Source organism: Amycolatopsis sp. VC5-11, assembly GCF_037034185.1.
Lineage (GTDB): Bacteria > Actinomycetota > Actinomycetes > Mycobacteriales > Pseudonocardiaceae > Amycolatopsis > Amycolatopsis nivea.
In genome coordinates this window covers 1-230,686 of sequence record NZ_JBAGKF010000014.1, presented here as the reverse complement: position 1 = coordinate 230,686, position 230,686 = coordinate 1, and the positions used below count along the sequence as shown (strand labels likewise).

The following is a 230,686-nucleotide window of genomic DNA, read 5'->3' as shown; positions in this document are numbered from 1 at the left end:
GTTGACGCGGCAGGAACTGGCCGAGGTCGTCGAGGACGCCTGGCTGTCCCGAGCGTCACCGCGCCGGCGCGAAGCGTGGCTGGCCGGGACTCGGGCTCGGTAAGCGATCAGGAATCAAGAAGCATCCGGGGTGGCGCCGGATTTAGCGTTTACCGCATGACCTCCTTCGAATTTGTCACCCTGGACGTTCCCGATGTCGCCGCCGCCGAGCGCTTCTACACCGCCGCGTTCGACCTGGGCGACCGTCTCCGCTTCCGGCAGGCCTCCGCGCCGAGCACCGGTTTCCGCGGATTTACCTTGTCGCTCACCGTTTCCCAGCCCGCGAACGCCGTCGCTTACCTGGAGGCTGCCCTCGCCGCGGGCGCCACCTCGCTGAAGCCGGCGGCCAAGTCGCTGTGGGGTTTCGGCGGAGTGGTGCAGGCCCCCGACGGCGCGATCTGGAAGGTCGCGACTTCCACGAAGAAGGACTCCGGCGCGGGAGTCCGGGAATACGACCAGATGGTTTTGCTGCTGGGCGCGTCGGATGTGGCGGCGACCAAGCAGTTCTACGTCTCGCACGGGCTCGCGGTCGGCAAGAGCTACGGACGCAAGTACGTGGAATTCGAGACGAGCCCGATCAAGCTGGCGCTTTACGGCCGGAAGGCGTTGGCAAAGGACGCCGGTGTGCCGGAAGAGGGCTCCGGCGCGCATCTTCTGACCATAGGCGGGGACGCGGGACGGATCACGGACCCGGACGGGTTCGCTTGGGAGACTTCGGTTCTGGCCGAGTGAGGGGCGCGGGGTCGTGAGTGTTCATGCCGGTGAGAACCGGCGTAAACACTCACGAGAACACGCTCAGCGCGCCCCGCTTTCCGGGCAATAACCGGAACACAGCAACACCATTCGCGTGAACTGCCCGTCCGCGTCGTCGTCCACGTATGCCTGCTGTTCCACCGCGAACCACCCCTCGCCGAGCCGTTCCGCTCGCACTCGTGCCCGCCAGCGCAGGTGCAGTCGCGGGCCGACCCGGTCCACCTCGCCCTCGGCGAGTTCGAAGTCGTCGACCTCGCCGAACCAGTGGGTGAACGCGGCGGTGATCTCGGCCGGTCCGTGGAATTCGCGCAATCCCGGCGGCAGCAGGGCGGTCAGCCGCACCGCACTGTCCATTGCGGACGACATCCGCGCGAAGTCCTGTCTGCTCAATGCTTCGATAAAGGCGCCCGCTCGGGAGATGCGGGAGGCCTGGAGTTGTGTAGTCATGCCTCAGGTTTACGGCGCGCCGCACCGCCGGGGATCGGGCAACTGCCCGATCTTTCACCCGGTCAGCCCGCGGCGCATCGCGACCAACGCGGCCTGCGTCCGAGTCGTCACCCCGAGTTTCGCGTAAATGTGCTCCAGATGCGTCGAAACCGTCTTGCGGGACACCGTGAGCGCGGCGGCGATCTCCGGATTCGAGAGTCCGCGAGCCAGGTGCAGCAGGACCTCGGTCTCCCGCGCGGTCAACCCGTCCGGCGTCCGGCGGACCCGCTGACCTGCCGCTGCCAGAACCGCGCTCACCGCATCGGGATCGAGACGTCCGGCGCGGGCTTCGGCGGTCAGCACCTGCGCGGCCGCGTCGGGAACCAGCGGCGCGCGGTGCGGACGTGGTTCGCCGAGTGCGTGGTAGACGTCGGCGGCGGCGAGAACCCGGGACGGCATCGGCAGGGCGTCGCCGGAAAGTCCGTGCGGATAACCGGAACCGTCGAGGCGTTCGTGGTGGTGCGCCGCGCAGCGGGCGACCGCGGCGAGGCCAGGCATTCCGGCGAGCATCCGTTCGGTCAGGTACGGATGCGTGCGGGCGCGTTCGGCCTGCGCGAGCGACCACGGCCGGGTCGCGTTCCAGATCGCGCTCGGGACGCCGATCATCCCGATGTCGTGCACCCAGCCCGCGCGCCGGACCAGCCGGACGTCCGGCGCCGGGAGACCGAGCCGGGTCGCGCCGTCCGCGGCGAGTGAAGCGACTCCGCGGGAATGCCCCAGCCGCGGCGGGGATTTGAGGTCGGCGAAGTCGGCGAACGCCTGCAATGCGCGGTCGAGTTCGTCCTCAGTCAGCTGCGCGCCGAGCCTCGGGTCGAGGGCGATGACCTCGTCCCAGGCCTGGATCCGGTCCAGTTCGGCCAGGATGTCGCCGCGGTGGTTCAGGAAGCAGTCGACCAGCCCCGGATCGAACTGGGTGCCGCGGCGTTCCCGGGCGACGGTGACCGCGCCGTCGACGCCCGCGCTGTCGTGGAAAGCCTCGACGTTGTCGGCGAGCTGCACCAGCCGGATCGCCGGGTCGAGGTCCGCGCCGCCGGCGTCGCCGGGGACGCCGCGGCCGTCCCAGCGTTCGAAGGACTGCAGCAGCGGACGGCAGACGTCCTCGCCGAGGTCGAGCCGTCCGGCCAGTTCGCTCGCGCTTTGGCAGTGCGCCTGCATGACCTGCTGTACCGACCGGCCCGCCGTCGCGAGGAACCGGCCCACGAGCGCGGCGCGGCGGAGTCGCGGACCGCCGCGGCCGAGGTGCCGCAGGACGAACATCGCCATCGCGACCCCGGCGAGGTCGCCGTCGTGGCTGTCGGCGTACAGCTCGGTCTCGTCGCCGAACAGCTCGGCCAGCTCGCTGGTGTCGGCGGCGCAGCCCACCCAGGTCAGCAACGACGTGTAGTAAGCCGCCGCGCGCACGCTGTCGTCGGCGCCCGCCGCGTCGGCCAGCCGCAGCGCGATCACGGTCTGCCGCAGCACGCGCTCCATCGGGCGGCCCATGCCGAGATCGGCCACCAGCGACAGGGTGGCGACCAGCTCGGACAACCGCACCGGCGCGGCGTTGCTCACCCCGGAAAGTCGCCGCTGAAACTCCGGCTGTTACGCCGGACGGGGCAGCGCCGACTTCCAGGCAGAGTCCGGAGGTGCGCGATGACGACCGAGGTGCCGACGTTCTGCCCGCTGTGCGTGTCGAGGTGCGGGGCCACCGCGACGGTCGAGGACGGGCGGCTGCTCGCGCTCCGCCCGCTGCCCGGCCATCCGACCGGTGCCGCGATCTGCGTCAAAGGCAAGGCCGCGCCGGAGATCGTCGCGCATCCGGACCGGCTGTTGCATCCCCTTCGCCGCACCGCTCCGAAAGGTGCGGCCGACCCCGGATGGGAGCGCGTCAGCTGGGAGGAAGCACTGACGACGATCGCGTCCCGGCTGAACGCGATCGCGGAGGAATCGGGTCCGGAAGCGGTGGTGTTCGGCAGTTCCTCGCCCTCGACGTCGGCGATGTCGGACACCGTCGAATGGCTGACCCGGCTCCGGCGCGCCTTCGGGAGTCCCAACTTCGTCAGCTACATGGAACTCTGCGGCTGGGGCCGCCACCTCGCCACGCTCTACACGTGGGGCGAGCCGGTCCCCGGCGCTTACCTGCCCGATCTCGAGAACGCGCAGTGCATCCTCTACTGGGGCTACAACCCGTCGGTCTCGCGGCTCGCGCACGCCACCGCGACCACCGCCGCGCTGCGGCGAGGGGCCAAGCTCGTCGTCGTCGATCCCCGGCGCGCCGGGCTGGCCAACAAGGCCGACGAATGGCTGCGCGTCCGCCCCGGAACGGACGCGGCGCTCGCGTTGTCGCTCACCCACGTGATGATCGAGAATGATTGGTACGACAAGGAATTCGTCGAACGGTGGACCAACGCAGCGAAACGGGTCAGCCCGTCGCGCCGGGTCTGGGACCTGATCGCCGAGGAGTGCGCGAAGTACCCGCCCGAGGTCGCGGAGGAGATCACCGGCGTGCCCGCCGAGCAGATCGTCGCCACGGCCCGGCTGCTCTGGGAACACCGCCCGGTCGCGTTCTACACCTGGAGCGGGCTGGAGCAGCACAGCAACGCGACCCAGACCGTACGCGCCATCGGCCAGCTCTACGCGCTCACCGGATGCATCGACGCGCCCGGCGGGAACGTGCTGTTCACTCCCGTGCCGACCAACCCGGTCGACGGCCGGGAGCTGCTGGCGCCCGAGCAGCGCGCCAAGACCATCGGGGTGCGGGAGCGTCCGCTCGGACCCGCCCGGTTCGAGTTCGTCACCGGCGAGGACCTCTACCGTGCGGCGCTGGACGGCGTGCCCTACCAGGCCCGGGCGCTGGTCAACTTCGGCGGCAACCTGGTCATGGCCCACGGTGACAGCGCACGAGGCCGGGACGCTCTCCGTGCGCTGGATTTCTTTGTCCACACGGATTTGTTCCTCAACCCGACCGCGGAACAAGCAGACCTCGTGCTGCCCGCGACGAGTGCGTGGGAGACCGAAGCGCTGCGGATCGGTTTCGAGACCAGCCAGGCCGCACAGTCGACTGTCCAATTGCGACAGCCGCTGGTCGCCGCCCGCGGCGAGGCGCGGCCGGATCTGCGGATCATCTTCGACCTCGCCGTCGCGCTCGGAGTGGGCCATCAGTTTTTCCACGGCGACATCGAGGCGGCCTGGCGACACCAGCTCGAACCCAGCGGCCTCACCCTCGAGCAACTGCGCGCCGCCCCGGAAGGAATCCGCCTGCCGTTGCGGACGGTCTACCGCAAGTACGAACGGAGCGGCTTCAAGACGCCGTCCGGGTTGGTCGAGTTGTACTCAGAACCGTTGCGGACACACGGATATCCGCCGCTGCCGACGTTCGCCGAACCGTCGATCAGCCCGCGGTCCCGGCCGGATCTGGCGACGCGCTACCCGTTGATCCTCACCTGCGCGAAGTCGCTGTTCTTCTGCGAAACCCAGCACCGGGAAATCACCAGCCTGCGCAAATCCGCGCCCGACCCGGTCGTCGAACTCCATCCCGAAACCGCCGCGGACCGGGGGATTTCCGCCGGGGATTGGGTGCGGCTGGAGACGCCGCTGGGGAGAATCCGCGCGAAGGCGAAGTTCAACGGCAACCTGCGCCCCGACGTCGTATGCGGACAGCACGGCTGGTGGCAGCCCGCCGACGGACTCGGCCAGCCCGGCTACCCGCCGTTCGGCGACGACAGCGCGAACCTCAATCTCGTGCTGAGCCAAGGCCCGAGCGACCCGACCAGCGGCAGCTCGCCACTGCGCGCTTCGCTGTGCGAGATCACCAAAGACGGCTAGCCCAGAGCCCGCGAAAGCGCACCCAAGCTGATGTCGACGATCGCGCGGAGCTGCTTCTGGCTCACCCCAGCCCGGCTCATCACCGCCAACGACTGGTTGACCGCCGCGAGGTGCACGGCGAAATCATCCGCGTCAGGCACCTTCCCGGCACGCAAGGCGGTCCGCAGCCGCGTGTGCTGACGGCCCAGCACTTCGGTCGCGCGCGCCGCGATGCCCGGGCTCAGCACCGGGATCGCCATCGCGGTCTGGGCGACGAGACATCCGTCCGGCACTTCGGGGTCAGCGATGCGGTTCAGCGTGACATCGAAGAACTCCCGTATCGCGCCCAGCGGTTCCTCGGCCGCCTTCGCCAGAGCTTGGTCGTACCTGTCCCCGTAGCGCGTCGCGTACCGGTCCAGGCAGCGCAGATACAGCGCGTCCTTGTCGCCGAGCGAGGAGTAGATGGAGCTGCGGTTCAGCCCGGTCGCCTTGGAGAGGTCGTCGAGCGAGGTGTCGGCGTATCCGGCTCGCCAGAACTGGACCATCGCCGCGTCGAGCGCGACGTCCACATCGAACTGCTTCTTCCCGGCCATCTGCCCAGCGTAGCGCATCTTGAACTGATCGGTTCAAGATGCGCTACGCTGAAGTCATGACTGCCGCCGCGAACCCGATTTCCGCACTGCCTCTGCCCGACCTGCCCGGCTTCACGCACCGCTGGGTCGATGCGGACGGCGTCCAGTTGCATGCCGTGGAAGGCGGTCAGCCGAACGGCCCCGCCCTCGTCCTGCTCGCCGGATTTCCGCAGACCTGGTGGGCCTGGCGCAAAGCGATGCCCGGCCTCGCCGAGCGATTCCGCGTCGTCGCGATCGACCTGCCCGGCCAAGGACACTCCGACCGTCCGCATGACAGCTACGACACCCACACCGTCGCCGCGCAGGTCCAGGCCGCGGTGACGGCGCTCGACGTGCCGAAGTACTGGCTGGCCGCCCACGACGTCGGTGCCTGGGTCGCTTTCTCGCTGGCCCTTCAGCACGAAGCGCACCTGCACGGGGTCGCGCTGCTGGACGCCGGCATCCCCGGAGTCACCCTCCCCGAGTCCATCCCGACGGATCCCGAGCGGGCCTGGAAGACCTGGCACTTCGCGTTCCACCTGGTGCCCGACCTTCCCGAGACCCTGCTCGCCGGTCGCGAACGCGAGTACGTCGACTGGTTTCTGAAAGCCAAAACCCTGTCCCCGGAGACCTTCGACAGCGCCGAAACCGACCATTACGCCGCCGCTATCGCCGCCGAGGGCGGTCTTCGGGCTTCGCTCGCCTACTACCGCGATGCCGCCGAGTCAGCGCGCAAGAACCGCGCCACGCTGGAGAAACGGCGTCTGACCGTCCCGGTCCTGGGCATCTCCGCCTCCCACGGCTCGATCCCCGACATGGCCGCTTCCCTCAGCCCCTGGGCAGACAACACGACCGGCGTCGTCATCCCGGGTTCCGGACACTTCATCCCGGACGAACAGCCCGATGCCGTCGTGGCCGCGCTGACCGAGTTCATCGAGCGCTAGTGCGACGTCGGATTTGCGCCAGCGCATGAGGTCCTCGCGGCGGAAGACTGGCGGGCATGATCGACGTTCTCGACCGATTCCTCGCCGCCAGCACCGAATTCGGCCAGCGCTTGCCGTCCGTCCGCCCCGGCCAGTGGACTGCGCCGACGCCCTGTGCGGAATGGAACGTGCGCCAGCTGGTCAACCACATGGTGCGGGGGAATCTCAACTACGTCGATCTGCTGGCCGGGAGCAGCCGGGAGGACTTCCTGCGCATGCGCGACGCCGACGCCCTCGGAGACGACCCGCTCGCTGCTTATGCCGCGTCGGTGCGGCTGGTCGCCGACGCCTTCAGCCGTCCGGGCGCGCTGGATCAGGTGCTCGACTACCCGTTGGGGAAGGTGACTGGCCGCCAGGCGGTGGCCGTGCGTGCTACGGATTCCGCCATTCACGCCTGGGATCTCGCCCGTGCGCTGGGGGTGGATGACGGGCTGGATGCTGATCTGGTCGCTTGGATCAGCGACGGGCTTGGGGAGATTTACGCCGGGTTGGCGGAATCGCCCGTCGCGGCTGAGACGACGCATCGATTCTTCGCCGCGCCGGGGGTGGTCAGCGGGTCGGTGTCTCGGCAGGAGCGGTTGTTGAACTTGATGGGTCGGAACCCTGGCTGGCACGCGGACTGACCCGCTGCCACCGCGTCGACCCGCTCACTCACCCGAGCCGGACCGTCTGCGGCTTGCCCGCCGAGGTTTCGTTCAGATCCGCCGAACTCAGACGGATTCGCGGTACACCCGTCGGGCGATCTGCTCGACTTGTTCGACGGTGAGCACCGGCGCGTCCGATCGTTGCACTGCTTGGGTGAGGATCCGCCGCACCAAGGCAGAGGTAGGAATGTGCTCGGCCGCGGCGCGAGCCTTCAGTTCGGCCGCGAGCGCCGCGGGCACTCGCAGAGACAGCGCGGACTGCTCGTTCTCGGCGATGTCATCAGCGACCGCGTCCGCTTCTTCCTCGACGTAGTCGTGCCGGGACCGTGCGTGCCGCAGCATGCGCTCGCGCTTGACCGGATCGGCTTCCTGCCGCGCCGCGGCTTCCTGCTCGGCGATCTCTCCCTGAATCCCGGCCAGCACCTGTTCACGGCTCATGGGCTCAGTCATGATGCATCGTCCTCTCCTCCCAGCGCCGCTCGGTACGCACGCAGGTCAGCGCCGCTGGTCTTCCAGGCGTTGACACCCGAGTGATCCACGTGATCGATGATCACCGTGATCACGAATCCCGCTGCGGACGAGTAGCCGATCACGCGAATGTCCCCCCAATGACTCTTCGGGTCTGGATCGCGGGTGATCCGATGAGGATCGGCTGCCGCCTCCAACGTCCAGGCCGGCTCGATGTCACTGGCACCGGGATATCGAGCCGATCGTGTGCCGATGTACTCACCATCAGCTTCCTCCCACCACAGCCCGATGGTCATAGCGAAATGTAACACATCTGCACACATCTGCACACAGCCGTCTTCGCGAAGCTTCGCGAGCGAGCATCGGAACAGCGGCTCCGCCAGAAGCCGCTCCGAGATCACAACCGGCGCAGCACCCTCTCAAGCGCCTCCCCCGTCGCCTCAATATCCGACCCTGCATGCGCCGTGCTGAGAAAAACCTTCCCCGACGGCATCAACAGCACCCCCTCCCGCACCATCCCCTCCAGCAGCACCGTCCACAGCCCGCCCGTGCCATGCAGACCCGTCGCCCCACCCGCAGGTACGTACTGCAGCAGCGACCCGACCCGGTTAAAGCTCCCGCTGCCAGGCACCGAACCGAGAACCCCGCCGACCACGGATTCGAACTCGGCCGAGGCCTTCTCCAGCGTCTCGTAGACACCGGGATCAGCCAGGACCCGCATCGTCGCCTCGACGGCCGCGAGCGCGATCGGGTTGGCGTTGAAAGTCCCGGCATGAGTGACGCCATCCGTCACCTGATCGACCAACTCCGCCCGGCCGACGACGGCGCTCTGCGTGAACCCTCCGGCCATCGCCTTTCCGTAGACGGACAAGTCCGGAAGCACCCCGTACTTCTCCGCCGCGCCACCACGCGCAATGCGGAACCCGGCGATCACCTCGTCGAAGATGAGGACAACCCCATGCCGATCGCACAAAGTTCGCAGCGTGGACAGGAACTCCGGCGAAGGTGCCTCGACACCGGCATTGCTCATCACCGGATCGACGAGCACCGCGGCGATGTCGCGTTCGACAGACTCGTTCAGAAGCCGCGAAGCCAGCGCGACGTCGTTGAAACGCGCGACCACCAGGTCGTCCAGAACGCTCGGCGACTGCCCTTTGCTTGCTGGCTCCGCAGAGCGGTCGCCGTCGGACATCCCGGCGTAAACGGTGTCATGCCAACCGTGGTAGCTCTTCGCGAACTTGAGGATCCGACGCCGGCCCGTCGCGGCTCGGGCTAGGCGCAGGGCGACTTGCACCGCTTCGGTTCCGGTGTTGCTCCACAGCAGACGCTCGCCGTGGGGCACGGCTTCGAGGACCGCCTCCGCGGCGAGGTACTCGAGGGCGTGACCGGTGCCGACTACCTGCATCTTCTTCGCGGCCTCGGACACGGCGTCCAGCATGCGCGGGTCGCCGTGTCCGAGTACCAGTGGGCCCCAGGCCATCACGTAGTCGACATAACGATCTCCGTCCAGGTCCCAGACATGCGCGCCTCGGGCCTCCCGCACGAAAAGCGGATGGGGACGCATCGCGGCGCGCAGGCCTGATCCCACCCCGCCGCCAACGCTGCGCCGGGTCCGTTCGTAGGCGATCCGCGAAGATTCCAGAGCCATGCGGCGAATCCGTGCCTTTCTTCAGCAGGGCTTCAGTACTTGATCACCGAGCGGATGCCGATGCCGCGCTTCATTTCGTCGAACGCCTCGTTGACCTCCGCCAGGTCGATCACGCGCGTCACCAGCGAGTCGAGGTCGAGGCGGTGGTTCATGTAGTGGTCGACCAGCAGCGGGAAATCGACGTCCGGCTTGCTCGAGCCGTAGTTGGAGCCGACGAGAGAAAGCTCCTGATCGGACATGACAAACGGGTCGATCGAGATCCGCACGCCGTCCGCCACCTGCCCGGCCACCACGGCTTTTCCGCCTCGCGCGAGCACCTCGTAGACCGCCTCGATGGTGCGCGGCAACCCGATCGCCTCGATGGCGACCTCCACCCCGCGTCCGTCGGTGAGCTGGCGCACCCGGTCCGCGAGGTTCTCCCGCCCGCTGTTGACCAGATCGGTCGCCCCGAAAACGCGGGCCTGCTCGAGCTTCTCGTCGGAAAGGTCCGCGGCGATGATCTTCCGCGCGCCGACCAGGCGAGCGCCCTGGATCGCGTTCAACCCGACCCCGCCGCAGCCCAGCACCAGCACGGTGTCGCTCGGCCGGATCTGCGCGGTGTTGACCGCCGCCCCGACGCCGGTGGTCACGGCGCATCCGACCAGGGCGGCCTGTTCGAACGGCGCGTCGTTCCGGATCGCGATCGCGGCCGATTCGGGCACGAGCGTGTACTGGCCGAACGTTCCGAGGCCCGCGAAGCTGTAGACGTCCCGTTCGTCCATCGACGTGACACGGGTCCGGCCGTCGAACGACAGGTGGTTGGCCGAGTGCTGGCTGACCATGTCGCAGAGGACGGGCCGGCCGCTGACGCAGTAACGGCATCGCCGGCACGAAGGCGTCCAGGACAGGACGACGTGGTCGCCCTTCGCCAGGGTCGTGACTCCTTCGCCGACGCTCTCGACGATTCCGGCGCCTTCGTGGCCGAGAATCATCGGCGCAGGCGTCTCCCATTCGCCGACGAGGACGTGGAAGTCGCTGTGGCACACCCCGCTCGCTTTGAGCCGCACCAGCACCTCGCCCGGCGGCGGTGTGCTGGGAAGCGAAACACGCTCGACGGTCAGCGGCGCGTCCGGCGAGGTGAAGACGGCGGCGTCGAATTCAACAGTCATCAGAGATTCCCTCCGGGTTCACGCCCGAGCCGTGCGGATGAGCTTCTTGTTGGCGAACTCGTCGATCCCCGCCCGGCCGAGTTCCCGGCCGAATCCGGACCGTTTGACCCCGCCGAACGGCAGTTCCGCGCCTTCGAGGCCGACGCCGTTGACGAAAACCATGCCCGCCTCGATCCGGTCGGCGACCCGCATCGCCTGCTCCGGATCCGTGGTGAACACGTACGAGCCCAGTCCGTACGGGGTGCTGTTGGCCAGTTCGACGGCCTCGGTTTCGGATTCCGCGCGATAGACGGTCGCGACCGGGCCGAACAATTCCTCGGCGGCCGACGGCGAATTCGGCGACACCCCGGTCAGCACGCCTGGCGGGAAGAACGCGCCCTCGCGCCGCCCTTCGCAAACCAGGGTCGCGCCGTCGTCGACAGCCCGCTGTACCTGTGCTTCGAGACGCTCGGCGGCCGCCACCGAGGACAGCGGAGCCAGTCCGCCTGCCGTGGCGAGCACCTTTTTCGTGAATATATCCAGGAATTCATCGTAGAGTTCGGCGGCAACGATGACCCTTTTGCCCGCGTTGCAGGCTTGCCCGGCGTTCTCGAACCGAGTGTCCACAGCGGCCTGCGCCGTCGCCTCCAGGTCGGCGGAAGACAGCACGAGGAACGGATCCGAGCCACCCAGTTCGAGCACTACCTTCTTGAGGTTGCGGCCCGCCTTTTCGGCGACTTCCGCGCCAGCCCGTTCCGAACCGGTGAAGGACACGCCGCGCACCCTGGGGTCAGCGATGGCATCGGCGGCCTGGTCGTTGGTCGCGTAGACGTTGACGTAGCCGCCCTCAGGACAGCCCGCGTCGGCGAAGATCCGCTGCAGGGCCGCGGAAGATTCCGGACATTGCGGCGCGGGCTTGAGCACGATGGTGTTGCCCAGTACGAGATTCGGCGCGGCGAATCGGGCGACCTGGTAGTACGGGTAGTTCCAGGGCATGATGCCCAGCAACGTGCCGATCGGCTGGCGGCGGACGAACGCCGTGCCCTCCCCCTCGAGCAACTCGACGGGCTCGTCGGCGAGGAACTTGTGTGCGTTCGCGGCGTAGTACGCGTAGATCGACGCGCTGAACTCGACCTCAGCGGCGGCCTCTTCCAGCGGCTTGCCCATCTCCCGTTGTGCGATGCGGGCAAGTTCGCCACTGCGCTCGTTGTGCAACGCAGCGACGGCGTTCAGCACCTCGGCACGCTCAGCCAGGGTCGTCTCTTGCGACCACTGCCGGTACGCGTTCGCAGCCGCGTCGAGGGCCTGGTCCACGGCCGCGTCAGTCGCAGCCGGATATTCCTGCTCCAACTCGCCAGTAGCCGGGTTGACCACGGCGTACAACTGCTTGCTCATGACGACGCACCCGCTTCCTGCACCGTCTTCACGCCCGAGCCCGCGTTGTGGTTATGCAGCGCGCGGTAAGCGAAGAAGTAGACGAATCCCTGAGTACCCCACGTCGCCAATGCCGCGGTGTAGAAGAACGTGCGGTTCGCGTCGTCGAACGAGAAGGGGAAGAAGTCGTAGGTGATCGCGATGGTCGTTGCGGCGGCGGTCACCAGCCCGGTCCAGATCGCCGGCCATTTCGCGCCGGCGTTCCAAAGCCGCTTGACGAAGTACGCCAGGAAGACCGCCGTAGCGAGGTTGACCGCGACGTAGAACGCGGCGACAGCGAACGCACCGTGGTCGACACGAGGGTCTTCGCCGTGGAATTGCCGGAGGAACAGTCCGGCCGCGGTGGCGAGCGCGAACACGCCGACGTCGACGGCGAGGCTCGGCTTGTAGTTGCGGGTGACCTTCATCAGACCCATCACGAGGATGAGCGTGATGCCGAGCGACCGCGAAAACGCGTCGAAGAAATACGCGATGTCGTAAAGGATGCTGCCCGGGTTGGCCCCGAGCAGCGACCAGACGAGAAAGTTGCTGCCCGAGGTCGCGACGACCATCCATTCGAGACCGAGCAGGTAATTGCCGTAGCGGCGGATGAATTTCCAGCCGAAGAAGTAGCCGACGAAAATCATCCACACATCGGCGAGCAGGAAAAGGATGTCCTTCATCGCGCCAGCACCTCCTGGGATTCGCGCGCCACCGCGGCCGCGACGCGCTCGGCGGCGCGCTGCCCGGTCAGGACGGCTCCGTTCATGCAGCCCGCCCACTCGCCCGCGGTTTCGGTGCCCGCCCAGTGAACGCGCCCGTGCGGTTCGGTGAGAGCGGGACCGTAAGTCGTGGTCGCGTATGGACCGACAGCCGGGTTCGGGCCGCCCGGCGCGAACGGTTCCTCTCCCCAGCAGTGGTCCAGGTAGTCGATCGGCGCGCCCGCTTGCGTGCCGTACAGCTGGACGAGCTGTTCGAGGACCATGCTGCGGCGCCGTTCGGGGCTGAACCCGTCGAACACCCGAGGGTCGCAGAACGTCATCAGAATGCCCGGTCCGCCGGCGTCGGGCGAAACGTCGAAGGTGATGAACACCGTCCCGGTATCGGTCAGTCCCTCGCCGGAAAGTCCATTGGCCCGCCAGAACGGCTTTTCGTACGCGACGAATGCCTTGCTCAGGATGCCCATGCGCCAGTTTTTCGCGAGCCCCGCCGCCTGCTCGGGCAGAGCGGGGCTGAATTCAATCTCGGCGCGCTGCGGAGTCGCGACCGTGACAATCGCGTACTTCGCCGTGATTTCTTCCGAATCGGTGCTCACTGTGACGCCGTTTTCGTCTTGCGCAATCCGGCGAACCGGCGTCCCGAGGACAACGCGGTCACCCAGTTGCTCCGCGACGCGCTTGGCGATCTCCTGGGTGGTTTCGACGTACCGTTCCTGTTGCTGGCCGCCCTCCACGTCGAGCATGTGGTCGACCCCGCCCGCCGCGCGGATGTAGCGCAAGGCGTGCAGCAGCGAAACGTCTCCCGGGCTGCAGCCCCACTGCACCTTGCTGACGACGGTCATCAGGGCGCGGGTAGCCGGAGCCGCGTGCTTCCGGTCGAGCCATTCGCCGAACGAGATCGCGTCGAATTCGCTTGCCTGAGGCGAATTCCAGGCCGCTTCGACGTCGATGCTCGCGACCAGTTTGTTCAGCGCCAGCTGCACGCGCGCCATGTCGACCAGCGCCGCGGGCGAGACCTTCGGAATCGTGCCCTGGTAGGTACGGCGGCGTCCGGCCATCCACAGCACGTTGCGGCCTTCGGCGAACTGGCCGGTCAGGGTGCAGCCCGCCCGGCTCGCGAGGTCGCGGATCGCCGTGTGCCTGCGGGAAACCCAGGTCGCGCCGAGGTCGACCCGCACCCCGGCCACCTCGCCGGAGAACGACCGGCCGCCGACGCGGTCGCGGCCTTCCAGGACGAGGACGGACTTGCCCATGCTCACCAGCCGGTCGGCGGCGCTCAGCCCGGCGAATCCGGCACCGACGACCACGACATCGACCGAAACGGCCTTGGGGCGGGTATTCCGGGAACTCGACATGATTTCCTCCTTTGCCCACGCAGATGCGTGCAGCGAGATGTAGTGCGGGTGAGGCCAGTAACCGCGGACCGCGCGGGCTGGCCGTCGCCAAGGGAGGGAATTTCGGCTTCTCCGCCCAAATCCCGTCAAGAATCCTCGTGCCGCGAACCGTCCGCGATCAGCGACCCGGCTTACGGGCAGATGCCGCCTCAGGAGATCCGCGCATGGTTCCCGCCTTCGGTCACCCGCTTGGCGTGTTCCGCGATGTACTGCGTGATGGGCTCGACCAGCGCCTCGGGGATGTGGTGCCCCATGCCGGGAATGACCACGTGCTGCGCGGAGCGGATCGCCCGCACGGTCGCCGCGCCGCCGCTGGGGGCGACCAGCAGGTCCCGGTCGCCGTTGATCACCAGGGTGGGAGCGGTGATCCGGCTCAGCTGGGCGGTCCGGTCCCCGGAGGCCTGGATCGCCTGGATCTGCCGGGCCGAGCCCGCGGCCAGGTCCCCCGCGGCACGGTCCCAGCCGCCCGCCGCGACGGCTGCCTCGGCCGCGTCGTCGATGGGGTATCCCGTTCCGGCGATGTGACTGGTGATCCGCAGGTGGGCGCGCACCGCCGCGGTCCGGGTCCGCGCCGGCGGGGCCGCGAGCAGCCGCATCGTCGACCAAGCCGGCTGACCGATCTTCTTCGCGCCCGTGGTCGAGAAGATCGAGGTCAGGGACAGGACTCGCGCGGGTTCGGCCGCGGCGACCGTCTGCGCGATCATCCCGCCCATGGACCGGCCGGCGAGATGCACCTGTGCGATCCCGAGGTGGTCGAGGACGCCGACAGCGTCGGCTGCCATGTCCGCCAGCGAGTAGGCGTCCGCGCGGGGGCGGGCGAGCAGCTGGCGCCACAGCGCGGGCGGCGGGGTGGCCGCGAACGTGGACTGGCCGACGTCGCGGTTGTCCAGCGTGACGACGCGGAAGCCCCGGTCCACCAGCGAGCTGACGAACGAGCCGGGCCAGAAGGTGAGGTCCTCGCCAAGGCCGGCGATCAGCAGGATCGCGGGATCGGCCCGGTCGCCGTGGTCGCGGAAGCAGATCGTCGTGCCGGACGGCAGGGCCGCGTACTGGTCGATGGCTTCCTCAGACATGGGCCGACCGCCTCTCGCCGGGCAGCGCGACCACGCGGGCGCTGCCGAACTCGAGGTTTTCGTCGGCGACCGGGCCGCGCAGCGCCTTGGCGTCCTCGGGGAACGACATCGCCATCCGCCACGGGGCAGCGGGTCCCTGTTTGGGCAGCCGCTTCTCGGCCCGTTTGGCGTAGCCGGCCTTCAGGTCCATCACCGGCTTGCGCGGCATCCCCGGCACCGCGACCGGGACCACCCGGTCGTGGCCGTGTGCGTCCATGTGCCGGACCAGGTCGATGAAGTAGCGGCACATCAAGCTCACCTTGAGGGTCCAGGACGAGGTCGTGTAGCCGATCGCCATCGCCCAGTTGGGAATCCCGCTCAGCAGCATCCCGCGGTAGGAGACCGAGTCCGCGATGTCGGTTTCGCGCCCGTCGACCACGATCGGCATCCCGTCGAAGAGCCGCATGTTCAACCCGGTCGCGGTGACGATGATGTCGGCTTGAAGCTCCTCGCCCGATTCCAGGACGATGCCGCGCTTGCTGAACCTCGTGATGGAGTCGGTGACGACCGAGGCGGTACCGGCCGAGATCGCGTCGAAGAAGTCGCCGTCCGGGGCCAGGCACAGCCGCTGGTCCCACGGGTCGTACGGCGGGTTGAAGTGCTTGTCGACGTCGAACCCCTTGGGCAGCCGCTTGAGGTTCTCCCGGCGGATCAGCGCGCGCCCGATCTTCGGGAACGCGCGCAGGCCCTTGACGATCCCGTGTTCGATCCAGATGTTCTTGAACCTGGTCGCGGCGTACCCGCGCTTTTCTCCCAGCAGCTTCGTGAGAGTCAACGCGAGCCGGTCGACGCGGGCCAGCGACATGATGTAGGTGGGCGTGCGCTGCAGCATCGTGACGTGCTGGGCAGTTCCCGCCATCGCGGGCACGAGCGTCACCGCGGTCGCGCCGCTGCCGATGACGACGACCTTCTTGCCGCTGTAGTCGAGGTTCTCCGGCCAGTGCTGCGGGTGGACGATCGTGCCCCCGAAGTCTTCGCGACCGGGGAACTCCGGCGTGTACCCCTTGTCGTACCGGTAATAACCGGTCGCGGCGAACACCCAGCCCGCCCGGATCGTCTTCGTCGTGACCGACCCGGTGGCCGGGTCCGCCGCCTCGACGCGCAGCGTCCACCGCGAGTCCACTGTGGACCATTCCGCCCGGACGACCCGGTGGCGCAGCCTGATCAGCCGCGCCAGGTCGTTCTCCGCCACCGTTTCCTGGAGGTACTCCCGGATCAGCGGAGCGTCCGCGATCGCGGCCTCGTGGCGCCACGGCTTGAACTCGTAGCCGAACGTGTGCAGGTCCGAGTCCGACCGGATGCCCGGGTAGCGGAAAAGATCCCAGGTGCCGCCGATGTTGTCGCGGCCCTCCAGCACGACGAGCGATTTGCCGGGAAGCTCCCGGCTGAAATACGCGGCCGCGCCGATCCCGGAGATTCCCGCACCGATGACGACGACGTCGAACTCCTCGATCGCGTCCGACACCTCATCTGTCATGTCTGCCTCTCCTCGTTGAGCCGGCTGCTGATGTGGGCTTCACTGTCGCGAGCCGCGACGCCGGTCACAACGACAGCGGGCACCGGCTTCGCCGGGAGCGTGTGCACGATGCACTCCCCCGGGGCGTGCCGTGCCGATTCGGCGGAGCCGAGGCACACTTCGGGGATGGAAGAGCTGTGGCCCCCGCCCACCGCCGAGGCCGCCGAAGCGATCCGGGCCGTGTGCCAGCGGCTCCTGGCGGACGCCGAAGCGCTGGCCGAGGCCGTCTCCGCGTCCACCCGCCGGGTGCAGTACAACCCGATGGCGCTCACGGACGCGTCGCTGGGCGAAGAGGACCACGAGCTCAACCGCTCGGACCTCGTGCAGTGGCTGACCTCGAACATCCAGCGTCCGGGACAACGGGTGGAGCCCTACGTCGGGCCGAGGATCGCCGCGTACATCGGCGATCTCGTCGCGCGCGGCATCGCACCCGACTTCGCCGAGGGCTGGCGGGCGGCGCTGGGGCTTGGCTGGCGCCGCTGGCTGGAGGAATGCTCGGCGCACTGCGCGGACCGGGACCTGCTCGTCGACGTCCTGGACGTGTCGGCGAAGTCGCTGATGCAGTACGCGCTCGACTCGGTCGCGACCCTGCACGAGACCAGCCTTGCCGCCGCGATGGGCAACGCGGACGCCGAGGCGATCGCCCTGATCCAGATGATCGCCAGCGGCACGCCGGTGTCGGAGGATCTGGCCGAGCGGCGGTTGCGCTACCGGATGGGGCGGTGGCACGTGGGTCTCGTGCTGTGGGTCGACGATCCCGGCCGGCAGGACTGCCTGGAGGAAGCGACCGCGGCCCTGCGCTCCTCCGACGCGAGCCGGAGCACGCTGGTCGCCCGTGCCAGCACCAGCTCGCGCTGGATCTGGCTGTCCGGAGCGGACGTCCCGGACCTGCATCCGGCGGAGAAGATCTTGTCGGTCAACGAGGTTCGCGTCTCAGCGGGACGGCCGGGACGCGGGCTCGACGGGTTCCGGTCCAGCCACCAAGACGCGCTCTCGGCGCAGGCGCTGATCGTCCGGCTCGGCTCCGACCGCCGGTTCACGGCTTACGCGGACGTCGAATTGATCGACGCGCTCACGAAGGATCGCGACAGCGCGCGCCGGTTCGTCGTCAACACTCTCGGTCCGCTGGCCGAAGCCGACCCGGCGCTACGGCAGGCACTCCTCACCTATGTGCAGTGCGGCTTCAACACCACTCGGGCGGCCGCCAACCTCTACGCACACCGCAACACCGTGGAGCGGCGAGTCTCGCGCGCCAACGAACTTTCGGTCGTCAAGGTCGAGAACAACCCCACGCATGTCGCGGCCGCGCTGCTGGTGCTGGACATCGCGCCGGAAGTCATGGCCGACGGTTCCGACTGAGCTACTGCTCCAGCTTCCGGAACCAGTGCAGTGCCGGAAGTGCCAGCAGAGTCGCCCCGGCCAGTGCCGCGAACGCGATGGCCGGGCTGGCGACGAGGAAGCCGACCACTGTCGCCAGCAGCACTCCGCCCAGATTGCCCGCCATCCAGATGAGCCCAGCCGCGGTGCTCTCCGCGTCGAGGGCGTGCCGCTCGCTCAGCGAAAGCACGATGGGCAGTGCGGGCAGCAACACGAAACCAGTCCCCAGCAGCGCGAGGTAGGCCATCGGGACACTCGGCACCAAGGCCAGGTGCAAGCACGCCACTGCGGTGAACGCGATCCCCGCGCCCATGAGCCCGACCTCGCGGCCCCGCCGATCCGCCCACACCGGCACGACCGCACAGCCGAGCACACCGGCGATCATGGTGAACGCGAGAATGAGCCCCACGGTGGATTCCGGAATCCCGGCCGGTGCCAGCAACGGTTGCGCGAAGGTCGCGAGCGCGATGAACGTGCCCATCGGAATGGCGACAACCGCGCACAACCGGCGGACGTACCGATTCCCGAACGCCGCGCGGAAGGCCCGCAGACCGCCGCTGGGGTTCGCCTGCGCCGGTGGCACGCGCAGCGCTCCGACGACACACAACCCGGCATCCAATGCGATCAACGCGGTGATGAGCGTGAGGGTGCGGATGTTGCTCTCGCCGGGCAGAAACGCGCCGAGCAGATACCCCAAGACCATGCCGCCGAACGTCGCCGACGACGCCGCGGCAATTCCCGTCGCGCGGTCCTTCGCGGCCAGGTACCCGACCGCGAGCCCCGGGATGGCGTTGAGGATGAGCGGCTGCCCCACCGCGGCGACGACCTGTCCGATGAAAGCCCAGGTGAAGTCGTCGTTGACCAGGCGCAGGAAGGCCCCGCACGCAGTGAGGACCGCGCCCGCGATCAGCGCCGGCCGGAGAAACCGGTCGAGCGCGAGCCCGGCCGGGATGGCGAGTACGACGTAGATCAACGGGAAAACCTGGGACAGCCACCCGATCTCGCCGACGGAAACCCCGAAATGCCGCGCGGCATCCGCGGTCACCGGCGCGTAATTCACGAAAAGCGCCTGACTCGCGGCGGCGAGCAACCCGTAGGCGAGAAAAACCGACCACCGGCTCTTCACCTGCGGCAACGCCTGGGGGATCTTGCGCACGACCCGGGCCTTGCGAGGCCGCGCCTGCAGACCGAACGACTCGTCACGCCTGCGGGCATTGCTTCCGATCAAAACGGTGGCGACCGCGACCACGCCTGCGGCGGCAGCACCACGCACTCGTCGTTGAGTGGGCATCTGAGTGTCCTTGTCGGTCGAACGTGAGGACTCACTGTCGCCATCGCGTTCGCCCTTGGGTACGACACTCCGCACCCCGATTCGAGCCAGGCAGTGCACCCGGCACCACCCGACGGAGCGACTACGGCCGTTGAGGCACGAAACGGTCAGCGGGCAAGCCAGGGAGTCGCCCGACCCGGTCTTGTCCGGAATGCTCACGCAGCCTCGGCCTGGAGGGCGGGACCGAGGAGGAGCCCGCCGTCGATGACGTACTCCGACCCCGTGACGAACGACGCGTCCGACGACGCAAGGAACAGCAGAAGACGGCTGACATCAGCAGGCTCCCCGAGCCGTGGAACAGCGAACGGCTCGGGCGAGCAGAAATCGGCGATTGCCACCGCAGCACCGACTGCCGGTTCGTGGATGAACGGAGTCGAGATCACGCCGGGATGGATGGCGTTCACGCGGATGCGGTCGCGGCCAAGCTCGAGCGCGGCCGTCTGGGTGAGACCTCGCACGGCCCACTTGCTGGCGACGTACGGCGCGTAGTGCGCTGTGCCGCCCAGGCCCATCACCGAGGCGATGTTGACGATGGCTCCCCCAGCCGCGCGGCGCAGAGCGGGGGCTGCGGCCTTGATGCCGAGGAAGGTCCCGGTGAGGTTGATGTCGAGGATGCGCGACCACGTGGCCTGGTCCGTGTTTTCGATTGTCGCAGGCGGATTCTGCACACCCGCGTTGTTGACGAGGACGTTCAGCGCCCCGAAAGCGTTCTCCGCGGCCAGCACAGCGGCGGACCACGAGCTCTCGTCTGCAACGTCAAGACGGACGAAGCGTGCGCGCGTCCCGAGCTCGTCGACGAGCGCGGCACCGCGTTCCGCATTGAGGCCGCCGATCACCACGTTCGCTCCCTCCGCGTGAAAGGCGCGCACGTGGTTCGAGCCCTGGCCGCCGGTCCCGCCGGTAACGAGCACGGTCTGATTTTCGAAGCGGGGCATCAGATGTTCCTTCGGTACGAGGGGAATGGCCGGCTTCGATGAGCGACAGCCGATGGTGAGCCGGTTGACTCACCTCTCCGAGGCTAGGTCGGCGGCAGTGGCGAGTCAAGCCACTCACCTCGTATGCTCGGCTCATGAGCAAGGTCGTGCCGACGTATCACCAGCGCGTCGCCCAGGAGAAGCGCGCGCTGATCGTGACGGCCGCGACCGCCCTGTTTCTCGAGTTGGGCTACGACCGGACATCGCTGGCGCGGATCGCGGAGCGCTCGGGCGTTTCGCGGGCCACTTTGTTCAAGCAGTTCCCGAGCAAAGCCGCGCTGTTCGACGCCATCGTGACCGAGTCCTGGTCGACCGCTGACGAGGTGGATCCCCCGCCGCCGGGCAACGTCGTCGACGGGCTCGGCATCATCGGCCGCCGTTACGCCGAACTGCTCGGCCGCGCCCAGATGACCGACCTGTTCAGGATCGTCATCGCCGAACTGCCGCGGTTCCCCGAACTGGCGCATGCGCAGTTCTCGCAGGGAAAGATGCCCTACTTCGAGTCCGTGCGCAGCTACCTCCTGGCCGAACACGAGGCGGGCACGGTGCGGATCGAGGACGCGGACCTCGCGGCCACCCAGTTCCTGGGCATGATCTCGAACTACGTCTTCTGGCCGACGCTCCTGGTGCCAGGCTGGGAAGTGACCGCCGAACGCGTCGCGCAGGTAGTCGACGAGGCCGTCCGCACCATCGCCGCCCGGTACGCCGTGAGCTGATCTCGGCGTTACCTCCGGGACAGAGATCAGCAACACTCTTGTCCAGACCGCCCTGGACACGGTAAAAGCAGCAGGTCACACCGAAAAATCCGCCGCACGCAGCGGGCACGTCCGGCAGGCCGCCGACCGGGTGACTCCAGATCGCTAGGAGAGGTCTTGACCGCGCTCGCTTCCCCCGCCGCCGTGCTGCCCGCCGCCCGAAGACCCCGCGTCGGAATCGCCGCCCTGGCAGCCTTCGCCGCCGTCCCCGCCGCTCTGGCGTTGTGGACCGCCCTGCACGCCCCGCGCGCGCACGTCCTGCTCGACTACTGGCACGTCCTCGCGAAAATCACCGACGACCGCGGAAACCTCGTGCTGGGCCAGGTGTTCACCTACCACCTCGACCAGCCCTTCGTGCTCCCCTCGCTGCTCTTCTACGCCGACGCCGCCTGGTTCGGCGGCGACAACCGCGTCCTCACCGTCCTCACCGTCGCCCTCGTCGCCGGGATCGGTGCCTGCCTGTACTCGATGCTGCCCGCGTCCCTGTCCCCGCACCGGAAAGCGGCACTCGCCGCCGGGATGTCGTGGCTGCTGTTCACCTCGCACCTGGCCGAGATCTGGCTGCAAGGCACCAACGGCATCAGTTGGATCCCCGCCGTCTTCTCCACCGTCCTCGCCGTCTCCCAAGCCCACCGCGGCCGCCTGTGGACCGCAGCGACCGCTGCGCTGCTCGCCAGCCTCAGCTTCGGCGCCGGACTCCCCGCGTTCTTCATCGTCGCCGCGATCTTCCTGCTCCGCCGGGAACACCGCAGCAAAACCATCGCCATGGCTGCCGCCGGGGTCGTCGTCCTCGCAGGCTGGCTGCTCACCAAACCCGCCGGCGCCCAATCCCTGGCCACCACCGCACTCGACCCCGACGGCCGCCTCTCCGTCGCCGCCGCTGCACTCGGCAGCCTCTGGTCCGGAGACCACGCCGTCACCGCCGTCCTCGCCGGTGCCCTCACCGCCGCACTTCTGGCCGCCTGCGGGATTTCAGCGAAGAACGACCCGCGCGCCGCCGGATGGATCGGCATCGCCGGATACGCCGCCGCCCTCGCCGTTCTCGTCGCCCTCGGCCGCACCAGCGCACTAGCCCCTGGTGGGAACATCGGCCTCATCAGCCGCTACGCCATCGCCAGTGCTCTAGCTACCTCTGCGCTCCTCGCGCTCGCGACGTTCGTCCGTCCACAATGGCCGCTCACCGCCGTTGTCATCGGGATCTGCACGATCTCCCTGACCACCCACGCACTCGGCGGCGCCAAAGCAGACCTCACCCGCCGCGGCTACGCCCCGCTCGCCCTGGCCCCCGTCGCCCTGCGCACCGAAGCCACCGGCGTCCTGGACCAGCTCCACATCCAAAGCCAAGTCATCCCCGCCGCGAAAGCCCTCGGCACCTACCCCTTCAACCCCCACTTCACCCTCGGCTGCCACGGCCCCGAACTCGGCACCACCATCAACCCGGCCACCGCCACCGACCTGCCCGCCGCCCACGGCACCGTCACATCCGCTGGCGGTGCGCTCATCACCGGATGGACCGACCTGCACCCCGACTGCATCCTCACCACCAACCCCACCGGCACCGTCACCGGCGGCGGCATCACCAACCTGCCCTCCCCGGCCCCCGGCATCCCCGACGGAAACGCCTGGCAAGCCACCGCACAACCCGGCAGCGGACCGATCACCGTCTACGCGGTAGTCGGCGACGCCTTTACCGGGTGCACGAATCCGCGGGTAGCGCGAACTGAGCCAGAGAGCGAAATCCGTTGGCACGGCGCGCCTAGGCCCCACGTGCCGAAGACGCTCGCAGTCGCCACTGAAGCTTCATGGATGCGGCAAGTCGCCCACGCACATCGGCCATTTGACGCTGGAGTCACTCATCGGCAATGTCGTGAGCGCCTGCGCGGCCTTTCCGCTGCAAAACGAGGTGAAGAACTTAAAGCTGTCGTTTTCCGGATTGGCCGCCCGGACCTGGACGGCCGTTCGCGAACGGAAGTGTTCGTCCACGTGGAAGCCGCTGTCACCGCGCTGGACGGCGATCCGGACGCCTTCAGACACCGCGATCGACGAATTCGCTACCCGTTTGCGGGGCGACTGCATACGGCTGCTCGGCCCATGGATCGAGCGGTACTTCGACTAAGACACCGATAGCCGGTTCAGGAGCGTGGTCGCCCGTCGTGCAGTGTCTAAATCAGCGGGCAAGCCACGGAGCGAGCAGCTTCTCCAGCGCGTCGTCCGACAGCGCCGCCGCTCCGCCATGGAATTCGTGCCACCGCGACGCCTCGCGGGCCGCGTGGTAGTCGACCTCGAAGGCACGCATCAGGACGTACATGAAGCTGCCCGAGTCGAACCGCTCGCCCAGCAGGGTACGAGCCGTCCGGGCCACGTCCACCGCCGTCTGGGGGCCGTTGACATCAGCCAGCTTCAGTTCCTCAGCCGCCGGATCGAGCAGGCTCGGCGCACACAACAAGACAACTACTCCACTCTGAACTATTCGCTCAACCTTCGGCGGCAAGCTGCCCGCAGGCCGCCGCGATGTCCTGGCCCCGGGTGTCCCGCACCGTGCACGCCACGCCGCCAGCGTTCACCAGCCGCACGAACTCGCGCTCCACCGGCTTCGGCGACGCATCCCACTTCGAACCCGGCGTCGGATTCAACGGAATCACATTGACATGCACCAACTGACCCAAATGCTTCCGCAACCGCTTCGCCAGCAACTCCGCCCCCCACGGCTGATCATTGATATCCCGAATCAACGCATACTCGATCGACACCCGCCGACCCGACGTGTCCGCGTAATACCGCGCAGCAGACAGCACCTCGTCCACCGACCAACGATTGTTCACCGGCACCAACGTGTCCCGCAGCTCGTCATCCGGCGTGCGCAAGGAAACCGCCAAGCGAACCTGCATCCGCTCGTCCGCCAGCTTCCGAATCGCCGGAGCAAGACCCACCGTCGACACCGTCACCGAACGCTGCCCAATACCCAAACCCGACGGCGCAGCCTCGGTGATCCTCCGTACCGCGTTGACTACCCTCCGATAGTCAGCTAGAGGCTCACCCATCCCTACCCATTTACAACGCTCGCGCACGCGACATCTGCGCAGGTCAGCGCGCGATCAGACTCCCGATATGACTTCAGTCCTGCCATGAGGAGACCGCGGCACAATTACTGCCGATCGACAGCTGCGGCCAGCGTCATCGAACAGGCGACGATCGCTGTCGAGGCCGTGCAGCCCGCGTGAGTTTTCCACGTTTCGATCACGGCTGGAAAGCGAATGCACGTGAAATACTGCCGCGCGCACCTCCGCTTACGCAGCTCAGCACACATTTCTTCTCAGTGCGTCCGCAGTCCCGCCGAGAGAAGATCTCAGCCGCAACCGCACCGAGCGGCGACGACCGACAGGTCAGCGAACGAACAATGGTCTGTTTCACTGGCTACCGCCACCTCACCCGCACCAGGACGCAAAACTGCCATTCCCTCGAAATTGAGACACACCCTTATGAAGCAATCAGCCATCCTTACGGGAGAAGCTCCACGTTACAGCCTCCCCTGAACTGACGGTCAGAAGCGCCGCGGGAAACTCCAGAATTACTCCGCATATCTCGCCGACAGCATTTAACATCTCAGACTTCGAGATGATGACGTCGAGGCCAGGAGACCCAATTTCGGGAATTTTCTCAAAGTCCCATGACTCGACAGGCCAACACCATTCAGGCAGGGTCGGCCATCGACCTTCAATTAGCCGGAGAGTCCAGTCCGTATCAGCAGACAACAGAACGGACGGGCCTCCGTCAAGTATCAACTCCACAGCTTCGCAGGATGCATCGTCCGGAACGCCGTCCGCGACATACTTCACGCCAAACGCAGCACGCAGCCGCTGACCGGGCCGCAGATCGACTACCTCTCCATAAGTCATTCGCTAAACCTTAATCAGCGGGGATTCGCTTGCTCGAACCAACGATTTGGCTTGTCCATTGGAAACATGGTGACAAACTGCCCGTCACTCTTCGTCAGCAGAAGGTCGTTCCCCTCGCGGAAGAACAGGTAGTCGTTGCCACCACCAGAATCCGGGTTCCACGACCCTTGGCGGACCTCGTCATGCGACTCGCGAACTTCTGCAATCTTGTCACGGTATCCGTTGTGAACGAGTACGGGAGTCTTGCCCGCCGCCAGATAGTACGTGTGGGTGGTGTCGACAGTGAGGTTGTAGGTACGGATGCTAGTGGTGTAGCGGCTGAGAGTTTGGACGGCGGCGTGACCGTTACCAGGTGAGTCGAGGAGGTCGCCTGGCCGGAGGTTGGAGGCATCGGTCCACGTGTGCGTGGTCGCATCCCGCCAGCGTTGGTGCGCGGTGCTGGTGATCTTCTTCGGCCCGCCGGGGGCGGCGACGGTGACGTCGACCAGGGAAGTACCGCGAGACGCCTGCACCTCAGCGAGCACCGCTAACCAAGCAACGCCCTACTCGCCTCCACTGTCTGGGACGAGCATCTCTGGGCTCGAGGAGCCACCACGCTTCGAAGGATCCGGAGAACACCAGCAACTCGCCGGGCACGCGGGCTGACCGCGCCTCCCAGCGGCCGACCGCAGTGGTCAGCGGGCAAGCCAGGGAGCGAGCAGCTTCTCCAGATCAGCATCCGACAACGCCCGCGGACCGCCGTGGAACTCGTGCCACCGCGACGCATCCCGCGCCGCCGTGTAGTCCACCTCGAACGCCCGCATCAGCACGTACATGAACGTCACCGAACTGAACCGCTCACCCAACAGAGTCCGCGCCTCACGCGCCACCTCGGTCGCGCCACGACCCACCACATCGGCGAGCCGCAGCTCCTCCGCAGCCGGCTCCAACAGGCTGGGCGCATACATCACGACAAACACTCCAACATCGAAACGAACAACTCAGCCTTCAGCAGCCAACTGGCCACACGCCGCAGCAATGTCCTGCCCACGCGTGTCCCGCACGGTGCACGCCACGCCGCCAGCGTTCACCAGCCGCACGAACTCGCGCTCCACCGGCTTCGGCGACGCATCCCACTTCGAACCCGGCGTCGGGTTCAACGGAATCACGTTCACGTGCACCAACTGGCCCAAATGCTTCCGCAACCGCTTCGCCAGCAACTCCGCCCGCCACGGCTGATCATTGATATCCCGGATCAACGCATACTCGATCGACACGCGACGGCCGGAAGTGTCCGCGTAGTACCGCGCAGCCGAAAGAACCTCGTCCACCGACCAACGATTGTTCACCGGCACCAACGTGTCCCGCAGCTCGTCATCCGGCGTATGCAGCGACACCGCCAAGCGAACCTGCATCCGCTCGTCCGCCAGCTTCCGAATCGCCGGAGCAAGCCCCACCGTCGACACCGTCACCGAACGCTGCCCAATACCCAGACCACCCGGCGCGGGATCCGTGATCCGACGCACCGCAGCCACCACACGCTTGTAGTTCGCCAGCGGCTCGCCCATGCCTACCCTCTTACAACACTCTGACCAGCAAGTTTGACTAAAAGAGTTCACGCGCTCACCCTCGTCGACCGCAATCAGACCTGCACGGTAGCTGCGTTCGATGCAACCGTGAGCCTGCGTGGCCGTGTCGGTGCTCTTCGACGTCAGGCGCTCGTAAATCTCGACGTCACTGGGGGCCTGAGCAAGGTGAACTCTGACGTCTGCGCACTAGCTGCGCGGAATCGAGTACCGGGCCTGTCTGGCATCCTCTAACAGGCTCGACATAGCGACCAGTGCGGCTCCGGACCTCGAAGATCGCCCTCGCCAGGTGCCGGCGACCGCAGCCGCTCACACAGACACCTCGTTGCCTGCCGCTACGCCCTCGGCGTACCTTCCGATCTGGCACTCGCCTGAGCACGACTGCGATGGCTTGACCCGGGAGCTGGACCGATGATCCACGAACCACGTGAGGTGTGGCAGGCCGAACTGGAAGCAACGGCAGGCTACGAACGACGCCAGGAGCTCAACGAACGATGGTTTCGCTCGAAAGACCCAGCTGACTTCGAGGAATTCAAGCAATGGACGAAGTCGGTGAGATGGCCAGCCGAACTCGCGCTATGGCAGAAGGTGAACGACTGGTACGCGTCGCAGCTACAGGCCATGAGCCCACGTCGACGCACGTCCGTTCCCCAGGTGGCCGTGCGTTGCCGCGAGAAGGGCTGCCTACTCGCCCGGGTGTACTGCTTCGCACTTCACGGTGGCGGCAGCCGGATATACTTCGTCGGCAGAACATCGAGCGGCAAGCCTAAACATGGCGTGTGTAACTGGGCTTTTGCCGACAGCTTTGACGGGCTCACCCGATGGTGGCAGGTCGGATGCAAACACGGCCATACCAGACTCGACTCGGCCGATCTCGTGGATCTTGCGGTTCCTCCGGCTCTGCCGTCGTCGGAATTTCTCGATATGTCGCCAGAACGAGTGCCCGCAGGGCCTGCGGAGAGCTTGGCTCCGGAGAGCGAGACCGTCCCCGACGAGTACCGCCTCGCGTGGCGCGCGAAAATCTACCTCCCGCCACATGACCGATGGATCCCCCGCGCAGGCCCGCAGTGCTAAAGTCGGACGCAAGCACCCGCACCGCATCGGTGTGAGTTGGGCACGTCCCACGCACGCGGTCGCCTGGAGATGGGTACCAGGAATAACCCGAAAGGGTAGATTCCTCATGCCCAAGCCCACACAAGGGTGCCCATCGTGCGCCGCAAACACCACTCACGTGACACTCGGCCGAAAGAACCTGCGCCGCCTCGCCAAGATGGAAGCTACGTCTGACTTCCTCGCTGCTGAGCGAGCTGACCATGAGGCCCGCTTACGATCCCTCGAGCGATTCCGTTGGCTGGCCTCAGGAACTGCTGGGCTGGTCGCCGCTGCGGGCTATGACGCGATTGCCCACCTCATCGGCAGATAGCACGTCATCGCGCCAAAAATGCGAACAGGTGCGTCGTGGCCATTCCAAGCCTGGCCACGACGCACCAAGAAATACAGGTACGGCTCCGTAAGGCTTGCTCAGCAGGCTAGCCTCATTGCCTGCGCCCGAAGACCGCTGCCGTCCAACCGCCACGATCACGACACGACCAGGTAACGGCTCTCGCTCCCCGTAACGACGCCGACAGCCGCGGCGACGACTCATTCATGATTACGCACGCCGACACCGACGAAGAACGCGCGGACGTGCTGGCCCTGTTCCACCGCGTGTTCGACGACATCGCTCCGACGGCGGTTCCGATGACCGATGCCGACGGGATGTACGCCCCGCTCGTCGTGCAGTACCGCTCCCCGGAATCCGGCAAGCTCCTCGGTGCCGCGTCAAGCTGCAGGACCCAGCTGGCAGCCGGCGTAAGCATGCTCCGACCTGAGGCTTCCTCGAAGTTCCCACTGCCCGAAGACCGCGACTATCGCAGTGTGCTGGACAAGCATAGCGAGCTTGACTTGATGGCCGTCGAACCCGAGATGCGCGGTCAAGGTATCGGCGGCGCCATGCTGGCCCACATGGAGACAGTACTTCGCGAACGCGGCACCCGCGTGTGGTTCGGCAATGTGACGACCGACCTGAACACCGATGCGCTCCGGAAGTTCTACAGGACACACGGTTTCACCGTGCTTGAAGACAGGCAGCCTCTCCCCGACCTCCTGGGAAAGAACTGGCTCCCCTTCGGCGTACACCCCGACGTGGCATTTTACTTTTACAAGCCGATCAAAAGAGTTACCGCCCACGCAAATTGACAATCTTAGCTAACTCCTAGAAAACGCCCCGACTGAGACTGAAGCGATGATTGGCGAACACTACCCCGAAGCGCGCGACCATGTGGAAAGCGCGAAGAACGCGCGCAAGTCCATGACCGACTCGTGGGCACAACTCCTCGACGATGACCTCTTCGATCTGTCTGTGTCAACCAACGACAATGGCACAGGCGTCGTCAGCGTCACAGCCGAGTGGCCGGATGGTGCACAGGCAGCCCTGACCGCCAAGCTTCAACTCTGCGTCGACGAACTCTGGGCCGCACTCGACTCGCTCATATCTCGAGCGCTGGAGATATACTCGGCCATCCGACGCATCCGCAGGCCAGAGAATCCCCGATTCTTCCCTATCGCCGCGTCAGCCGAGGGTCTCAACCTCCTACTACACGAGAGCTGCCTCGACGGTATACCGAACGACTTGGCGAGCCTCGTGGTTCGGTCTCAGCCATTCTGGGAAGACGAAGACTCTCCCTTCGTCCTCACCTTGCGTGCCGGCCTCACGAAGCTGATGCTGTGGACGGACCTCCTTTACGACGGTAACCAAGTCGGCGCCTGGGTGACCCCGGGTGAGCCGGAGTTCTTCGTGGACGCACCTGTCACAATCGAACACGTCGAGACCTGCGCACCTGGTCCCGCTGCCCCCGACAAGGTACTCGCGCGCTACACGCTGGCAGGCTATTCCCAAGACGCAGAAATCTCCGTCATGCCCAACAGCTTCATAGACATCTCGTTCGCCGACACTCCATCGGGCGCCGACCAAAGCCCGAGCGCGTTGGACGAGGGACTCAACGAAGTCGTCCGGACGGTGACGATGTTCATCGCCGCGTTCGAAGAGGTGACCGGCGATCTCCCAGTCGCCCAGGCCATCACGCCGGATAGCGACAGCCCCTCCCCCTGGATCGAAGCCGTCCGATCGGCACGCGCATGGACCGAGGAGGAACTCCGGGACCTCGCCCAGTCGGACTCCGGGATCGGCATCGTCACCGACGACCGGACGTCAACATTCCTCGTCAAAACCCAGCAAGGCGTCTTCGAGCGATCGATCCCCGAAGCCACGACGCTCAGTCCGTATGCACCGCGCGGCTACGCCGCCGAACGCGCCACCCGGAACGCGGCCGCGACCTGGGGCCTTCCGGACTTCGTCTTATCACCCATGAGCATGCGCAAGGGCCGCGGCGGCGTGCGTGAGATCAGCGATGGCCTTATCGTCGTTGGCGACCGCGGTCTCATAACGCAGGTCAAGAGTCGCGATGCCGAACCCGGCACGCCCGATAAAGAACGATCTTGGCTCGGCAAGAAGATCGCTGAAGCTGCACGGCAAGTCGGAGGAACAGCCCGCCAGCTGTCCGCGATCACCACGATCATGACCAACGGACGCGGACGCGCCATCGACATCGACGGGCCGCGTATCACTTGGACCGGCGTCGTCATCATCGACCACCCTGCACCACCCGACGACTGCCCGATCACCCCACCAGCGGAGCGGATTCCGGTCGTCGTACTGCTTCGACGCGACTGGGAGTTCTTGTTCCAGCAACTGCGCTCCACCGCCGCCGTCCTCGGGTACCTGGATCGGGTAGAGACCTCCACGGCACGTCTTGGCGACGAGCCCGCACGGTACTACGAACTTGCCGTGGAAGATGCCGCCGCGACACCCGGTCCTCCTGTTCCGCAATTAGGCCCAACCGGCTCCCAAGTGTCAGCCCCACTCCTGCCTACCGCACCCGCCGGCAGCGACGACAACGAAGCCCACGGCCTCGTCCGCATCATCTGCGAAGACATCGCTCACAGCCCCCTGAACAACAGACCTGAGAAGGACAGAGTCACCGTCCTCGCCGCCATCGACAGCCTTCCCGTCGGCCACCGAACCGACCTCGGCAGGCATCTACTCGGCGGCTTGTCGGCAGTGGCTGACGCCGACGAGGGCACCGTCGCGTGGCGATCACGCATCTTCCGCGCAGCAGACGGCCCACAACTCGGCTTCGCCGTGTGTTCGAAATACGACGAGGCTACGTCAAACAACTTCAAGTATTGGATGCTGCTCCGGCATCACGAACTCTGGGAGGGCCTAGATAGACCTGCGAACCTTTTATCCGTCGGAGTATTACTTACCCCACGCCGCGACGGCCTGCGCGATTGGGATACATCTCTTCTATCAGTCATTGGCGACCCTTGCCTCACACCCGAAGAACTCACTCAAGCGCGTCGACTATTCAACCCGCCCCAACACTGACGTCACGCCGATCAAAGATCCACCATCCGGCACCATACCACGTTGTCAATGTCTGCACAGTTGCATAGTCCGACAACTGGGGTATCAAACTCAACGGGATGTCCACCCTGCGTAAGCTTGCAGCCCATTCGGCCACCACGCCACGCAACTGCCGATTTCGATGTCGACATGCATCCGCAAGTACCGCGACATGCTCGATTATGTCGTCATACTTGACCATCTATCCACGCCCGCTTGAAACGCCGATCAACGACGCGAACAGATCGTCGAATGCTTCAACAGGCCGCGCCCTGCCTGCCGGGTTTCCGCGCCCATACGTGCCGGCCGCGTTATACGTCCACACCCGATGTCGCCCAAAAACACTGGGAGCCACGTGTCCGGATAGCGCAATTACTTTTCGTTCCATTTGCGCCTCCTCTAACTCCCCCAACGTATGAAAAGCTGGCGATGCGTATCGCACGATGGCGTCGTCAGCGAGCTTCGACTCCAGCCTCTTCAAGACAGAGTGCTGCTCTGTGCTGCGAGAAAACCGGTAGTAAGGACCGTGCCACAGCCGTCGCTGGGCAGCTCGCGAACCATAGAGGTATTCCGGCCGTTTGAACTGGAGAATCAGGCTCAGGGGCATACTTGGCAGTTCCCGCGCCTTCGGCACGCCGGATCGCGATGATGCCCAATGCGACGGCATGAGCGACAGACCTCGAGGACGAGGCACCCGAAGTACTCGCCAAATCAGATGCTCGGGACCAGGATCCGCGGCGACGTCGAAGCCAGTCACTTTCTCCAGGACTTGTCCAGGCGAGAAGACCCGCCAGTTGCCGCCCGCACCCGCGATGAGATCCGCGTTATACGCGGTTTCGTAGGTCTTCTCCTCGAAGGTCGCAGCAACCATCGCCCCAGGGTGGCCGCAGGTTGGTCATCTGGCACGTAAGACACGTCGACTTTTGCTGACCCGTTGGAGCCGTGCGCAACCGTCATACTGCGGAAGTGAAGTCGACCGCGCTCGAGATCGTCCACCGGCTCGCTGACTGGTCGGACTGGGCACCCTTCTCCGCAGCTCACGAGTTGGCACCGCTTGTGCCTGGCGTCTACCTAGCACGTGAAGGGGCCGACGGCGAGCTGGTCTACGTCGGCATGGCCGGCGAACGCCATGGTAAAGGCATTCGCGGGCGCCTAACGGTCTACGCACGTGGCAAAGCCCTCGCAAGCGGCCTCGGCTAAGTCGTCCTCGACCGCGCACTCGCAGACTCGCAATGGCTGCACGACCGCATCCGCGAAGTCGACGGCGGCCACGCCCGTCGCGCATTGCAATGGGGCGTGCTCGCCTTCGAACGAGCCAATCTGCACGTCTCGTGGGCCGTCTCCGCCGATGGCCCGACAGCACGAACGCTTGAGAAGGAGATACTCTCCGCGCTCGCCAAACACACGCTCTGGAACCGACTCAGGTGACCGAATAGCATCCACGTTCTCGAGGCAGACCGACCGGCCCGTGCTGTTCATACATGCCGGGCAAGCTAACTTGGCAAGCGTCGCCGAAGACGAGCTACAGCGAGCACCGCCAAGATCAGCGGCTGAGCCAGGGAGCGAGCAGCTTCTCCAGGTCATCATCCGACAGGGCTCGCGTCCCACTGTGGAACTCATGCCACAGCGCCGCGTCCCGCGCTGCGGTGTACTCGACCTCGAACGCCCGCATCAGCACATACATGAACGTCACCGAACTGAACCGCTCACCCAACAACGACCGCGCCTCACGCGCCACCTCCGTGGCACCACGGCCGCACACATCCGCGAGCCGCAACTCCTCCGCAGCCGGCTCCAACAGGCTGGGGGCATACATCACGACAGACACTCCAACATCGAAACCAACAACTCAACCTTCGGCAGCGAGCTGTCCACACGCCGCCGCAATGTCCTGACCACGCGTGTCCCGCACCGTGCACGCAACACCACCCGCGTTCACCAGCCGCACGAATTCGCGCTCCACCGGCTTCGGGCTCGCGTCCCACTTGCTGCCCGGCGTCGGGTTCAGCGGAATGACATTGACGTGCACCAGCTGGCCCAAGTGCTTCCGCAGCCGCTTCGCGAGCAACTCGGCGCGCCACGGCTGATCGTTGATGTCCCGGATCAACGCGTACTCGATCGACACCCGCCGACCCGAGGTGTCGGCGTAATACCGCGCAGCGGAAAGCACTTCGTCGATCGACCAGCGGTTGTTCACCGGCACCAGCGTGTCCCGCAGCTCATCGTCCGGCGTATGCAAGGAAACCGCGAGACGAACCTGCATCCGCTCGTCCGCCAGCTTCCGAATCGCCGGAGCCAAACCCACCGTCGACACCGTCACCGAACGCTGACCAATCCCCAAACCCGACGGCGCAGGCTCGGTGATCCTCCGTACCGCGTTGACTACCCTCCGATAGTTAGCTAGAGGTTCGCCCATCCCCACCCGTTTACAACATCGAAACAGCCAGCGTTCACCCAGCTCAAAGCACACAAAATTCTCGTCGATGTGCAGCGAGTCACAGCTGCCCAACTCCCCCGAGCAGCTGGTCGCCCCGCATACGGAAAGGGGTACCTACGGACGTGCCGGCGGTAGCTGCGCAACGTCGGCGCGCCCGGCCCGACCCGCGCGTCCAGCCACAACTGCTGCCCCTGTCCGCCCGTGCTAGTCGCGGCCGACAACGCTCTCCCGCCGGCATCGCACAAGCAGGCCCGTGCTTGCCGCGCCGCGCACTGCGACGAGAACCCGCCCCGGCGAACATTCCGCCTCCGCCCGTCCGGACGCGGCGGCTTCCCCACCCGGAAATACCAGCTCCCGTGACCCCGCGCCCGCAATCGACGACATCAGCTGCCCAGGATCCGGCCGTCGGCGCCTCGGCAACCGCAGCGTTTGAAAACGCCCGTTTCCGCACTCATGGAGACCACCGCCTACGCACAGGCGAACTGGCCGCCCGTGCCCCTCCGATCCTCCCGCCCGGCGGTGAGACCGCGGGGCAGGAATCCATGGGGCCTCAGCTTCGAAATCGCGTTCGCGGTCGACGATCACACGTTGCGGACCTGCCGTGCTGCGGCGGTTCGTCAGGTATCCCAGCTGCTGGTCCGCAGCGGTGTGCGATAGAGCTGGCGGGGTTGCTGGGCCTGCCCGCGGTCAGCCGGTCAATGCGGCGTCGTTGATCTTCTGCTCCAGTGCCGCCTCGTCCATGAAGTAGACGTCGCGGACGATCTTCAGGGTTTCCGGGTCGAAGGTGGAGTAGCCGGTGCCGATCCAGGTCACTTTCGGGCCGGTGCCACCGGCTGTTCCGGTCACTTCGAAAAGAACGCCGATGGTGTCGCCCTCCAGGAAGGACGCCGCCACTCGCGGGGTCCAGTCTGGGAAGGTCGCGAACATTTCCTCGAATCCCGGAGCCAGGGCCGATTTGTCGCCGACTGTCCCGCCTGCGCCGTTGACGACGACGCACTCGTCGTCGAAGTACTCGAGCACCTTGTCGAGGTCGTGGGCAGCGACGGCGGCGCAGATCTCGTTCATCCGCTGGACGTAGCGGGCGAGCTTGGCACTGGACACGGGTTCTCCTCCTCGGGAAGCGGCTGGCTGGCCACACCACCTTGCTCGCGTCAAGGGCAGCGACCTACACCAAGGAACACCGCGCTGGCCGGCGGTTCGGTGCACTCTGCACTCGTGACGGCAGCCGCCTCTGCGCCTAGGCTGTTCGTCCGGCTCGGGTTTGGAGGCAACCGTGGACGCGGAGGACGAACGGAGCCAGCGGACGCGCGAGCTTTTTCGCGCCGCCGCGGCCAAGATGCAGGTGCACCAGGCCGAGATCGCGCACGAGATGTGGGCCGCGGGCCAGCGGAGCCTGCGCGAGCGCGCCCTCGCACAAGACCCGATTTTGTCCGAAATGGACCGTGTATACTGTGCGTCCACTTTGGCCCATTGGCTGATCGCCAACATTGACGATCCCGGCTGCCGGGTCGAGACGGCGATGATCCCCGACACCCGGCACTACGCGCGCGACCTCGCGCTCCGCGGAATGGACACGAACGACGTCGAGGCATGGCGGGCGTCGCAGCGAGTCAACTGGTCCGCGTGGCTGAGGTTCTGCTTCGACACGACCGACGACAAGGACGAGCTTCGCGAGCTGGTCGAGATATCCGGCGATTCCCTGGTGACGTACGTGGACGACTCGATGGCCGCGGTCGCGGCGTATATCGACGAGGCGCGGGCGGAGCTTGCCGAGGGGCCGGAAAGCGAGCGATTGGCGACTGTGCAACTACTGCTCCGCGGCGCCCCGATCACCCGGCCCCGGGCGGAAGCCCAGCTCGGCTACGCGCTCACCGGGCATCATGTGGCGGCGATCCTCTGGGGCGACTCCCCCGATCAGCTCGCCTTCCTCGAGGACGCGGCCGAGCGGGTCATGCGCGCCGCGGGCGCCGCGCGCCGCCTGACGCTCGTCGCGGGGACGACGACGCTGTGGATGTGGATTCCGGGGAGTTCCGCGCCCTCCCGAACAGACCTCGACCAGATCGTGGCGGATGTCCCCCACGTGCGGATCGCCCTGGGACGGCCGGCACCGGACGTGCACGGCTTCCGGCGCAGCCACCTCGACGCCGACGCGGCGCAGTCGCTGCTGACGCGCCTTCGGTCCGGATGCCGTGCCGTCCATTTCGAGGACGTGCAGCTCGTCTCCTTGCTGACCAACGATCTCGCCGAGGCGCGTCAGTTCGTCGCGGACACTCTAGGCGAGCTGGCGACCGCCGACCGGGTGCTGCGCGACACGGTCAGGGTCTTCATCGCCGAACAGTTCAACATCTCGAAGGCGGCCGACCGGTTGTTCGCGCACCGCAACACGATCGACCGCCGTCTGGTCCGGGTGGACGAACTGCTCCCGCGCCCGCTCGCGCGGAACCCGGCCGCTGTCGACACCGCACTGGCCCTGGTGGAGCTGCAGAGCGGCGAGCAGCGGGCCTAGAGCAACGCCTGCGCGGAGAACCCGAGGCGCCCCATCCCGGCGCGCTCCGCGGCGTCGAGCTTCTTCGACACCGCGGTCGTCACCGACAAGTCGACGCCCGCGCTCTCCAGCTCTCCCAGTGCCCTCCGGACGCCCTCGGCGAACACATGGATCGTCGCCTGGTCCGTGTCGTGCCGCCCGGACTCGATCGCGGCGGCCGCCTCCTCGGCGGCATGGCGCAGCACCTCGATGCCGTGCAGCGTGGCGTACCGGACTTCCTCGAGCGTCCGGCCCCGCCGCAGCAGGCACGCCGCCGATTCGACGAACCCGCTCATCGCGGTCACGAAGAAAGCGCCGCAGCCCAGGTACAGCTCCTTCGCGCCGGCGATCTCGTCCGACACGTGCCGCGAACGCCCGCCGAGCAGCATCAGGACAGGCTCGTGCCGCGCCCACACCGGGGACGGGCCGGAGAATGCCACCATCGCACCCGGTTCGCCGATCTGGTCGGGATAGCACAAGGTCGACCCGTCCAGGAACGAAGCCCCTTGCTCTCCTACCCAGCTCGCCAGCGTTTCGACGTCGTCGTTGGTTCCGTCGCTGAGATTGACCACTGTGCGCCCGGCGAGGCTGGAAGCCGATGCGAGCACGGCCCGGGACGCGTCGACATCCGACATGCAGACGACAGCCAGTCCGGTGCTCCCCACCGCGTCTTCGACGGACGCGGCCGGACGGACGCCGTCGGCGGCGAGCGCCTCGGCCCGGCGCGACGTGCGGTTCCACGCCGTCACCGCGAGGCCGCCGGACGCGAACCTCCGCGCCAGTGCCGATCCCATCAATCCGCAGCCGAGCACGGCCACATCGTGCCGGGGCGGGCGAGTCATCGCAGCCGCCGTTTGAGGATCTTGCCCGTGGCGGTCGTCGGCAGGGAGCCGACGATCTCGACGAGCCGCGGGTATTTGTAGCCGGCCATCTGTTCTTTGCTCCATTCCACTAGCTCGCGCGGCGTCACCTCGGCGCCGTCGCGCGGGATCACGAACGCCTTGACCTCTTCGCCGTGGCTGTCGTGCGGGACGCCCACGACAGCCGCGAGGGACACCGCCGGATGGGTCAGCAGCACTTCCTCGATCTCCCGCGGGTACACGTTGTACCCGCCCCGGATGATCATGTCTTTGGCGCGGTCGACGATGTAGTACCAGCCGTCGTCGTCGCGACGGGCCAGATCGCCGGTGCGGAACCAGCCGTCGCGGATGGCGTCGGCGGTCGCTTCGGGCCTGCCGTGATAGCCCTTCATCACGTTGTGCCCGCGGACCGCGATCTCGCCGACCTCGCCCGGACCGGTCACCTCGGTCCAGTCGGGCTTGATCAGTTTCAGCTGAACGCCCCAGACCGGCTTGCCGATGGAGCCGGGGCGGGGCGGGGCGCCGGGATCGCCGATCGTCGCGAGCGGCGAGGTCTCGGACAGCCCGTAGGCCTCGATGACCCGCACGCCGAGCCGGGCGTCGATCTCCTTGATCAGCTCGACCGGCAGGGGTGCGCCGCCGGACATTCCGATGCGCAGGTTCTTGACGATGCGGGCGACGTCGACGTCAGGGCCCAGCTCCCGCAGCAGCCCCCACCACATCGTGGGGACGCCGGCGAAGAAGGTGATGTCCTCTTCGGACATCAGGCGGACGACGCGGCCGGCGTCGAAACGGGGCACCAGGTGGAGCGTCGCCGCGGTCGAGAAGCCGGCGTGCAATTGGGCGGTGGCGCCGAAGGTGTGGAAAAGCGGCAAGCACACCACATGGCTGTCGCCGGCCGGCCGGTTCCGGAGTATCCGGTTCAGGGTGAGCACGTTGAGCATCGTGTTTCCGTGCGACAGCTCGGCGCCTTTCGGCTGGCCCGTCGTGCCGGAGGTGTAGAGGATCACCGCGGTGTCGGTCGCTTCGGTGACGGCGGATTCGAACGTTTCCGGTTGCCCGGCGAGAGCCTCGTGCAACGTTTCCGCGGCCGTGCTCGTCTCCGGGACGGCGGCGATCAGGAAGAAATGCTCGACGGCGGCGACGTCGTCGAATGCTTGACGCCCCTCTTGACCGATCGGGAGTTCCGCGCTGCCCTCGAAGCAGAAGTACGCGACGGCACCGGCGTCCGCGAGGTGGTAGGCGATCTCGCGCCGCTTGAGCAGGACGTTCAGCGGCACGACGATCGCGCCCGCCTTGAGGATTCCGTAGTAGACGATCGCGAACTCCGGCCGGTTCGGGCAGCTGAGAGCGACTTTGTCTCCCGATGCGACGCCGCGCTCGGCCAAGAGGTTCGCCACTTGGCTCGCCGCAGCGTCGACCTCGCGGTAGGTCATGCGCTTCTCGTCCAGCACCAGCGCGGTTCTGTCGGGATGGTTGCGGGCGGAGTCCTCCAGGAGGACGGAAAGGTTCAGCATGGCGGCTCCAGTCGGCGGCGTGGTGTCCGGGCCGGGCGGCGGGTGCGATCCCGGCGCCCGGCCCGGGGTTCATCGGGGTGCGTTCAGGCCATGGCCGACGTGATGGCGGACGCGACGCGCCTGACCGCGTCCCGGCTGGTCGCGCTGAGCGCGGTGTAGGAGAGGTAGCCGTGCACCAGGCCCGGTTCCCTGACCAGCTGCGTCGGGACGCCGCTTTCGGTCAGCTTGGCGGCGAACGCGAGGCCGTCGTCGCGCAGCGGATCGAAACCGGCGACAGTCACCAGAGCGGGCGGCAGTCCGGTCAAGTCTTCGGCGAACAGCGGCGACACGCGCGGGTCGGCGCGTTCGACCGACGGCGGCAGGTAGTGATCGGTGAACCACGCGATCTGCTTGGCGGTCAGCGCGGGCGAGTCGGCGAACTCGCGGTTCGAGGGCCGGGAGCCGACCAGGTCGGTAACGGGATAGATCAGCGCCTGCAGTGCCGGCTTCACCCGGGAATCGCGCAGCTTCTGAGCAAGAACCGCCGCGAGGTTCCCTCCCGCGCTGTCGCCCGCGACGACGATGCGACCGTCCGGGACGCCCCACTCGGCGGCGTGCGCGACGGCGAACTCCCAGGCTGCCATCGCGTCGTTGTGCGGTGCGGGATAAGGGTTTTCCGGCGCGAGGCGGTATTCGACGGACAGGATGTCCATACCCGTGTGATGGGCGATCAAGCGCACCGGGCCGTCATAAACCGCCCGGCTGCCCAGCACGAACCCGCCGCCGTGGAAGAACACGATGAGCCCGGCGGAGGAGGCGCGTGCGCGGTACCGGGTCGCTGCGAGGCCGCCGCGCAACCGCAGTTCCTCCACGATGTTCATCGGGAGCGGGCGCTCGCCGTAGATCGCCGCGTCCTTCAGTTCGGCGGCGCGCGCCTCGACGGGGCTGAGGTCGCTGAAATCGGGGGCTTTCGCCACGACGGACATGAGCATCGCGATCTCGGGGGCCATCTGCTCGCCGTCCGCGTTCACGGGCACCTTGACCAGTCGCTTCACCAGCGACGGGGGGAGTTTGCCCATACCGATCCCGAGCTGTCGCTGTACCCAGTCCCCGGCCGAGATCCGGGTGGTGGTCGCGGTGTTCATCGCACCTGCTCCTTGCTCGAGGAGGCGGCACGGGCCGCCTGCTGGTCGCCGGCGGAGCTGAACTGCAGATGCTCGTCGTAGAGCGGGCCGTTGAGCAGTCGTTTGTCGGCCTGGTACGACGTGAGCATCCGCCACGGCAGCCTGGTGCCCTGCTTGGGCATGCTGTCCGCGTTGCGGGTCACGTAGCCCGCGTTCAGGTCGAGCAGCGGTTCGGTGGCCATTCCGGGCTCGGCCACCGGCATGGCTTTGGTGTAGCCGTGCGCGTCCAGGTGCCGGATCAGCCGGATGACGTACTGCGCGGTCAGGCCGACCTTGAGCGTCCACGACGAATATTTCGTGTACCCGAAGGCAAAAGACCAGTTCGGCAGGCCGGACAACAGCATCCCGCGATAGGTCACGCAGGAACCGACGTCCAGTTTCCGCCCGTCGACCGTCTGCGGGATCCCGCCGAACATGCGCATGTTGAGCCCGGTGGCAGTGACGATCACGTCCGCGGGGATCTCCCCTCCCGAGGCGAGCAGGACGCCGGATTTGGTGAAGCGTTCGATCGTGTCCGTCACGACGGACGCCTTGCCCGCGGAGATCGCCTTGAAGAAGTCTCCGTCGGGAGTCATGCACAGGCGCTGTTCCCAGGGTTTGTACGGCGGGTTGAAGTGCGTGTCGACGGCGTAGCCCTTCGGCAATGCCTTCTTGGTCAGGTTGCGCATCAGTTTCCGCCCGGAGTTCGGGAACTTGAGCATGTACCCGACGAAGAAGAAGTCCCGCCACACGTTCTTGAACCGGGTGGCCGCGTATCCGCGCCGCAGCCCGAGAATTCGGTACAGCGCCTGGGAGATCTTGTCGATGCGCGGCAGCGTCATGATGTAAGTGGGGGTGCGCTGCAGCATCGTGACGTGTTCGGCCGCGCGGGGGCCGGTCGTCATCGCGGGAACCATGGTGACGGCGGTCGCGCCGCTGCCGATCACGACGACTTTCTTGTCCGCGTAGTCGTAGTCCTCGGGCCAGAACTGCGGGTGCAGGATGTCGCCCTCGAAGTCTTCGCGACCTTCGAAGCCAGGCGCGAAACCCTCGTCGTACCGGTAGTAGCCAGTGGCGCCGTAGACCCATTTGGTCTTCAGCTGCACAGTTTTCGGCTTCTGGCCGGGGACCGCGACCCGGACCTGCAACGTCCAGGCGCCCTCGGCGCTGGACCAGTCGGCCGACACAACCTGGTGATGGTAGCGGATCAGGTCGTCGACACCGTGCTCGGCGGCGGTTTCTTCGAGGTACTCGCGGATCAGGTGCCCGTCCGCGATCGCGTGCTCGTGGCTCCACGGTTTGAACTGGTAGCCGTAGGTGTGGAGTTCGGAGTCGGAGCGGACACCGGGATACCGGAAGAGGTCCCACGTGCCGCCGATCCGGCCGCGCCCTTCGAGCACGACGATTTTCTTGCCGGGAAAGGCGTCCCTGAGGTAGCACGCCGATCCCACGCCGGAGACCCCTGCTCCGATGATGACGATGTCGGCGGCCTCGGGGCGGGCGTCGTTGCCGGCCATGGTGAGCTCCTCGTCTCGATCTGCTCAGGCCGGTCGTCCGGCCAGGAAGTCATGCTGCGCCAAGGGATATGGCCGATGCCACGCACATCAGTGGCGTCGTGGGGACGGGTCTGGTGCAGAGTGCACCGGGCCCGGCGGTCAGGAGCCGTCCGGCGTTCCGATCGGGAGCATCACGTGCTTGGTGCGCGTGTAGTCGTCGAGGGCGTAGGCGGAGTTGTCGCGGCCGTAGCCCGATTTCCCGAAGCCGTTCCACGGCATTTCGCTGGCGAAGCTGAGGTGCGAGTTGACCCAGACCGAGCCGAACGCCAGTTCCTCGGTGAACCGGAGCGCGCGGGCCTGGTCGCGGGTCCACACCGATGCCGCGAGACCGTATTCGACGTCGTTCGCCTTGCTCAGCGCCTCCGCCTCGGCGGCGAACGTCTCCACCGAGATCACCGGGCCGAACACCTCCTCGCGCGCCATCTCCGTCCCGGGAGCGACGTCGGCGAGGATCGTCGCCGGGTAGAAGAAGCCGGGGCCTGCGGGCATTTCGCCGCCGAGGACGACCCTGGCGCCGTCCTGACGCGCCTGGTCCACCATCGCCGCGACGCGGGAGCGATGGGCCCCGCTGATCAACGGTCCGAGTTCGAACTCCTCGCCCGCCGCGGCGTTCCCGCTGCGCAGCTGCCGGGCGGCCGCGGTGAGCGCTTCCAGGAGCCGGTCCCGAACGTCCTCGTGGCAGATCACCCTCGTCGCGGCGCCGCAGTCCTGGCCGGCGTTGCCGTAGCCGACGGCGATCAGCGTCTGCACGAGGAGGTCGAGGTCGGCGTCCGGGAACACCACCACGGGCGCTTTGCCGCCGAGTTCGAGATGGACCCGCTTGACCGTGGTCGCGGCGCCCGCCGCGACCTGCCGGCCCGAACCGACGCCGCCGGTCAGCGCCATCATGTCGATGCCGTCGTGGTGGCTCATCGCACGGCCGACAGTCGCGCCGGCGCCGGTCACGACATTGAGCACGCCGTCGGGCAGGACCCCGGTGGCGAGGCCGGCCAGGACGAGGGTGCTGAGCGGGGTGAGCACGGACGGCTTGAGCACCATCGTGTTCCCCGCTGCCAGCGCCGGCGCTATCTTCCAGGCCGCCATGAGCAACGGGAAGTTCCACGGCGTGATCGCGCCGATCACGCCGACGGGTTCGCGCCGGATATAGGACAGTTGGCCCGCGACGTACTGGCCGGGTGCCGGGGCCTGAGCGGTTCGCGCGGCTCCGGCCATGAAGCGGAAGCAGTCGGAGATCAGGGGAATCTCGTAGGTGGCGTACGCATAGGACTTGCCGACGTTGAGCGCTTCGAGCGCGGCAAGCAGTTCGGCGTGCTCGTCGACGACGTCAGCGAAGCGGAACAGCGCCTCGGCGCGGGCTCCGGGCGTCGTCCGCGCCCAGGCGGGCAGTGCGGTGCGCGCTGCCGACACCGCGGCGTCGACGTCGGCCGCGGTGCCGTTCGCGGCGACCCCCAGCCGCGCGCCGGTGCCGGGATTGGTCACCTCGATCGTCTCGGCGCTCGTGCTCGGGACGAAGCCGCCGCCGATGTACAGGGCCGGAGCCAGATCGTCGATGCGCCGCTGCGCGTCGGCGAGGATCTTCTCGGGGGTCATCTCAGGATCCTTCGGTCGGGGTGGGGAGGTAGGTCGGGCCGAGCGCCAGCACGGGGGCGAGCAGGTCGTCGTCGAGCAACTGGTCGGGCGTGGCCTCGGCCGAGGGCCTGCGGACCTGGCCGGGATAGCCGACCGCGCGGCGTGCCTCGGGCGCCATGTAGTAGGTGCTGGCCAGGAAATAGAAGGCCGCTTCGGCGAGTTCGGCCGGCCAGTCCGCGACTGCCTCGGCCGAGAGTTCGCCGGCCGCGGCGGCCAGCTCGGCGGCTTGGATGAAGGCTGCTGCGAGGTCGGGATTGGCCTGGAGCGCGCGGTGTACGAGAGCGGCGTAGCCAGGCAGGGCGGTCAGCCGGGGCGACCGTCCGGTGCCGGGAAACCACAGGTCGGCGAGGCGTGCAGCGCCGGCGCGGGCTTGGTCGTCGGGGAAATCGATCACAGCGGAATCCTTTGGCCGGCGGCGGTTTCGACGAGGTGCTCGGCAGCGCGCAGCGCGAAGGCGGTGATCGTCGGCGTCGGATTGACCGAGGACGACGTGACGAAAACGCTGCCGTCGAAGACGTAAAGGTTGGGGACGTCGTGCGACCGCCCGTATCCGTCGACCACCGAGGTCGCCGGATCGGTGCCGCACCGGGCGGTGCCGAGCAGGTGCCAGCCGGTCTCGCCCCCGAAGTCCACGCGTTTGGTGGAGACGGCCCCGGCCGCTTCGTGGACCTCGGTGATCCGGTCCAGATGCCAGTCGAGCGCGCGTTTGCTCTCGTCTGACATCGTGTAGCGGATCTTCGGCGCCGGAATGCCGTCGCTGTCGACGAGGTCCGCGTCGAGGACGACCCGGTTGTCGAAGGCGGGCAGATCCTCGATGGACGCCGAAATCTCGAACGCCCGGCCGTAGAGCCGCTCGACGAGTTCATGCCCGGCCGTGCCGCTGCGCTCGGCGAGCGGCAGCTCCGCGAACCGCTGGAGCAGCCCCACCGGGCCTTGGAGCACGACAGCCGTCCACTTGGCCCCGCGGCGAAAGCCCCGGCTGGCATCGGTCTCCGCGAAGTGCATCGACCAGATCGGATGGCTCTCCGGACCCAGCCAGGGCTCGACGTCCTTCTCGTACTCGCCCAGCACGGTCGCCACCGGGTGCATCATCAGGTTGCGCCCGACGTAGCCGGAGGAATTCGCGAGCCCGTCCGGGAACCGCGACGACGCGGACAACTGCAGCAGCCGAGGAGTGCCGATCCCGTTGGCGCACAAGATCACCACCGGCGCGGCCGTGTGCTGTTCGATTCCCGCGCGGTCGATCCACGTGGCACCGGTCGCGAGGCCCTGACCGGAGACGGTGATCTCGCGGACCCGCGCCCCGGTCACCAGGTTGACTCCTGCCGCCAGCGCGCCGGGCCACATCGCGACGTCGAAGGACGCCTTCGCCCCCTCGGGACAGCCGCTGCCGCAGGTCCCCCAGCGGGCGCACGGCCCGCGGGAACCGACGCCCTTCGACAGGATCGCCGACGTTCCCGGCCACCAGCCGATGCCCAGCTTGTTCATGCCCTCGGCCGCGATCCGGCCGATGCGGCCGATGGGCAGCGGCGGCTGGGGAGGCACGTAGCCGGGCGGATAGGCGATGTTGCCGCCCAGCCCGGAGACGCCGATCATCTCGTCGACAGCGTCGTAATACGGCTCCAGTTCCTCATACGTGAGCGGCCAGTCGTCGGCGACGCCGTCGAGGGTGCGCACCCGGAAGTCGGACGGGATCATCCGCGGCCACTCCGCCCAGAACAGGACGCTGCTGCCGCCGACCCCGTTGAACATGAGCGGATGGACGTCCGAATCGGAGTCGTTGACCGGATAGTCGCTCGGCCGGCCGCGGTGGTTGGGGTTCGGATTCCACGGACCGGCGACCAGCAGATCGCGTTCGGGCTTGTCGCTGGGATAGTCGGCGGCGGCAGGCCAGTCGCCCTGTTCCAGGACAGTCACGCGGAACCCGCTCTCGGCCAGCAGCCGCGCGGCGGTGGCTCCGGACGGCCCCGCGCCGATGATCAGCGCGTCGACGTCGCCGTCTCGCGAAGACGGGCCAGGCACGGTCATGGGCGCGCTCCCTCTTGCTCGGTATTTAAGTCAGACGGTTGTGTTTAAATACGGGCATGCCGAAGATCGTCGACCACCGCCAGCGGCGTGCCGAGATCGCCGACGCCGTGCTGGCGATCGTCGCCGAGGACGGCGTCGGCGCCGTCACCCTGCGCGATGTCGCGGACCGCAGCGGCTGGTCAACCGGCGTGCTGAACCACTACGTCGGCGGCCGGGACGACCTGCTGCGGCTGGCCTTCCGGCACACGTTCTGGCTCTCCGGACAGCGGCTGGCGGCCATTGCCGAGGAGACCGGACTGGAGCCGGCCGAGCGGCTGGTCCGCATCCTCACCGCGCACCTGCCGCTCGACGGGCCGTCGGTGGCTTTCGCCCGGATCACGCTGTTCTTCTACGCCGAAGCGGCCAGCTCCCCGGACAAGCTCGGCGAAGACATGCTCAACTACCTCACCTCGTGGCGTTCGACGGTCGAGGACCACGTGCGCGCGGCGCTGGATTCGCGCGGCCTGCCGACGTCCCGGGCGCGGGAGATCGGCGACCACCTCGTGGCGGTCATCGACGGCTACGCCAGTTACGAGGTGCTCGGCTCGAACCTGTGGAACGGCGGCGATCGCACCGTCGCTCCCCCGGTCCGGGACTGGGTCGAGTCGGCGCTCGCGATGAGCGCCGCGGGCTCGGCGCGGCGCTGAACCCGGACCGCCCGGCCGCCGCGGTCCGGCGGCGGCGAAGGCTCCGTTGCCTGTCATGGGTGCACTCCCGAACTCCGTCCGCCGGACCGCTCGCCCGGCGCGGTGCCCATGGTTCGACATGGCCGTCGGCGCGCGCCACACACATCTGGGGTGTCCGCGAACGCACGGGGGTGCACATTGCACCCGTCATTCGCGCCGGTCCGCCCAGTCGTCGGTGGACTTCAGCCACGCCCGGTCCGCGACCAGATCGCGGCACGTGCCCGCCCGCTCCCACTCCTCGCTCGCCAGCAACGCGCGATGGAACGGGAGCAGCGTCGGAATACCCTCGACGACGGTCTCGTCGAGGGCCTTGCGCATCGCCGCCGCGGCGGCGGCGCGGTCCTCGCCCCAGGTGATCACCTTGGCGATCAGCGGGTCGTAGTAGGGCGGCACGGCGTCCCCCTCGGCCACGCCGGTGTCGACCCGCACCCGGTCTCCCGACGGTGCGGCGAACCTCTCGATCCGGCCGGGGCCCGGCCGGAACCCTTTGGCGGCCGATTCGGCGTTGATCCGGCATTCGATCGCGTGGCCGGTGATCCGCACGCCGGGCTGGGCGAAGCCGAGCGGTTCGCCCGCGGCGACGCGGATCTGCTCCTCGACCAGGTCGAGGCCGGTGACGAGTTCGGTGACCGGGTGCTCGACCTGGACGCGGGTGTTCATTTCGAGGAAGTAGAAGTCGTCGCCGGCGAGCAGTCCTTCGACGGTGCCGAGCGAGAAGTAGTCCGCCGCTCGCGCCGCTCGCACCGCGATCTCGCCCAGCCGGGTGCGCTGAGCGTCGGTCAGCAGCGGGCAGGGTGCTTCCTCGACGAGTTTCTGGTGCCGCCGCTGGACCGAACAGTCCCGTTCGAACAGGTGGACCATGTTGCCGTGCGTGTCGCCGATGATCTGCACCTCGACATGGCGCGGGTCTTCGAGATAGCGCTCCAGGTAGACCGTGGCGTCGCCGAAGAAGCGCTCGCCCTCCCCCGCTGCGCCTTCGACCGCGGCGGCGAGTTCGTCGGGACCGCCGGCCACGCGAAACCCCTTCCCGCCACCGCCGCTCGCGGCCTTGGCGGCGACGGGGTAGCCGATCGCCGCCGCCGTCGCGAACGCTTTCGGTCCGGGGTGAACCGGTTCGGTGCACCCGGGAACGACCGGGACGCCGGCTGCCGAAACTGTCTCCCGCGCCCGGATTTTCGACGACATCATCTCCATCGAATCCGGGCTCGGGCCGATGAAGACCAGCCCGGCCGCCGCGCACGCACGGGCGAACTCCGGATTCTCCGACAGCAGGCCGTAGCCCGGATGGATCGCCTGGGCCCCGGTGGACAGCGCGGCCTCGACGATGCGATCGATCCTCAGATAGCTTTCGGCCACCGGGGCCGCGCCGATCGGCACGCTTTCGTCGGCCGTCCGGACGTGCAGGCTGCCCGCGTCGACGTCGGAATGGACGGCGACGCTGGCGATTCCCATTCGCCGCAACGTTTTCATGACGCGGACCGCGATCTCGCCCCGGTTCGCGACGAGGACTTTGCCGAACACGAATCAGTCCTCCAGGGTCACGAGCACGTCGCCGTCGGAGACGACGGCTCCTTCGGCGACGTGGATCTTGGCCACGACGCCGTCGTCCTCGGCCTCGACCGGGATCTCCATCTTCATCGACTCGAGGACGAGCAGCACGTCCCCCTCGCTGACCTGGTCTCCGGTCGTCACAACGATTTTCCACACTGCAGCCGCACAGTCGGCGACGATTTCGTTCATGGTTTCTTCCTTGTCTGCACGGCGAGCGCGCCTTGGCTGGCTTCGAGGAACGAGGCCACGACCTCGCGGGTCTCGCGCGGGTCGATCATGTGCTCCACTCCGAACGCTTCGACGGTCCGCCACGGATCGACGAGCGAGCGCATGCGGTCCTCGATCTGTGCCCGCATCGCGGCGGGGTCGTCCGCCGCCTCGATTTCGCGCCGATAGGCGGCTTCCACTCCGCCTTCGATCGGAAGGTCGCCCCATTCGCCGCTCGGCCACGCCAGGCGCAGCCCGAGCCGGTCCGGGTTCGAGGTCGCGGAGACGGCGAGTCCGTAGGCCTTGCGCACTTGCACGGTGACGATGGGGACCGTCGCCTCGACCACCGACTGGATCGCGCGCACTCCCCAGCGCATGACGTTCGCCCGCTCCGCCTGCGGGCCGACCATGAAGCCGGGGACGTCGACGAAGTAGAGGACCGGGAGGTGAAAGGTGGTGCAGAGATTCATCAGCCGCACCTGTTTCTCCGCCGCGGCGGCGTCCATCGCGCCGCCGAGGTGCTGCGGATTGCTCGCGAGGACGCCGATCGGCATCCCGTCGATCCGGGCGAGACCGGTGACCAGGCTCTTGCCCCATCGGGGGCCGATCTCGAAGAACGAGTCCCGGTCGACGACGGCCTTGATCACCTTGGCCGCGCGGTAGGCCTGCCGCCGGTTCTCCGGGATGATCTCGAGCAGTTCCGGTGCGCGGCGGTCGACCGGATCGTCGCAGGACGTGCGTTCCGGGAGCTGCCAGACATTCTGCGGCAGATAGCTCAGCACCGCCCGCAGCTGGGCGATCGCGTCGTCCTCGTCCCGCGCCAGGTTGTCGACCGCGCCGCTCGCGGTCGCGACGGGACCGCCGCCCAGCTCGTGCTTGTCGATGTCGATGCCCAGCGCGCGCCGCACGAGCGGCGGGCCGCCGGCGAAGAGCACGGAATCCTTGGTCATCACCGAAAAGTGGCTGGCCACCGCCCGCGCCGCGCTGCCGCCGACCGCGGCTCCGCTCACCATCGTGAGGACCGGGACCTCGCCGAGAAGCTCGAAGGAACGCGTCCAGCTCACGGAACTGGTGAGATAGGTGTGCCCTTTGTCCTCCTGGGCCGCGACGTCCCCGCCGATGCCCTCCACGAACATCAGGAGCGGGATCTTGTACTCGTGGGCGAGATCCTCGACGAAGCCGCCCATCCCGCCCTTCATCCGGTCGAGGTAACTCTGCGGGGCGCCCGCGCGCACGGTGAAGTCCTCCCCGCCGAGCGCGACCGGCCGACCGTCCACTTTGGCCAGTCCGCACACGTAGCTCGACGGCAGCGTCCCGAGCCGGTTGCCGAGTGCGTCGCGCTCCTCGAAGACCGCGAATTCGCCGATCTCGCTGAAGCTCTCGGAGATCGCGGCGATGCGTTCGCGGATCGTGTACCGGCCCTGGTCCTTCTGCCGGGCCACCCGCCGCTCGCCGCCGAGCTTGCGGGCCTGCGCGCGGCGGACCTCGAATGCGTCCAGGGCGTCCGCCCAGCTGAATCCGCCGGGTGTGCTCATCGCGGCACCTCCATGACGTCGGGCGACGTGATGTCGCGGGAGAGCAGATGTTTCTGGACCACGCCGGTCCCGGCGCTGCGCACGAACTCGGAGCCGTCGGTGACCGTCAGGTATCTCGGCATCGCGAACCGGGGAAGCACCTTGCGGCAGTGCGCCACGAACTCGTCGGGCACCAGGCCGTCGCCGTCCGGGACCACGAAGACTTTGATCTCGTCCTCGCCGCCGTGCTCGTCGCGCACCGCGATGGCGACGCACTCCCGGACTCCGTCAGCCGTGTTCAGGCTGTGCTCCAGCTCCCAGACCGAGATGTTCTCGCCGCGACGGCGGAAGCTGTCCGTCCGCCGGCCGTCGAAGCAGAGGAAGCCGTCGGCGTCGAGATGGCCGGAATCACCGGTGTGGAACCACAGATTGCGCCAGGCCTCGACCGTCGCCTCGGGTCGGCGCCAGTAGCCGAGGGCCGTGAGGTGCGGACGGCGCGGGCGGTAGACGATCTCGCCTGTTTCGCCCGCGGGCAGCGGGCGGTCGTTCTCGTCCACCACCCGCACCTCGATCGCGTCGTGCGGATGTCCCGCCGCGCCGCGGCGGCGCTGCTCGACACTGTCCATCGCGATGCCGTCGCATTCGGTCTGGCCGAACAGGGTCAGGACGGGGATGCCGAGCCGGTCCTCGAACGTCTCGTAGGCGATCCGCGGAATCGGCGCCCCGATCATCCTGCTCAGCCGGTGCGACCCCGGTTCGGGCAGCTCCCCCTGCGCCAGGATCGACAGCATCGCTCCCACCCCCGCGGCCCACGTCGCCCCGAACTCGCGGACATCGGCGAAGTACTCACTGGCGGAAAACCGTTCGCGGAAGGCCATCGAGCCGCCCGACTGCACGCACGCGGCGAGCTTGACGTGCCCGTCGACGTGGAAGAACGGCAACGGGAAGTACCCAACGTCGTCGGCGTCGAGACGGAGCCGGTCGGCCCAGATCTCGGCGAGATTCGAGAAGTACGCACGCGGGAGCATCACGCCTTTGGCCGGCCCCGTCGTTCCTGACGTGTAGAGGATGGTCGCGAGGTCGCCGGGGCCGAAACTTCGTTGCGCCGCATCGAGTTCGTCCCGCTCAGCCGGGCCGACCGGATCCGCGGTCAGCTCGCTCATCGGCAGGACGTCGCCGGACGCCGCCTCGCGCACCGGCCCCAGGCATTCGTCCTGGCAGGCGATCAGGCATGGATCCGAGTCGGCCAGGACGTGCGCCAGCATCGGGCCGCGGAGTTCGACGTTGACCGACACCTCGACCGCGCCGAGCCACCAGATGCCGAACATCCACGCGACCCGGTCGATCGAATTTCCGCTCACCAGCGCGACGCGGTCCCCTGCGGACACCCCGCGGCCGCGCAGCGCCGCCGCCACGCGACGCGCCCGCTCCGCCAGCTCCCCGGTGGAGACAACCTGGCCGCGCGTGCGGAGCAGCGGGCGGCCCGCGTCCCGGGCGACCGCGCGCAGCAGGTCGTCCACGGGGCTCACGCGACCGGCCGCCCGCGGACGGGACCTGGACCTGCTGACGTCGTTCACGAAGAGATCCCTTCGGTCCTCGGGGTTTATTATTTCAGACGTTTGATATAGAACAGTTCTCGTCCATCCGCTGTCAACCCCCGTGGAGGTCGCGATGACTGGGAGCCCGCCATGACCTGGACGACGACAGTGCACCCGTGGTCGTCCGACTTCGACTACCTCGGACACCTGACCGCGGCCGTCTACCCGAAGGCGTTCGAGCAGGCGCGGGTGGACTACCTGCGCGACCGGTGGCAGACCCCCGCACCGGCCTATGTGGTTGCCGCGCAACGGATGCAGTACCTCAAGGAGGTCCTCGAAGCGGACGGCCCGCTCAAGGTCGCGCTCCGGCCGGTACGAGTGGGCCGCTCGAGCTTCGATCTCGCGGAACTGCTGTGCAATGCCGAAGGCGCCGTGTGCAACCGCTCCGATGCGACGCTCGTGGCCTGGGACCTCGAGACGCGCCGCCCGCGGCCGCTCACCGCAGGCGAACGCGACGCCCTCAGCGCGGACATCACCGCATGAACACCGGATTCCCGCTGTCCAAACAGGAGGTTGAACATCACTATGACTGCTGAACGCCGCACTGGAAAACGTGTCCTCGTCACGGGCGGCGCGGGCGAGATGGGCGCGCACGCCTGTCGTGTCCTGGCCGGTGCCGAGGAGATCGCCGAAGTACTTGTCGCCGACCGGAACGAGGCGGCTGCCACCGCACTCGCGGACGTGCTCGGCCCGCGGGCGAAGCCGCTCGCGCTGGACATCTCCGACGCGGCCGCGCTCGCCGGCGCGCTGTCCGGCATCGACATCGTGCTCAACACGACGGGGCCGTTCTACCGGTTCGGCCCGCTCGTCCTGCGCGCCGCGATCGCCGCCGGAACGCACTACCTCGACATCTGCGACGACTTCGAGCCGACCCTCGAGATGCTCGGTCTCGATGCCGCCGCGCGGGAAGCCGACGTCACCGCGGTGATCGGGGTCGGCGCGAGTCCCGGCATCAGCAACCTGCTCGGCGTGCTGGCGATGAACGAGTGCGACGCGGTGGAAACCGTCTACACCTCTTGGCGTGCATCGGGTTTCCAGCGTGCCGAGGTCGACGACAGCGTGCGGTCGTCCGCGGCGGTCGAACACTGGTTGCACAACTGCACCGCGACGATCAAGGCGTGGCGCGACGGCGGTCTCGCCGACACCCAGCCGCTCGAGGAGCGCACGCTCAGCTATCCGGGACGGGGCGAAGCGACGGTCTGGGTGTGCGGCCATCCCGAACCACTGACCCTCCCCCGCTCCCGAAGCGGCGTAAGGGAATCCCTCAATCTCATGACGTCCAGGCCGCGGTTGATGGAGGCGGTGATCCGCACGGCGAACCGGGTCCGCTCCGGCGAACTCGACGTGGCGGCAGCGAGCCGAGCCCTGGTTCTCGAGCCGGGCACGATGGGCTCCGCCGCGGGTCCCGCGCCGTCGCTGCCGGTGCTCTTCGCCGTCGCGGAGGGAACGAAGGACGGCAAGCGAATCCGCGTCGGCGCCCGCCCCCTCGTCGTCCCCGACGACAGCATGGGCACGATGACCGGCATTCCGCTGGCCGTGGCGACGCTCATGACAGCGCGAGGCCAGGGCGGCCGACCAGGCGTCCACGGGCCGGAGGTCCTCGACGCCCGCACGTTCTTCGCAGACCTGGCTCAGCACGCGCGCCAGGCACCCGGAAACGAACGCCCTGCCGACGTCGTCGAGGTCGTCGTCGAGGAAATCACCGCCAGGTAAGCAAGGAGGTGCACCTCGGCCGGGCCGAGGTGCACCTCCTTCGAACACTGTCACGGCGTTCAGGCCGCCGCGGGGCGCATCTCGATCCCGCGCGGATGGCGCAGCCGCGACACGCCCGTGGCAAGAAGAACCACCAGCGACATCCCGACGGCTGCCACATAGCCGGTGGTGTAGAGGGATTCCTTCGGCAAACCGGTCGCGGCGTCGGTGCCGGAACCGAGCACGGCGGAGATCACCGCCGAACCGAATGCGAACCCGATGGCCATCGCGGTGCCTCCCATACCAGAGGCCATTCCCGCCTTGTCCTCCGGGACGGCGTACTGCGGGACCGCGAACCCGCCGCTGTATCCGGCCCGGCTGCCGAGCCCGATGATCGCGGAACCGACGAGGTAGTGCCACGGCTGGCCGTGCGCCACAGCGAGCCACAGGAAACCCGCCGCCGACACGAGACCGCCGAACACGAGAACCACTCCGGGCCGTCCCTTCGCGACGAACTTCTCGGCAGCGGCCCCGCTGGCGAACATCGACAACGCGAACGGCAACATCAACAGGCTCGATTTCAACGCGTCGTATCCGAGCCCGTATCCCGCCGCGGCCGGGGTTTGCGTGTAGTAGGTCACCAGCAGCAGCAACGCGCCGTCCGTCGCGCCGAAAAGCCCGACCGACAGGCACGAGGCGGAAACGTAAGGCTTCTTCAGCAGGCCGACGTCGAAGACCGACGTCGAGGACCGGCGTTCCGCCACTGCCCAGACCACACCGGCGACGACGCCCGCCGCCAGCAGAATGTAGGGCAGGCTCCCGGTCCAGACCGTGCCCTGCGAGAGGGCGAGGAGAACCAGGCCGAGCCACCCGATCATCCACGCAGTTCCGAGCACCCCCATGCGGCCGCGGGACGTCGCCCGTTCCGCCGGGAGGACAGCCACGAGCGCAACAGTCGTCAGCGCCAGCACCGCCGCCATCGCGTAGAAGAAGGTGTCGACGGAGAAGTACTTGACCAGCACTCCGCCGCCGGTCAAACCCAGGACCACGCCGATTCCGCTCGCGATGATGGACACGCGCACCGCGACGCCGATCGCGCTCCCCGGCAGCAGCCGCCGCAGGAAAACAAGCGGGAGCAGCATCGAACCGCTGCCCAAGCCCATCAGCGCTGCCCCGGCGACCAACGCCGGGTAGGCATGGCCGACCGCGGCGACCAGCGCGCCGACAGTCATCACGACACCCGAAGCCAGCGCCGTCGTGCGGTCCCCGCGCAAATCCGACAGGCGCGGGATCAGCACGAAACCCGCGCCGGAGGCCAGCGTCATCGCGGTGAAAACCCAGGCCCCGGACGCGACGCTGAGGTGATACTGCTCCTGCATGTCCGGCAGCAAGGGCGGCAGCATGAACGCGATCGCATTTGTCACGGTCCCGAGGAATCCCGCCACGGCAATGAGCAACCAGCGGGCCGGCTCCCTTCCGGTGCCGATTCTCGCCGGCATTCCGACCGCATCGTTGAGGTCTGTCATCCGTTTCTCCCGTAGTCAGTTGTCGGACCGAGCCGCACGCACTTCCTGCGCTCGGCGGTGCGAGCGGGCCGCGTTCTCGCGTGGTTGGCGAGGCTGCGCACCGCCTGGCTGCTTCCCGGAGGCCTGCCGATCGGCTCCCTCCGCGTCGATCAGGGCAGAGATGTCAGCCGCCGCCCGTTCCCCGGCGACGACCGCGCCCTCCATCGAGCCGGGCCACGCCGGAGACGCCTCCGAACCGGCGAAGTGCAACCGCCCGGCCGGTGCGGCGTAGCCCGGCCCGCAGGTGGTGAGCAGCCCGGGCGACCAGATCGGGATGCAGCCGGACGTCCAGCGCTCCTCGGTCCAGTTCATCTCGTGGTACTCGTCGGGGCGCAGCGCCTGGTCGCCGAAAGCACGGGCCAGGCCGGCGAGGACTGCCTCGCGACGCTGCTCGGGGTCGCCAGGCATGGGATCGGGCAGATCCGCGCTGATCCCGCCATCGGCGCGCGCGAAGCCGACGAGTGCACCCTGCCGTTCCTCCGGCGGAGTGTCGTCCCAGGTCAGCATCAACGGTCCGGCATCGCTCATGCTCGCGCCGCTCAGTCCCTGACGACGCCAGAACGGTTCCGGATAGGTCACATGGACCTTGTAGGCGTGCGCCATCGACATCCGCTCGCCGATGGTCCGCTGGGGAAGCGGCAACTGCGGATCGATCTGGATGCCGGCCCGGTCCGGAGGGCTCATCGCGAGGACTACGCGGCGTGCGCGATGGGTGCCGGCCGGCGTGTCGACCTCCACCCCGTCGTCGTACTGGCGGATCGCCAGGATCGGGGAACCCAAGGCGACCCGGTCGCCGAGGTCCGCGGCCATCCGGTGGCTCAGCTCGGCCGACCCGCCGGCGAACGAACGCTCGGCGCCGCCGGACAACGACGCGAGAAGCGTCTCCACCCCGCCGATCAGGTTCAAGTGACGGACGACGAACAGCAAGGACAGGTCGCCCGGACGCGATCCCAGCGTCAACGCGCCGATGATCGCCCAGAGCGTGCGCGCTGTCGCCGTCTTGGTGCTGCGCCGGACCCAGGACTCGAAAGTGAGCGCGTCCAGCTTCTCTGCCTCTGGCGTCGCCAGCGCGTCGGCGCGGGGAGCGCGTTTGCACAGCCGGCCCAGCCGGACCAGGGACTGCGCGAAGTCCGCTGATCCGAGCGGGTCGGCGATCCACGGCATCGATCCGTCGAACTTGAGCACGCGACCGCGGCGCTCGAACACCGCTTTGCCGCGCTCGTTGTGCGGCCAAGTCGGCACGCCGAGTTCTTCTCCCAGCGCGATGAGCCTCGTGTACTCAGGCCCGACCAGCTGTCCGCCTTCCTCGGCGAACCGCCCGTTCCCGAGCTGGTGGACCTTGGTGCGCCCGCCGACCCGGTCACGAGCTTCGAGCACTCGAAGGGACGTGACGCCCGCCTGGCTGAGACGACGCGCCGCAACGAGCCCGGACAGACCGGCCCCGACCACGATGACGTCGACCGTAGCGTTCTCGCGTTCCATGAATTCCTCGCTCTGCACCCAGACCTTCTGTCGCCGTTCACTGTCGTGACCGGGGTCACCCCGGCACTACGGCAACACCCACCGGCTGCGGCTCGGCGGTGGTGCACTGTTCACCAGGGCCGTCGGGCAACCAGACACCGCCGGGCAGAACGGGCACCGGCCATCCGCGTGATCGATTCGGCGCGCTCTGATAGTCACTGCGGCCGGGAGCAGAAGCAGCCAGGGCCGCCGAAACCTCGGCGTCGTATGAGCACCGGCCACACGGTCAGCCCCAGGAACAAGCCGCGGCTCGGGCAGACGGTCCGCCATCGCACCGACACAGCCGACCAGCGTTGAACCCCGGCACAAGGGGCTGCCAGCAACATTCCGCAACATCTCCGGCTGCCCCAGCTACACAGAACCCCCGACCCGGCGATGTGCCCGGAATGTGCTCCGGAGCCGACGCAGAGCCCGGTACAGAACGTCATCAATGGTCATTCGCGCATCCCCAAAACCGCGCTCGACCTGCATAATTGATACAGTTAGAAACAATTTCGAATTTACCGAAACTCAACTTTAATCCGCAGCCCTGGGTTCGAGCCCCAAACAATCGACTCCGATGAACGTGCCGTGGAACCGCATACTCAGGTCGTCCGCGAGGTCTACACCGGCGGCATTTCGCCAGACGCGGTGAAAAGCACTTCTCGTGCCGACAACTGCTGGCCAGTCAGCAGCACATTGCGGCACCCCGGTCGCTGAGATTGCGGGCGTACGCGACGAAGACACTCGCGCGCTGCGGGACGGCCGGAGCGGCGCAGTCACGCGTCTCGTACGTCCAGCCTTCGTCGGTCAGCCGCACGCATGCGGAGTGGTCAGCGGGCGAGCCAGGGAGCGAGCAACTTCTCCAGATCAGCATCCGACAACGCCCGCGGACCCCCGTGAAACTCGTGCCACCGCGAAGCATCCCGCGCCGCCGTGTAGTCCACCTCGAACGCCCGCATCAGCACGTACATGAACGTCACCGAACTGAACCGCTCACCCAGCAACGTCCGCGCCTCGCGCGCCACCTCAGTAGCGCCACGACCCACCACATCGGCGAGCCGCAGCTCCTCCGCAGCCGGCTCCAACAGGCTGGGGGCATACATCACGACAAACACTCCATCATCGAATGAACAAACTCAGCCTTCAGCAGCCAACTGGCCACACGCAGCAGCAATGTCCTGGCCCCGGGTGTCCCGCACGGTGCACGCAACACCGCCCGCGTTCACCAAGCGCACGAACTCCCGCTCCACCGGCTTCGGCGACGCATCCCACTTGCTGCCCGGCGTCGGATTCAACGGAATGACATTGACATGCACCAACTGGCCCAAATGCTTCCGCAGCCGCTTCGCCAGCAGCTCCGCCCGCCACGGCTGGTCATTGATATCCCGGATCAACGCATACTCGATCGACACCCGCCGACCAGACGTGTCCGCGTAATACCGGGCGGCCGAAAGCACTTCGTCGATCGACCAGCGATTGTTCACCGGCACCAGCGTGTCCCGCAGCTCGTCATCCGGCGTGTGCAGTGACACCGCCAACCGCACCTGCATCCGCTCGTCCGCCAGCTTCCGAATTGCCGGAGCCAAACCCACCGTCGACACCGTCACCGAACGCTGACCGATCCCCAAGCCGGAAGGCGCAGGTTCGGTGATCCTCCGTACCGCGTTGACTACCCTCCGATAATTAGCAAGAGGTTCACCCATTCCTACCCATTTACAACACCGGAACAACCCGCGTTCACCCAGCTCAAGTGCGCAAAATCTCTTCGATGTGCAGCGTGTCACAGCTACTCCGCCCCGGTTGCCTTACGACCTTCGACTGGTCCGAGCCGACCCTCACTGGGTGGGCCTCGCCCTCGGCGGCGCAAGCAAGACTTCCGCTTCCAAAGCGCTGACGAAGAACAACTCTGTTGCCCGATATGTCGACACTTTCCTGGGTTTCGCGAGCTGAATCTGCTGATGAGGGGCCGGGCCGCCAATGGCGCAGCGTTCCCCCGACCCAATCGCCACAGTCGGCTGGCGTTTACAAGCTCCGCCGGCCCGGCCTCGAGGCAAAGCTAGTCAAGAATGACAAGCCGGAGACTGCGACGCACGCCAGCTGATCGGCCACTACCTGCTGCCGGCCGAGAAGACCCGGGACATCCACCTCGTCTACCGGGTAACGCCTGGTCAGGTTCGTTCTGGATGGGCTAAGTCCACTGACCCGACGGCGAGGAACTAGTCAACGGGCAGACGGGTAAGCAGTCAGAGCACCCAATGGCACCAGGGTTCGCCTCTAAGTTCTTGACATCGGCCGACCTCCGTGAGGGCGACGGTGATCTTTTGTCGCCGCTGCAGCTCTGAACAGCGGCTTTGCGCCCACCACGTGACGGACAACCTCAACGAACACCCGACCAGGCACGTGCCCAGGTTCATAATCCACTCGCCAGACAACAGCGCTCGCTCGCCGCAACCCCCGACAAAAGGAAACAGCTGGTCGCGGGCCAGATGGGCACGTCTCACTGTGTACCTTGACCTTCAGGACAGCAGCCGACCGGCAGTACCCGGCCGCCTCACTCGAACCTTCTGAGCAGCACTTTTGCGCAATGACCGCCCGCGCGTCACCGAACCACGCAGGTAAAACGCCGAGCCCCAGATCGTGCGAGTACCCGCATACCACCTGACCAGCGGAAACGACTCCCCGTCGCCGGACAATGCCGATACAGCAAGGAATCGCAGGCAACACGAGCGCGCGCACTCCCCGGGACCAGCAAAAACGGTAGCGAGATACGAAGAAGGACCGCCTGAACAGGCGTTTTAGTGCGCGCGATGCACCGAAACCATCGGTTTGGACGTAGATTTGGCCCTGCCGGCCGAGAAATAAACGCTGCTGGTCAGAGCCCCATGGCCGTGCTCACCGCACCCACGAACCAAACTCGTCACTTCAGGGTCTGGGTGAGCTCCAGCTTCGACCCTGACCCCATTTGAACAGCGAAAACGACACTCTGGCCACCGCGAGCAACACCCAATCGACCACAGGCAGCGTTCCCACCCAGGTCAGCCGGCGTTCACCGCCAGCCATCGCAGATACTGTGCCGCAAGTCACAGGCCCGAGGGTTGGTTTCCATTTCCGTCGGGCTGTTCGCGGTGGCCAAGATGATGGGACATCCCGGCGTGCCACCCCTGCGAATTCGAATTCGCAGGCGGGCGGCCTAGGCCATCTCCCCCTTCCGTTGCAAGGAGCTGTCGTGCCTGTCCTGCTTCCTCAGACCCGTCTCCGCCCGCGTCGTACCTGCGGCACTCTCGCCGCTTACCTCGGATTGGCGTGGTTCCTCGCGCTCGCAGCCTTTGTGGTTGCGCTCCTCTCTTTGGGGCAACCGTTGCCGGCGACGCTCGGTGCCGCCGTTGCCGTCACTGCAGTCTCATCGAGGCGACACCCGCTCACGACGAACTCGGCCATCCGCCGCACACTCGAAGCCGCGCTGACTTCGTCTGCCGGAGTTCAGCGATGACACCCGGCGACGCCCACCTCGCAGCCGCGGAAATCCACGAACGACTCGTCGCTCTGCACCACGCACGCTTCCCAGAGCTAGGTCACCTCACCGACGGCACGATGGCTGCCGTGATGGCCGCAGAAACAGGAATCGACGTCGACACGATGAAAGTCCTGCTTTACCCGGAGTCGCGCCTGGCTACATGGGCCCGGTACGAAGCGGTGCTCACCGCACTCGAAGCCACCCCGGACACCACCCGATGGTTTGCGCGTGCCCACCACGACCTCGCCGAGACGGTTCTGGCATGGCGGCCCCCGCCTCCAGACATCGCCGACATCACCACACCCGCCGAGTTCATGGCAGCCCTACACCGGATGCTGAAGACACCTCAGCCGATTTCCATCGTCGCTTTGGCCCGGCAGATGGCCAGCCGAGACAGTCACAACACCTGGCGGCGAACAGCACTGAGCAACATCCTCAACGCGGACACCGTGCCACCGGCGAGCAAACATGCATCGGTCCGAAACCTGCTCTCGACACTGTGCGCGAACGCCCAACGCCCTCCAGCACACGTCGACTACCTCTTCGACACGTGGCTACGCCTGCAACCGGACACCGTCAGACCAAGACCCGCCGCCTTCACTCCCCTACGGCAACCGCCACAGCCGCAGATGCCGACACGACCTCTGGCACCGGACCGGGACCGGGACCGGGGCCGGGCCCGGGACCGGGGCCGGGCCCGGTCAGAATGCAACAACCGCGTCGAGCAGGACAAACCACGAGCGCGTGCCGCGGCCACGCTGGTCATCGCGAGCATGGTCGTCGCCATCGTCATCGCCCTGCTCGTAGCTGCGTTATAAGGCCAATCCGGGAAACTGCGGCGGCCGCAGCCCTGCCCCTCAGGACCACCCCGCAGCTTGGCGTACTGCACGACAGACGAACGGTACTGCCATACCGGCTGCTGGCTTCCCACGGGATCGACGCCGGCAGTCGGCCATCGACCACGAGCGTCGGCTGCGTCCATGCCGTGACCGCCCGTACACGGCGACAACGCCCATCCGCCTACGGTTCGATGAAGTTGATCGGCCTGATTGTCATCGCGTAACGTCGTTGAAGCTCCCGCAATCCGCCTTCCAGAGCGATAGCCAGGTTGCCGTTACTGCGCAGATCCGCCAATCGAGAGAAGACCTTCTCGGCCAAATCACCGAGCGCCCACAAGTTCACCCACGTCGCGTTGCTAAGCCTACAATGCGAAATATCGCCATTCCAGTACCGAGAGGGCAGCCTCACGACGGAACCATCGCCACTAGGAGCTGTGAGCATGAAGTGGTGAGTCCGCAATTCTCGGACCCTTGCGGACCCCATCGTCGGCACGTTCACCAACGAGTAGTCATGGACAAACGAGCACCGCAAAGCGTAGAGCGCCTCACGCTCGCCTTCGTCAAGCTCGGGAGCGAAGTATCTCAGCGCCCTGATAAATGACTGTCCGGCAAGCTCCGCAACGTTGCGCGGACGATAAGCGCTCCCGACTTGGTCGAAGAACGTCATATACCCGACGGCACCCAGCCATCGACCTGCCGCGTCATGCTCACCAGGCCTGACTCGCCCGGTCTCCACCTCTCGTCCAGTGACTATCCGAGCATCACGCAGCAGCGCAACGAGGCAAGACACCCAATGAGCGTCCCCGACCGGCTCGCGGTATTCGAGAAACGCCGCTAGCGTCTCGTCCTCACTCTGAGGCACGTTGCTCATACCGCTAAGTCGCACGCGGCCGCCACCCGTTACGACATCGACCAACCGATCCGCGCGACACGTCGCAAGAAAGTATCAACAGCGCGTACCGCGATTAGGGTTTGATTCACGGAACGACCGTCGATGACATAGCAGTCAAGGTCATCGCACAGCTACTAGCTGCCCTTCGCCACAGCCTCGGCCAGCATCCCCCGTACAACACGATCAAGTATTCGCAAGTCACCGCCAGTCTGCAAACGAGCCGCGGCGCGCATCACCGCATCGTCATCAAGCCCCTCCACCCAGGTCCGAATCACCTTTGGGTCGACGGACTCGGGATGAAGCGCAAGCACTTCCGGGAGGCTTTGGCGAGCAACCGCAGCCTGTATGCGCCACTCCGAACGCTCGAACGCCGTCTTCTCAGAGGCCGAGGACAGCGCACTGCGGAAATCTTCGTGGCCGACCGTGGTGTCCAGGCCTGCAGGCAACGGGCTTACGTCGCGCGTTCCTGCGATCAGGTACGGTATTGCCGTCGTGCGAACCCACTCCTCGATCCAGCCCAACTCCTTCATCACGATGTGCCATGCGCCGGTATGAGGCCGTTGGATCGACACCTCAGGCCAGACCGATGCAGATACCTTCTTGCCCAATGGCATCGTTGCGAGAATTTCTCCGGCCTGGATCGGGCCGCCGTCCATTATTGTCACGTCCGGGTCGGGGGTATCGAGTTTGAACGCGCCCAGCCGCACTGCCGCGACGGCAGGTGTGCGGTGTTTAGCCAGGTTGGTGTGCTCAGCTAGAACGCGCATCGGGTGGCTGTCGACATCAGCGAGCTGGTAGGGCTGGAGAAGGCGAAGCCGGTGCACCAGTGGCTCGCCGTCGCGCAAGGATGCAAGAGTACGACGACGACCGTGGTCGAGCCAGCCAACGAACTTCTCTTCGCTGATCACGGCCGGCATCTCGATCGCCCGAGCTTCTTCGTCCGTGAGCGTTCGTCCGAGCAGATATTCGACCTCGGCGAAGATCGTATACTCGATCACCGCCCGCAATTGAGTCATCGCGTCTGCAGCGTACCGTGCCACTGCAGCCGGCAACGGCGCGACGGCTTTCACCTTGGCTTGGACGACATCGCCGTCGAAACCATGCTCGAAAGCGAACGGTCCCCGATCGTAGTAGTCGTACAGCGCATCACCCGCGCACGCGATCAGTGCGTTGACGTGTGCGAGCGTGTAAGCCGCATGGGCCTGGTGATCAGGCAGCCACGAGTAGTTTCTCTGCCGGGTGATCACTCCGGCAGAGTATGCCTCTTTCCACGGTCGCGTCTGCCGACTTTCCAAGCACTTGACAAAAGAGTCAGCACCCGCAATCGCGTCCCAGATCAACATGTTCCACTAGAAGCATGTGGACTATTTTTGTTCTGGTCGGCGCTACCGCCTCTTGCTGACCCGCTCGCACCGCGAAGGTAAGTTGGCAGAAACAGTAACGCCCTCCCGAACGACTACCTGATCATGACGTCCGCCGAAAAAGTTTCGCTGCCGCTGGAGCTGCCCGCTGACGTTGCCGAACGGATGGCCGAGGAGCTTCCGCTCAGCGCGAAGATCATCAATTGCGTGCGCACCGCGGCGGCCCTCATTGAACAGGCCGTCGTCGAGGACCGAGGACTGCGGCTGGCGGAAAGCGCCGGCTACAACCTTCGAGAGGCGTTCGAAGCAGTCGTCGCGGAGCAAAAGCCAGCTGACGGTCGCGGTCTGCATACGATCCTTGAGGTCTGGGGGCGTTACCGGGACGCGCCCGAGTCCGAACGGGCAACCGCACTCGACGCCCTGGAGCAAGAGCTTCGAGCGGTCGCGGAGCAACGGCGGCAAGACTCGTACCACACAGCGCGGCTGGTGACCTTCTTGCGCAGGAGAACAGGGCTCGACCCGCTGCCCGATCTCGACCCCACCAGCGACTACGAGAAGCTACGAGGGCAAGCGAACCAAGGCCTGCACAAGGACATGAACCTCGCCGAGGTCATCGAGTTGTACGACCTCAGCATCGCGTGGTTCATCCGAATGTTCACTCCCCCGGACCAAATCGTGCGCGCACTCCGGGCACTGGCCGCCGAGCCGTGGCAGGGCCCTTCTCAGCTCGTGCGTTTGCGGGGACTGGCCAACGACGCTCACCACCTGCGGTTGTTCGTCTCCGTGCTAACCGACGGCGCCTGGCTGAAACCGCTCCATGACGCGGCCCTGATTCAGCTGCCCGAACCGGAGATGCCCTGGCCGGTCGTCGGACTGCTCGACGGGCTCGGCAAGACCGATCCAGACGCCGTGGCCGACGTACTGCGATGTCTGCTCAAGGACGTGAACAAATCAGATCCGTCGTGGCGGTGGGGGCAGCGGTTCGAACTCCTGCGCATCGCCTCGCAGATCGGCGCAGCCGGCCACGACCTTGTGGCAGCGATCATGGACCGTCACCCCGACGACCGCGGGGCGATTCGCGCGCTCGCGGTCGGCGTCGTGAAGACGGCCGATCCCACGGCGAGTGTCGTCGACCGGGTTGCCGACCGGGTTCTGTCCGCTGGCCCGCACGACCGCGACCGCTACTACTACACCGCCGTCCTCGAACAGCTCACCGCGGGGATGACCGAAGTCAACGCCGCCGAGCGCATCCGCCTGCTGACAATCAAAGTTCGCAAGCTCGCAGAGCACTCCGAGATGAAGTTCATCGTCCTGGACAATGCGAGGCTCACCAGCAGCCTCGGCGACAACCACGACTTCGTCTCCATCCTCACCCACTACTTCGCCGCGGCACTGACCCGCTGCCGCGCGCTCGGCGTGGCCACTTCCGAGCTGCGCCGATCAACCGACACGATTCCCGGCGAGATCGGGGAACGCGTCACATCGCGGGTCCTCGCCGACGCCGACGACGTCCCAGTGCAAGATCAGATCAAGCACATCGCCGCACGCCTGGCCTCGTCGAGCATCACCGGCGACGACAAAGACCTGGTGGACGCCATCCTCGCCCGAGCCCCAGATCCAGCCCTCCTCACGGCATGGCGTGACGCTCTCGGCGACCCGCCGACATCCCCCGAACCGGCATCCGGCCGGATGCCTCGCGCCTGGGCACGAGTCTGGAGCTGGTCAGCAGCATTGCCCGACAGCGTCCTCATCGGCTGGCAGCCCGCCATAAAGCAGGTCGCCGAAAAGTACGGCCCTCCTAACGCAGCCGAATTCGACACGCGGATCAGCTCCTCAGGCTTCCTCGTCGAACGTTCCGCCTACAGCACAGACCAGCTCGCCGAACTGCCCGTACTTGAGGCAGCGCAACTGGTTGCCCAATGGCGGCCCGACAACGCACGCGACAGCCAGATGCACGGAGCACGTGAACTCGCACGGACACTCGAGGTCACGGTGAAGAACGCCATCACCGCATGGATCCAGGACCCGGCCGAGATCGCCGCCGCGCTGCGGGAACCGCTCTACGTACTGCACTACTTCTACGCGCTCACCGCGAAGGCCAGTGACGCGGCACCGCAGACACCTTCGATTCTCGACGCAGCGCACCGGGTGCGAACTGCCCGGCAAACGCCGACCATCCTCGGTCACGACGCCTTCGACTACGAACTCGACTGGAGCAACGTCGACCACGCAAGCATCGAACTCGCCCAAGCACTAGCCAACGCCGGCGGCGACCTCTCCGCGCACCTCGACACCGCCTGGGCTTGGGCGCGCGAATCTGTCGACCTCACACCCGATTCCACCGAGACCGAACCCTCGACCGCGGACACCAACACGGTACGGCAAGCCATGAGCACGGCCTCCGGACGAGCACTTCTCGCGATCATCGCGTTCGCGGCCTGGGAGCACCCGCGCATCGAGACGGTGCGGGCAGATTTTCCTTTGCTGCTCGATGAAGTCTTGACCGTTGACGGCACGAGGGGAGCCGAATACCGAGCAGCGCTGGCCATCCGCAGACCAGTCCTGGAAACTCTCGTCCCTGACTGGCTCACAACCAACGCGATGATCCTGTTCGGGAACAATGCCGCGGGCTCCGCCACGTTCGACATCACGCTCCAGCACGCACGCCCAACCCCCTGGCTGCGCAGCACGTTGCGCGAACGCCTGGTCTCCGCGGCCAACAGCGGCAGCGAGCCGGCGATCACCTCGCTGCTTGGCGCAGTCTTGGACCACAGCCCCGATTACACGATCGACACCGTCCTCGCAGCATTGCAAGGCAATACCGCAAACCTCTCAACAGCAAACGAGACGATGGCGTTTCTCGTGCAACCATGCGACCCGGACGATCCGCGCCTTCAGCTTGCGTCTGACTTCTGGCGAGCGCTGATCGCCGCGGACCGGAAAACTGTTCCTGCCGAGGTGCTGTCCTCATCCGGCAGGTGGGCATTCGTGACCGGTCTCGACGACGAGGTCTGGTCGGCACTGACCCTGCAAGTGCTCGACACAACTGCTGGCCGCATCGACCTCGTCACCGAGGTCGCCGATCGCTGCAAGAGCGCAGCCGCAACCCAATTCGCCAGCCGGATACTTCTGTTGCTGCTCGGTCAAGGAGAGCCATGGGAACAGCACTACGTGGCCCAAGCAGCGATCAAGGCTCTGCCAACTCTCGTCGCCCACAGCGACCGGAGCGCCCACAGGCTGCGTACCCGTCTCATCGATCTCGGCTACCACGCAGCGGAAAACATTCCGCCGCCACCCGCCGACGGCAACACGTCCAACGACTAGCTCTTCCGAAGCTCGCTACCAGGCAAAACGATCCACTACGCGCTCGTGCTGAGAACCTCTGCTCGGCGAAGACGGAGGCATCCGCCCCACCTGCATGACCTTGGACAGTCGTCCCAAAACATCTTTACGTGAAACACGATCGAGAAAGAGACCAGTATGCCTGGCCGTGTGCCCTGGGAACGTTACAGCGGAGATGACGTCGAAGCCGCAATCGTGATGCTGCTGCTGCGGCAGCATCGCCGCGGCCAGCGAATCCGCCCTTCCCAAGGTGACGGCGGCATCGACGTGCTGGTCCCGCACAGCTCGAACCGGTGGGAGGTCTTCCAGGTCAAGAAGTTCGCCACCACACGCGACAACTCGCACGAACGGCAAATCACCAAATCGTGGAACCGCCTGCTTTCCTACACGCAGGAGAAGAACATCCACGTGACGGCCTGGCATGTCGTGCGCCCTCTCGATCCCACCCACGGCGACCGTGAATGGCTCGCTGAACTCACCAAAGACTCCGGCATCCCCGCCGACTGGATCGGCCTGACCACCGTCGACAACTGGGCGGCCGACTATCCTCAGGTGATCGACTACTGGTTTCGCGACGGCCAGGAGTACGTCAACCGCACGGCCCTCACGCTGGCGAAGGCCCTCAACGCATCTGACGCCACAGCCTCATCGACGGTACTCCGGCCGAGCACGGCTCTCACCACCATCCAGAGCATCGCCGACGCGCTGAACAACGCCGACCCGCACTACGCCTACCGCCTATCAGCCGGGCCAGCACCTGACGACGCCATCACCATCATGACGCCGCCCCGGGACGCGGCGTTCTCCGCGATCCTCATCGACGGCAACACCATGTCCCAGCTCGACATCATCGAGCGCTACAACGGGGCACGGCTGGACCGGCCACTGCCCGTCGATCTCAGAGTGACGATCACGCCCAACAGCGACGACACCCGGCAGCAGCTCGACGACTTTTTGGCTTACGGCATCCCGTTCCGCGACGTACCCGCCGACGTAGCTGCTGCGCAACTGCCAGGCGGTCTCACTTTTTCTGACACAGCAAGTATTTCCGTGTCAGTTGTCACCAGCTCAGAGCCTAAGCCGTTCGATCTTCGCGTGCTGGACGAGAACGGCGACCTCATCGCCACAATGAAGCTGTTGATGGACAAGCCAACCGACGGGATCGACGGCACCGGCCGAGTCGCCTGGACCGGGCAGGACGTCTCAGGCGTCATCGCTTTCACTTTCCGCATCAACTCCAGCGACCGCACCGTGCAGCTGCAGATGATCCTCCAGGACATCTCAGGTGCCGACCCCGCAGCCGCCGCTGACTCCCTCGCCGCCGCGCAAGCGCTCCGAAGCGGAAACCGCGCCAGGATCGGCATTCCCGGCGGTCCCGCGTCGCTCTCGCTCGACACGCTCACCGATAACCTTCTCATCGGCGACACCCAGGACGATGTACTACAGCGACTCGCGATCTGCTCCGCCCTGCGGACACTGCAGGCCAAGATTCCCCGGCCACTCACCGTTCCCGACATGTCCACCGTGACCGAGTGCGAGGTGGTTGACTGGCTGCACGCCGCGACTATTCTCGAAGGCGGCCGGGTTATCAGCAGCTGGTCCAGCCTCACAGTCAGCAAACAAGAAACGGCACAAGCTCTCACGTTACCCTGCTGGATCGCCCTGATTGCACACCTGACAGTGTCGATCGACGGCACCAACTGGAACGTTGGCCACGTGCAACAGGCATTTATCGCCGAACACCTCACGTCCGCAGACGACGGACGTTACATCCTGACTCCCGGCGAAGACACAAAGCTGATCCTCGAGCCTGCACCCGGGACTGACGAAGAGAACGAATCAAAAATCGGCCAACTCCACGCCGCACCCCTGCCACAGCCCTGACCCTCAACCGCTCACCCGGGGCGGGGCCACATACTCGATGTACAGCGGGAACGCGAACAGCATCTCGAACGGGTGGTCGCGCGCGGACGGTGCCACGTGCGTGACGCAAGCACAGCCTGCCATCCACGCCGGCCAACGTTCGGCCGGGCGGTCTCCGGCCGAGGAGTTGGTAAACGCTGCGACCACTGCTGTGGCTGTCGCGGAGGCCAACCAGACACGGTCCACCCAGATGAACCTGACGGACGGGTTCGAGCAGTCCGACGGAGAAGAGCTCGCACGTTCCAATGGCAGACGCCGGGGCCTTCACGGATCGCGTGATGCTCCCGGGCACAACGGGCTAGTCCGAAGAAACTTGTCTGCGCTCGAGCGCTTCGATCATTTCCGCGCGGGCCGTCTGCTCCCGGACTGCGTCAAGTGATTCGACAAGCTCCAAGCCACCCTCTGCAGGCATATCACCGAATAGATCATGCTGACTGGCTCGAACTGCCATAAAAATTTCATCGTGCAAATCGGGAATTATCGAAAGCTTCCGGTAGACAGGATGCTTTACCCGCCACGGAAGCGGGCCAGTGACCGGAAGCACGCGCCGGAACCTCCTGAGAAGGCTCTCATTCTTAGAAACGGTCAACAATGTTGATCTACGACAAAGTTCGGTCACTTCGCTTTCGATGGTTTGACGAAAAGCTCGAAGGTTCGCTTCCGGCTCCTCGAACCAGTCGAAAAGTGATTTGATCACCTCATCGGCGGATTGCTCGGACTCCAGTCGCCGTCGATATTCGGCCCATAGCAGGGCTTCCCATTCCGGCTCGCCTCCAGCCTGCGTAGCCCAGCGGAGCCTTGTGGCGACCATGTACTCCCGCAGCAAGTCGAGCAAGCCAAGGCAGAGACTGAACCTCGTAGCTTTGTCCAGTTCGTCGTCGTCGAGAATTTTTCCCGCGCAGTGGTATCCGACCTCGCTTGAGGTGAGCCACTCGCTGTCGCCGCTGTCGAGCACGTGAAGCCAGCGGCCATCTGCGTTCTCGAAGAACGAGTTGCGCTCCAGCCATGCGAGCACGGCTGCGAGTTGGGACGATGCGTGGTTCATGACGATCGAGTTCTTCCGTTCGCGTTCGCTGCCAACGACTCCCCTGAGCATGCTACTCGATAGCCTGCTTGAGGTCTGCCAGCACTTGCTCGGCGGAGTACCGGTCCATTCGCAGCGATGCCGGATCATCTTTTCCCGTCACAGGATGCTCCTTCAGCCATCTCTCAAAAGCTCGGATATATTCTTTACATTTATTGATATGATCGGCTCCCTTTACTTTCCATCCCCACTGACTCAATGCCCGCTCAGCTCGAGCAGCTGCCATCGCACTCCCGTTTCCCAGGTTTGCCCCTGGACGCCACAAGTCGTTTACGAGATTCCGCAGAGCAGGGTCTTCGACGGGCGGCTTTGCCATTTGCGCTCTCAGGGAAACGAGGAGCTTCTCGTGGAGGTTTGCCACCGACCCAAGGGTGCGAAGTTCTGAGCCAATCGATATTCCCAGCAGCTTCCTGAGCCAAGCGCTCCCGCCTATCCCACCTTCCATCATGACGATGGGCACCATTGGCTGGTCAGCCAACTGATCTCGCAGCTGGTCACGGAGTCCCTGCCCGCACGCGTCAGGCCGGTCGTCGCAATATGCTCGAAGAAGGGCTGCGCTTCCGGCGTTCCCGAGGAACCCGATAGACCTCCAATTGATTGTGTTCTCTACAATCCAGATGTCGAAATCGTGTGCAAGACCGTCGCATGAGCCGGTGCCGATGCTGGCCGGCAGGCTCACGCCGTTGAGATAACACGTTCCGTCGAGATACACCACGACCGTGCCGTTCTCGTAGTCGGCGAAGCCGACATCTCCGCTCTGCGGCGTTCCTCCACGTCCGTTGAGCCGGGCATCGTCTTCTGCACGTTGCCGATCGAGAAGGATCCTTTCGGCGGCTGAGGCGGCTTCGTTCGCTTTCTTGGCGTCGGCGCCAGCCTCGACGGCAGCTCGCCGAGCCAAACGTGCCGCGGACGCCGCTGCGGCTGCATAAATGCGCGCATGGGCCGCAGACGCTTGGGCTGCCGCGGCCGAGGCTGCGGCGTTGCGGGCTGCCTGTTGGGCTGTTACTGCCGCGTTGCGCGCAGCTTTCGCAGAGGCAACTGCGCGCTGGGCTGATTCTTGTGCATCGCGCGCTGATCGGGCAGCTGCGTTCGCGTACCCTACGGCGGTGGCGGCGTGTCGTTCGGCTTGGGCAGCGTAGCCAGCGGCTTCTTCCGCGGCTTTGCGCGCCAACGCGGCGGCCTTTGCCGCGTTGGCGGCAGCTTCCTGTGCTTGTTGCGCTGCGCCAGCGGCTTCGGCCACGTATCGAGCTACCTGCGCAGCATGCGCGGCGGTGTTGTGGTCGCGACGCGCGGCTTGATGCTGCCCGGTATCGAGGAACTTTCGAAGGTAGGACACCGGCCCCGACAATGCTGCCTGCGCTGCCGCTTTGACCTCGGGACCGCCGGCGGACAAGAGCTGGTTGACCGCGATGCGCTCGTCGTGTTCGCGGGCGACGTGCTGCCCGGTCGCGAGGAATTCCCGCAGCGCCTGGGGCGTGTGGGCGTCGAGCGCCTTCGTAGCACCGTCTTTCATCGCTGGCCCACCGGTGCTGAGCAGTTGCGAGACGCGGAGACGGTCATCTGTTTCGCGTTCGGGATAGTCCTGGTTGGCCAGCAGCCGAGTTACGTCTTGGTAGTCGCTGGCCAGTGCGGTGGTGGCCGCTTTTTTCAGGCCAGCGCGGTCAGTCGTCTCGGCGATCTGCGTGAGCCGTGCGCGATCATCCTGTTCGCTGGCCGTCAAGCGCGCCGCGGCGACGAAGTCGACGACAACGTCGTCGTTCCCGATCAGCGCCTGTTCTGCAGCCGCCTTAGTGAAGGGCCCGCCAGTATCCATCAAGCGCATCGCGATCTTCCGCCCGTTGACGACGATCAGTTCGCGCGCGGCACCCGGTGCTGTCGCGGCGTCGAGCAGAGCGCGGGCCTCAGAGTCCAGCCGAGCAGAGTCGGCGACCTGCCAGGCGCTGTCTGCCGCGCGGTCCGCCTCCTCTTGCTTTGCTTGCTCCGCGTCCGCAACCGCCTGGTCCTGCCAGGTTTCGAGCCGCGCGGCGTCTGCATTGCGGCCGATCTCGCCGATCTTTCGGGCTTGTTCCGCAGCGGCCAGCGAGGCGTCGGCGGCACGCTGGGCTTCGGCGGCGTGCGCGGTCGACTCTTTCGCTGCATCCTGTGCCTCACCGGCATGGGCGGCTGCTTCCCGGGCCGCTTGTCCGGCCCGCTCCGCGTGCTCTGCCGCGGATTCGGCGGCGGTCTTGGCGTCATTCGCGGAGGTAAGAGCCTGGGACGCGAGAGCTCGAGCTGTGCTCGCAGCCCGAGTTGCAGTTGCGGCAGCTCGTTTCGCTTTCGCCGCCTGAGCTGTTGCCTGCTCGGCTTTGACACCAGCTTCCCGGGCGTATCCACCTGCTTCTCCTGCCGCCCCTGCAGCCTTGTCGGCGTTGGCGGCGGCGTCACTCGCAGCTATTGCAGCCGACACAGCCGAAAAGACGGCACTGACGACGTGCTCGACCGTAGAAGCGGCGTCTCTAGCAGCTCTGGCAGAGTCTTCGGCATCGGTCGCTGCTTTGAGGGCGGTTCCTGCCGCATTGCGGTCCAGGATCGCGTTGCTGGCAGCGCGTTGCGCGCGGGCCGCAGCTCGCTGTGCCAACGCTGCCGCGCTCGCGGCACCGGCTGCGGCCGCTGCGGCAGCGCGTGAAGCCTTGACCGCTGCAGCGGCGGCGCCGAGCGCTACTCGGGCTGCATCCGCTGCCCCGGCTGCCGCGGTCGCAGCGCGTCCCGCTGCGGCAGCAGCGCGACCGGAGTCATTCCTGGCTTGCTCGGTCTCCGCCGCTGCGCGCCCGGCGGCTTCCTTGGCCAGTCGCGCGGCTTGCACTGCGCGGTCGGATGCTTCCTGCGCCGCAGCGGTTTCCACGGCGGTTCGAGCCTGCTCGTCCTTGGCCACTTGCGTCAGCGCTGAAACCGAGAGCGTCTCCTGGTCTCGTTCGCGCGCAACAAACTGACCACTATCGATAAATTGGCGCAGGGCCTCTGCCGACCCGTCGTCCAGGGCTTGCGACGCTGCTGTTTTGACTTCGGGACCACCGGCCGACAAGATCTGAACGACCTTTACCCGGTCGTCGATTTGCTGTGCGGCAGCGCGGCCGGAGCGCAGGAATTCCACCAACGCTCTCGAGTTGCCGGCATCGAGTGCGCGCTGTGCGGCCTCCCGCACACTGCGCCCCTGTGCTGTCGCCAGGACCTGGTTCACTTCGACGCGTTGATCGTGTTCCCACGGCGTCTGCCACCCTGTCGACAAAAACGTTCGGATCGCTTCGATCGAGCCGTCGTTGAGCGCCTTCTCCGCGGCCTCGCGCACGCCGCGTCCGGTCGCGGTGAGCGCCTGGACTGTGCGCACCCTGTCGTCGGCTTCCTGCGCCGCGCCCAACGCGGTGTGCAGGAACTCCTCAACCTGAGGATCGGCGCTTGTCAATGCCGCTGCAGCTCCCTCGCGCACTGCGCGACCACCGATCTTCCACGCTTCCAGCGCCCGCTCTCTCGGAGACTGCGCCGCAGGAGCAGGTTCGGCCGACGCCTGCGCAGCGGCAGCGGCCTTACCAGGCACAGTGAGCAAGCCGACAGCCAGCGACAATATCAATGCGAAAACGAACCCGTTTTTGCTCAGTTGCTGGCGGTCGAGTCGACCGGATGCTCGGCTTCTCCGTCCAAACACACACCGGAAAGGCAATTGCTCACCAGATCTACTGGCCACGTCGCTACTAACCCCTCGTCAACAACGCCTGAAAGCGGCGCAAACCCCTACGACAGTATTACGACCAATCAACCTTGGTCGACAACGTTCACGTCTCACACCATATGACAATGTTTCGGACGTTAAATAATATTAGTGATCTAGAGCACAAAGTTCTCAGAACTGTCACGTTTCGAACGATGGCCGCGATGATCGTCGGCAGGCCGCACACGTCGGGAGCGGCCTGTCATCCATTGCCGGAGGGGGCATCAATGCTTTCGTTGTCGCGCTCACGTCTCGTGAGCGCAATCGCCGCCGCCGTTGCCGCGACCGGGGTTTCGGCCGCCGTCGCGACAGCGGGGCAGACGCCGCGCGCCGCCGCGGACGACTCGCCACAGCGGTCCACGGTTGAGGACCGCTCCTATCCCGGAGCGGCGAAAATCCTTGCCGAGCGCGGCATTTCGCTGAAGTCCGGAGACGGGAAGATCCTGCTCACCGACTGCGGAAGCACCCCGGACCTGGTCGAGGTCTACAGCCGCACCAAGGGAAACTTCTGCTTCGCAGTCGTCGGGCCGACCGGATACCTGTCCCTCGACCTGCCCGAAACCTACACGGTCAAGGGAAACAGCCACCGCCTGCAGGTCAGCCTCACGGCACAGGGCCGCACGACCACGTCCACGGTGGAGAAAAACTCGTGGACACCGGTCGGCGAAGGCACCGGCGGCGCGCCCAGCGTCCTGGTGGAAATGCGAACCCTGTAACGCACGGGAACCGCGCATTCTCGCCGTTACCGCTCCGGCGATAGCAATTCGATAACAACAGTTCGGCCGCCTCGGACATCTCCCGCATTCACGCGGGGTTGCTTTTCCGCCGGGCCGTCTGTCACCCAGTTTTGGCCAAGGAGTCACACTCGTGTCCTCAGCACAAGCTCGCCGGCGGCGAGTCGCAGCGCTGACAGTCCTCAGCGCTGTCGCGGCCGGCGTCGTCACCTCACCTCAGGCATCCGCCGTCAGCGGCGGCACACCGGCCGCCGACCGAAGCTACCGCTTCACCGCGAAAATCACCGTCGGAGAACAGACCTGCACCGGCGCCCTCGTCGCCCCGCAATGGCTGCTCACCGCGGCCAGTTGCTTCGCCGACAGCCCCGATCAGGGATTCCACATTCCCGCCGGACCCCCTCGGCAGCGCTCCAGCGCGATCGTCGGCCGCACGATCCTCAGCCAGGATGACGGCCAGGTCGTCGGCATCACCGACCTGGTGCCTAAAGGCGACCGCGACCTGGTGCTCGCCAAACTCGCCGCCCCCGTCACCGGCATCAGCCCCGTGACCGTCGCCCGCACAGCACCCGCGTCCGGCGACACCCTGCGCATCGCCGGATACGGACGCACCGCCACCGAATGGGTGCCCGACCGCCTGCACACCGCGACCTTCACCGCCGGCGAGATTACCGCGTCCACCATCGCTGTCACCGGGAAAGACCCCGCTAGCGCCTCCACCTGCCGCGGTGACGCCGGGGGCCCGGCACTGCGGGAAACTCCCGACGGCCCCGAACTCGTGGCAGTCAACAGCGTGTCCTTCCAGGGCGGCTGCGTCGGCGAAACCGAGACCCGCACCGGATCCACCGAAGCCCGAGCCGACAACGCCGGCGACTGGATCCGCCAGAACGTGCCCGACCTCGCCATCACCTGCAAACCCGCCGCGCCGATCTTCACCACCCGCGGCGACGGGACCTTGTGGCTGTACCAGCACACCGACCCCCGCAACGGCAGCTTCTCCTGGCTCAACGGCAACGGCCAGCAGATCGGCAGCGGATGGCAGTCCGCCCGCTCCACCGCGGGCCCCGACGGCCTCATCTACCAGGCCAACAGCAACGGCGAACTGCGCCGCTTCCGCTGGAACGGCACCGGCTGGGACCTCAACAACGGCCCCACCCCCTGGTACGAAGTCATCGACCACGGCTGGAACCGCTACGCGACCGCCGAGTACAACAACCGCATCACCGTCGACACCAGCGGGCACATCTACACCGTCGAACCCGACGGCAACCTGCACTGGCGCAACTACGACCCCGCCGCCAAGAAATGGGAACACCGCGTCCTCAAAGACGGCTGGGGCAAATACGACCTCATCGCCGCCGCGGGCGACGGCGTCCTCTACGCCCGCACCCCCAAGGGCGACCTGTTCCGTTACGTTTACGACTCCGCCGCCGGGGAGTGGACGCAGTGGGCCAAACCGTCCGGCACCGGCTGGAACGGCTTCAAAACCGTCACCTCCCCCGGAGCCGACGTCCTCTACGGCTCCTACCCCGCCGAAGGCGGCGGCCTCCTCTGGTATCGCTACCTCCCCGCCAGTGACACCTGGGCCGACACCGGACGCGCCAACGGCAAACTCATCGGCACCGGCTGGTACGGCCTCTACGGCATGACCGCCACCCCCGACTCCTGCCGCCTCGCACGCTGATCACACCGCAGTGGGTCGGGCACCGCTTTGCGGCACCCGACCCACTGCGAACGTTCTCGCACCACTCCGAAAGAGCCAGACCGAGACCCGGGCACACACTGAGCCGGTTCCAGAATTCGTCAAATACTCGGCGAAAGAGGCGCACCGCGCGATTCTGAAGCTACGACAGACATGCTGTCGGCCGGATCGCGCCGCTGATGGAACCGGACCGCCAAATGCACCTCGACCAACTCGGCGGTTCGCCGCCACCGTTGGCAACTGAGGGCTAGCGCTGGCGGCTCGAACTCTGCGGCCTGCAAGAGTCGCGATCGTGTTCGACGGTGACGGCGATTGGTCTTACCGGGCCCGCCGAGCCCTTTACGTAGCGACCCAAGTCCGGGGGGGCGCTGGCTTCACGTTAGTCCCGCACCACAAGGGGGTGGTACGCCCCGAGTTGCTCAGGGCGGTTGGGGCTTACGATCCCGACTTCGTGGTCCGCACCGCGCTTGAGCTTGAAGAGCGCACCTACTGGGAGGACGAGTACAGCGCTGAGGACGCCAGACGAAGCACTGCCTTTGCCTCACCCGACCCATACTCGCTTACTGATCGCAAGGCCGGCGATCTTATCGCCGAGGCATGCACCCAGTACATGCGCACCATCCCATCTCAGCCAGGCGGCCTCGGAACAGTCTCATACGACAAACCGAACGGACCGGCGGTGGCCCGTATGGCCGACGCATCTCACTCTCGCTGCAGTCAACATTGCGTCACCTACACGCCGACCCGGTTCCACCCCGCGGAAACGGCCGGTTCAAGCTTGGCACCAGGTTCAGATACTTGGCGGCGCTCGTCGCAGGTCTCCTGGCATGAAGCCACACGACTGGATCTACGGGCACCGCGGCGGCTGCGACATTTCGCGTAGGACAACTATCTTTGCGGACGTGACAGATGAGAAGGCCATGTTGCGTCAGCAACTCGACGCCGACGAAGTACAATGGGAAGCCGTCGCGGGCACCGGCGGCGAGATAGAGTTCGGCCGCGTCTCGGATCAGAGCGGTAGGTCCTTCTACTTGTTGCGCGGACGAAACGGCGACGTGCTTGTGTTCACGGAATCCGAATGGGGCGCGTGGCTTCGAGGTGTTCGCGACGGTGAGTTCGACCTGCCCGGATCCGCTGGTGTCTGACCGGTGTCGCGCGCTGTGCCCTTAGCCGGCAGCCGCATGATTCCGGCATCGAGCCTGCTTCGCTCGTCGCCTGAGTCCCGCCCAACCCGGCGTCGCAGGCCTTGCAACGCAGCGGCCTAGCCGGGAAGGAGCGCCACGAACGAGGAACAGGCGACGATGCACGAACGTGACCAGGCACCTCGTTGAGGCGTCGCGCGCCGATATTGACAGCATGCGATTTCCCGGGTTGATCAGCGTGGCCTTGGCGGTCGCGATCGTGACTGGCTCCGTCGGCTTGCGATGGCGTCTTCACCCGGGACATGTGGCCACAACCCCTCCCCGAATCACATTCCGCAGCCGAACGGATTCCGTCGATCGGTTCAAGCGACCTGAGGCCGATCGCAGCAACCGCAGACCGAGGCCGAGCGCCCGGCGCAGCCGCCACCAGACGCTCGGCATTCGATCGATCGCCCTCAAGCGGGCAGTTCGAGCTGGCTCGCCCAGGCAATGAGCGAGCCGTAGACGGACGGCGACATCCGGATGGATCCGTCGTCCGGGAACTTGCTGTCCCGCACTAACGCCTCAACCTCCGTGAACGCGACCTCGACGCAGTCGGTCGTGCCTCCGTTGTTACCGGAGTAGCTGCTCTTTCTCCACGCCAGGGGTGCGTCGCGCGTGGGTTCGTTCGTCATCGGTCCTCTAGCACCTCGATCTGTCGGCGGATGAACTCGATCGTCTCGTCCGGGGACAAGGCGATCTTCCTGGAGACCCCGTCGCCTTCCTTCTCCTCGTCGTCCGGCTTGGGGGCCGGTGCGGCATCGTTGAACAACTTGGCAAAGCGCTGCACGTGCTTTGGATTGTCCTCCAAGGCATTGCCGTTCTGATATTCGAAGTACACCCAGGACGGGTCGTCCTCGTCGTCGAAGTCGAGGATCGTAAACCCGCCGGTAGCGCCCCCGTAGTCACCGGCTTCCTTGGGGATGACCTGGATCGTCACGTTGTCCCACTCGGCGATGCGCAGCAGGTGACGAAGCTGAGGGATCATCACCGTCGCGCCGCCGACGAGCCGCGTGACGCAGATCTCGTCCAAGACGAGGTGGTATTCGACCGGGTTGGGCCGCAAGTCCGGATTGATGTGCGCCTGACGGGCCTTGCGCACGTCAGAGTTGCGCAGGGACGGGTCGCCGCTCGACTGGGCTAGCGCGATCATGTAGCCCTCGTCCTGCACCCTGCCGGGCAAGATGTTCGTCTCCAGTTGGCGGATCTTCGCCGCTCCGGGTTCTTCGTAGACCAGGCGGCGGAATGCCGCCGATGCGTCTTGGGGCAACTTGGTCGGCTTGGCTTCGTCCTGGACCATCTCCCACAGGCGCAAGGCCTTAACGAACGCGGGATCGTCCTCCTCCTGGTGGCCGTACAAGGCCAGCAGGCTCAGCACCGTGGCCCACTGAACGCTTCTGGCACCCGACTCGTATCGGCTGATGGTCGTCTGGCCCACCCGTAGGTGCTTGCCGACCTGTTCCATCCCAAGGCCTGCAGCCTCGCGACAAGAACGCAGGTGCGCGCCGAGCTTGCGGGCGTAGCGGGTGGGTGTTTGCGGCATGGCACGGAGCATATCGGCACCCAATGTCTGGCATATGCCAGATTTAGTCTTGCGCCTGGCATATGCCCAGCGTTAGCGTGCCAGGGTCGCACCGCGAGGCGGATGGCATCGGTCTCGGCAAAGCGCTGACGCCGGAGTTCCGGAGCGACCGAAGGCGAACGGGGCAGCGCACAGGTGCGCGATGCCCCGTCCGCCGGGCCCCGAGGCACGCCGTCAGCACCGGACCGCGCGAACCGTCGCGAGGCAGGAGGGGCGATGATCAGCAGTGAGCCAGCGCACCGGCTTGAGCTCGCGTCGAGAGTCCGCGGCCGGGCGCGCGCCGTCCTGCAGAAGCTGCTTGCCGGTCGCGGCGGGGCCGAGCGGGGCCCGGCGTCGTATCACCACACAGCCCGGTCCCGGCACCGGCTTCGGAATCGCGGCGTCACCGCCGCTGGCGCCAGTTTGCGGCAGGCAGCCGCAACGTCTCTTGCTCGCGCGCACGCAGAACTGCTTCAGCAGTGGGCCGACGCCCGCCGCAACGCGTTCTGCGCCTCGGCAGTCAACGAGGCCCGGCTGCGCGCCTCGCAAGCGGACGCCGCGCTGCTCCGCGAGCAGCGGCACCCCTGATTCCTGCCGTCGGCCTCGACGAATCCCGAAGTCAGCTCCCGGCATCGGCCTGCGGGCCGGGCTCGCGTCACCGACGGGATCGATCCTCGCCCGCGCTGAAGATCGTGCACTGCGGCTGAGCTTCGCCGATGGGCGCCCGCACCGGTCCAGTTCCGCGTCATTGCACGCGCAGATCCCACAAGGAGTTCTGATGCCTTCCAGCTCTGGCGTCGCCGGCGAAACGTCTGCCGACGCAACCGGTCTGTTTCCGGGCGGCAGCGGCCAGGTCTGCCATTTCGCGCAGCTGCGAAATGCTGTCCCCGCGCGCCGCCGCACGAGCGACGCGGCGACCGCGACGCAGCAACGAGCGACCGCCGCACCGCACCCGGACGGTCCTGACCGGGCTCCCGCGTCGCCGTCCCTGGCCTGCGGCTACTTGCGCGTCCCGCGGGACAGTCCCGATTGCCGAACCCGGTTCCTCGTGGCGGCGCTGATGCTGTCCGCATTCGATTCCGGGGCCGAGGTGGTGCTTCTGGTGGCCGACTCCGAGGGCAGCCGAAGTCTTGCCCGGCTGGCCGCACTGGCGCGGGCGGTCGGGGCTCGGCGTGTTCTGGTGCCGTCGCTGGACCATCTGGATTCCCTAACCGACAGCGGCACCGGCAATCGCGATTTTTCCTTCAGCTTCAACGAAGTCGTCCCGGTGTGGCCGGACGCTCGCACTGCCCGTCACGGCCGTGAGCACGACCTGATCAGCGGCCCGGAGACCCGATTTCTGCAGCGGCGAGGAGAAATCCTCGTTGCCGAGCACCGATGGCCGGACGGCGGTTGCTGTGCCCAGTGCCTGTGCTCGGGCCCCTGCGAGATGCGGCTGATCGGCGAAGCGCTAGCGGCCGGGTGGCGCGGATGATCCTGTCGAACGCGGCCCTGAAGACGTTGGGCAGGTGGCTGGTGGACGAGCGGCCCGCCGAGGACGACCCCGCGCCGCCGATGGTGTTCGCCTATTTCTGGTTCCCGGCCCGTGATCCGGACGCGCGCGAACGCTACAGCGACGTGGCCCGATGGTGGTGCAGAGCGGTTCAGTGGCCGGCGGTGCAGCAGGTCTTCACCGACTACCGCCGAGAGCCCCTGCCGCGTCGGCCCGGGCTCGCCGGACTGCTCGACCTCGCTCCGGTCTACCCCGACGCAGCTGTCGTGACCGTGAGCCCCGACTCGCTCGCCGACCATCCGGTCGACGCGGCCCGGCTGTCCACCCGGCTGAACTTCCGTTTCGCTCGGCTCACCGTCATCACTACCGCCTACATCGCCAGCGTCCCCGACGGTGCCGAACTGCTCTCCACCGACGCCACGGAGAAGCAATGAACACGACGACCACACCCACCGCTCCGTCCGGCTTTCCGCGCAACCCGCCAGCCGCGAATGTTGTTCCGGCTGATGCGCGGAGCCGGGTTTGCCCGGGTCGCAGGACCCCCGCCGCCGTCGACGACCACCCTCGTCGTCCGGCGATGCAGGCCGTGTCCTCCCCCGCACCCCCGAGGCCGCCCGGCAGAGAGCCCGAGCTCCCTGCCGGGCGGTCCGGGGCGTCCTGTTCCGCCGCGTACCTGGTGTGCTGCATTCTCGCCGCGGAACTGCCCTACGTGATCTCCTGTGCCGGGGGCGACGCTTCCGCGCGGCGGATCGCCGCCGCTGTCGACCGCAGCCTCCGGCACCGCAACCGCGACGACATCCTGGCGTGGGACAGACGTTTTCCGGCAGAGGAGCGCGCCGCGCGCTGGCGGTCCGCAGTGTGCATGGTCCGCGAGTTTCTCCAGGAGCTGGACGGCCTGGAGCAGCTGACCGCGCGGCCGCCGGAAACGGTCATCGACCGAGCCCTGGCCGCTCCGGCAACACAGATTGGCGCCGCAGGGTGAGCGCCCGGATCACGGTTTCCGCGAGCTCCGCCCGTTCGGCGCACAGGCCGCTGACGGTCGCGTGGCGGACGCGGCGAACCGGCCCGACTTACGTCGCCGACCGCCGGATCCCCTTGCTGCGTCGCCTGTGCGGAAGGCGCCGCGCCCCTCTCCTTTCCCTTCGTTGTCAGGACTAGACACCATGCACGACACTCGGCAGGAACCCCATGGCCTCACCCGAGACGGCGGCCCGAACGGCCACCGCGACCGCGACAGCGCCACCGGACACGTCCACTCAACAGCAGTCCAGCCCGAGCACTTCGACAGCACAACCCGACACCCCCGACGGGTCTGCCGTCGCGTCCCTGCCCAACGCCCGAAAGCACGGCGGCCACTGCTCAATCCTGTTGCTGTGGCTCGCCGCAGCAGTATCGCCGGCACACACCATCGCGGCGCGGGCGGCAGCGCGCGCGACCGCCGAGTTCGCGGGAGGGGTGCGCATCGTCGCCTCGCGGGCCACGTCCGATCGGATGCAGGACTAACCGCGACCGCCGTGACCGACGGCGTCTTCTCCGGCTACCTCGGCCCGGCCGGACCCCATGGCGAGGACCTCGACGCGACTGTGGTGTTCGCCGCCGTTTCCTCACATCCCGAGGAGACGGGCGTCCACGCTCGGCACGGCGACGACGCGGCGCTGCGGTGCAGCGACTGCGCCCACGGCAACCACGACGACATCAACAATCGACCGCAGGGCGCGGTGCCCGCCAACGTCCGCAGCCACGAATGGGCCGGCCGCGGCGCACGTCTCACCAGGTGCGCGTGCACGCGCTGCAACTGCTCCAGCACGATTCTGACCCTTTCGCCCGCGCCGACGGACGGCGGACGCCACCACCTCCGCACCGCCCCCGGCGGATCGTCTGCCGAAGAGGCCGCGCCCGCGGACGAGCAGAGCACCTCCGCGAGCGGCACCAGCCTGATCTCAACCAGTGAACGCGCGCCGACGCGGGCCGAACTGCGCGCGGCCGTCCTCGCCGACGCGCAGGCTCGAGATCCGCAGGCGGCGGCAGCGATGACCGCCGCGCGCAGACCGTCAATCGAGATCATGCAAGCCGTCCGCGACGGATTGAAGCGACTATGAACCACGTCCGCACCTCCCCGAACCGCCCGCACAGTGCGCGTTCGCGTCCGCCCGAGCAGCCACCGGACTCGGTCACCACCGTTTCCGCGCCCGTGCCCGCATCTGACAAGTACTCCTGGATGACTCGCCTCGACCCGCCAGCGTCCGGGGCTCGGCGCCGGCCCGACTTTCAGCCGATCGACGATCCTTCCCTTCGCCTCGACGTCCGGTATCCGGCCTACGGCCCCACTATGAACCTGTTGCGCGAAGCCGGGTTCTCGATCGAGGAACTTGCGCGACTGGACAACGGCGAGTTGGCCTGGCGCATTCGCCGCACCGACGATGACGTCAGCTGGGTCGTGATCGCCTGGGCGGCGCGGGCGCTGGCGTTCCGGCTTCCGACTGCCGTCCTGGACTGTGTCAACCCGCCCAGGGTGCTCGATGCGGCGGACGGCATCGGCATACCGCCCGAGCAGATAGCGGCGGTGCGTCGCGAATGGCTTCTGTTCACGGGCGACTTCCCGCTCGCCGCGAACGCACTGCTTCGGTTCGAGAAGGACAACGGCGGTCGCGCCGAGCCGCCGTCACCGTCAGCCGTCTGACGGCCGCGCCACGGCCGAGACGCTCCGCGGTGACGTCCGCCAGACACCAGCGAACAAACATGCTGCGCGACAGCAATTCCGACCAGTACCGTGAAACCTGAGCTGGGAGACCGAGGAGTTGGGGAGGCTCGATGACCGCCGTAATGCACGACACCGCCAGCCCGCTCGCGCAGGCGATGCAGCTGCACGCGTTCCTGCTGGGCGGCGGGCAGCTCGGCCCCGTCGCCGATCTGCCCGGCACCGCCTTCGACCCGGGCGAGTACACAGTCACCCGCCTGGACTCCGGGCTGGGTTACGCCCGTCTCTGCACCGCCGCGCCGCAGGCCGTCCCCGTCCAATCCGGCGGCGTAACCGTGATGGTCGGCGACCCCGCGTACGTTGCCGGATTCGCGCTCGGCGCAACACTGCGAAGCACGATGCAGCACCGCGCGATCCGACGGGCATGCACACCCCAGTGGCGATCCCAGCCACTCGTGGCCACCGCGCTGACGACCCGCCGACTGTGGACCGACGTCCTCGACGGCGGGCAGGTGAAACGGCACTGGGCCAACCACGAGATGGTGACTGACATCCGCCTCGCAGGCGACCGGCTCGAACTGTACTTCGCGCGCGGCGCTCCGCTCTCGCTCACCGGACCGTGGGCACCTTGGTGCGCCGCGCTGATTGCGCACTACCGATACGGCACCCGCGCCGCCGCGGTGCTGCCCTCGCTGAATTCCGTTCTGCCATACCGGTGAGGTCCGGGTCGCGCGACTCTCGCGCGCCCGGACCGTCACCGGAGTTCGCATCGGCGTGCTGCCCACGATCGTCGCGCCACGGTGGAATGCTGTTCCCGCAGCAGGCGAAATGTAATCGCGCAACCGGGAAAACATGATTCATAGGCTGATCGCGTCCGAGACATTTTCCTTCTCACGCGAACGGCGACATAATCATGATCAATCTGAACGGCGGCGGCGTCGACACCCTGCTGAAAGCCCGAGAGGAAATCCCATACGCGGACACGCATCTCGGAAGGCTGTGCGGGCCGCGCAACATCAACGACCTCTCCCTGATCCTGAAAGCGGGTTTCGCGACCGGCGTGGACAACGACGTGTTCTGCAACTGGAGTCTCGCCCGGTTCGTCGAACAGATCGGCACGATCGAGGAAGCCGTGTACCGCCGCAGACTCGGAACCGCCGAACGGTTGTCGCTGCTGCTGACCGCATGCTTCCGCAGCGCCGACGCTCCTGAATTCGACGGTTTCACGGCCGCGGCTCTGCCGCCGATCGACCCGAACCTGTTGTTCGTCACGGTTCCGGACGTGGTCGCCGACGCGGAGGCCACCTTGCGCCGCTTCCGCGAATGGGCACCGATGCTGCTGCACCTGCCGGTCGCGTACTGCGTGCAGGACGGTGCCGCCGAGGCCGGGATACCCTGGGACTGGCCGAACTTGAAATGCCTCTTCATGGCCGGGTCGACGACCTACAAACTCGGCGCAGAGATGGCCGACATCTGCCGCGAGGGGAAAAGCCGAGGCCTGCACATCCACTGCGGACGAGTCAACAGCAAGAAGCGCATCCGGTATCTCCTGGGACTCGACTACGTCGATTCCTTCGACGGAACCTCGTACAACCGATGGCGCAATAAGCACCTTCCCGGAGCACTCAAAACGGCAGCCGCAACAAAATTCCAGCTCGTCCTCAGCCCGGAAACAGATCCCGCCGCCAGACAAGACCGCGCCCGTTCGTAATCCGGCAATCCACACCAACGCGAAACGTAGATTTCCCACAGGGCATTCGCCCGGTCAATAACCAGTCACACCCAAGGGAAATCGCCAATGCTCGAACTAAAGGGAACGACGTCGATCGTGAGCACGACCGTCCGGATCGTCGGCGAGGTCGAGACCCGGCTCGATGTGCACGACGCGGGCACACCGCTCGCCGTGGTACGTCTCATGCTGGGCAGCGTCCTGGTGAATGTCCACGGCGCGCTCGCGGTCGAGCGCGTCGCCAAGATCTGGCAGGACGCAGGCTTTCACCGGGACCGGCTCGCGTCCGAGGTCACCGATCCCCGCCGGGGATTGCTGATCGGCGGCTGCCAGGTCGGCACCGTTGCCCGAATCGGCCCCGACGCGCCCTCGCGCTGCGACCTCATCCCGCGCACCAAGCAGTTGCCCCAGCACATCCGGATCCAGATCGGGCCTCTGATCTGGCTGGTCATGGACCGCGCCGCCTACGACAGCACGCGCGCCGCGTGGGACCAGGCAACGAAACTGGCTCGCTGACCGCCCGGGCCGGGACCCCACGGGTCCCGGCCCTCTGTCCACAGCCCCCGGCGGTTATCCACAGATTTCCTTCCGCTTGTCCACACCGCGCCTCGACCTGGCACCGTCGGACACCGGAACACCGCAACCGACCACGGAGAACCCAATGCACGCATGGATCATGACCATCGGAGACCTGGATAAGACCGGCGAATCCCCGACGCCGGCCGACGCATGGCGCGACGTCCACGACGCCGCCGTCGCAGCGGTGCTCGACGGACACCTCGACGCGATTCACCTCGTGGTCGACGGCCAGCGTTCGACAGTCCAACCCGGAGACACCGACCGCCGCTCCGCCGACACCGTTGCACTGCTCGACCTCCTCAGGTCCGGCAAGGACGTAGTAGTCGCAGCACACCGGAACCCGCCAACCGAGCGCGAGGACTGACACGCGCGTCCCGTGCCCGACCCTTCCGCACACACCTTCGGCGGCGCACCGCTGAATGATCAACCGAAAGCACAGGCCTGCAGACCGGCCCGTCGCTCCCTGCCGACCGGATCGCCCCCCACGCGACCGGTCGCACTGCTCGGATGCCGGCCAAGTGGGGGGCAACCGCTCCCAGGCCGAGCCGAGACCCGACGGAGTTCGCGACCATAAAACTCACACAGAAGAGGCAAACCATTGAGCGACAACGCACCCAGGCACACCCAGGTCCGCGCGCCCCTGTCTGTATTCACAGCGCCGGTGCTCGGCTGGCTGTTCCGGTCCCATCGCCCCCTGCTGCACCGGATCACCCCCGGCAGCAATGCCGTATGCCGCCGCACAAGGCTGATCCGCCGGGTCGACCTCGACCATGCCCTGGTTCCGCGCCGCACCGAATCGGACCGATTGTGCTCGCGACCGGGCTGCCACCCAGCGCTGCTCTCCCTGGAGCCCCGCGAAGCGGACGAGGAGGGTGCGTGAGCGATCCCGCCCGAGGGATGCCGACACCGACCATTGCGCCCGACGCACGACAGGTCGACGGCATCACTCGGTGCGCCGGGAAACCGGCCGGTGCCGACAGCAGCGAAATCGATACCGGTTTGTCAGCGCGGAAGGCAGGCCTGGACGTCGAACGGATCGGATGAACACCGCGCATCCCGCGAAACCCGGCCGGCGCGACCGATCGCCACCGAGAAACCCGCGCAGTCCCCGCGGATCCTCGCCTCACAGCCGCTCACGCCCAGCACCGGCCGCCGGAATTGCCTCGCACCCAACCGGCCGACGGGCGAAAGCTGCCGCGTCCGCTGCGCGCGTCGGATCAAGAGCGTCCGTGCACGGACCCAGTCGTTAATTGCGCAACCAGGCCACTGAGCGCGCCTACATTAAAGGAATCACGGACCACGGATTTCACCCGAGTTCGCCGATTCCCACCTTGTCACCAAAGTGTAGGCGTTTCCCCAGAAAGGCCCCGACCGTGCCCGAATACGACACTTCCCGTGATCGCCCGTCGCCGCTGTTGTTAAAGGGAAACAAGCGTCTCGACGAAATCGGCGCATTCAAATGGTCGATTCCCGCTCTGTCGACGCGCCTCGACGGAAAAACGGTCACGACATGCCCCGCAGCCGGAGTTTGCGCGAGCATGTGCTACGCGACCCAGGGCACCTTCCGGTTTTCCAACGTGCTGAGCCGCCACCAGGACAATCTCAGGTTCGTATTGGAGGACCTTGCCGGATGGGAAGATGCGATGACGACCGAACTGCGATCTGCTCGCTACACGAACAAATGGGTGCGGGTCCACGACTCGGGGGACTTTTTCAGCGACGACTACACCGAGGCGTGGCTGCGCGTGATGCGCGCCAGTCCCGGAACCGGATTTTACGCCTACACCAAGGAAGTCCGCCGGTTCAAGCGACTGGTCGAGCCCAACCCGCCCGCCAACTTCCTATGGTGCTACTCCCTGGGAGGCAAGGAGGACCAGCTCATCGACCGCGCCCGCGACCGCATGGCCGATGTCTTTCCCGATGAGGCATCCATAGCGCAAGCAGGCTGGCACAGCCAGCTGGGCAACGACCTCCTGGCCGTGCTCGGGCCCGCCCCGGTCGGCATGTCGGCCAACAACATCCCTCGGTTCGTCAAGAAAATGAACGGGCGCCGATTCAGCGAACTGCAAGCCGAAATAACCGCAGGCAAGGCTGCCCGCCGGGAGGCCGAACGCGACGGATGAACGCGACGCGTCCGGCTCAATCAGCTCGCGACCGCAACGACGACCGGCGTAGCGCACACGCGACGGCGTGCGGCAGCGCCAATTTTCGCCGCAGAACTCACCGGGCACCAGGGATACGCCACCGCCGAAGCGACTCTCGGATGCCACGCCCGATGGTCCCGGCGGCCGTCGACCGATCGTCCGCCCAGCCATGCGATTCAACGATTCGACCCCAGCGCAGACACTCATAACCGGAATAGCCGTAAGTGCACTTTCCCTAGGTTAATTCACCCCGGACCAGTGCTGAACCACTGCTCCGGCCCCCTCCGCACATACGAACGAAGGACCTGAAATGCCTCTTGTCGTACACGGACACACCGACCTGGACGCGCTGATCGCCGGGCTCGGCCTGACAAGCGAAGGCGCGACGATCCATTGCACCGGATGGCGACGCCAACAGCTGATCTTCCGGCTGGCCATGCACTGGTTCACCGGATCGCGTCGCCCTGTCGGCGGCCGCATCGTCTTCGCGAGCCCAGCCCGTGCGGACTGGTTGTCCCCCGAGTTTTGGCGACGGAGCACCCTCATCGCGTCCCCGGCGGAATTCGCGTTCACCGGCAGCGAAGCAGTCCGGGCACTCGCCGGGTTCCTCGCCGAGGATCAACTGCGGGAAGACTTCTTCCCCGAGTGCGCGCCGGAACAGCCGCTGATCATCAAGTTCGGTGCCGATCCGATGTCCACAAGAGTGCGCGACAACGGCCGCCCGGCGGGAGACACCGTCGCGCTGATGCAGATCACCGCGCCGCGGCACGTGCCCGACCAGGACTGGAACGACAGCATGGAACCCCGCACGCGGGCGGAATCCACCCCGTTGAGCTACGCGGCCATGTTCGACGCGATCAAGCACTGTTTCGCCCTCGCACAGAACTGAACGGGTACCCGCGCCGCGCGGGGCCCGACACCGCTCGGCCTCGCGCGGGCAGCGTGCCCGATCGCGCACCGCGCCACGGCTGAACCCATACCGGGCACGCCGCCAGGTTGGCGCTCCACGGAACCGATTCGCCCGACACGCACGGCGAACCGGGCGACACGCAGCAACGCGTGCTGCACCGAAGCCAATCGATCCACCAGCCCCCTGCCGTCGCCCGCGCCCCCGATGCCTCAGTTCCCCCGGCGGGTCACCAACGCGTCGAAAGAAGGACCGCGATGCCCCGCGTGTACGGCCATCCCGCCCTCGACAACCTTCTCGCCGCGGCCGGGCTCGACACCGCTGGCGCGACCGTCCGCGCCAGCCGTGCCGGATGGTGCGTGATCAGGCTGGCGTCGTACTGGACCCAGCACACCCGCGCCGACGCAGGGCGGATCGTCTTCTGCAGCAAGCAGGCCGTGCCGTGGCTGCCTCCGACGCACGAGCACCGCAGCGGCCTCCTGGACGACATGGCCTTGTTCTCCGCAGCGTGCGTCGACACCGTCGAGGCAGTGGGCGAAGCCGTCGCCGCGGACCGGCTGCGCAACACCTGGTTCTACGGAGACGCACCGGACGTGCCGGTGCGCATCGATTTCGACGTCGCACCCCCGCACCCGGTACCGGACGGCGTCGAGACGGGCCGCGCTGTCGCGCTCATGCGGGTCACCGCACCCGAGCACGTACCCGAGCGATACTGGCCCTCCGACATGGAAGAAGGCGAGCTGGAAACGGTGACCCCGCTCGACTTCGCGCGCTTGCTGACGTCGGTCAAAGCCGTCCGAGTGCCCTGGCGGGACTGACCGCGCGACGACGCTGCCCCGCCGCGCAGGCGCGGCCGGGCAGCGTCCGGCGGTGCGGGACCGGCGCCGCGCGGCCGGCGGATTCCGAACCGGCGGACGGCGCGCGGTCAGGCCGCGCGCGCCGTCCCCGGTTCGTCCGGACTGGCGGCCGGACCGCGCGCGTCCGCGCCGGGAGCTTGCCGGGAGACTCGCGGCATGCCAGCAGCGGTTCTGCCCGTCTTCCCCCTGGCGGCGCGTTTCTTCGGCGGCGGCGACTGGTTGACCGGGAAGCTGCGCAGCCCTTGCGGCGTCCACCCCGAACCGATTGCCGCGTCCCATGCCTTGATCCATCGCTCGAAGCGAGCGTCGATTTCCTCCTCGACAGCGGCATGGATCTTCGCCGCCTTGGCGGCCCCCGCCGCGCGCAGCGCCTCGGCTTCGCCCGCCGCCGCGGCCGCGACAGCCAAGTCCGTCAACGCCTCGATCCGCGGCCGGAGCGCCTCCATAGCGGCCCGTTCTGTTTCTGTCCGTATCTGTTTTTCCCCCATGCCCCGATGGTAGGCGCGATCCGCGACAGACGCCGCGAGCGCGCCCGCGAGCACCCGTCAACCGGAAACAACACCCACCCTGACCGTTATTGTTATTCGTGTCGGAGCCAGTGGCGCGGCCCTGAGGAATCCGACGAAATCACAACCCGACCAGGAGGTCATCCCGTGGATCAAACATGCTCGAAACCGGTTGCCGACGGCCGCTTCCCGGCCCCGCGCAGCATCGAAACCGGCGCGTGACGGGCGGCATCAGCGTCTACGTCCTCCAGAGCGGTTCCGACCTGACGGCAGCCTTCGAGGCCGCGCGACAAGCGCCGCCGCCGAGGTCGGCTGGCACCTGGACAGCGGCACCATCGCCACCAAACAGGAAATGACCGCCGTTCGGACCGAGGCCATGCCGGTCGGCCCCGCGCTGCTGCTGGCCGCGGAACTCCTCGACCGGACGGACGCACGCTACTGCGACCCCGACGACATCGTCGCGGCGGCCATCCCGGTCGCCGACACGACCGGAGGCGCGGTCACAGGCTGGCTGCTGTTCGGCGTGTCCTGCGATCGACCGCATCCGACCACCGACCCGGAAGCACCGACGAAGGAGCGAGATGAACAACCCTGCAACGGATGACACCGCCACCGCCTGCCCCGTCCTGACCGGACGCGGCGAGTCGCTGTTCCGGATCGGCTCGGGCCCGCTCTTCCCGGCGATCCCCGACCGCCCGGCGCACCGGCGCAGCTGTCGCCAGCGCGCACGGGTCGACGCGACATCACGAAGGGTCGACACGATCGCCCGGACCGAGCAAACGCGCGGTCCGCACGACGATCAAGAACAGCTAGCCCGTGTCCAGCACACTACAAAACCGATTGCGCCACCCAGTCATTCGAATAGCCCAGCAGGGAAAGGAATAGGTAAAAGTTGCGGAGCACCACAGCGGATTCCACTATTTTAGCCGTTTGAACCTGACAGTCTCGTCATCTTGATAACACATCGCGATCGGCGTTCAGCCAAACAGATCCAGATGTGATTGCACACTGTGGCACGCGCTTGTAAGTTGATCACGCCGGTCGACAACGGGGTCGCAGACGAACATTGTCGCTGCTTTTCGCAGCGAAGACCCGGAGTGAAACTCGGTGCAAAAAGTTTCCTGCCCGGTTCGATAAACGCAACGGAAGGATATGTTCAGTGCGGAAAAGTTACCAACCAGGGCGAAGACGGCTGATTTTCGCACGGAAGGCAATAGTCGGCGTCGTGTCCCTGCTGGCGTTGTCGTGGTTGCAGTTCGGCGCCGCCGACGCGGCACCCGCTGGAAGCACTGCTCCGCCAGTCCCGGCCACTGACGCACCGCAGACACCGCGAGTCGGGCCGCCCTTCACCTTCCACACAACCGACGATTGCCAGACTGTCAAGGCCAAGATCAAGGCCCATGCGTTCGGCTCGCAGGGCCAGGTCGCCTGCATTACCCGGGTGGCGGCAGGCGAGAAGACGAAGGTGCCAGCCAGTGGGACAATTCCGGTCCCGAGCTGGTGCGAGAACGACGTGATCAAATCAACGCGGTTCGAAGTCTGCGGAATGTCGCGCTGGGACATCTCTGTTGTAAAGGTCCCGAGCGGGACACCGTCCGGCGGCATGCGGGTCAACCAGCTGGGCTATCTGCACGCCGACTACGACAAGATCGACTGGCAGTACGAAGCGGTGCAAACCTTCGAGAACATCTGGGGCGACGCAGAGGGGACCACGGTGAGCGCGACCGGCTGGTGCCACGGCGATTGCTTGGTGGAAAACCAGTTCTGGCCCACGCAGATCGCGAAGCCGAGCGTGCCCGGGGAGGAACCCTGGGAAGGGTACGTGGTCGGCGTCTCCAACAAGTTCCAGGCCAATGAGATCGGCGACGGAGTCCTCGGCGGCGAGACGACGCTGAGCAACCCGAAGTGGACGAACCTCAAGCTCAGCAACGCCGGGGACGCCCCGAACGTCCGCTGCGACAACGTCCTGTGGGCCCAGCAGGCGGCCGGATGCGCGGTGTCGGGCGTAATACCGGAGATGTTCTACGAACTCAACGGGCCCTACCCCGAACTAGCCCGGCACATCAAGCAAGCGCAGGCGAAGGGCCTGCCCGGCGTCATAGACAGGAAGCCGCCCGCTCCGCTCACCCGCGCCATGGACCAAAAGGTCCGAAGGGCCAACAACAGGGCTGCATGCCCGGATAGCCTGCCCAGGCCAGAGGGGGAGGACTGCGACGAGTATCCTTTCGCGTCGACGTGGCAAGGCGCGGCGTTCGGCCCCTACGACATCGAGATGATCAACGCGAAGCAAAACGAAGACGGCGGCACCGCGTTGAACAAGTTCTTCAACCAGAACCGGGTGATCGAGGAAACCCCGTTCTGGGTGACGATCCGCTAGACGCGACCAGGAGGAACGCGTGACTATGCCGGTGAGGACAGCGACCGCTGACCTGTACGTGGACTACGGGCACTTCTCCGTGACGGACTACGGCGCGGATGTCCCCGAGTTGGGCCCTGCCTACGCCGACGGACTCGTCGGGGTGGATTCAGGCGGGGCGGCCGTCCTCACCGGCATCGCGACGGGCGATGTCACCGTGACCTTGCAAGTCCTCGACGCCGAACCCGACTCAATCGAACTCGACAGCTGGGACGAAGTCTCCGAGGTCTCGCTGGACAGCGAAGAAGGCTACCTCCTCGTCCACAATATGATGGACGGCCCGCCGCGGGAACTCGACGAACTCGCGTACCTGGGGCCTGGCACCTACCGAGTGCGCGTGCATGCCCGCGGTCGCGACATCGCCCCCCACTCCCGTGCCGAGACCCCCCAAGAGCACTACAAGATCTCCGTGTGGCCGGCACCGGAAGCACCGGCGACCGCCCATAAACAGACCGACAGGTACGGGCACGAAGTCCGGGCCAAGAGTACAGAGCGGTGATTTCTCGCCCCGCATCCTGAAACGGCGAGGCAAGCCCGTCGTGGGCACGGTCCGAAAGCCCTACAGACGAATGTCAGACCCGACCCTATCCGCCGTCTCCTAGATCTAAGCCGTCCTGGCTCGACTGGAACCACCGTCGTTGATCGTCCAGATGGCTGGTCAGCATCCCGATCGCCTCCCACGGCATCACCTCGTGCGCCAGGTAATACAGGGTCTGGTCGCTGTCCGGCACGAGCGCCGCCACCGACGCCACGAAGCCGAGCGGAACCGCGCCCTCCGGCAGCAGGTCCGCCAGGTTGTACTGATCAGCCACGCGAACCTCCGGGACAGTGCATAGGATCTACCTCCAGCAGGTCAGGGGTGGTGACTACGCACAGTGGCAGGCGTCGAAGAGATCATCGAGGGGATCGGGACGGTCGCGACCAAGGTCACGACGGGTCGCTCGTGGCTCCACCGAGCAGGCGAAGCGGTCGACGACGCCGGCCAGACCCTCGAACGGGCGACAGAGGGCGCGAATGCGCACGAGGTTGTTCAGGCGCTTGGCTTGATCGCTGAGGCGGCGGCCGGCATCACCGCGGCCGACCAACTGCTAGGTCAGGTCCCGGCACGTCTGGACAGCTACGTCGCCAGCGTCCGAGGCGGCGGCGAAACGGACGACAGCAGCGGCAGCCCGCCCAGACAGCCGACGCCGCCCAGCAACCCGAAGACAGGCCCGGACGACCCGGTCGAGCGGGCAAGGCGAGACCTACCACCAGCGGTCAAGCGCGGCCGCGGGGCAAAGACACACGGACGGCTGCTCACGGACGACGGCCAGTCGAAAGCCGTCGCCAGCGGCCGAGACGAATGGACGGACCGCGTGAACCAGGTCGCGAAGGAAGCGGGGTGCCCGTACACGCCGATGACAGCAGCATCCGACGTGGAGCTCAAAGTCGCGGCCCAGATGCGCGACACCGGGCTCCGCCATGCCACGGTCGTCATCAACAACCAGCCGTGCACCGGTCGAGTGAGCTGCGATGATCTGATAGGCGTGGTCCTGCCGGAAGGCAGCTCGCTCACGGTTCACGGAACCGGCGGATTCAAGAAGACGTACCAGGGAGGCAAGCGGTGGGTGTGACGTTCGATGCGTACTTCGACCCGGAGCACCGGGAGCCGGTCGCGCTGAGCACGTCAGCTCAGGTGGACGAGCTGCTGGACCAGATGGTGGCCGAGGCACAGTCCCCGGACGTCGAGGTCGGTTTGGTCGCCCAGCTCGACCGCGAGGAGGAAACCGGTTGGGTGTCGACCCTCCAGTTCGGGGTACGCGCGGCTGCCACGACATGCGGATTCGTCATCTACCTGAGCAAGCATGACCCGAACGCCATCAGCGACAACGGTGGAACCTCACCGGAGCCAGTGGACTACGACTACCAATCCCACCCGCGCGAAGTCCCGCAAAACGCGGAGATCACGTGGCCCACAGTGCGCCAGGCGGTGCACGACTACGTGTCCTCTGGCGGCGCTCGGCCGGACGGGATCACGTGGACGGAGCTGTAGGACCCTTACGCTCGGCGGTGAACAAGTTCCCGCCGACGCACTCGCGATGCTCGACGAACAGGCCGTCGCCGTGCTGGGAATCCTCGCCCGCGACGACAGCGCCCGCGCCGGTCACGAGCAGGACATGCTCACGAACTATCTTGCCGGACGCCGCGACGCGGACGACGAAAGCCGCGCCCGGGCCCGCCGCGCCGCCGAGGAACTGCACCGCCAGCTCGGCGCCGCGGGCCGCGGGAACCGGCCGCCCGTCCTGTGCCGCGAATGCGCGCGGCCGTTCCCCGGGCTCGTCGGAGACGCGGCGCAGCAGCCGCTCCGCTGCTGCACGGAACTTCCCGCGAGGCTCGTCGATTTCGTCCCGTTCTTCGACGTTCCCGCACCGTTCCCGTCGGAACACCGCAGACTCCTCTACGACCGCGGTCCCGGGCCGTGCTACTGCTCGCCGGCAACCCCGGAAGCCGAGTGGCTGCTGAGCATCGGGTACCACTGCACGCAAATCGAGGAACTGTTGGCAACGCAGGGAAAGAAGATCGTGCACTGCGGTTTCTGCAACGCCGCGGCCATCACGACGCCGGAGGACGAAGAACAGTTCTGGGCCGAGCATTCTCCGTGCCCGCCCCTGTCCTGCGAAAGCTAGCCGGGCACGACAGCCCGCCTCAACGGTCGGCCTCGCCCCGCCGCGCAGCCGGACAGGCGACCACCGTCCCCGTCGGAGCCCAGCGGCCCGCCGCCGCGCGCAAGCGACACCCGAGACGACCACGCAGACGCCCCGCGTAATCCGGCAGATTCCAGCACGGCGTCGTCGCTCAACACGACCACGCCGGAACCGTGGTGACCCGCCGCGCTGGCCGCTTAGCGCGCAGGCAACGCCCGGCCGCGCTGTCACGAGCGTCTTGGAGTGGCCCCGCCGTGCCGCAACGCGGCTTCGTGCTGGCTCGGCGCAACTGCGCCTCAGAGGCGACCGTCAGGCGCAGCAACATCAGCGAATCGCTCCGACCGGCACCGCGTCGACCATTGCGCGGCCTGCCCGCTTTCGAACGCGTACACATGCTGCTCACCGGCGCACGTAACCCTGCAGAACAGCGAACCAAGCCACGTAGCGTTTGCCGTGTCGGAAAGCCGTTGCGAGAAAAGGCAAACCCCAACCCTCCGCCGAATCGGCAGCACCTGCGCTCTCCGGGAACGATTCCCTGGCGCCGGTTCATCCACCCACAGTGAAAGCGAGCAGCCATGACCGAAGACACGTTCACCATCGACCGGGTCACGGTGCTGAACGGCCACACCGGACCGGACAACGCCTACCTGATCGATGACTACCCCTACGGCAGAAGGCTCCGTTGCAAGCGGCGCACGTGGGTCGAAACCGCGACCAAGGGCAGGTACGCGGGTCAGCAGCGTTTCGTGTCCCAGACCACCAACCCCAAGCAGGGCGGTGCATGGAACAAGCCCCACGCCGGCACTTATGCCTTGCTCGTGGTGATGTATCTCGACAGCGAGAACCACGTCGGACATCAGAAGCTGAGCATGCTCACGTACCCCTCTGCCATCGCGCGGATGCAGCACATGGGCATCGACGAGCAGTTGACCGGACACCAGCGTGCCGCTTGGAATTCCCTGGTGTCGATCTCCCAGCGCGCCAAGCGCAAGTGGCGAGAATGGAACGAGACCGTCGAGGCTCTCGCCGACCACATCCGCGCCACCGGCAGCGACCCGGAAATCAGCGGCAACACCTGGCAGGGGTTCGAGAAGCTCCACTACCTCGGCTACGACGTCGCAGCGCACGTCATCTCCGCTCGCGAACGCGCGGCCCAGGCACCAGCCGCGAATCCCCCGCAGGAGGACAACGAAACGGTCTCCGAAGCCTAGCCCTGCGCTCCTCCGAAGCATTCCCACCGCGTCGGCAACGGGCGCGACCGCCGTGCCCGTTGCCGACGCAGAAAGGCTGCACAGCCATGACACTTTCCTACACCGAGCCGTCGCTGGTCACCGCCATCGCCACCGACCCGACCTGCCGACCGAACCCGTACGTCCAGGACTACGGCGCGAAAATCCCCACGGCGCGCCGCCTGCGGTACGGCCGACGGTGGCATCGGGTCTACGTGATGCTGTGGAGCAACAGCGGTACGGCCTACATCCTCGCCACCGGTCGACGCATGATTCTCGATCCTGAGACAGAACTGCGGTTCAGGTACCCGGAGTGGACCAATCGCGAGCACGGAACCCGCTGGTGGAACGGCACCTGCGAAGGACTCTTCACGCTGTTCGACACGTCCGCGCATCACCACAACGGCACGCCGCGTGTCGCCCCCGACGACGTCCAGAGCCACATCGCAGCGTGCAACGAGTGCCAAACGAACGGGCTCGGAGTGACCGACCACCACGACGGCACGGCGACTCTAGACAACCTCTAACCGCTGACTACGCCGGAAACAACCACGGGCGCGCAGCTGACCCGATGCACATCGTGACCCCGATTCCGGCACGGAATAGTCCTGCGAGCGTGGCCAATCGTGGCCCGGCCGCAGAGGTTTCGCGCCAGTCAACTCATCACCGGTCCACGCGCCAAGACACCCGGGAGGTTCCAGTGACAGTGAACGTCGACGCCGCCAAAATCGCTCAGGCAGCCGGCCAGAAGGCCGAAGAAGGCACCAGCGCAACGGACACGACCGGCACCATGCAGACGCCCGAATGCCTTTACTGCCTCGCCGCCTACGGTACGCGCTGGGGGTGCTGCACGCTCAGCCCGCGGGCACGTCGTGCGGCGTGCGCTCCGCGCAGGACGCCGCCGACTTCGCCCATGCATACCGCGCGGCATCCGAACTCGGCACGTTCACGAAGGAAGTCGCACCCGCGTTCGGCGACTGGCGTACTACCGTCACAGTGAATCCGTAGAGGGCACCCTCAGCACGCTCCTGTCGACTCAGCAAGCCCAGGCGTCCGATGGACGCCTGGGCTTTGTCGTGCCCGCAGCTGTCTACCAACGATGTGCCGAATACCGCGGCAACGCAAGTGGCCCTCTCCGCAGCATGTTCGCGCGGGACGCCGTCAGCACACTGACGGTGCACGGTCGGCGTCTGCCTAGGCCGCGAACCCGTTACGAGCCAACCTCTCTGCTCCGGCACCGCGTTCCGCGACCGCGTAATCCGACAAGTTCCGGCCCCTCGCTCCGTACTGTCATTGGTGTCGCTCAGCGGTGGCGACTCCCGCAGAAACTGGCAGCAGAGCCAGAAATCTTCCCGGCACACCGCGAGCACGCATCCGTATGGCCGCTCAGACAACGGCGCAATCAGAGGGGATGAACATGGGCAAGTGGATGGTGGACGCCCGTCGCATCAACGATCGGCCCGACCCGCAAGGTTGGCGTTCCTCCGGCAAGCAGGTTCCCACGTTCTGGGTGGAAGCCATGGGGGCCATCAACGCGTGCGACATCGCGCACAGCGTTCTGTTGGACGGCAACGACTTCACCCGCACCGTCGTGACGGTGTGCGAGGAGAATACCGAGGAACGAATCACTCACACGCAAACGACCTGGGCCCCGGGATGGGACCAGGAGCGCGCCGACAACGGCACTCTCCACGCATCGTTTCACTGGTACGAGGGCGGCTTCGACATCTCCGGGAACCTGTATGCCGAGGACGACGCCGACGAGTTCACAGCGTTCTTGACGGACGGGACCGTGTTGGCCAACGTGGTCAAGACCACCCGCGACCGGTGGAAAGTCGCCGGTAGCGATCACTGGGCGCACTGGTGCCTGTCAACACACGACAAGCGATTCGACGACCCCAAAAGTGCCGCCGCGTTCGTCGCGCTCCGCATGGGCGCCGCGCTGGTCGAAGGCGAGCCGGACGATGACACGCAAGATTGATCTCCTCTCGTGCGCAGCGGGCATCCGCCCGGGCGGCCCGCTGGATCCCGCGCTCCTGCAGCGCACGCACACCCCCTGCGAGACGCGGAATAGCTACACACTGCCGGGCCGAAGGCCGCGCGCACGTTGCGATCGTCGAGCACGACAACCGCGTCTCACCGAGCAGTACCGGCGCTGGGCGCGTCATGCACCAGCGAATGACTAAGGAGGACCCTATGGGTATGAGCGTGATGGCCGAGCACGCCAAAAGCGTGCTCACGGCAGGACGTCCGGAGCTCTACACGGCGACGGAGGCCGAGGCCGAGTTGGACGGCTGGGAGGCCGATGAGGAGACCGACGGCCCGTACGTCCTGGCGTTGGGCGGCGGCTCCGGCGGATACTTCGGCCTGCACGGCACGCGCGAAGAGATCACAGCCGTGCTGAGACTGGCACTGGAAAAGGTGACGACGTCCGACTTGCCGGCCGCCGCCGTGACGTTGGCCGTTGGGGAGTAGGCCGATCACGAGGAAGTCAATCCACTCAGAGACCCCGCGTCAGCTGACGTGGGGTCTTTTCCTGTGGACCTCGCACCGTCAGCCGCACCGTCCCTTGAAGTGCACGAGAACAGGGCATGCTGAGGCCGGCTGAAGTCTCGTCGCTGCGCGCCGAGCATCGATTGTGTGCTGATACTGGCTTCGCACGCGACGCACGATCGACCTTCATCCCCCGTGGGCTGCGCCTGGGGAAGGAGCATTTGTCATCGCCGCACGTGTCCGTCGTGACGCCAGCTGACGTGGCGGCGATCGACGGTGACGAGCGTTGGCCCAGGCCGCCACGAGGGACGCTGGTCTCGGCGTGCGAGCTCGCTCGCCAGGACCGAAACGGTTGCCGCGGATGACTTCCGAGCTCCCACGTCGCCGCGGTTTGGTGACGGAGAAGGCTTTTTTGGAAGAGCCTCACGACCCAGCCTGGTCAGGTACTGGCAGGCTCGCGTATTCGAATGGCGTGTATTCGGTGTGCGAGGCCTAGAGCGCTTTCAGCTGGGCGGCCGTTGCGCGTAGGAACCCCTCGATGAGGTGGAGGACGCGATCGCACTGATCCCCGACTTTGAGCAGTTCCCGGTGACGCCGCCCGCGGTCGCCGCGTCCGGACGGGTCCAGCAGGTCCAGCTCATGTGCGATCTCGTTGCGCGCTGAAAAGAAGTCGGTCAGTTCTTTGAGGTGCTCGTTGGCCAGGCTTTTGTCGCTGAGGCCGAGAGCGTCACGGACTCGGATCAGGTCGGTGTGGCCTTGCAGGCTCGAACCGGCCAAGTCCTCGACGTAGAGTTCGATCAGCCGTGTTCGCGGGTCGGTGTCCGTGATGGCGGCTTTGGTTTCCTTCGTGAGGTTGCCGGTCAGGCGCGTCTCGATCATGCGCCCTTTGAACCGGCCTTGTGCCTCTCCACCGCCCTGGATTAGCCCTGGCAGTGCGTCGCGAAGCAGCCGTCTTAGACAGGCGTCGAGCCCGGCAGAAGTGAACATGATGGCTGCACGTACCTGGTCGAGCTGGTCCTCGGAGAGCCGCCCGCGGGGATCGCCTTCGGAAGCGGCTTTCTCCCGAAGTACGTGAAGCGTGTCGAACAGGCCGCTCACCGACTTGTGCGTTGCCTTCAGACGCGCCCAACTGGGTTTGATCTCGGCAGGGCAGCGATGCGGTTGCCGCCCGAGATCGGTCAACGTCACCCTGGTCAATTTGGGAGCACGTCCAGGCTGAGCGGTTGCTGGCACTGTGTCTACCTCTTTCCGATCTGGTGGATTCGTCATCCTTCCCGAGGTCTGCCGCGAGCGGGTCAGACCGCCCCGAACCGATACTTGCCCGTATCGGAACGGTTCAAGTTCGGGACGCGACGTAGCGGTTCCACGTGCCGCCGACGTTGCGGGCTTGCCGGTTGGCGGTGGTGTGGTGGAAGCCGAGCGCGGCCGCCATGACCGGTGCCGGGATGTCCAGTACGAGGTCGCGCGCGGCGCCGACGCGGGCGAGGCGAAGCGGGATCCCGAGTGCTCGCCAGATGCAGGCCTGCTCGAATTCGCATCCCCTGCAATAGGCGTCACGCTACTGGCAGGGTCTTGCATTCGAGCGACCCGTATTCGACGGCAGTCAGTAGCGACCTGTTCAGCACTGGTCGGTGCCGTCCGTGAACCAGGTCGTCGGTCGCAGGGTCTCGATCTCCTGGCGAGCCTGCTCGTCCAGATCCTCGACATTGGGCACGCCGAGGGCGCGACTGTGTTCGTCGAGCTGGTCCAGCAACGCGTCGAGCCGGCTAGCGATCCTGTGGAGCACGGCGAGACCATCCTCACGGTGCGCTTCCGACGGCGCGACCAGAAAGTACTCGCGCAGGAAGTGGTGCGCGAGATGGTTACGAGCCTCCACGGCGCTGTCGACCTCTGCGACGACGCCGTCGGGCCAATGAGGCTGAGTGCGCAGGCCCCGCCACATCTGCCCGAAGGTGGTGCCGTTCCACTGCTCGACGCGATCCATGCCTTGTTCGAGGGTGATGCCGTTCTTGAAACTGCGTGAGAGGAACCCCCAGAGCACCAGTTCGAGGACCTGGAACTGGTGCATGATCTCGCCGTACGCGGCGTAGACGATGAACTGGCTGACTCGTTCCGGCTCGGGCTGGTCGTCACTCACCGCGGCAGCTTACTTCTGGCCCTCGCCAGAGCCCGTTGGCGATGATCCGGACACCCACCAGGGTGAGACTGACACGCCATACCTTGGGGCGCGTGCGAGCCCCCACCCCAAGATGTAGTCTCTTTTCACACCACCCCCGAGGACTGGGGATTGAGCCGACCGGGCTCGATTTCCGGGTGCGTGGCGCATAGCTGCGCACCGTGCACGAAATATCACGAAGGGTGGTGAAACCATGTTGCGTACCGGTAATAAGGAGGGGCCCGATCCTGCGAGAAATCGCTGGATCGGGCCGTCCCTGAATGTGATCGGCGGGCTTCTCCGCGTGCTGGCGGTAGTGCTCGATCACTTCTGGTCGTAGCTGACCTGCTGGGAAGGGTCTTCGCGCCGGGGCTGCCACCCCGCATGGCCGGGGCCCTTCCTAGCACCGCCGAAGCGGCTCACCGTCACTGTACCCGTTTAGGTAGTACGGGAAGCAATAGGACGCGCTCAACCTCACCCGAAGGCAGTTCCTCGCCGGGCGGTGCCGGTCGCGGCGGGCTCAGATCCGGGTGGAGACGTAGCGGTTCCACGTGCCGCCGACGTTGCGGACTTGCCGGTTGGCGGTGGTGTGGTGGAAGCCGAGCGCGGCCGCCATGACCGGTGCCGGGATGTCCAGTACGAGGTCGCGCGCGGCGCCGACGCGGGCGAGGCGAAGCGGGATCCCGAGTGCTCGGAGGTGGTCCCGCATGCTTTGGTAATTCAGCGCGCGGCCAGGGCGGCGGCCGGTGAACAGCCATTGATCGCCGTCGGCGGCGGTTCGGTCGGCGACGTGCTGGAGCAGCAGGGACGCGAAGGGCTCAGGCACGGGTGATGGCGGTTCGCCGAGGCGCAGCAGGACGTCGTCCCCGTCTTGGATGACGTCGCTGATTTCCAGGGAAAGGATCCGGGGAATCGGCTGGGCGTAGAGGAGCAGCAGGCAGCCCGCGACCCGGTCGCTGAGGGGCTTGTCGTCGGCGTGGAGTAGGTCGCGCAGCAGTGCCCACCGAGCGTCTTGGGTGAGGGCTTCGCCGACCTTGTAACGAGGTCGAGCGAAGGTGAGCCGGGGCATCCGTTTCGTGGTCATCGCCCAGTTGAGGAAGCCGCAGAGCGCCTGTCGGTGCGCGGCTGTGAGCCGCCGGTAGTAGCGGTCGAGAGCGGCTTGCGGAACGCGGCCGAGGAGGATTTCTTCGTCGGCGAGCCAGGTGCAGAAGTCGATGGCGCGCTTGATCTCCATGCTCGCGTAGGTCTGAGCGTTGGTCGTCAGCGGCTGTTTCGCGGCTTTGGCGCGCATTTTGGCGAGGTGGTGCCAGGTGCCGAACTGGCGCAGGACCCGCTCGTAGGGATGGTCCTGGAGTTGGGTGAGCCGCGTGGTCAGCCAGCGCTCGAATCGGTGCAGCGGGCGGTCGATGGGAGGCAGGCACCCGGCTGCGACGAGAAGGTCGCGCGTGGTGTCGACCAGAGCCGTGGCGGCTAGGTCGTCGAAGGCGGTGTGGCTCAAGCCCACTTTGCCGGTCGCCAGGGCGTGCAGAAGCGCACGGGTTTCCGGTCTTTTGAGCCAGTCCAACCGGCCTTCCGGGGTGCTTTTGAAGCCCCGGGCGAGCACCGGCACGAGGGGCCGGAGTTCCGGCCGAATGGTGCCAGTGCCGTCGTCGAGCCGTTCAGCGGCGAGGTCGTCCAGGCGACACCGGACGCACACTTTCCGGTAATAGAGGCGGGCTTCGGTTCCGCAGCGACGGCAGGTGAAGCTGCGGGCGATGCCCGCGCAGTCCCGGCAGGCCGCTCTGTCGACGGACAGGCCGGGCAGGAGCCGCTCGACGCCACACCCCGGACAGGTTCCGAAGACGCGGACGGCAGCGTCGAAGCAGGGGTTGCAGATAGGGCCTTCGAGAAGCATCCCGGGGTAGGCGCGCAGCCGGCGGCAACGCACGCAGCGAAGCGCGGACGTCACGGGGCCGGTCGCAGCCGGACGCGTTTGGGGCGCAGGTTCGGATCGTCGGGCGCGGCCGCGATGCCGGACCCGGAGGTCTTGCGCTGCTGCGCGTTGGCCGCGGTAACGGGGATCAGCTCGGACGGAGTGGTTTCCAGGATGTCGCAGAGCGCGGCGAGCAGTTGCAGCGAGAGGCGTTCTGGGGTGCCGGTGACCAGCCGGTGCACTTGGGAAGCGGACAGTTCGATTCCTCGCTCGGCCAGCAGCGGGCTGAGCTGGGTGGTGGTGAACAGGCCGCGCAGGGCCATCAGTTCCCGCAGCTTCCACTGGTAGCCGACCTGGCGCCTCATCGCTTCCTTTCCCCGGCCGCGAGTGCCGTTTTCATCGTCTTGTCCAGTGCCTGACGCAGAGTTCGAGTCCGGAAATCGGAGGACACGCAGCTGTAGATGGCGGTGGTGGAGGCGTGTTCGTGGCCGGCCTGCTGCTGGACGAACAGCGGGTCCCAGCCGTCCTCGATGAGGTGGGTGACGTAGGAACGGCGCAGCGAGTGAAAGTCCAGCGCGCGGTCCAGGCCGAGTTCGTCCCGCGTCGCGGCGAACCGCGCGTCCATCTGCTGCAGCCCGACGCGCGCGACCCGCTCGGAAGGCCAGAGCGCGTCGTTGCCGGGGCGGGCGAGCATCGGGCGGATCTCCTCCGTCCACTCCGCAAGCACCTCGACTGTCCATCCCCAGACCGTCAGCACGGTGCGCCGTTTCGGCGGGGAACCCTTCATCGCCTTGCCGAACCGCACGTTGCAGACGCCGCGGCTGCCGAACTCTGGGGCGTGCGGATTGCGGCCGAAGTCGGCGGTGTCGAGCATGCGTGCCTCGTTGCGCCGCAGCCCGTATCCGTAGGCGACCTTGAACAGCACCGCGTCCCGATAGGCCGGAAGCCAGCCCTTGCGTCCGAGCTTCCGGATCCGCGCGACCCGGTCGTCGGCGGCGTCGAAAAAAGCCTCCAGTTCGTCCAGGGTCAGCGCCCGTTTGCGCGGATCGCCCTCGGCGGCTTGGACGTGCACCGCGGTGTTCCATTCGTGCACCACCTGCACCGGATGGGTGCCGAACCGCCGTTCGCACTCTGCGGCCCAGCCGTAATTCGGGTCGGTCAGGAAGTCGCAGAACAACCGGACAGCGGTCTGGTAGTTCCGCAAGGTCGAACGTCGCAGCTGACGCACCGACCGAAGGTCACCGAGCCACTCGTCAACGAGCTGAGCGCTCCACTGCCACGGGAACGTGTTGGTGTAGGCCGTGAACGCGCGCACCACGTCCACTCGTCGCTCGACGGTTGCGAATCCAAGGTTGCGGGCCAGTTGCTGGTTGCGCCAGCCGTCCAACATCGCCACGAACACCTGATCGTCCGGGTGCAGCAGACTGACACCGTCGACCAGCTGCAGCGTCACCGACCCCGGCGACGGTTGTGTCGAGTCCACAAAGGACCTTCCTTTCCCGCTTTCTGCTGACGCGAGAATCCCGCATCTGATGCGAGTTGGCACGCATCGCAGCAGGTCATTCGCTCGAAGAGGTGACGCACCAGTCGCACCAAGTTCATCTCCGGCCACGCTTAAGGTGTGACCCCTTGAACGTGTCCTAGCTGGTCATGGGCAACGGCATCCGGCACCAGTTTTCGGTGATGCGCACCGGGTCGTATTCGCATCAGGCGGAATACGCGACACGGAGAGCAAGATATGGAAAAAGGTAAACCTTTTTCCCCAGGCCGCTGCGCGGCCTGGCAGACTGCCCTTGCGGGCAGCCTGAAAACGCAGCCTCAGGCCGGCGGGCCGCAGAGTAGCCTCGAACGCGGACCCGCCGAGCGAGGAACCGGACGACCGGTCCTTCGCCCCGCGGGACTTACAGCGAACAGAGATCCGTCGGTTTGGCCCACCCGGAACGACGTCGGGCACGGCGCTTGCAGCGCCGCCCCGAAGACCCGGTGTTGGGGGGCCTATGACGAAGGGCGCGGGGTACCGCGAGCACTCAAGCAGAGGGCGTCGGGAGAAACGCGGCGCTCCTCTCCGGTTCGACGACATGGAGTGGGCGGTCATCGTCCAGGTCGCAGCGCTGGCGGGGATGCGACCGTCCGCGTGGGTGGCGCAAGCCGCCTACGACACCGCGTTGCGCGAGCACCTCGGCACGGGCACCGAGCGGCAGGCCGTCACCGCGCTGATCGACGAGCTGCGCGAGCACCGCCGCGTGCTCGCCAACATCGGCGGCAACGTGAACGATCTCGCCCGCGTCGCGAACTCGACCGGGCAGGTGGAGCAGGCCGTCGTGGCGGCGACGGTCCTTCGGCTCGTCGCCAACGTCGTGCACGCCTCGGACACGCTGCTCACCGACATCCGGCGCCGGTTGTTGCCGTGATCGCGAACGCGAACCGAGGCTGGCGCCCGTACGGCCTTCTCCGCTACCTGTTCGGGCCGGGAAAGAACGAGGAGCACCGCAACCCGCGCGTTGTCGCAAGCTGGGACGGTGCCCCGCACCTTCACCACCCGCCGAAACTCGGCCCGGGCGAGCATGACTTCGACCTCGGCGCGCTCAAGACCACCATGGAGGAACTCGCCGAAGCAGCCGGTCTGCCGCTGAACAACCCGCCCCCGATCACGCCGGAGTGGGAAGCCCGGCTCCGGAACGACGACGTGCCGCCCGACGCGCCATCATGGCTCAGGTTCTACCGCTACGACCGGAATGAGGACCGGGTGGTCGCCTCGCGCGGGTACGTCTGGCACACCCCGGTCCGCGTGCACCCGACCGACCGCATCCTCACCGACGCCGAGTGGGAGACGATCGCCGAACGCCTGATGAAAGCGGCCGGGATCCAGCAGGCCGGATGCCGCTGGATCGCGGTCCGCCATGGCGACGACCACATCCACCTCGTCGCGACGCTAGTCTCCGAGACGACCGGCCACCGCTTCCACCCCAGCAACGACTATCCGAAGATGCGCAAAGAGTGCCAGAAGATCGAACGCGAACTCGGCCTGTACCGGACCGCTGGGGCGGACAAGACTGCGCAGCGGACGCCGACCCGCGCGGAGAAAGCCAAAGCGGCCAGACTCGGGCGTCGGGAGACCGCGAGGGAACAGTTGCGCAGGATCGTCCGGCAGTGCGCCGCGGGCACGCGCAATGGAGAGGAATTCCTTGTCGCACTGGCCCAGGAAGGCCTCAGTCCCAGGACCACGCATGACGCTGCCGGTCGAATCCGTGGCTACTCCGTGCGTCTCCCGGGCGACGTCAGCGCGTCCGGCGAACCGATTCCGTGGTCCGGCACCAAACTGGCCGGGGATCTGACGTGGCCCAAACTCGTCGAACGCTGGGCGAGCGTGCCGCCCGTCGACGTCCCTCTGCCTCGCACCGAAGACGGTCACGTCGCACCAGCAGATCGCCGACGGGTTCTCACGGAAGCCGCTGACATTGCGCGCGACGCGGTCGACGCGATCCGTCGTGGATCGGAGGATCCCGCAGCCATCGCGCATGGCACGGGCGAGGTAGTAGCCGCGCTGGCCCGAGGACGCGAAGGACACGAACTCGGGTTGCTCACCGATGTCAGCGAACGCTTCGACCGCGCAGCGCGCACGCCGCACCGCGTCCTGCCGTCATCGCTAGGACCTGTCGCGCGCGACCTGCGCCGAGCATCGCGCCAGATAGCCAGAGCGGGGGCGTTGACCGGCCGCGGCAACGAGAAAGCCGCACTCGTCGCGCTCGTGCTCGCGCTCGTCGCCCTGATCGCAGAAGTCGCTGCCTGGCAGCAAGCGCGCGGCCAGGTGCACCAAGCTGCGGCCGCGCGCACTGCCGCCGAACGTCTGCCAGCGTTCGCGGAGTCGGTAAGCCCGGTCAGGGGCGGCCCGAGAACAACTCCAGTTCCCTCCGACGGACGCGCGCGGCCAAACCAGCGTCCTTCTCGCTACGTCGGCGTACGTCGCGGAGGCGATCCGGGACTGCACCGTCCGACGTGACCGGGCTGGCTTGGATGCACCAGGGCCGCTCAGGAAGCACTCTAGTTCAGGCCGATCGACCAGATCTGGCCTAAGGTGCTGCGCCTAATTCCCGAGTCAGCATCCGACCCGCTCAATGACGCGAGGACGTCTTGGCCGGCCAGGAAGGCTGGTCGTCGGCGTCGGTCGTAACGGCGGATTCCTAGGGTGGCGGCGGATACCTGCGCCACGCAGCCTGGCGAGTACCACAACGACCGCAGCCCGGACGCCACCAACACCTCGCTGACGCGTGCAACGCACCCGCCGCCATCGTCCATGGCTCCCGGCATTAGTAATCCGGTCCGAAGTAGGCAATCTGCTCGGCTTCCTTCTCCCGACCGGGCTGGCTTCTCAGCCATTCGGCGAAATCACGACGAGCGCGGTAGTAGCCAGCGGCGATAGCGTTCCGGTACTCCTTCTCCGCTTCTTTCTCGCGACCCGGCTGACTTCTGAGCCATTCGGCGTAGTCGTGAAATGTCCAGGCCCCGCCGTCGGCAACGCAGCCCTGGTACTCCTCTTCTGCTTCCTTCTCTCGACCGGGCTGTTTGCCGAGCCAATGGGCGAGTTCTCGACGCGCGGAGGTGTCGCCGGCGGCGATGGCGGCCCGGTACTCTTTCTCGGCTTCTCCTTCGCGGCCAGGCTGCCGTGACAGCCTTTGAGCAAGCTTGCAAAGCGCGTGAGCGTCGCCTGCGGCAGCAGCAGCGCGATGTGCCTTCTCGATGTCGTTCTCGCGGCCAGGCTGTTTCTCCAGCCATCTAACGAACCAATCAAGGGTGAACGGTGCCTCGTTGCTGTCTGCGAGTAGCGCCCAGAACTCTTCTTCGGCCTCTCCTGCGCGGCCGGGCTGCCGTGACAGCCAGTCAGCGAACATGCGTCGACCTTGGAGGCCCGCAGCCCGGTACGCCTTCTCCACTTCTCCCGCGCGGCCAGGCTGCCGCTCCAGAGACCCAGCCAACAAGACAAGAGCAAAGGGATAGCCGTCGGCGACGAGGGCCCGGTACTCCTTCTCCGCTTGTTTCACACGGCCAGGCTGCTGCGCCAGCCACCCAGCGAACGCGGCACGCGCAAAGGGATGGCCGTCGGCGGCGGCCTCTCGATAGGACTGCCCGGCTTCTTCTTCGCGGCCGGGTTGTCTCTCCAGCCAGCGAGCAAGCTCGATCGGCGCGGAGGGGTGGCCGTCGGCGATGACGTCCTGCAATATCTTTTCGATATCTCCCGCGCGTCCGGGCTGTCCCTCCAACCACATGACGAAGCCACCCAGCACGTAACGGTGGCCGATGGGGATGGCGTCCCGGTAGGCCTGCTCAGCTTCCTGCTCACGTCCCGACTGGCCTGCCAGCCATCGAGCCAGCTCCTCCAGTGCCTCGCCGGTGCCCGCGGCTCGGAGGAGCGCCTCGCCGTATTGGATGTGGCCGCGATTCAGCGCAGCTCTGGCGACGTTGTGCAAGTCGTCGGGGGACGTGGTGTGCTCGCGCAGCGCGTTCCATACGACTTCCGTGGCTGAACGTGTGATCCGAGCGCGGCTGAGGTGCTGTTCGAGGTAGTCGGCAAGTTCGTAGGCAGCGTCCTCGATGTCGGCGTCGTAGTCGCTGTCGATCGGTATGAGGGCTTGGACGCCTTGCGTGGAGCGGAGCGGCTGCGTGGCGTAGGCGAACGCGGTCTCGAACGAGTCTGGCGGCAGGCTGGCCTGGCCGCGTTCTTCGCGCCACAGCGCCGTGGCGATTGCGCGCAGCAAGGGGGCGGGCATGGGGCTGGCGTGGCCGAGGCGACGTGCGTCTCCTGCGGCGTCGAGCAGCAACTGGTCCATGCGGGTCGGCGCGGTCAGGTAGTGCTGGAGGATTTCGTGGCCCCCGGCGAGGGTTTGGGCGAATCCGATGCGGTCCGGGTCATCGAGAGCCGCCCCGAGGCGGTCGTCGCCGGTGTTCTCGGCGACTTCGCGAGCTTGGTCGCGTTCACGCGGGGAGAAGTCGCGGGGGATGTCGTGCCAGCGCACCCACTGGTTCGCGGAGACGAGCAGATTCCGATTGTCGCTGAAATGATCTTCGGGCGCAGTGGCGTCACGGAGCTTCTCCTGCCACAGGGTCGCCACGATCACGAGAGGCTGCAGGCTTCGGCTCGTTGCGCCATTGCGATAGCCGGTGGCGCCGAACAGGTCGCGCAGCACGTCGAGTGTGAGCCCTGCCCCGTCGGGGCCGAGGAAGACCTGCAATTCGTTGAGCCACAGCACGCACCGCCGACGGTCTAAGAGATCGGATGCTGCCAGAGCGCGAAGCGCCGCAGCTGATCGAGGACGGATCACAGTCCACCCTGGCCCGAGAGCGTGGACGGCCTCGAACAGGGATCGGGTCTTCCCTGTCGAAGGTCCGCCGCGCAGCACGATCATCGCCGATAGTTCGCCACGCGCCGCGGCGCCGATGTCCGCGCGAAGCAACGCATCGTGATCGCGCAGCACGTAGGAAGGCGGTGACGGGATGCTGTTCGGGTCGCCGGGGAGAACCCGGCCGCGGCGGATGGCCGGATGCACGGTCGCCTCGGCTGGGGTGAACTCCTCTAGCTCCCATACCGTGCAGTGGGCGGCCGCTGCAGCGGCCGCCCACCCCGCCGCCCCCGGGTCGGGTCTGCAGGGCTGGCTGAGCCGGTACAACCGCAAGGCCTCTTCGCGCTCGGAGTCGGTGACGTCGAGCGCGGTGAGCAACGAGTCGAGGATGCCCTGCCCGCGCCCGTGACCAGGCTTGGCGATGTAGTTCTCGGCCGTCCCCTTGCTGCACGAAGCCAGCTCTCCGAGCTTCTCGTACGACAGTTTGCAGCGTTTCTTGAACTCGACGAGGCGCGCGCACAGCTCCTGGGCTGCGGCGAGGTCCGGCTGCACCATCGCCACAGCTTCCCACCCGGGTCGTCCACAGCCGCATCCCGCACCTCCGTCGAAGGCCGTGCCGACAACGACGACCGTGCGATTGACGCGGCCATCCATCGCCCATGCCGTCGCCGTGCCCGATGGATGTGCTGACCGGCTCAGCGACCGCCGTCATCCTGGAGTTACGCCGACCGGCTCGCGGCGGCGAAGACACGAGAGGCGGTGACGATGAGGCCGAAACCGATCGCGCTGCTCGCCTCTGCCGCGGGCGGCACAGCCCTCTGCCCAGCCCTGCCGACTTGGTGCGCTGTCACCGTGGCGCTCACCGGAGTCGCTCTCGCAGCAGCCCAGGTGACCGTCACGCAGATCATCCGGCTCCGCGTCAGCGGCAAGATCGCCACCAGCGCGCACGCCCTGCGGGTGCTGGAACTTCACGGAGGCACCCGAACCCGCCGCAGTTAGCTGAGGATGATTGTTCTCGGATCTGCTCAGCCACGAGCTTCCGACCTTCCTCCGAACGAGGCCCATTCCGCTTCTGTCCCACGGCCAACAACGACTTCGGGGACGCCTCGTGGCTGCATGCCTGCTTCGTCCGCGACGATGACGGCATGGCACAGACCGCCCCCACCTCTGCAGGCGCGAATTTCTCGTTCCCGGTCACGTTCGACGTCAGAGAACTCGTCGAGGAAATGCGCGCGCGGCACGCTGCTCTCCGCAGACGAGGTCGATACGGCGCTGCTGCAGCTCCCGCGCGCCGACGGCCCGCTGCTGCTCGCAGCCGCGCACGTGCATCACCTGATCACTGAAACCGACCTCGCCCGCACGATCGGCGAAACCTGGGCCATGGCCGAGTACCCCGACAGGCAGCTCGGTCACGACGTGTGGCGGATTCTGTTCGCCGTCGCCGGGTATACCCACGACGGCCTCCCCGTCCCCCGGCCGGAGAAGCAGTTGCGCCTGTTCCGCGGCGAGGCTGCCGAACGACGAGGCGACTGGTCATGGACCGACGACCAGGATACCGCCCGTCGCTACGCGGCCGGCGGGCTTCGAGGCAGGCCCGCCGGCCGGGTATGGACGGCGCTCGTCGAACCGGGTCGGTTGCTCGCGCGCAACACCGTCCGCGAGGAGTCGGAGTACGTGGTCGACACGAAGGGTCTTCGCATTGCAGAAGCTGCACTCGCCTGACCGGAAAGCACATCCGCGCACGCCGTCGGATGCGGAGCAGTTGCTCGGCTCCATAACCAGATGCTGACGGGCAAGCTCGGCCGCATGTCCGCCTCCAATGCCTCGGCTCTGCTGAATCGGCCCCGCCTTCCCTCCGCCGGGCAACACGTACTCGACCGGTTGGCAGAAGCAGTTGGCACCGGGCTACCGGAGCGAGTGCCCGCTCCGACGCTCGAACACCACCCGGCGGACAGCCCCGCCCGCACCCCGGATGAACTGCGAATAGTCCGGAAAAGGCAGCGGAGGAACCCTAATAAGGCAACCGGCCGCGTTGTGCCGGGCCTGCTTCCCGAAAAGGAGTTCGCATGACTGGGACGATGGCGGCGGTCGTGGCGATCGTCGTGATCGCGATGCTCTGCGCCACGAAAATCGCGATCGAGTCCCGCCGGGAGCGACGTCGTGAACGACGCGAGCAGGAACGGCGCAGGACGTCGGCAGGACTCCCGCGCGGTAGCAGGCTCACCGCGATCGACCCGGACGGGTGCACTCTGGTGGAGATAGACCCGTCTCCCGCCCCGGCAGTGCCCGCGTGGGAGAAACATGAGCACCGGTGATGCGACCGGCACTGACCTACTCCCGCGAGCCAGGACACGAGTGGCGCACGCCGTCGCGGCGGACGCCGGCGACTGCTTCGGACTGCCAGAGTTCGCGAGCTTCGCGGAGTACTACCGGGCCGACGCCCGCAGCCTGGTCCGGTTCCTCATGATGCTCGGCACCAGCGCGCACGACGCCGCCGACATCGCCCACAACGTGCTGGCCGACATGTTCCCGAAATGGGAGCAGATCAGATCACCCAGAGGATGGGCACGCCAGCACGCCACGTGGGCGCTGTACCGGAAACCGGTTTCCGCCCAGCACGAAACTCTCGTCGACGTCGTGCCGGACTCGACGGCCGCCGCCCTCCTCGCGCCCGAAGACTGCGCCGAGGTCGCCGAGGCAGCCCGCGACGTCCGCGAACTGCTCGCACCGCTGCCCGAACAGCAACGGGTGGTGATGGCCTACGTCATGGAGGGCTTCACCCACCTCGAGATCGCGAAGCTGATCCGCACCACGCCCAGCGCGGTGGCCAAAGCCGCCGCCCGTGCTCGCACAAGCCTGAAAGCGCGCGTCCTTGCCGACAGGCAGAGGGAGGACGAGCGATGACCGCCCATGAACACTCGATGAGCGACGACGAACTCGACGCCGTTCTCGACGCCGCCGTTGCGCGTCTCGACGACGCCCTCGACCGCACTCTCGATCCCGTGGCGGGTTTGGCTTCCCTCGTTCCAGCGAACGCCGCTCAGACGCCGTCACGTTTGCCCTATGGCGGCACCGCACCGGCCGACGCACCTGCGCAAGCCCGGAACCCTGACACGGCACCCGCCGCGCCTCCGCATTCAGTCAGCACCCAAATCGCCTGCGCCCTTGCCCTGATCGACGAATTCCCGTCCGGACCGGACGCCCTCGGCCAGATGGCCTCAGGGCAAGTCGTCAGCATTCGCCAAGGCCTCGAACACCTGGACGAACAACTCGCTCAGCGCACGCTAAGCCGAGAGGGTGCCCGCGCGACGCTGCAGGCCATGAACACACGCCTGGCAGAAGCGAGCAAACACCTGGCGTGTGAGGCCCCTGCCCTGGTCAGAGGCGAGAGCCTTGTTTCACAGTTCGCCGCCTTGCAGCACGCCACCATTGCAACGGCGGTTATTTGCGGGGCGGGCATGTACGTAGGCGAAACCACTTACTTCGGGAGGTGCGTGTTTTTGGCCTGCACCATAGCCATCGGCGCGGCGTGCTTCGTGACCGCACGTTGGCATCGCCTCCAGAAAAGTAGTCGGCGAAACGAAGCGGCAGCACGGCAACGTGAGTCGCTCGGGGACTTGCGGTTTTGCCTGAAGCAGGTCGGGACGGCAGTGGAAAAGCTCTTCGATGACGCCGAGGACTGGTCGATCACTCCTGCCGGAGCCGGCTGACCGGCGGAATCGACCGGCGAGACGGAGCGTGAGGCGGGGGAAGTTCACCGAACCGGTTGCGCAGCAGACCCAGTTCTCTCGACAATGGCGGCTACAGTCGGCATCCGAGGGGTGGATTTCTGTAGTGGACGGGCCTGGGTTTCACGTCGATGCCGGGAAGATCGACGCAGCGGCTTCCGGCATCAAGAGAAGTGTCGACGCAACAGAGGCCGGGGGGCCGCTTCACGAAGCAGAACCTCGCCATCCTGAAGGCCAAGCGAGACGCCGCTGACGCGGACGATGCTCCAGAGACCGCGTCGGAGTAGGTGCCTATCGTTCGTTCGTCCGCCCAGTCCGCGTCGCCTCAGGCAATTCCCGACGCGAGACGTTCTCCGCCTGCGCGTCTGGCCTTCCCGAAGCGCCGGTTCGCGGCGCACCGATAGCGTGAACAACCCCAACGTGAGCAAGATCGACAGCTTGCCCCGACTCAGAACCATGCCTGACTCACGCCGATTTCCCTGAAATAGTTCAAAGAACCTCCACCTTACGCCAAGGGGACGTGATGGCGCTTATTGAAGCGATGACCACCAAAGGCATTAGCGAGAAGCTTCTGCACCGATCCTTGTACGGACTAGTTGGCAGCATTGTCACCCTATGGCTCGGGTTTTCCATCCTTGCTCATGTCACCGATCCGGCAGCCATAATCATGCGTGTCGGCGACTACCTTGGAATCAACGGTACCGACAGACGCCTTGCGCCCATTTCTGCATGGGTTTCGGAACCTCGACATCACGCACTGTTCGTCGGAGCGGCCGTCGTCGCAGGAGTCCTGTTCAATATCGGCGCAGCAAGGATACTCGCGATCCATTCCAGCGCTCCACCCCTGGCGTGGGTCTTCTTTCTTCCCGCAGTGCAGGGATTAGGATTTCAAGACGCCGCTCTCATCTGCCTGGAAGTAACCGGCGCAATACTTGGCCTAGCGCTGATTTCCGGAGGCGACCGCCATGAGCGGCAACGAGTACTGAGCACCTTTTGGAGGAATTTGCTAGAGAACCTTTTTTTGATCACTTTCCCTCTTGCCCTTCTCTTGCTGTGGTCGGTTGCCGCGTACAACGGTGAAAGGCCGACGGCCCGTAACTCAAGCGAGAACCCGAAGCAGACCGGCAGGACACCTCTTCCGCCTGGCCCACTCCGGTGATACGCGACCCGGCCACGGGCGCGCGATTCGGCACCGCTGTCAGCTCGCTCGGTACCAGTCCGGGCCTTCGGCTACGAACCTGTCATCGACGGTTACACGCTGTAGGTTGTCGTTTCCGAAGCGGCGCCAGCGGCGTCCGTCGGCGTCAGTGAAGCCGAAGATGACTTTCGTGCGGAGTGGGTAGTCGTCGTCGGTGATCGCCGGGTCGTACTTGAGCGAAACCGGCACCAGGTCATCTTTGCCAGTGCCGAGCACCGACGGCGCGGCCTCGTAGCCTCCGGGAAATTCGACTTCGACGTCCCAGGCGATCGTGCCCCCGTTCTGGTGGATGAACCCTTCAATGCGGGGGTTGAGCACGTGGCGCGGGCTGAAGTTGGTGATGCGGACTCCGATCGGAGGGTCGTATCCGGTGCGGTTCTTGAAATTGAGCTCTTCGTCGAAGCTCGGGTATTCGATGGCAGCTACAACCAAGCGTGCCTGTTCGAGCTCGCCTTCGGCCTTTTCAACGCGCCGGTACTCGTCCTCGCGGTCGGCTTGCGATTGCGCGAGCTGCCGTGCGTTGTCTGCCTCCCGCTGGGAAACGCGCAAGGCGACGGTCACCGCGAGCACCGAACCGAACGCGCCCGCCCATTGCCCCAGCCCAGCCCACGCGTCACTGTTGTCGAGCCAGACTGCCGACAGTACTGCGACGAGCACGACCGCAACGCAGGCGAGAATCGAACCGCGATGCGCGTTGAGCCGCGTCAGCTGAGCACGAGCCTGCCGTTTGAAGTCCATCCCAGAGCCCCCGATTGCGTCCGGCGTGGCGTCACATCCTGCCTCAGAGCGTGCCGGACCGAGCCGTCGGCCGGTGAGACGCGGCTCCGCTGAACGGCCCGTCACCCCTTCTCACTGACAGGTCGGTGCTCGAACACCGCGCCCACAAGACTGCCCGCCGTGACCGACGTCCGCGCCGGTACCGGCAACAGATCTCCCTGCTGCCGAGCACTTCGCAACATCCGCGCGGACGTTTCCGGTGCCGCTCGTGCGAGACCAGAACACGGTCGAACCCCGTTTGCGCCTGCGCCGGGATAAACCAATGGGTCATCTCCCTCGCGTCCGGCCCGCCGCTCTCGCACGTGATGTTCAAGGATGCGAGCCCTGCCTGCACGCGCTGCCGTAGCACGGCACGGTCCTGTCCGCTATGGGCTGTCGCCAGGTCTGCGGCGAACGGTGCGCGGACCGCGCGGATCCCGGGAGCGCCGCGGAGCGGACAACGACGGCGGCGCCGACCGATTGTGCGGATCGGCCGGCTTTTTCCGCGCACATCCGCGAAAACCGGACGCAGTGCTGCCGCGCGACGAGGATTCCCGTGCGCTGCCCCGGCGTTCAACGGTGAGGACGCTCGTGCAGATGCACACGTTCGAGCGAAAACGGGCCGCGCGGGGTAACGAACTCCGGGGCAGTTCGGCAGATCCCGCTGACCGTTCGGCGCGGGCCGCCCGTCCAGGGTGGACGGTTTTCCGCCTGGACGGGCACGGTCAGTCGGTGGTCCGGGAGCGTCGCGGGCCAGTTCGAGTCGTGTCGTGTGCGAGGAGCCTGAGATCGGATGAACGTGTCTGATGACGAGTGGGAGGAATCTGCCGAACTCTCGGCACGGTCCGGCTGGGCGGGCGTGCCGTTGTCCTCGTGCGAACCCGACATGCTGGAGATCGCCTCGATCCCCGCGTGGAACGCGACGGAATCAGGTCCGATCATCCGGGGCGGGAACCGCGGGCTGACCGACTACATCGCGCGCGCACACGACGAAGTGCTGGCCGAGAAGATCAAGCAGGCGCACGGCGGCGTGAGCGCAGTGATCACATTGTTCAGCGACAGCACCGCAGGCATGAAACGCGCGTTCTGGGAAGCGATCCATCGGCTCGACCCCGGCACCGGAGAACCGCTGCTGCGCGACTGGCTGGTGTACCCGGAGATGAGCCCGGATCCGGCCGCCGCGCTGGCCGCCGCGATCCCGACGATCGGGCCCAGGACTGTCCTGTGGCTGCCCGGCTTCGACAGGTACGTTCTCGGCGACGCCAGCATCGGCGAAGCCATCGCGAAGGCCCTGCGGACACTGCGCGTCCGGTTTCCGGTGCTGATCTTCCTCACGCTGCGCCCGTCGCCGTTCGGCGTACTCACCGCCCCGCACTGTCCGGGAAGCGCTGACCTGTACCCGCATGTCCGTCGCCTCCTGCTCGACAGCCACCTGATCGAGGTGCGGGGCAAGTTCAGCCCCGCCGAGGTCCGCCGCGCGGCCGCGTCGCGCGATCCCCGGGTGGCCGAGGCCGCGGCCGGCGCGCGCGACGGCCGGGTGGTCCAGTACCTCGCGGCCATCCCGGTGCTCGCCCACCGCGTCGACACCGAGGCGGCCAGCACCGTGCTGGCCTGCGCGACCCAGGCCCTCCTGCTCGGCCACGACCGCCGGCTGCCCCGCGCCGTGCTCGAGCACGGGACACGCGCTCTGCTGTCGGAGTCCGTCCTGAATTCGCTGCCGCCAGACTGGTTCGACACAGCCGCCGCCGACCTCACCCGTCCACGAGCCGGGAACGTCAGCCCCCTGCGCGCACACCCCGCCGATCCCGCGGCCGACATCGACACGGAGGGCACCGAGTACAGCCTGCACGACTTGCTGGAGTGGCGTCATGTCCGCAACGCGGGCGCCAGCGCGAGCGTCGACCCCGCGCTGTGGCCGGTGCTGGTCGCCCACGCCGGCCGCGGCAGCCTGACGGCGCTGGCCGAGGAAGCGCGCCGCCGGGGGCTGTTGCGCATTTGCGTCCAGCTGTACCAGCGCGCGATCCGCGGCGGCGTCGAAGGAGCGCGCCGCGCGCTGGCCGAGGTCCTCCGCGACGCGGGGCGTGTCCCGGATGCGGTGGAGCAGTACGAGCGCCTCGCCGACGAAGGCGACGAGGCGGCGTTCGCCGCGGCCGCACAGCTCTTGCTGTCGCTGGTCGCGAAGGAACGCGCGCAGCCGGACGCCGACGCCGACGCTGGCAAGCGGGCGAAGGACAGGGCGCGGGACGTACTTGTGTGGACGAACTGGCGCCCGGAACGGCACAGTCCGGCCGCCCGCCGGTGCCGCGCATTCGCCCACATCGAACTCGGCGACCAGGACTCGGCGATCACCGAGTTCCAGTACCTGGCCGAGCACGGCGACCCGGAAGCCCTCCTCGCCGCTGCGAATCTCGTCGTCGACCGCCACGGGGCCGAGCATGCCCTCGCGTGGCTGGACCCGCTGATCGCCGAGGGCCGGGCCGACGCGGTGGAACTCGCGGCGGAGATCATGACCGACGCCTACGGCACCGACGCCGCCGTCACGATGCTGCGCCGACAGGCCAAGAACGGGAGCCACCACGCCCACCTCGTCGGTGCCGAGCTTCACCTCGCGCAGGATCCGAAAGAAGCACTCAACTGGTGTCTCGTCGCACTCGAATACGGGATTGCCGGCGCCGTGCCCCTCGCTGCTCGCATCTGCCTCGAGCGCGGGCGCCCCGACCAGGCACGGCACTACGCGATGCTCGCCGCGCAGGACGGCGACCCCACGATCCTTGGCGCAGTCGCCGAGGCCTTCGCCGCGCAGGATTCCGTCGAGGACGCGCTCGAATGCCTCGGAGACGCACACGAGCACGGACTTCCCGACGCGCGGGCTCGCGCCGCCGCGCTCACGGCAGCCGAAGGATCGACCCACGACGCATTCGCGTTCTGCCAGAGCGCCGAGCACGCAAACGCCGCACCGGACTTCGCCGCCGTCGCGCTTCCTTTGTGCCACGGGGGAAAGGCTGCGCAAGCGCTGCCCTGGTTCGTCGCGAACGCCGACATCAGCAACCCGACGGTCTTGCTGCCGTTCCTCCGTTTCCTGGACGGCCAGGACATCGCCGCGTCCGTCGCCGACGCCTACGCCCACCGCGCCAACAGCCCGCGAGGCCGCGCGCTGGCCTGGGTCGCCGAGGCACTCGCGCTCGCCGGCGCCCGCGAGCGGCGCCAAGCCCTGCCCCGTCACCAGAGCAACGGCACCGTCCCCTTCGACTCGCCGCCACCGCAACTCGCCCTCGCGGCCGAACTGTTCCTCGCCGCCGCGGCCGAGGGCTACCCTTCCGGCTACCTGCGTGCGGGAGAGGTCCTCGCGCAGACCCAGCGGTTCTCCGAGGCCGTCGCCGCCCTGGAACAAGCACGAGCGGCCGGAATGCCCGGCACGGACGGCCCGCTCGCCGCGGCGTGGGTTCACCAGGACCGCGTCGAGGACGCGATCGGTCTCGCGCGACGCTGCCTCGACCACGACGATCCCGAAGCGATCGCGCCCGTGGCCCAGGCGCTCCTGCACGCCGGCCGCGCCGCCGAAGCAGACCAGCGCCGCGCCCAAGCCGCCGCCTCCTCCGCCTCCGCCGCGCTCCTCGCCGACGACGACAACATGCCGGGCAACCCGGCCCGCCTCGCCGAAGAGGAGACCCGCTACGCCGAGCAAGCCGGCCGATACCGCGCGAAAGCCGCCGCCTTGCGCGCACAGGCTCTCGAACTGCTGCGCGCGGGCATCGAAGCCGGCGACATCCGCGCGCACCACGCCCTCGGCGATCACCTCGCCCGAACCGGCGAGCACAAGCAGGCGCTCGCCCACTACCTGCACGCGCTCCTGCACGGCGACGACACCGTCGCTCGCAACCAGGAGAACACGCCCGCAAAAATCCAGCAGGCCCTGACCGCCCTCGAGACGTCCGAACGCCTCGGAGACCTGCGCGCCCGCCGCCCCGCCGCCCCGAACACGCCCCGACGGCTCGTCGACCTGCGCGCGCACGGCATCACGCTCCAGGGCGAGATCTCCGCACCGTGGCAGATGGACATCGACGACACGCCCCGCTACCCCCGGGCCGCCCACAAGCCGCCCGAAACAACGACGCAACAGATCCGTCAGGTGCGCAACGCGAACGCCGGAAACGCACGAACCGTCCTGCAGCTCGGAGCCGTCTACGGCGACGTCCACGTCCGCGGCGGCTCGGCATGAAACCCGCGAGCACCACAACACCGCGCGCGCCGGCCGCATCTGTCACCGCCGCGAGCCGGGTCGCTGCCATACAGCGGCTTCCGGCCCGCGTGGCGCACACGCCGACGGCGAATTCCCACCGCGTCCCGGCTCGCAGCCGCAGTGCCGCGACAGTCGGGACAGGCTCACTCCAGCACCGCGGGCGACGTCGAGAGCATCCGGAAGGTCGCAGAGCCGGGCAGTCGTGCCGACCCGCCTCCCCGTACGCCCTGCTGCTGCGAGGATACGCACAGTGCCGGTTCGGGCCGCCGCCGGTCGGGTGCCCGCCCGGCGCGAGGACCAGGCGCTGCCGTGATCGGCATCGGCCGGGCGAGAAGGGTTCAGGTGGAGGCGGAGCTTCGGCTCGACGGGAACGGATCCGCGGACGCGTACCCGCAGCTGCGGGACTGGCTGGCGCTAGTTGTCACTTGGTGCGCCAAACGGCCTGGTGGCTCGCGGTCTCCTGTGCGAGATAACTGTCGCCCGCTGTGCGCAGTTTCTGTCGCCTCAGCACTGAGGCAGGTGGTTTTGCCGGTCTGGTGTGACCGATTTCCGGATGTTCGCAACTGAGGCTTTGCCGAGCCGAAACCTGGCATCATGCAGTGAGAGCGTGCTCACACTCGGGCCTGCCCCTGCGTGGTGCGCGGTGTGCCGCACGGCGGGGAGGGGTGTGGTGGTGTTGCGCGCGGTCACCGATGTCCTGGCGGCCTCGTCGTCCGCTGGTGGCGACGGCCCGTCTGGTCTGTCCGTGTTTCTTGTTCTGGCCGGGATCGTCGCCTTCGTCTGCTGGGTGGCGGACAGGGTCAAGGAATCGAACGCGGAGCAGGAGGCGGTGTCGGGGCGACGGACCGTCGATGATGCCAAACCGCGGAATCCACGCGATCCGGGCGCGGTGCAGACGCCGGCGGTGAATGCGCGGGATGTTCTCGTCGACTCGGACCGGGCTCGTCATGCGATCCGCGACATCGTCACCGAGATCACCCGTGTTGTCGCCGACGAGGCACGGGCACACGCCGATGCGGTGCCTCCGCCCGCGACGGGCCTGTGCCAGCAGACGCGTCTGCGGGAACGCAAGGTAACCAACAACAGGACCTACTGGGCGTGGACTTCTTTGTCGGGTTCCCGTCCTACCAGCGAAGCGGCCGGTTCGCTCGGCGACATCTCCGCCTGGGCAGGCTCGCGGTCGTGGCTGCTCTCGGAGGTTCATCCCGAAGCCGGGCGGGTGTTACGGGAGACGATGACCCCACTGATACAGCGGTTTCCCGGCAAGGTGAGCGTCACCCACGGGTACGCGGACGACGGCTCGGGGTTGGCGGTGCTCCCGCTCGGGCAATGGGAAACCCTCATCGAGGAGACACACACCGCGCTGGCCGCGCTCTCGACCAGCCTGCCCGCGCTCCCGCTGCCCGAAATGCTCCCGCTGCTGCACCCGCCCGATGAGGCCACGCTCAAATCTGGCGAGACACGAGAATCGATCGAAGAAAGCCTCGCGAAGTTCATCGAGCACGCCACCGCACTGCGCGAGGCCGCCCTGTCCGGATCCTGGCCTGACGAGTTCGACGAATGGACATGGAAGCTGGACGGCGGAGTGCTGCACGGATTCGAGACCGAACTGATCCGCCGTCGGCTCGACCGGGTCGTCGAAGGCTTCGGTGCCCTCAACATGCCCGCCGACGGCCTCGCGCAGGAGAGCTACCGCCTCCTCCGCGTCGCCTACATCACCATCGCACTCAACTACCTCACGGAGGTCCACGGCCGCATGGACAAGTACGCGCGGGATTCCAAACCCAGCACCGGCACCGGCACCAACATCCACATCGGCGCGAGCATGTACGGCACCCTCGTCATCGACAGCAGGGTCCGCGACATCAAGAACGTGCTGACGCCTGTCACCGAGCGCGGCGACGACCGCCTCGCCGACGCGATCCAAGCCCTCACCAATGCCGTCGCCCAAGACCCCGACCTCGACGACAACCGGCGTGCAGACCTCTTCTACAACGTCGAGGACATCGCCGAAGCCGCAGCCCAGCCAGACGACGACCGGAAACTCAGCCGCGCCCGGCTGGCCCTGGGCGCCGTCACCGACGCCGCCAAAAGCGCCACGATGCTCGCCAGCACCGTCACGGCCTGGCAGGACGCCCTCGGCAAGTTCTTCTGACACGAATGCGCCGCAGGAACTCTTTGCCCGGGTCGGCCAGCCACCGGCCGCGGTCAGTCCGAGGGGAGGTGCGGACCGGCGCCGAGGAGCGTTTCAAGTAGATCGCCCTGTTCGGCGACGCGGTCGAGGACGTCCTCGGCCGTGAAAGCCAGCTGGTTCGCGCGGCGGCAGGCGCGTATCTCGGCCCAGGTGACCGGCGTGGCGACGGCAGGGAGGTCGCGCCCGCGCAGCGAGTACGGCGCGATGGTGGTTTTGGCGGGGTTGTTCTGTGACCAGTCGATGAACACCCGACCGGCGCGCTGGGTCTTGGCCATCACTGCGGTCACCCGGTCCGGTGTTTCGCGCGCGAGTTGCCGGGCCAGGCGTTTCGCGTAGGCGGACGGCGCGGCGGGATCGCGGGTGGTGATCGGGCTGTACATCTGCAGCCCTTTCGACCCGGAGGTGGCGGCGACGGCGGTCAGGCCGTCGTCGGCGAGGAGGGATTGGAGTCGTTCGGCGACCCGGCAGCAGTCCACGACTGTGGCGCCCGGGCCTGGGTCGAGGTCGAACACCAGCCGGTCCGGAGGCCGCCGAGCGGGCGGCGGGCCCAGGTCGACGGTGTACTGCGGCACGTGGATTTCCAGCGCTGCCAGGTTCGCCGCCCACACCAGTGCCGCGAGTTCGTCCAGCAGGGGGTACTCGATCGGTTCTCCGCGTTGGCCGTGCCGGCTGCGGGCGCTGGTGCTCGGCAGCCGGACCGTGGACAGCCAGTCCGGAGCGCCGCGCGGGACCTTCTTTTCGAAGAACGCCTTGCCCGCGGTGCCGTCGGGCCAGCGCACGACCGTGACCGGTCTCCCGGCGACGTGCGGCATGAAGACCGGAGCGACGCGCGAGTAGTAGTTGAGCGCTTCGCCCTTGGAGAACCCGTCGGGATACAGAGGCTTGTCCAGGTTCGACAACGTGAGCTTGCGCCCTCCGGCCCGCACGGTGACCTTCGGCCCGGGCGGCTGCGCCCGCTCGGCATCGGCCGCCGGACGGGCGGGTGCGGGGCTCGGGCCGGGGCCGGGGCCGGGGCCGGGGCCGGGGCCGGGGATAGCCAACTGTTCGTTCGGTCGGGCTTCCGTGCTGGGAACGACGGCGTCGCCTGGAACGCGGTCGGCGCGCAACCCGCGCCAGCTGGTGTGGCGCAAGCGTCCGCCTCCGCGAGTGAACTGCCGGAACCGGACCTCGCCTACCAGCACCGGATCGACCCAGCGGGCGCGGGCGACGTCCTCCCTCGGCGGCGCGACCGCGAACGGGTGGCCTGGACGTTCCAGCGCGGCGAGACGGGTGCGGAGGCGGTCGCGTTCGGCATCGGTGAACCCCGTTCCGACGTCGCCGACGTAGCGCAGATCGCCGGTTCCCGGGTCGTGCGCGCCCAGCAGCAACCCGCCCATCTTTCCGGCGAAGCGTCCTTACCCGGGCCGCCACCCGCACACGACGACTTCCGTCGTCTGGACCAGCGGGTGCTTGAGCCAGGCGTCGGTTCGTTTGCCGGGGGTGTAGAGCGCGCGGCGGTGCTTCGCGACGAGGCCCTCGTGCCCGACGGAGGCGACGTGGGCGAGCAGCTGCGCCGTGGTGCGACGGTCGGCGTCCAGCTCGGTGAAGGTGACCGCGCGCACCACCGACACCCGGTAGGGATCCGGCATCGGCAGCGCGAGCAGCTCCCGTCGGCGTTCGTCGTACGGCGCGTCCAGCAGCGACTCCGTGCCCAGCCGGAGCAGATCGAAGGCAAGGAACCGGACCGGCGGGCCGTCGAACGGCTCGTTGCCGCGGACCGAGCTGCGGTGGGTCTGGTACCGGCCGCGACGTTCCTGCAACAGGCCGAACTCGGGCTGGCCGGTCTCGTTGTAGACCACGATCTCCCCGTCCAGCACGGCCGCCCGACCGTCGAGGCCCTGCCCGAGCACGCCGGCAACCTCCGCGAATTCGTCGGTGAAGTCGAGGCCGTTGCGGCTGGTCAGCTGTGTCGTCCCGTCCTCAGCGACCCGCATGCAGGCGCGGTAGCCGTCCAGCTTGTACTCGTAAGCCCACTCCGGGCCCTCCCGCAATCTGCCCCCGTCGGCTTTCGCCAGCATCGGCTCCACCCAGCCGGGCACCCGGGAACCGTCCCGGCGTGATGCGCGCGCCATCCCAACCTCCCGCCCGCCTCTCGAAGACCACCCCCGCCACACGACCATCGTCACCCCGACAGGCCACTCCCGCCTCCCGACCGTCCACACCCGACATGACGTGACCTGCGAGGATCACCCGTTTTAGGCCTACCGATCGCCGCACTCGGCAGGTCTCTGTCGGACGGGTCGCCCTGGACCGGAATGCACTGCCCGGCACGGGGCGCGGTCACGGCCGGTGCTTCGCCGCAGATCGGATCACGGCAAAGTTCCGCTCAGAGTGCGGCAAGCACGGGGCGGGGTCCCGGCCGGGAAACTGCAGCGTGACGCTTCGCCGCCGACCCTGCGCGCGGAGAGAGAGGATCCTTTGTCAGGGCCGCGGAAGCGAGGACGCGGGTTCGACCGATCCTGCCTCGGCCATGTTGCGGAGCGTCACAGCAGTGATGATCGTGGAAGGCCGCGCGACGTCAGCCGGCAGGAGGAGTTGACGTCTCCTGCGTTGACGCCGGCATTTGGTCGGCAGCGCGTTGCAGCAGCGCCAGGACACGTAGCGACTGCTGAAGTTCATCCTCATGCGCGGCCGGCCGTTGGCTGGCCAACTGCCGACGGATCTCGACGGCTTCGGTAATCGGGGCCAGCGCCTCCTCCCAGCGCCCGAGGACACTCAACCGGATCGAGAGGTTGCTCAAGCTCATCGCGAGGTCGGGCAGGTAGGCGTCCGGGCGCTCGTCGGCCAACCGCCGGCGGATCTCGACGGCTTCGGTGACCAGGGCCAAGCTCTCCTCCCGACGCCCCACGTCGCCCAACCGGATCGAGAGGTTGTTCAAGCTCATCGCGAGGTCGGGCAGGTAGGCGTCCGGACGCTGGCTGGCCAACTGCCGGTAGGTCTCAACGGATTCGGTGACCGCGGCCAAGCCCTCCTCCCGACGCCCCACGTCGCCCAACCGGATCGAGAGGTTGCTCAAGCTGCGGGCGAGGTCGGGCAGGTAGGCGGCTGGGCGCTCGTCGGCCAACCGCCGGTGGATCTCGACGGCTTCGGTAACCGGGGCCAGCGCCTCCTCCCGACGCCCCAGGACGCTCAACCGGATCGAGAGGTTGTTCAAGCTCATCGCGAGGTCGGGCAGGTAGGCGGCTGGGCGCTCGTCGGCCAACCGCCGGTGGATCTCGACGGCTTCGGTAACCGGGGCCAGCGCCTCCTCCCGACGCCCCACGTCGCCCAACCGGTTTGAGAGGTTGCTCAAGCTGCCGGCGAGGTCGGGCAGGTAGGCGTCCGGACGCTGGCTGGCCAACTGCCGGTAGGTCTCAACGGATTCGGTGACCGCGGCCAAGCCCTCCTCCCGACGCCCCAGGACGCTCAACCGGATCGAGAGGTTGCTCAAGCTGCGGGCGAGGTCGGGCAGGTAGGCGGCTGGGCGCTCGTCGGCCAACCGCCGGTGGATCTCGACGGCTTCGGTGACCGCGGCCAAGCTCTCCTCCCGACGCCCCACGTCGCCCAACCGGATCGAGAGGTTGCTCAAGCTCATCGCGAGGTCGGGCAGGTAGGCGGCTGGGCGCTCGTCGGCCAACCGCCGGTGGATCTCGACGGCTTCGGTAACCGCGGCCAAGCTCTCCTCCCGACGCCCCACGTCGCCCAACCCGTTTGAGAGGTTGCTCAAGCTGCCGGCGAGGTCGGGCAGATAGGCGTCCGGACGCTGGCTGGCCAACCGCCGGCAGGTCTCAACGGCTTCGGTGACCGCGGCCAGGGCCTCCTCCCGACGCCCCACGTCGCCTAACCGGTTTGAGACCTTGTTCAAGTGCCGGGCCAGGATGGATTCGTCTGTTGGCCTGCCCTGCGCTGTTGCTTCGCGGTGGCGTGCGAGGAGCGCCTGCGCGACGGTGGCGGCGGTATCCGCGAGCGCATGGCTGGAGTGGGGGAAGGCATCCGACATGCGTTGGAGGTCTCGCAGCGCGATGGCCGGGTCTTTCGCGGCGTGTTCCAACGCCCGCAGCAGCGGTGCCGGCGCCTCGACGCGGGTTGCTGTGTCGATGGCCGGTTCCAGCAGCTTCTCCGGCCATGTGAGGCACAGATTGGTCACCGCGTCGCCGACCGATGTCCCGAACGCGGTGTGCGCGGCGGCACGGACGCACACGGTCAGCATCCGCGACGCTTGCCCGTAGTCCACATGCCCGGCGAGCGCGTCGACGACGCAGGGCCGGGTGCGGTCTTGCAGGAGCCGTCCGATCAGGCGTTCCGCGAGGCGGTCGGGCGCGAGCCCGACGAAGCCTGCGCCGGGGGCGGCGGGATAGAGCTGGGTCAGCCACGCGCGGACGGCGTCGCGGCGGTCGCGGGGCTGCCCATCGAGCGCCGGCAACCAGTCCAGTACTTGGTCGAGGTCCCGGGGAGTGTCCGGGCCGAGGAGCGAAACCGCGGCGACCACGTCGCCCAACGTCGCCAGGCTCATTCCCGGCAGCAGGCCGTGCGCGCGGGCGGTACTGCGCCAGTAGCCGCGCTCGTGGTCGAGCAGCCGGTCTTCTGGCCCCCGTTCGGCAGGTGCGGTGTGAGCCGAGGCGTGGGTGGCGTCGAGCAGGTCGGCCAGGGCGGTCATCTGCACCGCCAACACCGTCCGAGATTCGTCCGGTTCCTCGGGGGCGTGGTCGGCGAGGTGTGCTACCGCGGCGGTCCACGAGGCGGGGTCCAGGCCGGGGATCCGGGTCGCGGCGGCGGCGAACGCCGCGACCGCGGCCTGGTAGGTGCCGGCGGAGTCGCCCAGCGCGGACAGTTCGCTCACGCGGGCGAGATCGGCCAGGTCGCGCGCGGCGTCGCCGTCGGCGGGCAGGTCCTGCCACCACGCGCCCGCCGTCCGCGCCAGCAGCAGCACCTTCACCTGGCTGCGGCTTTCGAGGACCTCGGCCAGTCCGGTCAGCTGCTCGGTGCGGCTTTCCGCGTAGTCGAGCACCGCCAGCACCGGCACCCGGGCATCGCCCAGCACCCGCAGCTCAACAGGACCGGCGGCGCGGTCGAGCCAGACGACCGCCCAGCTCCGCCCGGCCAGCTGCTCGCCGAAATGGTAGGCGAGACGGGTTTTGCCCTGCCCGCCCGGACCGTGCAGCAGCCACACCCCGGTCCCGGGCGTGTCCGCCCACGACGTCAGCTCAGCCAGCAGCGTGTCCCGGCCGCGGAACGGCACGATTCCCTTGCGCGCCGACAACAAGCCCGCCGGCGACGACACTCCGCCGCCCGCGGGAACGCCGCGCTCGGCGAGCGCCTGCAATTCGACGGGCTCGCATCGTGCCACCGCCGTGCCGGTGCAGGCGTTCACCACAGCCGCGAAACCCTGATCCGCGAGCAGCACCGACGCCGGCACCGCCTCCAGCGCGGCGTGCCCGCGCCCGGCCGGGTCCGCGGCGATGACGCCGGTCAACAGACCGTCGCAGAACATCGCCGCCCCCGACATCCCGCCCCATGGCGACCCGCCGCCGGGCGGATGCCCCGCCAGTTTCATCACGTAACGGCCGCCCACCAGGCCGTCGCCCGGATTCAGCGTCCCGGCCAGCTGCTCCACCTCGACCGCCCGGCCCGGGCGCTGCACCAGATCCGGCACACCCCAGCACTCGCAACCGATCCCGGGCCGATGAGTGACCGTGCGGCCCCACCGCACCACACCCCCGTCTTCGACCGAAGTCCACGCGGAATCGTCCACCACGACCAAGGCCGCGTCGTCCCGCCCGCCCGGGGTCCCGCACCACGCGACCGTTCCCGTGAACGAGCCCTCGCGGCCGGGCCGGAACACCGTCACCGACGTACCGACCTCGGCCACGACATGCGCCGACGTCAACACCAACCGGGGCCCGACCACATACCCCGACCCCGGCCCGCCCGCACCGGTGACCGCAGCGACCCGCTCCCACTCCACCAACCGGTCCCCTCCCTCAGCGCCCCACCGGCCCCGACACGTCGCCCGGACCCGCTTGCCGATCCTTCTCGCCCGCGACAAGCAGGTCACCACCGCCCGACGCACGCGGCGTCAACGTCACCTTCACCTTGTGCGTCCGACCCCGCGCCACACCGCCCTCGGCATCCCCCGACACCACCCACGCCTTGAACCCCGCCTTCACCTTCGCATCCCGCCGCAACTCCACCGCGAACTCCAGCTCCACCGGACCTACCACAAACACCACCCCAGCACCCGCACCCCGCCCCGCAGCCTCCAGCAACTCATCCCGCACCGACGCCACCGCATCCGCCAGTTCAATCTCCATCGACCCAGAATCCCATCCACACCACCAACACCGCTTCACGACAGACCGCGCGAACCCGAGCAGACCAACCTCCCTTCACACCGCGCGCCGTCGTGAAGATATGGCTTGCCCTGGGCGCTCAACTCGACGACTGAAGCGCACATCCACAGGCGGTCCGCGCCCCCTGTTGACCACCGCGAACCAGCACCTACGATCGAACACGTGTTCCCACCCGGTGTGGGCACGGTCAGCGCTGTCTTCCCCGCAGCGGTCGGTTACGGGGACAGGACTGCGCAAGGTGAGTGACGAACGGTCAACGGTCGATCGCGGACCGTCCGGCGGTTTCAACAGCCGGTTGCGGTGGAGCGAGCTGGCGCGGATCGCGGCCGGGCGTCCCGCACCGCGGAAGCAGGTGCGGGGCGATGGCGGGGATTCACCGGCGTGGTCGCGCAAGCGCGACGGCTACCGTCCGCCGGAGCGCCTGGTCCGCCGGGCCTCGTCGCTGGTGTCGCCGTCGCGGGTGCCGTACGCGGAACTGCACGCCCACAGCTACTTCTCGTTCTTGGACGGGGTGGCGTCGCCGGAGGAGCTGGTCGAGGAAGCGGTCCGGCTGGACCTGGACGCGATGGTGCTCACCGATCACGACGGGATGTACGGGGCGGTCCGGTTCGCCGAGGCGGGGCGGGCGCTGGGGATCCGCACCGGGCACGGCGCGGAGCTGTCGCTGGACCTCCCCGCACCGCAAGGCGGTTCGGCGGATCCGGCGGGATCGCATCTGCTGGTGCTGGCCCGGAACGTGACCGGGTATCAGCGCTTGTGCGGGGTGATCTCGCGGGCGCAGATCGCCGGTGGCGAGAAAGGCCGCCCGGTCTACGACCTCCCCGCCGCGGTGGAGGAACTGCGCGGCCACGTCGCCGTCTTGACCGGGTGCCGCAAGGGCGCGGTCCGCCGGGCCCTGGTCGAGAACGGTGCCGACGCGGCGATGACGGAGCTGCGGCGGTTGGTGGAGTGGTTCGGGCGCGAGCACGTCGTCGTGGAGCTGTCGGAGCAGGGCTTGCCGACCGACAGCAGCCACAACGACCTGCTCGCCGGGATGGCGGCCGATCTCGGGGTGGCGACGGTGGCGGCGGGCAACGTGCACTACGCCCGCCCGCAACAGGACCGCCACGCCTGGGCGGTCGCCGCGATCCGCGCCCGGCGCTCGGTCGACGACCTCGAAGGCTGGCTCCCGGCGGACGGGACCGCGTTCCTGCGCGACGGCGAAGAACTCGCGGAATGGTTCGCGCGCTACCCGGGCGCGGTGCAGCGGGCCGCACTGCTCGGAGTCGAGGTCGCGTTCGACTTGAACCTCGTCGCTCCCGAACTGCCGCCGTTCCCCGTCCCGGACCGGTTTCCGGACGAGGCCGCGTATCTGCGGCATCTGGTCGAGCGAGGCGCGGAACTGCGGTACGGGCCGCGCGCGGGCAACAAGCGCGCCTACGCCCAGATCGACCACGAGCTGGCGATCATCGAACGCCTCGGGTTCCCCGGCTACTTCCTCGTGGTGTGGGACATCGTGCGCTTCTGCCGGGACAACAACATCCTCTGCCAGGGCCGGGGCTCGGCGGCGAACTCCGCGGTCTGCTTCGCCTTGCAGATCTGCCACGCCGACCCGGTGAAGTGGGGCTTGCTGTTCGAGCGGTTCCTGTCCCCGGAGCGGGAAGGCGCACCGGACATCGACGTCGACATCGAATCCGACCGGCGCGAAGAAGTCATCCAGTACGTCTACGACACTCACGGCCGGTTCAACGCCGCCCAGGTCGCGAACGTGATCACTTACAGGGCGAAAAGCGCGGTCCGCGACGCCGCCCGCGCGCTGGGCTATTCGCCTGGGCAGCAGGACGCGTGGGCTAAACACGTCGACCGCTGGCGCGCCGTCGCCGACACCGACTCTGATGCCGAGCGCGAGGACGGGGTTCCCGACGACGTGCTGGAGTACGCCAGGTGGCTGCACGGCACGCCCCGGCACCTCGGCGTGCATTCCGGCGGCATGGTCATCGCGCGGACGCCGGTGTCGGAGATCGTGCCGGTCGAGTGGGCCACCGCCGAAGGACGCAGCGTTCTCCAGTGGGACAAGGACGACTGCGCGGCGATCGGGCTGACGAAGTTCGACCTGCTCGGCCTCGGCATGCTCTCGGCCTTGCATTACATGATCGATCTCGTCGCCGAGCACCACGACGTCCGCATCGGACTCCACGACCTCGACCTCGCGGACGAGGCGGTCTACGACATGCTCTGCGAAGCGGACGCGGTCGGCGTGTTCCAGGTGGAAAGCAGGGCGCAGCTGGGGACGCTGCCGCGGCTGCGGCCGCGGAAGTTCTACGACCTGGTGGTGCAGGTCGCGTTGATCAGGCCCGGCCCGATCCAGGGCGGTTCGGTGCACCCGTATCTCGCGCGCCGCAACGGGGCACCGTGGAAGCACCCGCACCCACTGATGAAACCCGCCCTCGACCGCACCCTCGGCGTCCCGCTGTTCCAGGAACAAGTCATGCAACTCGCGCGAGACACGGCGTCGTTCACCCCGGGCGAGGCCGACCAGTTGCGGCGGGCGATGGGAGCGAAACGCTCCGGCGAGAAGATGCGCCTGCTCGCCGCCCGCTACTTCGAGGGCACCGCCCGCAACGGCATCCCGCGTCAGCTCGCGGACCGGATCTTCGAGCAGATCAGCGCCTTCTCGGGCTACGGCTTTCCCGAGTCGCACTCGCTGTCGTTCGCGTTGTTGGTGTACGCGAGCGCGTGGTTCAAGAAGTACCATCCGAGCGCGTTCTGCGCGGGGCTGCTGCGCGCGCAGCCGATGGGGTTCTATTCGCCGCAGACCCTCGTGGCCGACGCCCGCCGCCACGGCGTCGTCACCCGCCGCCCCGACATCAACGCCTCCCTCGCCCACCCGGCCCTCGAGCCCTGCGCCGACAGCACCGGCGGGGTCGCGGTCCGGCTCGGGCTCGCCGGAATCCGCCAGGTCGGCGACGACGTCGCCGACGCCGTCGTAGCCGAACGCGACGCCCACGGCCCGTACGCGTCGATCGCCGACCTGACCGAACGGATCCAGCTCGACACCCCCGTCGTCGAAGCCTTCGCCACCGCCGGCTGCTTCGAGAACCTCGGCCCCGACCGACGCCAGGCGCTCTGGGCAGCCGGAGCCGCCGCCGCCACCCGCGCGAGCCACCTGCCCGGCATGGCGATCGGACACGACGCGCCCGCGCTGCCCGGGATGAGCGCCGTCGAAATCGCCGCCGCCGACCTCTGGGCCACCAGCATCACCCCCGGCCTGCACCCCGTCGCGTTCGTCCGCGAACACCTCGACCGCATCGGCGCAGTCCCGGCCGGACAGCTGCTCGACGTCGAGGACGGCACCCGGATCAGCGTCGGCGGAGCCATCACCCACATGCAACGTCCCGCCACCGCAGGCGGCATCACCTTCCTCAACCTCGAAGACGAAACCGGCATGGCCAACGTCATCGTCTCCCTCGGCATGTGGAAACACAGCCAACGAATCCTGAAAGGCAGCAGCGCCGTCGTCGTGCGGGGAATCGCCCAGGTTTCGCAGCAAACTGTGTCCGTCGTGGCCGACCGGATCGCCCCGCTGGACCTGAGGAATCTGGCCGGCAAGTCGCGGAACTTCCGCTGACGCCGCCCACCACCCCGGCCAGTGTGCAGGGTCCCAATTTCTGTGACCACATCTCAATGATCTTGGCGCGGTCATGCCGAGGTGCCATCGACCGACTCAGGATAGGCGGGATCCCGCCCCAGAGTGACGACACGCCACCGATCCTCCTTGACCAGCTCCGCTGCTGTCACTTCGATCCATCCCGGAGGGTACGGCGAATCGACGGGAACCCACTGTGCGCTGGCGCTCTGGAGATCGAACTCGATCTTGGCGTCCGTGAGGTTGAGCCGGTGCGGCCGCGCGAAGTCCGCATCCCAGAGCGCGGGGTCACCGCAGAACACAGTCCCGCGGAACTGCGCTACGTCCTCGAACCGGGCACGGGCGAACGGACTCGCCTTGGCGAAGAGCGTCGAACGAAACACCGCGTTGCCGACGAAACGGGTGTCCGTGAACCGAGCGGTCCCGTGAAACTCCGCATCCGTGAACCCGGCCACTTCGGTGAAGCACGCCTTGGAGAAGAGCGCGGGTCCGATGAAGTGTGCGCCGCTGAACCGAGCGGAACCGACCCGGCGCCCGCGCAAGTCAAAGTCGATGAGCACGGCACCGCGCAGATCGAGAGGGTAGGCCCCCCACGAGATCGAGTCGTTCCCATCCGGTGCGACGAGTTCCAAGTGGTCGGTGACGATGCGTTGCGCGGTGAGTCGGACCTCGCGTTCTTCCCAATGTGGGCGCTGCCCCTCGACCTGCTGTCGGATCAGATCGTTGTGCGGGTCCCGCGGAAGCCTCGTGGCCGGTACGGGCTGCTCGTAGGGCATTCGCAGGTATGCGCACAGCACCTTGATGATGGTCTGGCGTTGGTCAGGGTTGTCCTGACCGACGCGTTCCATCGCGTACAAGCCGGCCAACCGCACGGGTGCCTTGTCCGAGCCCAACTGATCAGCGGCCTTGGTATAGAGATCGGTCACCCGCCGACGGGCTGCGTCGTCCTCGGCGGCCGCAGCGACGCGTTCGGCATGCTTCCTGTTGATCTCTGCGGTTCGCACGGCGTGGTTGTGCTCGGCTTCCTGCGTGCGCTGACGGCGCGCCGCGAGGTACAGCACACCGAGTCCGCCGAGCATGACCGCCACGCTCGCAGTCGTCTTGAACACCTCAAGGTGCGCGGTTGTCTTCTGTTCACCCACTGCCGGCGTGGTGTTGATCCACAGCCACATCACGGTGAACACCGTGCCGAGGACAACGAGACCGAGCACCGCGGCCGCAACCAGTCGGTGCCCAGACAACGGAGGCCGCTCCACCCGCGGCTCGGCGTCCGGAGGCGGAGCAGGCAGCGGCGTGGTCGCGTCTTTGGTGTCGATCATGCTTCCTACGTCGCCACGCACCTGAACCGCGCTACAGCAAGACGGCGGGGCTCGGCCTGAAGAAGTGACACGTGCGCTGAGACTGATGATGGTGACGTCGCCGTGAGATTGTTCAGGCTCGCCCAAGTCGGAGAAGATCGACATATCGTCTGCGGTGAGACCCGACACGGTCGCCGCTGTTCTCGCGCAAACACCCGACCTGGAGATGCAGGCGTTCCTGACGTCCACGCCAGGCCTGACAACACGATCCAGGCACCGCCGGAAGTCAATACGCCCAGGATCCCAATCTGGAACACACGCATGTTCCGGATCGGCGAGAGCCCGAAAACCACCGGAAACTGTCGGTAGTGGGTCGTAGGCTCATCACCATGACCGCCGAACTGGCCCTCGGATCGCCGCCGCAGACACGTGGCCTGCTGCGCGCGCGGCCGCTGCGCCTGGCGGTGTTCGACTGTTCCGTCCTGACCTCCGACGTCATCGCGGCGATTCGCCGGACTTCGCCCTCGTCGTTCGTTGCTGCGATGCAACACGGCACGGTACGCGGGTTCATCACCCGGCAGGTCTGGGCCGAGGTGCCGCGGGTCCTGGAGGATCGGTGGCACGAAACCTGCGGTGCTTTCGACCTCGCGACGGCGCAGCGGATCTGGTGGCACTCCTACGTTCCCCTGCTGTACACGGTGGACACCGACGGACTGCCCTACACAGCCGCAGCCGAGCAGTTGGCACAAGAAGACCTCAGCGACGTCGGGATGCTGCAACTGCACGGCGTGCTCGGCCCCGCGGCGCTCGTCTCGCACGATCGCGATCTCCAGCGCAGCGGTCTCGCGCACGAGGACTGGCACAAGCTCCGATCGGCGGTCGGTCAAGTCGGCACAGCCGAAACCCAGGCCCGCATCGCCGTCCACACCGCGGCCCTGACCACCGAGGGCACTGTCCGCGCGGCCGTCGCCGCTGCCCGCGCCGCAGGGAAACACCCGGCGACAACCGTGACCGCAGCCGCAGTTCTGGCAGTCGGATTGCGGATCTTCCGACGCTCCCTGCCGAATCCCGCCGACAAGATCCTGCCGTTCCTCCGCGACGCCGGCGAGGCCGTCGCACGCCACGCCTTCCAGTTGAACCAGCGCTTCGAACACGGCGAGACCGTCTGGTCCGACGCCGAGCGGGGCACGGACGGGACACCACCGCTGCACCGCGTGGCCAGTCTTCTGGCCCGGTCTCCCGAGCCGATGACGCGCACCGAAATCCTGCGCGCAGTGCCGGAGTTTCCCGGGCGCACTCTCACCGACCGCATGTACAACGTGTACGCGCTGCTGCGCAACTATCCCCTGTTCTGCGAGGTACAACCCCACCGGTGGCAAGTCGGCCGCGTCGGCGTCGGTGCCTGGCTGACCTGACCGGCGGACACACCACCGGCCGCGCCCGGAATCGAACCGTTTGGGGAAATGATGAGCCGTGCCAAGGACAACGCGATCGCGTTCGTCGTGTTCAGCAGGCAGAACCGCGTCGCGAGCTTCGGCTATCGGATATGGGCGATGCGCACCTCGTTCTACATTAAGAACCGCGATGTCGACCTGCCTGTCAAAGTCAGCATCCACGGCCCGGATCCGGACCCCAGGAACCGGCCCGGGTTCAAGTTCGCGGTCGACGGCGTGAAGACCCTGCATCACGAATCCACCGCCTGGCGGTTCGAGGACGGTGCCCGGCCCGGCTGGTTCCTCGGCGCGGACGCCGCGCCGGGCGTAAAACACCTGGTACGGATCCGCTTCCCGTGGTCCACATTCGAACCCGGGTCGCCCAGCGGCGACCAGCCGACAATGTCGAAGAGCGTCGGCCAGCATCTCCTGCTCTCCGCGCCCGACCCGCTGAAGGCAGCCGACGTCGACGTGTACTTGTCGGACACCGGCAAGCCGTACTGGCCCGACGAGGAGCAAGCCCGAATCGACAACGCGATCATGGGCCCTTTGACCAACGACGCTGGCCAGATCCTGACGGCGGTAGCGACGCACCGCAGCCTCTGGCGCGACGTCGCAACCGAAGAACTCGCCGAACTGTCCCGCGGGCACACCGGCCCGCTCGGCCGCATCATCGCGGTGAACGGCGACGAGACGGGATTCCTCTGGATGCGCGAAGTCATCGCGCCGAACACGATGCTGCGACCATACGACGCAGACGAATTGCACCAAGCGACCCACATCCCACCCCGCCAGGGCACTTAGTTGCAGGAGACGCTCGGCGAGTAACCGGATAGGCGGCCAGCCCGCTGTCAATTCAGTCGCTTAGGCTCGTTTGAACTGCACGGCGCAGTGCTGGGCGATGCGTTTCGGACGCAGTCTGATCGAGCGCTGAAATTCACGCGCGCCACCGTGTTCCATTTGCTCTGGCAGCAACTTTTCGTGTCGGTCTCACTCGGCCACTCAGCGACACGACCCTACTGAAGGTCACGGCATGACCGCCACGGTGCGCGGACGTCACTTCGACCTGTGGGCGGCCTTGAGCAGTACTTGCAGCGCGCCCATGAGGAAGGCGACGGCGGCACCGAGCAGAATCCCGACGACGAACAGGACGTTCCTGGCGCGGTCCTCCTCGCCTTGGTCGAGAATCGCGTAGGTAACCCCATCCAGCCTGTCGACGCCCCGCCAAACAAGCTCGCTCGGAACGCTGAGCGGCGGCATCGCTTGGGTTACGGTCTTCAGCAAGTCAAGGTGGCCGCCGTCGACCTTGATGGCGAGGGACTTCGGCTTAACAGGAGAAAAACCCGCGAGCTGCTCGACACCGAGACGCTCTAGCTCTCGAAGCGACTCCGGAGCAGAGGCAATACCAGGCAGGGACACAATGGATCGCGATGCAGAACTTTCCTCCAGCGGTCCGACAACACTGCCCGAGTATTCTGCGTGGTCCTGAACTCCGGAAAGCACCTGGTAGCCGGACGGTGAATTAGTGATAGCTCCGGTCCCGCTTCCCTCTCCAGTTCTGAAACGGGCCCCTGAGAAAAGTACGATTCCCCATCGGTGGTCATTGGATCCAGTCAAAGACAACTCGAGCGACAGGAGTGGCGCCCCGGGGAAGCCCGAATCCTTTCGATTATACGAGACATCGAGACTCATCTCGGCAGCCGGGTCGGCTGCGAACACCAGGATGGACCCGTTGGCAGTGGGCTCAGGTGCCGATACCGGGGTCGTGAAGTACGAGATTCCGTTGAACGAGACGACGCCCAGCATCAGCGCGATCAGCAGCAAGGCTGTGAACTCTGCGAAGGTCGCCATTCCCCAGGACGCGACTAGCCAGCTGAGCGAGCCTACGAACACGATGAACAGGGCCACTCCCCGCAGCAGCCCCCCGACTTCGGATACGCTGGAATCGATCCGACTTATGATCAACATCAGGGCGATGACGCCCGTGAGCATCGCCAAAACAGTGAGCACTGCGGACGTCCACCGATCCCACCGCCACACAGGGCCACGGAACGCGACCGCCAGAACCGCCACCGCCACTGTTGCGGTGATCTCGCCGAGGCCCCGGCGTTCTAGGCTCATCAGCCACACCGTGAGCATCAACAGTAGCGACGCTAGGGCACAGTAGACGGCCGAGGAAATGCAGTGTGGCCGCTTGCCCGATTGCTCTGCCACCGCCGGAGCTGCAGGCGGCCGCAGCGGTTCGGACGAAGTCGACGGGCGCGCGGTCACCCAGCGGCCAACGAGTGCCCCGAGCGTCGCCGACACGACAACCAGCAGAATCCTCCGGTGCCGGCGGGGATCGTCAGTCACCGGTTCCCTCCTCTGGATGACCCGTTTGCCCACCAGAGAGTCGTCGGGACATTCGCAGCCGTTACGCATGATGACGGTCACGAAGATTCCAGAGTGGTTGTCGTTCTCGGATGCCGGGCCGTGCCCGCCATCGAGCTGCGGGCGTCGACGTGCTCCCAGCATGCACCGTCCGGTCGTCACAGCCGTCAGGGCCCGCCGAGCAAATGCCAAAAGTTGAGCCCGATCATGGTGACGCCGCCATGAGACAACCGAGAAAACGCAGGTCACGCAAGAACGACGTGTCACGAGCCGCGAGAAAACCAAAGGCCCACTGGTTGATGAATAGTGGCCTTAATCGGCAGCGAAAACCGACGCCTGGTCAACGAAGACCGGTGAAGGGTTGCCAGCTCATCATTCCGAGATGCGGAGTTCATTGCCGGAGAGGGAACCGTTCTTGTCCGAGCATGACAACGGATCGCCACTCGACGAGATCCGCGTCGGCGGGAGGGTTGGGGTGCCAGCTCGTCGTCACAGAACGAGGGCCGAACGGTTTCTTGGGGAAGTCGGATGGGGCGAGGACAACGTCGTTCGTGCGCTCGTCCTCGATTCCAGCCTCGGTGATGGCCCATCGCGTACCGACCAGTTGAAATAATGGGCCGTGCAGGCGCCACGGGACCGGATCACCTCGTCGGGCAGCGATCGCCAAGTCAAGGCTGCGTCGCAGGTTCCGCATGGTCAGTGACCAGTCGACAGTCTCAGGCCCGGCCCAATGGCCGTTTCGCCGTAACTGTGCGGTCATTCGGGAAGCGACATCCGTGAAAGTGTCCTCCGGTCGCCACTCCTCAGCAATGATCAGTCGACCGGGGCCGGTGTTCACCGGATCGCGCGGAACACGGGCCTCGATCTCCAGACGCAGTCCCGCAGGAAGCGCAGCAGGCCCCGCCTCGACGTAGGTGCCGTAGCAGAAGGCGAACCGGATACCGGCCGGATCCGGGCTGGCCTGGACCGTGACGGTGCCTCCGCTGAGGGCATTTAGGTGGTTGGCCTCCGTGAGCGCTTCCCTAACAGTGTCGTAGGTCGGCGTTTCCAGCCCGGCGACCACCGTATCCTGCGATTCGGCTTCGGCGTTGAGGCGCTGATCCACCTGGGCTTGCAGATCGTCGATGCGGGCTGCCAGGTCATCGGTTCGATGCTGAAGGTTCTCCTCGACTTCGGCGGCGGCTTCGCGGACTGCCCTCCGGTTGGCTTGGATGACCCGGCCGGTGAAACGACGTTCCAGCACGAAGAGTAAGGCGGCAAGCAGGAACGCAGTTCCTGCGTTCGTCAGGATGCTGGGCCAGATCCCCTGCCACTGCCACCATTCCTGCCCTCCCACAGCGACGGCGAGGACTGCCAGTCCGAGCAGCGTGCAAAACGCCATCCAGCCGAAAGCCATCCGCCGCCGTTCGTGGTGGTTGCTCATGGCAATGACGATACGTCGAAGAGCCAGAACACATTGGTAGTGACGTGAACTTTCCGGGCGTAGCTCCGGCGGACGGCGACGAACTTGCGCGCACGGTCGGCATGCCAGTCGTAGATACACGCCCCCCGGTGAGAACCGCCCGAGGCTGGCGCGGACGACCAGAGAGATCACTTCGAGCGACGAATGCCCTCTGAGTTCTGAGCTCCACTCCTGTCGTCGACTACTACTGGTAGCGACTTTTCGGCTATGGTGATCAGGTATACGCACAAGCACGCACTTTCGCTACAGCCAGGTCACGCAACGTAGCTGCACGAGGGTGATGCTTGAGCACTAGGGTCCACGCCACCGTGCGCCCACCGGTATCCGGACTTCCTCCGGTGCCGGCGCGGTGGCAGCGGCGAACAACGCGCTGGGGATGAACGGTGAGGCAACAGCAGTGCCTGCCGGTCGGTCAGGTCTCCAGGCGGTGATCGGTCCTCCGGCAGCGGTTCGGGGGGACCACCGATGTCCGACGAAGTTCCAACTTTGACGCTGTCCGCGCAAGAGCTGTGGCAGTGGGCGCAGATGTTCAACGCGGTGAGCGGGGCGATCGCGCAGGCTGTAGCGCGCATGCGCGAGCGCCAGGCCGAGCGGCTGGCGGCGTCCGATGCCCGGGACGCGGCTCGCAAGGCCGCGGCGCGACGGCATCCGCCGCTGCGGCTGATGACCCGTGACGAGATCGCCGAATGGCGCAGCCGGGTCCCGTCGTCGCTGGCGGAGCAGCGGGTGGGCGACGAGTCGATGACCGTCGTCCCAGCGCAGTTGGTCGACTCCGACGGAGCCCCAACAGGCCAGTGGGGCGTCGAGGCCACCGCGTGGCAGGACGAGGCCCCGGTGCCGACGCGGGTGATGCTGGCGTGCCGGGACGCCGAGGACGCCCTCGCGATGACCTACCACCTGCGCGCCTACGGCACGCCGGAGCATCTCGGCTATCTGTGGTCGCTCGCCGCGACTTCTCCAGTACCGGGCGAGTTCGTGCAGTCGGCGCCGCTGCCCGGCGCGAGCGGCCCGCAGACGGTGCCGCTCGTGCTGACCGAGGACCAGTGGGAGTCGGCGCTGCGCGACGTGCTGCCCGAGCACCTGGCGGACCTTGTCGTGGTGCGCGATCCTCGGCACCCGCTGAACTCCGCGTGGCGCGAGCTGCACTCGCTCGCCAACAGCGAGGTGTGGCGGGTCGGCGCGGACCCGCATCTGCTCGCGAAACAAGTCCGCGACGTGCCGCGGTGGGACCCGGACGTCGAGGAACACCCCGCCATGGCGCACTGGGCCATCACCGAGGCACGCGACCGTCCGACTTACCTGCGGCGCGTGGTGCCCGCCCCTCCGAACGTTCCCGCGCCGCGCCCGGGAGCGGACGCCCCGGGCGCGGCCGAGCCTGCACCCAACTCGATCCGCGACGTGCAGACCCCGCAGCAGGCGAGGGCGTGGGCGGCCAATCTGAAGCCCGCGAACCCTCTTCACGAACTGGAGGCCGAGTTCGGGTTCGGGCGTTGGGGCACCGAAGTCGACGGCACTCTCACGGCGAAGTTCCCGAAACTGAACGACAGGCTGCGCGGGCTGGCCAAAGGCGACCGGGTCCACGACAAGAAAGAGGGCGATCAGGCTGTCGCGGTGATCACCGAGCCCGCGGCCGACCTGGCCGCCGAGCAGGCGCTGGCGGAGGAAGCAGCCCGGCTCGACCCGACCGATCCTGCCGATCGCCGGCAAGCGCTGCTCATGCTCGGGGCCCGCGCCGAACGCGACGAACGCTCGGTACCGCAACATTATGAACGCGAGATCGCCGAGAAATTCGCCGACGACCCGGACGTCCGGGACCTGCTGGCCGTCCAGTACCCAAACGGGATCCCCGATCCCGACGCAGAAGCGACGGCGCTGCGGGCCCGCGCCGAAGCGGACGAGGAACGCGCCGCCGAGCACCTCGCGCAGCAGGACGACCCGGCCACGCCCGCGCGCGAAGACCTTGCCGCGCAAGCCCAGGCACACGGCGACCGCGCCGTCACCGCCACTGAGCGCGCGGCGGCGACCACGGCGCTGGCCCGGCGGCAACGTCCTGTCGCGCACCGGACGCCGACGTCCCCGCCGCCGCAGGACATCCCCCGCCGCCGCTGACGTCCGCCCGCCGCCCGAGCAACGAGGCGGCGAGACCGAAGAAGGGAGACGACGATGGCGGACTCTGCCGTCACCGACACACCACCGGGCACCGCGAGCACGCAGGCACCGAGAACCCCCGTCGCCGACGGGGGCCGCACCTCGCCGCGCCTGGAGGCTCCGGACAGCCCCGGCCCGGACGACGTGGCCGCGGCCGCGCTCCGGATCGACCCGCTCGCACTGCAGCTTCTGCAGGAGGCCTACACCGCACGCGCAACACGCACCGCGTTCCCGTCGTCCGCCGACCTGGCCCGCCGCGCGGCGGATTTCGGCGCGGAGGTCGCCACCGTCGATGCCTTGCACGCCCTCGCCGACGCCGGCGTGCGGCGCACGGCGGAAGGGGACGACGTCGCGCAGATTCTGCAGGACGCCCCCGCCGCCGCGGTATCCGCGCACCTGCGCGAGATCGCCGAGCGCCTGCGCCAGCACTTGGGCATCGACGCTCGACCGTCCGGACGACGCGGGGAGGGCCTGCCGGGCTCCCAGGACGTGCGCATCGCTCGCCAAAGGGCGATGCGCCTGTACGAAGCGGTCACCGCGGACGGCCTGCGCACCATGCTGGGCAACCCCCTCGAGCTGTCTCCCGCAGTCGAGACCGGTACAGCCCTCCCGCGAGGGTTCACGCGTGAAGACACCAGCAGCCGCGAACTGTTCGCCCGCGCAGTGGAGAGCCGTCTGGCCGACATCGACGCCGGGCCGCCGATCGACTCCGGCGTGCGCGACGCACTCGTGTGCCTCCTGAGCACCTTGCACACCACCAACCCGGGCCACTCCCCGAGCGCGGAAGCGATGCACCTCGTCATGCACACCCCGCACCCGCGCCAGACCGCCGAATTCCTCGCCCAGATCGCGACCGGGCTGCAGGACTGGTACCACCGCGACCGCGCCGAACAGCTCGACGCGCTGCAGCAGTTCCCGGGCGACCGCACGCTGGCGGAGTACCTCGGCGCGATCGCGCTCGGGGCCGCGGGAATCCTCGACAACCCCGCGCACCGCGCCTACCTCCGCGCCGCCCAGGCCTTCGGCAGCACCCCGATCGGGCTCTGGCAGCGGGACCAGGCCCGGGCCTTCAACCCGGCCGCGCCGACCGTCACCACCGCCGTCGTCGGAATCCCCCGCGCCCCCGAACCGCAACCGGACAGGTCACCGAAGCCTGCGGACGCCGCGCCGTCGCCCGCCGAACCGGCTGCTCCCCCGGCCGCGCACCCGCCGCCAGCTGCTCCGGCTACTCCGCCGCGCCCGTACCGCTACGACCCGACACGGCCGCCCGAGCACGCCCTCCTCGGCGGCCTGCTGCACGCGCCCTCCGCGCTCGGCAAGCAAGGACTGCCCGCGTTCCTCCGTGCCCGCGACTTCCCCACCACCGAAACCCGCGCCGCCTACGAAATCCTCGTCGGACTGCACAACGACGGCCTGCTGTTCGACATCCGCTCGCCCGCCCTCACCTCCGACAAAGCCCGGATGCACGTGGCCGGGCAGAACCGGCGGACCCTGCACGCCGCGCTCCTGGCCGCCCCGTCGAAATACACCCGGCTCTCCGTCGCGAACCCGTTGCGGCTGCTGCAGCAACTCGACGCCGCAGCCCCGCCGGGGACCGCGACCACCCGCTCGGTCTACGACCCCGTCGCGCAACTGCACCTGGGCATGATGGTGGTGGAAGACGCAGCCGCCCGCACACTGCACGCTGCCGGCGCCATGCTCGAACGCACCGACCCGCTCGTGCCCCTGCAGCGCACCTCCACGCGCCCGGCGGACCGCCGGACCGAAGCCCTCGTGCAGAACCTCACGACGATCGACGCCAACCTGCGCGGCATCACCGAGCGGCTCGTCGAAGCCACCCGGCTGACCGGCCCGAACGAAGCAGGCGACCGCGCCGCGGCAACCGCGATCGCCCAGCGCGAGAACTCGCGCTGGAAGCTTCCCGACAGTCTCCGGGCGATCACCCGCCCCCGGCTGGACCGAGCCGAACGGCACCTGATCCACGTCCTCCTGCACGCCGGGACCATGACCGACGTTCCCGAGGAAATCCTGAACCTCACGCCCGACGTCTTCGCCAGCCCGCTGCACGCCAACACCTGGCGCACCATCCAAGACCTGCGCGCACGAGGCCAAGCCTCCCACTACATCGCCGTCATCCATGAAGCACGAGGCCTCGCCTTCCCCTACCACCCGATCCTGGACGCCGCCGCCCTCGACTCGATGCGGAACACCCCTGAATTGTCACCGGCGAAAGTCGCCGCATCGCTGCGAATCGTGTCCGACGCCGCCCTCGCACGCGCGGCCGCCGAGACCCGCCGGGCGATCGCCGCGGTGACGGCCGACCGCGACATCCCCGCCCTGCAAGCGGTCGGGGAAGTCCACAACAGACTCGCCGCAGTCGCCGACCTTGCACGCAAAACCCTGCCGCCGCACCAGATTCCCGCCACACAGCCGCGCACCGGCCGATGACCGCGCCCTACCGAGAGGAGACCGCAGCAATGCCCATCAGCCGCGACACCATGGCGAGCCTCATCCGCGTCGGACACGCCCAGCCCTGGACCCACCCGGTCGGCCCCGGCGGACGCGTCTGGACCGCCGCCCGGATCTGGCACGTGTCCTCCAGCACCGCCGACGGATACGCACCTGCGCCCGAACTCCTCGCGACGGCACTCAGCGAAGCACAGGACGTCACCGCCCTGCCCGATCCTCCGGTCGAACGGATCAACGAGGTCGTCAGCCGAGTCCAGCGAATCCTCGCCAACCGGCTACTCGACAACCCCGCGCCCGAGCCCGCTGCCATGCTGAGCCGCGAACAGATGGCCGACCTGCTCGACCAGAAAATCGCCGAACCGTGGACAGGAAACCTTGGCCCGGACACCCTCTCCCCTACAGCCGCGCGCATCTGGTATGCGGTCAACCAAGGCGAGAACATCTACCGTCCCGTGTCCGGCATCGTCGCCTGCCTCCTCGACACCGCACGCGGTGCACTGGTCGAATCCGGACGCCAGAAGTCCCTTCTGTCCGGGCGGTAACCGCCGACCGGCGGCGGCATCATGCACGCGTGCGGCGATGGCCCGCCGGCTGCCCGCATGTCTTGCACGAGGCCGGTCCACCTTTTCCTGTCATGCAGGAGGCGCCGGCCCGGTCAGTCGCCGAGAGCCAACGGGGGCTCGGACACCGGATCTCCGCACGGAAAGGCGATCCAGCGCCCGACTCCGCTTGTCTCCAACTCGACCGTGAGCCGATCGCCCACCCTGAGCGGGTAACGTCCGCCCGCTTCCAGATCCGGATCCGAGAAACTCGCGCTCACGGTGGCTCCGCAGCCGAGCATGAGCGCGAAGTCCCCGTCCGGCCCTGTGCCGGTGCGGACGGGCAAGCCCACGACCGTTGCGTCCGCGATGACGCACACTGGATCGACGCACTTGCCGCAACAGCACCGTTCGCGGCGCACACGGTCGATGTGCTCAGCCTGATAGCAGGCGATGCTGAACGGGACCGACGTGAAGTATTCGCGACCGTGATGGGTGCGACGGCCCAGTCGCTCGAGCACGGCAAGAAGGCGCGCCTCCTGCGTCCGGGTGTCGTCGACCCTGTCCGACATCCACGTCTTCACCACCGTAAGGCCGTACCGTCCGGCGTCGCGGTTGTGCTGCTCGACTCGCACAGCCGGATCAGCGGTGCACCCCGCTTTGAGCACACCGTTGTCGAACTGAACCAGATAGAGATGTCCCGAGGATTTGGGCGCGGGATTCGGGCGAGTTGGGCGTGGCATGCGAGACAAGCTAGCAATCACCCCCGTCAGTCTCCGGCCCCGCTGACGCGGCGGCGAATTAGCCGTCCAGACCCGCATCACACCATCGGGTGATTCGCGCTCTCGAAGCTCTCTTTTTCGGGGAGAGGCCACGGTTTGTGTCGGTCCTGAGACGTACTGTCCGCCGCGATCCCGCCAGCGGATTGTTCGACCCCGCTGGCTCCGCACGACATGAGAGAGCGAAGAATGACGGGAAACGCAACCGGGAAGGCCGTGCGACGCTGCCGGGTCGTCGCGGCCATCGACTTCGGCACCTACGCCACGGGTTTCGCATGGACTGTCGTCAGCGAGCTGCACGAATCCCCAGAGAACCGTCAGATCTACAGTCACACCCAATGGCCCGCCGCGCCCGTTCCGTACCCGAAAACGCGCACGTGCTTGCTTTTGGACCGCGACGGCAACGTCGTCACCTGGGGACACGATGCCTACTGCCGGTGGCAGGAGCTGCGTGCCAGCAACCGAGCCGCAGGGATGCGACTCGTGCAAGGTTTCAAGATGTCTCTGGCGGAAGCCGCCGAGGACACTGACGACCTCCCGTCGTTGGCGCTCAACGACGACGAACCGTTGCCTGGCGAACTGATCACCCAGTACCTCAGCGAGGTGTACGAGATCGCCGTGGCGGAGATCGGAAAGCGGGGATTCACACCTGACGACATCCGATGGTGCCTGACGGTTCCGGCGATCTGGGACGACTACCAGAAGCAGGTCATGCGCCTGGCCGCCGAAGCCGCCGGACTGCCGGCGGAGGAGGGACGCCTCATGCTGGCCTACGAACCGGAAGCCGCCGCGCACTACGCGCGGGTCGCCGGCGTGAGTGTCCTCGGGGTCGACGGCGTGACGGGGCCCAGCTTGATGGCTCCGGGCGCTCGGTTCATCGTCGCCGACTGTGGGGGTGGCACCGTAGACACGACGGCCTACCGCAGCGAAGAAGACGGCAAGATGGTTGAGATCGGCCGGGTCTCTGGGAACAAAGCGGGCTCCTACTACCTCAACCGCGCATTCGAGCGACGCATCCTGGTTCCGCGGCTCGGAGGGCCGGCTGAGTACCAAAGGCTGAAGCACGAGTGCCCGAGCGCCATCGAAGAACTGCTCGACGGGTGGGAACGCTCCAAACTCACAGTCGACATGGAACGGAACCATCCGATCTATCTGGCTTTGCCTCTGCCCCTGTTCCGGCGGCTCAGCGCCGAAGCCGTCGAGCAACTGCCGCAACTGCAGGATGACGGCATCGGCGACAGCATCGTGGTCAGCGCAACCGACATCCGGGAGATCTTCGAATCCGTCGTTCCGACGATTCTCGATCTGGTCGACCGCCAACTGGACGAGATCCGCAGGCAGACCGACCACTCCGACAGGAAAGAACTCGTGCTACTGGTGGGCGGATTCGGCGCCTCGCCCTACTTGCAGCAACGCCTCGCCCGACACCTAGCCGACCGAGCCACAGTCCTGTGCGTGCCCGAACCGTCCGAGGCAGTGCTCAGGGGAGCAGTTCATTTCGCCTACGACCCGCACACCCGGATGCGCCGATCGAAGCACACCTACGCCATCGGCAGGTCGATCAAGTTCGATCCCGAACTCGACCGCGGACGGCCCTCCACGATCAGCTGGGAGGGCGAGAAGCTGTGCGTCGACCGGGTGAAGGTGCTGGTACGCGCCGGGGATCCGATTCCCAGCAACCATGCCGTCACCACCGTCGCTGAGCCGGTGCACAAAGATCAGCGCTTCGTCGTCACGCCGATCTACCGCACGCTTGATCGCGATCCGCGATACAGCACCGATGCAGGCTGCGTGAAGGTCGGCGAGATCGTCACCGATCTCGACGACACCATGCAACTCCACATCCGCGACCGGCGCACGAAAACGAAGTTGTCGTTCGGGGAAACGGAGATTTCCGCGGTCGTGACCCTCCTCAGCACGAAAGAACAACAAGACGCAACACTGGAATTCCACGCGCTCTGAGAAGGACCGACACCGTGAGCACCAGCTACGAGCCAGATTCCCCGACGCCTAAGCGAGACCGGATGACGATCGCCGCCCTCCGCCGGGCGCTGGCCGAATCAGTGCTGAACACAGCCAGGCGATTCCCGGGCCGGGCACGCACGCCGGCCTCCCGCACGAGCGATCCTGCCCCAGGAACGGATGCCGAGCCGTCGCGTCTCTACACCGCACGGCAGGGCCGCGTCGCGCTCACCTCGGGGCGCAGGTCAGGCGAATCCGCCGACATCGCAGCCCACTGCACCGTCGCGAACCAGTTCCGCGGATTCGCTGAGCAGGACCTTCACCATCTCGCACGGAAGTCGTCCGCACCGTCGGCAACAGACAGTCGCCGGAACCTCGCACAGGCACACGCCGATTGGTGCCGCGCGCTGTGCGATTCCACGACGCGCCGCGCGTTGCCCGTCGGCTCGGACGACGAAGAGTTGGGCACGTTCGCGCGACACGCGGCCGCGAGAATGGGCGACATCATCCTGCAGGCTGAACGCCATGGCGGCCATGTCAGCCTCGACTTCTCCTGCGAAGCCGGTGCCCGGCCGACCGAAACGCAGCAGCCGTGGACGCTGTGCGATGCCGACGACCCGGTCGCGTTCGTCGTCATCCCCGCATACACCGTCAACGGACAACGCCTGAGCCAGCAGGTCGTGTACACGGCGGCAGAAGGGTGCATGCGATCCGGGCGGGGTCAGTTTGGTCCCGGGGGCCGCACGTCTCGCGGTTGATGCACGGTAACCCTCTGTGTTGCGTCTGCCAGGGGTGACTTCGGCAGAGGGTTCCGGGTGGAGTTTGATCATGACTCATGCAGGACTCAGTGTGCGGCGCGGACGGCAGCGAGGACGCCCGCGCCGCACACGAGGTCTTCGTGCTGCACGCCGTGGTCAGAAGTCGGCGAGGTGCGTGGCGTGGGCCGCACCCGGCAGTTGCGTTGCCCCGTCAGCACGCAATGCAGGTCCTGAAGCCGGGCCTGGTCGCCGCGCCCACGCACCTCTGCCCGACGGGTCAAGCAGCTCTGCGATCTGGCAACGCGTGCTCTCCGACCTCCACTTCGGCAACGGCCGTTCCGGAACGGCATCCGTACGGGGAACAGCCATCCGGGTCGCCGTCCTCCCACAGTCCGGCATCGACGTCGGCGATGAGGTCGAGAAGGTCGCCTTGCCGCTCGGCCCATTCGGATCGGGTCACGCGGTCGATCGGCGCGACGTCCAGCGGGACCCGGGATCGGTGCAGGAACGCCTCGCCATTGAGCGGCTGACCGCGTGCACCACCCTTGCGGATCTGGCGGTCGAACTCGACGACGTCGGCCCACTCGTCGGGGTGGTTGTCGCGAAGGTCGCGCCACTGGGCGTTGCCGTGGAACGGACAGCCCTTGCACGCGCTCTTCGCCACGGAGCCCCAGCCGTGCACCCGCAGCCACCGCACGCAGTCCTTTCTAGACATCCCCAGTTCCAGCAGCGGGTACCGCGGGCGGGCGTACTGCACGTCCAGCCTGTCGCGCACGCGACCGATCTCGTCGACGGAAAATCCGATCCATTGCTCGGCGAACACGCCGCGCGGCACCCGCTTCGGATGCGGGCACCCGAGCAGTTCCCGGACTTTGGCTTTGATCGGCGTCAGCTTGTACTCGTCAGTGCATTGACGACGGCCCATGCCGTCCGAGCCGTCCGGGTTCCGGATGAAGTACGGCACCGAGCAATACCGGTGGTCGGGGTCAAGCGCATCGTCACGCAGATTCCCGGCCGACACTCGATACAGAGGGATCTCCGCTTCAGACAGGCTGTGTTCAAGGCGGTCGAGGTGGTCATAGACCCGCTTCGGCTCCCACCCGGTGTCGGCGAATATCGCGGCGTCCGGCTTCGGCAACTCTCCCTCGCACGCCATCAGCGCCAGCACCGTGGACTGAACTCCCGCGCCGAGCGAGATCACCACCAGCGCCGGATCGTCGTCCTCGTCACTCATCACTGCCCCCTCGCTTTTGTCGCGGCTGTGCGCGTTTCGGACCGCTTTGCAGGTCAGGTCAGGTCGTTCTTCTTCTCGTCGCTGATCCCGGATGCCGCGACGGTGTAACGGCGGCAGGTGATCCAGCGGTCGACGCGGTTGCAATCGAGGCTGCGGCCTGGCTGTCTCGCGAGGACGCCGACCTTGAAGTCGTCGCGCCGGACAAGCGCGTCGGATGCGCAGCAGCACCGGGGCGTGAAACGCGGTCCGGCGCAACTCGGACTCGAACTCGATCAAGTCTTTCGCGGGATCGTCGCCCGGCAGCAGGTAGTCGTCGTCCAAGAGGTGCTCCGCGACTCCGTCCGGTATCTCGACGACCCGCCGCCCTATCCGGACGGACATACGTTCTCCCGTGAACCCCCACGACAGGTGTTCTCGGTTCCCTTCCATGCTTCCCCCTCAGGTTTCCGTTGTTTGGCGGCGTTTTCCGCCTCGCGTGCACAGTCGCCGATGCCCGTAGCCGCTCCGGGACCGTCGTCTCTGGACGCGGTGCTCGGTGCTGTTGTGCCCGCGGTGCGTCGTCACCGGGCTCGCTCGCCGCAGTCTCTTCTGCCGTGGTTCGCGGTCATCGTGTCCGTCCTTCCCCTGGTCGCGGTGTCGCTGCGCGGTGCCGGGCCCCCGCAGTACCGGGACGCTGGCGTGCCTGCGACGTCGACGCAGCCGACCGTGCGGAGGGATCGCGGGCCGAATCCGGCTGCTGTCGCCTCGGTGCCGGCCGCTGAGCGTCCATGGGCACATTGGTCGCGAACGAAGCGGGAGTCATTCGCGGCGGAAGCCCGCCGCTGCCCACCCGCAGAATCGGCACGACATCAGTGGTTTCTGTGAAGCGCCAGTCTTTGTCGTCATAGTAGATCGGCCGGAGCGCGTCGTCTGCCGCGATCGCCGCGCGCGCTTCGGCTGCGGTGACCGTGGCACGGAGGTCCCAGCCGTCGTCGAATTCGCGCGCGTAGCCGTACGAGGCCACCTGCGAGAGAAGCGACTGCAGGTCTTCGAGGCAATCGGGCCAGTACTTCCAGTGGGCCGCCTCGTTGACCGCGACGATCACCGGGTTGAGCAAGATGGGCTTTCCTCGTTCCAGGAAGAGAGCCACCGTCCAACTTTCGTCCGGCGGCCTGTAGAACAAGTTGAACTCGTCGCCTTCCTTGGTGTAGGCGCCGAGCATGTACTGCCAGCCGCCCCAGTCCTCCGGATCCCAGGTTTCGGGCAGCCGTATGGTTTGTGTCCGGCCGACCAGATCGCCATGACGTGGCGCGTACACCTCACCGGGTTCGCTCATCGACGCCTCCTGATGTCGTCTGCCGCCTTCGCCGCCCCCATACCTCTCGACTCGGTGCCCGGCGCGGCCGCCGCGCGCACCTGCCGCGGGCCGAGCCGGTCACTCGTGCGTGGAGTCGATGCCTGTCCCCGGCGCGTGCCGGTCGGGAACGCGCCTACTACAGGATGCGGCCCGCGCTGGGAAGTCGGGCGGTGTCGATGGCCGCGGTGGCGGTGTAGTGGTGTCGCCGGGTGCACACGGCGAGCCGGGATGCGGTGCAGCTGCATCAGCGCCGCCCGCGGCCGCGGTGCTGCGGTTCGGTTGCGGCCGCGTGCCGCCCTCCGGCCGTGCCGGGCCGGACGGCAAGCGTTCTCTGCGGGTCGCTGCGTCGTGATTGCCCGTCGGCGGCCGACTGTCGCGGGTGACGTGCCAAAGCGTCGGCGCGCGCTTGGGCGAGGGATTGCTGGCGGTCCGGGGAATTCTGCGATGGGACTCTTCCTGCGCGGTCAGCCAGTCTGCCGCTGATGTTGTCGAGGTAGTCGGCCGCCTCGCGGCATTGGTCGTCCGACATCCAGTGCACATTGGCCAGAGCCGGGTCTCCGCGGATGATGACCTGGTCGGGGATGTGGCTGTCGCGCAGTGCGATGACGCCGCGAAGCAGGTCGCCGTGTTCCGCGAGACCTTTGCACAGTCCTTCGGTGTAGGCGACGTGCGCCTCGGTGTAGGTCCGGTAGTTCGCGATCGCCTCGTCGAGATCGAGCGATATGTTCCCGGTTTTGAATGTGGTGTCGCACAAATCCCGGGTGAGCCGGCGGGCGTGTTCCTGGCCTGCCCGGCGGAAATGCTCCACGAACGCCTCGTGCCCGTGTTCCGGGTCCAGCGCGACGAAGTCCCGGCGCGTGCCGACGACCTCGACCCCGTTGAATCCGCGGAAATTGTGATGCCGAGGGCCTTCGCTGGGCGGTGTTGTCATGCGGTCTCCCTTTTTCTCTCGTTTCGTTTTCTCCGGTCTGCGCCGATTCGCCGGGGTTCACCCGTTGGCGGCGATGTCCATCGGGCCGCCGAAGACGCGCCCGGCACCGGCGTAGTCGCCTTTGACCCTGATCGCGGTTTCGTGGACCACCTGGCCGGATTGCGGGGCTTCGATCATGCGGCCCTGTCCTATGTAGAGCGCGACGTGATGGATTTCCCCGCCGGAACCCCAGAACATGAGGTCGCCGGGTTGCAGGTTCTCGACGGACACCGGCTGTCCGCGGGTGGCGGTGAACTGCTCGGTGGACGTGCGCGGCAGCGTGATCTGCCGCCCGGTGCCCTGGTAGTAAGCCCAGCGGGCCAAGGAGCTGCAGTCGAATCCGACGACGCCGCTGTCGCGACCCGTTCCCCGGCTGGGTCCTTCCAGCGTGCCGCCGCCCCAGGCGTACGGGGTTTCCGCTGTCGCTTGTTCGGCGGCGCGGGCGATCACGGCCCCGGCACGTCCGCCGGAGTTCTGCGGCGTTTCGGTTTTGCCGTACTTGGTGTTGGCCAGGTCGCGGATTTTCTTGATGTAGCGCACTGTTTCGGCGAACGGGGGCACGCCTCCGGCGTCTTTCACTTTGCCGGGGCCGGCGTTGTAGCTGGCGAGGGCGAGGTCGAGCAGGTCGCCGCGCAGCCCGCTGTTCTTGCGGCAGAAGGCGACGAGGTAGCACATGTAGGCGGCTTGGGTTTCGATGGCGTCGGCGGGGTCGCGGGGGTCGGCGCGGCCGTCGCCGTCGCCGTCGACGCCGTACTGCGCCCACGTTCCGGGAAGGAATTGCGCGAGTCCGTCGGCTCCGGATTTTCCGTTGTGCGCGAAGCGGTTCCAGTTCGATTCGGTCTCGATCTGGGCTGCGAGCACCGGTGCGGTGACTTCGGGGCAGCGTTGTGCCGCGTGCAGCAGGGGTGCGCGCGCCCAGTCCGGAACCGCGTCCGGTTTCAGCGTGGTGCTCCAGGGGCCGTCGTCCGGTCCTGGTTGCGGTTCCGCGTCCTGGCCTCCGCCCATGCCGAGCAGCAGCGCGAGCATGGCGAAACAGAGGACTGCCGCGGCTGTCGCGGCCCATTTCAGACCCATTAGGCGCCGCCGTCGGAGTCGGAGAAGGATACGCCGGCGACTTTCCATGCGCGGCCTGCTTGTGTCAGGGAGCAGTAGGCCGCCAGGGTGGGCAGTTTCTGCCGCCATCCGTCCGGGGCGGACGCGGTCGCGGTCGCGAGGACGCCCGCGGCCGCGGTGCGGTCGTCGCTCGGTTGCGGGTCGTCGGTGATCGGTTCGGTGTCGACGTGAACTCGTGCGCGGCGGGCGGCCAGGTCTGTCCAGGTCCGGTCGCGGCCTTCGCCCGCGAGGGTGTTTTCGAGGTCGGCGGTGCCGTACTGCTGCGCGGCTCGTCGGCGCGCGTCGGCGGGCCCGGTGTCGGTGGCGGTGTCGACCGAAAGCGCGGCGACGGTGAAGCGGGCGCAGACCTCGGCCGCGGCCTCGACCGGCAGGGCGGATGCGTTCGGTGGCGTCGACGGCGCCGGCGCCCGTGAACAGGCGGCGCCGCTGTGCGCGATGACGCCTGCCGCGAACAGAATCTGTCCCGTTCTGCGCAGAGTTCTTCGTACGCGCCCCGTTTTCGGGCGTGTTCGGCTCATGGTCGTCCCCCTCGGTCGTGCTGTCCTTCTGTCGTGCGCGCGGTGCGCGGCGTCTGTCGTCGGGTGCCGGATCGGTTGTCTAGGCGTCGTCCTCTCGGTATCTGCTCAATGCCGCGTTGATGTCCGTGTCGGAGTGGCGCGCGTGCGGAGCCGTGGTTCGGAGGAGCAGCGGTTCGGCGAGCCCGTAGCAGGCCCAGTCGGCCACGTCCTCGGGTTCGGGAACCGGGTTACGTCCGAAGTGGACGGTCGCCCGGGGCAGCGCGTCGGTGTCGTATTTGATGCGCAGCGTCCACCCGGTGTCGGCGCGCCACCGGACTGTGATCAGGTCGGCGTGGCCGGGCCCGTCGGGGTCGGCCGGTCGGGTCGCGGTGATCCGCAGGGCGGCGTGCGGCATTGGGGAATCCAGCAGCTGCAGGCCGGACACGGTCAGGCCGAGCTGGTCGAGCCGGTCGACGACGGCGCGGATGTAGGGCTCGTGGCGGAACGCGCTGCCCGGCGCGGGGTGCGGAGGATGGTTCACCGCGGATCCCTTCCGATCGTGGCAGGCGTCATCGGGTTCTGCCTGTCGTGGCGAAGTCCGGTGCGGTTCTCGGGGTGCGTCCGCCGGCCGGTTGCGAGCGGCGGTCCGCGTTGCGGGGCGCCGGCGGGGAGACGCGGGGCGGGTCGGCCAGTCCGTGCAGCGCCATCGCCCGCAGCAGCTGGTCGTAGATAGGGGTGGGTTCCCCCGCCGTGTCGTCGGGGTCCGGGCGCGCGTGTTTCCCGCCCGTCCGGACCGTCGCCAGCACCGGAGCGGGCTCGGCGACGGCGTTCGCGCCGGGCGGGTCCGGAGCGCGGAACATGTCCGCGAGGTTGAGCCGGGTGAGCCGGCCCGACCAGGCGGGTTCGGGCTCGGGCCGGTCGGTTGCGTGCCGGGGTCCGGTGTTCCGCGCGGCGGCGAGGCCGTCCGTGCGCTGGCCTGGGATGGCGAGGTCGTCGGTGGTCTCCGTTGCCAAGCGGGTCATCGCGATGTCGACGAGCCGCGTGGCAAGGTCGGCGTTGCGAGCCCGGGGCGGTTGGGCTGCCGCGACGAGCACTGTCGCCTCGACCGCCTCGTCCGGCGCTTGGGCCTCGGGATCGCCCGTGCTCCAGCGGGTTTCGGACTCGTCGCTGAACGCGGTGCGCACCGAGACGCCGAGTTCGGCGGCGTCGGCGACGAGCTCGCCCCACCGTCGCGCGTCGGCGTCGGCGTCGGCGTCGGCGTCGGTTCGGTCGGGGCCTTCTGCGGTCGCGGGCTCGGCCGGGTCGGCGGCGGAAGTATCGAAGGGCGGTTCGGCGGCCGGGTCGTCTGCGGAGAGCACGACCCGCAACCGCTGGCCGTCGCGTCCTTCTTGGCAAGTCGGGTCGGCGGCGAGGAAGTTCTGCCAGCCGGCCGGGGTGTAGCGCCGGGAAGAGCAGGTGACCCGGTCCGGGGCGGCGAGGTCGAATCCTCCGTCTCCGCCGATGCGGGTGCCGGTCATGGTCCAGAACGTGTGGGCGCCGTGCCGGAGCAGCGGGTAGCGGCCGGGTTCCACGATGGCCAGCTCGGTTCCGGGGTCGGACGTGTCGGCGGTCGGGTCCACCGGGTAGATCCGGCGGCGCAGGATCTCGATCACGCCGATCCGCTGCGGCGGCGACGCCGGATCGGGTTCCGGAGCAGCGGTCTCGGGTGCGTCGTCTGTCCCCGCGCGCGATGTTTCCGCCGCTTCGGGGGTACGCCCGGGTGCTGGCGGCGCGGGTTGCGTTGCGGGAACGGCGCGGCGCGGCGCGGGCGGCTCGGCGGAGCGGGACTCGCCCGCGCGCGAACGGTCCTCGTGCGGTTCGCCGGTCGCGAGAGCCGGCGCGGGCGCAGGTTCGTCTGCGGCGGCAGGGGCAGGGGCGAGCGGGTCGAAGTCTCCGTACTCTGCTTCGAGCCGATCCCAGTCGTCTCCATCCGTGCCCGCGGCCGGGTCCGGCGGCGCGGTGGTCTCCTCGTCGTCGCCGGGCCCTGCGGTCTCCGGATCGTCGTCGGGGGTGCCGCCCGGCGGGGGCAGTTCGGTTCGCGGTTCGGGGACGGTCTGGGGTTCCGGGCGATCCGCGCGGTCGTCGGGAGTCGTGGAGAGTGCGGGAGGAGCGACGGGCTCCAGCTGCGGCGGCGCGGGGTTTGCGCGGGGTCGCGGGGGCTGGGTGCGGCGAGGCTGCGCGTCGGGTCGGGGTTCGGGTGGTCGGCTCCGGGTGGCTGACGAAGCCAGTGGGCGCACGGTGTCGGGGTCGACGCCGACGAGCCAGGCGAGTTCGTTGCGGGTGGCGCGCAGGGACGCGCGCAGGCCCGGGCCGTCCGGCTGGTGCCGCAGACGGTCGTCGACTCCGGAATCCGCGATGCGGGTTTCCAGGGCCCGCAAGTGGGTGATGAGTTCTTTCATCTGCGTGTCGGCGCGGCGTTGGTTGCCTGGGCCGCGTGCGGCCCAGCGGGCGGCGTCCAGGTGGGAAGTGTCGGGTGCGTCGAGTCGTTCGGCGATCATCACCGCGATCCGGGGCAGTCCCGTGGCCGCTTCGGCCGGGAGGTCGAGGCGGCGCAATTGGTCGGCCGCGGTGCCCCAGCCAGGGACGAATTCGAGCGCCGCGATCGGCCCGGGCACTGTCCTGTGCTGTCGTGTCGGAGAGTTGCGCAGGAACGCCTCCATTGCCGCGACGGCCTTTTCTGCCTGGGCGATCGCGGCTGCGGCGGTGGCCAGCGGCGGGGAGTCCTTCAGCGCCGCACCGGCAGGACGCCCTGCGTCGTCGACACGGCGCAGCGACCAGCGCCAGCCCTCGGTCCCGGCCTCGTCCTGCGCGCGGGTGATCCGGAGGCGGAAGCCGGGAGCGTCGAGCCTGTATGCCACAAGGCTTTGCGGGTCGCCGGGCTGCGTTGGCGCCTCGTCCCGGGCCGCCTGTCGGCCGTCGGGCAGCGTCAGTGCCGCCGGGAACGCGGCGTCGTCCGGGCCTTCGCCAGCGGGAGCCGTCGTGGCTGCTGTCGCCGGGCCGGGAACGGTTCCGTGCTCAGGTGCTTCGGTGGTGCGCGGTGCCTGGCGGATGCCGGTGTCGGCGACGGCGGTCGGTTCCGGTGCGACGGGACGCAGGATGTCGCGGGCTTCCCGCAGGGCGTCGCTCAGGCGCGTCGGATGCCGCGCATCGGGCAACGCGTCCGTGATCCCGGACGCCGCGACGTGGTCGGCGAGGTCTCCGATGTGCCCCGCGATCGCGTCCACGAAATCGGGCGGGAATTTGACGTTGCCGGGCAGGTGACCGGTCTCCCGGATCCACACCGCCTCCCTTTCGGGCGACGGCAGCACCGAGTTGAGCCGATATGCCACTTTGACGGCCCATTTCGCCGCCGCCGGGAGCCCGTGCAGCGGCTGGTCCCGCAACTGGCTCGAGGCGTCCCCCCACCCCGGGACGAACTCCAGTTCGCCGATCGGGCCGCGCACCGGCGACGGTTCCACCAGTTGAGGCTCGTCGAGGTGGCGTTCCAGGTGCGCCAGCCACTTTTCCGCCTCCGCGAGCGCTGCCTGCGGGGTCCTGTACTCGTGGGTTTTCTGGCTGAAGCGCATTTCGTTCAGGCCTGCGCCGCGGGGTTTGCCATCGGCGTCGATCCCGTGCAGGAACCAGGTCCACGGTTTCCCGGATTGGCGCGGCACTTCCGCCGGGCTTCCTTTGACCACGAGTCTGAACCGTTCGGACTCCACCAGTTCGTAGGTGTCGTAGCCGAATCTGTTGATGGTTTTCTCTCCCGCCTCGACCCGGCGATACCGCAGCGCGCGGCGGCCGTCGGACATCGGCAGCGCAGCGACCAGCGGTGTCGGCGCGGCGTCCGCTGACGCCGTGTCGGCTGCGGGTGGCTGGTCCGGCCGGGCGACGCGGTCTGCCGGAGCGTCCGCGCGGCTGCGGTCTTCCTCCGGCGCGGTTGCCTCCGGCGCGGATCCCGGTTGCGTCACCGTCGATTCCGCGTGCGCGAGAACCTCTTTCAACGCCGCGCTGACGGCACGGGGTTTCGGTCCGCCGGTCGCGAGCCGGCGGGGCACGCCGTGCTTGCCGTGCAGGTCCGCCAGCGCGGCGAGATCGCGCAGGTAGCCGGTCGCTTCCGCTTGTTGTTCTCGGGTCAGCGACGGGCCGTCTCCGCCTGCCAGCAGCCAGGAGGCGTTCGACTCCGGCGTGGTCGAGCGGGCGTCGAGTCGCGGGATCATGCCCAGTGCCAGCTGCGCGGTGCGGTGCCGGAGCGAGGCGGGCAGGTTCTGGTGGCTGAGCTGGTCGGCGAATCCTCCCCACTTGGGCACGAACGCCAGGTCCGCCATGGGCCCGTCGACTCCCGCGGTCGCCGCGGGCACCGGCTTGTCCAGCGCCGCGAGCAGCTGGCGGAGGGCCTTCTCCGCCTGTTGCACGGCCGTCGCCGGGCTCCGGTAGGCGGTGCCGCTGATCTGCTCCGCGCCGACGGCCTCGCCGGAGGCGTCGAGCTGTTGCACCGCCCACCGCCAAGGGGCGGCGTCGGCGACCTCGGGCGACGGAGCCGCGACGATCACCCGTGCACGTCCCGGGACAGTCAGCACGAACGCGTCTCCAGGCCACCGGTCACGGAACCGGTGGGGCAACTGGCTGTCGGCGACCCTGGACAGTTCGCGGCCGTCGCTGAGCACCACCGGTCCGACCGGACGCCGCGGCGCGGGCTGGGGCGGTTCGGGCGCGCGGAATGCGTAGCGTTCGGCCAGGGCGGAGCAGACCGCGTCGAGGTCCGCGGCGACGCGGTCGATTCCGATGGCCTGCAGCATCCGGCCGAGCCGGTCGGTGTCCTTGCTCGCCTTGCGCAGCGCCCATGCCCACGCGGACAGATTCGATGTCCGGTACCGAGCGGTCGTCTCCGCGGAATCGCTGGGATGGCCCGACGTCGCGCTCGCTCTCGCGACCCACGCCGGAGTCATCGCACGGTCGCCGAGCACGTCGCGCTGCAGCCAGTGCACCACCAGCCCTTGGGTGAAACGGGCCCCCCTGCTCAACGACTGGACACCGTCGGCGGAAGCGATCGCTTCGGCCAGGTGCATCCGCGCGGACACCGGGTCGCCGGCCTCGCTCGTGGCCATGGCTTGGGCTGCCCGTCGAGCGACGGCCCCGTCGGGCGCCGTCATCGCGTGCAGGATCGCCGTCGCCTCCTGGCGGGCGCGCAGGCTGGAATTCCGGATGTCCTTGACGACGCGTTTCCTGTCGGCGGCGGCTCTCTCGGCACGGCGCTGGAGCCGCTGGGCCACGGGCTCCTCGCTCCAGTCGCCGGTCGGCGCCGCGGTCAGCGAGACGCGAGAGGGCAGGCCGCTGCGCCGCATGAGCGAGTGCCCGACGTCGTTCAGGTAGTCCGGCAGCGGCAGCGCGGGATTCCCCACGGGGCGCACGTGCCCGGCGGCGCGCACCGCGAGCGCGATCTGCACGAACGCCCGGCCGATGTCGAAGCGGCGCTCGTCGGACATGACGTGGCGCTTCGGCTGCGCGGGGTCGTCGATTGCGAGGCGGTCGGCCTGCTGCTCCGGCGTGTCGGCCGGTCCGGCGAGCGTGGACAGGATGTCTTTCATCGCGTACGAGTCGGCGAGGTTGAAGGAGATGACCGGCTGATCGCGATAGCGCTCCAGCTGGGTCTCCAGCGTGGGGCTCGCCGGGTGGTCGGGCGGCAGCAGCGTCAACGCGGCGAGCCCGGTGCGCGCAAGCGGCAGGACGGGCAGCCCGCCGTGATCCTGCGCGGCGCGCTGCTCCAGCACTCCCGCCATGGCGCGCAGGCGCGCGGCCAGCCAGCCGAGCGACGCGTCGGCGGTGTCCAAGCAGCGCCCCGACTGCCGCAGAACGTCCGCGAGGTGCGGCAGCACCAGGCCCGGCACGTGGTCCAGCCGCCGGGGCAGCAGCTCCTCCGGCGTCCCGCGCAGCAAGGTCGTCTCCTCCACGATGGAGACCAGGTCGTTCCCTTGCGGCAGCGGCAGGAAATCCCGCAACGCCATCGCCGCGGCCATCCCCCGCAGACGCGCTCTCTCTTCCGGCGTCGCTTTCCTGCCTGGATTCACGTCCGCGACCGACTCCCGGACCCGCGTCACCGCCGGATGCGCGCTCAGGTCCGCTGTCGTCGCGATCGTGAGACCGTCGATCCTGCTGCGCGCTTCCTCGAGCCGCTTCGGCAGTCCCGGCGCCGACAAGGGCAAGGCGCAGGGGACGCCCTCCTGCCGACCTGCCCGGTAGGAGTGGTCGGCCTCCTCCCGGGCGAGGACAGGCGGGGGGTCCTCCGGGGCGCCGAGCCGCATTCCCAACCCGGCGGCTTCCCGTGCCAGCGCGTGCGCGCGTGCGTAGAGCTCCGGTGCGGTGAAGACACCGCCTTCCTCGGGGTCGGCGGGTGGCCGGGTGAGTCCGAGCCAGGAGTCGATCTCCTCGTCGGAGACCTCGACCGGTTCCCGGGCTGGAGTCGTGCGGTGCAGCTCCGCGTCGCGCTCGGCCTCGATCCGCAGCCTGGCCAGGGTCGCCATCGCGTTGAACGCCAGCGTCCCGACCGGCTGGCCGCCGTCGAGGACGAGCAGGCCGCGGTCGCGGTCGAGGGCGATCGCGTCGGGCCGGTGACGGGAGCGGCGGGCGGGCGGGCGGACTTCGAGGGTGATGCCGTGCTCGTCGCGCAGTGCCCGCGCGGCCTGTTGCAGCCACCAGCGGCCGCCCTCGTCGTGCAGTGTCCCGTCGCGTTCGGTTCTGCGGTCGGCGCCGTCGGGGTGGTGCATGACCAGGTCGGCGAAGTCCAGCCAGGAGTCCGGGTCGTGCCCTCCGCGCAGCGCTGTTTCGGTGGCCGCGGTCACGGCGGTCGCGAGCGCCTGCGCGAACGTCGTGCCGTAGGGCCCGGGATCGTCGGCCGCGTCAGCCGGGAACACCGACGAGGTCCCGGCCGGGGCGAGTGCCCAGGGCTGGTCCGCCGCCGACGCGGTCTCGGCGGGGTCGTCGGGCGCGAGGTCGAACAAGCCCGCCTCGTCCGCCGGTTCAGCCGTCGAGGTGCGGTCCGGGACCGGCGCGGGCCGAGCGGAAGGAGCATGCGGGGCGGAGGCAGCGGCCGGGAGCGGTTCGCTGCGGGCGGGCGGGGATTCCTGGCTGTCGCGGCGGGGGCCGGGGACCTCGGCCGGGGCGTCCTGCGCCTCCGGCCCGGCCTCGGGCGACTGCTCCCGAGCGGTGTCCGGGCCTGAGGGCACGCCCGTTTGCTCGGGTGCCGCGGCCGGTTCCGCCGGGGCCGTGCGTGCGGGGGAGGCTTCTGCGGCTCGGTCGGGACCGGGCATCGGCGACGCGGTCGCGTGGCGTGCGGCGAGCAGTCGTGCCTGCTCGTCCAGCGCGTCGGCGATGCCGCGGATGCCCGATCGCTGTAGCAGGCTGGCCAGGTCGTCTCCGGCGTCGACGCGGGAGCGGAGCGTGTCGGCCCAGGAGGTGCAGTTCGCGGCGAGGTCGCTCGCACCGCCGGGGTTCAGGCCGGACGGGGCCGCGCGCGCGACCCAGTCCGGTTCCGGTGCGACTCCGCCGAGCGCGGCGCGCTGCAGCTCCAGGCGCAGGACTGCCACGGCGGCGTGGCCGCCGAGCGCGCGGGGCCGCGCAGTCGCGGTGAAGGCGTCGGCGAGGAATGCCTGCGCGGTCGCGGTGTGCCCGGCGTCGAGCGCGTCGGCGGCGCGGGCGAGCAGCGCGGCGCCCTTGTCGCCGTCGCCGAGGTTCCGCAGCGTGGTGGCCGCGTCGGCGCGGGCGTCGGCGGCGATCTGCGGCAGTCGCGCGGCGGCCGCCTCGTCCAGCTGGCGGCGACGTTCGGCGCGCTGCTCGACCCTGGCGGCGGGAGCCATCGTGGTCGGGCGGTGCCGGGGGATGCCCGTGGTTCCCTCGCCCCGCCGCAGTGCGCCCGCTGCCGCCGCTGTCAAGGAGGCGGCGACGTCGCGGACGTAGTCCGGCAGCGGCGTGTCCGATGTGCCGACCGGCGGGGTGTGCCCGCCCGGTTGCAGGAGGGTGGCGGCGTCGTCGAGCTGTCCGGCGAGGTCGCCGACGACGTCGCCGGTGCGGGCGGGTTCGGGCAGGGACGCGATGATCGACTCGGCGGTGGCCCGCGGGTCGTCGTCGGTGCCGTCCAGCAGGTCGAGCAGCGCCCTGACTCCGAGGCCGGCGTGTTCGCTCGCGCCGTGCAGCCAGGGCTGGAATCGCAGTGCCTCGCGCAGCTGGTCCGCCAGCGGCTGGGCGGCGGGGTGCTGCGCGGGCAGCAGCACCAGCCCGGCTGCCCCGATGCCTGGGACGCGCGGCGTGTCCGTCGGGGACGGCGCCGGGCGGCGCATCTCGCGGCCGACCGAACGCAGCTTCCACGACAGCCATGCCAGCTGGCCGGGCTCGGCGGCCGCGTCGATCACCCGCGCGGCCTGCTCGATCGTCTCCGCGACGATGTCCCGCTGGTCGGCCGGGATCGTGTCGAGCCAGCGCGGCCGCAGATCGTCGGCGGGAGTGCGCGCGTCCGCGAGGTGTTCGGCCAGCGCCGGGAGCGAGAACCCCTGTGGGGTCGGCAGGTAGTCCGCGACCGCGTCCATCGCCAGCATCGCCGTCGTCCATTCCCGTCGTCGCGGGTCCGGCGACGCTGAGCGGCGCGTCAGTGCGGAGCGGACGTGCTCGACGACCGGGTGGCCGTCCAGCGTGGCCAGCACCCGGATGCCCGCGCCGTCGACCAGACGCTGCGCCTCGTCGATCAGCGCGCGGTAGGTGTGGCTGTTGCCGGAGAACGCCAGGTTGGGCGTGCTCGGGTGATCGGCGGCGCCGAGGCGGTACCCGAGCGCCGCCGCCTGCCGTCCCAGAGCGCGCAGCTCGTCGCGCTCGTCCTGGGACGCTGCCCTGAACCTGTCCCGGAGGGTCTCCTCCGGGATCGAGCGGTCGACGCTGCGGTCGATCTCCTCGTCGGAGACCTTCGCGCGCGGCAGTGCTTCGCCGGTACTCGAGACCGCCGCGGCACGCTCGGCGGCCCACCGTCGCGTGGCGATCTCGGCCAGCAGTAGGGCGGCTTGTGCGGGCTGCGGCTCGGCGTCGTCGATGAGGACCCGGCCGGGGCTCACCGCCATCCTCGACTCGCCCGGGCCGTCAGGGGCGGCGACGGTGCAGCCGAATTCCTCCCGCAGCACTTCGCGGGCCTGCCGGACCCACCACGACGCGGAGCGCGCACTGGCCGGGGGTTCCCTGCCTTCGCGCTCGGTCTCCGTTGCGACGAGGTCGAGCAGTCCGTCCCACGCGGCAGGGTCTGCGCCGCCCGCCGCGCCCGCGTCGGCGAGCGCGCGCTCCGCGACGCGGATGCCCTCGGCCAGCAGGTCATCGCCGCTCGCGGCGAGCACCCTGAGTCCGCGTCGCGGCACGCCTTCGTGTCCAGCGGTCGCCCTGCGGTCGAGGGCGTCGGGCAAGCCGGTGGCGAGGACCGGTGAGGCGACAGCGTCGCTGCCGGCCTGCGGGGAATCCCACAGGCTCGCCTGGTCCTCGTCGTGCGCGGACACGGGGCGGTCCGGCGCGGTCGCCGGGCGGGCAACGGGGACGAGCCCGTCGGGATTCGGGACGGCGCGGCCTTCGCCGACGAACACCCAGCCGCGCACCCGGTCCCACCCGACCTGCCGCACGTCCTCGTCACGGTCGGCGGCGTTGGCGGCGAGTCGACGGGTCGCGACCGGGGAAATCTCCCAGTCGCCGTCGACCTGCACTGCGGTCCCGGTGCGGCCGGCCTCCTCCAGCACGGTGCGCAACTGGTCGGGCGAGGCCACGGTGTGTTCGGCGACGGCCGGGCGGGGTGCGGCGAGCAGCCGCAGCCGGGTGGACAACCGTGGTTCACGGGTGCCGGGGAAGCGCAGCAGCAGCGTCGTGGTGTCGCGCGACCAGGCTTGCACGAGGGCGTCCGGTTCGTGTCTGGCGCCGGAGAGGGTCCAGCCGAACCGCTCCGGGTGCAGGTCGTCGGGCACGTCCAGCAGGTCTGGCGCGTCGGCGGGCGGCGCGAGCGGCGCCGGGTGCTGCACCAGGCCGGTCAGCGTGCCCGGCAGCGGCCAGCGCTGGCACTGGGCCCGGGCGCCGTCGACGTCGGGCAGCGTCGCCGTCGACGGTCTGGTGCCGGGCTCGCCGTGGTATCGGACGAGTTCGCCGGTCAATACGACGCCGTCCTCGCGCTCGACCGGCGGCCGGGTGATCCGCAACGGGGTGTCGCGGTGGGTCGGGTGCGCGATGACGTCGCCGGGGGCCAGGCAGTCGGCGGGGACCGTCTCCGGGGCCGTGGCTCCGGGAAGCACGGCGACCAGCTCGACTATCCGGGCCAGAGCGTCGGGCGCCGGGTTCTCGGAGGCTTCGGCGGGCTCGGCGGCGCTCCCCGCGACGACGTCGGCGAGACCGGTCAGGAGGGCCGCTCGGGTGTCGGCGAGGACGCCGCTGATTTCGCGGCGGGCCAGCCCCGCGAGGGTTTCCTCTCCGGCGGCGGCGAACGTTTTCGCGCGGAGGTGGTGGCCGTAGAGGTCCTCGGCGGCGAGCGCCGCGCGCATCACCTGGCGCTGCTCCGGCGTGGCGGCCTCACGGAACCAGCCGAGGATCAACGGCCACGCCACGGTGCCGTCGCGGCCGCCGTCGTCGCCGTAGGAGATGCGGAGGCCGGCGGGACGGTTCTCCGCCCGCCCGCCCCGGCCGTCGCGGGAGCCGAACCCGCCCCAGCCGTGCGGCAACGACAGCGGGGACCCGGTCGCATGCTCGCCCGCCGCAGAGAGGATTTTGACCAGCGCGTTGTCGTTGAGCGCGCCGAGCGCAGCGGTGACGTCGGCGGCGTCCAGCCCGCCCGGCAACACCGCAGGGACCCGGGGAGCCGGTGCACGGCCCGGCGCTGTCGGCTCGGCGGCGGACGGCCGCGCCTCGGCCGGTTCGCTCCGTCCGGACGGGGAAGGCAGCTCGAACAAGCCTTCCGACGGGGGCGCGGCCGGCGGCGCCGGTGGTTCGGCGGGAGCTGTCGCCGTCGGCGCGGGCGGTGCGGTCGAGGTCGCGGGTGCAGCGGGGCCGGAAGTGCGCGGGTCGCCGTGGCTGCCGAGCGGGGAGCCGTCGCGGGCGCGCACCCAGCCGCGATCCGGGTCGAGCCGGACGTCCTGGGCTTTGCCGCTGCGGCGGTGCGCGCCGCCGCGCCGCTCGGCGGTGGGCTGGGGGAACACCGCCCACCCAGGGCCGTCGGGCAGCGCGATGCCGACGCGACCCGCCTCGGCCAGGACCCTGCGCAGGTCGTCCAGGGACACCAGTTCGTGCTCGATGTCGCCGGGCAGCAGTTCGTCGCGCATCACCACACGGCGGTCGAGCGTCAGGCTGTCCCCGTCGGCGAGCCAGGCGAGGACCAGCTGTGTGCCGCCGCGCGCCCAGGTTTCCGTGGACGAGGCCCCGTAGGTGGTGGCGATCCGTTCCCACCCGTCCTCGGCGGGATCACAGTCCTCCGGCACCTCCAGCCCGATCCGTTCCGCCGCCGCGGCGGCGGGCGCCGCGGCTTCCCGCCCCGCCGGTGCCCGGCCGGGCGGCGGTTCCACCGAGGACAGCGACGCGGCGGGCGCGCCGGAGCCGGCGGGCGGGAGGACCGCGGCCAAGTCGAGGATCCGCCGCACCGTGTCCCGGTCGGCGCGCGACATCGTCGACAGCGCCTCGGCGGTGATCAGGTTCGCTTCGGTCTTGGCGGTCGTTCCTTTCGGCCGCCGGATCCGGGCTCGCCCGGTCGACTGCGCCTTCTGCGCGGCGTCGACGACGGCGAGGCCGGTCGCCTCGCGCAGCGCTGCCAGCTCGTCCCTCGCCGCGCGGGCGAGAGAGGCTTCCCCGGCCGCGTCGAATGCGTCCGCCGCGCGGTCGAAACCGCGCAGCGCCGTGTCGGCGGCGAGAACGATCGCGTGTCTGCCCGGGGTCAGGCCGGACCGGACCCACGCCTGGACCTGCGGCCAGCTCAGCTGTCCCTCCCGCAGCTGCCCGTGATCGAGGTCGACGGTCAGGCTCAAGCCCCGCGAATGGAACCGCACAGTGTCGACCGCGCCCGCGTCGGCTTCGCCGGGCCCGCGTTCGTACCCCAACACGCTGGATCCGTCCGCGTCGACGGGCGCGCTCGGATCGTCGCGGTCCACCTCGCGGACCAGGTGCGCGAACTGGCCGTGCTCCAGCCGGGCGACGGCGCGCAGCGCGCTCGCGACATCGGCCACGACCAGCGGCGAGGTCTCCGCCGGCCGGTGCGAGTCGCCGGGCGCGCCGGGCAGCGCGAAGCCGTTTTCCCTGGCCAGCGCGGACGCCACGACCTCGAGGTGGTGGGCGATCGTCGCGATCCCGGCGTCCCGCAGGGCACGGCCGACCTCGTCGGCGAAACGCGCCCGGTCCCGGGCCGCCTGCGCCAGCGCCTGCGCGGCGAGGGCAGTCTCCTCGCCCCGCCCGTCGGCGAGCAGCCGCTCGGCCGCGCTCGCGGTGTCGAAACGCGTGCGCGCCGACTGGTGGACGAACGCCTCCTGCAGCAGCCACAGCGCGGCATCGTCGATCAGCTCCGTGCGCTGATGCGGCGGGAGGGGTCCGCCGAGGAACTCGTGTACGCGCTCCAGCTCGCCGCGCTCGGCGAAGTGCGCCGCGACTCGCACCGCGTCCGGATTGACCGCGGCGAACAGCGCGTCGGCCTGGGCGCGGCGCAGCGCGCGCTCGTCGCCGACGACGGCGTCGATGCCGTCCGAGACCGCGCGCAGATGCTCGGTCAGGCCGCGGCCCTCGGCGAACCTGCCGAACGCGTCCCGGCTGTTCGCGGGCGCGGCATCGTCGATCAGATCGGCCAACTGCCGGAGCCTGCGCGCCGTGTCGCCGGGTTCGGCAGCACTGCCCGCGACCCGCGCGGCCAATTCCCCGGCGGTGAACGCGTCGCCGGACGCGAGCGCGGTGCCCCCGAGCGCCAGCGCGAGCCGCACCGGCCCGGGCGAGGCTCCGTCGATCTCGGCGGGCAGCGACTCCATGCAGTCCCGCAGCCACGTCCGCAATCCGGTCGCGGTGCCGGCCGCTGCCGGATCGAGCGCCGGGAGGAACTCGTCGCGCGGGTCCGGCGCCTGCCCCTGCGCCGGGGCAGGCGCGGCGGGCAACGGGGGCTTCGCTGCGTCGGACGAGGACGGCGCAGGCCCGGGGTCCGCAGGTTCTGGCAGCCGCAGCGTCGGGTCTCCGTCGAGAAGGCGTTGCAGCGCAACAGTGGCACCGCTCGCGTTGAACGCCCGCCCGCGCTGGACTCCCGCGCCGAGCGCCGCGGCCGCGGCTCGACGGTGCACCTCGGGATCGGCGTCGGCCAAGCGGGCGAGTGCGTGCGCGGGCGTCACGCCGTCGCGCTCCTCTCCGGCCAGGACCGCATTGACCAGGCGGGCAACAGACGCGTCCCGGTGGCGGAGGCCGAGCACGAAGCGCTTGACCGCCCGCAGGTCCGGCAGCTGCAGCACCGGCGTCGGGGGCAGCACCGCGACCGGGTCTCCTCCGGCGGCGCTGCGCCAGGTCCCGTCCGGAGCCCAGGCCACTTCGCGTCGGTCCACTCCCGCTGCGGCCGCGCGGGCGTGCGCTGCCGTCGGCTCGGTGACGAGCCGCCACATCCCCGGGCGGGTGGAGGGCACCACCCAGCCGTGCCGTCCGGCCTCGTCGAGCACCTGCCGCACGTCGTCGAGCGAGGACACCGCCGTCTCCCCGGCTTCCCACGCCGTGTTCGTCGTGACCGGGTTCGCGTCCTCATCCAGCTTCGCGACCACTTTCCGCAGAAAGAGCGGCGTCGCCAGCAGGCCGTCGTAGCCATACGTCAGCGCCGCGCTCCAGTCGCCGCGCGACCACAGTTCGCCCTCCCCCGCCTCCACGGGCTCGCCCAGGCTCTCTACCTGCCAGCCCCGGGACTCCAGAATCTGCCGGACCGCGTCGCGGGCGGCGGCGGGCAGCACGGTCAGCCCTTCCTCCGGGGCTGCTGGCGGCGCGGACGCCTCGACGGTGTCGGCCGCAGCGTCGGCCTTGTCGGCAGTCTCCGCGGTGACCGCCGCAGTCGCGGTGTCGGCCGGGGCGGCGGCATCCGGTTGCCGGGACTGCGCGTACTCGCGGATCCAGGCGAGCGAACCGAGACCGAGCCGTTGCTTGGCACGGGTGACGGTGACGTACGCGAGGCGCAGATCCTCTTCCGCAGGCAGGATGATCTCGCCGGTGGCGGGATCGCGTTGAGGTTCCCGGAAGTCATCGGCGATCTGCACCGTGTTCCATTCGCGACCCTTGGCTTTGTGCGCCGTGGACACCACCAATTCCGGGCGCAGGTCGTCAGCGGTCGCGTTCTCGTCGGCGAGTTCGTCGGCCAGCGCGATCAAGCCTCCCGGACGATGGCGGTCGACCAGACCGACGAAGGTGCGCAGGGACACCGCGTCCTCGTGCTTCTCGACATAGGCCCGGACCGCGTTCCAGTTCGCGAAATCCTTGAGGTCCGGATGGTTCGTGCGCCGGTTGCGCATGAGGTTCTGCGCGGCTGCGGCGATGGCCTTGATGTCGTTGCCGCCGCCGACGAGCGCGACTCGCTTGCCCGCCTCGAACCCCTCCAGCACCGCGGCGACGGCACCGGCATTCGTGCGGCACAGCACGGCATCGGGGTCGCGGACCTCCTCGATGCGGCTGTCGAGCGCATCGTTGCCCTCCAGCCGCAGATCCGCGCCCAGCGCCGCGAGGAAATGGTTCCCTGTCTCGGCGACGGCCGGGCCGAAGCGCCAGCTTTTCGTCAACGGCAGGACGACGTCGGCGGGCCAGTCGCTCAGGAAGTCCTTGGCGCCGCGGAATCCGTAAATGGACTGGTAACTGTCGCCGACCACGATCGTCTGCGCGGACTGAGCTTGCACGAGATGCGCCTGCAGTTCGTTCACGTCCTGCGCCTCGTCGAAAATGATCAGGCCCGCGTCCAGGACCGGACCTGTCAGCGCCCAGGCTTTGAGGTAGTCGTCGTGGGTGAACTGCAGCGTCCCCTCGGGGCTCATCTTCTCCGCCCAGATCACCTTGGCCAGCCGCAAAACCTCCGCCTCGACGGCGGTCAGTTCCCGGGCGTCGCCGTGGCCGAGATGACGTCCGGTGATCTGCTTGTCGCTGGACTCGCGGTACTGCTTCACCGCGCGCAGCGCCGACCGCACCAGCGACACGTTCTCCACCCGCGTCCCGCCGACCGTGGTTTCGCCGTCGGGGTCCATGCCGAGCGTGCGCGCGACCGGCCCCGGGTAGCCGTCGCTCTTCGAGGTCTTGGAGAGTTTTTCCTTGAGACGCGGGTGGTTCTGCAGTCCCCGGCGGGCGAAAGCGTGCATCGTGTCCGCGTCCACATGGGACGCGAACACGCCCTGCGCCTCGTCAGCGATGCTCCTGTTGAACGCGAAGTAGATGATCTTCCGGTCGGTCATGCGGTCGGCGAGCATCCGCATCGTGGAGGTTTTCCCGGTCCCGGCCAGAGCCAGGACCGCGACGTCCCGTCCGGAGAGGGCCGCGTCGATGATGGCTTGCTGTTGCGGGGTCGGCGGGAGCGTCGGTTTCGGTGTGCGGCGGGCTGTTTCCGCGGCGTCGAAGCGGGCGATGACCTCGTGCACGCGGCGCGCGAGACCTTCAGCCTCCGCTTTGGTGCTGGCAGCTTTCTTCCAGGTGTTCCCTTCCCTGGGCCGAAACCACAGTCTGACCTCTTTCTTCAAAGCGTCTCTGAATAGTTGCGGTTCGCTGCCGTCCGTTCCCGACAGCACGACGGTTCGCCCGGAGATCTCGACGGTGAGCTTGCGGGCGAGGCGTCCGGGCGCAGGCCCGGGGGCGTCGGCCGCGGTCGTGTCCGGTGACGGGGCCGGTTCCGCCGTCTTCGCCGGTGTTGCCGTATTCGGGGTCTCCGCGCTGCGGCGCGAGGCGGCGTACTGGGCGGCGACGTACGGGTGCACGGCGTCGCTGCCGAGGGTCGGGAGCGGACCTCCTTTGTTCTGCCGGATCTGGGCGATGTATTCGGCCATGTACTCGACGTCGACGCCGAGCTTTTCCTGGACCAGGACCGCGTGATCGGCCGCCGTGGCCGGGTCGACCGTCGCGAGCAGGGCAGCGACGTGTTTCGCAGCGTTCACCCGCCCGTCGACGAACTCCAGGGTGTCCGCGAACCGGTCGATGCGTGCCAGCACCGCCGTCCCGAGTGCCGACTGCGTCCACGGGGCGGACCAGTAGATCGCCGCGTGGGACGGCGGCCGCTCCTGTTCGGCCAGTTCGCTCAAGTCCTGCAGGGCCCATTCGGCGGGGTCCCGTCCGCCGGGCACGGCGGTGATCGCCAACTGGTCCTGCGGGTGGGCCGCCGGGTACCGGTTGAGTACGGACTCGGCGCTGGCGATCGTTTTGGCGGCGGCGTCGGGGTCGAATCCGAAGACGCGCCGGACCTCGGCCGGGACCACGGCGTCGATCGCGTCGAAGTGGTCGAGCGTCAGCGCGGTCCCGTTCACGCCGACGACGACGAGTGCGCGGTCGGTGTCGGCGGCCCAGGTGGCGGCCACGTCGAAGGCTCCTTCGTGGAGCACGACGGCGCGCCGATCGTCGTGCGCGCCCGTTGCGCCGCGTTCGGCTTGCTCGTGCAAGCCGAGCAGCAGCCTGCTTTTCTGGAAAAGCGGTGTCGTCGCCGTGTTCAGGTACTTCGCAGTGGCGGTGCCCGAACGGTCGCGGCAGGTGAAGCCCGCAATTCGGCCTTCGTCGTCGCGGATGGCGAAGGTGATCCGGTCGCGGAAGGCGTCGTAGACCCGTCCGGTATCCGTGTTCCGTTTGACGACGCCGGCTTCAATCAGGTCGAGGTCTTGGTAGCCCTTGCCGCGGAGGTGGCGGAGAAGGTTCTGCCATCCGGGCGGTGCGTATCCGATCTGCAGCCCGTGCTCGTTGCCCGGGCCGCGCCGGACCCGGTCCGCCTTGTCCTGGCCGCCGAGACGGTCGCGCACGTATGTCTGGGCCTGTTCGGACTCGGCGAACTGCTCGTCGAAGAAGTCTGCGGCGTCGGCGTTGATGCGCGCGTGCAGCGCGAGCAGTTCGGGTTCCGGCAGAAGGGCCGGCTGCGGCGTCTGCTCCGACGGGGCAGGTCCTGTCTTGTCCTGGGCCGGCGCTGTTCCCGATGCCGCGGCGTGGACGCTGGTGCGCAGATGGTCCCAGCGGACTTTGCTGTCCGGATCCGCCAGCTCCGCGTCGTCGAGCGCGTCCAGCGCGTCGTCGAACAGGCCCCGTTCGTAGGCGGCGCGGGCGCGCTCGTCGCACGCCGCGCCACCGCGTCGCCGTTCCTCGCGTTCGCGGGCGTCGCGTTGCTGGATTCGCCGGTGGTCGGGCAGAGGCCCGTCCAGCACGTCCGGGTGGTCGCCGAGGTAAGACTCGATCCACAGCCGTTCGCTTGGCGTGATGCCGGGGAGGCGGCCTGTGCCGACGAGGTGGGTGACCGGATCGCCAGTCCAGGAATAGGCGCGGCCGTAGTCGGCGACGGCACGGAGAAATCGGGCCGCGCGGGGGGCTGCGGGGCGCAGGCCCTCCAAGGCCATCTCGGCTTCGTGCAGACGGCGGGCGAAGAACTCGACCGCTGTCGGCGTGTCCTGCTGGGCGAAGCCGACCGCGTCGGCGACGAACCGACGGGCGTCCTGGTGCTCGTCGGCCGCGCCGACGACCACCGGCGCCACGACGGCGAGGCGAGCGGCGACGGACGTATCGAGCCGCCGGAACGCCTCCGCGGGAACAGCGTTCCGGTAAGACGCGAGATATTCGGCCAGACGGTCGACCGTGACCGAGAGACCCAAGGGGCTCCTCAAACGAAGGTCGCCCGGACGGCAGGCCAGCAACGGCGGCAGCGCCGCGCCGTCGGAGTCGACCTCGTGCACGAGCACGAACGCCTCTCCGGCGGCGTGTTCGGGCGTGACGTGCAACTGGGACTGCTCTGCGATCGCGCGCAAGGCCCTCAAAGTGGTGAGCGGCGAGGCAGTCTGCTCGGGCTCGTTGCCGGGTTCGGGTGTACCGGTGTCCGCTGCGGTCATGACGGCCTCCTCCGTGCTGGTCTCCTCGTGGTCGGGGGCTGGGGTGGGGTCCGACTGGTGCTGCGGGCCGGCGGGATCGGTGGGTGCGTGCCAGCCGCGTCGGTTGACGTGGTCGAAAATCCAATGGCGCGCAAGGTCCAGGACGCGTTCGTTGACGAACGGGTCCTCGTTGAGCACGTAGGCCACGGCGGGGTGGTCGGCGTCCCCGGCGTCCATCACTTCGAGTGCGGCGGCGTCAACCAGGCGGGGAGCGATCGCGATCCCGGCGTTGTCCTCGTGATTCACGCGCGCGAACACCTGGAGTTCCGGATCTGCGGCGGCGCCGGAAATCCACTGCTGCAGCCAGTCCACGGCGGCGGCGTCGCGTCGCAGGCTCAGATCGTTCAGGAGATTGCCGACAAGCCCGGGCAGCCCGGCGGTCAGATCGTGGGCGATCCGTCGTAGCACCCATCCGCGCGCGGTCTCGCGAAGCCGTGCGGCGAACGCGGGTTCCGCCGCGTAGCGCCGCGCGATCGCGGGATCCGGTTCCGGCAGGTTGAGCCTCGCCGCCTCGGTGTGGTTGCCCGCCCGTAGCGCGAGCCCGTCGTCGAGGGCCCGCCCGACCGCTGGGGCGAGGTCCTCCGGGTGCGCGCGGTGGAGGTCGCGCACGCCGTCCCGCAACGAGATCGCGAGCAGGTAGCGCCGCAGCCATTGCGCTGCCGGGAGCGGGATTCCCGTCGCTTCCGCGATCTCTGCTGCGGTGTCCGGAACAGCCCCGGCGGTTTCGGCTGCGACAGCGTGCTTTTCCGGTAGCGGCGCGGTCTCCTGAGCGTGGCCGGTACGCGGCGCTTGCGCTGCGGGGTGGGGCGGGGCGGCGCTGCTGGGCGCCGGGCGGTCTCCTCGGGTGCCGCCTGTTCTCTGCCCGTTCGTCGACGCGGGGACTATCGGGTGCGCGTCGAGACCGGGTTCGTCCTCTTGCGCGGGATCCGCTGTCTCGTTGTCGGGGTTTCGGTCCTGGCGTGGACGGCGCGCTGCGGCCGAAAGGCCGTCTTCTGCTGTAGCCCCGGGCGTCTCGGGTGTTTCGCTCGCGTTCTCGGCGCGGTCGGGGCCGGTCGCCAGGTCCGTGTCGCCGGCCGTGAGGTCGTCCAGTTCGTCGAGGTCGGGCCGGGTGGCCCCGAGCGGAGCGAGCCTGGGCTTCTGGCGGGCTCCCGGGGAGCCGATGCTCTGCCACACGTGCAGCGCCGCATCGACGGGCGGCTGGTGCTCGGGCAGCAGTCCCTGCGTGATCGCGCAATACCAGTCGGTGAAGATTTCCCCGCGAGTGTCCTGGACTCCGAGAGCCGCCGCGCCGTCACGAGCCTTGGCGCGCGTGGCGAGCCAGGCGTCATGGCGTGCCGCGATGCGCTGGCGCAGTGCGACCGCCTCGGGAGAGTGGTCGTCCTCGGGGGGCGGAGTCTCGGCGGCGTCCGCGATCTGCAGTTCGTCGATCAACTGTTCGCGTCGGCGAGTGACGTCGTCCAGCCGCTGTTGTTCCGGGAATGGCTTGCCGACCTCGGGTTCCGCCATGGCGATGCGCTCGTGCTGCGCCGCGATCCGCTGCCGGGTGGCGTTTCCTGCGGCGGCGACGGCTTTGACCCGGTTCTCGATGCTGGCGACGAGGCCGAGTTCGCTCGGCGGTTCGCGGAGGCTCACGCTGACCGATGCGAAGTCCCGGCCGGCGTCCGGCGAGTAGACCGTCACCGTCGTGTGGATGAGGTTGACCACGGCGTGCAAGGTCAGACCGGCGATGCGGGCGACCGCCGGGTGCTTCTCGAGGCGGTCGCGGTGCCCAGACAAGCCCAGGAGAACCTCGCGCAAGCGTGCCCCGGCTTCGGCGCGCTTGCCGTAGGCGCGTCCCTGGATCTCCATCGAGAACGCGGATCCGGAGACGTCGGCCAGGGTCGCGGCGAGCGTGTCTTGCCGCCGGGCTTGCTCTTCGTATTCGGCGATTCTCGTGTTCGCGTCGGCGATCTCGAATCTCAGCGACTGCTGATTGCCGACGTGGCGGGACTTCCTGCCGGTCAATTCGCCGTGCTCGCGGTCGAGGTCGTCCTTTTCGCGGTAGCGCGGGTCTCCGGTCGCGATCGCCATGGCTTCGGCGATGCTGTCGCCGTCGTCGGTCCTGACGTCGCGGGAGCGCTCGGGCGGGGTCGAGGCGTAGAGCGGCGCGAAGGTCTGCTCTTTCTGCAGCATGATCTCCAGCCGCTTGGCGTCCATCGACGGGGCGAGGACGAGCCGCTTCCAGGAGACGACTTCGTTCTGGTTGCCCTGTCTGCGTGCGCGGCCTTGCGCCTGGGCGCTGATGTCGGGGCGCCATCCGTGGGTGACCTCGTAACCGACGGTCACTCGGTCCTGGACGTTGATTCCCGCGCCCATTTTCATGGTCGAGCCGATCAGCACGGCGATGGAGCCTTCCCGGGCTGCGGCGAGCAGGTCGGCTTTGGCTTGCGAGGTCTTGGCCTCGTGGATGAAGCGGACGCTGCCCTCGGGAAGGCCGCGGGCGAGGAGTTGCGCGCGCAGTTCGTCGTAGAAGTTCCAGTGCTTGGGCGTCGGCGTGGATTCGTCGACGAAGACGAGGATGAGCCCGCCGCGCAGGGGGTATTCGGTTCCGTCCTTGCGGTAGTAGACGTTGCCCTTGGCGGCGGCCCATTCGAGACGGATGTCGTCGGCGAGATAGTCGACTTTTTGCGGCGACTCGGCGGTGATGCCGACTGCGCGCAGGTCGGTCGTCGCCAGTTGGGCGTCGTGGGCGATGCCGAGGTGGTTGTCCTTGCCTTTCTCCGGACGGCCGCTGATATTGCGTTCCCGTCGTGCGGCGTCCAGGGTGAAGATCCGGGCTTCCACAGAGCTGGGCACTTCGATGACTTCGATTTTCCCGCCGCGGAAAGCGGGGATCTTCAGGGGAAGATCTTCCTTCATTTTGATGTCGCTGGTGATCCGCAGGGCGTGCCACAGTTCTGGTTCGTTGATGATGCGGCGGGGCCGCATTTTCGGTTTGAGGTTCCCGCCGGGCGTCATCTCGTTGGTCTTCGTGAGCGTGACGTAGGTGCGGGCCCACACGTCGAAGCGAGGAAGGTCGTGGCCCAACCGGCGCAGCCACAGGTAGATCTCGGAGACCGTGCCCGTCCACGGCGTGGCGGTCGCCAGCACGCAGCGCGGGCCGCCGTGGCGGTCCTGCAGGTACTGGAGCTTCATGTCGAGGTCGATGGCGCGCCGGGCGCCGTCGATGCTCAGGCCGGGGATCGAACTGTGGACCATCCCGTTTTTGAAGTAGTGCTCCTCGTCGACCACGACGAAGTCGAATTCCGCCATGACGAAATCGATGCCCGTGGTGTCGCGTTTGATCTCTGAGATCCTTGTGCGCAGACGCGTTTCCGCGTTCTCCATCGCGCCTTCGATGCGCTTGGTCATCGTCTTGCTCATCGAGTCGGCGTGGGCTACTTTTTCGGCGCGCAGGTCGTCCAGTTCGGCTTGGAGGAAAGCCTTCTGAAGGTCGTACGGCATCGGGATGCTTTCGAACGACTCTTTCGTCATGATGACGGCGTCGACGTCGCGCGTCGCGACGTTCGCGATGAACTGCGCGCGGGCATCCCTTCCGTTCTTCGATTTCTTCCGCTTGTCGCCGGTGAGGTGGTCGGTCGTGCCCATGAGGACCCTCGCGCCGGGGTAGGCCTGGCCCCAGTCGCGCTGGAACTGGTCGGCGATGGAGTCGTTGGGCACCACCACGACGGGCGTGCGCGCGAGGCCGCGCCGTCTGCGTTCCATGACGCCCGCGATGATTTCCAGGGTTTTGCCCGCTCCGACGTCGTGCACCAGCCCGGTTCCGCCCTGGTGGACGATGCGGGCGATCGCGATCCTCTGGTGGTCCTTCGGCGGGAACGCCTCTGACATCCCGGGCAGGCTGAGCCGGATGCCGGAGTAGTCGACCTCTATTTCGGAGTTGAACAGGTCGTTGTAGGCGCGCAGAATCTGGCGGGCGCGACCGGTGTCTTCCCATACCCACTCGGCGAAGCGGTCCGACAGCGCGGCGGCTTTGTCCGTCGCCGCCTCGGTAGCGGCACGGTCGAACACGCCTTCTACGGTCACGCGGATCGCGGCGCCGGTGAGCACGCGTTCGGCCAGGTCGTAGGCGTCGACCCTCGCGGTGCCCCAGATCTGGGTGGCGGCGAGCCTGCTGGCGGCGGAGAGCTGTCCTCGGTTGGTGTGCACGGTCCACAGCCCGGCGACGCTTTCTGCCCGGACGTGGTCGTCGTCGAGCAGCTCCTTGAGGAACTGGGTGACATAGCTCGGACCGATCCATGAGCCCAGCCGTACTTCGACGTCGGCCGGGCCGAGGTCCGGCGGGATCACTTTCCGCAGTGCCTCGACGTTCGCGGCGAACCGGTCGTCGTCGGCCGCGGCGGCGGTTTCGGCGCGCGCGAGCTTGCGCCTCACGTTGCCGCCCAGATAGAGCGGCGCCCAGATCGGCTCGCCGGTGTCCGGGTCGTCGAACACCAACTGGCCCAGCGCTTCCCGGGCCTCGGGCTCTCCGGGCAGCCCGAGCAGGCGGGCGATCTCGGCGAGCTCGACGCGGGAGTGCGCGTCGAGGCAGATCGCCAGGGCTTCTTCTGCGGTGTCGGCGCCGAGCGGGACGGCCGGCGGGTGGATGACCCTGCGGCGGAAGATGTCGGTCTTGCGGGCGGTCTGGTCCGCGGCGGAGAAATCTTCCAGCGAGGCGACGACGTGCGAACCCGGGTCGTCGCGGAACCCGCCCTGGTTCGGCCGGATGATTTTCGTGGTGCGCAGTCCGAGGTCGTCCAGATCCAGCTCCGGGTCGGTCTTCTTCGGCGCGTGCTGGATCAGTGCCCGCGCGGACCGGATCGCCTCCTCGCTCAGGCGGGGGTCGGGCTCGTCCACCGCCGCGAGCAGGCTCAGCGGGTTCGCGGTGTCGGCCAGTTCGCGGGCCATAGCGGCTCGGTCGATCGCGGGGTCCCCGTAGGCGCGCTCTGCCGCGACCGACTTCGCCGCGCGGTTCGCCGCTCGTTTGAGGGAGGTCTCGTACTGGCTGACGATGCCGTTGAGGTGCCGGGCGAGATGGTCTTGTCCCAGCCCGTGCGCCAGCAGTTCGGTCAGGTAGTCCCGGACCAGCGCTCCGTCGGCGACGGCCTTGTCGTGCCCGTTGCGGTCCGCCCACTCCGAATACACCTGCCAGCCGGAGCGAAGCTGCCGGCCTTCGGTGAACGTGTTCACCGGGCCGTGCTTGGCGTGGTAGGCGTCGTAGCGGTCGTTCAGCTCGGCGCGCAGCGCCGCGATCTCGGGGGTGTCGTCGATGCACGCGCGTTCCGCGCTGATCAGCGCCATCGCGACGTCCCGCAAGCCCAGCAGCATCCGCAGCTGGTCGGCTTCCTCTCCGGGCGGCTCGTAGGGGAGTTCGGCGTCGCCGACGCGGACGGTGAAGGTGCCGTCTGGCAGTGCTGTGAGGGTGCCGTCCCACGGCTGTGCGTCCGGGTCCGTGATCGCGGTGGGCGCGGCCGGGCGGGGCGTGTTCTCGGTGCGGGGCGCGAGCGTCAGGCCTTGGTGCACTGCGGTGTCGGCGATGCTGGCGACCGCTGCGGCGAAGTCCGTGTCCAGGCGCGCGAGATCGCCCCGGACGAGCAGTTCCCGGTCGCTGTGCATGCCGTGGCCGAGTGCGAGGTCGCCGAGAATGTGTTCGGGGTGCTGGTGAAAGTACTGATTGACTTTGGCGGTGTCGTCGCCGATCTGCAGCGGCAGCGCCTTTTCCCAGGTTTCGCCGGGCACGGCGGGATTCGTGTCGTTCTCGCGCCGTCGCAGGATCAGCAGGTCGGTGACGACGTCGGTTCCGGCTGCTCGGCGGTGGGCTCCGGTGGGCAGGCGAACGGCTCCGAGGAGGTCGGCGAGCTGGGCGATCTCGCGCCGCGCGCCGGGGTTGACCGCGTCCAGGGTGAGGCGGGAGGTCAGCACGGCCACGATGCCGCCCGGCCGGACCAGACGCAGCGACTTGATGATGAAGCCGTTGTGGACGCTGTGCTTGTTGGGGTTGTGCTTGCGGTCGGGGAACTCCGCGTGGACGAACGGAACGTTCCCGATCGCGGCGTCGAAAAAGCCCTCTGCCGCGCCGAATTCCTCGAACGGCCCGCTGATGACGTTTGCGTCCGGGTACAAGGCGCGCGCGATCGCCGCGCTGACGGGTTCGCGTTCGACGCCCCACATTCCGGCATCCGGCGGCGCGAGGCCGATGAAGTGCCCGCTGCCGCACCCGGGCTCCAGCACGGTTCCGCCAGTGAATCCGAGGCGCTGCAGTCCGTTCCAGATCGTTGCGGCCAGTCCGGCGTCGGTGTAGTGGGCGTTGATGGTCGAGCGGCTCGCGGCCGCGTACTGCTCCTCGGTGAGGAGGGCTTGCAGTTCCTGGCGCTGGCGGGCGAAGTCGCCTTTGTCGAACAGCTGTCCGGCGTCGCCCCAGCCCGACCAGCGCGCCAGGATCGCGTGGTCGGCCGCAGTAGCGGTCGGTGTCGTGGTGGCGAGGTGTTCGAGGCTGCCGCCGTGCAGCCGGGCCAGCACGCGCAGCGCGGCGAGGTTGGCTTCGATCCGCGTGCGGTGCCCGCTCGGCGCGAAGTCGTCTTGGCTGCGGGGGCGGAAGCGGTCTAGCTCGCGGGTGTCTCCTCGATCTCGAAGACCATCTCCCGCAGGACCTCCTCGACGATGCGCTGCCGCGTCGCGGTGCGCGCTTGCAGGTTCGCCAGGAAGTCCGCCGACGTCCCCAGCCCGCTGCGCTGCTGCTCGGCGTTCGTCCGCCGGTCGATCTCCGCCGAGATTTCCATGCCCAGATCCGTGAAGTGCGCCTCGGGGTCCTCGATCTCCGCCAGTTCCCGCGGCCGGTACGTCTCCCAGTGCTGACTGGCCAGAATCCCGTAGAAGTTCATCGCTGTGTTCCTCGTTCTTCTCGGACGTTGCGGGCCGGTCGACAGGGTTCACCATGGCGCGCCCCGCCCCGTCGTGGCTTCCGGTGCGGCGAACGGGGACGGCGCACCGGCGCGGTCGGACTGCTGTGCTGTGGTCGTCACTGACTGCCCCCGGGTGTTTCCGTTGCGGCGGCGGGCGTTTGGCCCAGTTCCTCGCCGGTGTCGGTGTGTTTGCGGGGGCTGCAGGCGTAGAAGGGCCCGATCGGGCTGGTGAGGACGGACAGGTGGGGGTCGAGGTGGTCGCGCAGGAACACGCTGAGCCAGGTCGCGCTGTCGTCTTCGGACAGTTCGTGCCAGGCCAGGTACAGCGCCTGGAACCGGGTGACGGCGTCGCCGTGCGCTGTCCACCGGCGACACCAGCGCAGACCGCCGCCTTCTCCGGTGGTGGTGGTTTTGCGCACCAGCGGTGCGATGTGGACGGCGACCCAGGCCCAGAGCTGGTCGAGGTCCGGATCCGGTACGCCCCCGGCAGCGGCGGCCGGTTCGGGGCCGGGTCCGTCGCCGGGGAACGCGAACTGCCCAGGCGGGGCGGGATCGCCCGGGTCCTGTGCGCCCAGGCCGATGTCGCGTTGCGCCATGGCTGCGGCCATGGCTCCGGCGTGGGCGTTGGCGGCGGCGAGCTGGTCGAGGAGGTCTTCGAGGTCGTCGAGGCTGGCGGCGTGACGTTCGGTTTTGTCGCCGATGCGGCGCAGCTGGTCGACGAGTTCGAAGTGGTCGGCCTCCAGCGCCGCGACGCGGCGTTGGAGCGCTTCCTGTCCCGACGGCTCAGCCATGGCCTGTGGCCTGTCGTTCGGCCATGAGTGCGGCGGCGACCGGGTTGTCCGGACCGAGGTAGGCGATCGCGGCGGCCTGCACCTGCTCTGTGGCTTCGCGCGAATACCGGGCGATCAGGTCCTTCTGGTCGTCGCGTTCGGCGTACCAGGGGTGCAGGGTGACCCGAGCAGGGCGCCTACCGGAGGTGAACAGCAACGCCTCGGTGCGGGGCAGCGCGGCGATGTCCGCGGCGGTCAGGATCGGTTCCGTGCGCAGCGACCACGACGTCTGGCCCCCGCCCCCGGCTGACATATGCGTTCGCGAGGCCTCTTCCACCTTGTGGTCGCCCACCAGCCTCGAGAGATCCCCGCAGAAATCGGGATCCTGGACCCCGGCCCCGACCGTCTTGATCGTCGCGGCGCTCCATAAAGCGTCGAAACCTTCCCTGCCCCATACGGATCTTCCTTGTTCCCGGGACTGGAGGATCACCGTCACCATCAGCCCGACAGACCCGAACCAGGAGAACCACGACGGGAGTTCAGGCAGGCGCACGATGTTCGCCGCCTCGTCCAGTTGGAGGGTGATTACCGGGTCCAGGCGTCCGCCGCGCGCGCTCGCCGCCTGCACCGCGACGTTGATCAGCTCGCCGACGATCGCGGCGACGACGGGGCGGCCGCTGCCTTCTCCTTCGCGGGAGAGAAGGTAGACGGTCGGGTGCGCGTCTCCGGGTTTCGTGATCAGCGACCACAAATCCAGCCTCGGGAACGCGTCCGGGTCCTCCGGCGGGTCGTCCCATGTGGACGGTGGCGTGACCCATCGCAGCAGCGACTCGCTGTCCAGGCAGGCCAGCGCGGTCGATACCCCCTCGTAGATGCCGCCTTTGGTTTCCGAGGGCAGTTCGACCGTGCCGCGCAGGCTTTCCGCCTGCGCCCGGTATCCGGCGCGTTCCAAATACACGGCGGGTTCTTCCGACCGCGTCGCGACCCACAGCGCGACATCGCGCAGCGTGTGCCCCGAACACGCCGCCGCCAGCAGCAGCTGCCGCAGCGTTTTCGCCGACGCAGGCGTGAAGAACGGATCGGCGCGCTGGTCCGAACCGCCCCCGCCGACTTCCCGCATGAAATACGCGGCCACCCTCGCCGCGGACTCGACGTCGTGGATGCAGGCGAGCAGGTCCCACCAGAAACCCTGTTCCTGGTAGGTGATGCGCTGCGGGTCGAACAGCCACAGTCGCCCGACTTTCGCGCGCATGCCCGAGGTCAGGAGCCACACGTCGGGCTTGTTGCTGGTGAGCACGACGGTGCCGGTGGCCGAGGCGACGTCCGGGACGACCTTCGCGGAGGTTTTGTTACTACGCGGCCCACAGATGACCAGCTCGACGTCTTCGAAGGACTTGTACAACGTCGTTCCGGACACGTCGCCAAGCGCCACCCCGATCTCCCGCGCGGCAAGCCGTTTCGCCGGAGTGTCCGCAATGGACGGGCGCAGGCCCTGGGCACGCTTGGCCATTGCCGGTTTCTGCAGGTCGGCGAACGCGCGACCGGACACCATCTGCCGGTGCCCGCCGGCAGGACGGCGGTGCCGCACGATCAGGACTGTCGCGGCGGTCGCGAGGGCGGCCAGGATCGCGGTCATGGCGAGCGCGACGACGGCGAACCAGGCGCGGGAGCCGTCGCCGATGAGCGCGGCGATCCCGCCGCGCCGCAGCGCCATGGGGATGCTGCCGTAGCCGGGGACGGCGTGGCCGGGGGGCGCGACGATGGCGGCTGCCGACCAGAGGACGCCGTCGGCGAGGAAAGCCGCCGCGAATACTCCGGTGATGATCCATGGCAGCGCGGGCATTCCGCCTGGTTGCTGCCGTGCGTTGGGATTGCTCGACATCGGGGATCACCGGTCAGAGCGGCAATGCCCCGAGGCCGACGCGGCCGGCCTCGTAGTCCGCGCGCAGGAGAGCGGCGACGTCGTCGCCGTCGAAGTCGGGCAGCCGGTGCACGCTGCGGTTGAAGACGCGGTCCGCCGAGATCTCGACGGCACGGCATTCGACGCCGCCGAGGTTGACGGCTTGGTGGATCCACCCGCCGGGGATGAAGACGACGTCTTCGGGGCCGGTGACGGCCGCCGCGCTCCACCGGGTGCCGCCCGGCGGGGCGAGCAGCGTCGCGGCGAATCCGGCCAGGACGACGACAGTGCGGTCCTCGGCGTGGTGGTGCGGGACGGCCTGGGCGCCGGGCGGCATGCGCACCCGCCCGGCCGACAGCCCGCTCGCGTCGCACAGGCCGTCGCCGGCGACCGGGCGCAGCAGCTGGTCCTGCGGTCCGCGGTTCTCCGTGGTCGCCGCGCTGCCTGCGAGGTCTACTGTCCAGGCCGGTGGCGCGTCGTGCGCTGTATCGATAGTCACGTTTCCCCCAAAACGTTGTACGGACGCGACGGCCCGGTGTGGGTCGCCGGTTTTCTGTTGGCGCGGCGTCGAAACCGAGTCGACGGCGCGGTGCGGCGGCGCGCTCAGGCGGCCAGGCCAGTCGGCCCGCTGCGGCCCGAGCTGCGCGCCCGGAAGGCGGAATCCGTGTCGTACAGCCGGATTTCGCGCGGGACGAGCCGCATCCGCACCGGAAGCCCGGCGCGTTCGCCGACCTTGAGCAACAGCAGGCCGCGACCTGGATGCCGATGCCCGGGAACCCAGGTCCCGGCGCTCTGCCAGCTGGCGAGCATCTCCGCTTCCGGCCCGGAGAGCGTCGTGGCGAGCGACGGCAACTCCCCGGCGGGCAGCCCGCCGTAGACGTGGATCGCGCACCGGCTCGCGATGCCTTTGGCCTTCGCGCGGTCCTCCGCGGTGCGCACGGCGTGCAGGTCGTCCATGCTGTGCGCCAGGTACAGGCTGGCGACCCCTTTGTGCCTGTTGAGCCGGGTCAGCCGGTCAGTGCGTTCGACCAGGCCCGGCCCTGCCCGCAGGACCCGCCAAGCCTCGTCCTGCAGCCACAGCAGGTTCGACCCGGCACCGGCCTGTCTGGCCTCCACCATCGAGGCGCCCCAGGCCCAGCTGCACAGCATCGCCGCAGCCACGACCTCGTCGGTTTCCTCGTCCAGCGCGGAGATGTCCAGGCTGACCGCGGGGCACGCGGGGTCGACGCGGACGGTGCTGCGCCGGTCGAATATCCCCCGCAGCGGCCCGACGCAGAGCAAGTCGAGCGCGGCGACGACCTCGCGGGCCAGATCGAAATACCGCTCGCGGCTGCCGGACACGCGCGCCGCGCCGATCAGAGCGTCGGGCGCCTGGTCGAGCACGGCGAGCACGTCCGGGACAGTCGCCTGGCCGTCCTCGGTCGCGGCGACGGCGAGGTCGATGCCGCGCGAGAGCAGGTTTCGCTCGACAGCGGTGGGGGCCCGGCCTAATTCCAGTTGCAGCAGGCTTTCCAGCAACGCGGTCTGCCGTGCCCTGATCGACTCCCGCAGCGCGTCGCGCTGGCGTCCGCTCGGGACGGTCGCGAGGATCTGCCGCAGCGGGCCGGGGTCCAGCGGGTTGACACCGTCGTGGCCCCGGCCGATTTTGACGGCCGCGCCGCCCAGTTCCCCGACCAGTGCGCTGTATTCGCCCTTGATGTCGGCGGGAACGAAGCAGGTCCATCCCATCGCGACGAGCCCGAGCGAAAGCCGTTTGGCGAACGCGCTTTTGCCCGTCCCCGGCTGGCCCTGGCACCAGATACCGGTCGAGGCGATGATGCCTTCGGCGAGCCAGTCCCCGGGGTGCAGGCCGACCGGTTCGTGCGTGTGCAGGTTCCGGCCGATCGGGACGCCCCGCACCCGCGATCCCGCACCGCCCACGAACGGGAAAAGACCCGCGAGCTGGTTGGTCGTGCCCTGCCACACGGCGGTCGGCCCGACGTGGTGGTCCCGGCCGCCGCCGGGGACGGCTCGTCCCCGCGCCGGCGGCGGCCGGTGCCTCCTCATCTCCGCCAGCGGATCGGGACGTTGCGGCGCGGCCGAGGCCGCGGCGGCGGCCACCGACCGGGGCAGGTTCTCGACTGCCTCGCCGCGATCGCGGCCGCCGGCGCTGTCGTGTCCGCCCCGGATCAGGCGCAGAGCGCGCGTGATCACGGGCGTGTGTGTTCTGTCATCGCGTCGTTCCCCCCCCGAAACGAGTCGCTTCCCCCATTGAGACAGTCGGCGGTGCCGCGCGGTGTCCCGGGCGGCGGGCCGGGAAGGCTCAGTCGGCCCGCCGCCCGGTCAGGTCGCGGTCACCGCCGCTGCGGGCGCGGTCAGTGCACGTAGGACGACGGCGCGGCCGCCGCGTCGCGTGCGTTCCCGCCTGCCAGGAACCAGATGCGGGTGCCTGCCGGGGACACCGCGCCCTCGCGGGTGCGGCTCCCGGTCGCGCTCCAGATCCGCGTTCCGGCGGGCGCGACCGCGCCCTCGCGCGTGTCCGGCGCGGCCGCGGCGGGCAGCGGTTCGTGCCCTCCAGCCGCGACCGGGACGCTCAGGTCCCGGTCGGCGACGGCGACGCCCTGCTGCGCGGCCGGGGCGGCGGACGCCGCGCCGGTCGCCGTCGCCACGCCGGCGGCGAGGAAGCCGCCGATCACGAGCCCGCGGACGATGTGCTTGTTCATGTTCCCCCTTGTGTCGATGTTCGTTGGCCTGTCGGCCCGGTTGGCGTGCGCGGCTGTGCCTCCGCGCGTCATGCTGGGACGGGCAGTCGGGTCTCCTTTCCTCCTCGTTGGCAGTCGGTGGGGCGGGGCCCGCCGCACCGGGTCTGGGCGCGAGCCGCGGAATCCGCTCGCGCGCGCGTTCTCGTCCGCGGTGCGCGTGCGTCGCGCGAGCGGTCATCGCGCCCGCCGGCCGCGTTTGGCGAGTTCGGGCGGATAGACGCCGAGCCCGAGCGATGCCGCGAAGCCGACGTGCTGCCAACCCCAGCAGCGGCGCAGTTTCAGCTTCGCCATGCGCGCCCGGCTTTCGACGTCGGCGATCGCATCCGGGAGCATCGCCGGGTCCTCGACGGTCGTGGTGACATACAGCGTCCACAGCCCGACCCCGGCGCCGTGGGCCTCGTCCTCGGCCGCCTTCGCGGCGCGCTGTTCGTCGACGCGGTCGCGCGCTGTCTCGTCGACGCCCCGGCGCCGGCGCAGCATCCGGCGGAACGTGGAGCCTGACGCTTCCCGGTTGACCAGGTCCGCCGCGTTCTCGGCGGGCACCGGCTGGCAGCAGATCGCGACCCGCCGGTGGAAACGTCCCGGCGTGGTCAGCGGCGTGAGCACGGTCGAGGTCACCAACTGAGTGGGCAGTGCCGCCATCGCCCAGCTGACGCTCCATCCGGAGTCGTGCCACAGGTGGTCGTACAGGGCTTCGGCGCGCACCGGCCCGGCGTCGGCCCAGGCGAGCAAATGCCCTTCCTCCGACAGGCGCCCGACCTCGCCGCGCGCGGCCGGGTCGTAGGCGCTGCGCAACCAGTGCGTGACGTCCGCCGCCGTGGCGCGCCCGAGCAGCGCGACCCCGCACAGCGGCAGGTCTCCCTCCAGCCCCGACATCGCCCGCGACACCTCGGCGACCCGTTCGGCGTCGTCTTTCGGCGTCGGCTTCGCCCGCGCGGGCTGGAAGGTCAGCGACAGCCGCACGCTGATGTCGGCGGTGGACCCGCGGTGCGATTGGGCCAGCTCCGCCATCGTCTCCCGCGCGAGAGCGGGCGCGTTCGGGTCCATCCGAGCGTCGACGTAGTCGGCCAGCTCGGTGCCCGAGGAGGGCGCGGACTCCACGACGATTCCGGCCCACTCGACCGTCGGCTCCTCGCCCAGCCGCGCCAGCCAGGCGGCGTACGCGCCGATCCACAGGTCGGTCCGGTCCTGATCGGTCAGCACGGTCCCGACGGGCGCGAGGCGGATCGATCCGGTGAGGCGGTCGGTCTGGCGGTCCCACAGCAAGCCGTAGGGCTGGCCCAGCCCGTCGCGCGTGGACAGCGGAATGATCGGCGCGAGCACGCCCGGCAATTCGTTGGCCCTCGGGTGGCGGCTGAACACTCCGGCCTCCCACCGGGTCCAGCCGCGCCGCCGCGCGGTGAGGGTGCGCGCCCACATCACCGCCGCCCCGCCGAGGGAGGTCCCGTGACCGCGGTGCGGCACGAGCGTGAGGACCGCCGCGACCGCGGCGGCGGCGAGGACGAACGGCATGACGGTCAGCCGGAGCCGGGCAGTGGTCAGCACGATCCACACGAGAACGGGCGCGAACACCACCGCTCCCATGACCGCGGTCTGCGCTTCGGTGAGCCGCCCCACGCCGTAGCCCCGGCGCGGCCGCCAGCCTCCGTACATGCGGATTTTGCTCATCGGCCCGCTCCCGGCTCGTCCGCGCCCTCGACGAAGGTCTCGGCCGCCGCGCTCGCGGCGGCACTGGCGGCATCCGACGCCGTCCGGGCGCCGTCCGCGACCGCAGGCACGGCTCCGAGGGCCCCCGCGCCACTCGTTCCCGCTCCGCCGCCGGAACCGCCGGCTTCGCCCGCGGCCGACGCTCCGCCGCTCGCTGCGGCCGCGCCCACCGACGCCGCGGTGCCGACCGGAGAGCCGCTGGATGCGGATCCGTCGGTGCTCGGCGCGACCGGCGGCTTCCCGATTCCCTCGCCCTGCTGGCCGCCCCACGCCTGGCCTGCGCCGGCCCCGGGGTCGCCGGGCCCGCCCGGGCCGTCTCCGTGCGCGGCGATCTGCACCGGCGGCGCCCCGACGTCGTCCTGCGTCTGCGGACCCGAGCCCGGGCCGGTGCGGTCCATCAGCCGCATCAGGGTCGAGACTCCGCCGTTGCCGCCGAGCAACGACGCCATCGCGCCGAGCGCCATCGCGCCGCCGCCCCCGTTCCCGCCCATCGTGAACTTCTGCCCGCCCCAGTCGAAGAACCGGATCATCACGGGCATCGCGATGGTCGCCAGGAAGACGACGGTCACGCCGATCATCACCGACGCGAGATCCTTGGCTTTGCCGATCAGCAGAAAACCGATGGCGAACACGACCGCGCAGATCGGCTGGTAGAGAATCAAACTCAGGCACCAGGTCGTGACTTTCCGCAGCCACGGCTTCATCCCGTCGGTCAACTGTCCGGCGGCCGCTGTCGGCAGCACAGAGAGCAAGACCTCCAGCGCGCCCTGCCGGAAAAATCCCAGCACCCACTGCACCACTCCCAACAGCAGAAGCACGATCGACACGAAGAACGTCACGCCCGTGGTGGCCCCGACCTGCCCGAGCAGCGACGCACCGACGGTGTCCGCGAACTCTTTGATGCTTTTGTCCAGCACTTGGCTGGCCAATGCGACGCCGGCTTCGTTGAGAGCGATCGCGACCGTGGTGCTCATCGACGACCAGCCGACATAGGACAGCAATCCCAGCCCCGCGCTCACCAGAGGATCCGCCTTGCGCTGCCACATCACCCGGATGCCCTGCCAGATCAGGCTTCCCACCAGGATCGTGACGGTGACGCCGTGCAGCATTCCCCGCACGGAGTCGATCGCCGGGTCGGCCAGCATCGAGCTTCGGTCCGTCCGCAGCCAATAGGTCGCCGACCAGGCGAGCATCTTCGCCGCAGACGACGCGAACGCTTTGGTGAGATCGGCGAACCAGCCGCCCACGGCATCGCCGACGATCTCGCTCGGCGACTTGAGACGGGTGTCGGTGTCGTTGTGCCGCAACGGCGGATGGTCGTTGATCGCGCGGTCGCGCAGCTTGTCCACGCGCCGCACGTAGTCGTCGCTGAACGCGTTCCAGGCCGCGCACCGCTGCTTGTCCGCCGCATCCGCGTGGGCGCAGTCGACAAAGAACCCGGTGCACGGCGCGCGTTCGGCCCCGAAGTAGCGGTTGTACTGCTGCGCGGGGGGAGTGCTCGGGTCCAGCGCATCCGGACGGCAGCTGTACTTCGACTGGTGCCCGTCCTTGTCCGTGACGCCCCACGGGAAACTGAACGGCTTCATCAACGGGTCTTTGACCGTCCACCGGGTCAGCTCGTCGACGCAATATCCGCTCGGCATCCTCGCGAGCACCTCGTCGGCCGTCTGCTTGTAGCCGGCGACAATCGCGTCGGCCATCGCGCTGCTGCCCGGATCCCGCTGCGGGCCGAACAGTTTCGGCTGGAAGTAGGCCAGCAGCGCGGGCGTGTCGTTGATAGTCGAGCGCACCCACTCCGAGAAATCCCCGCCGCGTCCCACGCACGTCAGCGACGTCCTCCACGGCGCGCTCTCCCACGCGGGCGAACCGGCCACGTACTTCTGCAAGGCCGCGGGCAGGTTCGGCAGATCCGCAGTCTGCGCGCCGGCAGGCGGGGCGCCGATGAGTCCGATCAGGACGATCACCAGCAGCAGGCGCAGCACGGTCGCGGTCCGCAACGCTGCCGACCGTGCCGGTTCCCGGAGCCCGCGCATCTCACACGCTCCGCGTCCCGGCTCCGCGCCGGGACCGGCGCGTACGCACGACGAGGACGAGCGCCGCGACCGCGAGAAGCGCCGTAGCGGCGAGGAAAGCCACACCCGCTCCCGTGAGCGCGGTCTCGCGGGCCGCGTACTGCACCTGTGCCGGGTGTGCCGCGATCGCCGCGGTCCGCAGGCGGTCCATTTCGCGCACGTACGCGGCCGAGAAGTCGTTCCAGAGCGCACACCGCTGCGCGTCGCCGCCCGCGAGGTTCGGGCAGCGCACGAAGAAGCCCTCGCACATCGCCAGGTCGGCGCCAATGAGCAATTCGGCCCCGGCGTCGGCCGGATTCTCCGGCGCGCACGAGAACCGGGACCGCGCGCCGCCGTCGTCGGCACCGCGGCGCCACCGGATCCCGAACGGCTGCTGCGCGTCCCCGGCCGTCCCGGACCATCCGGCCAGATCCGCCGCGCAGTACCCCGGCGGAACCGCGGACGCGGCGACCGACCCGAGGCGCGCGTACCCCGCGAGAATGCTGTCGCGGCGCGCGCGACCCGGCTCCGGTTGCTCCGGGCCGAAAATGCCCGGCATGAAGCGTCGCGAAAGGACAGTCGTGTCAGAAACGAGCGACGAGACCCAACGGGACACGTCGCCCCCGCGCGCAGCGCAGGCGCCCTCGGCCGTCCACGATGCGCGCGCCCACTCCGCCGTGCCGGGCAGGTACTTGCGCAACGACGACGGCATTTCCGTTGCCGCCGCGGCATTCCCCGGCTGATCCGGAACACCGGGTGCCAGGCCCGAAACAGCCGCCGCGGCGAGGAGCAGCGTGACCGCCAGGCGGCGCAGGCGCGTCGCTGTCGCCGTAGGCTTCGCGCGGGGCGTCATTTTTCCCCGAGAAAGAACGTGACGAAGCTGCTCGCCCCGAGTACCAGCGCGAGGCCGGCGAGAATCCACGGGAGCGACATCGCGCCGTCGATCGCGAGATTGTTCCGGTTGCGGCGGCCGACCACCATCATCACCCCGGCCGCGATCAGCGCGCCGACCGCGCCGACGAGGCCGCCCCACATCATCAAACCCAAAATGAAATCCGTCGCTTTCCCGATCGCCCCGCCCGGATTCTGCGGCGTCGGAACCGGCACGACCGGCGTCGGCGGCTGCGCGAGCCACAGCTGCGCAGCAGAAATACAGATGCGAAAAGACACGATGCGAATTCCCCCGAAGTTCGCCAGAAAATGGGATCGGCCGGTTCACCGGCCGCGCTGAAGCGGCGGAGCGGCATGGCCGTTGTGCGGTGAAGCTGGTTGCCACGCCGCGGGTCCCGCACGTGCGCCCGCCGGAACCTGTTGCGGCGCCGAAGAAATGTTGCGGCGCACGGCGTCGGCCGGGCCTGCGGATCGATGGTTTGCCGCGGGCGGCCGCCACATGTCGGCCAGCGCTCGCCAGAATTCGTTGAGCACGCCCCTGAGGGCCTTGTCCTTGAGAACCGGGCGAATCGGGGCCTCGACCGCCTGCAGCCATTCGCGCCGATGCCCGACCTCGAAACCGCCCGAAAGATGCGGGAGCGCCTGGCGAAGAAATGCCCGCGAAGCAGCGACATCGCCCGGATCCCGATGCATCACCACCAGCAGCGGCCGCAGGGGCTGGCACTGTGCGAGCGCCGGACCGATCCGCGACGCCGCGCTCGCCGACGTGTCGGTCACCAGCACCTCGACCGGGCCGCCTCGATAGACGCCCAGGTCCGTCACGGTCGCCTGCACGTCCTCGAGAACACGCACCCACGTGGACGTGCCGACGCCGCCGGCGACTCCGGCCACCAACAGCGGCGTTCTCCCACCCGTCACCGTGCCCCCCGACACCTCGTGACGCCGGCGTGCGGCGTCGACCAGGTCGGTCCCGGGTGGGCCAGGACGACTGTTTGCTACCCCCAGAGAACTGCGGCCGGAACCCGGCCGGTCAGACGGTCACGCGCCGCTCGCGGCGCGGATGTGGAGCTGCGGAGCCCGGGCGAAACGGCCCACCGAGACGGTCAGCAGACCGCCCTCCCCCCTGCCGAAACGACCCGGGCCACGCAGCCCCCGACCGCGCGAACGCAGCTCCCCGGCGCGGAACCGACGCGGGTCGGCGCGTGAGAACAGCCCCCTGCGCATCTCACACACCCCCTCATCGCCAGTGACGCTCCGTGCTCGAACTGGAGTCGAACATCACGAACGCCATGCCGCGCCGCACACGTGCCGACCGAGTGATCCCCTCACCGCCAGTCACGTGGTTACACTGCGTTATCACGATCCCCCCTTATCAGGAGGCATGTCCCGGTCTACCGGTCGCTGAGCGTAAACGCCAGACAGTAACCAGAAGTCAGTTGATCTATCACTCTAATGGCCTAGTGATCTGAGTTGACCAACTACCTTCTGTTATCGTTTGTTCTACGTGTGTATGCGTGTTCTGTCCGCTCGAACGCTTCGGTGTCCGGGCCTGGTTTTCGGTACTAGGGTGCTCGGAGTTAGTTCTCGGAGCGTCGCGGTTCTCGCAGGTGCGTTGTGCCGTGAGAATGCCGCAAGGGCCTGGCCTTGAGCTTGGCACCGGTAGCCCGGTGCCTCCGGCGGATCGGTATGAGGTGGCCTTCGCCAATGAGCGATGAGTACCGGGCGCAGCCAGAAAGCCAGGACGAGGGCCGCGAGGCCGTAGACGGCTCCGGCGAGTACGAACTGCCAGGCCTGTGCCGGGAGACCGAGGGCGGTGGCGAGGTTGGGGCTCACGACGCCGCCGGGGGGTGGTGTCGACCCAGGACGGTGGAGATGACTTTGGTGCGGCGGGCGGGCACGACGAGGTCGGCGCAGGCGTAGCGGGCTTGCCGGCTGGTGGCGGTCCCGGCGCCGGAGACGAGCAGCCCAGCGAACAGCGTGATCGATACTGCAACGGCCCTGTCGATCTCACCCTTGACCTGCGCAGCAGGCATCCAGAGCGGCCGGACACCGCACACTTGAACCATGAACGAACACACATCCCCCGGCCTCGTCCTGCAACTCGACGCATCGGAGCCGAACTCGCCCTTGCTGACGCTGCGGGTCTCCCCAGGACACAGCGCCGAACTGAAGGAATGTCTCGTCGCCAAAGGTCTGCACGTCAGCGATGTCATCGAACTATCCGCTGGCACCTGGCTGGAAGTGCTCGCAGTCGCTCTCGGCGCCCGCGGGCCGCTGACGACTGCGATCCTGGCTTTCTTCGAACGAAACAAGCACAAGCAGATCAAGTTCGGGACCAACGGACGACTGGAGTCGGCGAATGGCTACACCGCCGCCGACGTCGAACGGATCCTCCGAGAAGTCGACGCCCAGCAGCAAGCGATGCAAGAGAGAGAAGCCGAAATCGACCGCGAGCTCGATCTCGGAATCGACGGCACACCATAAATCTGAGACCAGCAGCCCCAGACCACGTACACGCCCCGACACCGACCGCCACGAAATATCCGCAAGGTAGGTCCGGACAACACACTGCCCCACCGTCCGGGCCTACCTCACGGACTGCAGGTCAACCCGGGTACCTCCGACAACTCCAGCCGTCGCTGGCGCCGCCCCAATGGACGACGTCGAGTACGTCGGTGACGTGGAGACCGACGTCAACACCGAGCGACCGCGCTCCAGAAGGCATACCGGACGTCAGGCCAAACAAGCAGGAACGGTCCGCACTGGCCGACCGCTTCGAAGTACTTGGTTGCGGCCTGTTGAACGTCGCGCGCCGCCACGGAACTGCCACTGCGGCGGACGGAGCAGATTGGCATCGCCGATAAGCACAGGACGGGCACGTCGTCCGCTCGGGCAAGCGGGACCCTGGCGCACTGAGGGCAGCACGACCGTGGCGTCGCACGTGCACTTCGCACAAGCGGCCGGTCCTATTGATCTCCTCCAGGCATCCCGCTCCGCTGTGCACAGCTCCGCAGCGGACACATCCCGGCCGCGACTTGGACAACGGGTACGTCCGTCGCGACACGACGCTCTCTACAAACTCGGCGGTTGGCGAACCGCTCCGTAACGGGGGACCAGTGTTCGCGACATACTCCGCATGGACTTGTCAGACGACACCTCGCCGGAGCGCGACGAAACACTCTTGGCCGAAGCTAAAGACGTAATCGAACGATACAAGAACCTGCGAAACGAATTAACGGGATGGAATCTTAGTCTCGGGCCAATCCAGATTAGCCGCGCACTGGGAACGAACCACATCTTTATCATATTCGCGGCCTGGCACATTGTCGCACTCGGCGCAGGTATTGGCATCCTTCTCCTCTGGAGAAGCGGGACCGAGTTGGGCATCGCACTCACAGTAGGAGCCCTGTTTGGCATTGGAAGCTTCATATCTCAGGTTTGGTCGCAGGGAATGGACACGGAGCGCGAATTCCTTCATAAGACTGAGAACGTGGACGCGATGGAACGTCTTGCGATTGTCTCAAAGCAGATGCGCGACATCGAGAAGCGCCTGAACCGACAGTTTCCTGAGCGCCTAGAATAAGTGGCTGCGGACACGGAGAATCAGATTCTCCCCACGAACAGGGGCTGCCGCATGGGCAAACCCGGACCTAGCTTCGAAGCCGACGGCACCACACGTATGGAGTTCCGGGCGATGGCGGCAGCTAGGACGAGTGGCCAGGCGAGCCGGTGCGGCAGGCGATCACTAAGGGGACCCGGCTTAACGTCGTGTCGATCGCGCAGAAACTCCGCGGCATGACCAATGGCATGTCCGTTCTGAGGGCGCTACCCAGCCCTCGTGGCTGGAACCGCGGCTCGGTCGCGGAGTGCGTGTTTCGACGCGATGGAGGTCCGTCACCCGTCCGGCGATGCAGAGCCGCTCCGGCCCGACAAGCCATACCGCAAACGCCTTCAGCAAACGCATCGACGCTGTGCCGACGGCCGCGATGGCGATCACTGCTGACACACAAGCACCAGCGATCCGGACGCATGGTCAGCCGTTGAAGTCCTTCAGCGGCGGGATTTCCTGGACTTCGTACGTCGCTGTGATGGTGGCTTTCCGCCGCCAAACCTTCCAGCGCGGCATCGAATACAATTGCTTTGCCTTGGTGTATTCGCGGTCAGCGGAGTCTAAGAAGCCCTGGATCGCCATGACGTCGGCGGCGAACCTCTCGCGGCTGGGTGGGACCACGAGATCGCAGTAATGGCGGACGTTGCGGAGCGCATCCAGCCCGGACGCACCGATCGTGCGCGGAAACGCACTTTCTGCACTCACCGCAAGCCGGTGGGCTGTCTGTGCCAACGAAGCGAGTTCTTTTGCCCTCTCAGAGACGGGCGGCTTACCGCTTCGGATCGTCATTCGCACGTCGAACAACTGGTGGCCCAACTCCGCGAGACTTGCGCGCAGCGTACGTGCGTCGCGGTGGGCAGACACAATCCGGTCCTTGCGCGCTTCCAGCCGCGGCTTCGCGACGAACTCGATCGCCAAGGTCACGACAGTCGCGGTTATGACGCTGATCAGTGCACTGATGAAAACCGGGTTCACCAACAGCTTTTACCACAGTTCGTTCCGCGAGGGTACGTCGTTGTGGGATCGGTGAGGCCGCGACCCAGTTTGACCAGCAGCGGATCACAAGACTGATCTACCAGCAGAACAAAGAGCTGACCGAGCTGCGCCGAAAGCTGGAGTACGACGAGGGGCCGGGTGCGACGCAGTCCCAGGGCCGGCCATCCGGCGCCCGCTCCCACGATCCCTCACCGGGAGGAGCCGCAAGGAGCGCCTGACTAGGGACTTGCGGCCCCCTTAATCCTCATCGACAGCTACGCTCACAAAGCGGGCTCGGCGTGTTCCCTCCCCCTCGAATACGTCGGGCCCGCGCCCGCCGGGTTCGCTGCTTAGCGCAGATCAGACAAGTATCGACCGATCCGCTGCCGGCCAACCGAGCAGCCCGAACGCGTCGCCGTCGAGGTAATTTCGGATTCCGGCCAGCGGGTAAGGAATCACCTTGTCAGGCAGGTTGTGGAGAGGGAACCATTCGACGGCGGAGCATTTGTCGGGTTCGCGGTTGTACGGCTCGCCGGTCCAACTGCGTGCTTCGAAGAACACGCCAAGCCGCGGCACCGGTCCGGCATCGGCGACGTGCACAGTGGTCGCGTGGCGCAAGACGGCTGGCTCGATGTACACGCCGACCTCCTCGGCCGTCTCTCGCGCCGCGGCGGCCGGCAGGGATTCGCCAGGGTCAAGCTTGCCTGACGGCAAGTGCCACATGCCCCCGCCGTAATCGCCTCGACGCCGGATGAGCAGCAGGTCGTCACCGCGAACAAGCAGGACGTGTACGTCGATGACGGTGTGCTGGCCGTTGGGCATCCGGCGGAATCCTCACGAGGTGGCGGTCGTGCCTGCGAACCCGCGAGTGGCAGAGGGTTCGCAGGCAGGCTACGCCGTCGCCGCCTCGGAGGCGGGACCGTCCGCCAAGTCGGTGATTCGCCCGGCTATGTACGTAGCGATATCGTCCGGGGAAGCGTCGCCGGTATCAATGGCAACGACCGGGTAGCGCCACCGCGCGAGCCGTTTCGCCGCCTCGTCGTAGAACCCCCTCTCAACCCGGCTGCTGTCCTCGCCGGAATGGAACCGGTCGTGTGCGCCACGAGCAGCGACCCGCGCGGCGGTTACGCCCGGCGGTGCCTGCAAGATGAAGGCGAGGTCGGGACGGTCGGCGGCCGAGTTGATCGCTTCGATGAACTGGAGCGGGACCCCGTCCATGCGTTGCAGCACGTACGACGAGGCGACATAGCGGTCGCACACCACGATGAACCCGGCCTTGAGGTGCGGCCGCACTTCCGTCTCGATATGGTGGTACCGGTCGGCAGCGACCATGCACGCGAGCGTGTAGCCGCGGTAGGTGCCAGTGTTGTGCCGGGCCGTCTCGCCGAGCAGGCCGTGCGATGGTTCGGCAGTGGCGTACACGTTGTACCCGCGCTTGCCGAGGTATTCGCGCACCAGGCGGGTATTCGTAGTCTTGCCGACACCGGCTGGCCCGTCGAGGGTGACGAACAATCCGCGGTGAGTCCTGGTCACGCCGCGGCCTTCCGGTCGAACTGCGCGCGGGTGATCGTGACGAGGTTGCGCCGGACGTAGTCGATGGGCGCGTCGCTCAACTGGATATTGACGGAGAAATTGAACTCGTCTCGCTCGCGCATCGACTCGTCGACGCCGTCCGAAGTGAGGTCGACCGCGCTGTAGTTCAGTAGTTGCTCGGCCGTGTACTTCCCGGACTTCATCAGCTCGCCCCAGTCGGGTGTACCGGGGTAGGGGCGGTACTCGAACGCCGACGCGCGGAACCGGCCCGGCCGGTTGTCGGCGATGTCCCACAGGTCGTGAATGAGCCGCACTGTGTCGTCGATCTCGGCACGCGTCTCGGTCGGAAAGCCGAGGATGAAGTAGCCCTTGACGTTGATCCCGCGCGTGGTGAGACGCTCCACCGCCGAGCGCGCCATGTCCGGAGTGATCCGTTTGTCGATCCGTTTCAGCATCCGTGCGTTGCCGGACTCGACGCCGAGCGCGACCTCGCGCAGCCCGTTCGCCGCGAGGGTGTCGAGCATGTCGTCGCTCATGCGGTGAAGGACGTTGATTCGCCCGGTGGCGTCCCACTGCGCCCAGTCGCCGACGTAGTCCGCGGTGAACGCCTTCATCATCGTCTTGATGACGCGCGGAACGCCGAGGAACAGGTCGTCGACGAATCGGAACGCATTCACGCCGGTTCCGCGAAGCTCGTACATCTCGTCGAGGATGTTGCGCGGCTCGCGGGTGCGGATGCTGATATCCGGGTTCGCCGACACAGCGGCACCGCAGAACGAACAGTCGTAGGGACAGCCGCGGGCACCGACCATGTTCGCATCAAGCCGTCCGTTGTCGCGGTGCGGGTCTTGCGTGAGGTAGCGGCGATCGACGAACGGCAACGCGTTGATGTCCGGTGCCAGATGGTGCCCGTTCTTCCCGATTCCGCCGGTGACCGGGATGTGCATGATCGGGTCGAGCCACATCGTCCCGGGCAGCTCGGTCCGTCGCTTGTGGTCGTCGAGCAAGGCCGCGACTCGCGTCTCGGCCTCGCCGATCACCAGCGCTTCGCATTGGTTCATCCGCTGGTCGAGCAGGATCTCGGCCGGCATGGCTTTCGCTTGGTGTCCGCCGAGCATGAGCATGATGCCGGGGTCGAGCCGCTCGGCAATCCGCGCGCTGATTTCGTACGTCGGGGCCAGCAGGTTGAATCCGGCCCACCGCGGCGCGGCCGCGTTCACCAGGCGGGCAGTCTGCTCGACGCCGAGCCCGTGCGCCTCGGCGTCGAGCACGCCGACATTGAATCCCTGTGCGGCCGCGTAGGTGGCGATGTAGGCCATGCCGAGCGCCGGCAGCGTGAAGTCGTTCACCCGCGGGCGCTCGTCGTAGTCGCGCAATGGCGCGTTGACGAACAGGATGTCGATCTCTCGGCGGAGGTCGGCACCGGCGATCAGGTCAGAGAGCAACTCCGGTTGCATGTCTAACTCCCCAAGCGAGAGTGAGCAGCGTCCACTCGGACAGCTGCGTGTCGGCCAGCGTCTGCCACAACCGCCCGAACTCAAGTTCGGGTTTCGGCCAGTCGACCGAAGGGGCGAGCTTGCCCGCCCAGGTGCGCACCGCGAGGTCGGCGAAGGGATAGAGGCTGTAGTCGTTGGTGACGTCGGCGCCCGCGGCCCTGGCCGTCCACGGGCCGATCCGGTGCACGCTTTGCAGTGCGGCGATCAGCTGCTCGCCCGTCATGCCCGCCCAGTCGTGCGCCGACTTGAGGCTCGCCTCGGCGGCCGACCGCAGACCGGTGCGGAAAAACTTCATCCTCAGCACGTCGAACTCCGCATCGGTCAGCGCGAGCACGGTCTCGGGCGACGGAAACAACCACGCCGGGCCGGCCGCTGTGTCGTACCGATCGCCGCAGGCTTCACAGAACCGGCGGTAGTTCTCGCGCGCGGTCGCGGCCTTGATTACCTGCCGGGTGACCGCCAGGCCGAGCGCTTCCCACACGTCCGAAGTCCGTACACGCGCGACTGGGCCGTCTGCCCGCAGCGGATCGCACACGACCGCGTAGCCCGTGAGGTTCCGCGGATCGATCGTGTCGATGACTGGCGCGACGTCCGTGTCACCAGTTAGCCGAACGATTTCGACGCGGTGCCCGCCGGTGCGCCTCGGCGTGCAGACCACTGCCCACACTGAGCCGGCCGACCGGAGAACGCGCCGAGCGCTTCCGTCGTCGCCGTGCTGCCATCCGTAGTGGTCAAGCATCATGATCGGGTGCGACACGTTCGGCCCTTCTCGCGTTGGTACCCGGCATTCTCGCGTGCGGGCGGAGGTCGTCCGGCAGCTACGCGTGAACGTCTGCGCGAACGCCGGGCGGCAGCGCAAGCGTGTCCGGGACAGCGATCACTGATCGGGGAGCGTGTGGGTTTCCCGGATGCGGCAGATGGAAAGTTATTTCGTCGGCGACCTCGACGACGGTGCCTGCCGAATACCAGACGCAGTCTTTGCGTCTGGGCACGTCGACGCCGTCCACGATTTGGACCCTGCACGCCGTCGCCTCGTCCGCGCCCCGGATCACGACCTGATCCCTGAAGGGCTCGTCCCACGCACGCGTCAATAGGATCATGCCGGAGTGACCGGGCGAACCCGTGAGCGGAATGCCATGGAAACCACGAACTGCTAGCTGTTTAAGTGCGTCGTCATTCGTCCACATCGCCTACTCCTTCGCGCGCGACCAAGTACGCGCCGGCCGACAGATTGAGCGCCTGCCACACGATTCGATGTAGCTTCAGTGCCGGAAGCCCAACGAGGACCGCGCTGGCCAGCAGAGTTGCCGCCAAAACTATTCGCGAGTAGTCGCCGAGCAACGCGACGACCGAAGCCGTGAAGAACAAGACACCGGCTGTGAACAGCAGTACGAAGCTCTTCGTCCACCGGTATGCGGCCTGAAACGGCTTGCTCTGCGCCGCCAGTTCGCCCCAAATGTTCACCCGTGTGCGCTCGGAGAGCGACAACGCCGATTCGGCGAACCTCGCGCCGGTGGCAACCGTTGCGCGGGCAGCGCTGGGACGTGGCGGACGCGAGGGGCCGAGGGGCCTGCTTCCCGCATCCGCCACGAATTCGGGGGGCCTGCCGGTCGCACGGCCTCGGCGGTGGCGGCGCAACGACGGAACCAGGACAGCGACCTCCGTGGCACCGGCCGCGGCAGCGATCACCGCGCGCACGGCGATCTCGCCGGCGCTCACGCGACGAACCCGACGACGTGGGGTGCCCGCTGCGCGGCGGTGTTGCAGCGTGCTGCCTCGTGCAGGCAGTGAGCGTCCGCCGAAGGCTGCGCGCGGACAACGACGACGGCGCTCGGGACCCATCCGACGCGACGTCGTGGCATCGGAGTCCGGTCCCGCCTCGCACGGGAACGCGCAGTAGGCGAGGTCACCGCGGCGCTCCGGCGGGATCGAAACCGGCGGGGATGCGCCACTCGGGGCGAGGGTCGACCAGCATCCGCCACATCACCCGCTGCCCGATGAACGGCGCGCGGCCGTGCAGCCAGCGGAGATTGTTGACCGCATACCCGGTCCCGGCCGCGAGGGGCAGGGTGATCGCGTGACGGTCGACGGCCGCGCGGAGTGTGGACTTCCATTGCTGCGTGAGCGGGGAAAACTGGGCCAGTTCGTCGAGCCGCAGCCGCACGCCGAGCAGCCCGTCGGGCTGAGGCTCGAAGACGTTGCCTGCGAGCCCAGCGCAGTCGCCGAAGTACATGCCGCGGGGCCCGGACAGGGCGGCCAGCGCATCAGGCTCGGTGGCCGCGAGATCGGCGTGCACAGCCTGGCCGTCGACGAGCACGCAGTCGCCGCCGCTCGGGGCGGGCTGAGCGCAGGCCATCACGACCAGCAGCGGCGGCCGGCGCCGGTCGGAGCAGTCGGTGTGCGGTGCGAGGGCCCGGGCGCTGAAACCGGCCCGGCCCGCGCGGCCACCCTCGCTGCGGTCGGTGATCACGGTGACGCCGTCGGGGTCGCTGTCGCGATGCGGTGCGACGTCGCCCAACCGGGCAGCGAGCGAGCGCAGCGCCCGGGCGTCACGTACGCCGTCGAACAGGGCGATGCCGTGGCGAGCCAGCACCGCAGCCAGTTCTGCGATGCCGTCGGCGACGGTCAGGTCGACGCGGCACGCGGACAGCGGATCGTCCGTGGGCGCAGCAAGCATCCCGGAGCCTCCTGAGTCGTCAGCGGGAATGATTCGGTTGACTCAGCAGACCCGACGCGGGGGGCCGTCGTCTACTTACAGATTGTCAACCCATGCTGACCTGGCAGAAACGTCCCGCGCTGCTACGGTCAAGCCACGCCTGTCCGCATCCGTTCACGGTGGGAGACCCGTCCGATGCCTGAACCCGTGTACCCGGTGTCGATCAAAGGCGTCCTCGTCCGGGACGGACGGGTGATGCTGCTGCGCAACGAACGCGACGAGTGGGAACTGCCCGGCGGCCGGATCGAACCGTCCGAAACCCCCGAGGAATGCGTGGCCCGGGAGATCGCGGAAGAGACCGGATTGCGGGTCGACGTCAAGACAATCCTCGACTCGTGGATCTACTACATCCCCATCGCGGACAAGAACGTTTTCATCGTGACCTACGGCTGCACCACCGACTCGGACCAGGCCCCGGTGCTCAGCCACGAGCACAACCGCGTCGGCGAGTTCGCTGAACACGAGGTGCAGGCCTTGACGATGCCCGAAGGCTACCGAAGCTCGATCTTCACGTGGTTCGAGCACATGCGCTCCCTCCACGCGGCAAGGTAGCGCGACGGTGGGCGAGCGGTGCGACCGTTGCGGAACCGCCCTAGGCCGCTATGCCCAGGCCGGGGCTTGCCCGGCCTGCCGCGCCGGCGGGGCGACCCTGACCGCGCCTGGGCCCCGGCTGGCACCCGCGGTGTGGCTGTGGTCCGACCCGACTGCAGCCGCCGCCTTGTCAAGCCGGGACCTCGCGGTGATCCTGCGGGCGTACCGCGCCGCAAACGGCCTCTCCCAAGAGGCGCTCGCCGCAATCCTGGGCTACAGCAAGTCGTACGTGGCGCTCATCGAAAGCCGCCGACGCACCCCCCACGACGTCGCCGGACGCCGCCACATCGCCCGCGCTCTCGGGCTCCCCTTCCACCTGCTCGGCGTCACCGACCCCGGCGACGCGGACTTCGCCGCGCTCGTCCACTTCGGCGACAGCGTGATCCGGCTCGCCGAGATCGCCCGCCAATCGGGCAGAGCAGTGGAGGCGGTCAACGAGCTCTGGCCGTTGACCGCCAGGCTGGAGGCTCGCGCCGCCGAAGGTCTCCTCGAACGTGACACTCTGCTGCTGCTCGCCTCGGCTCGGCTTGCGCTCGGAGTGTCCCTGGGCACCGTGCTGCCTGAGGAGCGACTGACCTGTGCCGCCGTCTGGACCGGCAAGGCTCTCCTCCTCGCCCAACATCTGGACGACGCGCCGTTTCTGGCACACACCCTGCGGATGCACGGCAATGAATTGCGCAAAGCAGGGCGGCTCGCGGCTGCGGTGGCCCGCCTCGATCATGCCGTCGCGGTCTCCTCCGATCCGGCCGGGCACGGCTCCGCCCTCGCGCTGCTGGCGCGCGCATCTGGCGATGCCGGGCTGAGCGACAAGTTCGATACCGCCGTCGACGGCTGCCGACGAGCGCTTGATTCTGGAGCCGAAAACGGCATACTGCTCAACCCGTTCAGCTTGCGCGAGATCCATGCGCGCGGCCTGCTCGCCCTCGACCGCCCCAGCGACGCGCTCCGCGCCTTGCACCCCAGCGGTGCCGAAGAACCAGCCGCCCCGCAGTGGCGAGTCATCGAAGCAGTCACTACCGGCGAGGTCCTCGCCGCCACTGGCGAGCGTGCAGGCTCCGCCAAGGCCCTTCGGACCGCCATCACCACCGCCGAGCAGCGGCGGCTGCCCCACCAACTGCAGCGCGCAATCCGTGCCGCCGAACGGGGTGAGCTGATGTCCATCGCCGACGCCGGCCGCACAGCGCTTCGACGGATCCGTCGACTTCTCGCGCCTGTCGTTTGACCCGTTCAGCACGGAGCGCCTCAGCTGCGCTCAGCAGTCGCCTCTGATGCCGCCAATCGGTCACTTTAGATTCTCACCCTGATTCAATCGACCCAAGCGTTGAGCCTTGAAGCGCGCATATAGTATTGGGATGGCTCTAATTTTCTCGTCGCTCAGTGCATTCCACGTAATACCGATGGGCCGACGCCGCCTTTTGCAGTAGATGACTTGCTCCGGCGTCACGATGACGTCAATACCGAAATCGTGTTCTGCTTCGGGGAGGTCCGCATCCACGACTTGAAGCTCGTGCACAGTTGTGACGATTGTCGTCTGCGGACCAATCAGCCCAGCTTCTGACAACAGGGCAATCTCTAGGTCAGAGTAGCCAGCACCTTTTCCGACTCGCACGCCTCTCATGTCGACGGCAACGCTGCCGCAGACGACGAGGTCTATGGGCTCCATCTGCGAGGGGCCAACGGCTGGCGCGAGGGCGGCGGCGTGCTTGCTCAATGCGGCTTCGAGGCCGACCTTTGTCGGGTCGAGTGCATAGAACGGTTCTCGGTTCGCCATCGCGGGCACAGCCATATAGACCATTTTTCCGTCGCGCAAAGCCGCTTCCCGGACTGGCAGCTGGGCACGATCCGGATTCGACTTCACCACTCGCGCGTCACGCCAGCAGTCCAGGGTGGCAAGCCTCTGAGCCGCGGCACCTGCTCCCGCGAACGACGGGATCCGCCCGGCGGCGCCTCGCGGGTCGACTGCTTCGGCATCGAGGCGCGCCCAGACGCGATCGCGGGCAGCTCGCTTCGCTTCGTCGATCTGCATGCCTCCGTTGTACCTCGTGAAGCCGGTCGCTAGCTGCCAGCCATTAAGGCGAACAGGCGCTCACCTACCGCTGCGACGGAGGGTTGACTTCGCCAGGGCCGCAGCGCTCGACCTGCACTGAAGGCTACGTTGATGCCTCCTCCTCCCCGCGTGATCTCCAGTGTGTTGATCGCCTTGTCTAGCGCCTCGACTGCCCCCTCAATCTCGCCCATGCGCACCCGTGCCAGTGCTAGGTTTCCGAGTGCGATGGACTGGGATTTCTTTTTTGAGGCCAACGCTCCGGCTGCCGCGACCAGATGACCCTCCGCTTGCACGCCGAGGCCGAGAAAGACGTAACAAGAACCGGCTATGCGGTCGATTTTTGACTCTGAGAGATGTTCGCTGCCGACGCCTCCGTCTTCGACCTGGCTCAACTGCCACTGAGCCGCATCGAGCGCGGACTCACACGCACGTCGATCATTCCGCATCGCGTTGGCTTCAGCTACGTGCAGAAGGGCCAGCCCGCATAGCCCCGGGCTGACTGGTTGCGCGAGGGTGGCCGCGCGTTGCGCCAGAGTGAGACCCAAGTCCGGTTGTCGGTCGACGCCGTAAAGACGCAGGTAACAGCTCCGAAGAGTGGCATGCGCCTCGGCTTCGGCGTTGTCGCCCTGACGTGCAGCGTCGATCGCCTGGTCGAAGTAGGTTTGCGATGCCCAGGAATCTTTCCGCTGGGAGGCATCCCACAGCAGTTGTCCCATCAGCGTTGCGATTTCCGCTTCGGCAGACCAAAGCTCGCGCCGAAGTCGCACAGCGGAAGCACCATCCCTCGCGAACGTGACGCTCGCAAGGTGCCTAGTCGCCCGACCCAGCAGGTTCGCCGAGGGGGCCTTGTCATACTCGGCTTCCATCGCCAACGTTTCAGCCCTAAGCTGGCTTGCTGGCAGCCGGCCGATTGGGAGGCCAACTGGTCCCGGCCTCTGAGCTGTCCTCAAGCCCCAGGCTTGCTCGATGCGCTCGTCGAGTTCCGCCAGCGAAATGCGCAGAACCCCAGCTAGCTCGCAACGTCGGCCAGGAGTCGGCTTGTTCCGGCCAGATTCCCAGTTTCTGACGCTCTTGATGTCCACGGACAGCAGGTGCGCCAACTCCTCTTGACTCAACCCCGCTGCATTGCGAGCACGAGCCAGGCCAGACTGAAACTCCGCCACGGCCACCTCCCCCGTCTCAGATCAGCAATATTACCGCAGGTCAGCAGGACGAGAGCAACTTACCTTGCCGGTTTCTTTCCGCTATTTTTCTGGGCTCTTTGCCTGGCCTTGAGTCCAGTAGGGCGGCATGGTCGTCCACGGCAGGTCGGCGTCGTTCGACGGTCGGCTGCCACCCCCGTCGGGTGTCGAGCAGGTGACGCCCCGGAGGAGATAGCGATCGCGGGCTCCTAGACGCCGCGCGGCCAAAGCAAGCGGCAGGAGGCGGTTCGAGTTGCTCACGGCACTGTGCGCACCGAACGCCGATGCCGCGATTCTGTGCCGCATTTCGCTGGGTAAGGATTCCGTTCATAAGCAGCCGATATACACGATTTCACTTCTGGCTTCAATATCGGAAATGTTAAAATCCATGAACTCGCTGCCTGGAGCTACTCCCCGTGAGTGACATAGTTAATCCACCGCCGGGGACAAACCCGAACCGAGCCAGCGCTTCCCGCGTGTACGACTTTCTACTGGCCGGCAAGGACAGTTACGAGATCGACCGGCAGGTCGCCAGGGAGGCCGCCCGGGTAGTGCCGGATGTCGCGGAGGCCGCGCGGGTCAGCCGGCAGGCTCTGTCGCGGATTTGCCGTTTCCTCGCGGAACGGGCGGGCGTCCGTCAGTTCATTGACTGCGGGTGCGGCTTGCCTTCCGTGGATAACGTGCACGAGATCGTGCAGCGGGCGGATCCGACCGCCAAGGTCGTTTACGTCGACTACGACCCAGTGGTGGCAGTCCACGCACGCGCACGGCTTCTCGACAACGAGTTCAATGAGTTCGTCCGAGGGGATTTCTTCGACCCGCCGAGTGTTCTGGACCATCCGACAGTCAACGAGCACCTCGATTGGAATCAGCCGATCGCGGTGCTGTTCATGCTGGCCCTGCACCATCACTACGAAGGCGATCGAGACCTTCCGGCGAAGGTCACAAAGGAGTTCATCGACCGGCTCCCGTCCGGTTCGTACGTGGCGATCTCGCACCTGCTTGACGCCCACGACGGTTCCGAAGAAGACGAAGCGGTACAGCGCATTATCGAGTCGGTCCACAGCAGTTCGATGAACGACGTCTCGTCCCGCACTCGCACCGAGATCAAGGACCTGTTCCACGGCTTGGAGCTGATCCCGAGCGGGCCGAACAAGCCCGCGGAGATCGTGCCGGTCGTCGACTGGTGGCCCGACGGCCCGCTGCTGAGCGCGCCGACGGTCGCGCACCGCATCGTCGGGGTCGGAGTGGGACGCAAACCCTGACAGCCAGCCCGCCGATATTCGTTTCGCCAGTTCAGTTCGCAAGGAAGTTCCTCTGTACTGGCTCACGCTCCCGGGGAGGGGAAGTGACGACACTTTTGGCCCGCGATCGGCCGTTTTCCACTGCTGCCGCTGCAAACGCGGAGATCAACGAACTGGTTCAGCGTGCGCAACAGGAAATCCGCGATGCGCGTCCGGGGCCGGGCCTGGACAACCTGATGCGGTTGTTGCGGGGCGCGCTGCTGCGCTATTGCCTCGCGCGCGTGGACCGGGGCTGCGCAGAGGACGTTGTGCAGGAGACGTGTGCGGCGGTGTTGAAGTTTCTGCCCAGGTATCGACCCAAGCGCGGCGACCGGCCGTTTCGGGCGTTCGTCTACGGGATCGCCGCGCACAAGGTAGCCGATGCCCATCGCGCCCGGGCCAGGTTTAGCGATCGCGAACAACTCGTCGACCAGGCGCCCGAGACCCTCTCCGGCGAGCGAGGCCCGGAAGAGCGCCGCTCGCAGCCGAACGTCGCGCCGCGACAGCCCGGAAGCTCGCCGGACTTTCGCCCGAGCGCCGCAGGGTGCTGGTGCTGCGCGTGATGGAGGGATACAGCACGGTGGAAACCGCGGACATTCTCGGTGTGACGCCGGGGTCGGTGAGAGTCACGAAGCACCGCGCGCTCACCGAACTGCGCGCCGGCTTGGCTCCGTCTCGGGTCACAGCTTCGGCTACGCTCCCCGGCCCCCGACGCAAGTCGCGTTCCGCGTGCGCAGAAGCTCGGTCGCAGAACGGCGCGTGTCCGGCGGTGCGGCGATGAAATCGCTCGCGTGCCCCCAATTCCACTGCGACGACGGCGGGCATCCGGAGACCTTGCTGTACCGGGGATCGCTGACCGCCGCGCTGGACGAGGCGGTGCGCGTCGGACAAGCCGAAGCGGATGCCGGCTTTCTGCAGGATCTGCTCGACCAGGCGCTGACCGCGTCGTCGACGGATTCCCCGGGCGGGTCAGCGTTAACCGGGGACCCTGCGGTCGCGTCGGTACTGCGGATCACGTTGATCAACGCGCCGCACCTGCGCGGGCGATACCAAGGCTTTCTGGACCTGGCCGACGCCCGGCTCGACACGATCGCACGCCAACGCCTTCAGACCGCCCGCGAGCGCCTGCGTCTGCGGCTTCCGCTGGCACGCGCCGAATACTCCCTGCGGGAGGGCCTGGTCGGGCTCGGCGCTTGCCTGCTCCAGCGCCCCGACGCGGCGCAGGACCCGATGCTCGTGCAAGTGGTCGCGTACGCGGTCGAACTGGTCCTGTCGTCCGGCGAGGCCGGCCGGCCGGGTTGGTGGGTGCCCCACAGCCCGCTCGACGACCTGAGTCAAGCGGAAGACTGGCCGGACGGGCACGCGTGCTTCACGCTGCTCGACGGCAGCGCCGGGCTCATGGCGCTGCTCGCCGTCGCCCGCCTGCGCGACGTCCGCGTCCCGCGCCTGAACGCCGCGCTGCGATCGGTGTCCGCCTGGCACGACGCACACCGGCTGACCGACGAGCACGGGCGCCCCCATTGGCCCGAAGTCGTCGCCGACCCGCAACCCGACCCGCGGCCAATCGCGCACCAGGCAGCCGACGCCCAAGGGCCGGGCGTATGCGGGAACCTCGGCATCGCCCGCGCCACACAGCTGGCCGGGCTCGCGCGGAATGATCCCGCACTGCGCCGGACCGCCGTCGCCGCGGCCCGCACCGCCCTGACCCGCGATGCGCACCTGTTCGAGACGGGCGGAATCTGCCACGGCCCGCACGGCGCCGCCCTCGCCGCGCTGCGCATCGCCGCCGACGAACCGGGCGACCACGCCGTCGGGCTCGCCGAGGCCGCCGGGACCCTGATCCGGACCGTCCACCCGGACGCACGGCACGCAGACCCGCACGGCGGGCTGCTCGACGGCACGGTCGGCGAACACATCACCCGCTCCAATGGCGACCCCCGCATCGCCCTGCCTCCCGACGAGGCGGCCGCGTGGGACTCGCTGCTCCTGCTCGCCCAGCGCTGTGCCCCCGCACCCGTGCCTGCCCGTGCCTGACCTTCGACCGCCGCCGACTCCAGGAGACCGACATGCCTTGCCCCGACTGCCGATTGATTCTGGTCGCCACCCTCAACGAGAAATGGGGCGGCTGGAACGCGAAGACCCGTCGCCACGACTTCTCCGGGATCGAAGCCAACCTTTCCGGCCTGCAATGCCCGCCGCACGTGCTGTTCATGTCCGAATGCACGCGCTACAACGACTTCGAACGCGAGGCGTTCTACAAAATGCTCGCCCTGCTCGACGCGCTGCCCGCAGGCACCGACCCGGAAGGCCAGCCCGTCGGGCAGGGCATCTACGACGGCATGCTGTCGAAGGGGCCGTTCCTGGTCCACGGCCCCGGAGTGTTCTACTCCCGCCCGACCGTGCGGCCTCGGGGGTGGCACGACCCGGACGACCAGCTGGTGCGGGAGGTGCCCGCGAACAGCCTGAACGTGGAGATCGCCGGACGCAAACTCACGCTCAAAGCCGTCCACGTCAGCGGCCGCCACGGCGCCGTCGGCTTCGACGCCCAGTTCTCGCTCCTGGGGAAGTTCGCCGAACACCCGGTGCTCGCAGGCGGCGACATGAACATGTGCCCCACCCAGGAGAACAACCCGGGCTACCCGATGGATCTGGCGAGGGAATTCGACGACAACGGCACCCCGTGGCAGCGCAGCACCAAGGGGATTCCCGCCGCCGACGGGACGTGGCCGCCCTACACCGCCTCCTACGACGCGTTGCTCGACCACGGCTACCTCGACGCCGCTCTGCTCGCGGGCAACCACACCCCGACCGTGAACCCTCGCCACGGCGGCGATGCCTGGATGCCGATCGACCGGCTGATCGTCAGCAGGCAGGCGCCCGTGCGGTTCGTTCCCAGCACCTATCGCGTCCACCCGGAGAAGTCGCACTCCGACCACTACATGGTCTCCTGCTGGGCGCGCGTCGCCTGCGCGAAACACGAACAGTCCGACGCCGACACCGCCGAACTGGATTTCGCCGTCTGATGCGCAACGCCATGACCGGCCCGCAGCCTGCCAGGGACGAGACTCTCGGCTCCGGCACCCGAACGTTCACCGGCGACCTGATGCCGCGGCACGCCGACGACACGGCCATACAGCTGGACGGATCCGTGTTTCTGCTTTTGGGCCCGAGCCCGATGCGGGTGGGGATCCGCTGCTACAGCGACGATCACCCCGACACCTTCGAACCTCCGCTGCGCCACGTCTACCTGCTGGTCGACCTACGCGGGACCTGGCTGGCGATCCACCCGCTGTGCGCCGGACACACTGCCACACCGCATGCGACCCAGATGATCGAACCCCGCGAGTTCCGGTCCCTCGGCGACGACGAGACGGCCTGCCCGCGGTGCGCGGCCTGGCTGCGCGACAACGCGCACGTCGTGGTCGTCAACGGCGAAGACGCCGTCCGCGGCGGGCCGTTCATTCACCTCGAACCGGGCCCGCCGACCCTCCGGCTCCCGCCCGTGCCGGCGGTTCCCGGGCGGCGCACCGCCGCGCCCGCCGCCTGCAACCGCCCGCCCTCGCCGACCGCGCGGCCCGGAGCGGCCGCGCCGGGCGGCGGGTTCGGGCCCGGCACTGTCCCGGCGAGACTCGCGCCCTCCGGGTTCGGCCCCGCCAGGCCGCTGTTCGCCGTCCCCCTGTTCTCCCCTTCCCCCACGGAAAAGGGAGTGTCACCGATCCAGCACACAGAGAGTCGAGGTTTCCTTTGCATTTTCGAAGACTAGGCGGATTAACGGCCGCTGCCGTGTCGGCCGCCCTGCTCGTCAGTCTCGCCGCTCCCGCCGAGGCGATCGTCGGCGGAACCACCGCGACCGCCATCAAGGCTGGGGAGGGAACGTTCGAATACGTAAACCCCCACAACGGCTACCAACACTGGGCAACCTGCACCGCGCACGCCCTCGGCAGCGACGAGAACGGCCAGACCGACCTTCTGATCACCGCCGCGCAATGCGTCACCGTCATGCCCGGGCAGCAGCCCCAGGCGAAGTCCGCTGCGGACACCGCACGGTTCGCTGCGCTCCGGCACACGGCAGTGCGCCCCGGATCGGGCACCGCCGCGCCCGACCTCGCCCGCAGCGCCCTGGAGGGTTCGGCGTCCACGCCGGAAGACCCGGCCAGCTTCCGATACGTCTACGGCAGCACGAACCGATTCACCGGCAAGTCCGTCGGGATCAAGAAATGGATCATCCCGAAGGACTGGAACTGGGGCGTGCCCGACGCCCAGGGCCGCATCTGGGACATCGCGCTCGTGCAGCTGCAGCACCCCATCAAGATCCGCGGCGCGGTCGTCGCCCCTCTGTGGCCTGGGGAGATCACGGAACTGGGCTGGGGCCACACAGACCCGCGTCCCGAAACCTGGACCGGCCCGCTCGGGCCGTGGCTGCACCAGACCGCCGTGCACACCGTCTCGCGTTCCCAGTGCGCGGCAGGGGGCATCGGCACGAACGAAGCCTGTCTCGGCGTCGCCGCCAACGGAGGTGGCACCTGCAAGGGCGACGCCGGAGGCGGCGGAGTCCGCCGCTGGGGCACCCAGTGGGTCCTGACCGCAATCGCCTCCCGCGGCATCGAAAACCATTGCGGCACAGCCAACATCTACACGGAGATCTGGCCCTACGGACGCTGGATCATCCACCAGATCCACGACCTCGAACCGCAACTGCGGGTCGAGGCAACCCGAGCAGGCACGACGCAAACCGACTTCGCGCTCGCCGGATGACCACCGTCGGGCCGAAGCGCGAACACCAGCGCTCCGGCCCGACGGCTCTCCGCATTCTCGGCTCCAGTCCGGCTCCCTGGCTCTCGGTCTCCCGCGGCGAACTCAGCGATGAAGCCGCCGTCCCCGCCGACCGCCGCACCGCCGGCTTCCTCGCCTAACACGGGCGCCGATAACGCCTGCCCAGAACCCCCGCCGGCCCGACCGCAAACACCTGCCCGCACCGAACCAAAGGCACCAGCACATGAAACCCCAACTCCATATGAAGAAGGGCCAGCGGATCGTCGGCGACGACCGCAACGCGATGGCCGCCCAGTTGAAGCTCAAATACGAGAACGGCGCAAGCATCCGCGCGCTCGCCGAGAGCATCCAGCGCTCCTACGGGTTCGTGCAGCGACTGCTCGTCGAATCCGGCGCGCGTCTGCGGCCACGCGGAGGCGGACACCGGCGCACACTGTCGCGCCGTGTCCGGACTGACGCCGAACCGGCAGCGGACTGACTACGAGGTATCCGGTACGTCGTTACGCAGCACCTGGGCGGCGTCCGCGGCCCAGGGCAGGCCGGACTCCAGATCTACCGCGTCATCCGCGCCCACCACTGCCCCACCTCAAAGAAAGCACCCAGCATCGATGAGCAGCCTCGACGACTGCGCACAACCTCGTATCGGCGCTCATCCCGTAAGCGCAGACCGACCTGCGCCACGCCACATCAGCGTCGTCGTCTCGCATGGAGAACAAGAGTGACTCGCCAGCGTCGGCTGAATTGGCGCAGCAACCCCCGCCTCCGACTCTCTCGCTGCCGCCGGTCCGGCCACAGCGTCGAACTGAGCGGGCAAACGGCACAACTGCAGCAGGTGAGCGAGTTGCCAAGCGAACCAGGCGACAAACATCCCCTAGTCCAGCCTGCCCCGGGAGGACCGGATGCCTGAGCAAATTCGGAAACACCGCGTCGAGGGAACGCTCGCACGAACCGTCCTGCTCGCGTGCGCCCTGCGCAACGCGCGCGAGGATCACGGCTGGGCATTGCGCGAACTCAGTCGCCGAGCATTCCTTTCACCTGGGCTGCTGAGCAACTGGGAACTGGGACGACGCTCGCCCCACTCGAATGACGTCAGCGCTGTCTTGGCGGCCATCGGCGTCAACAAGCGTCACCGAGACCGCGTCATCGACCTGGCCCGTGTTCCGGAAGAGTTCGTGCTCGTCCTCGGGACACCGGGAAGGCCCGACCACGTCGCCGCCGCCGAGGACTGTGCGCGCAGGTCCAGCCGCATCGACATCTGGAATCCGCTGACAGTGCCGGCTCCGCTGCGCACGCCCGACTACACGGCGGCTATGACGGGTCCCCGGCTGCGCCATGCCCAACCGGCCCAGGCGATCGAAGAGGCCCGAATACCGAATAATTCGAAAAGCGACGTCCGCAAGGATGCCATCACCGTGTTCATCGGCGAGCAGGTCCTCACGGGGTTGGCGCGAGAACCTCGCACAGGCCCGCAGCAAATCGACCACTTGGCCGGTCACGTGGACGGATCCCGGCCCTCGGCGGCTCTCCTGATCCGCGTCGTGCCGGACCGCGCGGGCTACCATCGCGGGCTGGAGGGCGCGGTCACCCGCTACCACACCGAAGCCGGACCGGTGGACTACCGACCCGGAGGTTTCACCGGGTCATTCGCACTTCCCGGTCGCAAGATCGGCATCATTCCGGCAGACGGATCCGACGTCTTCGCCCAACTGGACGCCGTCGCTCTCGACACCGCCGAGTCCGCCGACATTATCACCGCCCATTTGTCGCCGTCAGGCGCCAATCGACCGCACACACGGCCGGTCCGACGCACACCCCGGCACCTGCACCCTTCCCCGTCCAGAGAGGAGCCAGACAGCAGCCCAGACCACACACACGCCGCTGAGACCGACCAGGCGAAGACGCGGTGGGCCGAACTCTATCAAGACGGACAAACGATTAACGAAATCGCGGACGCGGAGAATACAACCCCCTACAAAGTCTATTACTGGTTGAGAAAACTAGGCGTGGAACTTCGCCCGCCAGGAGTCCTCGCAACCGCTGGAGTCAACGGTTGCCTGGCCACATGCGGCTGCACGCCCCTTCCGTCCGAAAACTGCGAAGCAAACAACGGCCTTCGGTTACCCCGGACGGCTGAGGTTGACAGCGCCAAGCCGTGGTGACGCACATCTTTCGACAGAGACGGCGCGACACCGACCTCGCGCTCTCCCAACTGGTCGACGCCGAGCGATTCTCCACGTCCGGAGCTCGCCCTTGACACGCCTGCACGGAACTCGCCATTTCAGGATGACCGATGCCTCTTCCAGCCTCTGCACCACCGCTCTCGCCCCAATCCGCTTCCTATCTCCACGAAGGCCCAGGCCCACAGGCGAACCCGACAGACCGAGCTGCCGCAGCCGTAGAGGCACACCGCAGGAAACCCGCAGAAGGACGGCCGAATCTCAAGTGACTTCCGGCGAGCGCGACCACGACGAGCAGATCGCACGCATCGAACGCAACCGGCAGATGCTCGCAATGTGGAGAGCTGGCGCGTCGATCACGGAGATCGCCAACATGTACGGGCTGTCTCTGAGCTGGACCGGGCGTCTGCTCCGGCAGGAAGGTGCCGTCCTCCCGGAAATCAGGCAGGGAGTGCGCCGCGCACTCGACGTGCCGCGAATCGTACGGGAGTACGAAAGCGGGGCAACCATCCAAAGCATCGCCGACGCGCATCAGGCCTCATACGGAACGATCCGTCGGCTGCTGCTCCGGGAAAAAGTGCGGATCAGACCGCACGGAGGGCAGAACGCTGTCAATCGGCGCAAGCCTTCGCCTGCCGACCGCTCGTCCCGTATCAGGTGATCCCTTTCCATCAGCAACAACGAGAACAGCCAGTGAGATCCCGAGTTCGGCGCACACCGCCCGGCGTCGTACTGCGGCCGCCGTGCGCACACGACAACGAGAAGTCGGCAGATTCGGCGGACAGGTGCACCAGCCCTTCGTTGAGCCGTGTGTTCGGTGCTCGCGCAGGTGAACCTGCTGACCGTCGCAGCCCTGCAGCCGACGCGGCGCGGTGGTCAGCTCCGGCCCTGCGGTGCGCGGACGCTCAACCCCGATCGACTGTGCCCTCGGACATCGGCAATCACGGTACGCACCCGCGATCGCGAGACATCAACCCACACAGTGACGGCCGCGCTGACCGCAGCGGGCATTGACGGAGGAGAACGCGCGATGGCCAATACCGGCAGGGCGGACAAACATCGTGTTGGCCCGGCCAGCCTCGCCGACCGGCTGAATGTTTCAGGCACCCTCGCGAAGCGCTGGGAATCCGCGTTCGTGCGCACGAACCGGTCCGCGTTCGTACCCCGTCACGCGTGGGTCGACGACGGCACCCGCCGTGCCCTGCCGATCGAACGGGGTACCACCGACTGGCTGCGCGCCGTTTTCTCCGACACCGCGATCGTGACCCGGTTCGACGAGCGCCATGCGACGTGGCCGGACATCGGCCGCCGGATCACCGGCTTCCTTCCGCAGCCGAGCGCCGTGCTGCGCGTCCTGGGCGCCCTCGATCTGCAGCCCTGGCACACCGTGCTGGTCATCGGAGCCGGGACCGGTTACCTGGCGGCTCTGCTCGGCGCGTACCTCGGCGACCAGGCCGTCACCGCCGTCGAAACCGGCAACGGGATCCAGTACACCCGCGATGCTCTCCGCCGGACAGGGCACGACCGGATCGAAGTGATCTCCGGGGACGGACAAGCCGGCATTCCGCAGCGGGCACCCTACAGCCGGATCGTCTCCACCGCAGAAGCCGTCGCCGGACACATCCCGACCGCCTGGCTGCGCCAGACCGTCCCCGGCGGAATGATCCTCACACCCTGGGCGACGGGAATCCACGGCAGCGGCGTGCTCAAGCTCGGCGTGCTCGACAGCGGAATCGCGCACGGGCACATCATGAACGACGTCACCCGGACACGACTGCGCCCGCACCCGCTCCCGTCCGGACACGCGGAGCGGATGAGACGCCTCGTGGAAGACGACGCGTCCGCCACCGAATCGTTCACCTGGGCCGATCCCCGGGAAATCGGGGAAGACCCGAACGTGGCAATGGCGATCGGGCTGCACCTGCCCGGCGTGCAGCGCAGGATCCTCGCCCGGCACGTCCACCGCTGGGAGGTGCTCCTGTACGACATCGGCACCGGATCCTCCTCGATCTGTTATGTCACCCCGGAATCGACGCACAGAAACCTCTACAAGGTGCGCCAGTACGGGCCGGAACCGCTCTGGGAACACGCCGTAACAGCATGGCGCTGGTGGCAACAAACCGGCCGCCCGGACAGCGGGCGATTCGGCGTTACCATGACCCCCGCCCGGCAGTGGTGCTGGCTCGACAAGCCGGACAACCTGCTGCCTGTGCTGCTAGAACCGGAGGTCGGCGGACTCCGGTAAACGCCATGCGAACATGGGCCCGGTTCTTCTGCCTCGCGGCAAGCTGCACCGGGGTCTGGCCAGGAACGGGTCGCCTTTCTCCAGTTCGGCCTCCCGCCCACGCAGGCCAGGAAGCCTCCGCCTTTGCAACTTCAGAACACCCGGGTCCCTCGATGGCGAATCTCGCGGACCACGACGTCCCGCTTTGGCTAGCTCGCCGCCATCTCGTCAGATGCGTGCGACGCACGCGTCGCGCCCGGAGCGATCGCCACCTGATTGCGGCCGCCTTGCTTGGCGGTCTTCATCGTCAGGCTGGCGACGTCCTCCAGTTCTGTGAGACCGATCCCGTGCTCGGGTGACAGGGCGATTCCGATCGAGCAGGTGAAACCGGCACCGTCGAGTTTTTCGTCGTTGATCAGTACTTCCTCACCGCCGGCCGGTTTAGTCACGACGAACCGCATGGTCGCGAAGGCGTACCGGATGCGCTCCGCGACAGCCTGCGCCTCGTGCTGGTCCGCGGCGGGCAGCAAGACGGCGAATTCTTCCCCGCCCCATCGGCAGGAGAGGTCGCCGTCGCGGACTTGGCTTTCGATGACGCGGCCCACCGCCTGCAAGACCTGGTCTCCGCCGAGATGACCCAGCTTGCCATTCCAAGCCCCGAAATGATCGATGTCCAGAAACAGCAGGGCCGTCGACCGACCGGCCCTGGTGCCGGCCAGCAGTTCAAGCTCGGCCGCCGGATCGAACCCGTTGCGGTTGAGCAGCCCGGTGAGAGTGTCGTGGTGGGCCTTGGAGTACGCCGATTTGAGGTTCTGCTCCGTGCGTGTGAACCGCACCGCCACCGGGACGAAGGCGAGGACGAAGAACGGACTCACCGAGTGGGCAACGGTCGCGCCTACGGCAACGGCCAGCGTCACGAGGATGAACACGTTGCTTGCCCGGTCCCCGACCAGGTTCTCGAGCGTCCAGACCGGTGCCGGTGCCGCAGGCGCCGAACTGGGCGACGGCCGCCGTGCACGGGCTCGTGCCTCGGCCGAATCGGTCAGACCGTTGGCCAGCCCGACGATCACCGCTTGGACGAGGAAGTAGGTCGCCACCGCGGCGACGATCCCGCCGAGGAGAACCAACGCCTCGGACTGCGTGTGCGGGAGCGCGCGTCGTCCGGTCAGCCAGGACCGCAGCGGCATTTCCTCGGAGATCGCGTGCACCGCGAGAGCGCTGGCGAGGATCCCGGCCGAACTGAAAATGAACCGGTACGGGGCCTTGCGGGCGATGCGGTATCGCTGGAACCGGATCAGCGCCACGAGCGCGACCAGCAAAGGCACCGGCAGCGTCAAACCTCCGGTGAAGACCCAGATGCTGGTCTGGTCGACGTGCCCGCGCGGCTGCCGGCCGAAGGATCTTTCTTCGGTGGCGGCCGTGCTCGCCACGTGCACGCCCGCGCACACCGCCAGGACTCCGAAGCTCAGGACGTCACGCCACCCGACCGGTGAGCGGGACGCGGCCCAGCACGTCCACGCCAGGACGCAGACGTCGGTGACCAGCAGCCAGGCCAGCGCGCTGCGGGGAAACCGCCACATGGCGAACCCCTCCACGCGGGCGATGAACCGGGCTCCGGCGGTGTGGATTGTGCCTGCGCGCGAGACACTGTTCCGGACGAACCGAGTGATCCCTCGCGTACGCGGCAGCAGGTGGCGCCCCTCCACCGCGCCGCCATGTTGCCGTGCCGCGGGACTGGAAGCCCCCGGAGGTGATTCGCGTGCAGATTCCCGGCGACCGCGATTTCTGAGCCTGACCCTCAGCTCTTTCATGCCCTCCCCTTCACGCGACCCGTTGGAGGTGGCCGCACATGCGTGGCGACCGTGATTTCTGATCCCTGTGGTGCAGGCGGATCCCCAGTCGACCGTCGGTCAAGGAGGTGTGCGATGCGCGGCGACCGCGACTTCTGAGCAGCTCATCCGATAGCCCGTTCGGCCCGGAGCGTCCTGATCCACCGCAGTGCGCACCACCAGGACAGGCACGCTCCGGCCGCACCGGTCACCGCGACCGCCAGCGCGGCAGACCTCAGGCACTGCGCGAGACCGCCCGCGCCGACCACGACCAGCCCCTGCCCTGCCCGCAAGACCGACCCGACCAGGCCGGTCACCGCACCCACACGATGCGGGGGCACGCGTTCGGCGATCTCTGCGCGGATCAGCGGCAGATAGGAGGCGCCGATTCCGGACAGGACCAGCAGCACGGCCATCGGGACCAGGCCCGGCAGGACCGCGAACAGGGCGAGCGGCGCCAGCGACAGGACAGCGAGCGGCGCGATGAGGTCCCGTTGGCACCGTTCGTCGGCCCGGGCTGCCCATCGCGCTCCGAGGATGAATCCCAGGCAGTCGGCACCGAGCAGCAAGGTGATGGTCCAGGGCGGCCCACCGACCTGACCGACCAGCGGGGCGATCACCCCGTCGGGAACGGCGGTGAGGCTGCACAGCAGCACGAGCACGCACAGCAGGCGGACCGGCGGGGTCGCGGCGATGATCCGCAGCGCCCCGCCAGTGTTCTCCGGCGGTCCGGCCGCCTCCCGTGCCGCGGGGCGCTGCCGCAGGCCCAACCTCAGCAGGGCGGCGGCCGCGACGAAACTCGCCGCGTCCAGCGACAGCGCGACCGTGGTGCCCACCGTCGCCACGACCGCAGCCCCGCCCGCCAAGCCCGCGAGCTGCCCGGCCTCGCGAATGATCCCGAGACGCGCGTTGCCCGCCTTGTTCGCCCGCGGCTCGTCGAGAATGTCCAGAACGACCGCAGTCTGCGCCGCCTTGAACGGCGCCGCGATGGCCGCGACCGCGGCGACCGCGACCACGAGCACCCCCAGCGGCACGCCGGGGACGGCCATCCCCGCGACCAGCACCGCCTGCTGCAGGCAGCACACGACCATCAGCCCCCGGCGCGGCAGCCGGTCGGCCAGCGGGCCGAGAACCGGCCCCGCGACCAGCCCCGGCAGCAGCGTCATCGCGTACGCGATCCCGGACCATGCCGCCGAGCCCGTACGCTCGTAGACGAGCACGGCCACCGCGACCTTCGCCAACTGGTCACCGGCAGTCGACAGCGCTTCGGAAACCCAAAGCGCCGTGAACTCGCCGCCGCGCAGCGTCCCCCTCCGTGGCGTCACCCACACCCTCACTAAACTAGCTTCCCAGTTAGTTCCCCGCTGTGAGGCTAAGTCAGTTGAGCCCATGGTGGCTACCGACGATCGTTTATCACCCGAATGGCCCGCCATGACGAAATTTCGTCACAGCGGGTAATGGAAGCGAGCTAGGCGGTATACTCAGCGCGGACGCCGCCCGCCCGATTGCTCCGGAGCGTGAGAACGGGCAGCGGCGCACGAGCACAGTCGGCCGGGGGGAAGAGCGACATGGACGCTCAAGAGCAACACGACACTGACATGCCTGGCTCCGACGTTCGCCCGCTGACGCAGAGGCTGCGCGAGCTGTTCGAAACGCCGCTTCCCGTGTCTGACGACGAGCAGGCCGACCTCGTGCGACGGTCGGGAAACCCCGATCTGCCCCGCCGTCGTCGCGCCCTCACCAACACCGAAATCGGCGTCCGGGTCGGCTACAGCGCCAAATACGTCGAACAGGTGCGATCCGGATACAGGGACAACCCGCGGCGCGAGTTCCTCGAAGGCGTCGCCCGTCTCTACGGCAAGCCGGTCGAGTGGCTGAGCAGCCCATCGCCGGATCACGGCGCAGCCCCGCAAGAGTCGGGCCAGAGTGAATCCGCTTCGCCGATGCACCCGCTGACGCGCAAGCTCAGAGTTTTGTTCGCCACTCCGATGCCGGTCTCGGACGCCAGGCTGGCCGAACTGCGGCTCAGGTCCGGCAACCCCGACCTGCCCCGCGCCTCCGAGCCGCTGAAGGACACGGAGATCGCGCGTGCCATCGGAAAGACTCCGACGTACGTCGGGCAGCTGAAAAGCGGCCGGAGAACCAATCCGTCGCTCGACGTCCTCCAGGCGATCGCCGATCTCTACAGGAAGCCGATCGGCGACCTGGTGACGCCGGAAGCGGACTACGACGCGTCCACAATGGCCCAGCGAGTGAAGGCCCTGTTCCTGGGCGTCGACGACGACGGCGCGCAGAGCCTCCGCTTCACCCCGGAACACGTTGCCGCCGAAATCGGCGCGGACCCCGCCCAGTTGCAGGGGCTCTGCGACGGCACGCTGTCCGCGAACGATGTTCCGATCGGATTGCCCGCGAAGCTCTCGGAGTACTTCGGCGTCAGCCTCCGCTACCTCCTCGGCGGGATCGGCGATCCCGCCTGGACGGCCGAGGACCCGGCCGCGGCCCAGTGGCCGCAGAGCCTAGACAGGAACGGAACGCTCGCGGGAGCGCTGCGGGTCCTCGGCGAGATGGAGGACCCCGCCTCCCGCGAGCGAGTCGAAACCACCGCAGCGAAAATCATCCGGAATGTCATGGAGATGGAAACCGAAGCCGCCGCGAGCTACCGTTTGCTCCCTCCGTCCTCGCCCCCGCCCTCAGGCAGCTGAGCTGCCAGTTTTCGACAGCGTTCACCCCTGATGCGACTCCGTTCACTGCTGTTGCACCGCCAGCCGCGCAGCTCGCCCGGGACTCGGGGTACGTGCACGTTCCCGCTCACCGGCACCCCAGCCCCGACGTGCTGCACATCACACCGATGTTCCGGTGTCCGGTCCCCAGCTCCAGGGGCACCTGCGCCCCTCTATGCATGCTGGTCTGGACAAATACCGGCCAGAAACTGTCCCTGCGGTGCTGTACTGGGGGAACAGCCGCCAGCTACCGCCGGCTGGGGTTGAACGACGACTCACGAAGTCGAGGGGGACCCATCCACGATGCTCGGCCGCCATGAGCAACGGCAGGCGCGCAAACGCGCGACTGCGGTTGCGAAAGCTCTCTTCTCGTCGGTGTCGATGCCGGACCCGGTCACCGTCGAGACCGTGTGCGCCACCTTGGCCGCGCACCGCGGGCGGGCCATTCGCCTGATTCCGATGAGCACCCTCGACATCGACCAGCCCCCGTTCTCCGGGGTATGGCTCGCGGGCCGGGAAACCGACTACGTTTTCTTCGACGACGCCTGGCCGAGACTCGCGGTACGGAACGCCATCCTCCACGAACTGGGGCACATCCTGCTGGACCACCGCAGCAACGGCCGCTTGACCGACCTGATGGTGATCATGATGAAGCAAGTGATCCCCGCCGCCTCGCCTGCGGCGCTGCGCTCCACGGTGCAGGCGGGCCTCTGCCGGACCAACGGGGTCGCCGCAGCCGAGATCGACACCGACCCCGTGCACGAACTGGAAGCTGAACTGCTGGCGGCGGAGCTGGGGACGAAGTGGAGCGATCCCGCACGGCGGCCGACCGCCGCGCGGACGGGCGCTCAGGACGACACCGTCCTGCGCCGCGTCGCCGGAGCGATGGACTACGGACTCGGCCTCCCGGCTGACCGGACGCTGTGACCCTGGCGGTCGGATCGGTCGCCGCCGCGGCGCTCGCGATCTTCCTGTTCCTGCCGATGCGCCGACAGTTCCCCGGGGCTGGCCGGAACGGAGCCAGGAACGCGCTGGTGGCGTGCTGCGTCGCGCTCAACGCCGGTCTGGCGGCGCAGCTCCCGTTCGTCCACGACCCGCTTGACCGCGCCGCCGGGTTCCCTCTCGCCTGGCCGCTGCAGTACGGGTCGTTCCTGGTCGCCGCGTTGGGATGCCGGGCCTTCGTCTTGCTGTCGGCGGAAACCGACCCCGCCAGGGCGCGCCGCCGCGTCGTCGCACAGGCCGCTGTCGTGGCGGGCCTGCTCGCGGGCATGGCGGTGTCGTTCAGCACCGTGCCCGCCGACCCCGCGTTCGGTTTCGGCGCGTTCGGACGGACCGACCAACTGGCCGCGGGAGCTCCCGCGAGCAGCGTCGCGTTCCTGTGCTTCGGCGGCTACCTGTTCTACGCCGCCGTGGTCGCCATCCGGTCTTTCCTCCGCTGGGGCGCACGGGCGGGCCATCTCCCGCACCTGCGGAGGGGGCTGCGCGTCGCCGCAGTCGGCGCCGGGCTCACCGGGCTGTACGCGGCGCACGTCCTGGTCACCCAGGGCCTGTTCCTGGTCCATCGCGAGCCCGGCTGGAACGCCGGGCTCGCCGACAACATCCTGATGCCGTTGTCCGGAACGTTCGTCATGGCCGGGCTGACAGCCTCGGCCATCCAGGCCGCCTGGGCCGCCGCGCGCACCGGTCTGCGCCGCTGGCGCGCGACCTTCGCGCTGCACCCGCTCTGGACCCGGTTCCACGCGGCGATGCCCTCCATCGCCTACACCCCGCACCGGCCGCAATGGTCGGGCATGCTCTGCTTCGGCCGCACCGACAAACAGCTGTACCGGCTGCTGGTCGAACTGTGGGACTTCCGCGCCTACCTGCTGCGCCGTCTCCCCGCCGACAGCCGCGACATCGCCGAACACGCTGTTCGCGGGGCCGGGGTCGGCCCCGGCGGTCGCGTGGTCGAGGCTGCGCTGATCCTCGCCGGGCTCGACGCCGTGCAGCAGGCCGTCGCAGTGCCGGCGACGCCGGTCGCCGACCGCCCCGCGGATTTCGACGCCCTCGACGACAACGCCTCGTGGTGGCTCGACGTCCAGACCGTCATGAACGACCCGCTCGCAATCGAGACCGCGAAACAGATCGGCACATTGTTCGACCACGACGTTCAGGCAGCATAAGCACACGGAACGCAACACAGCGAATTCACTCCCGTAATTGCGCGACATCGACCGCATTTCTGTCTATTCTGTGATGGTCACTGAATCGACAGAAACCCAACGGGAGCAGTAAATGGTTCAGAAGCACGTCGTCAGCCTTGTCGACGATATCGACGGATCGGACGCGGACGAGACGGTCGATTTCGGTCTCGACGGCGCACAATACGAAATCGATCTCAGCCAGGCCAACGCCGACGATCTGCGCGACGCGCTGGCCCAGTACATCGAACACGCCCGTCGCACACACGGCCGGAAGCAGACCCGGCGCGCGTCGACGACGCGGGCGGTCGCGGCCGCAGCCAAGCCCCGGGCCGCCGTGGACCGCGAGCAGAACCAAGCCATCCGAGCCTGGGCGCACAAGAACGGTTACGACGTGGCCGACCGCGGCCGGATCGCCGACCACGTCGTGCAGGCGTACCACAAACGCCGCTGAGCGTTCCCGCATTAAGTTCGGCAGCAATAAAGGGGTGCGATGCGGCCCTGGCCCGCATCGCACCCTTTCTTCTCGGCGTTTCTTGATTTAGCAGGGGCTACGCGGAATCGTCGGTTCCTTCCGCGTCGTCAGCACTGCCCGGCTGTTCCGGGATCTCCGGCCGTTTGCGCCGCGCCAACGCCCGTTCCACGGCCTGCCTGATCGCTTCGGCCTCGCCGGCAGCGTGCCATTCCCGGGGCCGGGAGAGACCGGGCCGGGCGGCGTACGCGCTCGCGACCCTCCACACCCAGCGGCTGATCTCCGCAGGCGCGGGCAGGAGTGCCGGGCCGAATCGGTGACGTTCCCTGCCGACGCGGACGCTCCAGCCCTCGTAGACGTCCCAGTCCGCCTGCACCCGTACGCAGACGAGGTGGTCGTAGACGATGTGCAGGTGTGCCGGGTGCGGTCCGCACACGCGCAGCCTGACCGGGCCGATGGCCTGCCGGCCCAGCGCCGACGCGGCCGCGCGGCCGTAGCGCAGCACTCCTGCTTCCCAGGCAGGCGGGCTGACGACTGCGTTGCGGGAGCCGTACAGTTCGGAGAACCACGGCGGGCGGCCGCTCGTTTCGGCGTCGGCCAAGGCCTGCCAGAACGCGGCCGCCATGGCACAGGCGACAGCGGCGATCGCGACCGCCGAGGCGGCCACGGCGAGGATTCCGAGAGCTACCGCGACGACGGTGACGATCAGCATCGCCGCCGCGACGACGTCGCCGACGGCTCCCATGACCTGGTGCAGGTCGTCGAACACCGAGCTGACGAACGTGAAGGCGCCCTCGGACCGGCTGTCGATCCAGGCCAGCCAGCCGAGCGCGGCCCCGGCCGCGAGCAGGCCCAGCAGGCCGAGTTCCTGCGAGCGAGTCCTGGCCTTGCCGGCGCCCAGGGTGCGGACGACGTGGAATCCGGCCAGGAACCCTAGGACTACGAAGGCGAAGACGATCACTGGGCTCCTCTTTCGCAACGACCCTTGTCGTTGTCTTCCCGGTGTCGCGGGCACGTGCAATCCACTGTCACCACAGGCCTTTCGGGGGCGGGGTGCTCGACGGCTCGACGCTCGTCAGCCCGCGCACCGCGGCCAGTTCGTGCCAGGCTGCGTCCCACGGCGGGGTCACGACGGTTTTTCCGGGCTCGTACAGGCCTCGCGCGGCCGCCCGGCCGATACCGGGCACGGCGACCGTGGTCGTGTGGATCGCGCCGCGCTCGGTGTCGGTGCGGCCGACCCATTTCTGCGTGCGGTGGAAGCCGTGCTCGGCCATCGCGGCGTCGGCGTCGACCGTCGTCGGCCGTCCGGCGAGGTCGACGACCCACAGTTCGTCGCCGATGTCCTCGCGGCAGACTTCCAGCTCGGCGCGCCCGACGATCAGCGTGGCCCGCCACGCGTCCGACGGGCGGTCGGGCTGGGGCACGTGGCCGATCTTCCACAGCAGCGAACTGAACTCGCGGGCGTGCTCGACCTCGCCGAATCCCGCGTCGTTGAGCACGTAGAGCTGGTACGCGGGCAGCCACACCAGCAGGTGTGCCGACTCCAGCTCCACCAGCCTGCGGGCCAGATCGGCTGCCGCGAGACCTGCGGCGCTCGCCAGTTCGGCGACGCTCGTCTCGGTCTCGGGAAGCCGGTAGCCCGGTCGGTGGACTCGGAACGGCACTCGCTCGATCACGATCGCCCGGTCCTCGCTGCCTGGCCGGTAGAGCAGGACGACCGGCGGGGAGTAGGCGGCCTCGCCGAGCAGGTCGAGCGTGGGCTGCAGGTCCGTCCGCGCCGCGTCGTCGCGCGGCGTCTGCTGGTCCGCTGCGGCGGCGCGGGCCTTGCGGGGTGCGTGCGCCTTGGCCGCGTTGCTGTTGCGGCGGATCATCGCCGGGCCTCCGGGTGGATCGCGCCGGGCAGGAACCCGCCGGCGACCGATCTCGCGAGGGCTCCTGGGGTGCGCGGCAGAAGAATCTCGAGCGCGTGTGCGGCGACCGCGCCCGCGCCGTCGAGACGGGCGGTCACCGCCTCCCGAGTCGCGCGGAGAGTCCGGCGTGCGGCAGTCGGTGCGCGGTGGCGTCCCGGCATGATCTCCTCTTTCCGAAGGGTGTGCGTTGTCGTCCTGTGCGGGACGGGTCTGGTCAGGGGCACAGCTGCACGTGCGCGGCGAAGCTGGAGGACAGGCGGGACAGGCCGTGAACGCCGTTGCGGAGAAGGCTTCCGACCGTCTCGGCGACGTGTGCGGACAGGCGGGACCAGTCGGTGCCGGGCCTGCTGCGGTGCAGGACGGTGTCCAGCCATCGGGCGATCGCGCGGTTCGCGCGGTCGCGGTCGGCGGCGAGGGTCACGGCATGGCCGGCGTCGGGCAACAGGCAGGCAGTCAAGGGCCGGGTGTAGTTGGGCTGCTCGGCGGCGCGGAAAGCGTCGGCGCTGCTGCAGTCCACGGCCGCGCAGGCCCAGCTGTCTCGCCCGCCGTTGAGCTCCAGGACCGGGGCGGTGATGGCGCGGGAGGTCGCCGCGGCGGTGCCGATCGAGGCGGCGTCTGCGAGTTCGGCGGACGCTCCGACGTCCTTGGCGGATTCCTCCGCAGCGGTGATCGCCGGGTCGGAGTCGGCCGCGGCGTGGAAAAGCGCTGGGCGGGTTCCCGGTTTCGTCGTCAGATACCCCGGGTCCAGACGGCGTCCTTCGTCGGCCGCCGGGTGCATCGCCGCGAGCGACGCGGCCACCTGCGCGGGGTCGATCCGATGGCTGTAGCCGGTCAACGCGAGCGCGTCGACGTCGCGCGGGTGCAGGCCCGCGACCATTACGGCGATCATGCTGCCCAGCGAATGGCCCACCAGGACGACCTGCCGGTATCGGCGGCCGTCCAGCGAGCCCGCGCGCGCCCGGGCGATCACCTGGTGCACCGCGTCGGTCTGCAGCGACCCGGTGACCAGTGCGCTGGCCGGGTGGGACGAGCCCCCGGTGCCGATGCGGTCCAATGCCAGGGTCGCGTACCCGCGCGCGAGCGCTGTCGCGACGTAGGACCGGCCGCGTGTGCCGGCATGCGTGCCCAGGTCCGACCAGTAGCTGCTGTTGTAGGTGCCGCCCGCGACGAGGACCTGCAGCGGGGCGTCCTCGCGCTCTCCGGGGTAGCAGAGCGTGCCGTGCATGGTCCCGGACAGCACGCCGGAGCGGATCTCGACGTTCACCTCCCGGCACCCCGACCGCCCCGGGCCCGCGAAAGCCCCGGGCGGCACGAACGCCAGCGCCGCCACCGCGGCGAGCACCGCGGCGAACGTCACGCACACTGGGAACACCGACGGCCTCACCGGATCGACGGCCGCCCGATAGCGATATCGGCGAGGCCTGATTCTGACTGCGGATTTCATGGTCTTCCCCCTCTGATCGGACAGGACCGGCTCACGGCAGTCCTATGTGGACTGTTGCGCCGCGGGTGGCGGCGTTGCGCTGTCCGGAGTTCCGGAATCGGGTGCCGAGTCCTCGCTGTCGCGTGTGGTGATTCGGCCGGTCGGGCCGGCCGCTCCGTGTCCGCCGGGGGGCTTCGGCGGGCGGGACGGCGGCGGGGTCGGGGTCGGCGCGGCCCGTCCTCTGCGTGGAGTGGCAGAGGACGGGCCGCGGGCGGGTGCCGGATCGCGCCGAGTCGGGGTCGGCGGCGTGGCGCCCGGGCGGCGCTCGGCGGTGGGCGCCGAGCGATGGAAAAGAGGGCGCGGCCCGCTCCACCGGGGAGGGTCACAAACGAGCGGGCCGCGCAGGGCGAGCAGCGGGCGCGCCTCAGCCGGTGACGATCGGACGACGGCCACCGACGATCTTGGGCGCAGGTGCCGGCTGCTCGGGCTTGGTGGAATGGGGCTGGTGGCGGCCCGGGTGCGGTCCGGGCTGCTCGTGGTCGCGGGATTCGGGCGGCTGTCCCGTCGGCTGGTCGGTCGGCGGGGCCGTCGGCTTCCCGGTCGGGCGGCCGGTCGGCTTCCCGGTCGGCGGAGCGCTGGTCGGCGGCGTGGTGCCTTTTTCGCACTTCGCCACGGCGACGGTGATGGTCTCGGGTTGCTTCGGCGCGAGCGCGGGACCGCCCTCGGAACCTGCATTGTTGGTACCGGCTCCGGAGATCACGATGGTCGCGCCTGCGCCGTTGTGGTACGAGACGGAGAGGTTGCGCGCCGGGTGCGCCGGTCCGCTTCCGGTGTAGGAAATCTTGCCGTCGCGGCAGGTCATGCTGACCGGGCCGACGGTGACGTTGCCGATGCGGACCGAGGCGACGGTGGCTTCGGCGAATCCGTTGCCGGCTTTGACGGTCATCCCGGATGCGACGATCCCGAGCTTCGAGGTGTAACTGCCGGACGCGGTGCGGACCTCTGCGGCGGAGCTGACCGTCGGCGTGGGACCGAAATTGTCGGTGCTGGATCCCGCGACGCCGTAGGCGCTCGACGTGCCGCCCGTTGCGGCGGGCGTCTGGTTCGCGGCGATCGCCGGGTCGCCGTTCAGGGCGAGCACGGCGGTGACGCCGCCGCCGGCGACGGCGGCCAGTGCTGCGGCGGCCGCGATGCTCTGGCGTCGTTTTCCTGTGTGGACCACGGATTCCCCCTTGTGGTTGGTGGCCCTGGACTGTCCGGGTGGGCCGAAGTTGTCTGTCACTTGATCAGCACGGGCGTGCCGACCGGGACCTTGAAGTCGACGAGAGCGTCCAGCGCCTGTTGCGGGACGCGGATGCATCCGTCGCTGCTTTGCGTGCCCAGCACCGAATCGGTGTAGGTCCAGGCGTGGATTCCGGTGGTGCCGCTGGCTCCGCCGTAGCTGAGGTACGTGTCCGAGTGCGATCCCAGCGGCAGGATCAGCGACGAGTAGGTCGGGTGATCGGGCCGCACGTAGGCCAGGACGAACGTCCGGCCCGCCGGAGTGGGCGACGCGGCTTTCCCGACGCCGACCCTCCACTGCCCTACCTGGCGCCCGTCCCGCACCAGGGAGAGCGTGAACGCGCCGCGGTCGACGACGATCCGGAACGGCGTGCGGGCGAGCGTGACGGCGGGATCGTCCGAATAGATCCAGCCGCTCGCGCCGTTCGGCCTGACCGGCAGCAAGACCTGGACCCAGCCGGGTTGTTCCGCGATGACGGGAACCCAGGTATCGGAGCCGAATTCGGTCGGCGGCAGCGCCGCGATCGGCGCTCCGCCCGGGGACGCGTACACCGCCACTGCGGCCGAAGGGTGCACGAGCTTCCCGGACGGCGCCGCGTCCCGGTGGCGGTCCGGCGGCGCCTCCGGCACGGTGCCGTCGGTGGTCGCCTGCGGCAGTGCGGCGAGGTCGTGCGGAGTGACCGGCTGCGGCGCGACGATCTCTTCGTCGGGTTGCCCGTCCTGCGGTGCTGCCGTCTGCGCGACGGCGGCGGGCGACGGGGTGGGTGTGGCGGACACCGCCGCCACACCCACCGCCGCGGCGATCACGGCGAGCAGCACGGCGGGAGGCACCATGCCCGTGCGCGACAGCCGTGTTTTCCGCGGAGGCCCGACGGTGTCGGGCGCGGACTCCCCGGCGGCCGCCGCGCCGGATTCGTTGACGTGCTGCTCGCTGGTCGCCATCCGGTGCTCTCCTCCTTTCTTCTCTGGCGGGTGCGGAAACGGAGCCGGCCCTGCACCGCGCAGGCTTTCGCGCGACGCGTCCCGGCGGCTCGGGGCCGCTCCGCGTCTGTTACTTGCCGAAGTTCGTGACGAACTCGCGGTTCGGCGTTCCCTCGCCGGTGACCTGGTCGTAGCCCTTGCTGGTCTTCAGGGTCTGCGGCGCGGAGCCCAGGTCGACCAGGTACTTGCCGCGTCCCGGCGGCGTGCTGACGTGCCCGTAGGACGGCATGATCTGGGTCGACACGCCTGCTTGCACCGGGAGGACGTCGTCGATGCCGGTGTGATCGGAGTAGATGGCATTGTTCAGGAAACCGAACCGGTCGGTGTCGCGGGCCTGCATGGCGTCGGCGAGCAGTCCGGCGAAGACCGGCGACGCTTCCGAGGTTCCGCCGGACGCACCCGTCACGAACCCGTTGGAGGTCGAGTACCCGATGGCGATGCCCGTTTCGGCGTCGGCAGCCGCGCTGATGTCGGGAATGCTGCGCTTGCCGTGGGACATGGCGGCGGGTACGACGCCGGACTGGTAGTCGGGCGCGTCGAACAACCGCGACGTCCCGCCTCCCGCGCCGCCGGCGAACGGACCGTCCGCGTCGGACTGGGGCACCCATTTCCCGCCGGAGAGAGTGTTCCCGCTGTTCTCCCAGCCCGTGGTGAACACCGGCTTGTTGTCCGCGCCCACGCCCACCGAGGTGCCGCCGACCGCGGTCACCAGCGGATGCGAAGCCGGGAAACTGGCCTCCGGATGCCCGTTGGGACCGGAGTTGTCCCCGGAGTCGCCGGACGCGAACAGCAACGAGACGCCCTGGATCGCGGCCTGCAACGCGATCTGGTTCATCTGGTCGATCGTCGTGCGCGGAACGGCCGACTCGCCCGGGATGAGCCAGGAGTTGCTGATCACCGCGGCCTTGTCGTCGGACACGGCCTGGTTCAACGGCGTGAAGAGATCTTTGCAGGTCGAGGCCGCGTAGTACCGCAGCCCGGCGCCGGGGGCCATCATGTGGCTCGCCTGCACGTCGAGCGCTTGCTCGCCGTTCCACGATTCCGGCGCACAGGTGTCCTGGTCCTGATAGGACGGCGGAAGCACCTCGCTGTACTGGCCTGCTGCCAGCGGCTTCCCGCCGAGCTCGCCCGCGGCCCGGTTGGCGTCCGCCACGACCGTCTTGGACGCGTAGGCGCCGACGATCGCGATGGTCCGGCCGGCGCCGGTGCGGGCATCCGTCAGTCCGTAGATGCCGCGCATCTGCGCGGCGTTGTACCCGCAGTTCGCGTTGGACTGCATCCCTGACGCGTACTTCTGCGGCACCGATTGGTCGTTTGCCTCGGCCCAGTACCGAGCGCACGACGTCGAATTTCCGGCCGCCCCGGCACCGGGCGCAGTCGCGTTCGGGACGGGCCGGAACGTGTGCGCGGGGGTGGCGGTCTGCGCCGAGTCGTCGAGACCCAGCACCGCGGTGATCTGTCCGCGGACTGCGCGCGGGACCGACAGCGCCGACTGCGGCGCCGCCAGGGTCAGCGTCCGCCCGTCGCCGGTCCGGTGCCGGTACTTCGCGAGCGTCACGCCGAACGCGCTCTCCAACTGCCCGGTGGTGCCGACCGCGTTGATGAAATGCCGGTTCGCGGCGACGCCCTCGACCCTCAGCCCGGACCGCGTCAGCCAATCGCGGATCCGGTCTACAGTGGACTGATCTGGCCCGAAGCGGTCGGTGAACTCCCTGCTCGACAGGAACTTCCGGTAGTTGCCCGATCCCGGCGTCGACAGCGATTTCGCCAGGGCTTCGGCTCCGCGCTCATCGCGCAGGCCGAGCGCCACCTGGATGTGCCGCCGTTCGCCGGCGGGCACCGTTCCCACTTTCGCGGACGGGCTCGCCCAGCTCGGCGCGCTGCCGTCGACGACCACGCGGTCGCCCTGGCCTGGTTGCGCCGCCGCCGGAACCGCGATGCCCGCGAGCACCGCGACTCCGGCCACCACACCCGCGACACGGGACGGAGATGGTCGTATTGCCATGAAATTAGCCCCCGATTTCAATCGGTATCACTGCACGCGAACACCGGAAGAGAACTCTCGGCAACATCGTCACACCCGGAGCGAAGAACCGGCACGTTTAAAGAAACGACGTCGCGTATTGACTTTCCGGTGGCAGTCGGCGTCCCCCTGCCGACCTTGCGGCCTGCGGCGGAAGCCGTTGGCCGCTATGAACCTTGCCCGAGCGAATCCGCCGGAGTCAACACTTTCTATCCCTGTTTTTTTGCTATTTTCTCTGCTTTTTTTTGCTCGCACCAAGGGGACCCATGCCATGCGGCATCGGCCCCCTGTCGAGCGTCGTTTTTCAGATCATTGCGCCACTCTCGACATTGATTCGACCTTGAATGCGTATTGACTGCACACTCCCGGTTCCACCGGCGGAACGAATCCCGTCAGACGCATCCGCTGCGATTCGGGCGACGCGCCCGCTTGCACTTTGCGAAGTTCGTCGCTGACCGGATCGCCGGTCAGCTGGAACGTCTGGCCGCCGGGCAGCAACAGGGTGACGCAGCCGGGATGCTGCCCGGTCCAGCGCACCGTGCCTTCGACGGTGACGTCCGGGCCGCGTTTCTGCGGGTCCGGCAACGGCACCGTCGTGGCCGCGCTCGGTCGCGGCGGATCACCGGATTGCGGAGCACATCCCGCCAGGGCCGCCCCTGCGGCCAGAACCCCCGCCAGAGCAAGGAATTTCATCCTCGTCGGGCTTTGATGATTCGGCATTTGTTCCCCCGTCAAGTGTTCGAGGCACCGGTCCCGCCGCTGCGGGCCTATCGGCCCACCCGGAGGCCCCGCGGCGGGACCGGCTAGGCCGCAGCGCGCCACAACAAGGCGCTGGGGAAGCCCACCTCGCGCGCGCCACTGCGACCTGTTCGTGATCCCCAGGGCTTCGTCGGCGGCATCCGCCGCCTATCGGTCCTCATTGCTCAGCCGCACACGAGCGGCATGGCAGAAGTTCAGCGCTCGCGCAGCGTTTGCGCGGCGATGTTCACGCCGTGGCGCGGAGATTCGGCCCGAACTGCGCGCCCGCGGCAGCGACAGTGTGAGCCGTGCACACGCATCCGGGCCGGAGGTCGCCGTGGATCTCGTACCCGAACCACGTGTGCACCCAGTCCCCGATCTGCCAGTGCTGCGGCCGGATCGAGCCGCCGATCGCCCGCTTCCCCGACACCGCCGGCGGGCGCGCAGGACGCAGCAGGCTGCCAAACAATTCGACGTCCGAGCGCGGCTCGTGGATCGAGCTGCAGCAGGTCGCCAGCAGCGGAGCCACGATGCGCCACTGGTCGTCATCGAGCCGACCGATCACACCGGCCCCGTAGACCGCGAGCGCGAGTTCCCCGCCCACTTCTTCGAGCTGCACGTCGAACGCCAGCGGCGTCCCCGTCTCCGCGAGCTCCGCCTTGGCCTCCCACAACGCCGAAAGCTCAGGCGCGCCAACCTGTTTCCGCCGCTCGAACAGCTCCGGCGCCTCGGCGTGCACCAGCTCCCAGTCGACGTGCTCGCACACCGTGCGAGCACGGCCGGGCAGATGCCCCGGCGTGGGAACCGAGGGCCACGCATGGAAATCGATCTGATCGGCCAGCCACTGCGGAACCAAGACCTGCGCCGGTTCAAGGCGTCCGGCGCATGCGCCCGGTTCCGTCAAGAAGACGACGCGCGCACCGCCCGGATCTTCCTCGTCCGGCTCGACGTTGCCGTCGCTCACCAGAAATCCCCCCTCCGTCGACCGCCGCGCTGTCGCCAGCCGGCGAGACCACCCGGGCGGCAACTCTCGCCGCTGCGCCCCGAGGCGCCCGGCGGAGACCTTCCCCCGCGAAAGGTCTCCGCCGCCGTGCTTTCGATGCCAGGCCCGCGATCGCCCGCAATGTTGCGACGACGCCCCGTCTACTGTGGATCGGTACGCCTCCGTTCCCGGCTCTCGCAGTCAAGCACGGATCACACCGAGAGTCACCAAGAAAAGTCACGCAAAGTCAGATTTTGCGCCGTTCAGCCTAGCGAACAGCTACACACCGCGATCAACTGAGTTGCCGCAGTGGACTAAACCAGCTTTGTACCGCGCTTTGCATCAGGCAGGTTCCAGGCCGGCGGCAGCGCCTCAGCACTGCCGCCCAGGGCTCGCCCGGCTCGCTCAGGTCCTCCGACGGGCCGTCATCTGGCCAGACATGGCGGCATCAGACTGCGCCTCTCCGTTCTTGACGCATGAGGCCGTCTCAGGCAAAAGTGGAGTCACGCCAGTTCTTGGGGGACCTGGCCGGCGACGACCGTCGCGCTCTCCGAAATGCGCTGAGGTTCAGCCTTCCCGGCACCACGTTCGCGAGTGTCGCCGCCTCGCAGCGTTCCGACGCTTTCCCCTCGCCCGTGCAGGCACCGCTGCACGGTCCTCACCGGTGTCCGGTTCCACGGACACGGGTCAGAACCTGTTGCAGCGAAGGAGTACTACTCATGCCTGATCCGATCGAACCGTTCCTCTCGTTCCCACCCGAGCCCGTGCCCGTCCACGCCTCGCGACTCCAACTCGTCGGCGGCGGCTCGAACCTTCTCGTAGTGCCCGACTCCGTTGATCCTTCGTCAAGCTGGCTGCCCGTCGCCGAAGCCCTTGTCCATCACCGGGTATGGCTGCTCGGCCGATCCGATCCGCACGACCACGAGATCCGCACGACCGACACGCTCGCCGACACCGTCGCCCACGCCGTCGCCAGTCTCGGCGGCAGGCCCGCCGTCCTCGGCCACGGCACCGGAGCGGTGGCGGTGCTGCAAGCCCTCATCGCGCAGCCGGACCTACCCGCCTCCCGTGCGATCCTCTACGAGCCGCTGCTTCCCGTCACCGGCCGGTTATTCGACCGGCTCACGCCCGAGATTCTCGACGCGATCGACAACCGGGACCTTGAAAGGGCGATACGGCTCTACCTTGACCACGTCATCCCGATGCCACAACACCGGGCAGACAGGATGGTCGCGCTCTCCTCCCTGCAGTCGCTCGTCCCGGCGCTCGTGCCCGAGCTTCGCCAGGTCGACCACCTGTTGTGGACCGCCGCCGACGCCGCCCGGATCACCGTGCCCGTACTGCTTCTCCTGGGCGAGCTGAGCCCGGCACATCCAGCAGGCACCGCGTCAGCCGCGCTCGCCGAGGCGATTCCCGACGTGCGAACCCAGTTGCTCCCAGGACAACGGCACTTCGTTTCCGCCGCGGCCGCACCCGACATCGCCGGCCGAATCGACCGCTTTCTCACCGAGCCGCCGCGTCCGGCCTCCGCGGCCGCAGCGTGACAAGGACCGCGCCAATGACAGACACGCCCAGCCGCCCAACGCAGTCCCGTCGGGGCAACAGCACGAGCGCGGATGCCCAGGGTCTTGCACTTTCCGTCGCAACCCCGGGAGACGGAGGCGCGATACGGCTGTCCGCGAACGAGTCACACCTTCCCCCCTTGCGAGATGCTCAGCAGGCCATGGCCGACACGCTCGCAGCCGCTCACCGATATCCAGATCCCACGTGCAGAACGCTCATCGAGGCCATTGCGATGCAGCTCTCCGCACACGAGGACGAAATTGTCATCGGGCCGGGATCGTCCACATTGATCCGACGGCTCTTCGAGCTTGCCCGCACGGGTGTCGCGCCCGAGGTGCTGTTGCCGGAGCCGGGGTTCCACGCACTGCCCCAACTGGCACAGCAGGCAGGCATCGCCCACCGCACCGTCCCCCTCGACCGCGATTGGGCGGTCGACTTGGACGCCACGGCCGAGGCGATCCGGCCCGATACGACGCGCATGGTCGTCATCAGCAACCCCCACAACCCGACCGGCACCGTGCACGACCCGGCAGCACTGCGGCGGTTCCTCGCGGCTGTGCCCCCGACCGTGACCGTCCTCCTCGACGAGGCGTACATCGACTACGCCGGGATCGCCGACGAGACCATCGCGATGGCACGCGACCACTGGGCCGCCAGCCACGCGAACCTGGTCGTCACCCGCACCTTCTCGAAAGCGCACGCGCTCGCGGCGCAACGGGTCGGATACCTCGTCGCCCCCGCGCAGATCGCACGAGCGGTAGCGGCCGCGGCTTTACCGTTCGAGGTCTCCGCCACAGCTCAGGCCGGGGCCCTGGCATCGTTCCACGCGTCGGGCCGGATCCAGCTGCGGTGCAAACGCCTCGGCCGCGAACGCGACCGGGTCACCGGACACCTCGAAGAACTCGGCTTCCGGATGCCGCGATCGGTCGCCAACCACGTATGGCTGCCCCTCGCCCGGCGGTCGGACAGCTTCGCCGCACGCTGCCTGGAATTCGGCTGCACAGTGCTGACCTACCCAGGGCTCGGCGTGCGCGTCACCATCGGCTGCGAACCGGACGACGACCTCTTCCTGGCCGCCGCGCGAGACTGGATGAGACAACATCGCTGGTAGGCCCGGCGTCGTCCGGAGAAGTCTTCAGCCCGCAGCCCAACCTTCGCCTCGTTCCATTCGAAAGAACCTATAAGCTCTCTACCCGCAATTCCCGTCGAAATCGATACCGACGCGAACACAGCACCAGGCCAACCAGGCCAGCATGGTTGGCTCGTTAGCAAACTTCGAACATATTACCAAAAGACGAAATTACACCCATACACCTATTTGAACGCCGCCTACGCGCGCCGCGGGAAGCCAACCCTAAATACTGCATACTTCGCACCTACCACCCCTGTCAAGAAGTCAGTACAAACGCTGACCGCAAGCCCCCTCCCACAAAAATACAGCAACACCGAGGAGGGAACTTTGACTCGACTTCCGAACATTTCGAATCCACGAGAAATCGCCACTTGGAGCCCTCGAGGCTGTCCAAAAAGTCGCATCTTCGTAATCCCGTCACTGCACATCCCGAACCACTCGCGCAACGCCATTGATTTCGTTATACAACACGTTTCAGCTTCACGTCCAGATGTCATCGTTCAAACCGGAGCAGTTTTCGAAGACGAGCTTCGCAAAACACCGTCAGACATCAATAAACCTGACGGAAAGTACGAATCAATTCTGGCCGAGGATTTCATTTCTCCAATGTGCAAGATCCACAATGGCACCCTTCTCGTGGCCAGTCGTCGCCTTAAGATCGACGTGCGTTCCCACTCATTGCAAACCGCACGATCAATCCTCAACACTCCACTTGCGCCTACTGTCACCAACCTGGGGAACGGCTGGCATCTAGCAGACAACATTCTGCTAGATTCGCCGTACGCCGATATTCCCGGAAATTACGCCCTGACCATCGCCAAAGCGCTAGGTCTATCCATAATATCAGGCGCGACAGGTCACATTGGACGAGCCAGGTACACAAAAGGAGGACGCGAGCGTTACTCCATTGAAGGCGTAGAAGTCGGCACTTTAGGCGAAGTTAAACAGCTACACAAAGTACGACCAGACAAGGAAAGGAAGTCAGCTTTCGGAATTAGCGGACCAGGCCATAAGGTTGAAATAGTTCCTATCCAACATCGATAGCTGGACAGCTTCGCATTGATACTTCACACGCAAACAAACTGCAAGAGGCGAACGAACCGTGTCAGCTAGCGCACGCAAAAGGAAGGGAGAGCTGCCAGTTCCCGACAGCCCTGTCGCTCGACCTAACAGCGTCGCTGCACGTGCACGACCATCAGCGGGCAAGCCAGGGCGCCAGCAGCTTCTCCAGATCAGCATCCGACAACGCCCGCGGACCACCATGGAACTCATGCCACCGCGACGCATCCCGCGCCGCCGTGTAGTCCACCTCGAACGCCCGCATCAGCACGTACATGAACGTCACCGAACTGAACCGCTCACCCAACAGAGTCCGCGCCTCACGCGCCACCTCGGTCGCGCCACGACCCACCACATCCGCGAGCCGCAGCTCCTCCGCAGCCGGTTCCAGCAGGCTGGGGGCATACATCACGACAGACACTCCATCATCGAAACGAACAACTCAGCCTTCAGCAGCCAACTGGCCACACGCCGCCGCAATGTCCTGACCACGCGTGTCCCGCACGGTGCACGCCACGCCGCCAGCGTTCACCAAGCGCACGAACTCGCGCTCCACCGGCTTCGGCGACGCATCCCACTTCGAACCCGGCGTCGGGTTCAACGGAATCACATTCACGTGCACCAACTGGCCCAAATGCTTCCGCAACCGCTTCGCCAGCAACTCCGCCCGCCACGGCTGGTCATTGACATCTCGAATCAGGGCGTACTCGATCGAAACTCGGCGTCCGGAGGTGTCGGCGTAATAGCGAGCGGCGGAGAGTACTTCGTCGATCGACCAGCGGTTATTCACGGGCACGAGGGTGTCGCGCAGCTCGTCGTCAGGCGTGTGCAACGACACTGCGAGCCGGACCTGCATTTTCTCGTCCGCCAGTTTCCGAATCGCGGGCGCCAGCCCAACGGTAGAGACCGTCACCGATCGCTGACCGATCCCCAGACCGCCCGGTGCAGGGTCTGTGATCCGCCGGACAGCCTTCACAACTCGGACAAGGTTCGCTAATGGTTCGCCCATGCCCATGAAGACGATGTTCGACAGCCGCCCCGGGCCGCCGGGCATCGAGCCGTCTCGCATGACCGCGGCT

Annotated in this window: 189 protein-coding genes and 4 pseudogenes (1 of these 193 cut by a window edge); 88 read left to right on the top strand and 105 right to left on the bottom strand. The window is 68.1% G+C overall.

Annotated features, from left to right (window positions below; translation table 11 throughout):
• A protein-coding gene (locus WA670_RS32990) for an MmcQ/YjbR family DNA-binding protein (RefSeq protein ID WP_134668082.1) crosses the window boundary here: on the top strand, positions 1-103 show its 3' portion. It extends 305 nt beyond the left edge of the window; only the last 103 of its 408 coding nucleotides appear in the window; its start codon lies beyond the left edge, outside the window; the stop codon is at positions 101-103.
• Between the two features lie 53 nt (positions 104-156).
• The gene (locus tag WA670_RS32985; protein WP_134668081.1) at positions 157-771 is read left to right on the top strand and encodes a glyoxalase; all 615 of its coding nucleotides are present in this window, start codon (positions 157-159) and stop codon (positions 769-771) included.
• A 63-nt stretch (positions 772-834) separates the two neighbouring features.
• Here the strand turns inward: WA670_RS32985 and WA670_RS32980 are convergent, their stop codons facing one another.
• Both WA670_RS32980 and WA670_RS32975 read right to left on the bottom strand, forming a co-directional pair.
• Positions 835-1,239: a nuclear transport factor 2 family protein gene (locus tag WA670_RS32980; RefSeq protein WP_336160136.1), complete on the bottom strand. Its 405-nt coding sequence runs from the start codon at positions 1,237-1,239 to the stop codon at positions 835-837.
• 54 nt (positions 1,240-1,293) lie between these two features.
• Positions 1,294-2,829, bottom strand: coding sequence for an HD domain-containing phosphohydrolase (locus WA670_RS32975; protein ID WP_336160134.1), 1,536 nt, complete (start codon positions 2,827-2,829; stop codon positions 1,294-1,296).
• Positions 2,830-2,910: 81 nt separating this feature from the next.
• Here WA670_RS32975 and WA670_RS32970 point away from each other — a divergent pair, with 81 nt between their 5' ends.
• Positions 2,911-5,082, top strand: a complete 2,172-nt coding sequence (locus tag WA670_RS32970; RefSeq protein ID WP_336160133.1) for a molybdopterin-containing oxidoreductase family protein — start codon at positions 2,911-2,913, stop codon at positions 5,080-5,082.
• On the opposite strand, the gene WA670_RS32965 is transcribed toward WA670_RS32970, so the two are convergent.
• Positions 5,079-5,654 carry a TetR/AcrR family transcriptional regulator gene (locus WA670_RS32965; protein WP_134668077.1) on the bottom strand — a complete coding sequence of 192 codons (576 nt, stop codon included), beginning with the start codon at positions 5,652-5,654 and terminating at the stop codon, positions 5,079-5,081. The two genes, WA670_RS32970 and WA670_RS32965, sit on opposite strands and share 4 nt — an antisense overlap.
• A 56-nt stretch (positions 5,655-5,710) precedes the next feature.
• Here WA670_RS32965 and WA670_RS32960 point away from each other — a divergent pair, with 56 nt between their 5' ends.
• Entirely contained in the window at positions 5,711-6,616 is a 906-nt protein-coding gene (locus WA670_RS32960) for an alpha/beta hydrolase (RefSeq protein ID WP_336160130.1), read from the top strand.
• A gap of 56 nt (positions 6,617-6,672) precedes the next feature.
• Entirely contained in the window at positions 6,673-7,278 is a 606-nt protein-coding gene (locus WA670_RS32955; RefSeq protein ID WP_336160128.1) for a TIGR03086 family metal-binding protein, read from the top strand.
• Between the two features lie 87 nt (positions 7,279-7,365).
• Here the strand turns inward: WA670_RS32955 and WA670_RS32950 are convergent, their stop codons facing one another.
• The 9 genes from WA670_RS32950 to WA670_RS32910 form a co-directional block, all read right to left on the bottom strand.
• Positions 7,366-7,749, bottom strand: a complete 384-nt coding sequence (locus WA670_RS32950; RefSeq protein ID WP_205673393.1) for a ribbon-helix-helix protein, CopG family — start codon at positions 7,747-7,749, stop codon at positions 7,366-7,368.
• Positions 7,746-8,063, bottom strand: a complete 318-nt coding sequence (locus WA670_RS32945) for a hypothetical protein (RefSeq protein WP_336160127.1) — start codon at positions 8,061-8,063, stop codon at positions 7,746-7,748. The genes WA670_RS32950 and WA670_RS32945 overlap by 4 nt, the downstream gene beginning before the upstream one ends.
• A 101-nt stretch (positions 8,064-8,164) precedes the next feature.
• A complete protein-coding gene (locus WA670_RS32940) occupies positions 8,165-9,415 on the bottom strand; it encodes an aspartate aminotransferase family protein (protein ID WP_336160126.1) in 1,251 nt (416 codons plus the stop codon).
• Between the two features lie 32 nt (positions 9,416-9,447).
• Positions 9,448-10,563, bottom strand: a complete 1,116-nt coding sequence (locus WA670_RS32935) for a Zn-dependent alcohol dehydrogenase (protein WP_336160125.1) — start codon at positions 10,561-10,563, stop codon at positions 9,448-9,450.
• 18 nt (positions 10,564-10,581) lie between these two features.
• Entirely contained in the window at positions 10,582-11,937 is a 1,356-nt protein-coding gene (locus tag WA670_RS32930; protein ID WP_336160124.1) for an NAD-dependent succinate-semialdehyde dehydrogenase, read from the bottom strand.
• Complete coding sequence (locus WA670_RS32925; protein WP_336160122.1) at positions 11,934-12,638, bottom strand: transporter; 705 nt, start codon at positions 12,636-12,638, stop codon at positions 11,934-11,936. The genes WA670_RS32930 and WA670_RS32925 overlap by 4 nt, the downstream gene beginning before the upstream one ends.
• On the bottom strand, positions 12,635-14,029 hold the full coding sequence (locus WA670_RS32920; protein ID WP_134733207.1) for a flavin monoamine oxidase family protein: 1,395 nt from the start codon (positions 14,027-14,029) through the stop codon (positions 12,635-12,637). Before WA670_RS32920 ends, WA670_RS32925 begins: the two co-directional genes overlap by 4 nt.
• A 188-nt stretch (positions 14,030-14,217) precedes the next feature.
• Complete coding sequence (locus tag WA670_RS32915; protein WP_336160121.1) at positions 14,218-15,141, bottom strand: alpha/beta fold hydrolase; 924 nt, start codon at positions 15,139-15,141, stop codon at positions 14,218-14,220.
• On the bottom strand, positions 15,134-16,657 hold the full coding sequence (locus WA670_RS32910; protein ID WP_336160120.1) for a flavin-containing monooxygenase: 1,524 nt from the start codon (positions 16,655-16,657) through the stop codon (positions 15,134-15,136). Before WA670_RS32910 ends, WA670_RS32915 begins: the two co-directional genes overlap by 8 nt.
• A gap of 165 nt (positions 16,658-16,822) precedes the next feature.
• On the opposite strand from WA670_RS32910, the gene WA670_RS32905 reads away from it, so the two are divergent.
• Entirely contained in the window at positions 16,823-18,055 is a 1,233-nt protein-coding gene (locus WA670_RS32905) for a helix-turn-helix domain-containing protein (protein ID WP_336160118.1), read from the top strand.
• A gap of 1 nt (position 18,056) precedes the next feature.
• Here the strand turns inward: WA670_RS32905 and WA670_RS32900 are convergent, their stop codons facing one another.
• Together WA670_RS32900 and WA670_RS32895 are read right to left on the bottom strand one after the other, a co-directional pair.
• Positions 18,057-19,364, bottom strand: a complete 1,308-nt coding sequence (locus tag WA670_RS32900; protein WP_336160117.1) for an MFS transporter — start codon at positions 19,362-19,364, stop codon at positions 18,057-18,059.
• Between the two features lie 194 nt (positions 19,365-19,558).
• A complete protein-coding gene (locus WA670_RS32895) occupies positions 19,559-20,338 on the bottom strand; it encodes a glucose 1-dehydrogenase (protein ID WP_336160116.1) in 780 nt (259 codons plus the stop codon).
• 134 nt (positions 20,339-20,472) lie between these two features.
• Here WA670_RS32895 and WA670_RS32890 point away from each other — a divergent pair, with 134 nt between their 5' ends.
• Complete coding sequence (locus WA670_RS32890; RefSeq protein ID WP_238607782.1) at positions 20,473-21,093, top strand: TetR/AcrR family transcriptional regulator; 621 nt, start codon at positions 20,473-20,475, stop codon at positions 21,091-21,093.
• Between the two features lie 144 nt (positions 21,094-21,237).
• On the opposite strand, the gene WA670_RS32885 is transcribed toward WA670_RS32890, so the two are convergent.
• Positions 21,238-21,471 (bottom strand): hypothetical protein, encoded by a 234-nt coding sequence (locus WA670_RS32885; RefSeq protein ID WP_336160115.1) that lies wholly within the window; start codon positions 21,469-21,471, stop codon positions 21,238-21,240.
• Between WA670_RS32885 and WA670_RS32880 the strand changes: the two genes are divergently transcribed.
• Positions 21,445-23,259 carry a DUF2079 domain-containing protein gene (locus WA670_RS32880; protein WP_336160114.1) on the top strand — a complete coding sequence of 605 codons (1,815 nt, stop codon included), beginning with the start codon at positions 21,445-21,447 and terminating at the stop codon, positions 23,257-23,259. The genes WA670_RS32885 and WA670_RS32880 overlap by 27 nt on opposite strands.
• A gap of 40 nt (positions 23,260-23,299) precedes the next feature.
• Here WA670_RS32880 and WA670_RS32875 read toward each other — a convergent pair whose 3' ends face one another.
• The 6 genes and pseudogenes from WA670_RS32875 to WA670_RS32850 form a co-directional block, all read right to left on the bottom strand.
• Positions 23,300-23,578 (bottom strand): hypothetical protein, encoded by a 279-nt coding sequence (locus tag WA670_RS32875; protein WP_336160113.1) that lies wholly within the window; start codon positions 23,576-23,578, stop codon positions 23,300-23,302.
• Between the two features lie 28 nt (positions 23,579-23,606).
• Positions 23,607-24,182: pseudogene (locus WA670_RS32870) on the bottom strand (radical SAM protein); the annotation flags it as partial.
• Positions 24,183-24,620: 438 nt separating this feature from the next.
• On the bottom strand, positions 24,621-25,028 hold the full coding sequence (locus tag WA670_RS32865) for a hypothetical protein (RefSeq protein ID WP_336160111.1): 408 nt from the start codon (positions 25,026-25,028) through the stop codon (positions 24,621-24,623).
• 14 nt (positions 25,029-25,042) lie between these two features.
• The gene (locus tag WA670_RS32860) at positions 25,043-25,552 is read right to left on the bottom strand and encodes a polymorphic toxin-type HINT domain-containing protein (protein ID WP_336160110.1); all 510 of its coding nucleotides are present in this window, start codon (positions 25,550-25,552) and stop codon (positions 25,043-25,045) included.
• A gap of 150 nt (positions 25,553-25,702) precedes the next feature.
• Positions 25,703-25,978, bottom strand: coding sequence for a hypothetical protein (locus WA670_RS32855; protein WP_312872254.1), 276 nt, complete (start codon positions 25,976-25,978; stop codon positions 25,703-25,705).
• A gap of 30 nt (positions 25,979-26,008) precedes the next feature.
• A pseudogene (locus tag WA670_RS32850) lies at positions 26,009-26,581 on the bottom strand (radical SAM protein); the annotation flags it as partial.
• A 423-nt stretch (positions 26,582-27,004) separates the two neighbouring features.
• On the opposite strand from WA670_RS32850, the gene WA670_RS32845 reads away from it, so the two are divergent.
• From WA670_RS32845 to WA670_RS32835, 3 genes are all read left to right on the top strand, one after another.
• Positions 27,005-27,667, top strand: coding sequence for a hypothetical protein (locus tag WA670_RS32845; protein ID WP_336160109.1), 663 nt, complete (start codon positions 27,005-27,007; stop codon positions 27,665-27,667).
• A gap of 573 nt (positions 27,668-28,240) precedes the next feature.
• Positions 28,241-28,831, top strand: a complete 591-nt coding sequence (locus tag WA670_RS32840) for a GNAT family N-acetyltransferase (RefSeq protein WP_182895692.1) — start codon at positions 28,241-28,243, stop codon at positions 28,829-28,831.
• 46 nt (positions 28,832-28,877) lie between these two features.
• Complete coding sequence (locus tag WA670_RS32835; RefSeq protein WP_237598533.1) at positions 28,878-31,079, top strand: hypothetical protein; 2,202 nt, start codon at positions 28,878-28,880, stop codon at positions 31,077-31,079.
• A 220-nt stretch (positions 31,080-31,299) separates the two neighbouring features.
• On the opposite strand, the gene WA670_RS32830 is transcribed toward WA670_RS32835, so the two are convergent.
• Positions 31,300-31,968, bottom strand: a complete 669-nt coding sequence (locus tag WA670_RS32830; RefSeq protein ID WP_336160108.1) for a hypothetical protein — start codon at positions 31,966-31,968, stop codon at positions 31,300-31,302.
• Between the two features lie 95 nt (positions 31,969-32,063).
• Here WA670_RS32830 and WA670_RS32825 point away from each other — a divergent pair, with 95 nt between their 5' ends.
• Positions 32,064-32,297: a hypothetical protein gene (locus tag WA670_RS32825; protein WP_182895689.1), complete on the top strand. Its 234-nt coding sequence runs from the start codon at positions 32,064-32,066 to the stop codon at positions 32,295-32,297.
• A 343-nt stretch (positions 32,298-32,640) separates the two neighbouring features.
• On the opposite strand, the gene WA670_RS32820 is transcribed toward WA670_RS32825, so the two are convergent.
• The 3 genes and pseudogenes from WA670_RS32820 to WA670_RS32810 all read right to left on the bottom strand — a co-directional run bounded on the left by WA670_RS32820 (position 32,641) and on the right by WA670_RS32810 (position 34,635).
• Positions 32,641-32,913, bottom strand: a complete 273-nt coding sequence (locus WA670_RS32820; protein ID WP_182895718.1) for a hypothetical protein — start codon at positions 32,911-32,913, stop codon at positions 32,641-32,643.
• A gap of 33 nt (positions 32,914-32,946) precedes the next feature.
• Positions 32,947-33,519, bottom strand: a pseudogene (locus tag WA670_RS32815) (radical SAM protein); the annotation flags it as partial.
• Between the two features lie 702 nt (positions 33,520-34,221).
• On the bottom strand, positions 34,222-34,635 hold the full coding sequence (locus WA670_RS32810; protein WP_336160106.1) for a nuclear transport factor 2 family protein: 414 nt from the start codon (positions 34,633-34,635) through the stop codon (positions 34,222-34,224).
• 172 nt (positions 34,636-34,807) lie between these two features.
• On the opposite strand from WA670_RS32810, the gene WA670_RS32805 reads away from it, so the two are divergent.
• Positions 34,808-36,040, top strand: coding sequence for a PucR family transcriptional regulator (locus tag WA670_RS32805; protein ID WP_237598531.1), 1,233 nt, complete (start codon positions 34,808-34,810; stop codon positions 36,038-36,040).
• Here the strand turns inward: WA670_RS32805 and WA670_RS32800 are convergent.
• The 7 genes from WA670_RS32800 to WA670_RS32770 form a co-directional block, all read right to left on the bottom strand.
• Positions 36,037-36,900, bottom strand: coding sequence for an NAD(P)-dependent oxidoreductase (locus WA670_RS32800; RefSeq protein ID WP_336160104.1), 864 nt, complete (start codon positions 36,898-36,900; stop codon positions 36,037-36,039). The genes WA670_RS32805 and WA670_RS32800 overlap by 4 nt on opposite strands.
• Positions 36,897-38,435 (bottom strand): long-chain-fatty-acid--CoA ligase, encoded by a 1,539-nt coding sequence (locus tag WA670_RS32795; protein WP_182895685.1) that lies wholly within the window; start codon positions 38,433-38,435, stop codon positions 36,897-36,899. Before WA670_RS32795 ends, WA670_RS32800 begins: the two co-directional genes overlap by 4 nt.
• An 83-nt stretch (positions 38,436-38,518) precedes the next feature.
• A complete protein-coding gene (locus tag WA670_RS32790) occupies positions 38,519-39,559 on the bottom strand; it encodes an alpha/beta hydrolase (RefSeq protein ID WP_182895684.1) in 1,041 nt (346 codons plus the stop codon).
• A complete protein-coding gene (locus WA670_RS32785; protein ID WP_336160103.1) occupies positions 39,556-41,094 on the bottom strand; it encodes a flavin-containing monooxygenase in 1,539 nt (512 codons plus the stop codon). Before WA670_RS32785 ends, WA670_RS32790 begins: the two co-directional genes overlap by 4 nt.
• A 138-nt stretch (positions 41,095-41,232) precedes the next feature.
• Positions 41,233-42,723 carry an aldehyde dehydrogenase family protein gene (locus WA670_RS32780; RefSeq protein ID WP_182895682.1) on the bottom strand — a complete coding sequence of 497 codons (1,491 nt, stop codon included), beginning with the start codon at positions 42,721-42,723 and terminating at the stop codon, positions 41,233-41,235.
• Between the two features lies 1 nt (position 42,724).
• Positions 42,725-43,156 carry a hypothetical protein gene (locus WA670_RS32775; RefSeq protein ID WP_182895681.1) on the bottom strand — a complete coding sequence of 144 codons (432 nt, stop codon included), beginning with the start codon at positions 43,154-43,156 and terminating at the stop codon, positions 42,725-42,727.
• Positions 43,153-44,790 (bottom strand): GMC family oxidoreductase, encoded by a 1,638-nt coding sequence (locus tag WA670_RS32770; RefSeq protein ID WP_182895680.1) that lies wholly within the window; start codon positions 44,788-44,790, stop codon positions 43,153-43,155. The genes WA670_RS32775 and WA670_RS32770 overlap by 4 nt, the downstream gene beginning before the upstream one ends.
• 56 nt (positions 44,791-44,846) lie before the next feature.
• On the opposite strand from WA670_RS32770, the gene WA670_RS32765 reads away from it, so the two are divergent.
• Positions 44,847-45,476: a TetR/AcrR family transcriptional regulator gene (locus WA670_RS32765; protein ID WP_182895679.1), complete on the top strand. Its 630-nt coding sequence runs from the start codon at positions 44,847-44,849 to the stop codon at positions 45,474-45,476.
• A gap of 186 nt (positions 45,477-45,662) precedes the next feature.
• Here WA670_RS32765 and WA670_RS32760 read toward each other — a convergent pair whose 3' ends face one another.
• From WA670_RS32760 to WA670_RS32745, 4 genes are read right to left on the bottom strand one after another with little or no spacing between them, the layout of a single operon-like run.
• A complete protein-coding gene (locus WA670_RS32760) occupies positions 45,663-47,036 on the bottom strand; it encodes an acetyl-CoA carboxylase biotin carboxylase subunit (RefSeq protein ID WP_182895678.1) in 1,374 nt (457 codons plus the stop codon).
• Between the two features lie 3 nt (positions 47,037-47,039).
• Positions 47,040-47,255 (bottom strand): biotin/lipoyl-binding carrier protein, encoded by a 216-nt coding sequence (locus WA670_RS32755; RefSeq protein ID WP_182895677.1) that lies wholly within the window; start codon positions 47,253-47,255, stop codon positions 47,040-47,042.
• Positions 47,252-48,808, bottom strand: coding sequence for an acyl-CoA carboxylase subunit beta (locus WA670_RS32750; RefSeq protein WP_336160099.1), 1,557 nt, complete (start codon positions 48,806-48,808; stop codon positions 47,252-47,254). The genes WA670_RS32755 and WA670_RS32750 overlap by 4 nt, the downstream gene beginning before the upstream one ends.
• Positions 48,805-50,307: an AMP-binding protein gene (locus WA670_RS32745; RefSeq protein ID WP_182895675.1), complete on the bottom strand. Its 1,503-nt coding sequence runs from the start codon at positions 50,305-50,307 to the stop codon at positions 48,805-48,807. Before WA670_RS32745 ends, WA670_RS32750 begins: the two co-directional genes overlap by 4 nt.
• Positions 50,308-50,475: 168 nt before the next feature.
• Here WA670_RS32745 and WA670_RS32740 point away from each other — a divergent pair, with 168 nt between their 5' ends.
• Together WA670_RS32740 and WA670_RS32735 are read left to right on the top strand one after the other, a co-directional pair.
• Positions 50,476-50,868, top strand: a complete 393-nt coding sequence (locus tag WA670_RS32740) for an acyl-CoA thioesterase (RefSeq protein ID WP_336160097.1) — start codon at positions 50,476-50,478, stop codon at positions 50,866-50,868.
• Positions 50,869-50,910: 42 nt separating this feature from the next.
• On the top strand, positions 50,911-52,098 hold the full coding sequence (locus WA670_RS32735) for a saccharopine dehydrogenase family protein (RefSeq protein WP_336160096.1): 1,188 nt from the start codon (positions 50,911-50,913) through the stop codon (positions 52,096-52,098).
• Between the two features lie 59 nt (positions 52,099-52,157).
• Here the strand turns inward: WA670_RS32735 and WA670_RS32730 are convergent, their stop codons facing one another.
• The 4 genes and pseudogenes from WA670_RS32730 to WA670_RS32715 all read right to left on the bottom strand — a co-directional run.
• Complete coding sequence (locus tag WA670_RS32730) at positions 52,158-53,501, bottom strand: MFS transporter (RefSeq protein ID WP_182895672.1); 1,344 nt, start codon at positions 53,499-53,501, stop codon at positions 52,158-52,160.
• A 117-nt stretch (positions 53,502-53,618) separates the two neighbouring features.
• Positions 53,619-55,142 carry a flavin monoamine oxidase family protein gene (locus tag WA670_RS32725; protein ID WP_336160093.1) on the bottom strand — a complete coding sequence of 508 codons (1,524 nt, stop codon included), beginning with the start codon at positions 55,140-55,142 and terminating at the stop codon, positions 53,619-53,621.
• An 833-nt stretch (positions 55,143-55,975) separates the two neighbouring features.
• Complete coding sequence (locus tag WA670_RS32720) at positions 55,976-56,251, bottom strand: hypothetical protein (RefSeq protein WP_312872254.1); 276 nt, start codon at positions 56,249-56,251, stop codon at positions 55,976-55,978.
• A gap of 30 nt (positions 56,252-56,281) precedes the next feature.
• Positions 56,282-56,857 (bottom strand): annotated as a pseudogene (locus WA670_RS32715) (radical SAM protein); the annotation flags it as partial.
• A 1,774-nt stretch (positions 56,858-58,631) separates the two neighbouring features.
• Here WA670_RS32715 and WA670_RS32710 point away from each other — a divergent pair.
• Positions 58,632-59,477: a hypothetical protein gene (locus WA670_RS32710; RefSeq protein ID WP_336160090.1), complete on the top strand. Its 846-nt coding sequence runs from the start codon at positions 58,632-58,634 to the stop codon at positions 59,475-59,477.
• 202 nt (positions 59,478-59,679) lie between these two features.
• On the opposite strand, the gene WA670_RS32705 is transcribed toward WA670_RS32710, so the two are convergent.
• Together WA670_RS32705 and WA670_RS32700 are read right to left on the bottom strand one after the other, a co-directional pair.
• A complete protein-coding gene (locus tag WA670_RS32705) occupies positions 59,680-60,165 on the bottom strand; it encodes a hypothetical protein (RefSeq protein ID WP_336160088.1) in 486 nt (161 codons plus the stop codon).
• Between the two features lie 359 nt (positions 60,166-60,524).
• Positions 60,525-61,637 carry a hypothetical protein gene (locus tag WA670_RS32700; RefSeq protein WP_336160086.1) on the bottom strand — a complete coding sequence of 371 codons (1,113 nt, stop codon included), beginning with the start codon at positions 61,635-61,637 and terminating at the stop codon, positions 60,525-60,527.
• 219 nt (positions 61,638-61,856) lie between these two features.
• On the opposite strand from WA670_RS32700, the gene WA670_RS32695 reads away from it, so the two are divergent.
• Positions 61,857-65,075, top strand: a complete 3,219-nt coding sequence (locus WA670_RS32695; RefSeq protein ID WP_336160084.1) for a hypothetical protein — start codon at positions 61,857-61,859, stop codon at positions 65,073-65,075.
• Positions 65,076-65,231: 156 nt separating this feature from the next.
• Positions 65,232-66,977, top strand: coding sequence for a hypothetical protein (locus WA670_RS32690; protein WP_336160082.1), 1,746 nt, complete (start codon positions 65,232-65,234; stop codon positions 66,975-66,977).
• A gap of 337 nt (positions 66,978-67,314) precedes the next feature.
• Here WA670_RS32690 and WA670_RS32685 read toward each other — a convergent pair whose 3' ends face one another.
• A complete protein-coding gene (locus WA670_RS32685; RefSeq protein WP_336160081.1) occupies positions 67,315-68,112 on the bottom strand; it encodes a hypothetical protein in 798 nt (265 codons plus the stop codon).
• A 1-nt stretch (position 68,113) separates the two neighbouring features.
• On the bottom strand, positions 68,114-71,818 hold the full coding sequence (locus tag WA670_RS32680; protein WP_336160079.1) for an ALF repeat-containing protein: 3,705 nt from the start codon (positions 71,816-71,818) through the stop codon (positions 68,114-68,116).
• A gap of 278 nt (positions 71,819-72,096) precedes the next feature.
• On the opposite strand from WA670_RS32680, the gene WA670_RS32675 reads away from it, so the two are divergent.
• The 3 genes from WA670_RS32675 to WA670_RS32665 all read left to right on the top strand — a co-directional run bounded on the left by WA670_RS32675 (position 72,097) and on the right by WA670_RS32665 (position 75,420).
• On the top strand, positions 72,097-72,558 hold the full coding sequence (locus WA670_RS32675) for a hypothetical protein (protein ID WP_336160078.1): 462 nt from the start codon (positions 72,097-72,099) through the stop codon (positions 72,556-72,558).
• A gap of 151 nt (positions 72,559-72,709) precedes the next feature.
• Complete coding sequence (locus WA670_RS32670) at positions 72,710-74,257, top strand: tachylectin-related carbohydrate-binding protein (RefSeq protein ID WP_336160076.1); 1,548 nt, start codon at positions 72,710-72,712, stop codon at positions 74,255-74,257.
• Positions 74,258-75,177: 920 nt separating this feature from the next.
• Positions 75,178-75,420: a DUF397 domain-containing protein gene (locus WA670_RS32665; protein ID WP_336160073.1), complete on the top strand. Its 243-nt coding sequence runs from the start codon at positions 75,178-75,180 to the stop codon at positions 75,418-75,420.
• A 452-nt stretch (positions 75,421-75,872) separates the two neighbouring features.
• On the opposite strand, the gene WA670_RS32660 is transcribed toward WA670_RS32665, so the two are convergent.
• Together WA670_RS32660 and WA670_RS32655 are read right to left on the bottom strand one after the other, a co-directional pair.
• Entirely contained in the window at positions 75,873-76,091 is a 219-nt protein-coding gene (locus tag WA670_RS32660; protein WP_336160071.1) for a DUF397 domain-containing protein, read from the bottom strand.
• Complete coding sequence (locus WA670_RS32655) at positions 76,088-76,999, bottom strand: helix-turn-helix domain-containing protein (protein WP_336160069.1); 912 nt, start codon at positions 76,997-76,999, stop codon at positions 76,088-76,090. Before WA670_RS32655 ends, WA670_RS32660 begins: the two co-directional genes overlap by 4 nt.
• A gap of 255 nt (positions 77,000-77,254) precedes the next feature.
• On the opposite strand from WA670_RS32655, the gene WA670_RS32650 reads away from it, so the two are divergent.
• The 14 genes from WA670_RS32650 to WA670_RS32585 all read left to right on the top strand — a co-directional run bounded on the left by WA670_RS32650 (position 77,255) and on the right by WA670_RS32585 (position 87,384).
• The gene (locus tag WA670_RS32650) at positions 77,255-77,605 is read left to right on the top strand and encodes a hypothetical protein (protein ID WP_336160067.1); all 351 of its coding nucleotides are present in this window, start codon (positions 77,255-77,257) and stop codon (positions 77,603-77,605) included.
• A gap of 160 nt (positions 77,606-77,765) precedes the next feature.
• Positions 77,766-78,491 (top strand): hypothetical protein, encoded by a 726-nt coding sequence (locus tag WA670_RS32645; RefSeq protein WP_336160065.1) that lies wholly within the window; start codon positions 77,766-77,768, stop codon positions 78,489-78,491.
• Positions 78,488-78,943: a hypothetical protein gene (locus WA670_RS32640; RefSeq protein WP_336160064.1), complete on the top strand. Its 456-nt coding sequence runs from the start codon at positions 78,488-78,490 to the stop codon at positions 78,941-78,943. Before WA670_RS32645 ends, WA670_RS32640 begins: the two co-directional genes overlap by 4 nt.
• A 242-nt stretch (positions 78,944-79,185) precedes the next feature.
• Positions 79,186-79,491: a hypothetical protein gene (locus WA670_RS32635; protein WP_336160062.1), complete on the top strand. Its 306-nt coding sequence runs from the start codon at positions 79,186-79,188 to the stop codon at positions 79,489-79,491.
• A gap of 532 nt (positions 79,492-80,023) precedes the next feature.
• Entirely contained in the window at positions 80,024-80,608 is a 585-nt protein-coding gene (locus WA670_RS32630; protein WP_336160060.1) for a hypothetical protein, read from the top strand.
• A 230-nt stretch (positions 80,609-80,838) separates the two neighbouring features.
• A complete protein-coding gene (locus WA670_RS32625; RefSeq protein ID WP_336160058.1) occupies positions 80,839-81,189 on the top strand; it encodes a hypothetical protein in 351 nt (116 codons plus the stop codon).
• Positions 81,190-81,320: 131 nt separating this feature from the next.
• Positions 81,321-81,926: a hypothetical protein gene (locus WA670_RS32620; protein ID WP_336160056.1), complete on the top strand. Its 606-nt coding sequence runs from the start codon at positions 81,321-81,323 to the stop codon at positions 81,924-81,926.
• Between the two features lie 194 nt (positions 81,927-82,120).
• Positions 82,121-82,918 (top strand): hypothetical protein, encoded by a 798-nt coding sequence (locus WA670_RS32615; protein ID WP_336160054.1) that lies wholly within the window; start codon positions 82,121-82,123, stop codon positions 82,916-82,918.
• Between the two features lie 87 nt (positions 82,919-83,005).
• Entirely contained in the window at positions 83,006-83,452 is a 447-nt protein-coding gene (locus WA670_RS32610; protein WP_336160052.1) for a hypothetical protein, read from the top strand.
• Positions 83,453-83,597: 145 nt separating this feature from the next.
• On the top strand, positions 83,598-83,879 hold the full coding sequence (locus tag WA670_RS32605) for a hypothetical protein (protein WP_336160050.1): 282 nt from the start codon (positions 83,598-83,600) through the stop codon (positions 83,877-83,879).
• Between the two features lie 512 nt (positions 83,880-84,391).
• On the top strand, positions 84,392-84,559 hold the full coding sequence (locus WA670_RS32600) for a hypothetical protein (RefSeq protein ID WP_336160048.1): 168 nt from the start codon (positions 84,392-84,394) through the stop codon (positions 84,557-84,559).
• A gap of 329 nt (positions 84,560-84,888) precedes the next feature.
• Positions 84,889-85,638: a GP88 family protein gene (locus tag WA670_RS32595; RefSeq protein WP_336160047.1), complete on the top strand. Its 750-nt coding sequence runs from the start codon at positions 84,889-84,891 to the stop codon at positions 85,636-85,638.
• Positions 85,639-85,969: 331 nt separating this feature from the next.
• Complete coding sequence (locus WA670_RS32590; protein WP_336160045.1) at positions 85,970-86,548, top strand: hypothetical protein; 579 nt, start codon at positions 85,970-85,972, stop codon at positions 86,546-86,548.
• 275 nt (positions 86,549-86,823) lie between these two features.
• Positions 86,824-87,384 carry a hypothetical protein gene (locus WA670_RS32585; protein ID WP_336160043.1) on the top strand — a complete coding sequence of 187 codons (561 nt, stop codon included), beginning with the start codon at positions 86,824-86,826 and terminating at the stop codon, positions 87,382-87,384.
• Between the two features lie 107 nt (positions 87,385-87,491).
• On the opposite strand, the gene WA670_RS32580 is transcribed toward WA670_RS32585, so the two are convergent.
• Positions 87,492-87,911, bottom strand: coding sequence for a hypothetical protein (locus tag WA670_RS32580; RefSeq protein WP_336160042.1), 420 nt, complete (start codon positions 87,909-87,911; stop codon positions 87,492-87,494).
• A 370-nt stretch (positions 87,912-88,281) separates the two neighbouring features.
• Here WA670_RS32580 and WA670_RS32575 point away from each other — a divergent pair, with 370 nt between their 5' ends.
• The 3 genes from WA670_RS32575 (at position 88,282) to WA670_RS32565 (ending at position 90,844) form a co-directional block, all read left to right on the top strand.
• Positions 88,282-88,533 (top strand): hypothetical protein, encoded by a 252-nt coding sequence (locus WA670_RS32575; RefSeq protein ID WP_336160041.1) that lies wholly within the window; start codon positions 88,282-88,284, stop codon positions 88,531-88,533.
• Positions 88,534-89,154: 621 nt separating this feature from the next.
• Entirely contained in the window at positions 89,155-90,306 is a 1,152-nt protein-coding gene (locus WA670_RS32570) for a NucA/NucB deoxyribonuclease domain-containing protein (protein WP_336160040.1), read from the top strand.
• A 19-nt stretch (positions 90,307-90,325) separates the two neighbouring features.
• A complete protein-coding gene (locus WA670_RS32565) occupies positions 90,326-90,844 on the top strand; it encodes a hypothetical protein (protein ID WP_336160038.1) in 519 nt (172 codons plus the stop codon).
• Between the two features lie 85 nt (positions 90,845-90,929).
• On the opposite strand, the gene WA670_RS32560 is transcribed toward WA670_RS32565, so the two are convergent.
• On the bottom strand, positions 90,930-91,157 hold the full coding sequence (locus tag WA670_RS32560; RefSeq protein WP_336160036.1) for a hypothetical protein: 228 nt from the start codon (positions 91,155-91,157) through the stop codon (positions 90,930-90,932).
• A 63-nt stretch (positions 91,158-91,220) separates the two neighbouring features.
• Between WA670_RS32560 and WA670_RS32555 the strand changes: the two genes are divergently transcribed.
• The 8 genes from WA670_RS32555 (at position 91,221) to WA670_RS32520 (ending at position 96,733) form a co-directional block, all read left to right on the top strand.
• Positions 91,221-91,958, top strand: a complete 738-nt coding sequence (locus WA670_RS32555; protein ID WP_336160034.1) for a DddA-like double-stranded DNA deaminase toxin — start codon at positions 91,221-91,223, stop codon at positions 91,956-91,958.
• On the top strand, positions 91,949-92,377 hold the full coding sequence (locus tag WA670_RS32550) for an Imm1 family immunity protein (protein ID WP_336160032.1): 429 nt from the start codon (positions 91,949-91,951) through the stop codon (positions 92,375-92,377). The genes WA670_RS32555 and WA670_RS32550 overlap by 10 nt, the downstream gene beginning before the upstream one ends.
• A gap of 46 nt (positions 92,378-92,423) precedes the next feature.
• Positions 92,424-93,011 carry a hypothetical protein gene (locus WA670_RS32545; RefSeq protein WP_336160029.1) on the top strand — a complete coding sequence of 196 codons (588 nt, stop codon included), beginning with the start codon at positions 92,424-92,426 and terminating at the stop codon, positions 93,009-93,011.
• Between the two features lie 593 nt (positions 93,012-93,604).
• Positions 93,605-94,240 (top strand): hypothetical protein, encoded by a 636-nt coding sequence (locus WA670_RS32540; RefSeq protein WP_336160028.1) that lies wholly within the window; start codon positions 93,605-93,607, stop codon positions 94,238-94,240.
• An 86-nt stretch (positions 94,241-94,326) separates the two neighbouring features.
• Positions 94,327-94,785, top strand: coding sequence for a hypothetical protein (locus WA670_RS32535; RefSeq protein ID WP_336160026.1), 459 nt, complete (start codon positions 94,327-94,329; stop codon positions 94,783-94,785).
• 277 nt (positions 94,786-95,062) lie between these two features.
• Positions 95,063-95,266: a hypothetical protein gene (locus WA670_RS32530; RefSeq protein WP_336160024.1), complete on the top strand. Its 204-nt coding sequence runs from the start codon at positions 95,063-95,065 to the stop codon at positions 95,264-95,266.
• A gap of 409 nt (positions 95,267-95,675) precedes the next feature.
• A complete protein-coding gene (locus WA670_RS32525; RefSeq protein WP_336160022.1) occupies positions 95,676-96,239 on the top strand; it encodes a hypothetical protein in 564 nt (187 codons plus the stop codon).
• A gap of 215 nt (positions 96,240-96,454) precedes the next feature.
• Positions 96,455-96,733, top strand: coding sequence for a hypothetical protein (locus WA670_RS32520; protein WP_336160020.1), 279 nt, complete (start codon positions 96,455-96,457; stop codon positions 96,731-96,733).
• A gap of 510 nt (positions 96,734-97,243) precedes the next feature.
• Here WA670_RS32520 and WA670_RS32515 read toward each other — a convergent pair.
• The 5 genes from WA670_RS32515 to WA670_RS32495 all read right to left on the bottom strand — a co-directional run bounded on the left by WA670_RS32515 (position 97,244) and on the right by WA670_RS32495 (position 102,301).
• On the bottom strand, positions 97,244-97,939 hold the full coding sequence (locus WA670_RS32515; protein ID WP_336160019.1) for a hypothetical protein: 696 nt from the start codon (positions 97,937-97,939) through the stop codon (positions 97,244-97,246).
• A 430-nt stretch (positions 97,940-98,369) separates the two neighbouring features.
• Positions 98,370-98,888 carry a hypothetical protein gene (locus WA670_RS32510; RefSeq protein WP_336160018.1) on the bottom strand — a complete coding sequence of 173 codons (519 nt, stop codon included), beginning with the start codon at positions 98,886-98,888 and terminating at the stop codon, positions 98,370-98,372.
• Between the two features lie 538 nt (positions 98,889-99,426).
• Positions 99,427-100,602: a hypothetical protein gene (locus WA670_RS32505; protein WP_336160017.1), complete on the bottom strand. Its 1,176-nt coding sequence runs from the start codon at positions 100,600-100,602 to the stop codon at positions 99,427-99,429.
• Between the two features lie 248 nt (positions 100,603-100,850).
• Positions 100,851-101,183 carry a helix-turn-helix domain-containing protein gene (locus WA670_RS32500; protein ID WP_336160015.1) on the bottom strand — a complete coding sequence of 111 codons (333 nt, stop codon included), beginning with the start codon at positions 101,181-101,183 and terminating at the stop codon, positions 100,851-100,853.
• Positions 101,180-102,301 carry a tyrosine-type recombinase/integrase gene (locus WA670_RS32495; RefSeq protein ID WP_336160013.1) on the bottom strand — a complete coding sequence of 374 codons (1,122 nt, stop codon included), beginning with the start codon at positions 102,299-102,301 and terminating at the stop codon, positions 101,180-101,182. The genes WA670_RS32500 and WA670_RS32495 overlap by 4 nt, the downstream gene beginning before the upstream one ends.
• 595 nt (positions 102,302-102,896) lie before the next feature.
• Here WA670_RS32495 and WA670_RS32490 point away from each other — a divergent pair.
• Complete coding sequence (locus WA670_RS32490; RefSeq protein WP_336160011.1) at positions 102,897-103,229, top strand: hypothetical protein; 333 nt, start codon at positions 102,897-102,899, stop codon at positions 103,227-103,229.
• Complete coding sequence (locus tag WA670_RS32485) at positions 103,226-104,818, top strand: relaxase/mobilization nuclease domain-containing protein (RefSeq protein ID WP_336160010.1); 1,593 nt, start codon at positions 103,226-103,228, stop codon at positions 104,816-104,818. Before WA670_RS32490 ends, WA670_RS32485 begins: the two co-directional genes overlap by 4 nt.
• A 307-nt stretch (positions 104,819-105,125) precedes the next feature.
• On the opposite strand, the gene WA670_RS32480 is transcribed toward WA670_RS32485, so the two are convergent.
• Complete coding sequence (locus tag WA670_RS32480) at positions 105,126-107,714, bottom strand: hypothetical protein (RefSeq protein WP_336160008.1); 2,589 nt, start codon at positions 107,712-107,714, stop codon at positions 105,126-105,128.
• 204 nt (positions 107,715-107,918) lie between these two features.
• Between WA670_RS32480 and WA670_RS32475 the strand changes: the two genes are divergently transcribed.
• The 6 genes from WA670_RS32475 (at position 107,919) to WA670_RS32450 (ending at position 112,040) form a co-directional block, all read left to right on the top strand.
• Entirely contained in the window at positions 107,919-108,152 is a 234-nt protein-coding gene (locus WA670_RS32475) for a hypothetical protein (RefSeq protein WP_336160007.1), read from the top strand.
• A gap of 117 nt (positions 108,153-108,269) precedes the next feature.
• Positions 108,270-108,875, top strand: coding sequence for a hypothetical protein (locus tag WA670_RS32470; RefSeq protein WP_336160005.1), 606 nt, complete (start codon positions 108,270-108,272; stop codon positions 108,873-108,875).
• A 344-nt stretch (positions 108,876-109,219) separates the two neighbouring features.
• Entirely contained in the window at positions 109,220-109,468 is a 249-nt protein-coding gene (locus WA670_RS32465) for a hypothetical protein (RefSeq protein ID WP_336160003.1), read from the top strand.
• A complete protein-coding gene (locus WA670_RS32460; protein WP_336160000.1) occupies positions 109,455-110,057 on the top strand; it encodes an RNA polymerase sigma factor in 603 nt (200 codons plus the stop codon). The genes WA670_RS32465 and WA670_RS32460 overlap by 14 nt, the downstream gene beginning before the upstream one ends.
• Positions 110,054-110,863, top strand: coding sequence for a hypothetical protein (locus tag WA670_RS32455; RefSeq protein ID WP_336159998.1), 810 nt, complete (start codon positions 110,054-110,056; stop codon positions 110,861-110,863). The genes WA670_RS32460 and WA670_RS32455 overlap by 4 nt, the downstream gene beginning before the upstream one ends.
• A gap of 541 nt (positions 110,864-111,404) precedes the next feature.
• Positions 111,405-112,040: a hypothetical protein gene (locus tag WA670_RS32450; RefSeq protein WP_336159997.1), complete on the top strand. Its 636-nt coding sequence runs from the start codon at positions 111,405-111,407 to the stop codon at positions 112,038-112,040.
• Positions 112,041-112,079: 39 nt separating this feature from the next.
• On the opposite strand, the gene WA670_RS32445 is transcribed toward WA670_RS32450, so the two are convergent.
• Entirely contained in the window at positions 112,080-112,817 is a 738-nt protein-coding gene (locus WA670_RS32445; protein ID WP_336159995.1) for a hypothetical protein, read from the bottom strand.
• An 811-nt stretch (positions 112,818-113,628) separates the two neighbouring features.
• Here WA670_RS32445 and WA670_RS32440 point away from each other — a divergent pair.
• Together WA670_RS32440 and WA670_RS32435 are read left to right on the top strand one after the other, a co-directional pair.
• On the top strand, positions 113,629-117,054 hold the full coding sequence (locus tag WA670_RS32440; protein ID WP_336159993.1) for a hypothetical protein: 3,426 nt from the start codon (positions 113,629-113,631) through the stop codon (positions 117,052-117,054).
• 691 nt (positions 117,055-117,745) lie between these two features.
• On the top strand, positions 117,746-119,230 hold the full coding sequence (locus WA670_RS32435) for a hypothetical protein (protein WP_336159991.1): 1,485 nt from the start codon (positions 117,746-117,748) through the stop codon (positions 119,228-119,230).
• 53 nt (positions 119,231-119,283) lie between these two features.
• On the opposite strand, the gene ligD is transcribed toward WA670_RS32435, so the two are convergent.
• From ligD to WA670_RS32415, 4 genes are all read right to left on the bottom strand, one after another.
• Positions 119,284-120,645 (bottom strand): non-homologous end-joining DNA ligase, encoded by a 1,362-nt coding sequence (gene ligD / locus WA670_RS32430; protein WP_336159989.1) that lies wholly within the window; start codon positions 120,643-120,645, stop codon positions 119,284-119,286.
• Between the two features lie 18 nt (positions 120,646-120,663).
• A complete protein-coding gene (locus WA670_RS32425; protein ID WP_336159987.1) occupies positions 120,664-121,380 on the bottom strand; it encodes an ATP-dependent DNA ligase in 717 nt (238 codons plus the stop codon).
• Positions 121,381-121,826: 446 nt separating this feature from the next.
• Positions 121,827-125,252, bottom strand: a complete 3,426-nt coding sequence (locus tag WA670_RS32420) for a tetratricopeptide repeat protein (protein ID WP_336159985.1) — start codon at positions 125,250-125,252, stop codon at positions 121,827-121,829.
• Positions 125,253-125,268: 16 nt separating this feature from the next.
• Positions 125,269-125,598, bottom strand: a complete 330-nt coding sequence (locus WA670_RS32415; RefSeq protein ID WP_336159983.1) for a trypco2 family protein — start codon at positions 125,596-125,598, stop codon at positions 125,269-125,271.
• A 277-nt stretch (positions 125,599-125,875) separates the two neighbouring features.
• Here WA670_RS32415 and WA670_RS32410 point away from each other — a divergent pair, with 277 nt between their 5' ends.
• The gene (locus WA670_RS32410; RefSeq protein WP_442893142.1) at positions 125,876-129,244 is read left to right on the top strand and encodes an error-prone DNA polymerase; all 3,369 of its coding nucleotides are present in this window, start codon (positions 125,876-125,878) and stop codon (positions 129,242-129,244) included.
• 71 nt (positions 129,245-129,315) lie between these two features.
• Here the strand turns inward: WA670_RS32410 and WA670_RS32405 are convergent, their stop codons facing one another.
• On the bottom strand, positions 129,316-130,581 hold the full coding sequence (locus tag WA670_RS32405; protein ID WP_336159982.1) for a pentapeptide repeat-containing protein: 1,266 nt from the start codon (positions 130,579-130,581) through the stop codon (positions 129,316-129,318).
• A gap of 368 nt (positions 130,582-130,949) precedes the next feature.
• On the opposite strand from WA670_RS32405, the gene WA670_RS32400 reads away from it, so the two are divergent.
• Complete coding sequence (locus WA670_RS32400; protein ID WP_336159979.1) at positions 130,950-131,975, top strand: hypothetical protein; 1,026 nt, start codon at positions 130,950-130,952, stop codon at positions 131,973-131,975.
• 48 nt (positions 131,976-132,023) lie between these two features.
• Positions 132,024-132,797 (top strand): hypothetical protein, encoded by a 774-nt coding sequence (locus tag WA670_RS32395; RefSeq protein ID WP_336159977.1) that lies wholly within the window; start codon positions 132,024-132,026, stop codon positions 132,795-132,797.
• Positions 132,798-133,049: 252 nt separating this feature from the next.
• Here WA670_RS32395 and WA670_RS32390 read toward each other — a convergent pair whose 3' ends face one another.
• Positions 133,050-134,426, bottom strand: coding sequence for a hypothetical protein (locus tag WA670_RS32390; protein ID WP_336159975.1), 1,377 nt, complete (start codon positions 134,424-134,426; stop codon positions 133,050-133,052).
• 328 nt (positions 134,427-134,754) lie between these two features.
• A complete protein-coding gene (locus WA670_RS32385; RefSeq protein WP_336159974.1) occupies positions 134,755-135,786 on the bottom strand; it encodes a hypothetical protein in 1,032 nt (343 codons plus the stop codon).
• A 504-nt stretch (positions 135,787-136,290) separates the two neighbouring features.
• On the opposite strand from WA670_RS32385, the gene WA670_RS32380 reads away from it, so the two are divergent.
• The 3 genes from WA670_RS32380 to WA670_RS32370 are packed head-to-tail and all read left to right on the top strand — an operon-like array spanning position 136,291 to position 140,984.
• The gene (locus WA670_RS32380; protein WP_336159972.1) at positions 136,291-137,934 is read left to right on the top strand and encodes a hypothetical protein; all 1,644 of its coding nucleotides are present in this window, start codon (positions 136,291-136,293) and stop codon (positions 137,932-137,934) included.
• 54 nt (positions 137,935-137,988) lie between these two features.
• A complete protein-coding gene (locus tag WA670_RS32375) occupies positions 137,989-140,421 on the top strand; it encodes a hypothetical protein (protein WP_336159970.1) in 2,433 nt (810 codons plus the stop codon).
• Positions 140,422-140,450: 29 nt separating this feature from the next.
• Complete coding sequence (locus tag WA670_RS32370) at positions 140,451-140,984, top strand: hypothetical protein (RefSeq protein ID WP_336159968.1); 534 nt, start codon at positions 140,451-140,453, stop codon at positions 140,982-140,984.
• 113 nt (positions 140,985-141,097) lie between these two features.
• Here the strand turns inward: WA670_RS32370 and WA670_RS32365 are convergent, their stop codons facing one another.
• Positions 141,098-141,616, bottom strand: coding sequence for a hypothetical protein (locus tag WA670_RS32365; RefSeq protein ID WP_336159966.1), 519 nt, complete (start codon positions 141,614-141,616; stop codon positions 141,098-141,100).
• A gap of 333 nt (positions 141,617-141,949) precedes the next feature.
• On the opposite strand from WA670_RS32365, the gene WA670_RS32360 reads away from it, so the two are divergent.
• Positions 141,950-143,722, top strand: coding sequence for an Hsp70 family protein (locus tag WA670_RS32360; protein WP_336159964.1), 1,773 nt, complete (start codon positions 141,950-141,952; stop codon positions 143,720-143,722).
• Positions 143,723-143,736: 14 nt separating this feature from the next.
• A complete protein-coding gene (locus tag WA670_RS32355; RefSeq protein ID WP_336159962.1) occupies positions 143,737-144,480 on the top strand; it encodes a hypothetical protein in 744 nt (247 codons plus the stop codon).
• Positions 144,481-144,757: 277 nt separating this feature from the next.
• On the opposite strand, the gene WA670_RS32350 is transcribed toward WA670_RS32355, so the two are convergent.
• From WA670_RS32350 to WA670_RS32260, 19 genes are all read right to left on the bottom strand, one after another.
• Entirely contained in the window at positions 144,758-146,035 is a 1,278-nt protein-coding gene (locus WA670_RS32350) for a hypothetical protein (RefSeq protein WP_336159960.1), read from the bottom strand.
• 283 nt (positions 146,036-146,318) lie between these two features.
• On the bottom strand, positions 146,319-147,029 hold the full coding sequence (locus tag WA670_RS32345; protein ID WP_336159958.1) for a hypothetical protein: 711 nt from the start codon (positions 147,027-147,029) through the stop codon (positions 146,319-146,321).
• A gap of 265 nt (positions 147,030-147,294) precedes the next feature.
• Positions 147,295-147,981 (bottom strand): hypothetical protein, encoded by a 687-nt coding sequence (locus WA670_RS32340; RefSeq protein ID WP_336159956.1) that lies wholly within the window; start codon positions 147,979-147,981, stop codon positions 147,295-147,297.
• Between the two features lie 57 nt (positions 147,982-148,038).
• Positions 148,039-149,094 (bottom strand): C40 family peptidase, encoded by a 1,056-nt coding sequence (locus WA670_RS32335; protein ID WP_336159954.1) that lies wholly within the window; start codon positions 149,092-149,094, stop codon positions 148,039-148,041.
• Positions 149,094-149,651 carry a hypothetical protein gene (locus WA670_RS32330; protein WP_336159952.1) on the bottom strand — a complete coding sequence of 186 codons (558 nt, stop codon included), beginning with the start codon at positions 149,649-149,651 and terminating at the stop codon, positions 149,094-149,096. The genes WA670_RS32335 and WA670_RS32330 overlap by 1 nt, the downstream gene beginning before the upstream one ends.
• A 79-nt stretch (positions 149,652-149,730) precedes the next feature.
• The gene (locus WA670_RS32325; RefSeq protein ID WP_336159950.1) at positions 149,731-150,171 is read right to left on the bottom strand and encodes a DUF6292 family protein; all 441 of its coding nucleotides are present in this window, start codon (positions 150,169-150,171) and stop codon (positions 149,731-149,733) included.
• A 28-nt stretch (positions 150,172-150,199) separates the two neighbouring features.
• Positions 150,200-174,265 (bottom strand): AAA family ATPase, encoded by a 24,066-nt coding sequence (locus WA670_RS32320; RefSeq protein WP_336159948.1) that lies wholly within the window; start codon positions 174,263-174,265, stop codon positions 150,200-150,202.
• Positions 174,266-174,348: 83 nt separating this feature from the next.
• Complete coding sequence (locus WA670_RS32315) at positions 174,349-174,627, bottom strand: hypothetical protein (RefSeq protein WP_336159946.1); 279 nt, start codon at positions 174,625-174,627, stop codon at positions 174,349-174,351.
• A 137-nt stretch (positions 174,628-174,764) separates the two neighbouring features.
• Entirely contained in the window at positions 174,765-175,439 is a 675-nt protein-coding gene (locus tag WA670_RS32310; RefSeq protein ID WP_336159944.1) for a DUF4913 domain-containing protein, read from the bottom strand.
• On the bottom strand, positions 175,432-177,300 hold the full coding sequence (locus WA670_RS32305; protein WP_336159942.1) for a type IV secretory system conjugative DNA transfer family protein: 1,869 nt from the start codon (positions 177,298-177,300) through the stop codon (positions 175,432-175,434). Before WA670_RS32305 ends, WA670_RS32310 begins: the two co-directional genes overlap by 8 nt.
• A 13-nt stretch (positions 177,301-177,313) precedes the next feature.
• Positions 177,314-177,817, bottom strand: a complete 504-nt coding sequence (locus WA670_RS32300; protein WP_336159940.1) for a hypothetical protein — start codon at positions 177,815-177,817, stop codon at positions 177,314-177,316.
• 104 nt (positions 177,818-177,921) lie between these two features.
• On the bottom strand, positions 177,922-179,511 hold the full coding sequence (locus WA670_RS32295) for a hypothetical protein (protein ID WP_336159938.1): 1,590 nt from the start codon (positions 179,509-179,511) through the stop codon (positions 177,922-177,924).
• Positions 179,512-179,672: 161 nt separating this feature from the next.
• Positions 179,673-180,020, bottom strand: coding sequence for a hypothetical protein (locus tag WA670_RS32290; RefSeq protein WP_336159937.1), 348 nt, complete (start codon positions 180,018-180,020; stop codon positions 179,673-179,675).
• A 213-nt stretch (positions 180,021-180,233) separates the two neighbouring features.
• Complete coding sequence (locus WA670_RS32285; RefSeq protein WP_336159935.1) at positions 180,234-181,727, bottom strand: SCO6880 family protein; 1,494 nt, start codon at positions 181,725-181,727, stop codon at positions 180,234-180,236.
• Positions 181,724-183,799 carry a hypothetical protein gene (locus WA670_RS32280; protein WP_336159933.1) on the bottom strand — a complete coding sequence of 692 codons (2,076 nt, stop codon included), beginning with the start codon at positions 183,797-183,799 and terminating at the stop codon, positions 181,724-181,726. Before WA670_RS32280 ends, WA670_RS32285 begins: the two co-directional genes overlap by 4 nt.
• Position 183,800: 1 nt before the next feature.
• The gene (locus tag WA670_RS32275; RefSeq protein WP_336159931.1) at positions 183,801-184,670 is read right to left on the bottom strand and encodes a hypothetical protein; all 870 of its coding nucleotides are present in this window, start codon (positions 184,668-184,670) and stop codon (positions 183,801-183,803) included.
• Positions 184,667-184,987, bottom strand: a complete 321-nt coding sequence (locus tag WA670_RS32270) for a hypothetical protein (protein WP_336159930.1) — start codon at positions 184,985-184,987, stop codon at positions 184,667-184,669. The genes WA670_RS32275 and WA670_RS32270 overlap by 4 nt, the downstream gene beginning before the upstream one ends.
• 45 nt (positions 184,988-185,032) lie before the next feature.
• Positions 185,033-185,599 (bottom strand): hypothetical protein, encoded by a 567-nt coding sequence (locus WA670_RS32265; protein ID WP_336159928.1) that lies wholly within the window; start codon positions 185,597-185,599, stop codon positions 185,033-185,035.
• A gap of 938 nt (positions 185,600-186,537) precedes the next feature.
• Positions 186,538-186,741 carry a hypothetical protein gene (locus WA670_RS32260; protein WP_336159927.1) on the bottom strand — a complete coding sequence of 68 codons (204 nt, stop codon included), beginning with the start codon at positions 186,739-186,741 and terminating at the stop codon, positions 186,538-186,540.
• A gap of 31 nt (positions 186,742-186,772) precedes the next feature.
• Here WA670_RS32260 and WA670_RS32255 point away from each other — a divergent pair, with 31 nt between their 5' ends.
• Together WA670_RS32255 and WA670_RS32250 are read left to right on the top strand one after the other, a co-directional pair.
• Positions 186,773-187,192 (top strand): hypothetical protein, encoded by a 420-nt coding sequence (locus WA670_RS32255; protein WP_336159925.1) that lies wholly within the window; start codon positions 186,773-186,775, stop codon positions 187,190-187,192.
• 652 nt (positions 187,193-187,844) lie between these two features.
• A complete protein-coding gene (locus tag WA670_RS32250; RefSeq protein WP_336159923.1) occupies positions 187,845-188,291 on the top strand; it encodes a hypothetical protein in 447 nt (148 codons plus the stop codon).
• Between the two features lie 450 nt (positions 188,292-188,741).
• On the opposite strand, the gene WA670_RS32245 is transcribed toward WA670_RS32250, so the two are convergent.
• From WA670_RS32245 to WA670_RS32210, 8 genes are all read right to left on the bottom strand, one after another.
• Entirely contained in the window at positions 188,742-189,293 is a 552-nt protein-coding gene (locus WA670_RS32245) for a hypothetical protein (RefSeq protein ID WP_336159921.1), read from the bottom strand.
• A gap of 360 nt (positions 189,294-189,653) precedes the next feature.
• Positions 189,654-190,115: an NUDIX domain-containing protein gene (locus tag WA670_RS32240; protein WP_336159919.1), complete on the bottom strand. Its 462-nt coding sequence runs from the start codon at positions 190,113-190,115 to the stop codon at positions 189,654-189,656.
• Between the two features lie 69 nt (positions 190,116-190,184).
• Positions 190,185-190,826: a dTMP kinase gene (gene tmk / locus WA670_RS32235; RefSeq protein WP_336159918.1), complete on the bottom strand. Its 642-nt coding sequence runs from the start codon at positions 190,824-190,826 to the stop codon at positions 190,185-190,187.
• A complete protein-coding gene (locus WA670_RS32230; protein WP_336159916.1) occupies positions 190,823-192,283 on the bottom strand; it encodes a B12-binding domain-containing radical SAM protein in 1,461 nt (486 codons plus the stop codon). The genes tmk and WA670_RS32230 overlap by 4 nt, the downstream gene beginning before the upstream one ends.
• Entirely contained in the window at positions 192,261-193,079 is an 819-nt protein-coding gene (locus WA670_RS32225) for a hypothetical protein (protein ID WP_336159915.1), read from the bottom strand. The genes WA670_RS32230 and WA670_RS32225 overlap by 23 nt, the downstream gene beginning before the upstream one ends.
• A gap of 61 nt (positions 193,080-193,140) precedes the next feature.
• A complete protein-coding gene (locus tag WA670_RS32220) occupies positions 193,141-193,509 on the bottom strand; it encodes a hypothetical protein (RefSeq protein ID WP_336159913.1) in 369 nt (122 codons plus the stop codon).
• Entirely contained in the window at positions 193,496-194,041 is a 546-nt protein-coding gene (locus tag WA670_RS32215) for a hypothetical protein (protein WP_336159911.1), read from the bottom strand. The genes WA670_RS32220 and WA670_RS32215 overlap by 14 nt, the downstream gene beginning before the upstream one ends.
• A 187-nt stretch (positions 194,042-194,228) precedes the next feature.
• On the bottom strand, positions 194,229-194,999 hold the full coding sequence (locus WA670_RS32210) for a TauD/TfdA family dioxygenase (protein WP_336159910.1): 771 nt from the start codon (positions 194,997-194,999) through the stop codon (positions 194,229-194,231).
• Between the two features lie 174 nt (positions 195,000-195,173).
• Here WA670_RS32210 and WA670_RS32205 point away from each other — a divergent pair, with 174 nt between their 5' ends.
• Positions 195,174-195,590, top strand: coding sequence for an NUDIX hydrolase (locus tag WA670_RS32205; RefSeq protein WP_336159909.1), 417 nt, complete (start codon positions 195,174-195,176; stop codon positions 195,588-195,590).
• A gap of 187 nt (positions 195,591-195,777) precedes the next feature.
• Positions 195,778-196,851 carry a helix-turn-helix transcriptional regulator gene (locus tag WA670_RS32200; protein WP_336159907.1) on the top strand — a complete coding sequence of 358 codons (1,074 nt, stop codon included), beginning with the start codon at positions 195,778-195,780 and terminating at the stop codon, positions 196,849-196,851.
• 60 nt (positions 196,852-196,911) lie between these two features.
• Here the strand turns inward: WA670_RS32200 and WA670_RS32195 are convergent, their stop codons facing one another.
• On the bottom strand, positions 196,912-197,655 hold the full coding sequence (locus WA670_RS32195; RefSeq protein WP_336159906.1) for a 5-formyltetrahydrofolate cyclo-ligase: 744 nt from the start codon (positions 197,653-197,655) through the stop codon (positions 196,912-196,914).
• A gap of 29 nt (positions 197,656-197,684) precedes the next feature.
• The gene (locus WA670_RS32190) at positions 197,685-198,839 is read right to left on the bottom strand and encodes a helix-turn-helix domain-containing protein (protein WP_336159905.1); all 1,155 of its coding nucleotides are present in this window, start codon (positions 198,837-198,839) and stop codon (positions 197,685-197,687) included.
• Positions 198,840-199,273: 434 nt separating this feature from the next.
• Here WA670_RS32190 and WA670_RS32185 point away from each other — a divergent pair, with 434 nt between their 5' ends.
• The 12 genes from WA670_RS32185 to WA670_RS32135 all read left to right on the top strand — a co-directional run bounded on the left by WA670_RS32185 (position 199,274) and on the right by WA670_RS32135 (position 209,335).
• Entirely contained in the window at positions 199,274-200,122 is an 849-nt protein-coding gene (locus WA670_RS32185) for an SAM-dependent methyltransferase (RefSeq protein WP_336159903.1), read from the top strand.
• Between the two features lie 83 nt (positions 200,123-200,205).
• Positions 200,206-200,703 carry a sigma factor gene (locus WA670_RS32180; RefSeq protein ID WP_336159902.1) on the top strand — a complete coding sequence of 166 codons (498 nt, stop codon included), beginning with the start codon at positions 200,206-200,208 and terminating at the stop codon, positions 200,701-200,703.
• Positions 200,703-200,921, top strand: a complete 219-nt coding sequence (locus WA670_RS45245; protein ID WP_442893144.1) for a sigma factor-like helix-turn-helix DNA-binding protein — start codon at positions 200,703-200,705, stop codon at positions 200,919-200,921. The genes WA670_RS32180 and WA670_RS45245 overlap by 1 nt, the downstream gene beginning before the upstream one ends.
• Positions 200,918-202,174: a lanthionine synthetase LanC family protein gene (locus tag WA670_RS32175; RefSeq protein WP_336159900.1), complete on the top strand. Its 1,257-nt coding sequence runs from the start codon at positions 200,918-200,920 to the stop codon at positions 202,172-202,174. Before WA670_RS45245 ends, WA670_RS32175 begins: the two co-directional genes overlap by 4 nt.
• A 32-nt stretch (positions 202,175-202,206) precedes the next feature.
• The gene (locus WA670_RS32170) at positions 202,207-203,163 is read left to right on the top strand and encodes a hypothetical protein (RefSeq protein ID WP_336159899.1); all 957 of its coding nucleotides are present in this window, start codon (positions 202,207-202,209) and stop codon (positions 203,161-203,163) included.
• A complete protein-coding gene (locus tag WA670_RS32165; RefSeq protein WP_336159897.1) occupies positions 203,163-203,903 on the top strand; it encodes a hypothetical protein in 741 nt (246 codons plus the stop codon). The genes WA670_RS32170 and WA670_RS32165 overlap by 1 nt, the downstream gene beginning before the upstream one ends.
• Before the next feature lie 20 nt (positions 203,904-203,923).
• Positions 203,924-204,895: a trypsin-like serine protease gene (locus tag WA670_RS32160; protein WP_336159895.1), complete on the top strand. Its 972-nt coding sequence runs from the start codon at positions 203,924-203,926 to the stop codon at positions 204,893-204,895.
• On the top strand, positions 204,892-205,053 hold the full coding sequence (locus WA670_RS32155; RefSeq protein ID WP_336159894.1) for a hypothetical protein: 162 nt from the start codon (positions 204,892-204,894) through the stop codon (positions 205,051-205,053). The genes WA670_RS32160 and WA670_RS32155 overlap by 4 nt, the downstream gene beginning before the upstream one ends.
• A gap of 101 nt (positions 205,054-205,154) precedes the next feature.
• Complete coding sequence (locus WA670_RS32150) at positions 205,155-205,391, top strand: helix-turn-helix domain-containing protein (protein WP_442893143.1); 237 nt, start codon at positions 205,155-205,157, stop codon at positions 205,389-205,391.
• 421 nt (positions 205,392-205,812) lie between these two features.
• Positions 205,813-207,072: a Scr1 family TA system antitoxin-like transcriptional regulator gene (locus WA670_RS32145; RefSeq protein ID WP_336159890.1), complete on the top strand. Its 1,260-nt coding sequence runs from the start codon at positions 205,813-205,815 to the stop codon at positions 207,070-207,072.
• A gap of 283 nt (positions 207,073-207,355) precedes the next feature.
• Positions 207,356-207,751 carry a helix-turn-helix domain-containing protein gene (locus tag WA670_RS32140; RefSeq protein ID WP_336159888.1) on the top strand — a complete coding sequence of 132 codons (396 nt, stop codon included), beginning with the start codon at positions 207,356-207,358 and terminating at the stop codon, positions 207,749-207,751.
• 369 nt (positions 207,752-208,120) lie between these two features.
• Positions 208,121-209,335, top strand: a complete 1,215-nt coding sequence (locus WA670_RS32135; RefSeq protein WP_336159886.1) for a protein-L-isoaspartate O-methyltransferase family protein — start codon at positions 208,121-208,123, stop codon at positions 209,333-209,335.
• Between the two features lie 188 nt (positions 209,336-209,523).
• On the opposite strand, the gene WA670_RS32130 is transcribed toward WA670_RS32135, so the two are convergent.
• Positions 209,524-210,894: a GGDEF domain-containing protein gene (locus tag WA670_RS32130; protein WP_336159884.1), complete on the bottom strand. Its 1,371-nt coding sequence runs from the start codon at positions 210,892-210,894 to the stop codon at positions 209,524-209,526.
• 374 nt (positions 210,895-211,268) lie between these two features.
• Positions 211,269-212,468 carry an MFS transporter gene (locus WA670_RS32125; protein ID WP_336159882.1) on the bottom strand — a complete coding sequence of 400 codons (1,200 nt, stop codon included), beginning with the start codon at positions 212,466-212,468 and terminating at the stop codon, positions 211,269-211,271.
• A gap of 180 nt (positions 212,469-212,648) precedes the next feature.
• Between WA670_RS32125 and WA670_RS32120 the strand changes: the two genes are divergently transcribed.
• The 4 genes from WA670_RS32120 (at position 212,649) to WA670_RS32105 (ending at position 216,497) form a co-directional block, all read left to right on the top strand.
• The gene (locus tag WA670_RS32120; RefSeq protein ID WP_336159880.1) at positions 212,649-213,845 is read left to right on the top strand and encodes a transcriptional regulator; all 1,197 of its coding nucleotides are present in this window, start codon (positions 212,649-212,651) and stop codon (positions 213,843-213,845) included.
• Positions 213,846-214,166: 321 nt separating this feature from the next.
• Positions 214,167-214,790, top strand: a complete 624-nt coding sequence (locus tag WA670_RS32115) for a hypothetical protein (protein WP_336159879.1) — start codon at positions 214,167-214,169, stop codon at positions 214,788-214,790.
• On the top strand, positions 214,787-216,025 hold the full coding sequence (locus tag WA670_RS32110) for an MAB_1171c family putative transporter (RefSeq protein ID WP_336159877.1): 1,239 nt from the start codon (positions 214,787-214,789) through the stop codon (positions 216,023-216,025). The genes WA670_RS32115 and WA670_RS32110 overlap by 4 nt, the downstream gene beginning before the upstream one ends.
• A gap of 112 nt (positions 216,026-216,137) precedes the next feature.
• Positions 216,138-216,497: a histone-like nucleoid-structuring protein Lsr2 gene (locus WA670_RS32105; protein ID WP_336159875.1), complete on the top strand. Its 360-nt coding sequence runs from the start codon at positions 216,138-216,140 to the stop codon at positions 216,495-216,497.
• Between the two features lie 97 nt (positions 216,498-216,594).
• Here the strand turns inward: WA670_RS32105 and WA670_RS32100 are convergent, their stop codons facing one another.
• The 9 genes from WA670_RS32100 to WA670_RS32060 all read right to left on the bottom strand — a co-directional run bounded on the left by WA670_RS32100 (position 216,595) and on the right by WA670_RS32060 (position 225,835).
• On the bottom strand, positions 216,595-217,476 hold the full coding sequence (locus WA670_RS32100) for a hypothetical protein (protein ID WP_336159874.1): 882 nt from the start codon (positions 217,474-217,476) through the stop codon (positions 216,595-216,597).
• Positions 217,477-217,543: 67 nt separating this feature from the next.
• Positions 217,544-218,386, bottom strand: coding sequence for a hypothetical protein (locus tag WA670_RS32095; RefSeq protein ID WP_336159873.1), 843 nt, complete (start codon positions 218,384-218,386; stop codon positions 217,544-217,546).
• Positions 218,383-218,586, bottom strand: a complete 204-nt coding sequence (locus WA670_RS32090) for a hypothetical protein (RefSeq protein WP_336159872.1) — start codon at positions 218,584-218,586, stop codon at positions 218,383-218,385. Before WA670_RS32090 ends, WA670_RS32095 begins: the two co-directional genes overlap by 4 nt.
• Positions 218,587-218,639: 53 nt before the next feature.
• A complete protein-coding gene (locus WA670_RS32085; protein WP_336159871.1) occupies positions 218,640-219,782 on the bottom strand; it encodes an alpha/beta hydrolase in 1,143 nt (380 codons plus the stop codon).
• A 490-nt stretch (positions 219,783-220,272) separates the two neighbouring features.
• The gene (locus tag WA670_RS32080; protein ID WP_336159870.1) at positions 220,273-221,070 is read right to left on the bottom strand and encodes a hypothetical protein; all 798 of its coding nucleotides are present in this window, start codon (positions 221,068-221,070) and stop codon (positions 220,273-220,275) included.
• A gap of 56 nt (positions 221,071-221,126) precedes the next feature.
• Positions 221,127-222,071 (bottom strand): L,D-transpeptidase family protein, encoded by a 945-nt coding sequence (locus WA670_RS32075; RefSeq protein ID WP_336159869.1) that lies wholly within the window; start codon positions 222,069-222,071, stop codon positions 221,127-221,129.
• A 109-nt stretch (positions 222,072-222,180) separates the two neighbouring features.
• Positions 222,181-224,076 carry a S53 family peptidase gene (locus WA670_RS32070; protein WP_336159868.1) on the bottom strand — a complete coding sequence of 632 codons (1,896 nt, stop codon included), beginning with the start codon at positions 224,074-224,076 and terminating at the stop codon, positions 222,181-222,183.
• A gap of 366 nt (positions 224,077-224,442) precedes the next feature.
• The gene (locus tag WA670_RS32065) at positions 224,443-224,724 is read right to left on the bottom strand and encodes a hypothetical protein (RefSeq protein ID WP_336159866.1); all 282 of its coding nucleotides are present in this window, start codon (positions 224,722-224,724) and stop codon (positions 224,443-224,445) included.
• Positions 224,725-225,118: 394 nt separating this feature from the next.
• Positions 225,119-225,835: a hypothetical protein gene (locus tag WA670_RS32060; protein ID WP_336159865.1), complete on the bottom strand. Its 717-nt coding sequence runs from the start codon at positions 225,833-225,835 to the stop codon at positions 225,119-225,121.
• 737 nt (positions 225,836-226,572) lie between these two features.
• Between WA670_RS32060 and WA670_RS32055 the strand changes: the two genes are divergently transcribed.
• The 3 genes from WA670_RS32055 to WA670_RS32045 all read left to right on the top strand — a co-directional run bounded on the left by WA670_RS32055 (position 226,573) and on the right by WA670_RS32045 (position 229,592).
• Positions 226,573-227,397, top strand: a complete 825-nt coding sequence (locus WA670_RS32055) for an alpha/beta fold hydrolase (RefSeq protein ID WP_336159864.1) — start codon at positions 226,573-226,575, stop codon at positions 227,395-227,397.
• Between the two features lie 14 nt (positions 227,398-227,411).
• Positions 227,412-228,527 (top strand): aminotransferase class I/II-fold pyridoxal phosphate-dependent enzyme, encoded by a 1,116-nt coding sequence (locus tag WA670_RS32050; protein ID WP_336160152.1) that lies wholly within the window; start codon positions 227,412-227,414, stop codon positions 228,525-228,527.
• A 348-nt stretch (positions 228,528-228,875) separates the two neighbouring features.
• Positions 228,876-229,592, top strand: coding sequence for a hypothetical protein (locus tag WA670_RS32045; RefSeq protein WP_336159862.1), 717 nt, complete (start codon positions 228,876-228,878; stop codon positions 229,590-229,592).
• Between the two features lie 151 nt (positions 229,593-229,743).
• On the opposite strand, the gene WA670_RS32040 is transcribed toward WA670_RS32045, so the two are convergent.
• On the bottom strand, positions 229,744-230,019 hold the full coding sequence (locus WA670_RS32040) for a hypothetical protein (RefSeq protein WP_312872254.1): 276 nt from the start codon (positions 230,017-230,019) through the stop codon (positions 229,744-229,746).
• A gap of 30 nt (positions 230,020-230,049) precedes the next feature.
• The coding region (gene rlmN / locus WA670_RS32035) for a 23S rRNA (adenine(2503)-C(2))-methyltransferase RlmN (protein WP_336159861.1) at positions 230,050-230,686 on the bottom strand (637 nt) is incomplete at its 5' end.

What these genes read in the sequence shown, in the direction of transcription:
- WA670_RS32985 (WP_134668081.1), top strand. Translation starts at nt 157, where the DNA reads ATGACCTCCTTCGAATTTGTCACCCTGGACGTTCCCGATGTCGCCGCC.
- WA670_RS32980 (WP_336160136.1), bottom strand. Translation starts at nt 1,239, where the DNA reads ATGACTACACAACTCCAGGCCTCCCGCATCTCCCGAGCGGGCGCCTTT.
- WA670_RS32970 (WP_336160133.1), top strand. Translation starts at nt 2,911, where the DNA reads ATGACGACCGAGGTGCCGACGTTCTGCCCGCTGTGCGTGTCGAGGTGC.
- WA670_RS32965 (WP_134668077.1), bottom strand. Translation starts at nt 5,654, where the DNA reads ATGGCCGGGAAGAAGCAGTTCGATGTGGACGTCGCGCTCGACGCGGCG.
- WA670_RS32960 (WP_336160130.1), top strand. Translation starts at nt 5,711, where the DNA reads ATGACTGCCGCCGCGAACCCGATTTCCGCACTGCCTCTGCCCGACCTG.
- WA670_RS32955 (WP_336160128.1), top strand. Translation starts at nt 6,673, where the DNA reads ATGATCGACGTTCTCGACCGATTCCTCGCCGCCAGCACCGAATTCGGC.
- WA670_RS32950 (WP_205673393.1), bottom strand. Translation starts at nt 7,749, where the DNA reads ATGACTGAGCCCATGAGCCGTGAACAGGTGCTGGCCGGGATTCAGGGA.
- WA670_RS32945 (WP_336160127.1), bottom strand. Translation starts at nt 8,063, where the DNA reads ATGACCATCGGGCTGTGGTGGGAGGAAGCTGATGGTGAGTACATCGGC.
- WA670_RS32940 (WP_336160126.1), bottom strand. Translation starts at nt 9,415, where the DNA reads ATGGCTCTGGAATCTTCGCGGATCGCCTACGAACGGACCCGGCGCAGC.
- WA670_RS32935 (WP_336160125.1), bottom strand. Translation starts at nt 10,563, where the DNA reads ATGACTGTTGAATTCGACGCCGCCGTCTTCACCTCGCCGGACGCGCCG.
- WA670_RS32930 (WP_336160124.1), bottom strand. Translation starts at nt 11,937, where the DNA reads ATGAGCAAGCAGTTGTACGCCGTGGTCAACCCGGCTACTGGCGAGTTG.
- WA670_RS32925 (WP_336160122.1), bottom strand. Translation starts at nt 12,638, where the DNA reads ATGAAGGACATCCTTTTCCTGCTCGCCGATGTGTGGATGATTTTCGTC.
- WA670_RS32920 (WP_134733207.1), bottom strand. Translation starts at nt 14,029, where the DNA reads ATGTCGAGTTCCCGGAATACCCGCCCCAAGGCCGTTTCGGTCGATGTC.
- WA670_RS32915 (WP_336160121.1), bottom strand. Translation starts at nt 15,141, where the DNA reads ATGTCTGAGGAAGCCATCGACCAGTACGCGGCCCTGCCGTCCGGCACG.
- WA670_RS32910 (WP_336160120.1), bottom strand. Translation starts at nt 16,657, where the DNA reads ATGACAGATGAGGTGTCGGACGCGATCGAGGAGTTCGACGTCGTCGTC.
- WA670_RS32905 (WP_336160118.1), top strand. Translation starts at nt 16,823, where the DNA reads ATGGAAGAGCTGTGGCCCCCGCCCACCGCCGAGGCCGCCGAAGCGATC.
- WA670_RS32900 (WP_336160117.1), bottom strand. Translation starts at nt 19,364, where the DNA reads ATGCCCACTCAACGACGAGTGCGTGGTGCTGCCGCCGCAGGCGTGGTC.
- WA670_RS32895 (WP_336160116.1), bottom strand. Translation starts at nt 20,338, where the DNA reads ATGCCCCGCTTCGAAAATCAGACCGTGCTCGTTACCGGCGGGACCGGC.
- WA670_RS32890 (WP_238607782.1), top strand. Translation starts at nt 20,473, where the DNA reads ATGAGCAAGGTCGTGCCGACGTATCACCAGCGCGTCGCCCAGGAGAAG.
- WA670_RS32865 (WP_336160111.1), bottom strand. Translation starts at nt 25,028, where the DNA reads ATGACTTATGGAGAGGTAGTCGATCTGCGGCCCGGTCAGCGGCTGCGT.
- WA670_RS32845 (WP_336160109.1), top strand. Translation starts at nt 27,005, where the DNA reads ATGATCCACGAACCACGTGAGGTGTGGCAGGCCGAACTGGAAGCAACG.
- WA670_RS32840 (WP_182895692.1), top strand. Translation starts at nt 28,241, where the DNA reads ATGATTACGCACGCCGACACCGACGAAGAACGCGCGGACGTGCTGGCC.
- WA670_RS32835 (WP_237598533.1), top strand. Translation starts at nt 28,878, where the DNA reads ATGATTGGCGAACACTACCCCGAAGCGCGCGACCATGTGGAAAGCGCG.
- WA670_RS32830 (WP_336160108.1), bottom strand. Translation starts at nt 31,968, where the DNA reads ATGGTTGCTGCGACCTTCGAGGAGAAGACCTACGAAACCGCGTATAAC.
- WA670_RS32820 (WP_182895718.1), bottom strand. Translation starts at nt 32,913, where the DNA reads ATGTATGCCCCCAGCCTGTTGGAGCCGGCTGCGGAGGAGTTGCGGCTC.
- WA670_RS32800 (WP_336160104.1), bottom strand. Translation starts at nt 36,900, where the DNA reads ATGACTCGCCCGCCCCGGCACGATGTGGCCGTGCTCGGCTGCGGATTG.
- WA670_RS32795 (WP_182895685.1), bottom strand. Translation starts at nt 38,435, where the DNA reads ATGCTGAACCTTTCCGTCCTCCTGGAGGACTCCGCCCGCAACCATCCC.
- WA670_RS32790 (WP_182895684.1), bottom strand. Translation starts at nt 39,559, where the DNA reads ATGAACACCGCGACCACCACCCGGATCTCGGCCGGGGACTGGGTACAG.
- WA670_RS32785 (WP_336160103.1), bottom strand. Translation starts at nt 41,094, where the DNA reads ATGGCCGGCAACGACGCCCGCCCCGAGGCCGCCGACATCGTCATCATC.
- WA670_RS32780 (WP_182895682.1), bottom strand. Translation starts at nt 42,723, where the DNA reads ATGACCCCCGAGAAGATCCTCGCCGACGCGCAGCGGCGCATCGACGAT.
- WA670_RS32770 (WP_182895680.1), bottom strand. Translation starts at nt 44,790, where the DNA reads ATGACCGTGCCTGGCCCGTCTTCGCGAGACGGCGACGTCGACGCGCTG.
- WA670_RS32765 (WP_182895679.1), top strand. Translation starts at nt 44,847, where the DNA reads ATGCCGAAGATCGTCGACCACCGCCAGCGGCGTGCCGAGATCGCCGAC.
- WA670_RS32755 (WP_182895677.1), bottom strand. Translation starts at nt 47,255, where the DNA reads ATGAACGAAATCGTCGCCGACTGTGCGGCTGCAGTGTGGAAAATCGTT.
- WA670_RS32750 (WP_336160099.1), bottom strand. Translation starts at nt 48,808, where the DNA reads ATGAGCACACCCGGCGGATTCAGCTGGGCGGACGCCCTGGACGCATTC.
- WA670_RS32740 (WP_336160097.1), top strand. Translation starts at nt 50,476, where the DNA reads ATGACCTGGACGACGACAGTGCACCCGTGGTCGTCCGACTTCGACTAC.
- WA670_RS32735 (WP_336160096.1), top strand. Translation starts at nt 50,911, where the DNA reads ATGACTGCTGAACGCCGCACTGGAAAACGTGTCCTCGTCACGGGCGGC.
- WA670_RS32710 (WP_336160090.1), top strand. Translation starts at nt 58,632, where the DNA reads ATGACACCCGGCGACGCCCACCTCGCAGCCGCGGAAATCCACGAACGA.
- WA670_RS32705 (WP_336160088.1), bottom strand. Translation starts at nt 60,165, where the DNA reads ATGACGTTCTTCGACCAAGTCGGGAGCGCTTATCGTCCGCGCAACGTT.
- WA670_RS32695 (WP_336160084.1), top strand. Translation starts at nt 61,857, where the DNA reads ATGACGTCCGCCGAAAAAGTTTCGCTGCCGCTGGAGCTGCCCGCTGAC.
- WA670_RS32690 (WP_336160082.1), top strand. Translation starts at nt 65,232, where the DNA reads ATGCCTGGCCGTGTGCCCTGGGAACGTTACAGCGGAGATGACGTCGAA.
- WA670_RS32685 (WP_336160081.1), bottom strand. Translation starts at nt 68,112, where the DNA reads ATGCTCAGGGGAGTCGTTGGCAGCGAACGCGAACGGAAGAACTCGATC.
- WA670_RS32660 (WP_336160071.1), bottom strand. Translation starts at nt 76,091, where the DNA reads ATGACGAACGAACCCACGCGCGACGCACCCCTGGCGTGGAGAAAGAGC.
- WA670_RS32655 (WP_336160069.1), bottom strand. Translation starts at nt 76,999, where the DNA reads ATGCCGCAAACACCCACCCGCTACGCCCGCAAGCTCGGCGCGCACCTG.
- WA670_RS32650 (WP_336160067.1), top strand. Translation starts at nt 77,255, where the DNA reads ATGATCAGCAGTGAGCCAGCGCACCGGCTTGAGCTCGCGTCGAGAGTC.
- WA670_RS32640 (WP_336160064.1), top strand. Translation starts at nt 78,488, where the DNA reads ATGATCCTGTCGAACGCGGCCCTGAAGACGTTGGGCAGGTGGCTGGTG.
- WA670_RS32625 (WP_336160058.1), top strand. Translation starts at nt 80,839, where the DNA reads ATGAACCTGTTGCGCGAAGCCGGGTTCTCGATCGAGGAACTTGCGCGA.
- WA670_RS32620 (WP_336160056.1), top strand. Translation starts at nt 81,321, where the DNA reads ATGACCGCCGTAATGCACGACACCGCCAGCCCGCTCGCGCAGGCGATG.
- WA670_RS32615 (WP_336160054.1), top strand. Translation starts at nt 82,121, where the DNA reads ATGATCAATCTGAACGGCGGCGGCGTCGACACCCTGCTGAAAGCCCGA.
- WA670_RS32610 (WP_336160052.1), top strand. Translation starts at nt 83,006, where the DNA reads ATGCTCGAACTAAAGGGAACGACGTCGATCGTGAGCACGACCGTCCGG.
- WA670_RS32605 (WP_336160050.1), top strand. Translation starts at nt 83,598, where the DNA reads ATGCACGCATGGATCATGACCATCGGAGACCTGGATAAGACCGGCGAA.
- WA670_RS32590 (WP_336160045.1), top strand. Translation starts at nt 85,970, where the DNA reads ATGCCTCTTGTCGTACACGGACACACCGACCTGGACGCGCTGATCGCC.
- WA670_RS32585 (WP_336160043.1), top strand. Translation starts at nt 86,824, where the DNA reads ATGCCCCGCGTGTACGGCCATCCCGCCCTCGACAACCTTCTCGCCGCG.
- WA670_RS32580 (WP_336160042.1), bottom strand. Translation starts at nt 87,911, where the DNA reads ATGGGGGAAAAACAGATACGGACAGAAACAGAACGGGCCGCTATGGAG.
- WA670_RS32575 (WP_336160041.1), top strand. Translation starts at nt 88,282, where the DNA reads ATGACCGCCGTTCGGACCGAGGCCATGCCGGTCGGCCCCGCGCTGCTG.
- WA670_RS32545 (WP_336160029.1), top strand. Translation starts at nt 92,424, where the DNA reads ATGCTCGACGAACAGGCCGTCGCCGTGCTGGGAATCCTCGCCCGCGAC.
- WA670_RS32540 (WP_336160028.1), top strand. Translation starts at nt 93,605, where the DNA reads ATGACCGAAGACACGTTCACCATCGACCGGGTCACGGTGCTGAACGGC.
- WA670_RS32535 (WP_336160026.1), top strand. Translation starts at nt 94,327, where the DNA reads ATGACACTTTCCTACACCGAGCCGTCGCTGGTCACCGCCATCGCCACC.
- WA670_RS32530 (WP_336160024.1), top strand. Translation starts at nt 95,063, where the DNA reads ATGCCTTTACTGCCTCGCCGCCTACGGTACGCGCTGGGGGTGCTGCAC.
- WA670_RS32525 (WP_336160022.1), top strand. Translation starts at nt 95,676, where the DNA reads ATGGGCAAGTGGATGGTGGACGCCCGTCGCATCAACGATCGGCCCGAC.
- WA670_RS32520 (WP_336160020.1), top strand. Translation starts at nt 96,455, where the DNA reads ATGGGTATGAGCGTGATGGCCGAGCACGCCAAAAGCGTGCTCACGGCA.
- WA670_RS32500 (WP_336160015.1), bottom strand. Translation starts at nt 101,183, where the DNA reads ATGAGGCGCCAGGTCGGCTACCAGTGGAAGCTGCGGGAACTGATGGCC.
- WA670_RS32490 (WP_336160011.1), top strand. Translation starts at nt 102,897, where the DNA reads ATGGAGTGGGCGGTCATCGTCCAGGTCGCAGCGCTGGCGGGGATGCGA.
- WA670_RS32475 (WP_336160007.1), top strand. Translation starts at nt 107,919, where the DNA reads ATGAGGCCGAAACCGATCGCGCTGCTCGCCTCTGCCGCGGGCGGCACA.
- WA670_RS32470 (WP_336160005.1), top strand. Translation starts at nt 108,270, where the DNA reads ATGCCTGCTTCGTCCGCGACGATGACGGCATGGCACAGACCGCCCCCA.
- WA670_RS32465 (WP_336160003.1), top strand. Translation starts at nt 109,220, where the DNA reads ATGACTGGGACGATGGCGGCGGTCGTGGCGATCGTCGTGATCGCGATG.
- WA670_RS32460 (WP_336160000.1), top strand. Translation starts at nt 109,455, where the DNA reads ATGAGCACCGGTGATGCGACCGGCACTGACCTACTCCCGCGAGCCAGG.
- WA670_RS32455 (WP_336159998.1), top strand. Translation starts at nt 110,054, where the DNA reads ATGACCGCCCATGAACACTCGATGAGCGACGACGAACTCGACGCCGTT.
- WA670_RS32450 (WP_336159997.1), top strand. Translation starts at nt 111,405, where the DNA reads ATGGCGCTTATTGAAGCGATGACCACCAAAGGCATTAGCGAGAAGCTT.
- WA670_RS32445 (WP_336159995.1), bottom strand. Translation starts at nt 112,817, where the DNA reads ATGGACTTCAAACGGCAGGCTCGTGCTCAGCTGACGCGGCTCAACGCG.
- WA670_RS32440 (WP_336159993.1), top strand. Translation starts at nt 113,629, where the DNA reads ATGAACGTGTCTGATGACGAGTGGGAGGAATCTGCCGAACTCTCGGCA.
- ligD (WP_336159989.1), bottom strand. Translation starts at nt 120,645, where the DNA reads ATGGGCGGGTTGCTGCTGGGCGCGCACGACCCGGGAACCGGCGATCTG.
- WA670_RS32425 (WP_336159987.1), bottom strand. Translation starts at nt 121,380, where the DNA reads ATGGCGCGCGCATCACGCCGGGACGGTTCCCGGGTGCCCGGCTGGGTG.
- WA670_RS32415 (WP_336159983.1), bottom strand. Translation starts at nt 125,598, where the DNA reads ATGGAGATTGAACTGGCGGATGCGGTGGCGTCGGTGCGGGATGAGTTG.
- WA670_RS32405 (WP_336159982.1), bottom strand. Translation starts at nt 130,581, where the DNA reads ATGATCGACACCAAAGACGCGACCACGCCGCTGCCTGCTCCGCCTCCG.
- WA670_RS32400 (WP_336159979.1), top strand. Translation starts at nt 130,950, where the DNA reads ATGACCGCCGAACTGGCCCTCGGATCGCCGCCGCAGACACGTGGCCTG.
- WA670_RS32395 (WP_336159977.1), top strand. Translation starts at nt 132,024, where the DNA reads ATGATGAGCCGTGCCAAGGACAACGCGATCGCGTTCGTCGTGTTCAGC.
- WA670_RS32385 (WP_336159974.1), bottom strand. Translation starts at nt 135,786, where the DNA reads ATGAGCAACCACCACGAACGGCGGCGGATGGCTTTCGGCTGGATGGCG.
- WA670_RS32380 (WP_336159972.1), top strand. Translation starts at nt 136,291, where the DNA reads ATGTCCGACGAAGTTCCAACTTTGACGCTGTCCGCGCAAGAGCTGTGG.
- WA670_RS32375 (WP_336159970.1), top strand. Translation starts at nt 137,989, where the DNA reads ATGGCGGACTCTGCCGTCACCGACACACCACCGGGCACCGCGAGCACG.
- WA670_RS32370 (WP_336159968.1), top strand. Translation starts at nt 140,451, where the DNA reads ATGCCCATCAGCCGCGACACCATGGCGAGCCTCATCCGCGTCGGACAC.
- WA670_RS32360 (WP_336159964.1), top strand. Translation starts at nt 141,950, where the DNA reads ATGACGGGAAACGCAACCGGGAAGGCCGTGCGACGCTGCCGGGTCGTC.
- WA670_RS32345 (WP_336159958.1), bottom strand. Translation starts at nt 147,029, where the DNA reads ATGAGCGAACCCGGTGAGGTGTACGCGCCACGTCATGGCGATCTGGTC.
- WA670_RS32340 (WP_336159956.1), bottom strand. Translation starts at nt 147,981, where the DNA reads ATGACAACACCGCCCAGCGAAGGCCCTCGGCATCACAATTTCCGCGGA.
- WA670_RS32335 (WP_336159954.1), bottom strand. Translation starts at nt 149,094, where the DNA reads ATGGGTCTGAAATGGGCCGCGACAGCCGCGGCAGTCCTCTGTTTCGCC.
- WA670_RS32330 (WP_336159952.1), bottom strand. Translation starts at nt 149,651, where the DNA reads ATGAGCCGAACACGCCCGAAAACGGGGCGCGTACGAAGAACTCTGCGC.
- WA670_RS32315 (WP_336159946.1), bottom strand. Translation starts at nt 174,627, where the DNA reads ATGAACTTCTACGGGATTCTGGCCAGTCAGCACTGGGAGACGTACCGG.
- WA670_RS32310 (WP_336159944.1), bottom strand. Translation starts at nt 175,439, where the DNA reads ATGGCTGAGCCGTCGGGACAGGAAGCGCTCCAACGCCGCGTCGCGGCG.
- WA670_RS32305 (WP_336159942.1), bottom strand. Translation starts at nt 177,300, where the DNA reads ATGTCGAGCAATCCCAACGCACGGCAGCAACCAGGCGGAATGCCCGCG.
- WA670_RS32290 (WP_336159937.1), bottom strand. Translation starts at nt 180,020, where the DNA reads ATGAACAAGCACATCGTCCGCGGGCTCGTGATCGGCGGCTTCCTCGCC.
- WA670_RS32285 (WP_336159935.1), bottom strand. Translation starts at nt 181,727, where the DNA reads ATGAGCAAAATCCGCATGTACGGAGGCTGGCGGCCGCGCCGGGGCTAC.
- WA670_RS32280 (WP_336159933.1), bottom strand. Translation starts at nt 183,799, where the DNA reads ATGCGCGGGCTCCGGGAACCGGCACGGTCGGCAGCGTTGCGGACCGCG.
- WA670_RS32275 (WP_336159931.1), bottom strand. Translation starts at nt 184,670, where the DNA reads ATGACGCCCCGCGCGAAGCCTACGGCGACAGCGACGCGCCTGCGCCGC.
- WA670_RS32260 (WP_336159927.1), bottom strand. Translation starts at nt 186,741, where the DNA reads ATGCCTGCTGCGCAGGTCAAGGGTGAGATCGACAGGGCCGTTGCAGTA.
- WA670_RS32255 (WP_336159925.1), top strand. Translation starts at nt 186,773, where the DNA reads ATGAACGAACACACATCCCCCGGCCTCGTCCTGCAACTCGACGCATCG.
- WA670_RS32250 (WP_336159923.1), top strand. Translation starts at nt 187,845, where the DNA reads ATGGACTTGTCAGACGACACCTCGCCGGAGCGCGACGAAACACTCTTG.
- WA670_RS32240 (WP_336159919.1), bottom strand. Translation starts at nt 190,115, where the DNA reads ATGCCCAACGGCCAGCACACCGTCATCGACGTACACGTCCTGCTTGTT.
- WA670_RS32230 (WP_336159916.1), bottom strand. Translation starts at nt 192,283, where the DNA reads ATGCAACCGGAGTTGCTCTCTGACCTGATCGCCGGTGCCGACCTCCGC.
- WA670_RS32220 (WP_336159913.1), bottom strand. Translation starts at nt 193,509, where the DNA reads ATGTGGACGAATGACGACGCACTTAAACAGCTAGCAGTTCGTGGTTTC.
- WA670_RS32210 (WP_336159910.1), bottom strand. Translation starts at nt 194,999, where the DNA reads ATGCTTGCTGCGCCCACGGACGATCCGCTGTCCGCGTGCCGCGTCGAC.
- WA670_RS32205 (WP_336159909.1), top strand. Translation starts at nt 195,174, where the DNA reads ATGCCTGAACCCGTGTACCCGGTGTCGATCAAAGGCGTCCTCGTCCGG.
- WA670_RS32195 (WP_336159906.1), bottom strand. Translation starts at nt 197,655, where the DNA reads ATGCAGATCGACGAAGCGAAGCGAGCTGCCCGCGATCGCGTCTGGGCG.
- WA670_RS45245 (WP_442893144.1), top strand. Translation starts at nt 200,703, where the DNA reads ATGGAGGGATACAGCACGGTGGAAACCGCGGACATTCTCGGTGTGACG.
- WA670_RS32175 (WP_336159900.1), top strand. Translation starts at nt 200,918, where the DNA reads ATGAAATCGCTCGCGTGCCCCCAATTCCACTGCGACGACGGCGGGCAT.
- WA670_RS32170 (WP_336159899.1), top strand. Translation starts at nt 202,207, where the DNA reads ATGCCTTGCCCCGACTGCCGATTGATTCTGGTCGCCACCCTCAACGAG.
- WA670_RS32165 (WP_336159897.1), top strand. Translation starts at nt 203,163, where the DNA reads ATGCGCAACGCCATGACCGGCCCGCAGCCTGCCAGGGACGAGACTCTC.
- WA670_RS32155 (WP_336159894.1), top strand. Translation starts at nt 204,892, where the DNA reads ATGACCACCGTCGGGCCGAAGCGCGAACACCAGCGCTCCGGCCCGACG.
- WA670_RS32150 (WP_442893143.1), top strand. Translation starts at nt 205,155, where the DNA reads ATGAAGAAGGGCCAGCGGATCGTCGGCGACGACCGCAACGCGATGGCC.
- WA670_RS32145 (WP_336159890.1), top strand. Translation starts at nt 205,813, where the DNA reads ATGCCTGAGCAAATTCGGAAACACCGCGTCGAGGGAACGCTCGCACGA.
- WA670_RS32135 (WP_336159886.1), top strand. Translation starts at nt 208,121, where the DNA reads ATGGCCAATACCGGCAGGGCGGACAAACATCGTGTTGGCCCGGCCAGC.
- WA670_RS32130 (WP_336159884.1), bottom strand. Translation starts at nt 210,894, where the DNA reads ATGTGGCGGTTTCCCCGCAGCGCGCTGGCCTGGCTGCTGGTCACCGAC.
- WA670_RS32115 (WP_336159879.1), top strand. Translation starts at nt 214,167, where the DNA reads ATGCTCGGCCGCCATGAGCAACGGCAGGCGCGCAAACGCGCGACTGCG.
- WA670_RS32105 (WP_336159875.1), top strand. Translation starts at nt 216,138, where the DNA reads ATGGTTCAGAAGCACGTCGTCAGCCTTGTCGACGATATCGACGGATCG.
- WA670_RS32095 (WP_336159873.1), bottom strand. Translation starts at nt 218,386, where the DNA reads ATGATCCGCCGCAACAGCAACGCGGCCAAGGCGCACGCACCCCGCAAG.
- WA670_RS32090 (WP_336159872.1), bottom strand. Translation starts at nt 218,586, where the DNA reads ATGCCGGGACGCCACCGCGCACCGACTGCCGCACGCCGGACTCTCCGC.
- WA670_RS32075 (WP_336159869.1), bottom strand. Translation starts at nt 222,071, where the DNA reads ATGGCGACCAGCGAGCAGCACGTCAACGAATCCGGCGCGGCGGCCGCC.
- WA670_RS32055 (WP_336159864.1), top strand. Translation starts at nt 226,573, where the DNA reads ATGCCTGATCCGATCGAACCGTTCCTCTCGTTCCCACCCGAGCCCGTG.
- WA670_RS32050 (WP_336160152.1), top strand. Translation starts at nt 227,412, where the DNA reads ATGACAGACACGCCCAGCCGCCCAACGCAGTCCCGTCGGGGCAACAGC.